The organism is Streptomyces sp. TLI_053, from assembly GCF_900105395.1.
Taxonomy (GTDB): domain Bacteria; phylum Actinomycetota; class Actinomycetes; order Streptomycetales; family Streptomycetaceae; genus Kitasatospora.
The window spans coordinates 631,101-861,786 of sequence record NZ_LT629775.1 but is presented as its reverse complement, the minus strand read 5'-3'; the positions used below and the strand labels follow the sequence as shown (position 1 = coordinate 861,786).

The 230,686-nt window shown below is 73.8% G+C and carries 145 protein-coding genes, 2 pseudogenes and 1 riboswitch (2 of these 148 only partly in view); of the genes and pseudogenes, 80 read left to right on the top strand and 67 right to left on the bottom strand.

Annotated features, from left to right (window positions below; translation table 11 throughout):
- The 7 genes from BLU95_RS03090 to BLU95_RS42080 form a co-directional block, all read left to right on the top strand.
- Positions 1 to 831: the 3' portion of an RNA polymerase sigma factor SigF gene (locus BLU95_RS03090; RefSeq protein ID WP_093858566.1), read on the top strand. It extends 117 nt beyond the left edge of the window; the window shows 831 of its 948 coding nt (coding positions 118-948); its start codon lies beyond the left edge, outside the window; the stop codon is at positions 829 to 831.
- Between the two features lie 169 nt (positions 832 to 1,000).
- Complete coding sequence (locus BLU95_RS03085; protein WP_093858565.1) at positions 1,001 to 1,399, top strand: STAS domain-containing protein; 399 nt, start codon at positions 1,001 to 1,003, stop codon at positions 1,397 to 1,399.
- A 206-nt stretch (positions 1,400 to 1,605) separates the two neighbouring features.
- Positions 1,606 to 2,088, top strand: coding sequence for an ATP-binding protein (locus tag BLU95_RS03080; RefSeq protein WP_093858564.1), 483 nt, complete (start codon positions 1,606 to 1,608; stop codon positions 2,086 to 2,088).
- Between the two features lie 211 nt (positions 2,089 to 2,299).
- Positions 2,300 to 2,668 carry an SsgA family sporulation/cell division regulator gene (locus BLU95_RS03075; protein WP_159424746.1) on the top strand — a complete coding sequence of 123 codons (369 nt, stop codon included), beginning with the start codon at positions 2,300 to 2,302 and terminating at the stop codon, positions 2,666 to 2,668.
- A gap of 130 nt (positions 2,669 to 2,798) precedes the next feature.
- Entirely contained in the window at positions 2,799 to 3,098 is a 300-nt protein-coding gene (locus BLU95_RS03070; protein ID WP_093858562.1) for a WhiB family transcriptional regulator, read from the top strand.
- Between the two features lie 214 nt (positions 3,099 to 3,312).
- The gene (locus BLU95_RS42870) at positions 3,313 to 3,468 is read left to right on the top strand and encodes a DUF6131 family protein (protein WP_093858561.1); all 156 of its coding nucleotides are present in this window, start codon (positions 3,313 to 3,315) and stop codon (positions 3,466 to 3,468) included.
- 98 nt (positions 3,469 to 3,566) lie between these two features.
- A complete protein-coding gene (locus BLU95_RS42080) occupies positions 3,567 to 3,830 on the top strand; it encodes a hypothetical protein (protein ID WP_093858560.1) in 264 nt (87 codons plus the stop codon).
- 70 nt (positions 3,831 to 3,900) lie between these two features.
- Here the strand turns inward: BLU95_RS42080 and BLU95_RS03055 are convergent, their stop codons facing one another.
- The gene (locus tag BLU95_RS03055; protein ID WP_159424745.1) at positions 3,901 to 5,934 is read right to left on the bottom strand and encodes an AfsR/SARP family transcriptional regulator; all 2,034 of its coding nucleotides are present in this window, start codon (positions 5,932 to 5,934) and stop codon (positions 3,901 to 3,903) included.
- A 206-nt stretch (positions 5,935 to 6,140) separates the two neighbouring features.
- Between BLU95_RS03055 and BLU95_RS03050 the strand changes: the two genes are divergently transcribed.
- Together BLU95_RS03050 and BLU95_RS03045 are read left to right on the top strand one after the other, a co-directional pair.
- On the top strand, positions 6,141 to 6,617 hold the full coding sequence (locus BLU95_RS03050; RefSeq protein WP_093858558.1) for a hypothetical protein: 477 nt from the start codon (positions 6,141 to 6,143) through the stop codon (positions 6,615 to 6,617).
- Positions 6,618 to 6,826: 209 nt separating this feature from the next.
- Positions 6,827 to 7,762: an aminoglycoside adenylyltransferase domain-containing protein gene (locus BLU95_RS03045; protein ID WP_093858557.1), complete on the top strand. Its 936-nt coding sequence runs from the start codon at positions 6,827 to 6,829 to the stop codon at positions 7,760 to 7,762.
- Here the strand turns inward: BLU95_RS03045 and BLU95_RS03040 are convergent.
- Complete coding sequence (locus BLU95_RS03040) at positions 7,749 to 8,645, bottom strand: alpha/beta fold hydrolase (protein ID WP_093858556.1); 897 nt, start codon at positions 8,643 to 8,645, stop codon at positions 7,749 to 7,751. The two genes, BLU95_RS03045 and BLU95_RS03040, sit on opposite strands and share 14 nt — an antisense overlap.
- Before the next feature lie 78 nt (positions 8,646 to 8,723).
- On the opposite strand from BLU95_RS03040, the gene BLU95_RS03035 reads away from it, so the two are divergent.
- Positions 8,724 to 9,701 carry a winged helix-turn-helix domain-containing protein gene (locus BLU95_RS03035; protein WP_197698704.1) on the top strand — a complete coding sequence of 326 codons (978 nt, stop codon included), beginning with the start codon at positions 8,724 to 8,726 and terminating at the stop codon, positions 9,699 to 9,701.
- 328 nt (positions 9,702 to 10,029) lie between these two features.
- Positions 10,030 to 10,503, top strand: coding sequence for a hypothetical protein (locus BLU95_RS03030; protein WP_159424744.1), 474 nt, complete (start codon positions 10,030 to 10,032; stop codon positions 10,501 to 10,503).
- 50 nt (positions 10,504 to 10,553) lie between these two features.
- Here the strand turns inward: BLU95_RS03030 and BLU95_RS42075 are convergent, their stop codons facing one another.
- Complete coding sequence (locus BLU95_RS42075) at positions 10,554 to 10,691, bottom strand: hypothetical protein (protein ID WP_159424743.1); 138 nt, start codon at positions 10,689 to 10,691, stop codon at positions 10,554 to 10,556.
- Between the two features lie 367 nt (positions 10,692 to 11,058).
- Between BLU95_RS42075 and BLU95_RS03025 the strand changes: the two genes are divergently transcribed.
- The 5 genes from BLU95_RS03025 to BLU95_RS03005 all read left to right on the top strand — a co-directional run bounded on the left by BLU95_RS03025 (position 11,059) and on the right by BLU95_RS03005 (position 25,469).
- Complete coding sequence (locus tag BLU95_RS03025; protein ID WP_159424742.1) at positions 11,059 to 11,766, top strand: hypothetical protein; 708 nt, start codon at positions 11,059 to 11,061, stop codon at positions 11,764 to 11,766.
- Between the two features lie 69 nt (positions 11,767 to 11,835).
- Positions 11,836 to 13,416, top strand: a complete 1,581-nt coding sequence (locus BLU95_RS03020; RefSeq protein ID WP_159424741.1) for a hypothetical protein — start codon at positions 11,836 to 11,838, stop codon at positions 13,414 to 13,416.
- Between the two features lie 270 nt (positions 13,417 to 13,686).
- Positions 13,687 to 24,300: a LamG-like jellyroll fold domain-containing protein gene (locus tag BLU95_RS44925; RefSeq protein ID WP_286158615.1), complete on the top strand. Its 10,614-nt coding sequence runs from the start codon at positions 13,687 to 13,689 to the stop codon at positions 24,298 to 24,300.
- A gap of 22 nt (positions 24,301 to 24,322) precedes the next feature.
- A complete protein-coding gene (locus tag BLU95_RS03010) occupies positions 24,323 to 24,904 on the top strand; it encodes an SMI1/KNR4 family protein (protein WP_093858552.1) in 582 nt (193 codons plus the stop codon).
- A gap of 22 nt (positions 24,905 to 24,926) precedes the next feature.
- Positions 24,927 to 25,469 (top strand): isochorismatase family protein, encoded by a 543-nt coding sequence (locus tag BLU95_RS03005; RefSeq protein WP_093858551.1) that lies wholly within the window; start codon positions 24,927 to 24,929, stop codon positions 25,467 to 25,469.
- An 80-nt stretch (positions 25,470 to 25,549) separates the two neighbouring features.
- Here the strand turns inward: BLU95_RS03005 and BLU95_RS03000 are convergent, their stop codons facing one another.
- On the bottom strand, positions 25,550 to 26,932 hold the full coding sequence (locus tag BLU95_RS03000; protein ID WP_231978238.1) for a histidine-type phosphatase: 1,383 nt from the start codon (positions 26,930 to 26,932) through the stop codon (positions 25,550 to 25,552).
- Positions 26,933 to 27,209: 277 nt separating this feature from the next.
- On the opposite strand from BLU95_RS03000, the gene BLU95_RS02995 reads away from it, so the two are divergent.
- The 6 genes from BLU95_RS02995 (at position 27,210) to BLU95_RS02975 (ending at position 38,062) form a co-directional block, all read left to right on the top strand.
- Positions 27,210 to 28,877, top strand: a complete 1,668-nt coding sequence (locus BLU95_RS02995) for a protein kinase domain-containing protein (RefSeq protein WP_093858550.1) — start codon at positions 27,210 to 27,212, stop codon at positions 28,875 to 28,877.
- A gap of 271 nt (positions 28,878 to 29,148) precedes the next feature.
- Entirely contained in the window at positions 29,149 to 31,377 is a 2,229-nt protein-coding gene (locus tag BLU95_RS02990) for an FUSC family protein (RefSeq protein WP_159424740.1), read from the top strand.
- A gap of 244 nt (positions 31,378 to 31,621) precedes the next feature.
- Positions 31,622 to 32,080, top strand: a complete 459-nt coding sequence (locus tag BLU95_RS02985; RefSeq protein WP_093858548.1) for a hypothetical protein — start codon at positions 31,622 to 31,624, stop codon at positions 32,078 to 32,080.
- A 1,009-nt stretch (positions 32,081 to 33,089) separates the two neighbouring features.
- Positions 33,090 to 35,675 (top strand): class III lanthionine synthetase LanKC, encoded by a 2,586-nt coding sequence (gene lanKC / locus BLU95_RS02980; RefSeq protein WP_093858547.1) that lies wholly within the window; start codon positions 33,090 to 33,092, stop codon positions 35,673 to 35,675.
- 147 nt (positions 35,676 to 35,822) lie between these two features.
- Positions 35,823 to 35,960, top strand: a complete 138-nt coding sequence (locus tag BLU95_RS41240) for a SapB/AmfS family lanthipeptide (RefSeq protein WP_107452462.1) — start codon at positions 35,823 to 35,825, stop codon at positions 35,958 to 35,960.
- 206 nt (positions 35,961 to 36,166) lie between these two features.
- Positions 36,167 to 38,062 (top strand): ABC transporter ATP-binding protein, encoded by a 1,896-nt coding sequence (locus tag BLU95_RS02975; RefSeq protein ID WP_231978236.1) that lies wholly within the window; start codon positions 36,167 to 36,169, stop codon positions 38,060 to 38,062.
- On the opposite strand, the gene BLU95_RS02970 is transcribed toward BLU95_RS02975, so the two are convergent.
- The 7 genes from BLU95_RS02970 to BLU95_RS02940 form a co-directional block, all read right to left on the bottom strand.
- Positions 38,059 to 39,735, bottom strand: coding sequence for a thiopeptide-type bacteriocin biosynthesis protein (locus BLU95_RS02970; protein ID WP_093858546.1), 1,677 nt, complete (start codon positions 39,733 to 39,735; stop codon positions 38,059 to 38,061). The genes BLU95_RS02975 and BLU95_RS02970 overlap by 4 nt on opposite strands.
- Before the next feature lie 106 nt (positions 39,736 to 39,841).
- Positions 39,842 to 41,812 (bottom strand): TOMM precursor leader peptide-binding protein, encoded by a 1,971-nt coding sequence (locus tag BLU95_RS02965; RefSeq protein ID WP_231978234.1) that lies wholly within the window; start codon positions 41,810 to 41,812, stop codon positions 39,842 to 39,844.
- Positions 41,809 to 43,659, bottom strand: a complete 1,851-nt coding sequence (locus BLU95_RS02960; protein ID WP_093858545.1) for a hypothetical protein — start codon at positions 43,657 to 43,659, stop codon at positions 41,809 to 41,811. Before BLU95_RS02960 ends, BLU95_RS02965 begins: the two co-directional genes overlap by 4 nt.
- A complete protein-coding gene (locus BLU95_RS02955) occupies positions 43,656 to 44,858 on the bottom strand; it encodes a lantibiotic dehydratase C-terminal domain-containing protein (protein WP_093858544.1) in 1,203 nt (400 codons plus the stop codon). Before BLU95_RS02955 ends, BLU95_RS02960 begins: the two co-directional genes overlap by 4 nt.
- Before the next feature lie 34 nt (positions 44,859 to 44,892).
- A complete protein-coding gene (locus BLU95_RS02950) occupies positions 44,893 to 47,589 on the bottom strand; it encodes a lantibiotic dehydratase (protein WP_159424739.1) in 2,697 nt (898 codons plus the stop codon).
- A gap of 188 nt (positions 47,590 to 47,777) precedes the next feature.
- Positions 47,778 to 47,975, bottom strand: a complete 198-nt coding sequence (locus BLU95_RS02945; RefSeq protein ID WP_093858542.1) for a thiazolylpeptide-type bacteriocin — start codon at positions 47,973 to 47,975, stop codon at positions 47,778 to 47,780.
- Between the two features lie 45 nt (positions 47,976 to 48,020).
- Entirely contained in the window at positions 48,021 to 48,203 is a 183-nt protein-coding gene (locus BLU95_RS02940; protein ID WP_093858541.1) for a thiazolylpeptide-type bacteriocin, read from the bottom strand.
- Between the two features lie 794 nt (positions 48,204 to 48,997).
- On the opposite strand from BLU95_RS02940, the gene BLU95_RS02935 reads away from it, so the two are divergent.
- On the top strand, positions 48,998 to 49,885 hold the full coding sequence (locus BLU95_RS02935; RefSeq protein WP_093858540.1) for a prohibitin family protein: 888 nt from the start codon (positions 48,998 to 49,000) through the stop codon (positions 49,883 to 49,885).
- 73 nt (positions 49,886 to 49,958) lie between these two features.
- Here BLU95_RS02935 and BLU95_RS02930 read toward each other — a convergent pair whose 3' ends face one another.
- Positions 49,959 to 50,324, bottom strand: a complete 366-nt coding sequence (locus BLU95_RS02930) for a darcynin family protein (RefSeq protein WP_093858539.1) — start codon at positions 50,322 to 50,324, stop codon at positions 49,959 to 49,961.
- Positions 50,314 to 51,300, bottom strand: coding sequence for an NAD(P)H-binding protein (locus BLU95_RS02925; protein WP_093858538.1), 987 nt, complete (start codon positions 51,298 to 51,300; stop codon positions 50,314 to 50,316). Before BLU95_RS02925 ends, BLU95_RS02930 begins: the two co-directional genes overlap by 11 nt.
- 109 nt (positions 51,301 to 51,409) lie before the next feature.
- On the opposite strand from BLU95_RS02925, the gene BLU95_RS02920 reads away from it, so the two are divergent.
- Positions 51,410 to 52,354, top strand: coding sequence for a LysR family transcriptional regulator (locus BLU95_RS02920; RefSeq protein WP_093858537.1), 945 nt, complete (start codon positions 51,410 to 51,412; stop codon positions 52,352 to 52,354).
- An 85-nt stretch (positions 52,355 to 52,439) separates the two neighbouring features.
- Here BLU95_RS02920 and BLU95_RS02915 read toward each other — a convergent pair whose 3' ends face one another.
- On the bottom strand, positions 52,440 to 53,927 hold the full coding sequence (locus tag BLU95_RS02915) for an alpha/beta hydrolase family protein (RefSeq protein WP_093864595.1): 1,488 nt from the start codon (positions 53,925 to 53,927) through the stop codon (positions 52,440 to 52,442).
- Between the two features lie 197 nt (positions 53,928 to 54,124).
- Here BLU95_RS02915 and BLU95_RS02910 point away from each other — a divergent pair, with 197 nt between their 5' ends.
- The 5 genes from BLU95_RS02910 (at position 54,125) to katG (ending at position 61,263) form a co-directional block, all read left to right on the top strand.
- Positions 54,125 to 55,567 carry a sensor histidine kinase gene (locus BLU95_RS02910; RefSeq protein WP_231978233.1) on the top strand — a complete coding sequence of 481 codons (1,443 nt, stop codon included), beginning with the start codon at positions 54,125 to 54,127 and terminating at the stop codon, positions 55,565 to 55,567.
- A complete protein-coding gene (locus BLU95_RS02905) occupies positions 55,564 to 56,226 on the top strand; it encodes a response regulator (protein ID WP_093858535.1) in 663 nt (220 codons plus the stop codon). Before BLU95_RS02910 ends, BLU95_RS02905 begins: the two co-directional genes overlap by 4 nt.
- Before the next feature lie 98 nt (positions 56,227 to 56,324).
- Positions 56,325 to 58,346 carry a glycosyl hydrolase gene (locus tag BLU95_RS02900; RefSeq protein ID WP_159424738.1) on the top strand — a complete coding sequence of 674 codons (2,022 nt, stop codon included), beginning with the start codon at positions 56,325 to 56,327 and terminating at the stop codon, positions 58,344 to 58,346.
- A 139-nt stretch (positions 58,347 to 58,485) separates the two neighbouring features.
- Positions 58,486 to 58,917, top strand: coding sequence for a DUF5959 family protein (locus tag BLU95_RS02895; protein ID WP_093858533.1), 432 nt, complete (start codon positions 58,486 to 58,488; stop codon positions 58,915 to 58,917).
- Between the two features lie 156 nt (positions 58,918 to 59,073).
- On the top strand, positions 59,074 to 61,263 hold the full coding sequence (katG, locus tag BLU95_RS02890; RefSeq protein WP_093858532.1) for a catalase/peroxidase HPI: 2,190 nt from the start codon (positions 59,074 to 59,076) through the stop codon (positions 61,261 to 61,263).
- 158 nt (positions 61,264 to 61,421) lie between these two features.
- On the opposite strand, the gene BLU95_RS02885 is transcribed toward katG, so the two are convergent.
- The 5 genes from BLU95_RS02885 to BLU95_RS02865 all read right to left on the bottom strand — a co-directional run bounded on the left by BLU95_RS02885 (position 61,422) and on the right by BLU95_RS02865 (position 66,517).
- Positions 61,422 to 61,811 (bottom strand): transglycosylase family protein, encoded by a 390-nt coding sequence (locus BLU95_RS02885; RefSeq protein WP_159424737.1) that lies wholly within the window; start codon positions 61,809 to 61,811, stop codon positions 61,422 to 61,424.
- A gap of 488 nt (positions 61,812 to 62,299) precedes the next feature.
- Complete coding sequence (locus BLU95_RS02880; RefSeq protein ID WP_173861997.1) at positions 62,300 to 62,935, bottom strand: TMEM175 family protein; 636 nt, start codon at positions 62,933 to 62,935, stop codon at positions 62,300 to 62,302.
- Between the two features lie 143 nt (positions 62,936 to 63,078).
- Positions 63,079 to 63,810 carry a heparin lyase I family protein gene (locus BLU95_RS02875; RefSeq protein ID WP_093858531.1) on the bottom strand — a complete coding sequence of 244 codons (732 nt, stop codon included), beginning with the start codon at positions 63,808 to 63,810 and terminating at the stop codon, positions 63,079 to 63,081.
- 236 nt (positions 63,811 to 64,046) lie between these two features.
- Positions 64,047 to 65,477 carry a uracil-xanthine permease family protein gene (locus tag BLU95_RS02870; protein WP_093858530.1) on the bottom strand — a complete coding sequence of 477 codons (1,431 nt, stop codon included), beginning with the start codon at positions 65,475 to 65,477 and terminating at the stop codon, positions 64,047 to 64,049.
- Between the two features lie 263 nt (positions 65,478 to 65,740).
- Entirely contained in the window at positions 65,741 to 66,517 is a 777-nt protein-coding gene (locus tag BLU95_RS02865; protein ID WP_231978232.1) for an adenosylcobinamide amidohydrolase, read from the bottom strand.
- Between the two features lie 217 nt (positions 66,518 to 66,734).
- On the opposite strand from BLU95_RS02865, the gene BLU95_RS02860 reads away from it, so the two are divergent.
- Genes BLU95_RS02860 through BLU95_RS02850 form a run of 3 tightly spaced genes read left to right on the top strand, consistent with a single transcriptional unit; the run spans position 66,735 to position 70,296 of the window.
- Positions 66,735 to 68,246: an MmgE/PrpD family protein gene (locus BLU95_RS02860; RefSeq protein ID WP_093858529.1), complete on the top strand. Its 1,512-nt coding sequence runs from the start codon at positions 66,735 to 66,737 to the stop codon at positions 68,244 to 68,246.
- Positions 68,246 to 69,151, top strand: coding sequence for a methylisocitrate lyase (gene prpB / locus BLU95_RS02855; protein WP_093858528.1), 906 nt, complete (start codon positions 68,246 to 68,248; stop codon positions 69,149 to 69,151). The genes BLU95_RS02860 and prpB overlap by 1 nt, the downstream gene beginning before the upstream one ends.
- A gap of 20 nt (positions 69,152 to 69,171) precedes the next feature.
- Positions 69,172 to 70,296, top strand: a complete 1,125-nt coding sequence (locus BLU95_RS02850; protein ID WP_093858527.1) for a bifunctional 2-methylcitrate synthase/citrate synthase — start codon at positions 69,172 to 69,174, stop codon at positions 70,294 to 70,296.
- A 25-nt stretch (positions 70,297 to 70,321) separates the two neighbouring features.
- On the opposite strand, the gene thiI is transcribed toward BLU95_RS02850, so the two are convergent.
- The 3 genes from thiI to folP form a co-directional block, all read right to left on the bottom strand.
- A complete protein-coding gene (gene thiI / locus BLU95_RS02845) occupies positions 70,322 to 71,599 on the bottom strand; it encodes a tRNA uracil 4-sulfurtransferase ThiI (protein ID WP_093858526.1) in 1,278 nt (425 codons plus the stop codon).
- A 148-nt stretch (positions 71,600 to 71,747) separates the two neighbouring features.
- Positions 71,748 to 73,199, bottom strand: a complete 1,452-nt coding sequence (locus BLU95_RS02840) for a short-chain fatty acyl-CoA regulator family protein (RefSeq protein ID WP_093858525.1) — start codon at positions 73,197 to 73,199, stop codon at positions 71,748 to 71,750.
- A 199-nt stretch (positions 73,200 to 73,398) separates the two neighbouring features.
- Positions 73,399 to 74,292, bottom strand: a complete 894-nt coding sequence (folP, locus tag BLU95_RS02835; RefSeq protein ID WP_231978231.1) for a dihydropteroate synthase — start codon at positions 74,290 to 74,292, stop codon at positions 73,399 to 73,401.
- A 146-nt stretch (positions 74,293 to 74,438) separates the two neighbouring features.
- On the opposite strand from folP, the gene metF reads away from it, so the two are divergent.
- Positions 74,439 to 75,356: a methylenetetrahydrofolate reductase [NAD(P)H] gene (gene metF, locus BLU95_RS02830; protein ID WP_093858524.1), complete on the top strand. Its 918-nt coding sequence runs from the start codon at positions 74,439 to 74,441 to the stop codon at positions 75,354 to 75,356.
- Positions 75,357 to 75,485: 129 nt separating this feature from the next.
- Here metF and metE read toward each other — a convergent pair whose 3' ends face one another.
- From metE to BLU95_RS02815, 3 genes are all read right to left on the bottom strand, one after another.
- Complete coding sequence (gene metE / locus BLU95_RS02825; RefSeq protein WP_093858523.1) at positions 75,486 to 77,801, bottom strand: 5-methyltetrahydropteroyltriglutamate--homocysteine S-methyltransferase; 2,316 nt, start codon at positions 77,799 to 77,801, stop codon at positions 75,486 to 75,488.
- Positions 77,802 to 77,961: 160 nt separating this feature from the next.
- Positions 77,962 to 78,199, bottom strand: a riboswitch (cobalamin riboswitch).
- Positions 78,200 to 78,302: 103 nt separating this feature from the next.
- Positions 78,303 to 78,641, bottom strand: a complete 339-nt coding sequence (locus BLU95_RS02820; RefSeq protein WP_093858522.1) for a hypothetical protein — start codon at positions 78,639 to 78,641, stop codon at positions 78,303 to 78,305.
- Positions 78,642 to 78,798: 157 nt separating this feature from the next.
- On the bottom strand, positions 78,799 to 80,226 hold the full coding sequence (locus BLU95_RS02815) for a prenyltransferase/squalene oxidase repeat-containing protein (protein ID WP_093858521.1): 1,428 nt from the start codon (positions 80,224 to 80,226) through the stop codon (positions 78,799 to 78,801).
- A 528-nt stretch (positions 80,227 to 80,754) separates the two neighbouring features.
- Between BLU95_RS02815 and BLU95_RS02810 the strand changes: the two genes are divergently transcribed.
- Genes BLU95_RS02810 through BLU95_RS02785 form a run of 6 tightly spaced genes read left to right on the top strand, consistent with a single transcriptional unit; the run spans position 80,755 to position 89,304 of the window.
- Entirely contained in the window at positions 80,755 to 83,814 is a 3,060-nt protein-coding gene (locus tag BLU95_RS02810) for a prenyltransferase/squalene oxidase repeat-containing protein (protein WP_093858520.1), read from the top strand.
- The gene (locus tag BLU95_RS45785) at positions 83,811 to 85,085 is read left to right on the top strand and encodes a hypothetical protein (protein WP_502689792.1); all 1,275 of its coding nucleotides are present in this window, start codon (positions 83,811 to 83,813) and stop codon (positions 85,083 to 85,085) included. Before BLU95_RS02810 ends, BLU95_RS45785 begins: the two co-directional genes overlap by 4 nt.
- A gap of 4 nt (positions 85,086 to 85,089) precedes the next feature.
- Complete coding sequence (locus BLU95_RS02800) at positions 85,090 to 86,388, top strand: CbiQ family ECF transporter T component (protein WP_093858519.1); 1,299 nt, start codon at positions 85,090 to 85,092, stop codon at positions 86,386 to 86,388.
- Complete coding sequence (locus tag BLU95_RS02795) at positions 86,385 to 88,097, top strand: ABC transporter ATP-binding protein (RefSeq protein WP_093858518.1); 1,713 nt, start codon at positions 86,385 to 86,387, stop codon at positions 88,095 to 88,097. The genes BLU95_RS02800 and BLU95_RS02795 overlap by 4 nt, the downstream gene beginning before the upstream one ends.
- Positions 88,094 to 88,939 carry an ECF transporter S component gene (locus BLU95_RS02790; protein WP_093858517.1) on the top strand — a complete coding sequence of 282 codons (846 nt, stop codon included), beginning with the start codon at positions 88,094 to 88,096 and terminating at the stop codon, positions 88,937 to 88,939. The genes BLU95_RS02795 and BLU95_RS02790 overlap by 4 nt, the downstream gene beginning before the upstream one ends.
- 32 nt (positions 88,940 to 88,971) lie before the next feature.
- Positions 88,972 to 89,304 (top strand): hypothetical protein, encoded by a 333-nt coding sequence (locus tag BLU95_RS02785; RefSeq protein WP_093858516.1) that lies wholly within the window; start codon positions 88,972 to 88,974, stop codon positions 89,302 to 89,304.
- Positions 89,305 to 89,425: 121 nt separating this feature from the next.
- Here BLU95_RS02785 and BLU95_RS02780 read toward each other — a convergent pair whose 3' ends face one another.
- Together BLU95_RS02780 and BLU95_RS02775 are read right to left on the bottom strand one after the other, a co-directional pair.
- Positions 89,426 to 91,912: an RICIN domain-containing protein gene (locus tag BLU95_RS02780; RefSeq protein WP_231978230.1), complete on the bottom strand. Its 2,487-nt coding sequence runs from the start codon at positions 91,910 to 91,912 to the stop codon at positions 89,426 to 89,428.
- Between the two features lie 512 nt (positions 91,913 to 92,424).
- Positions 92,425 to 93,768 (bottom strand): ROK family transcriptional regulator, encoded by a 1,344-nt coding sequence (locus BLU95_RS02775; RefSeq protein WP_197698703.1) that lies wholly within the window; start codon positions 93,766 to 93,768, stop codon positions 92,425 to 92,427.
- 305 nt (positions 93,769 to 94,073) lie between these two features.
- Between BLU95_RS02775 and BLU95_RS02770 the strand changes: the two genes are divergently transcribed.
- The 5 genes from BLU95_RS02770 (at position 94,074) to BLU95_RS02750 (ending at position 100,340) form a co-directional block, all read left to right on the top strand.
- Positions 94,074 to 95,375: an ABC transporter substrate-binding protein gene (locus tag BLU95_RS02770; RefSeq protein ID WP_231978228.1), complete on the top strand. Its 1,302-nt coding sequence runs from the start codon at positions 94,074 to 94,076 to the stop codon at positions 95,373 to 95,375.
- Positions 95,376 to 95,377: 2 nt separating this feature from the next.
- A complete protein-coding gene (locus BLU95_RS02765) occupies positions 95,378 to 96,361 on the top strand; it encodes a carbohydrate ABC transporter permease (protein ID WP_093858513.1) in 984 nt (327 codons plus the stop codon).
- Positions 96,358 to 97,200: a carbohydrate ABC transporter permease gene (locus tag BLU95_RS02760; protein ID WP_093858512.1), complete on the top strand. Its 843-nt coding sequence runs from the start codon at positions 96,358 to 96,360 to the stop codon at positions 97,198 to 97,200. Before BLU95_RS02765 ends, BLU95_RS02760 begins: the two co-directional genes overlap by 4 nt.
- Positions 97,201 to 97,253: 53 nt before the next feature.
- A complete protein-coding gene (locus BLU95_RS02755; RefSeq protein WP_093858511.1) occupies positions 97,254 to 99,212 on the top strand; it encodes a DUF5107 domain-containing protein in 1,959 nt (652 codons plus the stop codon).
- A gap of 273 nt (positions 99,213 to 99,485) precedes the next feature.
- Entirely contained in the window at positions 99,486 to 100,340 is an 855-nt protein-coding gene (locus tag BLU95_RS02750; protein ID WP_093858510.1) for an RNA ligase family protein, read from the top strand.
- A 34-nt stretch (positions 100,341 to 100,374) separates the two neighbouring features.
- Here the strand turns inward: BLU95_RS02750 and BLU95_RS02745 are convergent, their stop codons facing one another.
- From BLU95_RS02745 to BLU95_RS02730, 4 genes are all read right to left on the bottom strand, one after another.
- Positions 100,375 to 101,226: a carbohydrate ABC transporter permease gene (locus tag BLU95_RS02745; RefSeq protein ID WP_093858509.1), complete on the bottom strand. Its 852-nt coding sequence runs from the start codon at positions 101,224 to 101,226 to the stop codon at positions 100,375 to 100,377.
- Positions 101,226 to 102,155, bottom strand: a complete 930-nt coding sequence (locus BLU95_RS02740; protein ID WP_093858508.1) for a carbohydrate ABC transporter permease — start codon at positions 102,153 to 102,155, stop codon at positions 101,226 to 101,228. The genes BLU95_RS02745 and BLU95_RS02740 overlap by 1 nt, the downstream gene beginning before the upstream one ends.
- A 130-nt stretch (positions 102,156 to 102,285) precedes the next feature.
- A complete protein-coding gene (locus tag BLU95_RS02735; protein WP_093858507.1) occupies positions 102,286 to 103,554 on the bottom strand; it encodes an extracellular solute-binding protein in 1,269 nt (422 codons plus the stop codon).
- Positions 103,555 to 104,295: 741 nt separating this feature from the next.
- Positions 104,296 to 105,054, bottom strand: a complete 759-nt coding sequence (locus BLU95_RS02730; RefSeq protein ID WP_093858506.1) for a DeoR/GlpR family DNA-binding transcription regulator — start codon at positions 105,052 to 105,054, stop codon at positions 104,296 to 104,298.
- A 254-nt stretch (positions 105,055 to 105,308) separates the two neighbouring features.
- On the opposite strand from BLU95_RS02730, the gene nagA reads away from it, so the two are divergent.
- The 3 genes from nagA (at position 105,309) to BLU95_RS02715 (ending at position 110,664) form a co-directional block, all read left to right on the top strand.
- Positions 105,309 to 106,481, top strand: coding sequence for an N-acetylglucosamine-6-phosphate deacetylase (gene nagA / locus BLU95_RS02725; RefSeq protein ID WP_093858505.1), 1,173 nt, complete (start codon positions 105,309 to 105,311; stop codon positions 106,479 to 106,481).
- 127 nt (positions 106,482 to 106,608) lie between these two features.
- Positions 106,609 to 107,481 (top strand): SIS domain-containing protein, encoded by an 873-nt coding sequence (locus BLU95_RS02720; RefSeq protein WP_093858504.1) that lies wholly within the window; start codon positions 106,609 to 106,611, stop codon positions 107,479 to 107,481.
- A gap of 357 nt (positions 107,482 to 107,838) precedes the next feature.
- Positions 107,839 to 110,664, top strand: a complete 2,826-nt coding sequence (locus tag BLU95_RS02715; protein ID WP_231978226.1) for a TIM-barrel domain-containing protein — start codon at positions 107,839 to 107,841, stop codon at positions 110,662 to 110,664.
- 73 nt (positions 110,665 to 110,737) lie between these two features.
- On the opposite strand, the gene BLU95_RS02710 is transcribed toward BLU95_RS02715, so the two are convergent.
- Positions 110,738 to 111,517 carry a ricin-type beta-trefoil lectin domain protein gene (locus tag BLU95_RS02710; RefSeq protein WP_093858502.1) on the bottom strand — a complete coding sequence of 260 codons (780 nt, stop codon included), beginning with the start codon at positions 111,515 to 111,517 and terminating at the stop codon, positions 110,738 to 110,740.
- A 593-nt stretch (positions 111,518 to 112,110) separates the two neighbouring features.
- On the opposite strand from BLU95_RS02710, the gene BLU95_RS02705 reads away from it, so the two are divergent.
- Entirely contained in the window at positions 112,111 to 112,668 is a 558-nt protein-coding gene (locus tag BLU95_RS02705; RefSeq protein WP_093858501.1) for a 3'-5' exonuclease, read from the top strand.
- Positions 112,669 to 112,690: 22 nt separating this feature from the next.
- Here the strand turns inward: BLU95_RS02705 and BLU95_RS02700 are convergent, their stop codons facing one another.
- Together BLU95_RS02700 and BLU95_RS02695 are read right to left on the bottom strand one after the other, a co-directional pair.
- Positions 112,691 to 114,427 (bottom strand): amidase, encoded by a 1,737-nt coding sequence (locus tag BLU95_RS02700; protein WP_093858500.1) that lies wholly within the window; start codon positions 114,425 to 114,427, stop codon positions 112,691 to 112,693.
- A 125-nt stretch (positions 114,428 to 114,552) separates the two neighbouring features.
- Positions 114,553 to 116,049, bottom strand: coding sequence for an APC family permease (locus BLU95_RS02695; protein ID WP_231978224.1), 1,497 nt, complete (start codon positions 116,047 to 116,049; stop codon positions 114,553 to 114,555).
- Positions 116,050 to 116,146: 97 nt separating this feature from the next.
- On the opposite strand from BLU95_RS02695, the gene BLU95_RS02690 reads away from it, so the two are divergent.
- Positions 116,147 to 116,776 carry a TetR/AcrR family transcriptional regulator gene (locus BLU95_RS02690; protein ID WP_093858498.1) on the top strand — a complete coding sequence of 210 codons (630 nt, stop codon included), beginning with the start codon at positions 116,147 to 116,149 and terminating at the stop codon, positions 116,774 to 116,776.
- Positions 116,777 to 116,864: 88 nt separating this feature from the next.
- On the opposite strand, the gene BLU95_RS02685 is transcribed toward BLU95_RS02690, so the two are convergent.
- Positions 116,865 to 117,719 carry an ABC transporter ATP-binding protein gene (locus BLU95_RS02685; RefSeq protein ID WP_093858497.1) on the bottom strand — a complete coding sequence of 285 codons (855 nt, stop codon included), beginning with the start codon at positions 117,717 to 117,719 and terminating at the stop codon, positions 116,865 to 116,867.
- A 323-nt stretch (positions 117,720 to 118,042) separates the two neighbouring features.
- Between BLU95_RS02685 and ddaH the strand changes: the two genes are divergently transcribed.
- The 10 genes from ddaH (at position 118,043) to BLU95_RS02635 (ending at position 148,149) form a co-directional block, all read left to right on the top strand.
- On the top strand, positions 118,043 to 118,906 hold the full coding sequence (ddaH, locus tag BLU95_RS02680) for a dimethylargininase (RefSeq protein WP_093858496.1): 864 nt from the start codon (positions 118,043 to 118,045) through the stop codon (positions 118,904 to 118,906).
- Positions 118,907 to 119,526: 620 nt separating this feature from the next.
- Positions 119,527 to 119,772 carry a phosphopantetheine-binding protein gene (locus BLU95_RS02675; protein WP_093858495.1) on the top strand — a complete coding sequence of 82 codons (246 nt, stop codon included), beginning with the start codon at positions 119,527 to 119,529 and terminating at the stop codon, positions 119,770 to 119,772.
- 34 nt (positions 119,773 to 119,806) lie between these two features.
- Complete coding sequence (locus BLU95_RS02670; RefSeq protein ID WP_197698701.1) at positions 119,807 to 121,330, top strand: tryptophan 7-halogenase; 1,524 nt, start codon at positions 119,807 to 119,809, stop codon at positions 121,328 to 121,330.
- A gap of 205 nt (positions 121,331 to 121,535) precedes the next feature.
- Positions 121,536 to 122,963, top strand: coding sequence for a cation:proton antiporter (locus tag BLU95_RS02665; RefSeq protein ID WP_107452461.1), 1,428 nt, complete (start codon positions 121,536 to 121,538; stop codon positions 122,961 to 122,963).
- A 122-nt stretch (positions 122,964 to 123,085) separates the two neighbouring features.
- On the top strand, positions 123,086 to 124,555 hold the full coding sequence (locus BLU95_RS02660) for an MFS transporter (protein ID WP_093858493.1): 1,470 nt from the start codon (positions 123,086 to 123,088) through the stop codon (positions 124,553 to 124,555).
- A 121-nt stretch (positions 124,556 to 124,676) separates the two neighbouring features.
- On the top strand, positions 124,677 to 125,702 hold the full coding sequence (locus BLU95_RS02655) for an ABC transporter substrate-binding protein (RefSeq protein ID WP_093858492.1): 1,026 nt from the start codon (positions 124,677 to 124,679) through the stop codon (positions 125,700 to 125,702).
- Positions 125,703 to 125,779: 77 nt separating this feature from the next.
- Positions 125,780 to 133,855 (top strand): non-ribosomal peptide synthetase, encoded by an 8,076-nt coding sequence (locus BLU95_RS44920; protein WP_093858491.1) that lies wholly within the window; start codon positions 125,780 to 125,782, stop codon positions 133,853 to 133,855.
- The gene (locus BLU95_RS02645; protein ID WP_093858490.1) at positions 133,747 to 139,929 is read left to right on the top strand and encodes a non-ribosomal peptide synthetase; all 6,183 of its coding nucleotides are present in this window, start codon (positions 133,747 to 133,749) and stop codon (positions 139,927 to 139,929) included. The genes BLU95_RS44920 and BLU95_RS02645 overlap by 109 nt, the downstream gene beginning before the upstream one ends.
- Positions 139,926 to 147,176, top strand: coding sequence for a non-ribosomal peptide synthetase (locus tag BLU95_RS02640; RefSeq protein ID WP_093858489.1), 7,251 nt, complete (start codon positions 139,926 to 139,928; stop codon positions 147,174 to 147,176). Before BLU95_RS02645 ends, BLU95_RS02640 begins: the two co-directional genes overlap by 4 nt.
- A 124-nt stretch (positions 147,177 to 147,300) precedes the next feature.
- Positions 147,301 to 148,149 (top strand): siderophore-interacting protein, encoded by an 849-nt coding sequence (locus BLU95_RS02635; RefSeq protein ID WP_093858488.1) that lies wholly within the window; start codon positions 147,301 to 147,303, stop codon positions 148,147 to 148,149.
- 128 nt (positions 148,150 to 148,277) lie between these two features.
- Here BLU95_RS02635 and BLU95_RS02630 read toward each other — a convergent pair whose 3' ends face one another.
- Both BLU95_RS02630 and BLU95_RS02625 read right to left on the bottom strand, forming a co-directional pair.
- The gene (locus BLU95_RS02630; RefSeq protein WP_231978222.1) at positions 148,278 to 149,390 is read right to left on the bottom strand and encodes a FecCD family ABC transporter permease; all 1,113 of its coding nucleotides are present in this window, start codon (positions 149,388 to 149,390) and stop codon (positions 148,278 to 148,280) included.
- Entirely contained in the window at positions 149,387 to 150,481 is a 1,095-nt protein-coding gene (locus BLU95_RS02625; RefSeq protein WP_093858487.1) for a FecCD family ABC transporter permease, read from the bottom strand. The genes BLU95_RS02630 and BLU95_RS02625 overlap by 4 nt, the downstream gene beginning before the upstream one ends.
- A 158-nt stretch (positions 150,482 to 150,639) precedes the next feature.
- Here BLU95_RS02625 and BLU95_RS02620 point away from each other — a divergent pair, with 158 nt between their 5' ends.
- Positions 150,640 to 151,242 carry a MarR family winged helix-turn-helix transcriptional regulator gene (locus tag BLU95_RS02620; RefSeq protein WP_093858486.1) on the top strand — a complete coding sequence of 201 codons (603 nt, stop codon included), beginning with the start codon at positions 150,640 to 150,642 and terminating at the stop codon, positions 151,240 to 151,242.
- A 137-nt stretch (positions 151,243 to 151,379) separates the two neighbouring features.
- On the opposite strand, the gene BLU95_RS02615 is transcribed toward BLU95_RS02620, so the two are convergent.
- A complete protein-coding gene (locus BLU95_RS02615) occupies positions 151,380 to 152,327 on the bottom strand; it encodes a methionyl-tRNA formyltransferase (RefSeq protein ID WP_093858485.1) in 948 nt (315 codons plus the stop codon).
- Positions 152,328 to 152,513: 186 nt separating this feature from the next.
- Between BLU95_RS02615 and BLU95_RS02610 the strand changes: the two genes are divergently transcribed.
- The 8 genes from BLU95_RS02610 (at position 152,514) to BLU95_RS02575 (ending at position 172,881) form a co-directional block, all read left to right on the top strand.
- Positions 152,514 to 153,875, top strand: a complete 1,362-nt coding sequence (locus BLU95_RS02610) for a lysine N(6)-hydroxylase/L-ornithine N(5)-oxygenase family protein (RefSeq protein WP_093858484.1) — start codon at positions 152,514 to 152,516, stop codon at positions 153,873 to 153,875.
- A 210-nt stretch (positions 153,876 to 154,085) separates the two neighbouring features.
- Positions 154,086 to 155,117: a FecCD family ABC transporter permease gene (locus BLU95_RS02605; protein WP_093858483.1), complete on the top strand. Its 1,032-nt coding sequence runs from the start codon at positions 154,086 to 154,088 to the stop codon at positions 155,115 to 155,117.
- Positions 155,114 to 156,175 (top strand): FecCD family ABC transporter permease, encoded by a 1,062-nt coding sequence (locus BLU95_RS02600; RefSeq protein ID WP_093858482.1) that lies wholly within the window; start codon positions 155,114 to 155,116, stop codon positions 156,173 to 156,175. The genes BLU95_RS02605 and BLU95_RS02600 overlap by 4 nt, the downstream gene beginning before the upstream one ends.
- A gap of 40 nt (positions 156,176 to 156,215) precedes the next feature.
- A complete protein-coding gene (locus BLU95_RS02595) occupies positions 156,216 to 157,124 on the top strand; it encodes an ABC transporter ATP-binding protein (protein WP_093858481.1) in 909 nt (302 codons plus the stop codon).
- Between the two features lie 86 nt (positions 157,125 to 157,210).
- Entirely contained in the window at positions 157,211 to 158,281 is a 1,071-nt protein-coding gene (locus BLU95_RS02590; RefSeq protein WP_093858480.1) for an iron-siderophore ABC transporter substrate-binding protein, read from the top strand.
- 46 nt (positions 158,282 to 158,327) lie between these two features.
- Positions 158,328 to 160,139: an ABC transporter ATP-binding protein gene (locus BLU95_RS02585; protein ID WP_093858479.1), complete on the top strand. Its 1,812-nt coding sequence runs from the start codon at positions 158,328 to 158,330 to the stop codon at positions 160,137 to 160,139.
- Between the two features lie 39 nt (positions 160,140 to 160,178).
- Entirely contained in the window at positions 160,179 to 171,191 is an 11,013-nt protein-coding gene (locus tag BLU95_RS02580; protein ID WP_093858478.1) for a non-ribosomal peptide synthetase, read from the top strand.
- Positions 171,178 to 172,881 carry an ABC transporter ATP-binding protein gene (locus tag BLU95_RS02575; RefSeq protein WP_093858477.1) on the top strand — a complete coding sequence of 568 codons (1,704 nt, stop codon included), beginning with the start codon at positions 171,178 to 171,180 and terminating at the stop codon, positions 172,879 to 172,881. The genes BLU95_RS02580 and BLU95_RS02575 overlap by 14 nt, the downstream gene beginning before the upstream one ends.
- A 121-nt stretch (positions 172,882 to 173,002) precedes the next feature.
- Here the strand turns inward: BLU95_RS02575 and BLU95_RS02570 are convergent, their stop codons facing one another.
- Positions 173,003 to 174,136, bottom strand: a complete 1,134-nt coding sequence (locus BLU95_RS02570) for an alpha/beta hydrolase-fold protein (RefSeq protein ID WP_093858476.1) — start codon at positions 174,134 to 174,136, stop codon at positions 173,003 to 173,005.
- A gap of 149 nt (positions 174,137 to 174,285) precedes the next feature.
- On the opposite strand from BLU95_RS02570, the gene BLU95_RS02565 reads away from it, so the two are divergent.
- The 3 genes from BLU95_RS02565 (at position 174,286) to BLU95_RS02555 (ending at position 176,749) form a co-directional block, all read left to right on the top strand.
- Positions 174,286 to 174,519, top strand: coding sequence for an MbtH family protein (locus BLU95_RS02565; RefSeq protein ID WP_093864587.1), 234 nt, complete (start codon positions 174,286 to 174,288; stop codon positions 174,517 to 174,519).
- A 16-nt stretch (positions 174,520 to 174,535) separates the two neighbouring features.
- Positions 174,536 to 176,197 carry an amidohydrolase gene (locus BLU95_RS02560; protein WP_093858475.1) on the top strand — a complete coding sequence of 554 codons (1,662 nt, stop codon included), beginning with the start codon at positions 174,536 to 174,538 and terminating at the stop codon, positions 176,195 to 176,197.
- A gap of 78 nt (positions 176,198 to 176,275) precedes the next feature.
- A complete protein-coding gene (locus BLU95_RS02555; RefSeq protein WP_093858474.1) occupies positions 176,276 to 176,749 on the top strand; it encodes a DUF8821 family protein in 474 nt (157 codons plus the stop codon).
- Between the two features lie 174 nt (positions 176,750 to 176,923).
- Here BLU95_RS02555 and BLU95_RS42070 read toward each other — a convergent pair whose 3' ends face one another.
- A complete protein-coding gene (locus BLU95_RS42070) occupies positions 176,924 to 177,073 on the bottom strand; it encodes a hypothetical protein (RefSeq protein WP_159424736.1) in 150 nt (49 codons plus the stop codon).
- A 425-nt stretch (positions 177,074 to 177,498) separates the two neighbouring features.
- On the opposite strand from BLU95_RS42070, the gene BLU95_RS02545 reads away from it, so the two are divergent.
- Complete coding sequence (locus BLU95_RS02545) at positions 177,499 to 178,005, top strand: RICIN domain-containing protein (RefSeq protein ID WP_093858472.1); 507 nt, start codon at positions 177,499 to 177,501, stop codon at positions 178,003 to 178,005.
- Between the two features lie 57 nt (positions 178,006 to 178,062).
- On the opposite strand, the gene BLU95_RS02540 is transcribed toward BLU95_RS02545, so the two are convergent.
- Positions 178,063 to 178,494 carry a hypothetical protein gene (locus tag BLU95_RS02540; RefSeq protein ID WP_093858471.1) on the bottom strand — a complete coding sequence of 144 codons (432 nt, stop codon included), beginning with the start codon at positions 178,492 to 178,494 and terminating at the stop codon, positions 178,063 to 178,065.
- A gap of 208 nt (positions 178,495 to 178,702) precedes the next feature.
- Between BLU95_RS02540 and BLU95_RS02535 the strand changes: the two genes are divergently transcribed.
- The gene (locus tag BLU95_RS02535) at positions 178,703 to 179,215 is read left to right on the top strand and encodes a ricin-type beta-trefoil lectin domain protein (protein ID WP_093858470.1); all 513 of its coding nucleotides are present in this window, start codon (positions 178,703 to 178,705) and stop codon (positions 179,213 to 179,215) included.
- A gap of 85 nt (positions 179,216 to 179,300) precedes the next feature.
- Here BLU95_RS02535 and BLU95_RS02530 read toward each other — a convergent pair whose 3' ends face one another.
- The 8 genes from BLU95_RS02530 to BLU95_RS02495 form a co-directional block, all read right to left on the bottom strand.
- A complete protein-coding gene (locus BLU95_RS02530; RefSeq protein WP_159424735.1) occupies positions 179,301 to 180,497 on the bottom strand; it encodes a bactofilin family protein in 1,197 nt (398 codons plus the stop codon).
- Positions 180,494 to 184,234, bottom strand: a complete 3,741-nt coding sequence (locus BLU95_RS02525; RefSeq protein ID WP_093858468.1) for a hypothetical protein — start codon at positions 184,232 to 184,234, stop codon at positions 180,494 to 180,496. Before BLU95_RS02525 ends, BLU95_RS02530 begins: the two co-directional genes overlap by 4 nt.
- Before the next feature lie 15 nt (positions 184,235 to 184,249).
- Positions 184,250 to 186,427, bottom strand: a complete 2,178-nt coding sequence (locus BLU95_RS02520; protein ID WP_093858467.1) for a hypothetical protein — start codon at positions 186,425 to 186,427, stop codon at positions 184,250 to 184,252.
- Between the two features lie 6 nt (positions 186,428 to 186,433).
- Positions 186,434 to 188,962, bottom strand: a complete 2,529-nt coding sequence (locus BLU95_RS02515; RefSeq protein WP_093858466.1) for a DUF6603 domain-containing protein — start codon at positions 188,960 to 188,962, stop codon at positions 186,434 to 186,436.
- Positions 188,963 to 189,200: 238 nt separating this feature from the next.
- Complete coding sequence (locus BLU95_RS02510) at positions 189,201 to 190,040, bottom strand: hypothetical protein (protein WP_093858465.1); 840 nt, start codon at positions 190,038 to 190,040, stop codon at positions 189,201 to 189,203.
- Between the two features lie 7 nt (positions 190,041 to 190,047).
- On the bottom strand, positions 190,048 to 191,784 hold the full coding sequence (locus tag BLU95_RS02505; protein ID WP_093858464.1) for a hypothetical protein: 1,737 nt from the start codon (positions 191,782 to 191,784) through the stop codon (positions 190,048 to 190,050).
- Positions 191,785 to 191,800: 16 nt separating this feature from the next.
- A complete protein-coding gene (locus BLU95_RS02500) occupies positions 191,801 to 192,598 on the bottom strand; it encodes a hypothetical protein (protein ID WP_093858463.1) in 798 nt (265 codons plus the stop codon).
- Between the two features lie 59 nt (positions 192,599 to 192,657).
- Complete coding sequence (locus BLU95_RS02495) at positions 192,658 to 193,530, bottom strand: hypothetical protein (protein WP_093858462.1); 873 nt, start codon at positions 193,528 to 193,530, stop codon at positions 192,658 to 192,660.
- 285 nt (positions 193,531 to 193,815) lie between these two features.
- On the opposite strand from BLU95_RS02495, the gene BLU95_RS02490 reads away from it, so the two are divergent.
- A complete protein-coding gene (locus BLU95_RS02490) occupies positions 193,816 to 194,370 on the top strand; it encodes a chloramphenicol phosphotransferase CPT family protein (RefSeq protein ID WP_093858461.1) in 555 nt (184 codons plus the stop codon).
- A 94-nt stretch (positions 194,371 to 194,464) separates the two neighbouring features.
- Positions 194,465 to 195,289: an NAD(+) synthase gene (nadE, locus tag BLU95_RS02485; RefSeq protein ID WP_093858460.1), complete on the top strand. Its 825-nt coding sequence runs from the start codon at positions 194,465 to 194,467 to the stop codon at positions 195,287 to 195,289.
- Positions 195,290 to 195,418: 129 nt separating this feature from the next.
- On the opposite strand, the gene BLU95_RS02480 is transcribed toward nadE, so the two are convergent.
- The 7 genes from BLU95_RS02480 to BLU95_RS02450 all read right to left on the bottom strand — a co-directional run bounded on the left by BLU95_RS02480 (position 195,419) and on the right by BLU95_RS02450 (position 206,798).
- Positions 195,419 to 196,078 (bottom strand): 2'-5' RNA ligase family protein, encoded by a 660-nt coding sequence (locus BLU95_RS02480; RefSeq protein WP_093858459.1) that lies wholly within the window; start codon positions 196,076 to 196,078, stop codon positions 195,419 to 195,421.
- Between the two features lie 19 nt (positions 196,079 to 196,097).
- Positions 196,098 to 196,475 (bottom strand): nucleoside triphosphate pyrophosphohydrolase family protein, encoded by a 378-nt coding sequence (locus BLU95_RS02475; protein ID WP_093858458.1) that lies wholly within the window; start codon positions 196,473 to 196,475, stop codon positions 196,098 to 196,100.
- 38 nt (positions 196,476 to 196,513) lie between these two features.
- Entirely contained in the window at positions 196,514 to 196,999 is a 486-nt protein-coding gene (locus BLU95_RS02470) for an NUDIX domain-containing protein (protein ID WP_093858457.1), read from the bottom strand.
- Between the two features lie 1,357 nt (positions 197,000 to 198,356).
- Positions 198,357 to 199,385 carry a hypothetical protein gene (locus BLU95_RS02465; RefSeq protein ID WP_093858456.1) on the bottom strand — a complete coding sequence of 343 codons (1,029 nt, stop codon included), beginning with the start codon at positions 199,383 to 199,385 and terminating at the stop codon, positions 198,357 to 198,359.
- Between the two features lie 66 nt (positions 199,386 to 199,451).
- Complete coding sequence (locus BLU95_RS02460) at positions 199,452 to 204,389, bottom strand: RHS repeat-associated core domain-containing protein (protein ID WP_159424734.1); 4,938 nt, start codon at positions 204,387 to 204,389, stop codon at positions 199,452 to 199,454.
- Positions 204,390 to 204,756: 367 nt separating this feature from the next.
- Positions 204,757 to 205,725, bottom strand: coding sequence for an AraC-like ligand-binding domain-containing protein (locus BLU95_RS02455; protein ID WP_231978220.1), 969 nt, complete (start codon positions 205,723 to 205,725; stop codon positions 204,757 to 204,759).
- Between the two features lie 26 nt (positions 205,726 to 205,751).
- Positions 205,752 to 206,798 (bottom strand): helix-turn-helix domain-containing protein, encoded by a 1,047-nt coding sequence (locus tag BLU95_RS02450; protein ID WP_107452458.1) that lies wholly within the window; start codon positions 206,796 to 206,798, stop codon positions 205,752 to 205,754.
- Between the two features lie 199 nt (positions 206,799 to 206,997).
- On the opposite strand from BLU95_RS02450, the gene BLU95_RS02445 reads away from it, so the two are divergent.
- Positions 206,998 to 209,853 (top strand): ATP-binding protein, encoded by a 2,856-nt coding sequence (locus BLU95_RS02445; RefSeq protein WP_159424733.1) that lies wholly within the window; start codon positions 206,998 to 207,000, stop codon positions 209,851 to 209,853.
- 87 nt (positions 209,854 to 209,940) lie between these two features.
- Here BLU95_RS02445 and BLU95_RS02440 read toward each other — a convergent pair whose 3' ends face one another.
- Positions 209,941 to 210,396 (bottom strand): SsgA family sporulation/cell division regulator, encoded by a 456-nt coding sequence (locus tag BLU95_RS02440; protein ID WP_093858451.1) that lies wholly within the window; start codon positions 210,394 to 210,396, stop codon positions 209,941 to 209,943.
- A 756-nt stretch (positions 210,397 to 211,152) separates the two neighbouring features.
- Here BLU95_RS02440 and BLU95_RS02435 point away from each other — a divergent pair.
- The gene (locus BLU95_RS02435) at positions 211,153 to 212,001 is read left to right on the top strand and encodes a helix-turn-helix domain-containing protein (protein ID WP_093858450.1); all 849 of its coding nucleotides are present in this window, start codon (positions 211,153 to 211,155) and stop codon (positions 211,999 to 212,001) included.
- A 713-nt stretch (positions 212,002 to 212,714) separates the two neighbouring features.
- Here the strand turns inward: BLU95_RS02435 and BLU95_RS43665 are convergent.
- The 4 genes and pseudogenes from BLU95_RS43665 to BLU95_RS02420 form a co-directional block, all read right to left on the bottom strand.
- Positions 212,715 to 213,113 (bottom strand): annotated as a pseudogene (locus tag BLU95_RS43665) (sensor histidine kinase); the annotation flags it as partial.
- 341 nt (positions 213,114 to 213,454) lie between these two features.
- The gene (locus BLU95_RS02425) at positions 213,455 to 214,117 is read right to left on the bottom strand and encodes a peptidoglycan-binding domain-containing protein (RefSeq protein WP_353653579.1); all 663 of its coding nucleotides are present in this window, start codon (positions 214,115 to 214,117) and stop codon (positions 213,455 to 213,457) included.
- A pseudogene (locus BLU95_RS45470) lies at positions 214,103 to 214,246 on the bottom strand (peptidoglycan-binding domain-containing protein); the annotation flags it as partial. The gene BLU95_RS02425 and the pseudogene BLU95_RS45470, both read right to left, overlap by 15 nt.
- A 339-nt stretch (positions 214,247 to 214,585) precedes the next feature.
- Positions 214,586 to 214,948, bottom strand: coding sequence for a peptidoglycan-binding domain-containing protein (locus BLU95_RS02420; protein WP_093858447.1), 363 nt, complete (start codon positions 214,946 to 214,948; stop codon positions 214,586 to 214,588).
- A gap of 525 nt (positions 214,949 to 215,473) precedes the next feature.
- Between BLU95_RS02420 and BLU95_RS02415 the strand changes: the two genes are divergently transcribed.
- Positions 215,474 to 215,947, top strand: coding sequence for a helix-turn-helix domain-containing protein (locus BLU95_RS02415; protein ID WP_093858446.1), 474 nt, complete (start codon positions 215,474 to 215,476; stop codon positions 215,945 to 215,947).
- 126 nt (positions 215,948 to 216,073) lie between these two features.
- On the opposite strand, the gene BLU95_RS02410 is transcribed toward BLU95_RS02415, so the two are convergent.
- From BLU95_RS02410 to BLU95_RS02395, 4 genes are all read right to left on the bottom strand, one after another.
- Positions 216,074 to 216,793 carry an aggregation-promoting factor C-terminal-like domain-containing protein gene (locus BLU95_RS02410; protein ID WP_197698700.1) on the bottom strand — a complete coding sequence of 240 codons (720 nt, stop codon included), beginning with the start codon at positions 216,791 to 216,793 and terminating at the stop codon, positions 216,074 to 216,076.
- Between the two features lie 289 nt (positions 216,794 to 217,082).
- Positions 217,083 to 218,159 carry a peptidoglycan recognition protein family protein gene (locus BLU95_RS02405; protein WP_093858444.1) on the bottom strand — a complete coding sequence of 359 codons (1,077 nt, stop codon included), beginning with the start codon at positions 218,157 to 218,159 and terminating at the stop codon, positions 217,083 to 217,085.
- Positions 218,160 to 218,334: 175 nt separating this feature from the next.
- Entirely contained in the window at positions 218,335 to 218,700 is a 366-nt protein-coding gene (locus tag BLU95_RS02400; RefSeq protein WP_093858443.1) for a peptidoglycan-binding domain-containing protein, read from the bottom strand.
- Positions 218,701 to 219,052: 352 nt separating this feature from the next.
- Complete coding sequence (locus tag BLU95_RS02395; RefSeq protein WP_159424732.1) at positions 219,053 to 226,405, bottom strand: LamG domain-containing protein; 7,353 nt, start codon at positions 226,403 to 226,405, stop codon at positions 219,053 to 219,055.
- A gap of 388 nt (positions 226,406 to 226,793) precedes the next feature.
- Here BLU95_RS02395 and BLU95_RS02390 point away from each other — a divergent pair, with 388 nt between their 5' ends.
- Entirely contained in the window at positions 226,794 to 227,651 is an 858-nt protein-coding gene (locus tag BLU95_RS02390; RefSeq protein WP_093858441.1) for an S-methyl-5'-thioadenosine phosphorylase, read from the top strand.
- Here BLU95_RS02390 and BLU95_RS02385 read toward each other — a convergent pair.
- A complete protein-coding gene (locus tag BLU95_RS02385; RefSeq protein WP_197698699.1) occupies positions 227,617 to 228,093 on the bottom strand; it encodes a hypothetical protein in 477 nt (158 codons plus the stop codon). The genes BLU95_RS02390 and BLU95_RS02385 overlap by 35 nt on opposite strands.
- Positions 228,090 to 229,178, bottom strand: a complete 1,089-nt coding sequence (locus BLU95_RS02380) for a molybdopterin-dependent oxidoreductase (RefSeq protein ID WP_093864586.1) — start codon at positions 229,176 to 229,178, stop codon at positions 228,090 to 228,092. The genes BLU95_RS02385 and BLU95_RS02380 overlap by 4 nt, the downstream gene beginning before the upstream one ends.
- A 222-nt stretch (positions 229,179 to 229,400) precedes the next feature.
- On the opposite strand from BLU95_RS02380, the gene BLU95_RS02375 reads away from it, so the two are divergent.
- A protein-coding gene (locus BLU95_RS02375) for a glycosyltransferase 87 family protein (protein WP_231978217.1) crosses the window boundary here: on the top strand, positions 229,401 to 230,686 show its 5' portion. Its footprint extends 64 nt past the window's final position; only the first 1,286 of its 1,350 coding nucleotides appear in the window; the start codon lies at positions 229,401 to 229,403; the stop codon falls past the right edge of the window.

The window sequence follows — 230,686 nt, the reverse complement described above, 5'->3', positions numbered from 1 at the left end:
ACCGGCTCCGGCCTGCGGGACCTGCTGCCGCCCGAACTCGCGGCGGTGGACGACCCGCGCGAGGTCGCGCCCGCGGACGCCCGGGACCTCACCCGCCAGCTGCTGCGCCGACTGGCCACGCTGGAGGAGGGGACCAGGGAGTACTCGTACGTCCGCACCACCCTGGTGGAGCTGAACCTCTCCCTGGTGCGGTTCGCGATCCGGCGCTTCGACGCCCACCGCGAGCCGAAGGAGGACCTGCTCCAGGTCGGCGCCGTCGGCCTGATCAAGGCCATCGACCGGTTCGACCCCACGCTCGGCGTGGAGTTCACCACCTTCGCCGTGCCGACGGTGCTCGGCGAGATCCGGCGGCACTTCCGCGACACCACCTGGGCCGTGCACGTGCCCCGCCGCCTCCAGGAGCTGCGGATCACGCTCGCCCGCGCGCAGGAGCGGCTCGCCCAGCGCCTGGACCGCGCCCCGACCGTGGCCGAACTCGCCGAGCACCTCTCGCTCACCCCGGAGGAGGTCGTCGAGGGCCTGACCGCCGCCAACGGCCACACCGCGGGCTCGCTCGACGGCGGCGGCCCCGAGGGCGGCGCCGACCCCGGGCCGCTCGGGGAGCAGATCGGCACCGACGACCACGACCTCGCCCTGGTCGAGGACCTGGTCGCGCTGAAGCCCCTGATAGCCGCCCTGCCCGAACGCGAGCGCCGCATCCTGTCGATGCGCTTCTGCGAGGACCTCACCCAGTCCCAGATCGGCGCCCGGCTGGGCCTGTCCCAGATGCACGTGTCCCGGCTCCTCTCGCGCACGCTCGGCCGGCTGCGCGACGGCCTGGAGGACGCCTGAGGGTGTCGTCCGGCGCGGCCGCCGAGGGCGTGGCGGCCCCTGACCCGCAAGCCTGACCCGCAGACCTGACCGCAAGCCTGACCCGCAAGCCTGACCCGCAAACCCTTCACTTGGCCCGACGGGCACGGCCTCCGTATCGTCGGAGGGCACGGACACGGAGGGGACGACGATGATGCCATCCGACAACGACCCGGGGGACACCACGCTGGCGGCGTTCCCCCCGTACCGTCCCGGACTGATGGTGGAGACCCGCTCCGCGCCCGGCGGCGCGATGATCTGCGTCCTCGTCGGCGATCTCGACATCGAGACCCTCGCGCCGGCCGCCGAGACACTCGGCGCTCTGGTCGCGCAGCGCCCCGAGGCCGTGGTGATCGACCTCGGCGGGGTGGGATTCTGCGACTCCTCCGGCCTGAACGTGCTGCTCAGGACCCGGATCGCGGCCGAGCGGGGTGGGCTGGAGCTGCGGCTCGCCGCCGTGCCGCCCACCGTGATGCGGGTGCTCGACCTGACCGGTGCCCGTGCGGTGTTCTCGATCCACGACTCGGTGGCCGGGGCGCTGGCCCGCTGAGCAGGTCTCGGCCGTCCGGCGGCGGTGGCCGTCCGTTCCCCGCGCGGCCCTCCCCTCCGTGCGCGGCCGGACCGCCGCCTTCGGCCGTTCCCGGACTTCCGCGCCCGGACGCGTACCCCGATCGCACGCGCAACGGGCATAATTCCGGGACTGCCGGGAAACCGACCACGCGACAGATCGCCGTCGATCCGAAAGGGCGCCCTCGCATGACGATGAGCAGCGGAACCCTGGACGGCGACCCGCACCGGGCCGGGCCCGAGGCCCCCGTCGGCGGTCAGCGCAGGCGGCTGACCCTCGCCGGACTCCCCAAACCGGTCGCCCACGCCCGGACGTTCACCGCCCGTGCGCTCGGTGAGTGGTTCCCGTCCGCTCCCGCGCCCGGGGGTGGTGACGGTGCCTCCGACGACCTCGTGCTGCTGGTCGCCGAGCTCGTCGCCAACGCGATGCTGCACGGCGACGGCCCGTTGGAGCTGGTCCTGCACGTCACCGAGGCCCGGCTGCGGGTCGAGGTCAGCGACCGCAGCCCCGCGATGCCCGAGCTGCGCCGGCCGCACAACCCGGCGCTGCCCGGCGGCCACGGCCTGTTCATCGTGCAGCGGACCGCCGACCGCTGGGGCGCCGAGCCGCACGGCCAGGGCAAGACGATCTGGGCCGAGGTGGGCGTCCCCCGGTTGCTCGGCCCTCGCTGAGCGCGGCCGCCGCACGGCACGCCGTCGCAAGCCGCACCGTCGTACTGCGCACCGCCGTAATGCGCACCGTCGCAAGCCGCACCGGCGCACTGCGCGCCGCCACGCCGCCGCATGATTCCGGCCGTCCGGGGCACACGGGGGCCGACAGTGTCCGGCACAGGAAAGAGCGGGGGCGAGGCCGATGTCGAAAGCGGTGGCGGTACACCTGACGATGCGTCTGATCACCGGAGAGGACCGGGGCCGGGACCTGGCCGTCGAGTGCCGGTACGAGGCCGGGGACCCCTACGCGGTCCGGCTGGACTTCGGCGGCGGCGAGGAGACGGTCTGGGTCCTGGCCCGGGAGCTGCTCGCCGCCGGGCTGCGCGGACCGGCGGGGGACGGGGACGTCCACATCGAGCCCAGTGCGACCGGGCGGCGCGTCCTCATCGCGCTGGGCGGTCAGGAGGGCGTGGCGCTCCTCGACACCCCGGCCCGGCCGCTCGCGCGGTTCCTCACCGCGACCGGCCGCACCGTCCCGATGGGCTCGGAGTCGGCCCGGATCGACTGGGACGGCTGGCTGCGCCGACTGCTGTCCGCCTGAGCCCGCTTCGGCCCGCCCGAACCCGGCCGGGGCCGGTCGTACGGACGGTCGCACGAACAGGGGGCATGAACCGGGACATCCGGGTTAGACGAGCGGACGAACCGACCGATCCGCCAGGAAAGGGCCCGCGATGACCGAGATCTCCCGCCTCCCCGGAGCCGTCGAGCAGCACTGGAACTGGCAGTTGGAGGGAGCCTGCCGCGGTGTCGACAGCAGCATATTCTTCCACCCCGCCAACGAGCGCGGCACCGCCGCCAAGGAGCGCGAGCAGCACGCCAAGTCGGTCTGCGCCCGCTGCCCGGTCCGCGTGCAGTGCCGCCGCTACGCGCTCGCCACCCGTGAGCCGTACGGCGTGTGGGGCGGTCTGACCGAAGGGGAGCGCCGTGTGCTGTTCACCGACTTCGCCGCGCCGGGTGCCCGGCCGGCGTAGGGCGGCGGCGCGCCCCGGCCGCGGGCGCTGCGCGGCGCCCCCGGCCGACCGGGTCCGGGCCGCCGACAGGGTTCGGGCGGCCGACAGGGTTCGCGCCGCGGGGCGGGTTTGCGCCCTGGGGCGGGTGGTAGACGCAGCACCGGGCGGCGGCCGAAGAGCGGCAGGTCACACGGCCTCCGCGGCCCCGCCCGCCCGAACCCACCGGGAGGCTTCCGTGATCGTCCTCGGAGTCGTTCTGCTCATCATCGGTTTCCTCACAGGTATCTCGATCCTGTGGACCATCGGCATCGTGCTGCTCGTCATCGGCGCCGTGCTGTGGATCGCCGGCGCGATCGGCCACGAGGTCGGTGGACGCCGTCACTACTACTGACGGAGCCGCCGTCGCCCGGATCCGGACGCCCCCCGGCCGTCTCCCACGAACAGCCCACCCGGGGTGTCCGGGGGTCCGGGGCGGCAGATCCTCGTGTCATGGCCGCGATCGTCGTCCTCTACGAGTTGGACCCCGGGCAGGTGCTCGGCCCGGACGGGGTGGAGCCCGCCGTGCTGGGCGTGCACGCGGCCGGGGCGGACCCCGACGTGCCGGAGGACCCGCTGCCGCGCACCCTGTGCGGGCGGGACACGGCGGGCATGGAGCACGCCCACTTCCGGGCCGGCCTGGGCGAGCCGTGGTACCCGCCCGCCCTCGCCGAGCAGCGCTGCCGGGAGTGCGAGCGGGCGCTGCGGTCGTCCTGACGGCCGTTGGAGCCGGCGCGGGGAGCGGCCGCGGAGGCCGGCACGACGGCTGCCGTCACCGGAAGGACGGCTACCGGAGCCGGAACAGCACGGCCCGCCAGCCCGTGCTCGCGGTTCCGTGCCCCTCGCAGGCGGCCTCCGGAGCCCCGCGCCAGGTCAGGTACGTGGTCGTCAGCCGCAGGTCCGCCGGGCCCGCCGACCGGGGCGCGCCGGGCCGCTCGACGGCGGGGAGCCGGTGCCAGTCGGCGGGGAGGTCCGGCGGGGGGCCGCCGTTGCTGCCGACCGCGCCGAACAGCAGGTCCCCGTCCTCGCACGGGACCAGGTCGCCGCCGAGCGCCAGGTCCCGGCCGCCCGACGCCGAATCCGGGTCGGACATCGTCTCGATCCACGGGCCGGCCCCGGTGACCCCCCGGAAGTCGTCCACCGCGGCGAAGCCCTGCGCGGCGTCCGGCCACAGGATCCGGATCATGTCGAGTTCGTCCATCGCCTTGGCGCGCACCGATACGAAGACCGCCAGCCGGCTGCCGTCCTGGTCGATCGGGTAGCCGACGAGCCGGTAGCGGTTGCCGACGGTGTCGGTCACCGTGAGCGGCCCGGGGCCGCTGCCGCCCAGCAGTACGGTGACGACCAGGGTGTCCCCGTCCCGGACCGGGCTGCGGACCTCCAGTTCCTCGCCCTTGGCGTGCACGAGGTCGGTGGGGGTCCCTTCCCAGGCCACCCGTGCGACGTAGGACCCGTGGCTCGCGGCCGCGGCGGTGGTGGACCGGGCGCCGACCGCCGGGGGCGGCACCGCGGCGCCGCCGTCGGACACGGCGGAGGCGGCCAGCAGAGCGGCCACCGCGGCGCCGACCCAGCGGGAGGACCGGAGCGGGCGGCGGGGCCGGTGGTTCCGGGGGCCCACCGGGGAGCCGTCGGCGGTGGGGGAACCGGTGGGGGAACCGGCGGAGTGCCCGTCGGCGGGCCCGGCGGGACGCGCCGCCGTCACCGGTGGGACCGGACCGCCCTGCGCCGGCACCCGGTTCCCGGGCGCCCGGGTCGATTGTGTCGACGGCGTCGACGGGGCAGTCCTCGGTGGCTGAGGATCGCCGGACTGTCCGACATGTCCGGAGTGTCCGTCCCGGCCGGACTTCTCGGCCGGTTCGGTCCGTCCGACGTGGTCGGACACTTCGGACGCCTCGGGCGGCCGGACCGGCCGGACCGGCCGGTCCGGCCCGGGGCGGTCGACCGGCGCTCCCTGCCGAGGTCCCGCGGCCACCGTGACGGCCGCCCCCGGCACCGGTACCCGTGCCTCCGGTACCCGTGCCTCCGGTACCCGCGCCTCCGGTACCCGCGCTCCCGGTACCCGCGCTCCCGGAAGCAGCAGCGCCGGATCGTCGGCGAGCACTCCCCGGTGCAACTCCCGGAGCTCGGCCCCGGGTTCGATGCCCAGCTGGTCGACCAGCACCCGCCGCCCGTTCTGGAAGGCCTCCAGCGCCTCGGCCCGCCGCCCGCTGCGGTGCAGCGCGAGCATCAGATGCGCCCGCAGCCGCTCGTCGAAGGGGTGCGCCCCGGTCAGCGCGGCGAGTTCGCCCAGCAGGCCGGCGTGCCGCCCGAGCCCGAGCCGTACCTCGATGTGCTGGTGCTGGGCCCGGACCCGGGCGCTCTCCAGCAGGTCGAGCTCGGACCGCAGGACGGCGCTGTCCGGGACGTCGACCAGGGGTTCGCCCCGCCACAGCCCCAGGGCACGGCCCAGCAGGGGCTCCGCGGCGCCCGGGTCACCGTCGTCGACCAGGGTCCGCGCCCGTTCGCACAGCTCCTGGAAGGTGCGGACGTCCAGCTCGCCGTCGCCCAGTTCGACGGCGTACCCGCCGCTGCGGGTCACCACCCGTCCGCCGGCCTCGGGCCCCAGGGCCCGTCTCAGCCGCATCACATAGCTGGGCAGCGCCGCCCGGCTGCGGGACGACACGGCGGTGTCCCACACCGCCCCGGCCAGCTGGTCGCCGGTCACCGTCCGTCCGGCCCGCACCAGGAGCAGGGCCAGCGCGGCGCGCAGCCGCGGTCCGCCCACGGTGATCTCGCCGTCCGGGCCGTAGACCCGTAACGGACCCAGTACCTCGAACCGCACGCCCGCCCCCCGACAGCGTCGCCCCCCGCCCGAACGGTCGGATGCTACCAGTCTGCGAGCGGAATGCGATCGGACTGCTACGCCCTGTCCAACAGCGTTGTGCCGTGTCCGGGACCACCCGCCGCTCCGGCCGGCGGTCCAGGGGCGCACACCGACACCAGACACAGGTCCTGGCGCGCCGCGCCGGGGACCGGGGAGGGGAACCCATGAGGAAGACCGGCGTCAGGTCGAGGACGGCCGCCGTTCTGCTCGCGGTGGGGATCGCGGCCGGAGGTGTGGCCACGGCCGCGCCGGCGAGCGCGCGCACCACCGCCTGCAACATCATCAACATCGGACAGCCCGGAAACGTCTACTGGCACGGCCAGTACGCCGGGCAGGTCGAGCAGCAGTACGACAACTGTGGTCACGTACTGGCGCACTGGCAGTGGGCGGGGGCCTTCCAGGCGGCCAACCCGGGCGCCTACGTCTACGTCGGCCTGAGGTCGCCGTACGGCTACAGCAACCAGTGGGGCCCGTACAGCGTGAACAGCAAGGACGTGACCGTGGGCTGGGTCGACATCCACGCGGTCGACCCGGACGCCTGGATCGCGATGGCTTCGGTCAACGGGTGCAACTGGGCCTACGGCAGCGAGCACTGGTACGGCGGCGCCGACTGGGCCGGGCCGGTCAACTCCAGCTGCTGACCCCGACGGGTGCGGCTCCCGGCGCCCCTCGGCCGGGGCCGCACCCCCGCAGGCTCCGGAACCGCCCCACCGGTTCCGGGGCCGCACCCGGCTGTGACGGGGGTCGGCCGGGTGCGGCCGCGGGTCCGGCGGCCACGGTGGGCTCCTTGGTGGGCCCGGCCGGCCGGCCGGCCGGACTACCGGACCGGACGGTGGGGGAGACTGGCGGAATGAACCAGTTGCAGCAGATCGTGGCACTCGCCGACGGTGTACTGGGCCGGGACGTGGTCGGGATCTACCTCCACGGGTCCGCCGTGCTGGGCGGCCTCCGGCCGGCCAGCGACCTGGACGTGCTGCTGGTCTCCGAACGGTCGCCGGTGGAGCGGGAGCGGGCGGCCCTGCTCGAGGGCCTGCTCCGGATCTCCGGCACCGGAGCCGCGGGGGGAATCGCAGAGGGGACTGCGGACGGGGACGGGGACGGTGACGCGGCCGCGGACGGCGCGCGGCCGGTCGAGCTCGCACTGGTCGTGCGGTCCGACGTCCGGCCCTGGCGCTACCCGCCGGTCTGCGACTTCCTGTACGGCGAGTGGCTGCGCGCGGACTACGAGGCCGGAGCGGTCCCCCGGCCGGAGCCGATGCCCGACCTGGCGCTGCTGATCACGATGGTCCTGGCCGGCGACCGGCCGCTCGCCGGTCCGCCCCCGGCCCGGGTCCTCGACCCCGTGCCGCACGCCGACCTGGTCCGGGCGAGCCTGGCGGGCCTCCCCGGCCTGCTCGACGACCTGGAGCAGGACACCCGGAACGTGCTGCTCACCCTCGCCCGGATCTGGAGCACCCTCGCCACCGGCCGGATCGACTCGAAGGACACCGCCGCCGACTGGGCCCTCGCCCGGCTCCCGTCCGAGCACCGAGCCGTGCTGGCCCACGCCAGGAGGCTCTACCTCGACCGCCGCTACTCCGAGGAGAGCTGGAGCGCGGAACTGCGGTCGCGGGTGCGCCCGCACGCGGACCGGGTGCTCGCCGAGATCGACCGGCTGAGCCCCGGGAGCGGCCCGCACCGGGGCCTGCCCGCACCCGCCGTCCCGGCCCGCCCCGTCGCTGCCGATCGCCCGGCCGTCCCGGCCCGCCCCGTCGCTGCCGATCGCCCCGCCGTCAACGGGAGCTGAACGTCGCGGCCGAGGTGGCGGCCCGGGCGGCGGCCGTGCGGTGGAGGAAGTCCTCCACCGTCGCCGTGAAGGCGGCCGGGTCGTCCAGCCACGGGTAGTGGCCGCCCCCGGGCTGGACGGCGAGCGTCACGTCCGGGAACAGCGCGGCCGCGGCGGTGGCGGAAGCCGCGGTGGGCCACAGGTCGAGTTCGCCGGCCAGCAGCAGGACGGGGCAGGGCAGGGCACCCAGTCGCCGCCGGAGCCGCTCGGTGTCGGGGGTGTAGCCGGCGTAGTAGTTCTCGCTGACGGCCAGTGAGCGCTGGGCCGGGTCGGCGGCGGCATGGGCCCGCGCGGCGTCGTCCCAGCGGCCGTACATCAGGGGTTCGAAGGCCAACCGGTGCGGGGCGGCCTCGGCGAAGCTCCGGGCCGACTTCACCTTCCGGTAGGCGGCCACCGCCCCGGCGTGCCAGGGCTCGGCGGCGCGGGCGGCGATCACCCGCTCCGCGTCGAGGTCGGAGGCCGCCCCGACGGCGGCGAAGGACGGGGTGACCAGGACCAGCCCGGTCAGCCGGTCGGGGTGCGCGGCGGCGTACAGGAGGGCGAGGCTGCCCCCGGCGGAGTGGCCCAGCAGGTCGACGCGGTCCAGGCGGAGGTGGCGGCGCAGCGCCTCGACGTCCTCGACCAGGCGGTCGACGCGGAAGGTGCCCGGGTCGGCCGGGGTCGCGGAGGCGCCGGTGCCGCGGGTGTCGGGCAGGATCAGGGTGCGGGTCGCGGCGAGGCCGCCGAGATCGCCGAGATAGGCGGCGGCACGGCCGGGCCCGCCGGGCAGGACCAGCAGCGGCGGGCCGTCGCCGACCGTGCGGAAGGCGAGCTCGGTGCCGTCGTACGAGGTGAAGGTCTCCATGCCGGACAGCCTGCGGGGCGGTCGGTCGGTGCGGCTATCGTTCAGTCACGGCTTAATGATCGGAAGGGGGCGGCGGTCGTGGCGGTGGAGATCCGGCTGTCGGCGGCGGAGGTGGCCCGGGTGCGGCTCGCGGTGTCGCCGCTGGCCGAGACGGTGCTCGGGGTGCGGGCGGCGCTCGGCGCGGGCGGTCACCAGGTCCACCTGCCGTGGCTGCGGGAGGCCCGTCCGGCGCTCGCGGCCGAGCCCGAACTGCCCCTGCTGCGAACCCTGCTGGAGGGCTGTCTGCCCGCCTTCCTGTTCCCGCTGCCGGACGGGCGGGTGCCTGCCTTCGCCACCGAACTGGCGGGCCTGCGGGCGGTCGACCCCGGCTATGTCGCCGCCGAGTGCGCCGCTGCGCTGGGGCCGGCCCGGGCGGCCCGCGAGCTGCCGGAGGCGGCCGAACTGCTGGCCCGGGCCGCCGACGCGCTGGACCGCTGCCACTCCCGGCTGGTGGCTCCGCACTGGGGGCGGATGCGGGCGGTGCTGGAGGCGGACCTCGGTCGGCGGGCGGTGGCGCTGGTGGACGCCGGGGTGGAGGGCCTGTTCGCCGAGCTGCACTCCGACGTGGTGTGGCGGGAGGGCGAGTTGCTGGTGGGCGGCCGTCGCAGGACCGCCGCGCCGTGGACGGTCGCGGGCGGCGGGCACGGCCTGGTGCTGATGCCGTCGGTGTTCGCCTGGCCGGACGTGCTCGTCGACCACTCGCCGCGCGCCGCCGCCTCGATCCGCTATCCGGCGACCGGTGTCGGACTGCTGTGGGAGCGGCCCCGGCCCTCCTCGGACGGGCTGGCCGCCGTCCTCGGCCGCACCCGGGCCGCCATGCTGGACGCGCTCGCCGAACCGCTGTCCACCCCCGAGCTCGCCGACCGGCTCGGCGTCAGCCCGAGCGCCGTCTCGCAGCACCTGGGCGCCCTGCGCGGCGCGGGCCTGGTGAGCACCCGCCGCACCGGCCGCACCGCCCTCCATCTGCGTACCGGCACCGGCACCGCGCTCAACGGCGGTGCGGTGGAGCCCTCCTGAGCTGCCGTCCGGTCCCGGGGCCGAACCCCCGCCGGCTTCCGCTCCGCCCGGTGGATTGAGTACGGGTACTCAGGCGCGGGTGCGGCCGGGGCGGCAGGATCGGCGGCATGATCAGTCCTCAGCACGGGAGCACGGGCCGACGGCGGATACGGGACACGGCCGGGGTGACGGCGGGATGATCTGGGGACCGCGCGGTCCGGTGCGCCTGCCGGACGGGATGTTCGGACCAGGACCAGGACCGGGACCGGGACCGGGGTCGGGGTCGGGGTCGGGCCTCGGGCGTCGGAGGGGCGTCCGGACGGCGGGACCGCGGCGCGACGCACCGCCGGTGCCTGTCGTGTGGGCGCCCGTGGTGCGCGAGGCCGCGGCCGGGCCGCCGTTCGCGGTGCTCGTGGTGGAGGTCGGCCGGCGACTGCACCCGGCCTTCGTCGAGGCGGCGCCGGCGAGCGGCTTCGCACCGGCGGCGGGAGAGCCGCCGGACACGGACGCGGTGGTCGAGACGTGCGAGGGCGTGCCGGTACGCCTGCGCCTGGCCGGCGGCGAGGTCTGGGAGCCGGTCTCCGAGGTCCCGGTGTCGGCGGGGTGGCTGTCGGCGGCCGCCGGGAGGCAGACGGTGGTGGTGATCGTGGTGCCGCCGGGAACCTGGCCGACCGACTTCACCGACCCCGACCCCGACCTCGCCGACCCGGGCTCCGGCCGGGCGGCCCGGGCCCTCGCCCGGAGCCCGGAAGCCGCCCGCGCCGCCGGTCCGGTCCTCCACGGCACCGCCACCCTCGCCCCGGCCACGGCCGGGCCCGGGTAGGGCCGCCGCCGCTCCGCACAGCACGTGTGCGGAGCGGCGGCGAACGGTGCTCACTCGTCGTGGTGCCGGGTGGTCGGCTTGTCGGCGGCACGGCGGCGGTCGCCGAGCGCCGTGAGGGCGGAGATGAGGGCGCCGGCGAACGAGGCGATCTCGCCGGCGGCACTGACCAGGGTCAGCCAGGTGTCCATGAGGGGCTCCTCGTCGTTGCTGTGGGGCCGGCCGGCTCCGCTCCTGTGCGCTCCTCAAGAATCGGGTGCGTTCGGCGGAGAAGAACGAAGTGCGGACGTGCTGCGCACGGACCGGGCACAATGGCGGGCAACGGGGGCCGGTGACCGGAGTGTTCGTCGACTGTTGCTGATCCGGGTGCGTCGTTCTGCGGACACCTGCGGGAGCGGTCGGTGGACCGGGACGTGAGGGGCGGGATTCGGGTTGGCGGGGTTCGACAGGTCCAGATGGCCGCGCGACGGGGCGGTTCGTGCCCTCCTGGAGCACCTCGACGAACTGCATCGGACCGCGGGGCGGCCCTCGCTGGCCGAGATGGCGCAGGGCACCGCGATGAGCAGGAGCATGCTCTGGCCGTTCTTCACCGGCGTCCGGCTGATCAACGAGGGCAGTCTGAACCGGCTGGTCGTGCACCTGGACGGTGATGTGGCGAGGGCGGAACGGCTGCGGAAGAAGGCGGCCGCCGAGTGGGACGACCGTCCCGACCCGGCGCCGGTCGGTCCGGCCGAGCGGGCACAGGCCCCGAACCGGCCGCTGCACCTCTTCAAGGCCGGCTGCGCCGTCGGTGATGCGACAACGCTTCAGCAGGACGCGCCCGACCGGTTCGAGGAGTTCCTGGGGTCGCTGCGGATCCTCGGCCTCGACGACGCCGAGGTCGAACCGCTGCACGAGATCAGGGCCGGGCTGGAAGTGGCGCGGTCCGTCGCGGCCGGCCGGGCCGTCATGGTGGCCTACGGAGGGCTTCTGCCGGAGGTGATCGGGCTGGTCGAGGAACGCTCGACCGGTGAGGAGTTCCGTTGGTTCCGGCTGGGCAAGCTGCTGCAGTCGATCGCCCTCGTGGCTTCGCTCGCGTGGCCGGAGGATCCCGACATCGACGACGAGCGCACCGAACTCTTCTACCTGTCCGACATGATCGACATGCCCGAGGGGCTTCGCGCGCATCTGAAGAGCTACTGCAGGCTGAGGCTTCCCGCCACGGAACGGATGGAGCTCCTCGGGGAGGCCTACCGGCTGAAGCGGGCCGTCTGCGCGATCCTCTGAACCGGTCCGCGTCGGCTGTCGCGACACGGCCGAGGCCGGTTGTCGGTGGTGGCTGCCATGATCGCCCGCATGAACGACGCCGCGAACACCGACGCCTCCGCCGTGACCTGGACCGCCGATCTGCCGACCACCGTCGAGCTGGTCCGTACCCTGCACGACCTCGACGACTGCTGGACGCGGGCGGACGTCGAGCGGCTGGTGGAGGCCCGGCCCGACTGGAAGATCCGCCGGGCGTTCACCGACATCCTCGTGGTCGGTCTGCAGGCCGAGCTGCGCTGGCCGGCCGGTGCCGAGCTCTTCCTCGGCACCACCGAGCCGAAGGCCGACACCTTCCGGCGGGCCTGGGTGCCGCTGCTGCAGTTCCGCCTGCCGACGCCGGCCGGTGAGCGCCACGCCGCGCTGCGCACGCTCTCCGAGGCGCTGCGCGCGGTCGGCGCGCCCACGCCCGTGCCGACGGCCGCCGACGGGTTCGGCCTGCGCTGGCAGTCCGCCGGGCGCACCATGCTGCTCCAGGCCAACGACCGCCGGGCCTGGATAGCGATCCAGCCCCATGTGCGGGAGGTCCGGCACGTCAGCCCCGAACTGCCCGCCATGGTGGCGGCGTTGGTCCCGCTGCTGCACGACGCGCCCGGCGGGTACCTGCCGGTCGAGGCCGTCCGCCGAGCGGTCGCCGAACTGCCCGGGGCCGAGGGCGGGTTCGGCGACGGCTATGTCGACATCCGCACCCCCGACCCGTACTGCACACCGTCCTTCGCCCTGCGCGGCTACCTGCGCGGCGCCCCGGAGGGCACCTACGACGTGCTGGACCTGCACCGGTTCGAGCTCGGCCCGTCGACGCTGGAGCACCGCCGTGACGTGTTCGGCGAGATCTACCGGGCGGTCTGCGCCGTCCTCGGCGAGCCGACGTTCTTCGGCGGCGGCCCCGACGGGCCGGACGTCCGCTGGCGCGAGGCCGGCGAGCACGGCCGGCTGCTGCGGCTGCTCTGCGGGGGGCGGCGGGTCCGGCTGGAGACCGAACCGGCCGCGGCGTTCGAGGAGGAGGAGCACGGCACCTTCGAGTGGGGCGGCCCGTCCGGCGGCTCCGAGGGGCCGAGCGACTTCCCGCGGCTGCCGTACAGCTGGCAGCTGCACATGCCGGTCCAGGCCCCCGGCGGTACGGCCGACTACCTGCCGGGCGGGCGGCTCGCCCTGTCGCTGCCGCACCTGCGGGAGGGGCTGGAGTGCCTCCTGGCGGCGTGGATCGAGCAGCTGCCGGTGCAGCGGCCGGGCGAGAAGGCCATGTTCACGATAGCCGCGCCGCAGATCAGCGGCGGACTCTCGGTCACCTACAGCACCGTGAAGGGCGTGCTGCTGCGAGTCGGCCCGCGCCCCGGAGACCTGGACGAGGGCTCGGCCGCGATGACGGCGGACGGCTGGCAGGCCTCGGGCCGCCGCTTCAAGGCGGAGTGGCGGAACCCGACGGAGGAGACCGCCCGTGAGGTCGCCGCACTGATCACCACCGAACTCGCGGCCCGCGGCATCAGCGGCGACTCCGGCTTCGGCCTCGGCCCCGGCAGCATCACCGCCCGCCGCCCGGGCATCGGGCTCTCGCCCCAGCTGGCCGACCACGGGTTCCTCCGCGTCACGGGCCTGGGGCTGGAGACCTCCTGAGGCGAGGTGAGGCGAGGCCCGGGGCGCCGCGGAGCCGGCCGGCAGTCCGCCACCGGCTCCGCACTCGCCGCGCCGAGACGTTTCCGAGGCCGGAACAGTTCCCTCCGTCCGTGGGCGATACATGACGCTTGAGCGTCCGATGCACCGTTTCCCCCTGTGATACCGGTCACCTTCGTGCCGGTTCGGGTCCGATCGGCCTTCTCAGCCGGAACACCGGTCCGATATATCTCTGCCCGATCTTCAGTACGAGTCGGGGGAATTCTTTCGGTGTTGGCACTGCGTCGTTGCCTTGCGCTGCTCATCTGCACGGTGCTCACTGTGCTCGCCGCCGCCAGCGGGGCGAGCGCCGTCGCACCGCCACCCGTCGTGGCCGCAGCCCCCGATCCGGGGGCACTGCCCAAGCAGGTCGGCTCCGACGCGGCCGGGCGGCCGAGCGAGGTACCGGCCGAGCTCACCGGTGCGGGCGCCGACGGCGGCCGCACCGGGCACGAGGCAGCCGCCGGTGAACTCGCCCCGGAGGACCCGACCCCGACCCCCGCTGTTCCTGCCGCGGCCCCCGCGCCGGTGGCGCCGCCGAAGGCCGAGGTCGTGCCGGCCCCCGACGTCCCGGCCAAGCCCACCGAAGGATTCAACCCGGCCCGGAGCACCGAGGTCGTCGACAAGCGCGCCGAGCAGGAGCGCACCTTCCGCAACACCGACGGTACCTACACCACCCGGTACTACCCGGCCCCGGTCAACTTCCGTCGGTCCGACGGGTCCTGGGTGGCCATCGACACCACCCTGCTGCCCACCGGCACGGCCTCCCTCGGTCGCGCCGCCCCCACCCAGGACGGCTGGACCACCACCTCCGGCGAACAGCGGCTCGACTTCGCGCTGACCGCCGACCACGACCCGCTGGTCCGACTGAGCCTCGGCGACGGGCTCTCGGTCGGCTACGCCCTCCAGGGCGCCGCCGCCGTGCCGGGCACCGCGGAGGGCAGCACGATCACCTACCCCGGTGCCGTCCCGCACGCGGACGTCACGTTCCGTGCCGGCAGCGACTCCTTCAAGGAGACGCTGGTGCTCAAGAACGCCGACGCCCCCACCGAGTGGGTCTTCCCGCTGCGCCTCCAGGGGCTGAACGCCGCCCTCGACCCGAACGGCGCCCTGCAGTTCACCGACGCCGCGGGCACCGTCCGCGGCCGGATGCCGGCCGGCTGGATGGAGGACTCCCACCAGGCCCCCGACTCCGGCGGGCAGGGCGTCGTCTCCAGCGGCGTGACGTACGAGCTGGTACCGGTCGGCGACGGCGTGGCGCTCAAGGTGAAGCTCGACCAGGACTGGCTGCGCGCGCCCGAGCGGGTCTTCCCCGTCATCGTGGATCCCTCGGTCTCCCGGGTGAAGGCGGTCGAGAGCACCTACGTGCTCTCCCCGAACAACGCGGACTTCTCCTCCGACACCCTCCTCAAGGTCGGCACCTACAACGGTGGCGGAAACCGGGCGGCGGCCTTCCTGAAGTTCAACGGCCTGGAGAACACGCTGCGCAACGCCACCGTGCTCAGCGCCAAGCTCGCGCTCTACAACAGCTGGTCCTACTCCTGCAACGCCCGGCCGGTGACCGTCCACCCGGTGACCTCCAACTGGTCGCAGGGTTCGGTCCGCACGTGGCCCGGCCCGTCGATCGGCGGCGCCCTGGTGTCGAAGAGCTTCGCCCACGGCTGGCACGCCGAGGGCAGCAGCACCTGGGCCTGCGCCCCCGACTGGGAGACCATCGACCTCGGGGAGGAGGGCAAGAACCTCGTCAACCGCTGGACGCACGGCTGGCAGGCCAACTACGGGCTCGCCGTCAAGGCCGACGACTGGGACTCCTACGGCTGGAAGAAGTTCGCCAGCGAGAACGACGGCCCGGGCGCGCCCAGCCTCGACATCACCTGGTCCAAGTACGGCGCCGACTACGACCTGTACGGCTGGGTCCAGCCGGTCACCGCCACCCAGGAAGGCATCTTCCGCATCCGGGCCTGGAACCGCGGCCAGGACACCTGGACGCCGTCCAGCAACTACAAGATGTCGTACCTGCTCTTCGACGAGTGGGGCAACAACATCACCAACTACGGGACGAACATCGCCTGGACCTCCGTCTCGGCCGACACCCCGACCCACGCCGGCAACATCTTCGACGCGCACATCCGCACGCTGCCCCAGGGGACGTACACCATCGCCTGGACGATGGACGACTTCGGGCACAGCAACTTCTACGCGGACACCGGCATACCCCCGCTGACCATCCGGTTCTCCTCGGTCAACATCCCTCCCGTGCTGACCGGCATGGCCCCGCTCTCGCACTCCGTGGTCCGCCACCTCCAGCCGACGCTCACCGCCGAGGGCACCGACGCCGACCACGCCCCGCGTTCCACCGTCGACTACCGCTTCACCGTCTGCCGGGTGGAGGGACAGAAGAACGACGTCGGCTGCCAGCAGTCCGCCTGGCAGCCCTCCGGTGCCTTCGTGGTGCCCGACGGATGGCTGAAGTGGAACGAGCAGTACGCCTGGTACGCCGAGGTCGGTGACGGCGCGGCGGCCAGCCCGACCTCCCAGCCCGCCTTCTTCCGCACCGTCGTCCCGCAGCCGACCCAGTACACCACCGCGGCCGACGCCGGCCGCGACATCAACGCGGCGGCGGGCAACTACGCCACCGCCGCCACCGACGCGACGCTGCCCACCGTCGGTCCCGAGCTGTCCGTCACCCGCAGCTACAACTCCCTGGACCCGCGTACCGACGGGGCCTTCGGCGCCGGCTGGACCAGCCGCTGGGACATGCGGATCGATGTCGAGGCCAGCAGCTGGCTCTCCTTGCCCGGGAACGTGCTGCTCACCGCCTCCAACGGCTCGCGCGCCAGGTTCGCCTGGGACGCCGCCGCGAAGGCCTACGTCGCGGGCCCCGGACAGGCCGCCGAACTGCGCAAGCAGGACGGCGGCGGCTGGACGCTGACCGACCGGACCGGCAGCGTGCACACCTTCGACGCCGCCGGTCGCCTGGTCCGCACGGCCGACGCCGCCGGGCACGCCCAGGAGATCTCCTACACCGCCGGTCGACTCGCCCGTGCCAAGGACGTGCTGTCCGGGCGGGCCCTCGACTTCACCTGGACCGGCGGCCACATCACCTCGGTGACCGCCTCCGGCGCCACCGGCAGCTGGACGTACGTCTACACCGGCGACCGTCTCACCAAGGTCTGCCCGCCCGGTGTGGCCACCACCGCCACCACCGGGTGCACCGGCTACGAATACGCCGACGGTTCGCGCTACCGCTCCGCCGTCCTGGACGCCGGACCGGTCGGCTACTGGAGGCTCGGCGCGGCCGACGGCACCGGCATCGCCAACGAGGCCCAGATCGCCGACCGGGCCCCGGCCCGAGCCTCCGACGTGACCTTCGACCCGCTCGGAGCACCCGGCAGCACCGGTGACGGCTCCACCGTCTTCCCCGGCCGGGCCGGCTCCTTCGTCGAGTTGCCGAGGAAGACCGTCAGCGCCTCGACCTCCCGGTCGGTCGAGCTCTGGTTCCGCACCTCCGCGCCCGGCGTGATCCTCTCCTACGCCAACAAGGAGATGGGCCAGTCGCCCTGGCACTACACCCCCGCGCTCTACGTCGACGCCAACGGCAGGCTGCGGGCCGAGTTCTGGCAGGGCGGGCCGAGTCCGATCACCTCCACCGCCCCGGTCACCGACAACACCTGGCACCACGTGGTGCTTTCCTCGGCCGTGACCACCCAGGCGCTGTTCCTCGACGGACGCCAGGTCGGCACGCTGGCCGGCACCGTCGACCACCTCGACCAGGAGCTCACCTACCTCGGCAACGGCTACACCCCCGGCTGGCCGGACGCGCCCGCGCAGACCGCCTTCACCGGTCAGATCGACGAAGTCGCCTTCTACGACTACCCGGTGACCGAACAGGTCGCGGCGGCGCACGCCGCGCTGCGCACCCCGGCCGCCCAGCTCACCAAGGTGACACTGCCCTCAGGCCGGACCACCGCCCGGATCGCCTACAACGCCGCGACCGAGCGCGTCGCCACCGTCACCGACGGGGCGGGCAGCACCTGGAAGGTCTCCGAGCCCGCGTACACCGGCGGCTCGTTCCTCTACAGCAACGCCGTGAAGGCCTCCGACCCGGCCGGTTACTGGCGGCTGGGCGAGCGTGAGGGCGCCGTCGCCGCCGGCGAGGTCGGCACCGGCACGGCGGGCAGCTACAGCAGCGGCGTCGGCCTCCGGGCCCCGGGCGTCTTCTCACCCGCCGACGACACCGCGGTGCGTTTCTCGGGTGGTGCGCAGTCGCAGGTGGAGGTGCCGGAGGGGGTGTTGCACGGTTCGAAGGACGTGGCCGTGGAGTTGTGGTTCAGCACGCAGAAGCCGGGTGTGCTGGTGGGTGACCAGTCGTTGACGATGGAGGGTGCGCCGGGTGCGGGGGTGGACTGGGCGCCGATTCTGTATGTGGGTTCGGACAACAGGTTGTACGGGCACTTCTACGGTGGTGACGGGATCGTCAGTGCCGGTGCGGTGACCGATGGTGGTTGGCACCATGTGGTCCTGTCGGCGGAGGGGGCGAGGCACTCGCTCTATCTGGACGGTGCGCTGGTCGGTGTGTCGACGTCGGGTGCGGTGGACCACCAGCGCAATGTGCACACCTATCTGGGGGCGGGGTTCGCGAAGGGCTGGGCCGCGGCGCCGGCGGATGTCAGCCGTTTCACGGGCAGCATCGACGAGGCCGCGATCTACCAGCACCCCCTGAGCGCGGCCGACGTGGTCGCGCACTACCGCGCGCGCAGTGCCCAGGTCACCGGCCAGGGGATCGGCTACCGCGGCGCGGTGGCCGCCGACTCGCCGGCCGGCTTCTGGAGGCTCGACGAGGCCGCCGGTCCCCGCGCCGCGAGCGAGGTCGCGGCCACCCGGGGCGACGGCACGTACGGCTCCGGTGCGCAGCCCGGCGGCCCTGGCGTGTTCGGCCCCGGGGACGGTACGGCGGTGCGTTTCTCGGGTGGTGCGCAGTCGCAGGTGGAGGTGCCGGAGGGGGTGTTGCACGGTTCGAAGGACGTGGCCGTGGAGTTGTGGTTCAGCACGCAGAAGCCGGGTGTGCTGGTGGGTGACCAGTCGTTGACGATGGAGGGTGCGCCGGGTGCGGGGGTGGACTGGGCGCCGATTCTGTATGTGGGTTCGGACAACAGGTTGTACGGGCACTTCTACGGTGGTGACGGGATCGTCAGTGCCGGTGCGGTGACCGATGGTGGTTGGCACCATGTGGTCCTGTCGGCGGAGGGGGCGAGGCACTCGCTCTATCTGGACGGTGCGCTGGTCGGTGTGTCGACGTCGGGTGCGGTGGACCACCAGCGCAATGTGCACACCTATCTGGGGGCGGGGTTCGCGAAGGGCTGGGCCGCGGCGCCGGCGGATGTCAGCCGTTTCACGGGCAGCATCGACGAGGCCGCGATCTACCAGCACCCCCTGAGCGCCGATCGTGTCGCCGCCCACTACCAGGCCCGCTCGCTCTCCGCCGCGACCATGCTCGCCTCCCGGGTGACCGTCACCGACCCGGCCGGCGCAACTGCCACCGACGTCTACGACGCCCAGCGCGGCCTGCGCCTCATCTCGCGCACCGACACCACCGGCGCCACCACCACCTACGGATACGACACCGGCGGCTACCTGCACACCGTCACCGACCCCAACGGCCACAGCACCATCACCGGCCAGGACGCCCGCGGCAACACCGTCTCCCGGACGACCTGCCGTGACCTCGACTCCTGCTGGACCGGCTACACCACCTACTACCTCAACAAGGACAACGACAAGGACCCCCGCAACGACAAGCCGATCGAGACCCGCGACCCCCGCTCCACCGGCCCCGCGGACAACCGCTACCGGACGGCCATCGGCTACACGGCGCTCGGCCTGCCGGAAACCACGACCCTGCCCGACGGCCGGGTCTCCCGGACGACCTACACCACCGGCACCGAGCCCGCCACCGGTGGCGGCCTCACCCCGGCCGGCCTGGTGGCGAGCGAGGTGAGCCCCTCCGGCGCCACCACCGGCTACGCCTACTTCGCCTCCGGCGACCTCGCCGGCAGCACGGCCCCGTCCGGCCTGCGCACCGGCTACACCTACGACGCCATGGGTCGGCGCATCACCGAGACCCAGTACTCGGATGCCCAGCCGGGGGGAGTGACCACCACCTTCGACCACGACCCGCTGTCCCGGGTCGTCACCGAGACCGGCGTCCGCACCACCGACGCCGTCTCCGGCACCGCCCACCAGCTGCGCATCACCCGGACCTTCGACGAGGACGGCCGCCTGCTGACCGTGACCGGAGCGGACCTGCTGGGCGGTGACCGGCCGCGCACCACCAGCACCGGCTACGACGCGGCGGGCCGCCCGGCCACGACCACCGATGCCGAGGGAGGAGTGACCAAGTACGGCTACGACGCACTCGGCCGCACCACCTCGGTGACCGATCCGCTCGGCCAGGTCACCCGCTCGACCTACACCGCCCGGGGCCAACTGGCCACCACGGTGGCCGAGGGATGGAACGGTGACGGAAAGGCCGCCCGCGACCTCACCACCGAGTCGCGCGCCTACGACCCCGCCGGGCGGCTCGCTTCGGTGACCGACGCCATGGGCGCCACCACCGCGTACACCTACTACGACGACGGCCTGCCGGCCACCGTCACCGCCCGGTCCGTCACCCGGTCCGACGGCACCACGCACCCGGTCGTGCTGGAGAGCGCCGAGTACGACGGCGCCGGACACCTCGTCAGGCAGGTGACCGCCGGTGGCCGCACGACCGTGCACACCGTCGACGCCGCCGGGCGGACCGTCACCACGGTGGCCGACCCCGGCGGTCTGGACCGCACCGTCAGCTACGGCTACGACGCCGACGACCACGTGACCTCGGCGACGGCCAAGGCCGGCGCCACCGTGAATCAGCTCGCCACCTCCGCTTACGACGCCGCCGGCCGGCTGGTCCGGACCGAGTCGTCCTCCAGCGCGGGCGGACCGACCGCCGTCACCACACACACGTACGACCAGCGCGGCCTGCTGCTCACCAGCACCTCGCCGAACGGCAACGGTCCCGGCGCTGACCCGGCCGCGTACACGACCGCCTACCGGTACGACGAACTCGGCCGACTCGTCACGGAGCTGCAGCCCGCGGTCTCCGCGGAAAGCGGCGGACAGCCCGCGACCGTCGTCCGTCCGACCACGGTGACCGGCTACAACACCTTCGGTGACAAGGTCTCCGGCACCGACCCGCTCGGCCGCACCACTGCCCTGACGGTCGACCGGCTGGGCCGGGTCACCGAGAGCCGGCTCCCCGGCTACACCCCGCCGGGCGGAACGGTGCTCAATCCGGTCGCCCGAACCGAGTACGACGCGCTGTCCCGGGTCACCGCCTCCGTCGACCCGGCCGGGCGCCGGACCATCTTTGGCTACGACCGGTTCGGGCACCAGCTCCAGCGCACCGACCCCAACTCCGCCGGTGGCCTCCAGCCGCCCGTCGACGACAACCCGCCCGTCTGGAAGGCGACCTGGACGCCCACCGGTCTCCAGCTCTCCGCCACCGACCCGACCGGCGCCCGCACCGAGTCCACCTACGACGAGCTCGGCCGCCGGCTGACCGGCACCGTGGTCGAGCGAAAGCCCACCCTGCTGAACCTCACCACCCGCTACGGCTGGGACGACGCCGGCAACCAGACCGCGGTCACCAGCCCCGGGGGCAGCATCAGCACGGCCACCTACAACGCCGCCGGCCAGCCCACCAGCGGCACCGACGCGGCGGGCCGGGTCACCCGCACCGAGTACGACGCGCTCGGACGCGTCACCCGCACCGTCGCACCGCTCGGCGAGTCCGTGGTGACCGGCTACGACGCGCTCGGCAACGCCGTCCGCAGCTCCGACGTCGACCCGGCGGGCACCGTCCTGCGCACCCGGCAGAGCGGCTACGACCTCGAAGGCCGGATGACCAGCACCACCAGCCCTGCCACCGGCGCGACGGCCACCCTCGGCTACGACGCCGGGGGCCGGCTGGTCCGCCAGGTGGAGCCGGTGGCGACGGGTCAGACGATCACGACCACCTACGGCTACGACGCCGCCGACCACCGCACCCGCTTCACCGACGGCAAGGGCAACACCACCACCTACACCTACACGCCCTGGGACCTTCCCGAGTCGACCGTCGAGCCCGCCACCGCTGCCCACCCGGCAGCCGCCGACCGGACCTGGACCACCGTCTACGACATCGCCGGGCGGGCCGTCCGCGCCACCGAGCCCGGTGGGATCGTCCGCACCAGCACCTACGACCCGATGGGCAGGCTGACCGGGGAGACCGGCACAGGGGGCGAGGCCGCCACCGAGGCCAGGACCATCCAGTACGACAAGGCCGGGCGGACGGTGCTCACCAACGGCAACGGCATCAGCTCGCAGGACTACTCCTACAACGACCGAGGTCAGCTGATCGAGGCCCGGATCTCCGGCGTCGACCAGTCCTGGGGCTACGACAAGGACGGCCGGCTCACCGACCGCTGGGACAGCAGGACCGGCTGGGCGGCCTTCGGCTACAAGGCGGACGGCCAGTTGGCCTGGTCCTCCGACCAGTTGAGCGGCGCCCAGCTCTGGTACGGCTACGACGGCGACGGCCGTCGCAGCATCCAGTACTACGCGACGAAGAACCCCGCCGACCCGGCCGCCGAGTTCCGGGCCACCTCGGGCCGCTACCTGAGCTACGACCCGCTCGGCCGTCTCGCCGCCGACCGTGTCGTCCAGGAGGGCAACGGCTATCCGACGATCACCGGCACCGCTTACGAGTACGACCTCGACGACCGGCTGACCCGCCGTACCGAGAGCGCCACGGGCACCACTCCGGCGGCCGACAACCGCTACGGCTACGACCAGGCCGGCCGGTTGACCTCCTGGACCAACGGCCCCTCCAGCACCGGGTACACCTGGGACGCGGCCGGTAACCGCACCGGGAACGGGACGGCGACGGCCGTCTACGACGAGCGCAACCGACTGCTCTCCGACGGCACCAGTACCTACCGCTACACCGCGCGCGGCACCCTCGCCGCGACGACCACGGCCGGCACCGACCTCACCCGGACGTACGACGCCTTCGACCGCCTGGTCGGCGAGGGCCAGACCACCTACCAGTACGACGGCCTGGACCGCGTCGTCCGCCGCGGCACCGCCGTCTTCTCCTACGACGGAGGCACCAACAACCTCATCTCCGACGGCACCTGGCGCTACGGCCGCGACAGCGACGGCACCCTGGTGACCGCCGCCGACGCCGCCGGCCCCCGGCGGGTGCGCACCGACCGGCACACCGACGTGACGGCCACGCTCGACGTGACGGGCACCGCGATCGGCTCCAGCACCACCTACGATCCCTTCGGCAAGCCGCTGGCGCGGACCGGGACCGGCACCAGCCTCGGCTACCAGAGCGGGTGGACCGACCCGGCGAGTGGCGAGGTCAACATGCACGCCCGCTGGTACCTGCCGGGCACCGGCGGCTTCGCCAGCCGCGACTCCTGGGACCTCGACCCCAGCGACGGCTCCGCCCAGGCCAACCGCTACGGCTATGCCAACGGGGACCCGCTGGACGGCACCGACCCCACCGGCCACCTCTGCGTCACCCCGGCCCCCAACATGGCCTGCATCACGGTCTTCCCCGACATCAGCCTCGGCGGCGTCGACAAGGCCATCACCGGCGGCAGCAAGTTCGTCGTCAAGCAGGGCGGCAAGAACGGTGGCAAGGCCCTGAAGTTCGGCGGCCGGCTGCTGGGCCCCATCGGCCGGATCATCTCGATCATCTCCGACGCCGAGCCGCTCGGCGACGACTCCTGCACCGGCCGCTACGGCATGAGCTGCGCCGACTACTTCGGTCGGCCCACGACGGTGGACCGCACCGACGACCGAAACGAGCGGCGCTGCCAGCGCCAGTGGTGGCGCCAGGAGTGCGGCGGCGACGGCGTGCCGCCCACCACGACACCGACCGGCACCGGTACCGGGGCAGGCGGTGGTGGCGGTGGCGGCGGTGGTGGCGGTGGCACCTGCATCAGCTGCAAGCGGGTCGTCCTGCCACGCGCTCCCGAGCCCCGGCCCATCCCCGACCGGCCCGCCCCGCTGCCGGACTGGAAGGCCCCGGACTTCGCCCAGTTGCTGATGAACCTCACCGCCGTCTACCTGGCCGACGAGCTCACCCGTCTGCTCGGCCTCGACCCGACCCACTTCGCGCCCACCGAGCAGGACCGGACCGCCCTGTGGCCCGTCCCCGACTCGGTGCCGGGCGGAAAGAACAAGGGCCGCACCCGTGAGGACGACAAGTGCGACGACGGACCGGGCACCAGCGAGACCGGGCACGCCGTCTTCATGCCGCGCCAGCGCTACTACGACAACCACCTCCAGCGCTCCGAGTGCCGGGCCACCCGGGTGTTCGCGATGCTGGACGGGTCGGACTACTGCAAGGGCCGCAACTGCCCCGGCGTCAACACCAACGGCTCCACCCGGCCGCCCGGCATGACCGAGATCGAGGCCGAGCCGGGGAACCCGAAGGCGGCCAACGGACACCTGATCCCGGCGGCCGCCAAGGGCTCGGGCATCGACCTGCGCAACCTGGTGGCGATCTACGAGAAGACCAACACGCCGTACCTGAGCAGCGGCGTCGAACGGGACATCGTCCAGGCCATCAAGAAGGGCAAGCACGTCGCCGTGTCGGTGGAACCCACCTACCGCAGCGCCAACACCGGGGTGGTGGAGTCGCTTGAATACAATTACTTCATCCTGGAGGACAAGGTCTTCAAGCACTGCGTGATCACCCAGACCCCGACCGGTGGCAGCACCAAGGGGACGAGCAACTGCCCCAAGACGTAGGGGCGGCGACAGGAGTCGACAGATGGACGAGCACCTCACCCGGCTGTACGCCGTCCTCGGCCCGGCCTCCGGGCCGGGCGCCGCGGCCGAGGACTGGCAGCGCCTGGAGGCCGAGCTGGGCGTGGACCTGCCGGCCGACCTCAAGGTCCTCACCGACCGTTACGCGCCGGTGCGGCTGAACGGGTCCGTCCATCTGTCGAACCCCTCCACGGAGGTCAACGGACTCGGCCACTACATCCGCGAGACCGTCGAGGTGTACCGGGACTGCGAGTTCACCGAGGAGAACTTCCCCGGATTCGCCGAACCACTGGGCTTCGGCGGCCCCGACGGCCTGATCCCGATCACCGGCACCCCGCACGGCGAGCACGTCTTCCTGCACCGGGACCGGGCGGCCGGCGCCTGGTCGGTGGTGGTCTACGTCGGCGCCGACGACGAGTTCTACCGGTACCCGATGAGCTTCGCCGAATGGCTCCGCCGCTACCTGGACGGCGAGTCCGTGGCCGGCCCGAACAGCGAGCAGGTCGTCCCCGGTCCGGTCCGCATCGAGGATCTCCCCGCCGGGCCCGGCGCCACGCCCACCGAGCGCCTGGGGCCGCCGCGTTGACGGCTGGGCTAGGGTGACGGGCATGCCGGACACCGCGCTGCTCGTCGTCGATCTGCAGAGCGCCCTGCTGGTCGGGGCCCACGACGCGGAGGGCTGTCTCGTCCGCGTCGCCGCACTGGCCGGGCGTGCCCGCGCGGCCGGTGCGCCGGTGGTCTACCTGCGCCAACGGGTGGACCACCCGGATGTGCCGGCCGACCTGCTGGAGGTCCATCCGGCGGTGGCCCCGCACCCGGGCGACACCGTGCTGGAGAAGGACAGCGCCGACTCCTTCCTGGGCACCTCCCTCGACGAACTCCTGCGCGGGCGGGGCGTCCGGCGGGTGGTCCTCACCGGCTACGCCACCGAGTACTGCGTCGACTCCACCGGCCGCAGCGCACTCTCGCACGGCTACGACCTGGTCCTCGCCGCCGACGGCCACACCACGCCCACCCGCCCCGCCGACAGCCCGCTGCCCGCCGCCGCCCAGGTCGTGGTCCACCACAACGCGCTCTTCGCGACGATCCTCTACGCCGGGCGCACGGTCCGGGTCCTTCCGGCGGCGGAGATCGACTTCACGACCCGGTAGCCACGGCCGGGCCACCCGGGCCGGGCCGCGGCCGGGTCGCCCCGGCCGCGGCGGCTCCGTCCCTCCCGGGGGACGGCGGGTCAGGAGTGCGCGAGGCAGTGCTTGAGCTCGTCGAGCGGGTAGAAGTAACTGCCCTTGGCGACCGGGCGGCAGGAGGACTTGAAGGCCGTCTCCTTCTCGTTGTAGAGCATGCGCACCAGGTAGGCGGCCGGGCGGCCGTCGGCGGGAGTGTCGGCGAACAGGTCCCACTGGATGTTCGCGCCCATCGGCGCGACCTCGGCGCCGCGCCACGGGTTGTTCCGGTAGGTGTACGGCTCGTCCGGGTCGGCCTGCTCGGTGCTGCCGGGGAGGCCCAGCAGCACGGCGAGCGGCTCGATCTCCTCGGCGTGGGTGAACCGCAGCACCGCGCCGTCACCGCTGGTGCCCGCGGCCCTGGCCCCGGCCCGGGCCAGCAGGTCGTCCAGCAGGACACCGGCCATCCGGTAGGTGATGGTGCGTCCGCTGAAGGCCGGTCCCGACTGGTAGAACTCCTCGGCGTCGTCCAGGTAGGCGAGCCGGCGGGCGTCGTCCTGGGTCAGGAACGGCGTCAGGTCGACGCCCGGCGCCTCCACGCTCAGGTCCGGCGCCGCACTGTAGAGCGCGTGCAGGGAACGGGCGAAGGCGATCTGCTCCTCGGTGGACATCGCCCCGGCGAAGCCCGCGCGGAACAGTCGCCCGACCGCGTGCCGGGCCGCCCGGGCGGTGCCCGGCTGCTGCTCGACGCCGGAGAGGACCGCGGCGAGGTCAGGGTCGCTCGCCAGGTACGCCTGGTAGTCCGCGTTCTGCGGCTGCTTGTGGAAGTACAGCAGGATCTTGTCGGTGACGGGAGCCTTGATGGTGCCCGCCAGCGCCGGGTCCCCGGCCGTCAGGCCGGCGGTGAAGGCACCGGCGCTCGCCACCGCGCGGGCCACGCCCGAGGTCTCCACCACGACCGGCCGCCGGTCGGCCGCGATCGACCGGAACAGCGACGGCAGCCGCTGCTCCATCCGCAGCGCCGTCTGCCGCTGCTCGTCGGCGCCGCGGGCGGAGAGGTTGCCGAAGCCGAGCGTCGAGGCCGCCGTCAGCAGTGTCCGCACCTGCGGGGCCAGCCGCGCGCCGAGGTCGGTCAGGGCGCCCTGCTGCTGCGCCCGGTCGAGCACGGCGAGCACCGCCTCGCCGTCCTCGCCGTCGGACATGGCGCGGGAGCCGTGGCGGGCCACGTTCTCGGTGAAGACCGGGGCGAAGCCCTTCGGCACCTTCTGGTAGTGCCCGGGCCGGCCCTGCGGCTCGTACGGGGCCTTGGTGCCGTAGAGGTCGCGGTCGACCCGCGAGACGCCGGACCGGTCGTGGGCGGCGGCGGTGCCCGCGGTGAACAGCACTCCGGCGGCCAGGGAGGCGGTCATGGAGACGGCCACGGCGACGGACAGGGGGGCGGTGCGCTTCACGGCGACCCTTCGGGTGGATGTCGGGTGGGTTCCGGGACCGCCGGTCGGCAGGTCCGGACCGCCGCACGGTGCCACGCCCCCGGGAAGTGCGGTCGACGCCCCGTCATGGTCCCGGTGAAGGAAGCCTGAACGCCGGACGGCGCGGCCGGCGCCGGGAGCCGCCGCGGTGCGGCCGGCCGGAACGTGCCGCCGATCCTCGGATTCGCCTCCGCACGCGTCGCGTCGATGGGATCATGTCGCTCCCGACCCAGGCCCGCCGTACCCGTGAGGACCGTTGATGAAGCCGCTGTCCGCCGCCGACCCGCGCGAGGTCGGACCGTACCGTCTGCTCGCCCGCCTGGGCGGCGGCGGAATGGGGCGGGTCTTCCTCGGCCGCTCGCCCGGCGGGCTGACCGTCGCGGTGAAGCTGGTCCGCCCCGAACTGGCCGAGGACGCGCGGTTCCGGCGGCGGTTCGCCCAGGAGATCGAGGCCGCCCGGCGCGTCGGCGGGTTCTACACCGCCCAGGTGGTGGACGCCGACGCCGAGGCCGACCCGCCGTGGATGGTCACCTCCTACATCCCCGGCCCCTCGCTGGGGGAGGTGGTGGCCCGGCACGGCGCGCTGCCCGTCGCGACGGTCGCCGTGCTCGGCGCCGGCCTGGCGGAGGGGCTGGCCGCGATCCACGCCCGCTCCCTGGTGCACCGGGACCTCAAACCCGGCAACGTCGTGCTCGCCGAGGACGGCCCGCGCGTGATCGACTTCGGGATCGCCCGCGCCCTGGACGCCACTTCCGGCCTCACCGGTACCACCGTGATCGGCACCCCCGGCTTCATGTCCCCCGAGCAGATCCTCCGGAACCCGGCCACCCCGGCGAGCGACGTGTTCAGCCTGGGTGCGGTGCTCGCCCACGCGGCCACCGGCCGCCCGCCGTTCGGTGAGGGTCCGACCGAGGCCGTCGTGTACCACGTCGTCCACGAGGAGCCCGACCTCGAGGGCCTGCCGCCGGCCCTCGCACCGCTGGTCCGGGCCTGCCTGGCCAAGGACCCGGGCCAGCGCCCCGGCGTCGCCGAGGTGCTGACCCGCTGCGCCGCCGCCTCCGCCGCGCCCGCCACCGTCTGGCTGCCGCCGGACGTGACCGCGATGATCGTCGAACAGGTGCGCCGCACGTCCGAGTTGACCACCGCCGTGCTCCCCCCTGGGCCGACCCTGGTGGATCCGCGGGAACCCGCCGGGGATCCGCCCGCCCCCGAGCCGGCCCTGGCTCCGCTCGCGGCCCGGGTGGGCGAGCTGAAGGCCGGCTACGCGACGGTCACGCTGCCCTGGATACCCGGCGAGACCGGCGGGATGAAGCGCACCGTCGTCGTCCGCTGGCTCAAGCAGGTCGGGGACACGGTCGAGAAGGGCGACCCGCTGCTGGAGGTCGCCTCGGGCCGGGGCGACGTCGTCGTCACCGCCCCGCACGGCGGCATGCTCTACGCCGTCCACCGTCGGGCCGGGACGACCGCCCGCACCGGCTCGGTGATCGCCGGCATCGGCTCCCCGACGGCCACCCTGCCGAGGCCCCGCGCGGTGCGCCACGCGCTGACCGCGCTGCGCCGCACCGCGTACACCCTCGGCGTGCTGCTCGTCCTGGGGCTGATCGCCGGGTCCGTCGCCGTGTTCAGCCCGCTGTTCGAGGACGAGGTGACCGCGGCCCGGCCCGGTGACTGCGTGGGCAAGGAGATCCTCAAGCGGGGCGATCGGCTCGACGTCGACCGGCCGAAGTGGCTCACCGCGCCCTGCGGCCTGCTGTCGGTGCGCGGTCCCGTGCGGGACGAGCCGGGCGACCAGTACTTCACCGTGCTCGCCCGGTTGGACGCGCCCGCGACCACCACCTGTGAGCAGGTCGTCCCGGACTGGGCCACCGGTACCGGGAAGCTCTCGCAGGACTTCGGCGCCGTGGTGCTCTGCCTGCGCGAGCGCTGAACCCGGCGGTCCGCGTTCCGGTCCGCGTTCCCGTCCGCCGCCTTCCCACCCGGTCCGCGTTCCGGCCCGCGTTCCCGTGCTCCGGCCTTCGCACCCGGTCCGCGTTCCGCCCCGCGTTCCAGCCCCCGCGCTCCGGCTGCGGCCCGTCCGCTTCCGTTCCCGCTGCGGAGCGGCCGGGCGGCGTCCTACGGTGAAGGGGTCCGACCCGTTCCCGGCGGCGGCCTCCCGCGCCGGGGCGGCCCACCCCACGCGGACACGGGAGCGAGGTGCGATGCGCCGATCGCGGGGGCGCGCGGAGCAGCCGCGGCGGGTTCGCCCCGCCCCGGCGGTGGTGCACCGCGCCGTCCGGGTCACCGCCGCGGCCTGCGCCGGGTTCTACCTCTTCCGCTACGGCCTGGACCGCCCGGTGGCGGCCACCTACGCGCTGTTCGCGGCCGTCGCCCTCGGGGTGCTGGCCCGGGTCGAGGGCGCCGCGCTGACCCGGGCCCGGACGATCCTGTGGACGCTGCCGTGCGCCTGGGCGCTGGTCTGCCTCGGCACCGTCCTGGCGGTGCACTCCTGGGCGGCCGCCCTGGGCATGGTGGCGGTCGGCTTCGCGGTGTCCTACGGCTCGGTCGGCGGTCCCCGGATGGTGGGACTGGCCAACGGCCTCCAGCTCCTCTACATCCTCCCGTGCTTCCCGCCCTACGCCCCCGACACCCTGTCGCAGCGGCTGCTCGGCGTGACGGCCGGGATGCTGCTGCTCGCCGCCGCCGAACGGCTGCTGTGGCCGGAGCCGGCACCGCCGGACTACCGGGGCAGGCTGTCGCGCGCGGCCCTCGCCCTGGCGGAGCTGGCGGACCTCGCCGCCGACGCCTGCGCGGGCCGGGCGGCGCCCCCCGGTGCCGTCACCGCGGCCGCCGACCGGGCCCGCGCGGGCCTGGACGACCTGAGGTTCAGCCGGGTCCCGGTGATGGAGCGCCCCGCCGGGGCCGGCGCCGTGGACCGCGCCCTCACCCACTGCGCTGCCGCCCTCCGGTACACCGGCCCGCAACTCCTGCGGATCCTCCGGCTCGCCCGGCCGTACCCCGGCGCGGCCCGGCTGACCGCCGTCACCGCGCAGGCGCTGCGCGCGGCCGCCGCGGGGTTGCCGCGGGCGGGCCCGGTCCCGGACACCGGCGTCGTCGAGCGCGAGCTCGCCGCCTTCGACACCGCCCGCACCGCCGTGCCGGACAGCACCGATGACGCCGGTCACGCCGGTCATGTCGGTGGCACCGACCACGCCGCCGGCACCGGGTACGCCGATCGCACCGACCGTGTCCGGCCCGCGCTCGGCACCGCCGCCCTGGACTCCGCCGAGGGTGCCCGCTTCGTCGTCCGGGCGGTGCGGGTCGGCCGGCGGGCACCGCTGCCGCCCGACGAGACGCCCGCGGACCAGCGGCCCGGACCGTTCTGGTACGCCTACGACCCGGCCCCGCTGCTGTGGTGGCGCCGGTTCCGCGCCAACCTCACCCCGCGCTCGGTCGCCTTCCGCAACGCCCTGCGCACCGCGGGCGCCCTGGGCGCGGCCCGGCTGCTGGCCGGGGGCCTGGACCTGTCGCACGGCTTCTGGGTGCTGCTCGCCACGCTCACCCTGATGCGCACCAGCGCCGCCGACACCCGGACGACCCTGCGCCCCGCACTGGTCGGGACGGCCCTCGGCGCCGCGGCGACGGCCGCCGTGCTGCTGGTGGTGGGGGAGCACCCGCTGGTCTACGCCCTCGCGCTGCCGCCGGTGATGCTGATCGCCTTCAGCGCCGGACCGGCGCTCGGGCCGGCCTGGGGCCAGGGACTGTTCACCCTGGTGGTCGCCCTCGTCTTCACCCAGCTGGCGCCCGCGAGCTGGCGGCTGGCGGAGGCGCGGGTGGTCAACGTCGCCACCGGCGCGGCGATCGGCCTCCTCGCCGGGCTCTGCGCCTGGCCGCGGGGCGGCGCCCAGGACCTGCGCCGACGCACCGCCGGTCTGCTGGAGGAGAGCGCGGACGCGGTGCGCGAGACGGTCGCCGTACTGACCGGCACCGGCCGCCCGGGCGGGGCGCTGCGCCGGGCCCGCCGCTCCACCCTGCTCACCGAGGCGATGTACGCCCAGTACCGCTGCGAACGGCACGACCCGGCCGCGGACGGCCCCAACTGGCAGGCGGCTGTCCTGGCCGGGCAGCACGCCGTCCGGGGCGCCGAACCGCTGCTGGCCCGGATCCCGCCCGGGACGGCGGTGCCCCACCGGGGCGGGGCGCGGGCGCTGCTGCGCCACGCGGACGACGTCGTGGCGGCGTTCCGCCGCCAGGCGGCGGCGCTGCGGGCCCGCGAGCCGGCGGGCGCCGCACAGCCCGCCGTGGCCCGGGCGCGAGCCGCGCTGGTGGCCGAACTCGACGGCACGCCCGGGCCCGGGGCCGACGGACGGGTGTCGCTGCACGCGGTGGACGTGGCGGTGTGGCTCGCGGGGCTGCTCGACGACCTCCAGCAGATCCACGAGCCCGGCTGAGCGGGACTCTGCGCATTCCTACAATCCCCCGGCGGTGGCGGTGGCCTAGGGTTCCGGTCGAAAGCTCCTCGTGACGACGTGGCGCGGCACCGTCGCCCCCCACGGAGTCGGGGACGCCCGGAACGGCGTCCCCGGTCCGGCGCCGGTGCCCTGTGCCGCCGCGTTGTCGCCGCCGCTTCCCCGGCGCACCTGTGAGCGTCCTCCGGCCGGAGGACGCCGCGCGTGAGAGGGAAGAGGATCACGTATGACCGGCAAGAAGTTCCGCCGCGCGGCTGCTGTCCTGGGCCTGCTGGCCCTGCCCGTCGCGGTGGCCGCGCCGGCCGCCGCGACGGCTCCGTCGAAGGCCGCCGCCCCGTCCGGCCCCGGCTACCGCGTCACCTGTTCGAGCAGCCATTTCTACTGGTGCGACCAGGTCTCCTCCACCGGCACCGTGGCGGACCTGAAGATCCTCAACAATTCGGAGACCGGGGGCCACGACGTGGCCTACATCGACTTCCACACCAACCACTGCGGCCAGAACCTCTGGATCCTGACGTCCAACGGCAGCGGCGGTTGGAACTGGGAAGGAGTGGTCGCGGACACGAACGTCTGGGCGGACAGGTGCGACATCCCCACCCAGATCAGGTCCGACGCCGGCGTCCTGATCAAGCTCGCCGTCTACAACTACGACACCGGCGCGTACATGTACACCAACGCGCACTGATCCGGAACGCTTCGGCGGCCCCCGGGCACGCGGGCGCGGGACGAGAAGTCCCGCGCTCCGGCCCGGGGGCCGCTGTCATTGCTGCGGGAGCCCGCGCGGACGGGGCCCGATGGACGGAAGGTTCGGCCGGGGCCGGACTTGTGCGAACGAGTCATTCCGATGAGCCGGTCCGATGGTCAAGGAAGAACAAAGTTCAGGGGCCACCGAAATACTCCTGAAATAGAACAGAAATATGATCAACTCGATCGTGTTCGGTTCCGTCCGATGAAATGACCGATTCGTCGAGCCGTGGTGGACCGGCCGCGTACGGGTCGTCCGCCGGGAGTGCGCCGGGGGCTTTCGGGTACGGAGCGAAGCCGGCTCCCGGTCGGGCGCCGAACCGATCGCCTTCGGATCGTCCCAGCCCGGCGGCCGGTCGACGGCTGTCCCCCGGGCGGAGCGCGGTCGTCGCAGGGGGAGCGTTCGCGTACCTCCGTCCGCCGGACGGTGGCCGGGGAACGGAGGCCGGCCGGACCGGGTGGCGCGCGGCGGCGCGCCCTCCGTCGGAAATGCGACCGAGCGCGAGCCGGGGGCATTGCGCGCGGTCCCCGGCCCGAACATGCGCTGTTGCGGAGAATTCGTGGCGGCTCCACTATTCGGAGGGCCTCACCGCGATACCGGATTCCGACCGCCGGGGCCGCTCCCGATCCGCACGAACCAGGACGACCGCGATTTCCCCCGGGCCGGCCCGGTCTCCGCATTCACCGCCCCGCCGTCACCGGGGCGTCACGCCGCACCGCGACTCCGTCCCTCCGCGCCGGGCACCACGGCCCGCCGGACGGCCGCGTCCCACCGGGTCCCACCGCGTCCGCTCCACCACGCTCTCCCGCCGTGCCCGCGGCACGCCGTGCTCCGCCGCGCACCGTACGACGCCCTGTCCGTGCCACCCGCCCTGTCCGTGCCACCCGCCCCGTCCGTGCCACCCGCACCGCCCGCCCGTTCCGGCTCCGCCACCAGGAGGAGGGTTCCGTTGGACAACCGCTACGAGGCCTACGCCTACGCCGACCCGCTGTTCTACGACTCGCCCCGGCGCTGGGGAGCGCAGGAGGAGTTCGCCGCCGTGACCCGGCCGCTGCCCGAGGGCTGGGAGCGCGGGGACCTGGAGATGTGGGCCGTGGTGCGTCCGGCGGGCGTGCGGATCCCGGACCAGGGCTGGAAGATCCACGTCTCCGCGTGCCTCGGCACCGCGGAGGAGGTGCTCGAGACCGTCCACTCCTTCTGTCTGCGGGAGCGCGTCACCTTCAAGTTCCTGCGCGGACTGCCCATCCTCCAGGTGCAGAACTCCAAGTACGCGCCCCGCGGCTCCAGCGGGAAGTTCTGCACCCTCTACCCGGTCGACGACGCCGAGCTGGAACGCTGTCTGGACGGGCTCGGCACGCTGCTGGCCGGTCACAAGGGCGCGTACATCCTCAGCGACCTGCGCTGGAAGGACGGGCCGCTGTACCTGAGGTACGGCGGGTTCGCCGAACGCTACTGCCGCAACGACGCCGGGGAACTCGTCCTGGCCCTGGCCGGACCGGACGGCCGGCTGGTGCCCGACGTGCGCGGGGCCGCGTTCTCGGTGCCGGCCTGGGCGCCGGTGCCGGAGTGCATCGCCGCGGCGGTCGCGGAGCGCGCGGCACCGCAGGAGACCGGACTCCCCTACACCGTCGAGCGGGTCCTGCACTTCTCCAACGCCGGCGGCGTCTACCTGGCCCGCGACGGGAAGGACGGGCCGCAGCTGGTGCTCAAGGAGGCCCGTCCGTTCGCCGGGCTGGACCAGCGCGGCGTCGACGCCGTGACCCGGCTGCGCAACGAGCACGCCGTCCTGGCCCGGCTGGCCGGCGTCCCCGGGGTGCCCCGGGAGCACGGGTTGCTGACGGCCTGGGAGCACGAGTTCCTGGTCCAGGAGTACGTCGCCGGGCAGTCCCTGAGCGAGTGGCTGACGGCCCGCTACCCGCTGATCCACCCCGACGCCGACGAGGAAGCCGTCGCCGAGTACACCCGCGACGCCCTGGCCGTGGTCGACCAGGTGGAGCGGGCGGTGGCCGGGATCCACGACCGCGGCGTCGTCTTCGGGGACCTCCACCCGCGCAACGTGGTCGTCCGGCCGGACGGCGAGCTCTGCCTGATCGACTTCGAACTCGCCAGCACCGTCGACGACTTCCTGCGCCCCGCACTGGGAGCCGCCGGCTTCACCGCACCGCCCGGCCACACCGGGACGGGCGTGGACCGGTACGCGCTGGCGGCACTGCGACTGTGGCTCTTCTTCCCGCTGGTCCAGCTCACCGCCCTCGACGCCGACAAGGCGTGGCAGCTCGCGGACGCCGTCGAGCGCCGCTTCCCGGTGCCGCCCGGCTACACCGACGACATCCGCCGCCTGCTCGGCCGCACCCCCGACGACGGGCGCACGCCCCGTCCGGAACTGTCCGAGGGCCGTGCCGAGACCCGCGCGCTGCTGGAGGCGCCGGTCGCCGACTGGCCGGCGATCCGCGACTCGCTCGCCGCCGGAATCGCCGCGGCCGCCACTCCCGAACGCTCCGACCGCCTCTTCCCGGGCGACATCGCCCAGTTCACCCAGGGTGGGCTCGGCCTGGCGCACGGCGCGGCCGGGGTGCTCTACGCCCTGCACAGCACCGGGGCCGAGGTCGACCCCGCGCACGTGCGGTGGCTGGCCGACGCCGCCCTCGAACGCCGCCCGGCACCCGGCCTGTACCACGGCGGCCACGGCGTCGCGTACGTCCTGGACCTGCTGGGGGAGCGCCGGCGGGCGTCGGAACTGCTGCACCGGCTCGGCGGGCACACCGCCGACGGCGATTCGGCCCCGGCACCGACGCTGGCCTCCGGCGGGCCCGGGATCGCCCTCGCCCTGCTGCACTTCGCCCGGGCCACCGGTGACGAGCGGCTGCTGGAGCAGGCCCTGAACGCGGCCGGTGCCGCCGCGGCCGCCTGGGAGAAGCACGGGGGCGGTGCGGCCGGACTGCTGGCCGGTGCCTCGGGAGCCGCGCTCGCGCTGGTCCGGCTGTACGAACACACCGGTGACCGCACCCTGCTCGACCGTGCCGAGGCCCTGCTCGAGCTCGACCTCGCCCGTTGCGTCGAGGTGAGCGACGGCACCCTCCAGGTGGTCGACCGGCGCCGGGTCCTGCCCTACGTCGAGACCGGCAGCGCCGGGATCGGGATCGCCCTCGCCGCGGTGCTCCGCCACCGGCCCGACAGTGCCGCAGCCGAACGGCAGGTGCTGATCCGCCGGGCCGCCGAACCGGAGTTCGTGATCCAGTCGGGCCTGTTCAACGGACGGGCCGGACTCCTCGGCTACCTCGCCCTGACCGGCGACCGCGCCGCCGAGGGCCCGGGGAACGGGGACGGCGGCGGGCTGCTCGACCGGCACCGGGCGCTGCTGGCGCTCCACCAGGTGCCCTACCGGGGCCGCCTCGCCTTCCCCGGCGACCAGCTGCTGCGGCTCTCCACGGACCTGGCGACCGGTTCGGCCGGGGTGCTGCTGGCCCTGGGCACGGCGCTCGCGGGCACCCCGTTCCTCCCGTTCACCGGACCGGCCGCCACCGCGCCCAGCTGACCGGGCCCCACCGACCGCACGTCCCGCCACCCGCCGAAGGGCCCGCCCGGCCCACCGGCACCCGCGAGCGCGCCGCCACGCGTGCGCGCCGCCACAGACCCCCGGCCGTCCGGCCGGGTGATCCACCGCGAAGTGAAGGAGACCATCATGGCGATCCTCGACCTCCAGACCATGGAGCTGCCCGAGACCGAGGCGGCCCCGATCGACGACACCCTCGCGAGCACCAGCTCGCTGAGCGTGCTGAACTGCGGCACCAGCACGGTCAGCACGCTCATCTGCCTCTGACCCACGCGGTCGCCCGAGGGGCGGCCCGTGCGGTCCGAGCGGCCAGGCCGGGCGGGTGGTCGACCGACCACCCGCCCGGCCCCCCGGGCCGCGGCGTTCGACGCCGCGGCCCTCTCTCCTGCCCCGCACCCTCTTCCTGCCCCGCCCTCTTCCTGCCCCGCACCTCGCCCCCTCGATCCGTGACCCGTCCAGCAGAGAGGTGCCCCGTGGCCGCCCAGCCCGCCGAGACCGAGGCCTCCCAGCCCGTCGAGACCGTCTCCGCCCGGCCCGCCGCGGCCGGGGTCGCCCCGCCCGTGGAGACCGCTTCCGCGCCGGCTTCCGCGACCGCTTCCACGCCGGCTTCCGCGACTGCTTCCACGCCGTCGCCCGTCCGGCTGCGCCGTGAACTCGCCGTCCAGCCGGTCCGCCTCGCCGCCGCCCTGATCCTCGCGGTGGTGGCCACCGTCGCCGCCCTCGCTCTCCCGCTGCTGGTCCGCCGGATCGTCGGCGACTTCTCCGCCCACCGCTCGCTCGCTCCCGGGCTGCTGATGATGGCCGGCGCCGCCGTCGGCGGGGCGGCCGCCCAGGCCCTCTCCGGCTTCCAGCTCGCCAGGGTCGGCGAAGGCATGACCTACCGCCTGCGCACCGCGGTGATGGCCCACGCCCTGCGCCTGCCGCTGCCGGTGGTACGGGCCCGGGGGACGGGCGAGCTCGCCGCCCGCGTCACCTCCGACGCCCAACTCCTCGGCCAGGTGGTCGAAGTGGCGATGCAGCTCCCGCTCGCCGCGTTCGGGGTGCTGGCCACCCTGGCGGTGATGGTGTGGATCGACTGGGTGCTCACCGCCGTCACCGTGGCCGCCCTGGCCGGGCTGACCGCCCTGGTCCTGCTGATCATGCGCCGGATGCGGGCCAATGTCACCGGCCAGCAGGACGCGGTGGGCCAGATCGCCCAGCGCTTCACCGCCCACCTGGAGGCCCTCACCACCATCAAGGCCTGCCGCGCCGAACCGCTGGCCGACCGGGTGCTGGAGCAGGACGCCGAGAAGCTGCGCGTGGTCTCGCTGACCGGCGCCCGGCTCGGTGCCCTGGTACCGGCGGCGCTCACCCTCGGCAACCAGTTCGCCATGATCGCGGTGATCCTCACCGGCGGCGCGCGCATGGCGGCGGGCCACCTCCAGGTCGCGGAGTTCGCCGCCTTCCTGCTCTACCTGCTCCAGACCGTCCCGTCGGTGAACACTCTCGCCACCGGCTTCGGCCGGCTCCAGGCCGGACTCGCCGCCCGGGACCGCTGCAACGAACTGCTGATGCTGCCCCGGGAGGCGGACCCGGAGGACGAGGCCCGCCCCACCCCCACCCCGGTGCCCGACGCCCCGGCGGTGGTCTTCCGCGGCGTCTCCTACACCCACGCCGGGACCGGGCGCCCCGCCCTGGACTCCGCCTCCTTCAGCATCCCGCGCACCGGCCTGACCGCCGTCGTCGGCCCCTCCGGCGCGGGCAAGAGCACCGCGCTCTCCCTGGTCGGCCGCTTCGTGCGCCCCGGCGCCGGTTCGGTCAGCATCCTCGGCCACGACATCCGCACCTGGCCGCTGGGCTCACTGCGGGCCAGGATGGCCTACGTCGACCAGGAGTTCACCCTCCTGGAGGCCAGCGCCCGGGAGAACCTCCAGCTCGGCCGCACCGGCACCGCCGCCGACGGGGAACTCGCCCGGGCGCTGACCACCGTCGGCCTCGCCCAGGACGTCGACCGCCTCCCGCACGGCCTGGACACCGTCCTGGGCCGCGAGTTCGACCTGTCCGGCGGCCAGCGCCAGCGGATGGCGCTGGCCCGCGCCCTCCTCACCGGCGCCGACATCGTCCTGCTCGACGAGCCCACCAGCCAGCTCGACGGCATCAACGAACTGCGTTTCCGCGAGATCGTCGACCGACTGGCCCGCCGCAGTGCCGTCGTGGTCGTCGCCCACCGGCTCTCCACGGTCCAGCACGCCGATCACGTGATCATGATGAACCGGGGCACCGTCGTCGACGCCGCCGACCACTCCACCCTCCTCGCCCGCTGCGCCCCCTACCGCGAACTCGTCGCCGCCCAGACCGGGCAGGCACCCGTGCCCCTCGACAACCCCTAGCCCGAGGGGCGCCGCTCACGGGCCGTCGCACGGTTGCCGGACCCTTCACCCGCGGCCGGGCGGCCCAGCGGCAGCAGGTACTGGATCGGCTGGTCCAGGTCGTCGAGGGCGAGCAGCTCGTGCGCGAGGTCGTCGAAGAGCCCGCCCAGCGGCGTGGTGCCGAGGCCGAACGCGGCGGAGGTGAGCAGCAGGTTCTGGGTGAGGTGCCCGGTCTCGACGAGACCGAGGCGCAGCGCGCGCAGGCCGTAGCGCTGCCGCAGAGCGGCGAGGTCCAGGTGGACCGCCAGTACCGCGGGCGCCTCGTCGACCACCAGTGCCTGCGGGTCCGAGGCCGGTCGGGAGAGGTAGTAGGAGAGGGCCTTGAGCTGCTCCGGGTCGGGCGCCGGTCCGATCGGGCGCAGGCAGCGCAGCTCCGGGAGGCAGTGGTAGGTGCCGGCGGGCAGGCCCTCGACGGCGAGGGCGATCAGCCGGACCCGGACGGCGCGCATGCCGCCCGCGCTGGGGTAGGGGCGGTCGCCGGTGGGGCGGTTCGGTGCGCAGGCGGACCAGAGCAGGCCGCCCAGTTGCCCGGCCGTGAGCGGTCCGGTCAGCCGTCCCCGGGTGGACCGGCGGGTCAGCAGCGCGTCGGCCAGGGGGACGGCCGGCAGCGGGTCGGCGGGCAGCGGCAGGTCGCCGGGCGCCGGGCGCGGCACGTCGGGGGGCGCCGCCTCCCGCAGCGCGGTGTCCTCGGGGCGCCCGATCTGGAACTTGCTGCGTTCCAGGTACTGGCGGTCCGGGGCGTCCGGGCCCTCGGGGAAGAAGCCGAACGGCGGGTCCGTCTCGAGGAGCGTCCGGCCGGCGAGCCGGCAGACCGCGCGTTCCTCGTCCGGTCCGACCCCGAGCCGGTTGAACAGCATGTGCAGCTGTGAGGCCCACACCCGCAGGAGCCGCTGCTCGGAGTCCTGGGGCGCGACGGCCCGCATCCGGGCGGCGGCCGCCATGACGTGCGCCGACCAGTCGCCGAGCCAGGGCGCGGCCGTGCCGGTGCCGAGGGCCTCGCGCAGGGCCGCGGCGCGGCGGGCCAGGGTCTGCCGCTGCTGGGCGAACACCGTGTTCACCCTGCTGTGGACGGCGGCCCCGGGCAGTGGCCGGAACTCCGTCACCCAGCGCCAGGAGGCCGAGTGGTTCCGCAGCCAGCGGGCGGCGGCGAGCTCGTCCAGCCCCAGGGCCCGGGTGGTGGTGTGCGCCAGGTCCAGGGCGAGCGGCAGCCGGGCGGCGGGGGCCGGGCCGAGGGTGCGCAGGGCGAGGACCGCGGTGCGGGTGGAGCGGGTGAAGAGTTCCTCGGCGACCGGCAGCAGCGAGGGCCCGCCGTAGCGTTCCGTCTCCGGCTCGTAGGGGACGGCGGTGACCTCCCCGTGCCGGGCCGCCCACGGACCGTCCGCCGGGCTGCGGAGCGAGGCGAGCCGGGCGAGTTCCTTCGCGAGGCCGTCCGCGCGTGCGGCCGTCCCCCGGAAGCGGATCCGCAGGTGCGGGCCGCCCTCGCCGTAGCGGATGAAGAACCAGTCGCTGTCGGCGGGACGGTCCATCAGCGGCGCGAGGTCCTCGGTGACGAAGGCGTCGGTCTCGCGGGCGGGCAGCGGCAGGGCCAGGTGCAGGCTCTGCCAGGGTGCGGCCGGCGGCAGTCGGTTCGTCATCGGGTCCTCTCCGGACGGTGGGCGGGTCGGGCAGGGGGCGGGTCGGGCGGGTCGGGCGGGGGAGTCGGCCGGCCGAGTGGCGCGGTGGGTCGCGCGGTGCGGCGGATCAGGGGAACGGGTGCGGGTGCAGCGGCAGTTCGTCGTGCCGCAGCGGGCGCGGGGTGCGGCCGAGCCGGTACGGGACCTCCAGCAGGCGGGGCAGACCGAGGGTGCGCCGGTTGGCCTCGCCGAAGGTCATCGGGAGCGTCCCGGGGACGATCACCTTGACGCAGTGCAGCCCGAGCCGGTCGCGCACACCGGGCTCGTCCTGACGGACCACCACGACCTCCAGGCCCTCCCCGGCGAGGCGCCGGACCGTCCGCCCCAGCAGCGCGGTCAGGTCGTCCACCGGTTCGGGCGCGCCGGGCCAGCGTTCCCGCCACGGCACCGGCGGCGGGCCGGCGAACAGGAAGTCCAGGCGGGGCTGCGCCTCGGGCAGGGTGTTGAGGCCGACGTGGTCGTCCAGCACGGCGACCAGCTCGGGCCGTTCCAGCATCGGGCGCAGACGTCGTCGGTCCCGGGCGCCGCCGTCGGTGGCCGGGCGGCGTGGCTCGTCCTGCACGTTGGTGACCACCTCGGCGACGGCGGAGCGGATCGCCGTGCGCGGGTCGTGGTGGGCTCCGGCGGCCAGGAAGGTCAGTGGGGCGTCGGGGTGGGTGCCCCGGTAGCGGCAGAGCGCGAGTACGGCCGGGACGCCGAGGTCGTTGGTGGCGTCGAGCAGGGTGAGCCGGTAGCCGAGCAGTTCGGCGCGGTCGGCGAGCGCGGCCGTCTCCGGGTCGTCGACGGGGACGGTGACGGCCGGCAGCGGGGTGCGGGCGTACCAGGCGAGCAGGAAGGCGTCCCGCTCGGCGATCTCGAACAGACCGTACAGTGCCGCCTCCTCGGGGCTGTTGCCCAGGCCGCAGCCGTTCGAGGACTCGTGCGCGATCCGGGGGCGGTCGCGGCCCGGCGGGTCCCAGTAGGCGAGGTGCTCGGGGACGGCGACCGGACGCTCGTGGGTGAGGGACCAGCCGTGCACCCAGTCGAGGACCAGCTCGGGGGTGAAGGGGACGGTGGTGCGGCCGGGGTGGTCGCCGGGGTCCGGCAGGCCGAGCCGGACCGGGTCGAGAACGCCTCCGGGGCCGCGTGCGGCGGCCAGCTGGGCGTAGGAGGCGCGCAGGGTGGTGCGGCGGCCGAGCGGACGCATGCCCGCGAGCCGCTCCACGGCCTCGAACAGGGCCACGCGTTCGCTGGACCGGAAGTCCGTGGACCGTCCGTAGCCGCCGTCCTCCTCGGCCCGGCCGTCGGTGACCAGGGCGCTGGTGAGGGCGAACGCCGAGTCCTCGGTGCGGTAGAGACGGCGGACCGGGCCGAAGCGCTCGTCGTGCAGTTCGGCGCGCAGCCGGTCGGCGGTGGTCCGGTCGTTGGCGCCGCGCAGCACGGTCGGGTCGGGGAGCGCGCGGGGCGTGCCGGGCAGGCGGGCGGCGTCGGGGGTGTCCTCGGGGAGCGGGTGGCAGACGGGGCAGCCGCCGACGGGGCGGACCCGGTGGGTGGACCAGGTGGCGCGGTCGCCGTGGACCAGGTGGACGGTGGCGTGGGTGGCGGCCCGGCCGTCGGTGGCTGTTTCGGTGCCGGTGCCGGTGCTGGTGCCTGTTTCGGTGCCGGTGCCTGTTTCGGCGGCGGTGCCGGGGTCTGTTGCGGCGTCGGAGTCGGCGAGGTCGGCGGCCAGGGCGAGCACCGCCTCGGAGAAGGCCGGGGTGCCGGTGCCGGCCAGTGCCAGGGCCGGGCTCTGCCACGGCACCCGGCCGCCGGCGCTGGCGAGCCGCTGGACCTCGGTGCAGCTCAGGCAGGCGGGCGCACCGGGGTGCAGGACGGGCCCGACGACGGTCAGCGCACCGTCCTCGCGTACCGGAACCAGCCGGACGGGGTGTGCCAGGGCGTGGCGGCTGAGCCGCTCGGCCAGGCCGAGCGTCCAGGCGGTGAGGTGGACGACCGCGGTGCCGCTCGTGGTCGCCAGGGCCTGTTCGGGGTCGAGAACGGGCGGATCGGTGGCGGTCACCGGGTGTCCGCCACGGGCACGAGGGCGGTGAAGCCGCAGCCCGCCAGGGCGTCGGCCGGTTGCCGGGCGGCGTTGGTACGGGGCTGCCAGGGGGTGGTGCGCAGTCCGGTCAGGCGGTGCAGCGCGGCCTGCAACTCCGTCTCGCGGTCGGCGAGTCCGGCGAGCCAGCGGCCGGTCCAGCCCTCGCCGACCCAGTCGGGGAGGGGCCGTCCGGCGGCGGCCGGAGGGGCGTCGGCGCCGCTGAACGCGGTGTGGCCGACGCGCTCCGGGCCGAGGTCGAGGGCCGCCAGCCGGGTGAGGGCGTCCAGCGCGGCGAGGGCGACCGCGTCGGGCGCGGTGGCCTCGACGGCCCGGCTCCCCTCGACGGTGGCGAGGAAGACGGACTCGGCGATCCGGCGGACGGTGGCGGCGGCGTGGCGGCCGAGGTGTCGGGCCAGGGCCGCCGTCCAGTACCGGGCCTGCGGGTGCTCGCGCCACCGCTCCCCGGGTACCGTCCCCACCGCGGTGGCGGCCCGTGGGTCGGCGGGGCCGCCGGGGACGGCCAGGGCGGCGCGCCGCAGGGCCCGGCCGAGCGCCTGCGCGGGCCCGGCGCCGACCGCGACCCGGGGCGCGTTTCCGGCGGCCCCGGCCGTGCCCGGATCGGCGGCCGCCAGCCGGAGTTCGAGGGCGCGGACGGCACCCGTGAGCCGGGCGAGGTCGGTCCGGGGCGCTCCGGCCAGCAGCGGGCCGTCCGGTGTCCGGCTGGTCACCAGGGCGGTGGGCAGCTGAGGGAGGTCGCCGGGGGAGGGCGCGTCGATGACACCGAGCCGCGGGTCGCCGAGCGCGGCGACCCGGCGCAGGGCCCCCTCGAGGTCCTCGGGCGGTGCGGACGCCGGTCCTGGCCCCGCCGCCCACGGGCGGTGCTCGGCCCGCAACGGGCGGGCGTCGGCGACGAGGACGGCGGGGCGGCCGGCGAGCAGCCGGGGGTTGTCCGCGGGGTCGCCCGGGTCGGGCAGTCCGGCGACGGCGCAGAGCAGCCGCTGGGCCGTCGCGGCGGCGAGCAGCAGCGGGAGAGCCCTCGGGGTCGAACCGTCGGGCGCCCGCGCGGGGTCGGGGTGTCGTTCGGAGCCGGGGTGTCGCCCGGGGGCGGAGCCGTCCTCGGGGCTGGTGCGTCGCCCGGGGTCGGGGCCGTGCCCGGGGCCGGGGCGCAGCCGTTCGGTGAGCGCCGCGAGATCGGCGCGGGCGCGGGCCGCACCGGCGGGCGCGGTGACGAACCCGCCGTCCGCGCCGCACTGCAGTCCGACGGCCACCGGGGGCTCGGCCGCGACGACCAGCACCTGTCCGGCGGGCAGCGAGGGGTCGGCGACGACGGTCGGCTCCGCCCCGCCCCGGGTGAGGGCACGCGCCACCGCGCGGGCCGTCGCCTCCTGCGGGTCCGCCGCGAGGACCACGGGGTGGGCGGCGGCGATCGCCGCCACCGCGTCCCCGGGACGCTCGGCGACCGAGCCCGGCCAGGGCGGCGGTTCGGGCTCGTCGGACCGGTCGACCAGCAGGCCGTGCTCACGCAGGCGGGCGGTGACGGTGGCCAGTGCCGCCTCCAGCTTCGGGTGCCCGGCGGTGGGGTCCGGAGGGCCTGTCGCCGGTTCGGGGCTTGCCGTTGCCGTGCCCGGCCGCCGTGGATCCGTTTCGGCGGCGGGCGGACCGTCGGCCAGCCGCGCGGACAGGACCTCCCACAGCACCGGCAGCGCGCGGCTGCCCTCCAGGGTGAGGCTGGTACCGCGGCCGCGCAGGTGCAGACCCTCCCGCAGCGGCGTGACCGCCACGCCGGGGCGCAGCCGCGGGCGGCCGGCGGCCGGTTCCGCCGTCATGCCGCCCCCTCGGCCCTGGCGACCGCCGCGCCGAGGTGGTCCTGCCACCGGTGCCCAGTGAGCCCGGGCACGGCGCGGACGACGAGGTGGGCGGCCAGGTAGCGTTCCACCGGCCGGACGTCGCAGATCGCGAAGAGCCGGTAGAGGGCGTTGGTGGTGGTCCGGTAGACGAGGTAGTGGGCGCGGCCGAAGGCGGTGCCGTCGGGGTCGCTGCGGGCCACCAGCCGGTGGAACTCGCTGTAGCGGGTCCGCAGTTCGAAGTCCCAGCGCTCGGCGACGGCGGGGTCGCCGAGGGCGGCGGCGCGGGCCCGGTACTCCTCGCTGCGGCCCGAGAGGTCCACCCCGGCCGCCAGCAGGAGCTCGGCCCGCCGCCAGGCCGAGGCCGACCAGTGCGCCCAGTCCCGTTCCCAGCTCCGGGCGTCCCCGGCCGCGACGCGGTGGACCAGTTCCGCGACCGCCGGTCGGCCGCGCTCCCAGTGCCGGTCGAAGGCGGCGCGCAGGCGCCCGTCCGGGTCCTCGTGGAGGAGGAAGTCCTCCAGGTGGGAGAGGAAGGAGTAGTGGCCGCCGACCAGTCCGTCCGGGTGGGTGCCCGCGTGCGCCGTCAGTGCCGTGACCACCAGTCGCACCCGGGCCTCCGCGGTGTCGCCCCGCTCGCCGAGGAACGCGCAGGCCGACGTGACCGGGGCGAGTCCGGCACGCATCAACTCGTCCCGCAGCGAAGCCGGTTCGGCCCCGAGCAGGGCCCTGAGGTCGGCCGTGGCGGCCGGCTCGACGGGGGCGACCCGGACGGTGTTGTCCGGTACCAGCGGGCCGTACGGCGGGGCGATCAGTTCGGCCCGCCCGGCGACGGCGGCCTCGGCGAGCAGTTGCTCCGTCGTACGGTCGGCCACGGAGGGGTGCGCGGCGGCCCACGCCCGCAGCGCGTCGGCGGACTCCCGGGCCACGGCGGCCACTTGCCCGGCCGGTCCCTCCAGTCGCAGCCGCAGGTGCGGACCGAACCGCCAGTGGCGTTCCACGTGGGCGCGCAGCCCGTGTTCCGTCGCCCGGTGGGCCAGCGGCAGGACGGCCTCGCGCAGCGCGGGTGCCTTGACGGGCCGGTAGTGGTACAGGACCACGTCGGTCAGGGCCGTCCCGGAGGCGGCCGCGGACGGCTGTCCGGCCGCCGGGCCGCCCACGGGCTCACTCCTGGGCTCGGTCATCGGTGAACTCCTCGGCGCCGCAGGGGCGGTGCGGTCACAGGGCGGGCAGGACGGGCAGGACTGGCAGAGCGGGCAGGTGGACAGTGGCGGCGGGCGCGGCGGGCGCGGCGGCGGTCCGGGCCGGGCGGTAGGTCTCCACGACGAGCTCGACCGCCCGCGCCGGCTCGGTCTGCCCGCCGATCGGCGGCAGTGCCTCCTCGAGCAGGACGCCGTGCGGGTGGCGGGCGAGCCACCGGTCCAGGTGGCGCAGGTGGAGCGGGTTGCCGAGGTCCACCGGTTGGGGCTTGGGCGCCCGCAGCCGGTCGAGGAAGGCCTCCGCCGCCGGAGCGCCCTCGGTGGGCGGTGTCACGGGGTGCACGAAGAGTTGCTCGGGCAGGTCGAGGCGGGCGCGCCAGCGGGCGACGGCGGCGACCGGTACCCGCTCCGGTGCGGGGGAGCCGGAGGAACGCGGGGCATCGGCCGGGGTGGCGGCGAGGTCGGCCCGCAGGGCGTCGAGGACCTCGGCCGGGAGGTGCCAGCGGCGGCGGGCGAGCACGACGTGCCGGTACCGCAGCCGGGGAGTGCGGACGACGGTGCCGCCGGGCGCGGCCAGGGAGGTCCGGGGCAGCAGCGGTTCGAGGACGACGACGCCGTTCGGGTGGTCCGCGAGCAGGGGCGCCAGTCGCTGCGGCAGGACGACCGGGGAGAGGAAGCCCAGGTAGAGCACGTCGAGGTACTCGCCGGTGGAGCGCAGCCGGAACCGGAGCTGGTCGCTGCCGATGTCGTGGACGAGATCGAGGTCGGCCTCGGAGAGGGCGGACCAACGCCGGTCGGGGCCGACCTCCTCGGCGAGCAGCAGCGGGTGCAGGTTGGCGTTGAAGCCGCCCACCGGCCGGATCTGGGCGGCGCGCGTGCCGGCGCCGAGCCCCGCGCGGATCTGCCGGGCGACCTCGCCCGCGGCCTGCGGCGCGGTCGCGTCGAGGAACCGGCTGGTGAAGCGGCCCCAGCCGCCGTACACGTGGTTGACGCACAACAGGCCCCCGGACGCCTCGCGTTGGACGAACCAGGAGTAGCTGAGCGGCCGGGTCGCCGTCCGGGCGGGCAGCCGGTCGGCCAGCGCGCGCACCCGGTCGGCGGGCAGGACGACCTCACCGTCCAGTTCGGGCAGGCCGGTGAACTCCCGTCGCAGGGCGGCGATGTCCCCGGGGACGGGGACGTCGGCCCAGGCGTCGCCGGTCCCGGCGCCGAACTCCCACGGCGCGGCGCAGACGCCGCCGGTGCCGTACCGGTCGACGAAGCGGTCCCGGGTGGCCAGTCTGGTCAGGTGGCCGTGGTCGAACAGCTCGGCCAGTGCGGTGAGTTCGGCGAGCACGGCCCGGTCGACGGCGCTCGGCCGGGGTTGCGGCGGCGCGGCGGTGTGGACGTCCTCGCTGAGCACGGTGATCGGCACGGACCCGCCGGGGAGGGGCCGGCCGGCGTCGGCGAGCAGGTCGCGCCAGTCGGCGGCCAGGGCGGCGAGCGCCGCCGGCCGGGCTTCGGCGGGCGTGGTCGCGTAGGCGGCGGTGTCCTCGGCGAGCCTGCGCAGCGCGCGGGCGAGCGCGGCGTCCTCGGGCCAGGCGTCGAGCCATTCGGCGAGCCGCTCCAGCGGGTCGGGGTCCTGCGGGTCGACCGGTTCGGTGGGCACCAGCAGCCCGGCGTCGAGGAGTTGGTCGACGGAGCGCCGGACCGCCGGGTCGTCGGCGGGGCGGCCGAGGGCCGCGGCGAGCCGCGCGGAGAGCGGCCCCGGCGGTTCGGGGGTCCCGGTGAGGGAGGCGAGCAGTGCCAGGTGCGGCCGGGCGCCGACTTCCACGTCCTCCTCGCGCGTGGCGAGGTAGCGGCCGCCGAGGAACACCGGCCGGGTGCGCCGGTAGTGGGCGCGGCCACCGTCGACGCCGGCGGCGCTGGTCATCCGGTGCGGCAGGCAGCGGGCCCGCCGGGGTTCGTCGAGCAGGGCCTGGACCAGTGCTCCGACCAGGGTCCGGTTGACCCGGACGACCGCCCGCGGGGCCGCTTCGCCCGAGCCGGGGAGCGGTTCCTCCGGGGCCCAGCCGACCGCCGTGAACCAGGACAGCGGACTGGTCTTGCAGGTCGCCCGCAGCGCGTGGCGCAGCACGGCGGCCTCCTCCTTGCGGGCCCGGCCCGGCCGGTCCGCCTCCCGCTCCGAGGTGTGGACCACGGCGCGCAGCAGGTCGGCACTGCCCAGGGCGACGGCACGGCGGAACGCGGGCTCCCGGCAGAGTGCGGCCAGTGCGGCCCGTTCCGCCGCGAGCGCCGACGGCACGGCCTGGGCGAGGCCGGCCAGCAGCCGGGTGCGGCGCTCGTGGAGCTCCAGCCACTCGGCGAGGCGGGGGACCCGGGCGGGCAGGTCCCCGAGCCGGGCGAGCTGTGCGGTGCGCGGCGCACGGCCGTTGTGCAGGTCCCTGCGCAGCGGCAGGACGACGCGCCGGTGGAACTCCTCGTCGTGGCCGTCCCGGCTGGCGTAGAGGTCGTCGCCGAGGGCGGACCGCAGGGCGGCGTCGGCGGTCTCCGTGTCGGTGAGCCGCGCCAGCAGGTCCCTGACGAGTGCGGACGCCGCGGACTGCGGGGCCCGGGCGAGCACGGTGCTGCGCACCAGCGCGTACGCCGCGGTGGAGGCGGTGGTGGAGGCCTCGGCGGGCGCGGCGGCCGGCGGCGCGGGCGCCGGAACGGCCCTGGCGGGGGCGCGGTTGGGCACTGCGGGCCACCTCCGGTGGCTGGGGATCGGGCGGGTGATCTCGTACCTCCGCGGGCGTCGGTCCGGGGACGCGCCCACGGGGGGACCCGGCGCGTTCCGCAGCGGAACGCGCCGGGTCCGGTGGTGACTCGTCACCGCTCAGCGTCCGGCCGCACCTTCGGCGACCGGGCGGTGCGGGTCCGTGCCGATCACCAGCGGGTGGCCGGCGGGTGGATGATGACGCTGGAGTTGGAGGACGACTGGCAGGAGGAGGAGGCCGGGTTGCTGGAGGCTCCGCCCTCCGGCAGGGCGATGCTGTCGCGGAGCGCGGTGACGGTCAGTTCGCCGAGGTCGAGGTCGAGGTCGAGACCGTCGAACGCGAGGGCGTCCTGCAGGTGGTCGGACATACGGGTCTCCCGAGGAATATCGCTGAGGATCTATCTGACTGGACGTCAGATCAGTTCCGTGGCTGACAGGTTGGGCTGAACGCAGGACGACGAGGCCTGACAGGAGCACGAGCCGTGGGACGCGCCGTTCTCCGGCAGTGCGACGGTGTCGCGCAGTGCGGTGACGGTCAGCTCGCTGAGGTCGAGGTCCTGGAGGTCGAGGCCGAAGTCGCTGGACATGTCGGACATGGCGGGCTCCCTGGAGGTGAAGGACGTACCGGGCGGAGGTGCGACCTGCGTGCTCCGGCGCACCTGAGTGCCCGGGCGGGTGGTGCCGCTGTGCCTGGTCCCCCGTGGGTGCCCGGCTCGGATCGATCACGGCCGGGTGCCACCGCGCAGCCGAGTCTAGGTCGCCCCGCGCGCCGCCGAGAGAGTGCCTCGACCACATTGGCCGGTAAGTCGTTCCGGTCGGAGGCGGGGCGGTGCGGGGGCCGGGGTGTCGTGATGCCCGGTTCGTCCGCATGCGTAGGCCCCGGTGGTGGTGGTGCCAGCCCGGTCCGCGCGGGCGCCGGTGACGCGGTCCGGCGGGGAGCGGTCCGTGCCGCATCGACGAAGAGGGCAGCTCGGCGCCCCCGGTGACCGCCGGCCGATCCTTCACCGCGTCGTCACTCCGGGTACCTCCCGGAGGCCCGGTGCGAGCGGTCCCTCGGCGGGGGAGTCGGGCCGGGGTCGCGTTCGGATTCGGCCAGCCGTTGCGGCCGTTGCGATCGGCTTGGAGCTGACTGATCGTCAAACACCGTGATCGGAGGGACTTGTGGGCCTACCGGTGGCGAGCTGTCCGGGCTCCGTATTCGGTCGGCCCGAGTGCGGCCGGGCCCAGGACGGTGAGGGGGCGTCGCGCGGCGCCGGGTCGTCTCCCGTTCCGCTCGGCCAACGTCGGGGGTTCATCGCATGAACATCGGCTGACGTGGCTTATGGGGGTGCGGGAGGGCTGTCTAGGCTGCGGCCGTCCGGTGTGATCATTTCAGTCCGAGAGACTCGCCATGCTGATCGTTTCTTTGCTGTTCCTGGCCGTCGGCGCCAGTCTGCTCGTGCTCCGCCGGCGCAAGGTCGGGTCCTGGCCGGTCACCCTGGGCGCACTCCTCACCGGTGCCCTCGGGCTGCTGCTGGGGCTCACCACCTTTGTGCACGTGGTGGATCCGACCGATGTCGGGGTGCCGACCAGCCTCGGCAGGGTCGGTACGGCCTGGCAGCCGGGGCTGCACTTCAAGTCGCCGCTGACCGACGTCACCACCTTCTCGACCCGGCCCGTCGACCTCGACCTGACGGGCGACTCGACGGTCGAGGTCCGGTCCTCCGAGGGCGGGGTGCTCTACGCCGACCTGACGGTCAAGTGGTCGATCGACCCGCAGCACACCGTCGACCTGTACAAGCTGGCCGGCAGCGCCGGGGCCGTCCAGCAGCGGCTGGTCTACCCGGACAGCCGGGAGATCGTGCGCAACGTCTTCGCCCGTCACACCAGTGTCGAGGGCTACAGCTCGCAGCGGGAGGCGATCAGCACCGAGATCGACAAGCTGATCACCGCCCGGCTGGCCCCGCGCGGCATCCTCGTCAACGGGGTCAACCTGCGCAACGTCCGGCCGAGCGACGGCCTGCAGAAGGCGATCGACCAGAAGATCCAGCAGGACCAGGCCACCGCCCAGGCGGAGGCGGCCGTGCGCACGGCCAAGGCCGAGGCCGAGAAGCGCAAGATCGAGGCGGACAGCACCGCGGCCGCCAACGCCGCGATCGCCGGCTCGCTGACCGACAAGATCCTGCTGAGCCAGTGCATCGAGGCCTTCAAGGCCGCGGCCGAGAAGAACCCCGTCTACGCCAGCCCCTGCGGCTCCAACGGCGGCACGCCCGTCATCGTCGACGGCACCAAGCGCTGAACCGGCCCCGGCCGGGTGCGCCGCCCCGGCCCGGTGCGCACCGGGCCGGGGCGGCGCACCGGGGCGGCGGCCGTCAGACCGCGACGGTGGCGACCGGGTCCAGGCCGTAGGTGCGGGCGTAGCCGTTCTCGGTGCCCACGAGCAGCTCGACCACCTCGAACCAGCGGTCCCAGAACGGGGTTTCGCGCAGCGCGTCGACCAGCAGCCGGTAGGAATCGTGGTCGTCCGCCTCCCAGACCCAGATGTCGGTCACCCGCGCCGAGTAGAACTCCGTGTCGTAGAAGCGGGAGCGGACGCCGCGGGCACGGGCCTCGATCACCGGGAGGACTTGGGTGGTGAACGCGTGGACCCGCTCGTCCACACTCATCCCCAGCCACTCGGGCGTGGTCTTGACCAGCATGAACGCGGTGACGGCCGGCACAGTCGGGTCAGTGGGCATCGGTGGCCTCCGGGGCGGTGAGGGTGTCGGTGGGGGCGGCAGTGGTGGGCGCGGTGGCGGGCGCGGCGGTGGCGGTGGTGGTGGCGAGAACGGCGGGCTTCAGGGTCTCGGCGCACCAGCGTTCGAACGAGGTGGCCGGGACCGCCGGCCGCGGCGGTCGCCCGACGCCCGCGTCCAGGCCCTCGTCCTTGGCGCGCTTCATCTCGACGACGCCCTCCGCGAAGGCCGCGTGCAGGCCGTACCCGAGCAGGTCGGAGCGCAGCTCGTCCAGCGACTGCCGCCGGTAGCGGACCGGGCGGCCGAGCTGCTCGGTCATGATCCGGGCCAGGTCCTCGGGCGAGAGGTCCTGCGGGCCGAGCACCGGGACGCTGTCCACGCCGCTCCACGAGCGGTCCAGCAGCAGCCCGGCCGCCGTCGCGGCGATGTCGGCGACGGCCACCAGCGGGGCGCGGCGGTCCGCGGCGACGGTGTCGGTGAAGACGCCGTCGGCCCGGATCGAGTCGGCGTCCTCCAGCAGGTTCTCGAAGAAGGACGGACAGGCCAGGGCGCGGTAGGCGACGCCGGAGCCGGCGATCAGGTCGTCCATGGCGAGGGAGGCGGTGACCAGCCCGGCCCGGGCCGCCTGCGCGGTGCCGCGGCCGAGCGCCGACACCCCGACCACCCGGTCGACGCCGTGGGCGGCGAAGGCCCGGACGGCGGGCCGGGTGAAGCCGCTCCAGCCGTCCTCGGGCGCGGCCGAGGCGTCCGGCGGCACCAGCCAGAACACGGCGTCGGCGCCGGCGAACGCGCGCTCGACGGTCGCGGCGTCGCCGTGCGAGCCGGTGACCACCTCGACCCGGGCGCGGACGGCCGCGGGCAGCCGGGCCGGATCGCGGACCACGACCCGCAGTTCCTCCCCGTGCGCGGGCGCGGCCTCGACCAGGAGCGACAGCAGCCGACGGCCGATGTTCCCGGTGGGGGCGGTGATGACGATCATGAAAACCTCACGGTCTCGGTCGGATCAGTGGTGCCCCCTCATCGTGCGGACGGCGACCGTGTTGCCACAATGGGAACTTCAGCATCCAATCCTTGCCCAGAACGGAACAATGCCGGTGAGCAGCCAGGATCCGAACCTCGACGCCAATCTCGCGGTCGCCCTCGACGCCCTGCTGACCGAGCAGAGCGTCACCCGGGCCGCCGCGCGGCTGCACACGTCCCCGGCGGCGATGAGCCGCACCCTGGCCCGGCTGCGCCGGGTCCTCCAGGACCCGCTGCTGGTGCGGGCGGGCCAGGCGATGGTGCCCACGCCCCGCGCCGAGGAACTGCGGGACGAGGCCGCCGCGGTGGTGCGCCGGCTGGAGGCGCTGCTCACCCCGAGCGGCGGGGTCGATCCCGCCGCGCTGCGGCGCACCTTCACCGTCCAGACCGCGGACCTGGTCGGCGCGGCCCTGGCGCCCGGCCTGCTCGCGCTGGCCCGCCGCCGGGCGCCGGGCGTCTCGCTGCGGGTGCTGGCGGAGGACTTCGAGGCGGGACCCGCGCTGCGCGAGGGCCGGATCGATCTGGAGATCGGGGCGATCGACCACGTCGACCCGGAGACCCTGGTGGAGGAACTGGCCACGCTGCGGATGGCGGTCGGGGTCCGGGCCGGGCACCCGCTGACCGAGGGGCCGCTGACGCCGGACCGGCTGGCGGCCGCCGAGCACGTGGTGGTGAGCCGGCGCGGCCGCTTCACCGGCCCGCTGGACGCGGCTCTCGCCGAACGGGGCCTCAGCCGCCGGGTGAGCGCCGTACTGCCGGGGCACCTGGCGGCGATGGCGCTGGCCGCCACCGGCGACGTGGTCTGCCTGGTGCCGGTCGCCCGGCCGGGCGAGCCGCCGTCGCCGCTCTCCGGTGCGGCGCAGACCCTGGGCCTGCGGCTGCTGGAGATCCCGCTCGAACTGCCGCCGCTGACCATCGGGATGGCCTGGCACCCGCGCCATGCCGCCGACGGCGGCCACCAGTGGCTGCGCGCCGCCGTGCGGCGGGTGCTCCGCCCGGCCCCGGCGGGGTGAGTCCGCGGGGCCTCCGGCGTGCGGCACCGGGTGTGCGGCACCGCGAGGGCGGTGCCGCACACCCGGAGGCCGTGGGCACGCCCCCTCAGCGCCCGCCCGGGGCCCGGACGGTGAGGCTGCCGTAGGCCGACAGCGCGCCGGACAGGTCGCCCGGCCGGTCGCGCAGAGCGGCGTCCAGGAAGGCGAGGGTGGCCCCGGCGACGACGCGCGGGCTCCGGGCGCGGCCCAGGGAGCCGACGATGCCCGGGACCGGCGGCAGGTACAGCGGGCCGTCCATGAAGCTGAGGTGCGCCGCGCCGGGAACGGTCAGCCGGTAGCTCGTCGCCGTGTTCGCCGCGAGCGCCTCGGTCAGCCGGGGGAGGTACCGGGCGTCGGTCGCCCCGGTCAGCGCCTGGGTCATCGCGAGCACCGGCCGGTCGAGCGAGGGCGAGGCCGGGCCGTGCGGGAAGCCGTCCAGATCGACGACGGCACGGAACCGGTGGTCCTGCCGGGCGGCCTGGAGCGCGGCGGCGCCCCCCATCGAATGGCCGGTCACCGCGGCCCGGCCGGTGTCCAGCCGCCCGGTCAGCGGGTCGCCGCTCCCGGCGCGGTCCAGACCCTCCAACTGGCTGAGGACGAAACCGAGATCGGCGGCCCGGACCGCCGTCCAGCCGGCCGCCAGCTTCTCGTCCTGGTCCGCGTCGCCGGAGGAGGAGGTCTCGGTGGTGACCGTCCGGCCGTCGGCGAGGACGACGGCCGCGGAGTCGTACGGGTGGTCGAGGGCGGCCACCAGGTAACCGTGGCTCGCGAGTTCCTCCGCCCAGGCGGTGTTCTGGGTGCGCACCCCGCCCGATCCGGGCGAGAACAGCACCACCGGGAAGCGGCCGCCGTCCCCGGCCACCGGGGCGTCGAAGACCGAACGGCTGCGGGCCCGCGGCACACCGTCCATCAGGAAGTCCGGCAGGCCGACCCCGCCGGCGAGGGCCCCGGCGACGGTCCGCGCCTCGGCCTCGGTGCGCCCGAGGTACTGGGCCCGCGGCGCACCGGCGGGGCTCCTCCCCGCGGGGTACCAGAGCTGGACCACGACCGTGCGCCGGTCGGCCGGATCGGGGGTGAAGGTCTCCGGCCGCTGCTGGTCGGTCCACTGCAGCACCCGGGTGCCGACCGCGAACCCGCCCGTGGGCTCGGGGAACTCGGGAACGGGGAAGGCCCAGGCGGACACCGGCCCGGCGGCGACCAGCCCGGCGCAGGCCAGCGATCCCGGCAGCGCCAGCCACCAGCGGGCCCGCCACGCCGTCCGGCCGGACCGCCGGCGCAGCAGCGGGGCGAGGGCGGACGGCAGGGCGAGGAGGGCACCGGCCAGGACCGGCAGCAGCTGCCAGCGGATCCCGGTCACGAGCAGCACGAGCCCGGACAGGACGAGCACCGCGCCCGCCACGACCGTGGTGCGGGGGCGGGCGGCCGGGGGCAGCCAGCGCGCCACCACCAGGGCGAGGGCGGCCAGCAGGGCGAGGATTTCCAGGGGGGACAGGAACAGTCCCGAGATGATCTCGTTCACCCGGCCATCGTCGGCGGCGGGCACCTGACGCCGCATCGCCCCCGGGTCGCCGCCCGGTCCCACCCCGGGCGGGCACCGGCACCCCTGCCGCTGCGACCGGGGTGGCAGCCGGGCGCCCCGGACCGGCGGTCGCGTTGCGACCGGGGGAGGTGTCCGCCCTCCTCCTCGGGTCGTAGACGGCCCCGGCACCGTCCGACGGTGGGCGCATGTGCCCGGCGGGCCGGTGGCCTACCGTGACAGGGCCGCGGAAACGCCCGGACGGCGACAGCGACCAGGGCAAGCGCAGCACCCACGGCTGCAAGAGCGACCCGAACGACAAGCGTGACCCGAACGACAAGAGCAACCAGTACAACCAGTACAACCAGAACAACAAGAGCGAACCAGAGCGACCAGAGCGACCAGAACGACAAGGACGACAAGGACGACAAGGACGTGCGATGACCGAGGCGGCCGCGGTACCCGGAAAGGCCCCCCGGCCGTGGGCGGGCCGGCTGGGACGGGCGGCCACCGCCGCGGCCCGCCGGATCCCCCGGCTGCCGCCCCAGGTATGGGACGCGCTGCTCCCGGCGCTCCTCCTCCTCAACGCCGCGACCGTGCCCGTGCCGCAGGAACGGGCGTTCACCGTGGCCCTCACCGCCGCCCTCGCGCTGCCCCTGCTGTGGCGCCGCCGGGCCCCGCTCGCGGTGTTCGGCGCGGTGGTGGCCGCGGCCACCGTCCAGTGGCTGCTGGACGTCCAACTCCCCGCCGACATCGCCGTCCTGGTGGCCCTCTACACGGTGGCCGCGCGCTCCGACCGGCGCACCGCACTGGCCGCCGCCGCCGTCGTGGAGGCGGGAGTCCTGCTGGCCTGCCTGCGCTGGGCGCCGGACGGCGCGTTCGCCACCCCGTTCGTCGCCGTCACCGCGACGACCGTGGCCGCCGCCGTCCTCGGGACGAACGTACGCACCACCCGCGCCTACCTCGCCGCCGTGGAGGAACGGGCCGCACACCGGGAGCGGGAGCAGGAACAGCGGGCACGACTCGCCGTCGCCGAGGAACGGGCGCGGATCACCCGCGAGATGCACGACATCGTCACCCACAACCTCTCCGTCATGGTCGCGCTCGCCGACGCCGCCGGCTACGCGCGGCAGCGGTCGCCCGACCGGGCCGACGCGGCGATGCGGCAGATCTCCGGGACCGGCCGGCAGGCGCTGACCGACATGCGGCGCTCGCTGGGCGTCCTGCGGTCCGACGAACCGGACGCCGAGCGCCACCCGCTGCCCGGAATCGCCCAACTGGACGCCCTCGCCGAGCAGATGTCCGCCGCCGGCCTGCCGACCCGGCTGGAGGTCCACGGCGGCCACGGCCACCTGCCCGCCACCGCCCAGCTCACCGTCTACCGCCTGGTGCAGGAAGCCTTGACCAACGCCCTCAAACACACCCCCGCCGGCACCGGCGCGACGGTCCGGATCGGCTGCTCGCCCGGCACCGTCACCGTCGACGTCACCGACAACGGCCCCTGCCCGCCACCCTCCGCCGGAGCCCCCGCCGCCGCACCCTCCGGCCACGGCATCCCCGGCATGCGCGAGCGCGCGGCCGCCTACGGGGGCACGCTGCGGGCCGGACCGCTCCCGGGCGGCGGCTGGGGCGTCCGTACCCGGCTGCTCCTCGACAGCGCCGGGGCGGTGCCCGCATGACGATCCGGATCCTGATCGTCGACGACGAGGCCCTGCTCCGGATGGCCTTCGGCACCGTCCTGGACGCCCAGCCCGACATGGCCCCGGTCGGCGAGGCCGCGGACGGGCAGCAGGCCGTCCGGCTCGCCCGGGAGCTGCGCCCCGATGTCGTCCTGATGGACGTCCGGATGCCCGGGACGGACGGGATCGAGGCGACCCGCGAGGTGGTCCGGGTCTCCCCGCGGAGCAGGGTGCTGATCCTCACCACCTTCGACCTGGACGAGTACGCCTTCGCCGGGCTGCACGCCGGAGCCTCCGGCTTCCTGCTGAAGAACACCAGGCCGGAGGAGCTGCTCGGCGCGATCCGGACCGTGGCCGCGGGCGACGCCGTGGTGTCGCCGCGGATCACCCGGCGCCTGCTGGAGACCCTCCGCCCGCACATCCCGGACGGCCGCGCTGCCGCGCGCGACGACCGGCTCGGCCGGCTCAGCGCCCGGGAGCGCGAGGTGCTGGTCGAGGTCGGCCGGGGGCTGTCCAACGCCGAGATCGCGGCCGCCCTGTACCTGGCGGAGGCGACCGTGAAGTCCCATCTGGGGCGGGTCCTGCAGAAGCTGGAACTCCGCGACCGGATCCAGGCGGTGGTCTACGCCCACGAGAACCGTCTGGTCCGGCCGGGGTGACGCCCCCACCGGCCGTCGTCCGGACGGACGTCCAGCCCCTAGTGTGATCATCGGCAGGACGGATGCTCCTGCCTGTGCCGAAGGCAACGGGGGTGCTGATGAGGCTGCGTCGACGATCCGTCGCGGCCCTGCTCGCGGTGGCGAGCGTGCTGGGCGGCGGGAGCGCCGCCGCGCCGGTGGCGGTGGCGGCCGCCGTTCCACCGGTGGACGCGGGGGCGAGCCCGCAGGCGCGGGCGGTGCTGGACTGGCTCGCGCACCTGCCCGACCGGGGACTGCGGAACAGGACGGCGTCCGGATTCTTCGCCGGGTACAGCGGCAGCGCCGCGGCCGGGTCCGGAAAGGACTTCGCCACCCAGTACCGGGACGTCACCGAACTGGCCGACCGGACGGGCCGGTTCCCGGCGATCCTCGCCTGCGACTACGCGAGCGGCTGGAACGCCGGCGGGGAGCCGACCGCGATCGACTCGGGCTGCGACACCGAGATGATCGAGCACGCCGGTCGCGGCGGACTGGTCTCGGTGAGCGTCCACCTGCCGAACCCGGTGGCGGGCGCCGCGTGGCGGACTCCGCTGCCGCAGCCGGCGTTCCGGCAGCTGTCCGACCCGGCCACCGCCGTCGGCCGGGCCTGGCGGAGCGAACTCGACGACGTCGCGGCCGGGTTGCGGCGACTGTCCGACGCCGGGGTGCCCGTGCTGTTCCGGCCGTTCCACGAGATGAACGGGGACTGGTTCTGGTGGGGCCGCCAGGACCCGGCCGACTTCGCGGCACTGTGGCGCGGCACCTACGACTACCTCACCACCGCCAAGGGCCTGCACAACCTGCTGTGGACGTACGCGCCGAACTGCGGATCCGCCGACCCCACCGCCTACTGGGTCGGCCGCTCCTACGCCGACGTGGTCGGACTGGACTGCTACACCGCCGACCCGTCCGCGATCACCGGTTACGAGAAGCTGCTCGAGCTCGGCAAGCCGTTCGCGTTCACCGAGATCGGCCCCGGTGCGGGCGCGGGCGGCACCTTCGACTACGACCTGTGGGTGAAGGCGCTGCACGAGCGCTTCCCGCGCACCTCCTACTTCCTGGCCTGGAACAACGAGTGGAGTCCGGCCCGGAACGTCAACGGCGCCGAGCTGATGAACGACCCGTGGACGGTGAACCGGGGAGGGGTCGACCTCGCCGCCGCCCCGGCGGAGGACCCGCCGGTGTCCTACCAGGACTTCGAGAGCGGCACCCAGGGCTGGAGCGGCTGGCACCTCGCGGCCGGCCCGTGGCAGGTGACCGAGTGGTCCGCCCGCGGCAGCGGGTCGCTCAAGGCGGACGTGGACCTCGGCACCGGCGCCGCCTACCTGAACAAGGTCGGCCCGCTCGACCTCTCCGGCGACACCGTGCTCAGCGTCGACGCCCGCACCGCGCCGTGGGGCGACCAGGCGGGCGGCACCCGCGCCAAGCTCTACGTGCGCACCGGCACCGGCGACGCCGCGGGCTGGACCTGGACGGACTCGGGTGCCGTCACCGTCGACACCAAGTCCACCCGGCTGGTCCTGGACCTGACCAGGGTCCCGGACCGGGCCCACGTCCGCGAGATCGGCGTCGAGTTCGCCCCCGCGGCCGGGGCGGGCGGCCGGTCCGCGGTCTACCTCGACGACGTGCGGCGCGGCGGCCTGCTGGCCGGCTTCGAGCACGGCACCGAGGGCTGGTCCGGGTCCGGTGCGGCGGCCGGACCCTGGGCGGTCGCCGACGAGGGAGCGGCCGAGGGCCGCAGCGCGCTCAAGGCCGACGTCGAGCCCGAGCGGGGCGCCGTCCGGCTCGGGCGGACCGCCCCCGTCGACCTGACCGGGGCCACCGTGCTCACCGTCGCCGCCGGCACCGCGCCCTGGGGGCAGCAGGCGGGCGGCACCACGGCCAGGCTGTACGTGCGCGCCGGGACCGGCGACGCCTCCGGCTGGAGCTGGACCGAGAGCCCCGCCGTCACCGTCGGCCCGGACGGGCGGGTCCTGCGGCTGGACCTGGCCGGGGTGCCCGACCCCGCCCACGTGCGGGAGATCGGTGTGGTCCTCACCCCCGCACCGGGTGCCACCGGTCGTACCGCCGTGTACCTGGACGCCCTGCGCCGGTGGAGCTGACCGGCCCGCCCGCCCGGCGGCCGGGCCGTCGGTGCGGCCTGGCACGATCCCGGTACCGCGGCCGCCCGCCGCGCCGGTCCCCGTCGGGGGAGCGGGGCGGCGGGCGGCCGGCCGAGGACGGACGGAAGCGGGGACAACCGTGGGCGGGGACATCATCAGGTTGGCGGACCGGACGCGGAACGTCACGGTGGAGCTGGACGGGCCGACGGCGCGCGCCCGGCGGGAGGGCCGGTACGAGGCCGAGATCGTGATCAGGACCGGTTTCGTCACCGCGCAGCTGCCGGTGCACCTCACCGACGCCGACCTCGCGGACCTCGCGGGGTGGCTCTCCGCCCGCGCCGCGGCCGAGGAGGCCGGCACGCCGCCGGACGGCGCCGCCACCGACTGGCCGGAGTCCGGCCGCAGCGCCTACCTGCGGCTGCACGCCGCCGACCCGTTCGTGGTCGAGATCCGCGACCCGGTGCAGAGCGGTGTCACCGTCACCGTGCCGCTGGAGCTGCGCGACGGCTGGGCCGCCCGCGCCGCCGCCCGGCTCGACGTGCTGCGCGCCGGGCTCGCCGACGGGTCCTGAGCCCGGCGCCGGCGCCGCCGGGCGCCGCCCGTCGGCCGCGTGCCGTGCCTCCGCCCCGTCCGGTGAAGGCCCCGCGTGTTCTGCCCGCCGTACGGTCCCGGGTGCGGGACCATACGGGCGAAAGGGCAGATAACAACTGAGGACGAAGGGGCGGACGTGTCCGGCAGCGACAGCGAGAACCCAGCAATTCCTTCCCCCACCCCCGAGGCGACCGGGCCCAGGAGCAACCGCGACTGGTGGCCCGAGCAGTTGGACCTCCAGGTCCTGCACCGGCATTCGCCGCTCTCCGACCCGATGGACGAGGACTTCGACTACGCGGCGGAGTTCGCCACCCTCGACGTCGAGGCGCTGAAGCGGGACGTCGTCGCGCTGATGACCGACTCCCAGGACTGGTGGCCCGCCGACTACGGCCACTACGGGCCGCTGTTCATCCGGATGAGCTGGCACGCCGCCGGCACCTACCGGATCTCCGACGGCCGGGGCGGCGGCGGCAGCGGCGCCCAGCGCTTCGCGCCGCTCAACAGCTGGCCGGACAACGCCAGCCTGGACAAGGCCCGGCGCCTGCTCTGGCCGGTCAAGCAGAAGTACGGCCGGAAGATCTCCTGGGCCGACCTGCTGGTCTTCACCGGGAACTGCGCCATGGAGTCGATGGGCTTCCGGACCTTCGGCTTCGGCTTCGGCCGCGAGGACATCTGGGAGCCCGAGGAGGTCTTCTGGGGCCCCGAGGACACCTGGCTCGGCGACGAGCGCTACAGCGGCGAGCGCGACCTCGCGAATCCGCTCGGCGCCGTGCAGATGGGGCTGATCTACGTGAACCCGGAGGGCCCCAACGGCAATCCGGACCCGAGGGCCGCCGCCGTCGACATCCGGGAGACCTTCGCGCGGATGGCGATGAACGACGAGGAGACGGTCGCGCTCATCGTCGGCGGACACACCTTCGGCAAGTGCCACGGCGCCGTGGACCCGTCCTGCGTCGGCCCGGAGCCCGAGGGCGCCCCGATCGAACAGCAGGGCCTGGGCTGGCGCAGCACCTGCGGCAGCGGCTCCGGCGCCGACGCCCTCACCAGCGGACTCGAGGGCGCCTGGACCACCGAGCCGACCCGCTGGGACAACGGTTACCTGGACAACCTGTTCCGCTACGACTGGGAACTCACCACCAGCCCGGCCGGGGCCAAGCAGTGGAAGCCCACCGACCCGGCGGCCGCGAGCGCCGTGCCGGACGCGCACGACCCCGCGAAGCGGCACGCCCCGATGATGCTGACCACGGACCTCGCCCTGCGCCAGGACCCGGTCTACGAGGCGATCTGCCGGCGCTTCCACGAGCACCCCGACCAGCTCGCCGAGGCCTTCGCCAAGGCCTGGTACAAGCTGCTGCACCGCGACATGGGCCCGGTGTCCCGCTACCTCGGACCGTGGGTGCCCGAGGCGCAGCTGTGGCAGGACCCGGTCCCCGCCGCCGACCACCGGCCGGTCACCGACGAGGACATCGCCGACCTCAAGAAGCGGATCGCCGACTCCGGCCTGGGCGTTCCGCAGCTGGTCGCCACCGCGTGGGCTTCGGCGGCGGTGTTCCGCGGCACCGACCTGCGCGGCGGCGCCAACGGCGCCCGGATCCGGCTCGCACCGCAGAAGGACTGGGAGGTCAACAACCTCCCCGAGGTGGCCGACACGGTCCGGCGGCTGGAGGAGATCAGGCGGGACTTCAACGCGGCGCAGAGCGGCGACCGGCGGATCTCGCTCGCCGACCTCGTCGTGCTGGGCGGCGGCGCGGCGGTCGAGCGGGCCGCGCACGCCGCCGGGCACGCCGTGACGGTCCCGTTCGCCCCGGGGCGCACCGACGCCTCGCAGGAGCAGACGGACGTGGAGTCCTTCGCGGTGCTCGAACCGCGGGCCGACGGGTTCCGGAACTACCTGCGGGCCGACGAGAAGCTCTCGCCCGAGTCCCTGCTGCTCGACCGGGCCGACCTGCTGACGCTGACCGCGCCGGAGCTGACCGTCCTGATCGGCGGGATGCGGGCGCTGAACGCCGGCTTCCGGGGCTCCCCGCACGGTGTCCTCACGCACCGGCCGGAGACGCTGACGACGGACTTCTTCGTCAATCTGCTCGACATGGGCACGGAGTGGAAGCCCTCGGCGTCGGAGGCGAACGTCTTCGAGGGGCGGGACCGGGCCACCGGCGCGGTGAAGTGGACGGCCACCGCCGTCGACCTCGTCCTCGGCTCGCACTCCCAGCTGCGCGCACTGGCCGAGGTCTACGGCTCCGGGGACGCGGACGAGAAGTTCGTCCGGGACTTCGTGGCGGCGTGGACGAAGGTGATGAACCTCGACCGGTTCGACCTGCGCTGAGCGGCCGTCCGGCCGGCCGGTGCGAGGCCGACCGGCGGACGGTCCGGCCCGGGAACGCACGACGCCGCTGATACCGGACCTTCCCCCGTGGTGGGGGTGGTCGGGTGTCAGCGGCGTGTGTCGTGGTGCGGCCCCCGGTGGTGGTGGGGGCGGGGGTGTTACTTGGTGAGGCCGGCCTTGACGGAGCAGACGGGCCAGGCGCCGGGGCCCTGGGCGGCGAGGACCTTCTCGCCGACGGAGATCTGCTGGGCCTTGGTGGCCTGGTGGGCCTGGGGGGCGTAGGCGGTGCCGCCGAAGGCGGCCCAGGTGGAGCTGGTGAACTGCAGGCCGCCGTAGAAGCCGTTGCCGGAGTTGATGGCCCAGTTGCCGGTGGCCTCGCAGGCGGCGACCTTGTCCCAGACGGTGGCGGGGGCGGCGGAGGCGGCGTTCGCCGTGACGAGGCCGGCCACCGGCAGGGCGGTGAGGGCCCCGGCCATGAGTGCCATCCGGACGCGGTTGCGGCGCTTGGTGGCGGTGGTGGCGGTGGCGGTCTCGTTACGGAAGGTCATGCGGTTCCTTTCGGAGCGGGATGCGGGCGTGCGGAACCAGGCCCCGGGGAGGGAGTGGTTTCGGGACGCGACGCTCGCGTGGTCGGGCACCGTGCGGGCTCCGGGGCGGTGAGGCCCTGGTGAGCGGCTCGTTCGGTGCAACGCATTCGAAGTTACGGGGGTGGGGGTGGTGTTTCAAGGATTCGGAGGTTTAGCCACGTCAGCGGGGGGTTACCGTGGGTATGGATCATGAGAATGGGTTGATTTGAAGGCAAATGCCCCGATTTTCAAGATCGAATACCGGTCGGAAGTGGCCTGGGCCACGTCGGCGGGCCTGTGAGGCCGGGCACACGGTCGACGAGGAGTGGCGGCCCGGTTCCGGCGGGTGCGGAAACCGCGCTCCCGGGCGGGCCCCGGAGGCGGCGCCGGGTGGTCCGGGCCACAGCGCTCACCCGCCGTACCCGACGCCGTCACCCGCCGTACCCGAAATGCCCCCGGCGCGGGCGCGGTCACACGTCCGACCGGCTGACCCGCGTGCTCCAGCGCCCGATGGCGACCTTCAGCGGCAGCAGGACCAGCCAGCCCCACACGACCCGGGACCCGATGAGGAAGCTCAGCGGCGCCGTGGCGGCGAAGACGACCACCGTCGCCCCGAGGTCCGCCAGATATGCATGGGCCTCCCGGTCCGGCAGTGGCGCCGCCCGGAGCCACGGGCGCCTCCACACCACGAGCAGCAGTGTGAACTGGGTGCTGCCGAGGACGGCGACGGCCGCGGAGTAGATGGCGACGGCCGAGGGTTCGCGCCCGTACTCGGCGATGAGGGAGGTGGGGAAGGGGAGCAGCGCCGCCACCCCCAGGCCGAACAGCGTCAGCCGGATCACCAGGCCGTCCACCTGGCGGACGCCGAGGAACAGGCGGTGGTGGTCGCGCCAGAAGGCCGCGAGGACGAGGAAGCTCAGGGCGTACGCGCCGACCTGGGGGAGGAGCTCGTGCAGCTGGCGGTGGAACTCGGCGGAATCGAGGCCATCCGGGAGCTTGATGTCGATGGCGAGCAGGGTGATCGCGATGGCGTAGACGCCGTCGGCCAGCGCGATCAGCCGTTCCGGCCTGCCGAGCAGGGGCTCCGGGGCTGTCGGGGTCGTCATCCTGCCGACCCTAGGCAGCCGAGGGCCGGGAGCGGCGCAGGCCGGACGGTCCGCCGGGCCGTGTCCCGCCCCCGGCCGATCGCCGGGCCCCGGGTCGGGAGCCGGGAGACGGTGTGTCGGGCCCGGATCTGCCGGGCCCCGGGTCAGGAGCCGGCGGTGGCCGCCTGGAGGGTGGTCGCCATGATCGGGCTGGTGAACGTGTTCGTCGCGTTCCCCGTGGACTGGTGGTAGGAGCCCCACTTGAGGTAGTTGCGGTCACCGTCCCAGGTGGTGCCCTTGAAGGTGCCGGAGCCGGTGGTGAAGGTCTGCTTCACCCCGTCGAACCAGAAGTCGATGGTGCCGTTGGTCCGGCCGAGCCGGATCTTCAGGGCGTAGGAGTGCCACTGGTTGTTGCTGGTCGGCGCGGTCCACAAGGTGTGCGCCACGTGGTGGGTGTCCCACTCCTGGAGGCGGATGCGCCCGTTGGTGGCGTCGATCTCGATCGGGTGGTTCGCCGTGCCGGCGCTCGGCGAGCACTTGAGCTGGAACACGTAGCGGCTGTTGTTGTCCTTGATGTTCAGTTTGGAGGACCAGCCGAGGTAGAAGGTGCTGCCCTCCTTCAGGTTCGGGCCGAGCGTCTCGCAGCGTTCCTCGCCGGCGGCCTGGAACGCCCGCCACACGCTGCCCTTGGCCGGGTCCTTCACGAGACCGAACTTCCCTTCCGCGCATTGCACTCCGGCGAAGGAGGAAGGGCCCTTGTCGGTGCTCGGGGTCCACAGGACGGTGGCCGCGGCGGTGGCGGAGCTGCCCGCGACGGCGGTGCCGCAGGTGATCGCGAACGCGCTGAGCGCCACGATCCCGGCGGTGGTCCGGTGGTGGTGGGGCGAAGACGGCATGTCACTCCCGGGTGGACGAGTCGTCGGAGTCGGAGGCCGACCGGGTGGTCGGACCGGACGTGCGGAGCGATTCGACCATCTGACGCCCTGTGGGACCAGCCGGGCGGGCCGGGCGTGGCCCTTTCGGGCAACGCCCCCGGCCGGCCACCCCCCCCGGTCGGCCGGGGGGCGGTCGACCGGGGGCGGTCACCCGCGGGAACGGCACGGGAACGGCACGGGGACGAGGGGGCGGACCGCTACGGCGAGAGTCGCCGGGCCCCGCCCGGCTCCTCGCCCGGTTCCCCGGCCGGGCCCGCGTCCGCGTCGTAGGAGGAGGTGCCCGAGTCGAGCAGCGGTTCCTGCGTCCTGAGGTGCGCCGGGGCCAGGGCCCGCAGCACGTGGTAGCCGGTGATGACCACCAGGGTGCCCAGGGCGATCCCGCTGAGGCTGAAGGTGTCGGTGAACTTCAGGGTGACGTTGCCGATGCCGATGATGATGCCCGCGGCGGCCGGCACCAGGTTCAACGGGTTGCGCAGGTCGACCCCGGACTTGACCCAGATCTGCGCGCCGAGCAGGCCGATCATGCCGTAGAGGATGACGGTGATGCCGCCGAGCACCCCGCCGGGGATCGCGGCGACCACGGCACCGAACTTCGGGCAGATGCCGAACAGCAGGGCGAAGCCGGCCGCGGCCCAGTAGGCGGCGGTGGAGTACACCCGGGTCGCGGCCATGACGCCGATGTTCTCGGAGTAGGTGGTGTTCGGCGGTCCGCCGAGCGCGGTGGACAGCATCGAGCCGACGCCGTCGGCCGAGATCGCGGTGCCGAGCCGGTCGTCCAGGTTGCGGCCGGTCATCTCGCCGACGGCCTTGATGTGCCCGGCGTTCTCGGCGACCAGCGCGATCACCACGGGCAGTGCCACCAGGATCGCGGACCACTCGAACGAGGGGCCGTGGAAGGTGGGCAGTCCGATCCAGTCCGCCGAGCCGACGCCGGACAGGTCCAGCCGCCAGTGGTCGGTGAGCTGCCCGCCCGCGTCCACCGAGTGGATCTTCCCGAAGACCCGGTCGAACAGCCAGGAGATCGCGTAGCCGAAGAGCAGTCCGAGGAAGATCGCCACCCGTGACCAGAAGCCGCGCAGGCACACCACGGCCAGCCCGGTGAACAGCATCACCAGCAGCGCCGTCCATTGGTCCTGCGGCCAATAGGTCGAGGCGGTCACGGGCGCGAGGTTGAAGCCGATCAGCATGACCACGGCGCCGGTGACGATCGGCGGCATCGCGGCGTGGATGATCCGCGCCCCGAACCACTGGACGGCCAGGCCCACCAGGAACAGCACCGCGCCCACGACGAACACGGCGCCGGTGACGGTCGCACTGGTCCCGCCCTGGGCCCGGATCACCGCGGCCACGCCGACGAAGGAGAGCGAGCAGCCGAGGTAGCTGGGCACCCGCCCCCGGGTGGCGAGCAGGAAGACCACGGTCGCGACGCCGGACATCATGATCGCCAGGTTGGGGTCCAGCCCCATCAGTACGGGTGCCACGAAGCTCGCGCCGAACATGGCCACCACGTGCTGGGCACCCAGCCCCGCCGTCCTGGGCCAGGAGAGCCGTTCGTCGGGACGGACGACCGCTCCCGGTGCGGGCGTACGCCCGTCACCGTGCAGCTTCCAGCGCACGCCGAGATCCATGTGGGGGTTCGCTTTCTCTGTACTTCCGGGTACTTCCGGTGGACTGTGCCGCACCATTCTCCTGGTCGGCGGCCCCTTCTCGTGCCTCCGGCGGAGAGCGGGGCGGCACTGACCGGTGCGGTTGCCGAGGGACCTGTCGGTACCGGTGGGAGAGGTCCCCGAGGGGCGCGGAGGGCGGGTCGGAAGCGCAATGCGACCCGGGGCCACGGCTGTGGGACGCGTGCGAGGGGCCCGAGGGACGCGACCGGACCTCCTCGGGCCGCTCACCCGGTGAGGCGGCCGGCCAGCAGGACGTTCTCGCAGCCGCACTCCGGTCGCGGCCCCTGGTGCGGCGCGGCCGGTCCGCGGGCCCGGCGGTCGCGATCGCGTTCCGCCCCGTCCCGCACGGCCCGGTGCACGGCCCGGGCCAGTCTGGCGCCCCACACCGACCGCGGCCCGCCGAACGGGTCGGCCGGCCCGCCGTCGACCGGGCTGCGGACGGCCACGCACACCGCGTCGGACGGCGTACCGGAACAGTCGTACCCGGCGTCCAGGAGCGCCTGCACCTTGGCCTCGGTGGCCGTCGCCAGCAGGTTCACCAGACCGGCGTCGGACACCGGTGCCGGTACGACCGCGAGGATGTTGATCGTGCCGGGCACGTACTGGGCGGGCGCCGGGACGACCGGCGGCGCGGCGGCCCAGGTCGGCACGCCGATGCCGGTCGTCACCAGGGCGACGGCGCCCCCGTCCTCCGACCAGGTGCAGTCGTCGACCTCCGCGGCCGTCATCAGACCGACGCCGGGCCCGCGCAGCCCCTCGGCCCGCGCCAGCTCCGCCAGGTGCCGGTCGGGGTCCATCCGGTCGTAACCGGCCCGGACCTGCGCGTTCAGCACCCAGCCGCGCTCGCCGGTCCCGCCGCCCAGCACCGCGCTGCTGACCATCCGCCACCCCGGGCCGGCCCGCCACACCACATGGTGACGGCACGAGCCGTCCTCGGACCGGGCGCGTCGCTGGACCACGGGCCGCTGGGTCTCCTGCACGGAGCTGTCCGCTGTGCTCACCTCGGAAGGTCGGGAATCCGGGCCCTTCCGCCTCCAGGAGGCGCCGGTGACGACCGGGCGAGGGGTTCGTGGGGATCCTAACGGTCCGCAGGATTCGCAGATTCACAGCTCGGCCGTGTACGGATTCGACAGATTGGCCTGCTGGATCATCGGCGCTCCGGCGGGCAGGCTCGACCGCACAAGCCCGGAACCGTTCCGACGCCCACGAGGAGCCCCCGTGATCGAGCACCACGTCCGTGTCCACCCGAGTGCCGACCGGCTGCCGCGCGAGGAGCAGCTCGCCTGGAAGCTCGCCGCCGTCGCCGCCGGCACCGAGGAGCTGGATCCCGAGAGCGCCGCGATGGCGGTCAACCGGGTGATCGACAACGCCTCCGTGGCGGTCGCCTCGCTGCTGCGGCGCCCGGTGGCGGTGGCCCGGGCCCAGGCGCACGCCCACGTCCACCACGCCGCGCCGGGTGCCCGGGTGTTCGGCAGCCTGGTGCGGGTCTCGCCGGAGTGGGCGGCGTGGGCCAACGGCACGGCGGTGCGCGAACTGGACTTCCACGACACCTACCTCGCCGCGGACTACTCCCACCCGGGCGACAACATCCCGCCGCTGCTCGCCGTCGCCCAGCACACCGGCCGCACCGGTGCCGACCTGCTGCGCGGCATCGTCGCCGCCTACGAGGTGCACGTCGCCCTGGTGAAGGGCATCTGCCTGCACGAGCACCGGATCGACCACGTGGCGCACCTGAGCGCGGCCACCGCCTGCGGGATCGGCACCCTGCTGCGACTGCCGACCGAGGTCACCTACCAGGCCGTCCAGCAGGCGGTGCACACCACCACCGCGACCCGGCAGTCCCGCAAGGGCGAGATCTCCAGCTGGAAGGCGTACGCCCCGGCGTTCGCCGGCAAGGCCGCGATCGAGGCCGTCGACCGGGCGATGCGCGGCGAGACCTCGCCCTCCCCGATCTACGAGGGCGAGGACGGCTTCCTCGCCCGGATGCTCGACGGACCCGGCTCCGACTACACCGTGCTGCTGCCCGAGGCCGGCGAGGCGCGCCGGGCGATCCTGGACACCTACACCAAGGAGCACTCCGCCGAGTACCAGGCCCAGGCGATCATCGACCTGGCCCGCCGGATGCGCGAGAAGACCGGCCCCCTGGAGCGGGTGCGCTCGGTGGTCCTGCACACCAGCCACCACACCCACCACGTCATCGGCTCCGGCGCGAACGACCCGCAGAAGTACGACCCCACCGCCAGCCGCGAGACCCTCGACCACTCGATCCCCTACATCCTCGCGGTCGCCCTGGAGGACGGCGCCTGGCACCACGAGCGCTCCTACGCCCCCGAGCGGGCCGCACGCCCCGGGACCGTCGCGCTCTGGCGGAGGATCACCACCGTCGAGGACCCGGAGTGGACCCGCCGCTACCACCACCCCGACCCGCAGCACCGGGCCTTCGGCGGCCGCGTGGTCGTCACTCTCGACGACGGCACCGTCGTCGAGGACGAACTCGCCGTCGCCGACGCCCACCCGGCGGGCGCCCGCCCCTTCGACCGGCCCGCCTACCAGCGCAAGTTCCGCACCCTCACCGACGGCCTGGTCACCCCCGCCGACCAGGACCGCTTCCTGACCGCCGCGGCGGACCTGGCCGAGCTGCGGGCCACCGACCTCGACGAACTGTTCCCGGCCGTCGACACCCAGGCCGTCCGGGACTTCGACGAGACCCTCCCGAAGGGCCTGTTCTGATGCTCCACACCCGCACCACCCCGGCCCAGCGCCGCCGCGCCCTGCGCGAACGGCTCGCCACCGGGCGGCTGCTGACCATGCCGGGCGCCTTCAACCCGCTCTCCGCCCGCCTGATCCAGGACCTCGGCTTCGAGGCCGCCTACCTCTCCGGCGCGGTGCTCGCCGCCGACCTCGGCCTGCCCGACATCGGCCTCACCACCGCCACCGAGATCGCCGACCGCGCCGGCCGGACCACCCGGGTCACGGACCTGCCGGTCCTCGTCGACGCGGACACCGGCTTCGGCGAACCGATGAACGCGGCCCGCACCGTCCAGCTGATGGAGGACGCCGGCCTGGCCGGCCTGCACCTGGAGGACCAGGTCAACCCCAAACGCTGCGGCCACCTCGACGGCAAGACGGTCGTACCCCGCACGGACATGGTCCGCCGGATCAGGGCCGCCGTCGACGCCCGCCGCGACCCCGACTTCCTGATCATGGCCCGCACCGACGCCCGCGCCGTCGAAGGACTCACCGCCGCGATCGACCGGGCCAAGGCCTACGTCGACGCCGGCGCCGACGCCGTCTTCCCCGAAGCCCTCGCCGACGAGGCCGAGTTCGAGGCCTTCCGCAAGGCCGTCGACGTCCCCCTGCTCGCCAACATGACCGAGTTCGGCAAGGGCCCGCTGCTCGACGCCTGCACCCTCCAGAACCTCGGCTACGACATCGCCCTCTACCCCGTCACCCTGCTGCGCCTGGCCATGGGCGCGGCCGAGGGCGGACTGCGCACCCTCGCCGCGGAAGGCACCCAGGAGTCCCTGCTGCCGCGCATGCAGACCCGCTCCCGCCTCTACGAACTCCTGGACTACCAGGCCTACTCGGCCTTCGACTCGGCCGTCTTCGACTTCACCCTCCCGCCCGGGAACTGACACACCGGAGGCACCACACCATGCTCGAGATCCATCGTGGACTCGCCGGTGTCGTCGTCGACACCACGGAGATCTCCACCGTCATCCAGGAGACCAACTCCCTCACCTACCGCGGCTACCCCGTCCAGGACCTCGCCGCCCACCGCTCCTTCGAGGAGGTCGCCCACCTCCTGTGGCACGGCGAGCTGCCCGACGACGCCCAACTGCGCGAGTTCCGGGCCCGTGAGCGCGCGCTGCGCCCGCTGGACCGCACCACCGCCGAGGTCCTGGCGAAGCTGCCGGAGACCTGCCACCCGATGGACGTGCTGCGCACCGCCGTCAGCTTCTTCGGCGCCGAGGACCCGACCGAGGACGACGGCCGCCCGGCCCCCAATCTCGCCAAGTCGCTCACCCTGCTGGCGAAGCTGCCCACCGTGGTCGCGGCCGACCAGCGCCGCCGGCGCGGACTGGCGCCGATCCCGCCGGACCCGGACCTCGGCTACGCGGAGAACTTCTTCCACATGTGCTTCGGCGCCGTCCCCGCCCCGGAGGTGGTCCGCTGTTTCGAGATCTCCCTGGTGCTCTACGCGGAACACAGCTTCAACGCCTCCACCTTCACCGCCCGCGTCGTCACCTCCACCCTGTCCGACCTCTACAGCGCCGTCACCGCCGCGATCGGCGCGCTCAAGGGCCCGCTGCACGGTGGTGCCAACGAGGCCGTGATGCACATGCTGGAGGAGATCGGCGACCCGGCCCGCGCCGCCGACTGGCTCGACGAGGCGCTCGCCGCCGAGCGGAAGATCATGGGCTTCGGCCACCGGGTCTACAAGCACGGCGACTCCCGCGTCCCGATCATGCAGGCCGCCCTCGACGACCTGATCGCCCGCAGCACCGACCCGGGGACCACCAGGCTGGCCGCCCTGCACGGCGCGCTGCGGGAGGCGATGCTGGAGCGCAAGGGCATCCATCCCAACCTCGACTACCCGGCCGGGCCGGCCTACCACCTGATGGGCTTCGACACCCCGGTGTTCACGCCGATCTTCGTGATGAGCCGGGTCACCGGCTGGACCGCCCACATCACCGAACAGCTCGCCCACAACGCCCTGATCCGACCGCTCGCCTCCTACGACGGGCCGGAGCAGCGGCCGGTGCCGGCCACCGTGTAGGCGGCCGGCCGGGGAGCGGACCGGGTCAGGACGGGACCGCGCAGGTCGCGCCCGCTTCCGGTGCCCGGTCCTCCTCCTGGCCGGGCCGCATCACCTGCACGTTCGCGAGCAGCGCCTCGACCAGCTCGTCCAGGTCGAGGCGCTTCTCCACGGCCCGCAGGTGGCCGATGCGGGTCCCGGTGCTGACCCGCGGCGGGGCGAGCAGGCTGCAGCAGTCCTCGTCCGGCAGGACGGAGATCTCGGCCGTGCCGAGGGCCCTGGCCTGGTCGATGATCTCCTGCTTCTCCCAGCCGACCAGCGGTCGCAGCACCGGCAGGGTGGCGGCCTGGTCCACGGCGACCATGTTGGCCAGGGTCTGACTGGCCACCTGTCCCAGACTGTCGCCGGTCACCAGCGCCTGCGCGCCGGTGCCGGCGGCCAGGGCCGAGGCCGTCCGGACCATGAGCCGGCGCTGGGCCACCACCTGCAGCCGGCCGGCACCCGCGACGGCCAGCTGCTTCTGTGCCTTGCCGAGGGCGACGACGTGCAGGGCCCCGGGCGGCTGGTAGCGGTTGAGCTCGCGGGCCAGTGCGTACGCCTTGTAGACGGAGGCCGGGTCGGTGTACGGCGCGCCGCTGAAGTGCACGAAGTCGCAGGCGAGTCCGCGCCGCATGGCGCGGTGCGCGGCCACCGGAGAGTCGTAGCCGCCGGAGAGCAGTACCAGGGCCCGTCCGCTGGCACCGACCGGCAGGCCGCTCAACCCGGCGTGGCGCTCCGCCGACAGGTACGTCTCGCGGTGGTCGACCTCGACGGTCAGGGTGACGTCGGGCGAGGTGAGGTCGACCCTCAGACCCTCGATCCGCGGCTGGAGGAGCGCGCCGAGGTGGCGCTCCAGCTGGGTGGAGGTCAGCGCGAAGGTCTTGTCCCGGCGTTTGGCCCGTACGGCGAAGCCGGTGGCGGCCCGTCCGGCGCAGGCGGTGCGCAGCACGTCCAGGGCGTTGGCCTCGACGGACTCCATCGTGCTGGGGACGCGGAGCGCCGGCTCGACGGAGCTGAATCCGATGACCGTGCGTGCCCGCTCCACCAGGGTCCCGACGGGTACCTCTCCGCCGAGCACGGTGATGTTGTGCGGGGACCGTATCCAGGTCGAGCCGCCTGCGCCGCGCAGGGCGGAACGGAGGTTGTCCTCCAGACGCCGGACGAACAGGTGCCGGTTGCGCCCCTTGAGGGCCACCTCGCCGTGCTTGAGCAGCACGCAGTGCCCGTACGGGGCGGTGGCGCCGCGGGGAGCGGGCAGGCGGGTCTCGTCGGTCGGGTGGTTCATTCGGAAGGCCCAGTCGTCGTCGGAGGTGTGGTCGGCTCCGCCCCTCGCGCGGGAGTGGCGGAGCCGGAGGGAAGTCGTGGTGCTCGGGCGGGGCCGGGCGGGAGCGCGGCGCGGACACCGGGGCCCGGGCCGTCGTCCGGCCGGCGTCTCAGTGACCGGCGTCGGCCGCCTCGCCGAGCACGGGGTAGGGCACCTGGCCGCGCCGGTCCGGATCGACCAGCAGGTGCCCGCCCGCCGGGGGCCGGGCGCGCTGCGCGCAGTCGCGGCGTTCGCAGATCCGGCAGCCCAGCCCGATCGGCGTCGCGGCGCCGGGCGCGTTGACGGCGACGCCCTCGGCGTACACCAGGCGGTGGGCGTGGCGGAGTTCGCAGCCGAGCGCGACGGCGAACTCGCCGCGCGCCGTGCGGCGGCCGTAGCCGCCGTGGGAGACGGTCCGGGCGATCCAGAAGTAGCGTTTCCCGTCCGGCATCTCGGCGACCTGGGTGAGGATCCGGCCAGGGGAGGAGAACGCCTCGTAGACGGTCCAGAGCGGGCAGGTGCCGCCGAGGCGGGAGAAGTGGAAGGCGGTCGCCGACTGGCGTTTGGAGATGTTCCCGGCCCGGTCGGCGCGCAGGAAGGAGAACGGCACACCCCGGCGGCCCGGCCGCTGGAGGGTGCTCAACCGGTGGCAGACGGTCTCGAAGCCGACGCCGAAACGGATCCGCAGCAGCTCGACGTCGTACCGGAGTTCCTCGGCGGCGGCGTGGAAGGCGGTGTAGGGCATGAGCACCGCGCCGGCGAAGTAGTTGGCCAGGCCGATCCGCGCCAGGTCCGCCGCCTCGGGTGACGTGAGGTCGTGCTCGGCCGCCGCCACGAGCGTGTCGATCAGCGGGCGGTGCTCCAGCAGCGCGAGCTGGGTGGCGAGCTGGAAGGCGCGGCGGCCGTCGGTCAGCCACGGCGAGAGGTGGAGCGTGGCGGTCGCCGGGTCGTAGCGTCGCAGATCGGCGACCCGGGGGCGGTCGGCCTCGACCACCCGCACGCCGTGCCGCTCGGCGAGCCGGGCGGTCAGGGCTTCCGCCGTGCGTCCCGCGGTGGCGGTCGCGAGCGATTCGGCGGTCCGCTCGGCCGCCTCGTCGAGGACGGCGATGTGGTTGTGGTGGGCGTAGAAGAAGTCGCGGACCTCGTCGTGGGGTTCGGCCGGACGCAGGCCCGCGCCGGGCCCCGGCTCGCCCAGGTCGCCGACGCGCGCCAGCGCCTCGCGGTAACCGCGGTGCAGCGCGACCAGCGCGCGTGCCACCTCCGGATGGTCCCGGCTGACCTCCGTGATCTCCTCGGCGGGCACGGAGCCTCCGCACACCTGGTCCGCGAGCGCGGTCCGCAGATCGGTGCCCAGGCGCTCCTCCTCGGCCTCGGAGAAGAACTCCGGGTCCACCCCGAACACCTGGGAGATCCGCAGCAGCACCGAGGCGGTCAACGGGCGCTGGCTGTGCTCGATCTGGTTGAGGTAGCTGGTCGAGATGCCCAGCTCATGGGCCAGCTCCACCTGGTTCATGCCGTGCTCGCGGCGGAGCCGGCGCAGCTTGGCGTGGGCGTAGATCTTCCGCCCGGCCGGTCGTGCCATAACGCCTGTCGTTCCTTTCCCTGCCCGTATTTGCGAAGGTACCACTGCCCTGGGTTTGCAGTATTCGCAAGAACCGGCCGCCGCCCTGCGAGCAATCCGCAGGCGAGTGGTCTTCGGCGACCCGCGGGTCGCGGCGGACGAAGGCTCGGCGGACGAAGGCTCGGCGGTCGCCCCGCGGCCGCGGGTTCGAAGCCGCGCCCTACCTCGTGCGGTGCGGCGGCCGCCGACCGGCCGCGGGCCGGTGCGCGTGCAGGGCGGCCTCGACGCGCACGGCGTCCGCGGTGGCCCGGACTTCGTGGACGCGGACCGCCCAGGCTCCTGCGGCGGCGGCCAGCACGGCCGTGGCCGCGGTGGCGGCATCGCGTTCCCGGGCCGGGCGGGGTACGCCGGTCGCCGGGTCGGCGAGCAGTTCGCCGAGGAAGCGTTTGCGCGACGGCCCCACCAGCAGCGGTCGCCCCAGGGCGTGCCAGGCGTCCAGGGCGGCGAGCAGCGCCCAGTCGTCGGCGCGGCTCTTGGCGAAGCCGAGGCCGGGGTCGACGATCACCCGGGCCGGGTCGACTCCGGCCGACACCACGGCGTCCAGTTGGCGTTCCACCTCCGTGGTCACGTCGGCCACGACGTCCTCGTAGTCGGCCAGTCCGTCCATCGCGTGGGACTGTCCCCGCCAGTGCATGAGGACGAAGGGCACACCGGTCCGGGCGACGGTCCTGGCCATCCGGTCGTCGGCCAGGCCTCCGCTGACGTCGTTGACGATCCGGGCACCCGCGTCCACCGCCGCCTCCGCGACCTCGGACCGCATCGTGTCGATGCTCACCAGGACACCCTCGCGGGCGAGGCCCCGCACCACCGGCAGGACCCGGGCGAGCTCCTCCTGGAGCGGCACCCGGCGGGCGCCCGGGCGGGTCGACTCCCCGCCCACGTCCACCATGTCGGCGCCCCGGGCGACGAGCGACAGTCCGTGCTCGACGGCCCAGCCCGGGTCCAGCCAGCTGCCGCCGTCCGAGAACGAGTCGGGCGTGACGTTGAGAATTCCCATCACGGCGCAGCGGTCCCATTCGGGAAGTCCGGGGAGGGTGTGCAACTGTCTTTCCATGCCCCCATTGTGCACTGTGCGGAGACCCCGGGGATCCACTCCGCAAGCATCGGATCCGGACACCGGGGGATGCATTTCCGAGCAATCCCGTATCACTCTACGGACACCGGGGACGAGCCGTCCAGGGGCCCGTATATTCTCTCCGCATGACACTCGGAACCCCCTCCACCCGTAACGACCGGGCGGCATCCGTGCGCGATCTCCTCGCCACCGGGAAGCGTTCCTATTCGTTCGAGTTCATGCCACCGCGCAGCGCCGCGGCGGAGGCCGGACTGTGGAATGCGATCCGCCGCCTGGAGGCGCTCTCCCCGACCTTCGTCTCGGTGACCTACGGTGCCGGCGGGTCGACCCGGGAGCGGACCGTGAAGGTCACCGGCCGCATCGCCCAGGAGACGACCCTCACGCCCACCGCCCACCTGACGGCCGTCGACCACAGCGTCGCCGAACTCAGGAACATCCTCGGACACTACGCCGACCAGGGGGTTCGCAACATCCTGGCGCTGCGGGGCGACCCGCCGGGCGACCCGCTCGGCCCGTGGGCCCGGCACCCCGACGGGGTCGAGTACGCCGCGGACCTGGTGCGGCTGATCAAGGAGTCCGGCGACTTCTGCGTCGGCGTCGCCGCTTTCCCGGAAATGCACCCGAGATCACCGGACTGGGACTCCGAGATCCGCAACTTCCTCGCCAAGTGGCGGGCCGGCGCGGATTACGCGATCACCCAGATGTTCTTCGAGGCGGACAGCTACCTCAGATTCCGCGACCGCCTCCAGAAGGCCGGATGCGATATTCCGGTAATTCCGGAGATCATGCCCGTGACCACCATACGGTCGCTTCTCCGTATTCCGACCCTCAGTACCGCTGCCATTCCGGCAGACTTCTCCGGACGCATGCTCGACCTTCAGGAGGATCCGGCGGCGGTCCGCTCCGCCGGAATCGAGCACGCCACCGCCATGTGCAGCCGACTGATTTCCGAGGGTGCGCCCGGGCTGCATTTCATGACCATGAACTTCTCCACGGTCACGACGGAGATCCACCAGAACCTCGGCCTGTCCGCGGCCGTCTGATCCCTTGCCCGGGTGCGACCCCCGTTCCTCGTGGCGGCAACCCGCCCTCGGACGGTCCGTGAGGTGACAGTGCCGCCGGGGCGGTCGCGACACTCGTGTCGCGACCGCCCCTCGAGTTCACCGCGACGGTCAGCCGGCGAGTTCCTCGCGCAGGCGGCGGGCGGCGCCGACGAGGCTGTCGAGGGAGGCCCGGGTCTCGGTCCAGCCGCGGGTCTTCAGGCCGCAGTCGGGGTTGACCCAGAGCCGCTCGGCCGGGATCGCGGCCAGGCCCGCCCGGAGCAGTTCGGTGGCTTCGTCGGTGCTGGGGACGCGGGGGGAGTGGATGTCCCAGACGCCCGGTCCGACCTCGCGCGGGTAGCCTGCGGCGGCGAGCTCGCCGGCGACCTGCATGTGGGAGCGGGTGGCCTCCAGGGAGATGACGTCGGCGTCGAGTTCGTCGATCGCGGTCATGATCGCGCCGAATTCGGCGTAGCACATGTGGGTGTGGATCTGGGTGTCGGCGCGCACGCCCGAGGTCGCCAGCCGGAAGGACTCGGTGGCCCAGTCGAGGTAGGCGGGGCGGTCCGCGGCACGCAGCGGCAGGGTCTCCCGCAGGGCGGGTTCGTCGACCTGGACGACGGCGGCGCCGGCGGCCTCGAGGTCGGTGACCTCGTCGCGCAGGGCCAGGGCGACCTGGCGGGCGGTGTCGGCGAGCGGCTGGTCGTCGCGGACGAAGGACCAGGCGAGCATGGTGACGGGGCCGGTGAGCATGCCCTTGACGGGGCGGTCGGTGAGGTCCTGGGCGAAACGGAACCAGTCGACGGTCATCGGGTGCGGGCGGGAGATGTCGCCGGCGAGGACCGGCGGGCGCACGTAGCGGGTGCCGTAGGACTGCACCCAGCCGTGCCGGGTGGCGAGGTAGCCGGTGAGCTGTTCGGCGAAGTACTGGACCATGTCGTTGCGCTCGGGCTCGCCGTGCACCAGGACGTCGAGGCCGGCCTTCTCCTGGTAGGCGATCACCTCGCGGACCTCGGCCTCCATCCGCTCCCGGTAGGCGGCGGTGTCGATCCGTCCGGCGGTCAGGTCGGCACGGGCGACGCGCAGTTCGGTGGTCTGCGGGAAGGAGCCGATGGTGGTGGTGGGCAGCAGGGGCAGGCCGAGGCGGGCGCGCTGGGCCACGGCACGCTGCGGGTAGGGCTGGGTGCGGCGGGCGTCGTCGGCGGTGACGGCGGCGGTGCGGGCGCGCACGGCCGGGTCACGGGTGATCGGCGAGCCGGCCCGGGAGGCGAGGTCGGCGCGGTTGGCGGCGAGGTCGGCGGTGATCGCACCGGTGCCCTCGCGCAGTCCTCGGGCGAGCAGGGCGGACTCGGCGGCCTTCTGCTTGGCGAAGGCGAGCCAGCGGGCGATCTGCGGGTCGACGTCGCGTTCCAGGGCGGCGTCGATCGGCACGTGCAGCAGGGAGCAGGACGGTGCGACGTCGACGCGGTCGGCGAGGCCGAGCAGGGTCGCCAGGGTGGCGAGCGACTTCTCCAGGTCGTTGATCCAGATGTTGCGCCCGTCGACGACGCCCGCGACCAGCCGCTTGCCCGGCAGACCGCCGACGGCGGCGAGGTCGTCCAGATTCGCGGCGGCGGGGCCGGTGAAGTCGAGCGCCAGGCCCTCGACGGGTGCCTTGGCGAGCACCGGCAGGGCGTCGCCGAGGCGGTCGAAGTAGCTCGCGACCAGCAGCTTGGGCCGGTCGGTGAGGGCGCCGAGCTCGCGGTAGGCGCGGGCCGCGGTGTTCAGCTCGGCCGGGGTGCGGTCCTGGACGAGCGCGGGCTCGTCCAGCTGGACCCACTGCGCTCCGGCGGCCTTCAGCGCAGCGAGGAGTTCCGCGTAGACCGGCAGCAGCCGGTCGAGCAGGGTGATCGGCTGGAAGTCGGCCGCCACGCCCGGGGCGGGCTTGGCCAGCAGCAGGTAGGTGACCGGGCCGACCAGGACCGGCCGGGCGTCGTGGCCGAGCGCGAGGGCCTCCGCCAGCTCGTTGACGGCCTTGGCGGGGTCGGCGGTGAACACCGTGTCGGGGCCCAGCTCGGGGACCAGGTAGTGGTAGTTGGTGTCGAACCACTTGGTCATTTCCAGCGGCGCGACGTCCTGGGTGCCGCGCGCCATGGCGAAGTAGCCGTCCAGCGGGTCGGCGTCGACGGCGGCCCGGTGGCGGACCGGGATCGCACCGACGGCGACCGTGGTGTCGAGCACGTGGTCGTACAGCGAGAAGTCCCCGGTCGGGACCTCTTCGACGCCGGAGTCGGCGAGCTGCTGCCAGTTCCCGCGGCGCAGGTCGGCGGCCGTGGCCAGCAGCGCCTGGGCGGTGACCGTGCCCTTCCAGTAGCCCTCGATCGCCTTCTTGAGCTCCCGGCCCCGGCCCTGTCGGGGGTAGCCGTACGCGGTGGCGAGGGTCGCCGCGGCTGCGGACTTCGTGGTCAAGGGACTCTCCTTCGCGAGTCTGATTCCTCTGGTTCCCGATGACGGAACGAGGGCGCGAAGGATGACGAACCGGGCAGCCGGCGCCGTCGACGAACGGGCCCGATCTGCCGGGTATGGTCGCCGACCCGCCCACGAGGTCACCGGATAGCCGTGCGCGATCGGTCGCGCGCGGGCAGCGGCAGGTCTTCGGACTCGCGGGCACGTCCGCCCTCCTCGAGGGCGGATTCCTACTGGCCGTCGCTTCCCAGACCCTCCCGGGCCCAGTGCGTATGACGGCGGTCGTTCCCACTCACCGCTGCGGGGCAGTCCCGGACTGGCCAGTCGAATGGCTTCACCGGGTTCCCTCTTACGACGTCCTGCCTGGAGGGCAGGACGAACCAGCTGCACGGGCCAGCGTAGACGCAGATCACCCGGCGGTGCAGCCCGTTCCACCATTCTGCCCACTGGTTGAGACCGGCACTGTCACAAGGGCGGACCGTCCCCGGCCGCGGTGACGGGCGGTCAGGCCGTTCGGTGCGTGCGGCGGGCCGAGAACCGGCGGGCCACCAACACCGTGGCGACCGCCGCGGCCGTGAAGAGCAGCGTGTTGGCCACGACGCCCGCGTCCGTCAGCCAGGCGGGGTCGGAACCGTCGGGCAGTCTCGTTCCGGTGAACAGGCCGCCCACACCGGTCAGCAGGCCCCGGACGACGTAGACCGCCACCAGGGCGACGAGCCCGACGGGCAGCGTCAGGACGACGGCCGCGAGGTAGAACCGTCCGTTCCCGGTCGCCCCGCCCAACGCGGCCGACACCGCGACCAGGGCGACGTAGCACGCCGCCGCCCACCTGGAAGTCCTCATGTGGAACCGTCCCCCTGCTCGAATGTCCGGCGGTGCGTGGCGCCGCACGGTGATGCTCCTCGCTGCCGCGCGTTCCCGCCACCCCGGCGGAACGAGCGGTGGGCCGCAGGCCCCTGCTACCGCGCCCGGGGACCCGCGACCCGCGGCGTGTCCTGGATCAGCTGCCGTAGCGCAGCGAGACGGTGTCGCCGACGTGGACGGTCGTGGCGCGGGTGGCGGCGGCGGCCGTCCCGCCGTCCAGGACGACCTTCCAGGTGGACGGACCGCTGTTGGCGGTGCCGTTGATCGCGGTGATGGTGCCCGCGCCGGTGGACGGCGTGACGGAGGTGACGCAGCCGCTCGGCGTGGCGGTGGCGGCGGCGTCGAGGACGTCGCCGAGGGTGACGGTGCCGCCGGTCGGGGTGAGGGTGACGGCGCAGACCTTCGGCGTGGCGGTGCCGTTGTCGACGACGAGGGCGAGGCGGGCGGCGGTGCCGGCGGTGAAGGCGGAGGTGGCCGCCCACGCCGGTTCCCCGGCCGCGACCGGTGCGGGCGGGGTGGCGGTGAAGCCGGCGCCGGCGACGGCGCGAAGCCCGTCGACGGAGGCGTAGGCGGAGGGGACGGTGTCGGTGGACACGTACTTGAAGCCGCCGCCGGGCTTGAACTGCTGGGCGATCAGGAAGTCGACCGGGGTCTTGCCGGTGCCGCTGGTGAAGTCGGTGCCCTGGGGGTTGATGCCGCAGGCGTTGAGGCCGGAGACGGCCCAGCCGTTGGAGTCGGTGTTGGCGCCCCACATGGCGTTGAACGCGCCGGAGGACAGCAGCTTGCCCTTGAGGAAGTTCTTGGCGGCCACGACCGCGGCGTCGGTGTTGGGAACGCCGCCGACGCACAGGGAGGCCATGGCCGCGCCGGTCATGTCGATGTCGCTGCCCTTGCCGAGTTCGGTGGGATCGCCCGCGGCCTTGCTGTAGTTCCAGCCGCCGTCGGTGTGCTGGTTGGCGCGCACGGCCGTGACGGAGGCGTCCAGCAGGGCCTGCGGCACGCGCTTCGTCCCGCTCTGGGTCTTGGCGCCGCCGAGGGCGAGCAGCCCGAAGACCGTGCCGTTGAAGTTGGCGGACGGGCCGTAGTAGCCGGGTTCGGCGGTCTGCCAGTACGCGACCAGGTCGGCGATCAGGTTGCGGCCGGGGCCGACGCGGGCGGGGTCGATGCCGGCGGCGTAGGCGTTGAGGGTGCCGCGCTGGTAGTCGGTCGCGACGGGGGAGGCCCCGGGCCAGCCGGCGGCGGCGAGCTGGTTGCGGTAGACGAGGCGGGCGTTCTTGGTGGGGTCGCCGCCGGGGGTCACGTCGGCGGCGGCCGTGCCCGCGGCGGCGAGGGCGCTGAAGGCCCACTCGTTGGAGAGCCCGCCGCCGGTCACGTAGCTGCCGTCGGCGGCCTGGAGGGACTTCAGGTAGGTCACACCGGTGCTCTTGGAGGTGGCTATCTGGGCCGGGGTCGCGGTCGCGTGGGCCGGAACGGCCGACAGGACCAGGGCACCGGCCGCCACCGCGACGGTTACCGCGGAGGCGGCACGGGACGGGACGGAGCGCGGGAGGGCGGGAACGGGCACGGGGACTCCTCGGAGTGGCGGGCGCCGATCCGGCCCCGGCCCGGGCGCCGGTGCGGCGCGGGGCGGTGGGGCGGCGGCCGCCCGGATCGCGTGGGCTGGCTGTCGCTGATGCTGCGCGGCCGGGCGGGCATCCGGGCTCGGAGCGACGCCGCGCGCCGCTCCACACCGCTGCGCGTCAGCCCCGGATTCGCACCGGGTTCCCCCGCTCGGCCACCGGGGACGCTACCGCACCGCCGGAGGGACCACGAGGTGGGGAAAGCGACATGACGCACCGTTGACGCTCCTCCTACCCCCATGGTCTGATGAACCGATTTTTTCTCCTCGGCAGTCAGGGGAAGCCGGTCCGATTCCGGCGCTGACCCGCAACCGTAGATCCGTCCCCAGCGGCGGATGAGCCGGAATGCCTGCGCCGAGGTCCTGTTCAGGAGTGCTTGCGTCGTCGTGGACTACGACGCGGTCCGGGCGGTTCCTCGTGCGAGGGGCCGTCGGCTGCGTCGTGCGACCCGATGACCGATCGGGGAGTCGCCAGTGAGGCCCAGCAGCAGTCGTACGAGCCACGGATTCCGGGGGCTCGCGTCCCTCGTCGCGGCCAGTGCCGTCGCGGTCGCCGCGGGCGGCACCGTGCTGATCGGACATCCCGGCCGGGCCGCCGCCGACCCGATCGAGGAGTGCACGGCCACCACCGGCGCGATCGTCGCCGTCGACTTCGGCCACTGGGGCGGCGGCGTGGTCCGTGGCTGCGACGCCCACCCCACGACCGGCATGAACCTGCTGCACAACGCGGGCTTCGGCACCACCGGCACCGAGCACGACGGCCCCGGCTTCATCTGCCGGATCGGCAACGGGACCTTCGACAGCGGGACCCAGTACCCGACCGTGGCCGAGGAACCCTGCACCACCACCCCGCAGGCGACGGCGTACTGGTCCTACTGGATCGCGGAGGCCGGCCAGGACACCTGGACCTACAGCCGCTACGGAGCCCTGACCCAGAAGCCCAAGCCGGGCGAGGTCGAGGCCTGGGTCTTCGGCGGCACCGACATCGGCGGCACCAGCGGGGCGCCCACCTTCACCCCGGACTCCGTCCGCGCCAAGAACACCGGGCCCTCGCCGTCGGCCACCGCGTCCCCCTCCCCGAGCCCGACCGTCCCCTCCACCAAGCCCGGCGACCCCGCCGCGGCGGCCGCCTGGCTGGCCGCCCAGCTGGTCAACGGCGAGTACATGGGCAACTGGGCCTTCGAGGGCGCGGACTTCCCCCGGACCGCCCAGACCGCGATCGCCCTCGCCGCCGCCGGGACCCAGGACCCCGCCCTGCGCAAGGTCGTCGCCTACCTCGCCGCGCACACCGACGAGTTCCTCTTCCCGGACGGACCCGCCGGGAAGCCCGACTCCAGGGCCGCCGCTCTGCTGGCCCTGGTCGCCGAGAGCACCGAGGGCGACCCCCGGGCCTTCGGCGGCCGCGACCTGATCGCCGCGCTGACCGAGCACGTGTGCGCCGCCCAGGGCGAGAACGGCAAGTGCACGGCCGCCGGGGACTTCTACGGCGCGGCCTCGCCCTGGACCCAGGCCTGGGGCGTCATCGCCCTGCGGCGCGCGGGTGTGACGCCTACCGCGTCGGTGCTCGCGCGGTTCGCGGTGCTCCAGTGCGCCGACGGCGGGATCGCCGGCTCGATGATCGTCGCCGGGGACAACTGCGAAGCCGACCCGGTGGCCACCGGCCTCGCCGTCCTCGCCCTGCGCGGAACGGGCGGGGGCGAGGCCGTCGCGAAGAAGGCCGCCGACCGGCTCGTGGCGGGCCAGCAGGCCGACGGTTCCTACGCCCCGTACGCCGGGGCCCCCGGTGACACCGTGAGCACCGCCGCCGCAGCCCAGGCCCTGCTCGCCATCGGGCAGGGCGCCGGGCAGAGCGCCGCGAAGGCATGGCTCGGCGGCCGGCAGGGCAAGGACGGCGGCTTCCTCCCCGACGAGTCGACGACCGACGCCGACCCGGCCGCCACCGAACAGGCCGTGCTGGCGCTGACCGGCACCGACCCCAGTACCGTCCGCCACAACCCGAACGGCGCCACCACCACCCCGACCGCGCCCGCGGGCCGGACCCCCGACCTGGCCAGGGGCAGCGCCTACCTGACCGCCCCGGCGAACCTGATCGGCGGCCACTACTACGAGGCGTTCCCGGACTTCGCGGACTTCGGCCTCACCATCGACGGCGCCTTCGCCCTCGCCGCCACCGGAGCGGACGACGCGGCCCTGCGCCGGATCGTCGACTTCCTCGACCAGCAGGGCAAGGACACCGGCGAGCGCACCGTCAACGACTGGACCGGCATCGGCACCGAGTACGCCGGCGGCGGCTCCATCGGCAAGGAGGCCCTCCTGGCCGAGGTCGTCGGCCGCGACCCGCGGGCCTTCGGCGGCCACGACCTGATCGCGGCCCTGGCCGCGGCGGTCTGCGCCAAGGCCGACGACGCCACCGGCTGCGCCGGACCCGGCAACTACACCTGGGCCACCTCGGTGTTCTCCCAGGCGCTCGGCATCATGGCCCAGTACCGGGCCGGCGACGCGGCCAACGCCGCCGCCGCCGTCACCTACCTGAAGAGCCTCCAGCACGCCGACGGCTCCTGGCCGAGCCTCATCCCTGCCACCGGCGACTCCGACGTGGACAGCACCGCGATGGCCGTGATGGCCCTCGCACTCGTCCCCGGTGACGAGGCCGCCCGAGCCGTCGACAGGGGCGTCTCCTGGCTGGCCGGCCGGCAGCTGCCGGACGGCGGCTTCCCCGGCGCGTCCGGCAACTCGACCAACTCGGCGGCCCTCGCGATCCAGGGCATGACCCTCCGCCAGTCCGCCTACGCTCCCCGGATCGCGAAGGCGCTCGACTCCCTCGCCGGACAGCAGAACGCCGACGGCGGCTTCAACGTGGCCTCCGAGGGGCAGCAGGGTTCGGACGTCCGGGCCTCCACCCAGGCGGTGGGCGGCGCGACCGGGATCTCCTTCGGCACCCTGCGCCGCGAGCTCGGCGGCACGCCGACGCCCACCCCGACCGCGACGGCCACGGGGACGCCGACCGGTTCGCCGACGCCCACCGCGACGGGTACCCCGACGGCCACGGCCACGCCGACCTCGACCGGTTCGCCGACGCCCACCGCGACGGGTACCCCGACGGCCACGGCCACGCCGACCTCGACCGGTACGCCGACGCCCACCGCCACGGTCACCCGGACCCCCAGCCCCACGGCCACCGTCACGGCGACATCGACATCGACGGCGACATCGACGGCGACCGGTACCGCCTCCTCCTCCCCGTCGCCCACCGGTTCCCCCGTGCCCCCCGGCACGTCGGTCACCCCGCCCGCCGGCGGAAGCGTCGTTCAGCCCGTCGACGGACCGCTCGCCGGTGCTGTCGACGGTCCGCGGAACGGCGGCGCGGTCCCGGCCGGACCGGTGCAGGCCCGCACGGGCACGGGGAGCCTGGCCACCACCGGAGGCGAGGCGCTCGGACTGGCGAGTGTCGCGGCACTGCTGACCGCCGCCGGAGCCGGTGCGGTCCTCGTCGCCCGCCGCCGCGCGGGCTCGACCCCGGGGCGTCACCGGTGATCCGGCGGATCGGCCGACTGGTCGGAGCCGCCGCGGCGACGCTCGCCCTCGCGGCCGGAGGAATCGGCGCGGCCACGACGCCGGCGGTCGCGGCCCCGCTGCCGATCGAGCAGTGCACCACCACCTCCGGTGTGGTGCTGGCGGTGGACTTCAGCAAGTGGGGCGGTCCGCTGCTGCGTTCCTGCGGCACCACCCCCACCACCGGGTACACGCTGCTGAACCAGGGCGGCTGGAAGACCACCGGCACCGGGCACGACGGTCCGGCGTTCATCTGCCGCATCGGCTACAGCGGCTTCCAGGGCGGCAAGCAGTTCCCCACCCCGGACCAGGAGAAGTGCGTCCTGACCCCGCCGGCCACCGCGTACTGGTCGTACTGGCACGCGGATCCGGGCCAGAACGACTGGTCGTACAGCCAGTTGGGCGCGATGAGCTACCAGCCCAAGCCCGGCAGCGTCGACCTGTGGATCTTCGGCGGGACCAACATCGAGGGCACCGAGGGCCGGCCGACCGTCGCGCCCGACACCCTGCGCGCGCACAACACCTCGACCGGCGGTGGGACGGGCACGCCCCCGGACCCGACCCCGCCGCCGACCGACCCCGGGACGGGTGGCAACGGCGGCTCCACGAGCGGTGGCACGGCCGGCGGCGCCGCCTCCTCGGGCGGTTCCGCCTCGTCGGGCGGAGCCGCCGCCACCGGCGGGAGCGGTTCCGCCGGAGGAACCGCCTCCTCCGGCGGTAGCACCGGATCGGGAGGATCCTCCGCCGGCGCCGGCGCGAGCGGCGGCGGAAGCGCCGCGGGCACCGGCACGAGTGGGGGAGGTGCGAGCTCGGGCGGTACGAGCGGCGGCGCCACGACTCCGAAGAAGCCGTCCACCGGGGCGACGACCCCGAACGGGACCTCCGGCGGCGCCGGACGCCCCCGGCCGGTGACGCCGGAGGCCGGGGCCCCGGCCCCGGTGCCGACGGAGCCGGCACCGGAGAGCACGGTGCCCCCGCCACCGGACGGCGCGAGCACGGAACCGCCCGCCCCGGCCCCGGCGGAGACGCCCGAGACCGTCGAGAGCGCTCCCGCGGTGGCGCCGACCGACACTCCGACGGCCCCGGCGCCCGCCGCCGCGGCCGGCCCGGTGGTGATGAACGCGGCCCCGGCCGCCGACGCGCCGCACGACTCCGGGTCGATCGTCCCCGCCGTGGTGGGCGTCGTCCTCCTGGTGCTGCTGGGCCTGACCACGCTGGCTGTCGGCCGCCGCCGCCGGCGACAGGCCGAGTGACCGGGTGAGCACGCTCGACAAGCCCGCCGCCGCCCTCCCGCGACCCGCCTCCGCGCGGGCCGGGGGAGGCCGGCGGATCCCGCGCGACCTGCACCCCCTGGCCTGGTGGATCTGGGCGCTGGCGCTGGCGACGGCGGCGAGCCGCACCACCAATCCGCTGCTGCTCCTGCTCGTCCTCGCGGTACTCGGTTTCGTGGTCACCGCCCGCCGGACCGAGGCGCCGTGGGCGCGGGGGTTCAAGTACTACCTGTGGCTCGCCCTGACCGTGGTGGCGATCCGGGTGGTCTTCCGCTGCGTCTTCGCGACCGGCATCACCCCGCACGACCACCTGCTGTTCTCGCTCCCGCACATCCCCACCCCCGCCTGGTACGCGGGCATCGAGATCGGCGGCCCGGTCTCGCTGGAGGCCACCCTCTCGGCGGCCTTCGACGGACTGCGGCTGGCGTGTCTGATCTGCTGCATCGGTGCCGCCAACACCCTCGCCAACCCCAAGCGCGCCCTGCGCGTCCTGCCGGGCGCCCTCTACGAGCTCGGTGTCGCCGTGACGGTGTCGCTCAGTGTCGCTCCGCAGCTGGTGCAGAGCGTGCAACGGGTCGCCCGCGCACGGAGGTTGCGGGCGGGCCGGACCAAGGGGGTGCGCGCGCTGCGCAGCATCGTCGTGCCGGTGCTGGAGGACGCCCTGGAGCGTTCGCTGCACCTGGCCGCCGCGATGGACTCGCGCGGCTACGGACGGGCGGGGACGGCCACCCGCCGCTCCCGCCGGACCACGGGCGCCCTGATGCTGCTCGGCATGTGCGGCCTCTGTGCCGGGGTGTACGGCCTGCTGGACGGCACCGCCCCCGCCGTGCTGGGACTTCCCGCGCTGCTGGCGGGGGCCGGGCTCTGTGTGGCGGGCCTGCTGCTCGGTGGCCGCCGGGTGCGGCGCACCACCTACCGGCCGGACCGCTGGCGCGTCGCCGAGTTCGCCGTGGCCGGCTGCGGTGTGGCCGCCGCCGCCCTGCTCTTCGGGACCGTCGGCTACGACGCCACCGACCTCAACCCGTCCCTGTACCCGCTGAGTTGGCCGACCATGCCACTCGTTCCGGTGGCGGCCCTGCTGCTGGCGGGCGCCGCCGGTGTCGTCGCGCCGCCGCCCGGCCGCCCGCCCGGTTCCACGGCCCTGCCCGCGCCGCGCTCGACCGGTGCGGCCGGTTCGGCTGTTCCGACCGGTCCGGCTGTTGCGACCGGTTCGACCGGTCGAACCGGTCCGACGACGGGCGTGACCGGCGCCGACGACCGCACGACCACCGAGGTGACCAAGTGATCCGTTTCGACCAGGTGGGCGTGGTGTACGACGGCGAGGCCGCGCCGGTGCTCCGTGATGTCGACCTGTACGTCCCCGAGGGTGAACTCTGCCTGGTGGTCGGCCGTACCGGTGTCGGCAAGTCCACCCTGCTCGGCGCCGTCAACGGCCTCGTGCCGCACTTCACCGGCGGCACCCTGCGCGGCCGGGTCACCGTCGACGGCCGGGACACCGCGCACCACCCGCCGCGCGAACTGGCCGACGTGGTCGGGGTGGTGGGACAGGACCCGTCGGCCGGCTTCGTCACCGACACGGTGGAGGAGGAACTCGCCTACGCGATGGAGCAGTTGGCCGTCCCGCCGAAGGTGATGCGCAAGCGGGTGGAGGAGACCCTCGATCTGCTCGGTCTGGCCGACCTGCGCCACCGCGCGCTCCACGAGCTCTCCGGCGGCCAGCAGCAGCGGGTCGCCATCGGTTCGGTGCTGACCGCCCACCCGCGCGTCCTGGTCCTGGACGAGCCGACCTCCGCGCTCGACCCGACCGCGGCCGAGGAGGTGCTCGCGGCCGTCACCCGGCTGGTCCACGACCTCGGGGTGACGGTGCTGCTCGCCGAGCACCGCCTGGAGCGCGTCGTCCAGTACGCCGACCGGATCGCCTACCTGCCGGGTGACGGCACCGTCGTGCACGGCCCGCCCGCCGAGGTCTTCCGGGACACCGTGATCGCCCCGCCCGTCGTCGAACTCGGCCGGCTGGCGGGCTGGCAGCCGCTGCCGCTCTCGGTGCGCGACGCGCGCCGGGCCGCCGCGCCCCTGCGGGAACGGCTCACCGGGGTCCCCGTCCCGGCGCCGCGCCGGCCGTCGCCGCCGGGGGAGCCGGTGTCGGGCGAGCGGGTGTCGAGCGAGCGGGTGTCGGGCGAGTCGGTGCTGCGCGCCGAGCGGATCGTGGTGCGGTACGGCCAGGTGGCCGCCGTGCGCGAGGTCGGACTCGACCTGCGGGCCGGGGAGGTGACGGCGCTGATGGGCCGCAACGGCTCCGGCAAGTCCTCCCTGCTCTGGGCCCTCCAGGGCTCCGGCCCGCGCCAGGGCGGGAACGTGCGGGTGACCGGGACGGACGGGAAGGCGGCCGAGGACCCCAAGCAGGTGTCCGCGAGCCGGGCCAGGCGGCTGGTGGGGCTCGTCCCGCAGACCCCCACCGACCTGCTCTACCTGGAGTCCGTGGCGCAGGAGCTGGCCCAGAGCGACCTGGAGTCGGGCGAGGGCCGGGAGCGCGGCCGGGGAGGGGAGTCCGGGCCCACGGCCCGGCAGATCCTCGACCGTCTCGCCCCCGGCATCCCGGACGGCACCCACCCCCGCGACCTCTCCGAGGGCCAGAAGCTGGCTCTGGTCCTGGCGATCCAACTCGCCGCCGCCCCGAGGGTGGTGCTGCTGGACGAACCCACCCGCGGGCTCGACTACCACGCCAAGGAGGCGCTCGTCGGCATCGTCGACGCCCTGGCCGCCGAAGGCCGCACGGTCGTGGTCTCCACGCACGACGTCGAGTTCGTCGCCGCCGCCGCCGACCGCGTGGTGGTGATGGCGGAGGGCGAGGTGGTCGCGGACGGTCCCACCGCCGACGTCATCGTCGCCTCGCCCACCTTCGCGCCGCAGACCGCCAAGATCCTGTCCCCGCTCGGTTATCTGACGGTCGCTCAAGTGGCTCGTGCGCTGCAGCCCGCGGAGGCGACCCGATGACCGCCGTGCGCGTCCCCGGCCGGGCCCGCGTGGTCATCGCCCTGGCCGCCTTCATCGGCCTGGTGGCCTTCACCTGGCCGTTCGTCGTCGCCCCCGGCAAGTTCGGCTCCAACTACGCCCCGCCGCTGATCTTCGGCGCCCTGCTCGTCCTGGTCCTCGCCGTGGTGATCGCGGAGATCGCCTCCGGCGGCATCGACGCCAAGGCCCTCGCCATGCTCGGGGTCCTGTCCGCCGTCAACGCCGGACTCCGGCCCCTCGGCGCCGGTACCGCCGGGGTCGAGACGGTCTTCTTCCTCCTCGTGCTCGCCGGGCGGGTCTTCGGCCCCGGGTTCGGCTTCACGCTGGGCTGCACCTCCCTCTTCGCCTCCGCCCTGATCACCGGCGGTGTCGGCCCCTGGATGCCGTACCAGATGTTCGGCTGCGCCTTCGTCGGCCTGCTTGCCGGGTTGCTGCCGCGCCTGCGGCGGCGTTGGGAGGTGCCGATGCTGGCCGTCTACGGGGCGTTCTCCGGCTACCTGTTCGGCTTCCTGCTCAATCTCTCGTTCTGGCCCTTCTCCACCGACCCGAACAGCTCCATCGCCTACCTCCCCGGTCTGCCCTTCACCGAGCAGTGGCACCGCTACCTGCTCTTCGACCTGGCCACCTCGCTCGGCTGGGACACCGGCCGTGCCGTCACCACCTTCACCGCCGTCCTCGTCGTCGGCCCCGCCGTGCTCACCGTCTTCCGCCGGGCCGCCCGGCGCGCCAACTTCGAGCCCACCGTGCGCTTCGAGGGGCCCGACGGACCGGGGCACGCCACGGCCGGCGCCACCGCGCGGCCTGCGGGAACGGCGCTCCTCTGAATGCTCCTCCGAATCCGGAAAGGTCCATCACGATGCCGAAGGCCGGCAAGCCCCGGACGGTGACACTGCAGGGTGTCCAGGTCGTCGTCCTCTCCCCCGAGCAGTACGACGGGCTGGAGGCCAACCGCCGCCAGCTCGGGGGGCTTCGGACCCAGGTCTCCCGGATGAAGCAGGAACTGCACCGGGGCCGCGGACTGCTGAGCGAGGCGGAACAGGTGCTCGCGAGGCTCCCCGCGGATCTGCTCGAAGGTCTGGGCGGCGGGACGGCTCCGGGCCGGGGAGTGCCGGAGCTGCTCGGTGACATCCGCGCCGCCCTGCCGGCCGCAACCGCTCCTGTTGCCGGTTCCGGTCCTCCGCAGGAGTAGGGGTCCGCGCCCGGGGCCGGCGCCGGCCGGCCTCCCGGCCGGTGCGGACGGTGTGTCCGATCCGGCCGGGAGGCCCCTGCCCCGTCTCTGTGTGTCCGAGGGTGCGGCGTGTCCGAGGGTGCTAGTCGACGGTCCAGCGCTGGAGCGCCGAGTCGGTGTCCGGCTGCTGGGTGACGAGGGCTCCGTCGGTGGTGGAGGCGGTGGTGAGGAGGAGTCCGCTGCTCTTGGAGACGATCTTGTAGCCGCCGCCGGTGGTGGGGGTCAGGGTCCAGCGCTGGTTGGCTCCGGTGGTGCAGGTCCACTGGATGACGGCCGTGCCGGCGGTGGTGGATCCGCCGTTGACGTCCATGCAGAGGCCGGACTCCGCGTTGGCGACGCGGTACGTGCCGTCGGCCTGCTGAGTGAAGATCCATTTCTGGTTGGTGCCGGTGCCCGGGGTGTAGGTGATGAGCTGGGTGCCGGGGGTGGTGGAGTGGTTGGGGTCGTCGAGGGCCTTGCCGGAGGCGGTGAGGGTGTGGGGGCCGCCGAGCGCGGCGGTGACGGTCCAGGTGAAGGTGGTGCTGCCGGTGGTGGTTCCGGCGGTGGCGGTGACCGTGGTGGTGTAGACGCCGGCGGTCGTGGCGGTGCCGGTGATCAGTCCGGTTCCGGCGTTGATCGTCAGGCCGGTGGGCAGGCCGTCGGCGCTGTAGCCGAGGGTGCCGGCGCCGCCGGAGTCCGCCTGGATCTGCAGGCTGACGGGGGTGTTGACCTTGGTGGACCGGGCGCCGGGGTCGTTGACGGTGACGATCGCGGGCGCGGGGCCGGTCCGGGTCAGCGTCAGGGTCTGCTCGGCCGCGCCGCGCGTCCCGCCGACCGGGCTGCCCGTGGTGTTGCTCCAGGTGCGGGTCGGCGTGGTCTCGGACGCGCGGGCGGAGTCCGTGGACAGCCCGATCACCAGGCCGCTGTAGCGGTTGACCAGGCGGTACGTTCCGGAGGCGGACCCGTTGCCCGCGGACGTTCCGGGGACGACGAACCACTGCTGCCCGACGCCGGGGCCGCTCGTACCGGCGGCGGTGACGATCGGCTTGGCACCCCACGCGCGGCCCGCCTTCGAGGAGGCGTCGACGCCGAGCAGTTTCCCGGTCGAGGCGTTGGTGATCCGGTAGGAGCCGTCGCCGTTGCCGGTGAAGACCCAGGCCTGCAGCGCGGAGGCGGTGGCCGTGGCGACCGAGGTGGTGGCCGAGCTCCCGGGGACCTGGGCGAGGATCCGGCCGTTGCCGCCGGAGATCCGGTAGGCCTTGGTCGGGTCGACCGGGGCCGGGGCGGGTGCGGACGAGCCGATGCTCACGTCCACGTACTCGCCCGAGGCGCCGCCCGAGCAGCCGAAGGCGCAGTAGGTGCGGAAGTTCTTGCCGACGATGCCGGAGCTGGTGCGGTTCGCGCTGTCGAGGAACCAGCGGTACCAGGAGGCGGTGCGGTAGCTGCCGCTGTTGCCGATCGGGTACCACTTCTGGGTGGCCAGATTGTCGGTGGCGTAGTACTGCTGGGGTGCGTTCCCGCTCTGGTCGACGTCCTGCGGCTCGCCGATGTACAGGCCCAGGTACGCGTTGTAGGTGATGTCCATGACGAACAGTGGTGAGGTCGCCGGCATCGTGCCCGCGGCGATCTGCTGGGCCGAGGTGCCGGTGTTCGCCGGGTCGTACTCGCCCGCGACCGGGGTGTAGCCGGTGGCGCTGGAGGCGCCGACCGGCACCATGTTGCTTTCCTTGCCGCCGACTCCGGCCTGGGACCAGGCACCGTCGTACCACTTCTGCCAGCTGGAGGGCGCCATCTTGCCGGAGATCGGCGCCCGGGCCACGTGCTCGTGGAAGGCCTTCCAGCCGCCGCTCTTGTCGACGATGCGCGAGCCGTAGAAGACGTAGAAGTAGCCCGAGGCGGTGTCGACGAACAGGCGCTGGTCGCCGTCGCCGTAGTGGTAGGTCTGGTTGGGGAACTGCGTGGTGTCGCCCCGGACGGTGCTGAACGGCGAGGTGATCACGTGGTCCCTGATGGTCCACGTGCGGCCCTGGTCGGCGGAGACCGCGTAGTCGATGGCGTCGAAGTGGAGGCCGTCGCCGAAGGGTTGCGGGGTGAACTCGTTGTGCACCAGGCCGTACCAGTCACCGGTGTCCGGGTCGACCCAGATGCCCGACAGGTCGCAGAAGTTCTTCTGCGAGTAGCTGGCGCTGCCGACGGCGAAGCTCGACGTGAGGCCGGTGGGGCTGTTGTTGCACCGCCAGGTCGTGTCGTTGTTCCGGTCGCTGGGGTTGGCCGGATTCACCGCGTCGCTCACGCTGCTCGACCGGGAGGCGGTGTCGAAGTCGGTCCCGGTGAAGAAGTCCCAGTACCTGGGCTCCTTGGTGCCGTACAGGGCGGCCGACTGCTGGAACCAGAAGGTGCCGTCCTTGTCGGTGTACGGGACGGCGGGGGTGTCCGTCGGGTGCGGGTACGGGACGGGGGAGCCGACGCTGATCGTGTAGCCGGCGCGGTCGGGGGTCGACGCGGCTGCGGGCGGGGTGGCGGCGGCGCCGGCCCCGAGCAGGGCGGCGGCGAGGGCGGTGGCGAGGATTCTGCGCGGCGGGGATGACACGAGAGCTCCTTGGGGGGACAACGCGCTGGTGGGGGAGGGCCGACCAGGACCGCCGCTCGGGATTCCGCGTGGGCCGCCGGGTGCCTGTCGGCACGGCGGCGGTCGGGCGGGGCTACGGCGATCGGCGGCCGTGAAGGGGGACGTCCGGCTCCGGGAGCCCGGGGGGTCGGACGAGGAGCGGTGGTCCGGGGGGCATCCGGTGTCCCTCGGACCGATCCGACTCGGACCTGACTGAAGTTGCTTGAAAGACCCCTGACTGAAGTTGCTTGAAAACATGCGTCAGAGAGCAACTGCGATCAAACGGTGGCAGGGGACGTCGCGACTGTCAAGGGCTCGCCCGGTGGCTGCGGGGTGCCGGTCGGGCCGGCCGCCGCACAGGTGCGGGCAGGTCGGTCCGCCGTGCCGGCCGGGGGCCGGACGGGTGGTCCTCGGGATGCAACTGGGCGGCCGGACAGGCGGATTGCGCGGTCGGTCGGTCGAGGAGCCCGACGTTCGGGCACATCGGAGCAGGGTCAGTGCCAGGCGTCGTCGTTCTCCGGGGCCGGCCGGACCGGAACGACGGAAGGGTCCTGGAAGATGCCCGCGAGGGCCAGCAGTGCGCCGCCCCGCGCGGCGTTGGAGAGCCCCAGCGTCGAGGCGGCCACGATCACCCGCTCGGTGGTGGGCGCGATCCTGCGCCCGTCCAGGATCTGCTGTGCGGGCTCCACCAGATAGCGGCCGAACACCGCGAAGTACCCGCCGAGAACGATCCTGGGCGGATTGAGGACGTCCACCAGGATGCTGAGCCCGAGGGCGAGGTCCTCGGCGAGACCGGCGAGAGCGGCGAGGGTTCTGGGGTCACCCGCGTCGGCCCGGTCGAGCAGGTCGCCGAGGCGTTCGGCCAGGTCGACGGAGAGGTCGTGCACCCGGTCCGTCGGGTCGGCGGCCGCGTCCAGGAAGGCCTGGAGCCCGACGGCGACCTCCCAGCAGCCGGTCCGCCCGCACGGGCAGGGCCGGTCGAGCCGGTCGAGCTTCATGTGCCCGATCTCCGAGCCGCGCAGCAGTTTGCCGCCGGAGACGCTGGCACCGCCGACGCCGATTCCGCCGGTGACGTAGACGAGTTCGCGGACGTCGCTGCCGGGGGCGGCGAGGTACTCGGCGAGGGCGCCGGATTCGGCGTCGTTCTCGACCAGGACGGGCGGGGCGTCCCGTCCGAGCCGCACGCGCAGCTCCTGGGCCGCCCGTACGCCCCGCCAGCCGAAGTTGGTGGCGACGACGACGCTTCCGGAGGCGGCGTCGACCGATCCCTGGGTGACGAGGGTGACGCCGATCGGGTGCATGTCCCGCTCGGCGACGGCGCTCAGGCAGTCCGCGACGAGGTCGGCAACCTCCGCCAGGGCGGCCCGGGCGGTCAGCGCCGGCACGTCGAGCGCGCGCCGGTCCTCGTGGACGGCTGTGCCGCGCAGATCGAGGGCGAGCACCGTGATGTGGTCGGCACCGATCTCGGCGCCGATGCCGCAGATGCGGCGGCCGTCGAGTTCGACCATGCGGTGCGGCCGGCCGATCGAGCCGGCGCGGTCGAGTTCGCCCTCCCGGACCAGGCCGCGCTCGATCAGGTCGGCGACCAGGACGGAGACCGTCGCCTTGGGCAGACCGGTGGCGGTGGACAGGTGGGTGCGGGACTGCGGGCCGCTGTCCCGCAGGTGCCGCAGCAGCACGCCCAGGTTGGTGCGGCGCAACGAGGCCTTGTCGGCCGCCTCGGGGTGGCCGGCCATGACGGCGGCGGCCCCGGTGGCCGGGGCCGGTGCCGTGCCCGGGTGGGTGCGGCCGGCCGGGCCGGCGCCCGTGCCGGTGGTGCCGCGCTGTCCTGACCGCACGTCGTCTCCTCGTTCCGCTCCGGATCCTGCGCGCAGGGCAGGGCCGATCTTGACCATGTTAGTTGATGCACCGTTCGAAAAAACTTGTCCCGGCACGGTGGCGGGGTGCGGCGCTATGCCCTTTTCGGCCCGTTCTGGAGGCCGGTGGGGCCTGTTCGCAGAACGTTCCGGCGCATCCCTTGACACCGCCATTCTTAATTAACACACTAGCCGAACTAACGATCCGCAGCGTCGGCGGGTCTCCCCACCGCCGTGTCCGGGCCGGGCGGTCCCGCCCGCGGCAGGCAGAGATGAGGGCCTCCCCCATGAAGTCACGCCCGTTCAGAGCGGCCACCCTCGCCATGGCGCTCACGTCACTGACGGCCTTCGCGGCCGCCTGCGGCTCCGGCGGGTCGGCCGGCCAGGCCTCGGGGCCGGTCACCGTCGAGTTCTGGGGCTGGGCCCCCGGATACGAGAAGTCCGTCGAGCTCTTCAATGCCGCGCACCCAGGCATCAAGGTCACCTACAGCAAGATCTCGCCCGGCGCCAAGGGCGGCTACACCAAGATGCTCAACGCGGTGAAGGCGGGCAACGCTCCCTGCCTGGGATCGGTCGGCTTCGAGACCCTCCCCACCTTCGCCGCCGCCGGGGCCCTCCAGGACGCGACGGAGGCCGCCGCGCCCTACGCGAAGGAGTACGCCCCCTGGGCCTTCGCCCAGTCCGGGGTCGCCGGGCGCACCTTCGGCCTGCCGGTGGACATCGCCCCGATGGCGCTGATCTACCGCAAGGACCTGTTCACCAAGTACGGCATCGCCGCCGCGCCCAGGACGTGGGACGAGTACGCCGCCGATGCGGCGATCATCCACGCGGCCGACCCGAACGCCTACATCGGTTACTTCGGCAACGACGCCTACAACTTCGCGGGTCTCGCCTGGCAGGCGGGCGCCAAGTGGTTCGGCGTCAGCGGCGACAAGTGGACCGTGAACCTCGACGACCCGGCGACCAGGAAGGTCACGGCGTTCTGGCAGGACCTGATCGACAAGAAGCTCGTCAGAACGGTGCCGAGCTTCGACACCGCGCTCTACAAGGGCATGGGGGAGGGCACGATCCTCTCCGACGTCAACGCGGTCTGGGACACCCCGATCCTGGCCGACAGCGTCAAGCAGACCTCCGGCGGCTGGGCCGTCGCCCCGATGCCGGTCTGGGACGCTGCCGCCCCTGCGGCCGGCAACGCGGGCGGCTCCCCCAACGCCGTGCTGAAGGGCTGCAAGCACGTCAAGGAGGCCGTCGAGTTCGCCCACTGGTTCGGCACCGACCAGGCCAGCGTCAGCAACCTGATCAAGGAGACGGGGATCTATCCGGCGGCGCTCTCCGGCCTGGAGAACCCCGCGCTGCACCAGCCGGACCCGTTCTACGGCGGCCAGACGATCTTCGACGTGTTCAAGGAGAGTGCCGCCCGCGTCGACACCGGTTTCCGGTGGGGCCCCGTGATGACCAAGACCTCGGGCGTGCTCGGCGACGGCCTCGGCAAGGCGGGCGCGGGCGGCCTGCGCCTGGACGCCGCGCTGGCCGAGGCCCAGGCGCAGACCGTGGCCGAGATGAAGACCCAGGGCATGGAAATCGGCTGACCATGAGCCCCTCCTCCGTTGTGACCCCGGCGCGCTCGAAGGAGCGCACCGGGGGCGCCCCGAAACCGTCCCGGCCCGAGGCCGGCCCTGCTCGGCGGCGCCGGACCGACGGCCGCCGCTGGGCCCCGCTGGGGTTCCTGGCGCCGTTCGGCACGCTGTTCGCCGTCACCTTCCTGGCCCCGATCTGCTACGCCCTGTACGAGAGCCTGTACAAGCTGCGCCGCTCCGGGCTGGGGCTCGCTCCCCCCTCCGAGGTCTTCACCGGACTGTCCAACTACACGGACGCGCTGGCCGACCACGCCTTCACCGCCTCGATCGTCCGGGTGGTCCTGATCGGCCTGGTCCAGGTGCCGCTGATGCTGGGCCTGGCCCTGGTCCTGGCCCTGATGCTGGACGCCCGCCGCACCCCGTTCAAGCGGTTCTTCCGGCTGAGCTTCTTCCTGCCGTACGCCGTCCCCGGTGTCATCGGCGGCCTGATGTGGTCCTTCCTCTACCAGCCGGACGTCAGCCCCGTCTCCGCCGCGCTCGGTCACCTCGGGCTGCACGTCGACTTCACCTCCGACACGATGCTGCCGTGGTCCGTCGGCAACATGCTGACCTGGGGCTGGACCGGCTACAACATGATCGTCATCCACTCCGCCCTGAAGGCGATCCCGGGCGAGTTGACCGAGGCGGCGGAGCTGGACGGCTGCACCGGCTGGCGGCTCGCCTGGCACATCAAGATCCCGATGGTCCGGCCGGCCCTGGTGATGACCACCGTGTTCTCCGTCATCGGCATGGCCCAGCTCTACAACGAGCCCGTCATCATGAAGGCCGTCGCCCCCAACCTCGCCGGTGACTGGACGCCGATCATGGCCGCCCAGAACGAGGTCGCGGCGAACAACTACCACGCGGCGGCGACCCGTTCGGTGATCCTCGCGCTGGTGATCTTCGCGCTGTCCTTCGGGTTCATGCGCTTCGTCAACAAGCGTGGAGGAGCACAGTGAAGGCCACCGGCCGGGTCGGCCGGGCCGGAGTGATCGCCGTACTCCTGCTCGCCGCGACCTACTCCCTGCTGCCGGTCTGGTGGCTGGTCGTCTCCGCCACCAAGAGCAGCAGCGACCTGTTCTCCAGCAACGGTTTCTGGTTCGCCGGGCGGATCGAACTGGTGCACAACGTCTCGACCCTGCTCGGTGTCCAGGACGGCGTCTTCGGACGCTGGCTGCTCAACAGCCTGCTCTACGCGGTGGGCGGAGCCGTCGTGGCGACGCTGCTGTCCGCCATGGCAGGCTACGTTCTCGCCAAGTACACCTTCCGGGGCCGCGAGGCCGTGTTCAACACCGTCCTCGGCGCCATCCTCGTCCCGGCCCCGTTGTTCGCCCTGCCGCTCTACCTGATGTTCTCGGCGACCCACGTGGTGAACACCTTCTGGGCGGTCTTCGTCCCCAGCGTCGTCAGCCCGTTCGGCGTCTACCTGGCACGCATCTACGCGGCGGCGGCGGTACCGGACGAGCTCCTGGAGGCGGGCCGGCTCGACGGTGCGGGCGAGTTCCGGATCTTCCGGTCCGTGGCGCTGCGGGTGCTCCAGCCGTCGCTGGTCACCATCTTCCTGTTCCAGTTCGTGACCATCTGGACGAACTACCTGCTGCCGTCGTTGATGCTCGCCAACGACCGTCTGCAGCCGGTCACCGTCGGGCTGGTCGCCTGGAAGGAACAGCGCGGCCAGACCGTGCCGTACAACCTGATCATCACGGGCTCGCTGCTCTCCGTCGTCCCGATCGTCGTGATGTTCCTCCTGCTGCAGCGCTACTGGAAGGCCGGTCTGACCTCCGGCAGTGTCAAATAGCCCACCGCCGGAACTCGTAGCCCGCCACCCGACTCACAGAAGGCAGAAGACAGATGAGTGAGCTGCGGCTGACCACGCTGACCCTGCCGACCGCACCGGTCGGCCCCGTCAACCCCCTCCCGCCCCTCTTCGCCGGGGCAGACCTGCACGAGGTCGCCGACGCGAGCCAGGCCGACGACGAGATGCGGCACAACATCGGCTACGGCCGGGTGCCCTCCGTCATGCCGTACCTGATGCAGGACGGCTACACCCGCGAACGGGCACCCGCCGAACACCCGGCCGCGGTACTGGAGAACGCCACCCTGCGGGCGACGTTCCTGCTCGGCGCCGGCGGCCGCCTCTGGTCCCTGGTCCACAAGCCGACCGGACGTGAACTCCTCTTCCGCAACCCGGTGTTCCAGCCCGCCAACCTCGCACTGCGGGGAGCCTGGCTGGCCGGCGGCGTGGAGTGGAACATCGGCACCATCGGCCACGCCCCCACCACCTGCGAACCCCTGCACGCCGCGCGCGTGCTGCGCCCGGACGGTACCCCGGTGCTGCGGATGTGGGAGTACGAGCGCATCCGCGGCGTCGTCCACCAGATCGACGCGTGCCTGCCGGAGGACTCCCGGGTCCTGCTCGTCCACGTCCGCATCACCAACCCGCGCGACACGGCGGTACCGATGTACTGGTGGTCGAACATCGCGGTACCCGAGGCACCGGACGTCCGGGTGCTGTCCCCGGCGGACGCGGCGTGGCAGTTCTCCTACGACCGCCGCGTGCGGCGCGTCGCACTCCCCGCCCCCGACGGCACCGACCTGACCCGCACCACGCGGTCCCGGGACGCGGCCGACTACTTCTTCGACATCCCCGACGGCCGCCGACGCTGGATCGCCGCGCTCGACGCCGGCGGCCGGGGCCTGGTCCAGGCGTCGACGGACCGACTGCGCGGCCGCAAGCTGTTCCTCTGGGGACAGGGCGAGGGGGGACGGCACTGGCAGGACTGGCTGTCCGAGCCGGGCAGCTCCTACCTGGAGATCCAGGCCGGCCTGGCCCGCACCCAGCTCGAACACGTGCGGATGCCCGCCGGAGCGCGATGGTCCTGGACGGAGGCCTACGGACTCCTGGAGGCCGACCCCGGCGCGGTCCACGGCGAGGACTGGGCCGCGGCGTGCGAAGCGGCCCGCGACGGCGTCGACGCACTCGTGCCGGCGAGCGTACTGGAGGCCGAACTCGCCTCGGCCGACGCCTTGTCGGACCAGGAACCGATCGAGATCCTGGCGACCGGGTCCGGCTGGGGCGCCCTGGAGCGCCACCGTCGGACCCACGCCGGCGAACCCGCCCTGGAGGTGTCCGGCACCCCCTTCCCGGACTCGACGCTCGGTCCCGAACAGGAGCCGTGGCTGGAACTCCTCGAGCACGGGCGCCTCTCCCCGGCCGCGCCGGCGCAGGCACCGGTCTCCTACCAGGTCGACCCCGCCTGGGAGGAGGCGCTCGGGAAGGCCGACGGCTGGCTCGCCCAGCTGCACCTCGGAGTCCTGCGCGCCTACGCGGGTGACCTGGACGGCGCCCGCAGGAGCTGGTCGCGCTCGGTCGGGAGCCGGCCCACCGCCTGGGCCTGGCGCAACCTCGCCGTCCTCGCCGACCGCGTCGGCGACCTCACCGAAGCGGCCCGCGCCTACCGCGAGGCCCTCCGCCTGGAACCCGCCCTGCTGCCACTGGCCCTGGAGGCGGCCGGGGTCCTGCTGCGCGCCGGAGCGCCGCAGGAGGTCCTGTCGCTGCTCGCCGCCCTGCCCCCGGCCCACCGCTCCCTGGGCCGGGTCCGCTGGGCCGAGGCCCGCGCCGCACTCGACTGCGGCGACACCGGGCGCTGCGGCCGAATCCTGCAGGAGGGCATCGAACTGGCCGACGTGCGCGAAGGCGAAGGCACCCTGCACGAACTGTGGTTCGCCCACCAGCGCGCGATCCGCGGTGCCGAGCCCGCCGCCCCGCTGCCGCGGGCGTACGACTTCCGGATGCTTGCCGCGGGCTGAGCGGCGCCGACACGGCTCCGGTCCCCCGGAGCCGAACCCGGTCGCGGGCCAACGGCAGCGGACGACCCGCCGGCCACCGTGATCCGACCCGTACGCCGACGACGCGCGGGGCGGCCGTACCCGGCCGCCCCGCGCGTTCTCGGCTCCCGGCGCGCGGCAACCAGGAGCCGACCGGTGCCGGCCGAGCCGGCGGCACTTCACCGCCCCCCTCGTGGCCGGAATTTCTGTTATGCCAATTGACACAGCATCAAACCGACTCCTACGCTCCCGGTCATGGAGGAACAACCCGTACGCCGCGGGCGGCCGCGCAAGGACCCGGAACGGCTGGCGCGCTGGACTCCGCCGGACGGCTGGTCACGGCTGGTCGCGTGGATCTCGCCGGAGGAGAAGAAGGCGCTCAAGCACGTCGCCGTGGATGCCGGTGTCTCGGTCGCCGACCTGGTGCGGGCTCTGGCGAGCGGGCTGGCCGCGGGGGCGATCACGCACGAGGAACTGGTCGGGCAGGTCAGGAGAGGCAGGCAGGTCATGGAGAAGATCCCCACGCTGTTCGAGCGCGACGGCGACTTCCGGGTGGTGGACCGTCCGCGGGCCGAGTGCGCCTGGGTGTTCGCCGGGGAGGGCGCGCCGACGGAGAAGCTGGACGGCACCAATGTGCGGCTGACCGTCCGCGGCGGCCACCTGGTGCGGGTGGAGAAGCGGCGCAACCCGAGCAAGGAGCAGAAGAAGCGGGGCATCGTCGACGGCTGGTACGTCGACACCGACCCGAACGGTCCCGAGGACCGGTGGATCCTGACCGCGGCCGGCAACACCGAGGTGACCGCCTGGCCGGACGGCGAGCACGCCTGCGAGGCCCTCGGCCCGCGGATCCAGGGCAACCCGCTCGAGCTGGACGACCACCTGTGCGTGCCGTTCGACCTGGCGGCGCCGGTGTACACCGCCGTGCCGCGCAGCTACGACGGTCTGCGGGAGTTCCTCGCGGCGCTGGAGAGCCGCTACGCCCCGGGGACCCTGGCGGAGGGCATCGTGTTCCACCACCCCGACGGCCGCCGGGCCAAGATCAAGCGCAAGGACTTCCCCGCGGCGGCCCGGGTCTCCGCCCCCGGTGGGGCCGGCGGCGACCGGCGGTGACCGGCTGGGGCGTCGGGCACCGCCGGGCGGCCGCCTATTTGACGGAACCGGCGGTGAGGCCGGAGACGACGTGCCGCTCGATGAGAGCGAACAGCACCACCACCGGCACGATCGCGAGCACCGAGCCGGCGAACAGGAAGTTCCACTGGACGGTGTAGTTGCCGATGAAGCTGTTGATGCCGACGGTCAGGGGCTGGCTGTCGGAGCGGGTGGAGAGCGTGAGGCCCATCACGAACTCGTTCCAGGCGGAGATGAAGGTGAAGACGACCGCGGTGACGATGCCGGGCCTCGCCAGCGGCAGCACCACCTTCCGCAGCGTGCCGAACCGGCTCAGCCCGTCGAGCATCGCCGCCTCCTCCAGCGCCACCGGGATGGAGCCGATGTAGGCGGTGAGGATCCAGACGGTGAAGGCGAGGTTGAACGCGGCGTTGCAGAGGATCAGCGTCCACACCGAGTTGAGCATGTCGAGCTGGTGGAACTCGCGGTAGAGCCCGACCAGCAGCGCCGTCGGCTGGAACATCTGGGTGACCAGGACGAGCAGCAGGAACAGCTTGCGGCCGCGGAAGCGGGTGCGGGCGGTGCAGTACGCGGCCGGCAGCGCCACCGCGAGGGCCAGCAGGGTGGAGCCGCCGGCCACCAGCAGGGTGACCCGGAGGTTGGTGCCGAGGGTGGAGTCCCGCCACACGTCGACCAGGTTGGACCAGGCGAAGTGGCTGGGCAGGTAGCCGGCGTCGCGCAGTTCGTCGGCCGGCCGGACGGCGGTGACGACCATCTCCAGGTACGGCAGCAGGAACAGCGCGGCCAGCCCCCAGGCGACGGCGGCGACGACGAGGGTGCGGGGGCGGATCGGCTCGCGCCGGGCCCGGACCGTGACATGACGGGGCATCAGTTCTCCTCCTGGTTCCACCGGCTGACCCTGAGGAAGAGGAGGACCATCAGGACGACCAGGGCGAAGTTGACGACGGACATCGCGGCGGACTCGCCGATGTCGGTGTTCTTCAACTGGTACATGAACACCGTCGTGGTGGCGGTGTCGCTGTTGGGCCCGCCCTGGGTCATGCCCCAGATCACGGGGAAGGAGTTGAAGACGTTGATCAGGTTGATCACCAGGCCGACCAGGAAGGCCGGCCGCAGCAGCGGCAGCGTGATCCGCAGATAGGTCTGGAACGCGGTGGCGCCGTCCACCCTGGCCGCCTCGTGCAGTTCGGCCGGGACGGTCTGGAGGCCGGCGAGCAGGGTGTAGGTGGTGAAGGGCAGCGAGACGAAGACCGCCACCAGCATCATCCAGGGCCAGGCGGTGTCCGGGTCGCCGAGCCAGTCCCGGGGGCCGTCGATCAGCCCCAGGTCGGCGAGCAGCGTGTTGAGCACCCCGGAGGTCCGGTTGAGCATCCACTTGAAGCCGATGGAGGTCATCAGCACGGACGCCGCCCAGGGAGCGATCAGCGCCCAGCGGGTGAAGCGGCGCCCGGGGAAGCGCTGGTCGAAGAGCTGGGCGAGGGCCAGCGAGACGAGCATGGTGAGGCCGACCACGGCCAGCGTCCAGACCACGGTGTGCACGAGCACCCGGCCGAGGTCGGGCTCGTCGAAGAGCTTGCGGTACTTGTCGAGTCCGGCCGAACCGCGGACGAAGCCGCTGGTGCTGATCCGCAGGAAGGAGGTGCGGACCATCTCGTAGACCGGCCACAGGACCACCAGGACGATCAGCAGGACGGCCGGGCCGATCCACGGCAGTGGACCGAGCCGGGCGGCGAGGGAGCGGGCGGGCGGGCGCCGACCGGCCCTGCGGCCTTGTGGGGAAGCTGACTTGAGGGACACGAGGGTGCCTTCCGGGCGTGTGGGCCCCGCCGGCCGGGCGGCGCGCGGGAGGGCGCGCGCCGCCCGGCGGGTGCGGCGGGAACCGCGGGTGCGGCAGATGCGCTGCCGTGGAACCTGGGGAGCGGGCGGACTACTTGCCTGCGACCGCGGCCTGGGCCTTCTTCTGCAGGTCGCCCAGGACCTTCGCGGGGTCGTCGGCGACGGCGGAGCCGATGCCCTTCTTGAGCTCGGCGGAGACCGCGTCCCAGGCGGTGTCGCCCAGAGGGTAGAAGGCGGCGCCGGGCAGCAGGGCGAAGAAGGGCTCGAGGTCCTTGTGCTTGCCGCCCGTGCTCATCTCCTTCAGGGTGTCCTGGGTGACGGGCATCAGGTTGTAGGTCTCGACGAACTTGAGGGTGTTCTCCTTCGCGTACGCGAAGTCGAGGAAGGTCCTGATCTGCGCCGCGTGGCCGTTCTTCTTGAACGCCATGGTCCAGTCCGCCACGCCCAGGGTGGACTTGAGGGGCCCGTTCTTGCCGGGGATGGGCGCCACGCCGTAGTCGACCTTGCCCTCGGTGGCCATGGAGATCAGCGAGGGGTGGCCGTTGAGCATGGCGGTCTTGCCGGCGGCGAAGTCGGCGAAGGCGGTCTTGCGGTCGGTGGTGGCCGGGTTGGCGTACGTCAGGCCCGGCTGCACGAGGTCGGCCTTCAGCCAGCTGAAGGTGCCGACGTTGGCCGGGCTGTCGATGGTGTAGGCGCCGCTGCGGTCGGTGTGGCCGCCGCCGTTGCCGAGCTCCCAGATCATGCTTTCGCCCTGGGCCTCCTCCGGTCCCAGCGGCAGGGCGTAGGGGACGACGCCCGGCACCTTCGCCTTGATCTTCTCGGCGTCGGCCTTGAGTTCGTCCCAGGTGGTGGGGGGCTGGGCGATGCCGGCCTGCTGGAACAGGGCCTTGTTGTAGAAGAAGGCGCGGGCGGAGGAGACGAACGGGATGCCGTACTGGGTGTCCTTGACCTTGCCGGCGTCGGCGAAGGTGGCGATCAGATTGGCCCTGGTCGCGGTGGAGAGCACGTCCTCGGCCTTGTAGAGGAGGTCGTCCGCGACCTTGTCGGCGTAGCCGCCGGTCTGCAGGACGTCGGGGACGTTCCCGCTCTGGATCATGGTCTTGACCTGGCTGTCGATGTCGTTCCAGTTGATGACCTGGACGTCGACCTTGATGTCCGGGTGGGCCGCGGTGAAGGCGGCGGCGACGCCGTCCCAGTAGCCCTTGGAGCTGTTGGAGGCCTTGTCGCCGTAGTCGGCCGCGACCAGCTTGAGGGTGACGTTCCCGCCGTCGGAGCCGCTGGATCCGCCGCTGCCGCACGCGGTGAGCGTCAGCGCCGCGGTGGCGCACAACAGGGGGATGCCGAGGAGCCGCTTGTTCATGGCCGTGTACCGCCTTCGTCCTGCGAACCCGGGCCCGGGGGCGGGGGTTCGTTCCTGGGAGTGCAGAAGCCGAGCACCGCACCGGTGCGTCGCGGGGGCTGGGGGAGGCCGCCGCTCGGTGCACCTGCCGGCTGTCGAACGGGCCGCAACGGCCATGGCTGCTTGATTGTGCTTGAAGACAGCCAGGTTTGCGCAAATGTGAAGTGCCCGTTGCTCACGGAAGTATTCACGAGGGGCGCCGGGCGGTCTAGTTGCTGTTACCGGACCGTTGCGGACGTGCCGCCTGCCGGACGGTTCGCCCGCTCCCGGCGGACAGCTCCGACGATCCGTCAGATCTGTTGTTCTGCCTGGTCGGAGCGATCGAACGGGCTCGGGGTCCGGTCGGCGGGGGATCGCGTCGACCGCTGGGCGCAGGGCCCGGTGCGGGCCGGCGGGCGGGCCGTGGAGTGCGGCGCGGCCCTCTGCTCAATTTTGTTTGCAAGGGGTGCAAAAGCACGGGGCGTGCACGTCGGCATGTGCGATCTTGGAATGCGCTCGCGGACATGCGGTCCCGGGCGTGCGCGCCCCGGACGTGTGCATCCCGGTCGTGTGCACCCCGGTCGTGCACGAAGCCCCCGGCGATCGGCCGAGGGCGGTCGCGGGTCCGGGCCGGGGGCCGACGGGATCGGAGCGGGCGGGGTGGGGGTACGGGGCCGGGGGCCGGGGCCGGCCGGGTCCGGACGGTCGCCCGGGCGCCCGGGGTCAGGCGCGGAGCACCCGCACGCCGCAACCGGTGACGGCCTTCTCCTGCGCGCCGGTCAGCCCGTCGTCGGTGACCAGGTCGTGGATGTCCGTCAGCGGGCAGATCGCGGCGAAGGTCACCAGCCCGACCTTGCTGCTGTCCGCCAGGACGACGCCGCGCGCGGCGCTGCGCAGGAAGGCCTGGTCGGTGTGGGCCTCCATCTCGTCGTGCGTGGTGCAGCCCTCGCCGGCGGTGAGGCCGTCGACGCCGATGAACGCGACGTCCAGGTGGTACTGCGAGAGCATCCGCTCGGCGGCCGGCCCGACCAGCTCGTAGCTGGCCGACCGCGCGATGCCGCCGACCACCACCAGGCGGATCTCCGGCCGGACGATCAGGTCGGCGGCGATGTTGACCGCGTTGGTCACGATGGTGACCCCGCCGCGCTCGGCGAGCACCCGGGCGAGCTCGCTGGTGGTCGTGCCGCCGGTCAGGCCGACCACGGCGCCCTCCGGCACCAGGCGTTCGGCGGCCAGGGCGATCCGGCGCTTCTCGGCCTGCCGCTTGCCGTGCCGGTGCCGCAGCGGAAGCTCCAGATTGACGGTGCCGGTCACGGCGCCGCCGCGGGTGCGGTGCAGCAGGCCCTGGTCGTGCAGCTCCTGGAGGTCGCGGCGGACCGTCGCGGTGGAGACGCCCAGCAGCTCCGCCAGCGCGTGCACGTCGGCGCTCCCCGCTTCGGTGACATGAGCGAGGATCTTGGCGGTCCGGTCAGCTTTGAGCATGTCGGGGAGTCTAGACGAGGCTTGGTCCGTACCGCAGCGGCGCCTCGGGGGAGCGGAGAACGGGGCTTCGGTGCTGGCAGGGCGGCAGGTATCCGACAAGTCGGCCCTGGGGGCAAGATGCTCGGAACTGATTAAAGTACCCGGTACAGCGAACAAATTCGATCGACGCGCGCTGCCGACCGCCGCCCGTTGCCACGATCAGACCGGTGGGGCGGGAGGGTGGTGGACCGCGTCCTCTTCCCGGAGGTGACCGCGTGACCGCGGACCGACTCGCACTGTCCGGCGCCCGGCTGGTCCTGCCCGGCGGCGTCGTCGAGAACGGCCGGCTCTCGATCGGGGGGACGGCCATCGTCGGCCTGGGCGGCACCGCCACCCCCGGCGACCTCGACCTGACCGGGTACACCGTGGTGCCCGGCTTCGTCGACCTGCACGTCCACGGCGGCGGCGGCGCCTCCTACGCCTCCGGCATCGCCGAGGAGGCCCTGCGCGCCGCCCGCACCCACCTCGAGCACGGCACCACCACCACCGTCGCCTCCACCGTCACCGGCGAGATCGACGACCTGGCCCGCCAGGCCGCCGTCCTCTCCGAACTCGCCGAGGACGGCGTGGTGGCCGGCGTCCACTTCGAGGGCCCGTTCATCTCGCACAACCGCTGCGGCGCCCACCGCCCCGACCTGCTGCGCGACCCCGACCCGGCACTGGTCCGCAAGCTCGTCGACGCCGCCCGCGGCCACGCGAGGATGGTCACCCTCGCCCCCGAACTCCCCGGCGGCCTCGACTCGGTGCGGATGCTCGCCGACCTCGGCGTCATCGCCGCCGTCGGCCACACCGACTCCGACTACGCCCGCACCCTGGAGGCGATCGGCGCCGGCGCCACCGTCGCCACCCACCTCTTCAACGCCATGCCCGGCATCGCCCACCGCGCCCCCGGCCCGATCGTGGCCCTGCTGGAGGACGAGCGGGTCACCGTCGAACTCATCAACGACGGCGTCCACCTCCACCCCTCCGTGCTCGACCTCGCCTACGGCACCGCCGGCGCCTCCCGGGTCGCCCTCGTCACCGACGCCATGGGCGCCGCCGGCATGGGCGACGGCCTCTACCCCCTCGGCCCGCTCCAGGTCGAGGTCAAGGACGGCGTGGCGATGCTCACCGACGGCAGCTCCATCGCCGGATCGACCCTCACGCTGGACCGGGCGTTCCGCCGCTGCCTCACGGTCAGCGGCCTCAGCCTGAACCAGGCCGTGGAGTCGCTCTGCACCGTCCCGGCCCGGCTGCTCGGCCTCGCCGACCGGGTCGGCACCCTGGAGACCGGCAAGCTCGCCGACCTCGTCGTCGTCGACTCCACCGGCTACGACCTGGTCGCCGTCATGCGCCGCGGCGAGTGGATCACCGGCGGCGACCGCTTCGCCCCGATCACCACCGCCTGACCTCCCGCCGCAGGCGAAGGGGCGGTCGGACGGTGCGGGTTGCACATTGGTGATCGATATTGCGCAAAACTGGCTCCTGGGTCTATAGATTAAGCATATTCGAGCAGACTCTGCCTGGAGGACAGTCATGAGCCATGTGGACGCGGAGATCGCCAGTCAACCCGACTGCTGGCGGCGCGCACTCGAGCTGACGCCCCGGGGGCTGCCGGAGCCGGGCGAGCGGGTGGCGGTGATCGGCTGCGGCACCTCGCTGTACATGGCGCAGGCCTACGCCGCCCTCCGGGAGGGCGCCGGACTGGGGGAGACCGACGCCTTCGCGGCCTCGGAGTTCCCCCACCGGCGGCGCTACGACCGGGTGCTGGCGATCACCCGCTCCGGCACCACGACCGAGGTCGTCGAGGCGCTCGGGCGGGTGAGCTCGGGCGAGACCGTCGCCGTCACCGCCGACGGCGCGACCCCGGTCGCCGGTGCGGCCCGCTCCCTGGTGGTGCTGGACTTCGCCGACGAGCGGTCCGTGGTGCAGACCCGGTTCGCCACCACCGCGCTGGTCCTGCTGCGCGCCCGGCTCGGGCTCGCCCCCGCCGACCTGCCGGCCCAGGCCGAACTGGCGCTGGCCCAGACGTTGCCCGAAGGGGCCGCCGCGGCAAGGCAGTTCACCTTCCTCGGGGCCGGGTGGACCTGCGGCCTCGCCCACGAGGCGGCGCTCAAGGTGCGCGAGGCCTCGTACTCCTGGGCCGAGTCCTACCCGGCGATGGAGTACCGCCACGGTCCGGTCAGCGTCACCGCGCCGACCAGCGCCGTCTGGTTCTTCGGCGCCCCGCCCGCCGGACTGGAGGGCGAGGTCCGGGCCCTGGGTGCCACCGTCTCGGTCTCCCCGCTGGATCCGCTCGCCGACCTGGTGCGGGCCCAGCGGCTGGCCGTCGAGGTGGCGGTCTCCCTCGGCCTCGACCCGGACCGACCGCGCAATCTGACCCGCTCGATCGTGCTGGACCGGCCGTGACCGCCCCGCTCGGTCGTCCCGGCCCGGCCGTCGCCGCCCCGTCCGGGACGTCGGCCGTGCACCGGGTGCCGCCCTCGGAGGGAGGTCGCCGGGCGACGCGCTAGGTCCCCACCGGCCCGTCGGCCGGACCTCCGGCCCCTGTCGGACCGTCGCGGTCCGCAGGGGCCGCCGGGCGTTACGGCGCCGCCCGGCCTGCTCGCGGTATGCAAATGTCTGCTCAATAATGCTCGAAAAACCCTTAGTTCAAGCACTTGACGACATGTCATGAACCTTGCTGTCATGGCGGGGCACCGCCCTCCCCGGCCTGCGGCCCCATCGACGCGCGGGCCTTCCTCACTCCCTCCCCAGGAGGACAGCGTGAGCTCTGCCGCCGCTCCCCCCACCCGCCGACCACGGGCCGTCCGCCACCGCCGGACGGCCGCCGCCATGATCCTGACCCTGCTCGGAGCCCTGCTGACCGCGCTCGGCCCGGCCCTTCCGGCCCGGGCCGCGACCGCCGGGAACGCAGCCTCCGTCACCCGCGCCGGTGACACCTTCACCGTCCGGACGTCCAGCGCCGCCGCCGTCCGGATCGTCGTGGCCCGCGCCGACGTGTTCCGGATCTGGCTCTCGCCGGACGGCTCCTTCACCGACGACCCGGCCGGTTCCGACCTCGCGACCACCACCTCCTTCGGCACGGTCGGCGCCACCCTCACCGACGCCGGCGCGTACTGGCGGATCGGCACCCCCGCCATCAGCCTGCGGATCAACAAGAAGCCGCTGACCTTCGCGCTCTACCGGGCCGACGACACCACCCTGGTGTGGGCGGAGTCCCAGCCGACCAGCTGGAGCGCCGGCCGCACCACCCAGTACCTCGGCCGCTCCGCGGACGAGCAGTTCTACGGCACCGGACTGCACCTCGGCGAGTGGGCCCTGCGCGACCGGACCGTCCCGGTCGCGGTCTCCAACAAGTGGACCGAGGGCACCAACGCCAGCCCGGCCCCGTTCTACATGTCCACCAACGGCTACGGCGTCATGCGCAACACCTGGGCACCCGGCTCGTACGACTTCCGCGCCCCGACCGCGCTGAGCCACGACGAGAAGCGCTTCGACGCCTGGTACTTCGCCGGCAGCTCGCTCAAGGACGTGCTCGACGGCTACACCGACGTCACCGGCAAGCCGTTCCTGGCGCCGATGTGGGGCCTGGAACTCGGCAACGCCGACTGCTTCAACGCCTCCAACCCGGACTACCAGGGCGACCACAACCGCGCCCGTCACCGGACCACGCCCGACGTGGTCGGCTACGCCGCCGACGCCCGCGCCGCCGACATGCCCTCGGGCTGGATCCTGCCCAACGACGGCTACGGCTGCGGCTACACCCAACTGCCGTCCACCGTCGCCGCCCTGAACGAGAAGGGCTTCCGGACCGGACTGTGGACCTCCACCGGCCTCTCCGGCATCGACCAGGAGGTCGGCACGGCCGGCTCCCGCGCCGTGAAGACCGACGTGGCCTGGATCGGCAGCGGCTACAAGTACGCCTTCGACGGGGTGAAGCAGGCGGTCGCGGGCATCGAGGACAACTCCGACGCCCGCCGCTTCGTCTGGACAGTCGACGGCTGGGCCGGCACCCAGCGCAACGCGGTCGTCTGGACCGGCGACACCAGCGGCACCTGGGACGCCATGCGCTGGCACGTCCCCTCGATCGCGGGCGCCGGACTCTCCGGTCTCAACTACGCCTCCGGCGACATCGACGGCATCTTCGGCGGGAGCCCGCAGACCTACGTCCGCGACCTCCAGTGGAAGGCCTTCACCCCGGCGTTCATGACCATGTCCGGCTGGGGCGCCACCAACCCCTCGGCCGGGTACCAGGACAAGCAGCCGTGGCGGTTCGCCGAACCGTACGCGTCGATCAACCGCAAGTACCTGCAGCTCAAGATGCGGCTGATGCCCTACCTCTACACCATGGGCCGGACCGCCAACGAGACCGGCGTGCCCTCCACCCGGGCCCTGGTGCTGGAGTACCCGGACGACCCGGTGGCCCGGGGCAACGCCACCTCCGGCGAGTTCATGGCCGGCGACTCCTTCCTGGTAGCACCGGTCGTCAGCGACACCGCCGTCCGCAACGGGATCTACCTGCCGGCCGGCAGCTGGACCGACTACTGGACCGGCAAGGTCTACCAGGGCCCCGGCTGGCTGGACGGCTACGCCGCCCCGCTCGACACCCTGCCGCTGTTCGTCCGCGCGGGCGCGATCGTCCCGATGTGGCCGCAGATGAACTACACCGGTGAGAAGGCCGTCTCCACCCTGACCTACGACGTGTACCCGCGCGGCGACTCCGCCTTCAGCCTCTACGAGGACGACGGGGTGACCCGGGCGTACCAGAACGGCGCCTACGCCCGGCAGCGGGTGGACGTGCACGCGCCGGCCACCGGCCGGGGGGACGCCGTGATCAGCGTCGGTGCGGCGGAGGGCAGTTACACCGGGAAGGCCGCCGAGCGCGGCTACGAGTTCACCGTGCACAGCGCGACCGCGCCCACCTCGGTCTCGGTCGGCGGGGCGCCGCTGCCCGCTCTCGCCGGAAAGGCCGCCTACGACAGCGCGAGCAGCGGTTGGTACTACGACCCGGCCGACCGCGCCGGGGTGCTGTGGATCAAGGCCGGCAGCCGGTCCGGGGCGTTCACCGTGACCGCCTCCGGCATCACCGCGGCGCCCGGGACCCCGGTCGGCACGAGGTCCGAGCCGATCCCGCAGACCGGCTGGAAGGTCCTCGGCGCCGACAGCGAGGAGACCGCGGGCGAGAACGGCGCCGCCACCAACGCGATCGACGGCAACCCCGCGACGATCTGGCACACCAAGTGGTCGGGCGGCGCCGCCCCGCTGCCGCACGAGATCCGGATCGACCTCGGCGCGCGCTACGCCGTCGACGGCCTCGGCCAGCTGCCCCGGCAGGACGGCGGCGTCAACGGCCGGATCGGCCGGTACGAGGTCTACGTCTCCGACAGCGCCACCACCTGGGGCAGCCCGGTGGCCACCGGCTCCTTCGCCGACACGGCCGCCGCGCAACAGGTGTCCTTCACCGCCGCCTCCGGCCGCTACCTGCGCCTGCGGGTCCTGAGCGAGGCGGGCGGCCGGGGGCCCTGGACCAGTGCGGCCGAGCTCACGGCCACCGGGACCAAGGCGCCACCGGGAGCCGCCGCCGGCTGACCCGCGACCGACCGAACGGCAGCCGAAAGGGCCCTCGGTACCGCGCCGGACGCGCGGTACCGAGGGCCCGCGGTCAGGCCGGGAGCCGCCAGACCTGGTTGACGCCGCCGGCGCAGTCCCAGATGATCAGCCGGTTGCCGTTGCTCGCGTCGGCCCTCGGGACGTCCAGGCAGCGCCCGGACTGCGGGTTGACGATCAGGCCGCCCGGCCGGACCTGCCACTGCTGGGCACCCGTGCCGTTGCACACGTAGAGCTGGACGCCGTTGCCGTTGCCCGTGCCGCCGCCCGCCACGTCCAGGCACTTGCCGAGCGAGCGGACCGTGCCGTCGGTACCCACCCGCCAGGACTGGCCGTAGCCGCCGTTGCAGTCGAACAGCTCGACCGGCGTGCCGTCCTCGTGACGGTTGTCCCGGACGGTGACGCACTTGCCCGCGAGCCCGGTGATCGCGCCGACCGGCCCGGCCGGCTCGGGCGGCAGCAGGTCGCCGAGCAGGATCCGCACCTCGACGGCCTTCCCGGGACTGCAGCTGAGCTCGGTCGTGGCGTCGCCGGCGATCACCGAACTGTCGGCGTAGTAGTCGTACACGCGGCCGTTGATCCGCCAGGCGCAGTAGAGCTGGAGCCGCCAGGTACGGCGCGGGTCCAGGCCGGTGCACTCCCCGAACCAGCGGTAGCCGTCGACGACGTAGGTCCGGCAGTTCTCGGCCGCGGTCGTCCCGGCGGTGGCCGCCACCGGTGCGGGGACGACGGCGGGCACCGGTGGCGCGGGGACGGCGAGCGCGCCCGAGGGGGTGGCGATCGCGGCGGCCACCGCCAGCAGGAAGGTGGCCAGTGCGGCCAGGGTACGGCGCATCGGGAACGTCCTCTCGGGGCTGCGGAAGGGCGGCGTGCCGGGCACCGGTCGACGGTGCCCGTCAGGTCCTGGTGGAAGCCGACCCGGCTTGTTGCGGCGCGAGTTGTGTCCGGCATCCGGCCGGTCCGCGAGTCAGCCTCCGGGACGCCGCAGCCACCGTCAACGCGGATCCGCCGAGATCCCCCCACGGGGGTAACGCGGTCCTCGCGGCTCCCCCCGACGGGGGGCCGGTCGTCCCGGCCGGGGCAGTTCGCCCCGGCCGGGCGGCGGGTGGCGCCGGTGCTCCGTACGGGTGAAGGCCGGTTCGACCCCCGGGCGGTGCGGGCAGAGCCCGGGGCATGACGACACCCCAGCACGAGCCCCAGCACAAGCGCCGCCGCCGTTCTGCCGCTCCCGCAGCCGTCGTGCCCGCCCGTACCGCGGGGCCCGTGCTCCCCGCCCGGACGCGCCGGGCGGGCCGCTGCTGCGGGACGTGGTCCAGCGAACACCTCACCCGGGACGCACGGGTCGTGCGCACGGTCTGGCACGAACCCGCCTGCCGGGCCCGGAAAACCGGATGACCGGAGGCCGCCGCCCTCCCTACCCTCGGCCCCATGGACGTCAACGCGCCCCTGCTGAACGTGGTCGATGTCGAGGCGACCTGCTGGGAGGGGCAGCCGCCGCCCGGCCAGGTGAGCGAGATCATCGAGATCGGGCTCACCGTGGTCGACCTGCGGGCGGGCGAGCGGCTGGCCAAGCACCGGCTGCTGGTGCGCCCGGCCCGGTCGGAGGTGAGCCCGTTCTGCACCGAACTGACGGGACTGACCCCGGCCGAGGTGGCCGGGGGCGTCTCCTTCGCCGAGGCCTGCCGGACGCTGGCGGCCGTGCACCGGACCGGCGCGACACCCTGGGCCAGCTGGGGCGACTACGACCGGAACCAGTTCACCCGGCAGTGCCGGCGGACCGGCGCGGAGTACCCCTTCGGCCACCACCACACCAATGCCAAGGCGGCCTTCACCGCCTCCTACGGCCTGCGCCGACGGCCGGGCATGGCCCAGGCCCTCACCGTCGCCGGGCTCCCGCTGGAGGGCCGCCACCACCGGGGCGACGACGACGCGTGGAACATCGCCGCCCTGGTCCTGGCCGTCGCGGCCCGCGGCGACTGGCCGTAGCGCGGGCCCCCGCCCCGGCCCGTCAGGCGGACGGGAGGCGCGGCGTGCGCGGCGGGGTGGTGCGGCGGTCGCCGGTGGCCTCGAAGGCGGCGGCGAGGCGGAGCAGGGCGGTGTCCTCGTAGGCGCGGCCCGCGAAGGTGAGGCCCACCGGCATGCCGATGTCGGCCATGGTGCCCATCGGCACGGTCACGGTCGGGATGCCGAGGTGGCGCGGTACGAGGTTGCCGTTGGCGACCCACACGCCGTTGCGCCAGCCGAGGTCCGCGGAGGCCTCGACGACGTCCATGTCGGCCGGGCCCACGTCGGCGACGGCGGGGAAGACCACGGCGTCCAGGCCGAGTTCGTCCATCCACTGCTCCAGGTCGATCCGGCGGGTCTCCTCCAGCCCGCGCAGTCCCTGCTCCAGGAGCGGGATCTCGGTGACCGACGCGTAGGGGTGCTCGCGGACCTGGCGCGGGTAGTCGACGATGGTGTCGTCGAAACCGTCGTAGCGGTCCGGCAGTTCGCCCTGGTGCTTGGGCCAGATGGTGTCGGCGTCGACCTCGGCCAGGCTCGGCAGGGCCGGGTCCCCGTTGGCGCGCAGGAAGTCGTCCCAGGCCCAGGCGGACAGATCGAGGATCTCGCGGTCCAGGAAGTCGGGGCCGATCAGCCCCCGGGTCTTCAGGGACGGCGCGCCCGGGCGGTCGGACTCGTAGTTGGTCACGACGGGGAAGTCGACCTCGACGACCTCGGCACCGGCGGCCTCCAGGTCGCGGCGGGCCGCCTCCCACAGGTCGATCACCGAGGCGCGGGTCTCGATCCGCTGACCGGTCTGGCCGCCGATGCCGCCCTCGGGGTTGGTGCCGGCCTCCGGGTCGGCGTTGATGTACATCCGGGGCACGCCGACGCGCCTGCCGGCGAGCGCTGCCCGGGCCGCCGCGGTGTCGGCGGGCGCCAGCCCCGGGTAGGAGTCCGGCCGGACCTCGGACGGGGCGGGGATCGGCACCCAGGGCTGGGTCCGCCACAGGTCGCCGCGGGTGTCCGGGTCGTCGGCGACGACGACGTCGAGCAGTTCGAGCAGGTCGGCCATGGTGCGGGTGTGCGGGACGACGACGTCCATGGTCGGGACCAGCGGCCAGTTGCCGCGCACCGAGATCACGCCCCGGCTGGGGGTGTAGGCGCACAGGGCGTTGTACGAGGCGGGCGCGCGGCCGGAGGACCAGGTCTCCTCGCCGAGCCCGAACGCGCCGAACGAGGCGGCGGTGGCGGTGCCCGAGCCGTTGGAGGAGCCGGAACCGTAGGCGCTGGTCAGCCAGTCGGCGTTGTAGGGGCTCTCGGCGCGGCCGTAGACGCCGCGCTGCATGCCGCCGTTGGCCATCGGCGGCATGTTGGTGAGGCCGATGAGCACGGCGCCGGCGGCGCGCAGCCGCTCGATCGCGAAGGCGTCGCGCTGGGCGACGAGGTGCTCGAACGCCGGGGAGCCGGCGGCGGCGGTCAGGCCCTTGGCGAGGTAGCTGTCCTTGGCGGTGTACGGGATGCCGTCGAGCGGGCCGAGGCTCTCGCCGCGCGCGCGCCGGGCGTCCGAGGCCTCGGCGTCGGCGCGGGCGTCCGGGTTCATCACGACGAGCGAGTTGAGCGCGGTGGCGGTGCCGGGCCGGTCGTAGGCGTCGATCCGCGCCAGGTAGGCGTCGAGCAGGGCGACGGCGGTGGTCCGGCCCGTTTCGAGTGCGGCCCGCAGGTCGGCGATACCGGTCTCGACGACGTCGAACGGGTGGGTCATGGGGTTCGTCTCCAAGGTGATTCGGTGGAACAGCGGTGGAGCAGATCGGTGGAGCAGGTCGGTGGAACAGGTGGAGCAGGTCGGTGGAGCAGGTCGGTGGAAGGGAACGCTGGAGCAGGCGGGTGTCAGAGGACGGCGGGCGCGAGTTCCTCCGTGAGCGGGCGGTCCCCGTCGGCCTCGCCCATGCGCCGGTCGGGGCGGCGTGCGAGCAGGTAGCCGAGCCCGGCGAGGGTCACCGTGCCGACGCCGAGCGGTGCCGCCCAGATCTGGTACCACGGCGCACCGGCCGGGGAGAGGACGGCGCGCGGCCAGCAGATGTTGACCACCTCGAAGCCGGTCCACAGCACCGCGAGCAGGTTCAGCGGGGTCCCGAGACGCCCGTAGCGGACGGCCCCGGCGGGCGTCCAGCCGCCGCGCAGGCGCGCGACCAGGGCGACGAGGGTGAGCAGGAAGAACGGCACGAAGGTGGCGGCGCCGCCGAAGGTGATCAGGCTGCCGATGGCCGAGGTGCTCAGCCCCAGCGGCAGGGCGGCGCAGCTGACCAGTGCGGCGGCGAGGAGTCCGCCGATCGGTGCCCGGTGCCGGTTGACCCTGCGGACGTGGCGGGAGAAGGGGAAGACGTCGTCGCGGGCGAGTGAGTAGAGGCCGCGGGCGGCGCCGCCCTGGGAGGCCATCAGGCAGGCGGTGAAGCTGATCAGGACGACCAGGACGAAGGGCTTGTCGGCCCAGCCGCCGAAGGCGTGGGTGACGGCGGTGGTGACCGGGTCGAGGTCCTGGCGGGCGACCACCTCGGCGGGGGCGGGGTGGGCGAGCGCGACCGCGACCGCGTTGAGGATCACCACGAGTCCGACCGCGATCAGCGACCACCACATGGCCCGGGGCACCTGCCGGGAGGCGTCCTTGGTCTCCTCGGCGGTCGACACGCAGGCGTCGAAGCCGATGAACGCCCAGCCGGCCACGGCCACGGCCGCGAGCACGGCACCGGTGTCGCCGATGCCCAGGGCCTTCGGCGCGTCCAGGAGGTCGGTGAGCAGGCCGAAGCCGTGCTCCCGGAAGAACAGCAGCAGGGTGAGGCCGACCACGACGGAGGCGACCGCCTCGGCGGCGATCCCGAGGCCGACGATGCGGCGCAGGAGGTTGATGCCGTAGGCGTTGACCAGGGTGCAGAGCAGCACGAAGCCGACCGAGGCGAGCACCTGTTCGGCGGGCGTGGGGACGGCGCCGAACAGCGCGAACAGCCAGGGGGAGGCGAGATAGGCGACGGTGGTGTTGCCGAACATCACGGCGAACTGCCACAGCCAGCCGCTCAGCCAGGCGACCGCCGGACCGGCCAGGCGCTTGCTCCACTGGTAGGCGCCGCCGGCCAGCGGCCACTGCGAGGCGAGCTCGGAGTAGACGGAGACGACCAGGCACTGTCCGAGCAGGCACAGCGGCAGCGCCCAGACCCAGGCCCCGCCCGCGACGCTCATGCCGACCTGGACGGCCGCGTACAGCCCGACGACGGGGGAGACGACGGCGAAGCCCATGGAGATGTTGCCGAGCACGTTCAGGCTGCGTCTCAGCTCCTGCCGGTAGCCGAGTGCTGCCAGCCGGTCGTCGTCGGTCGGGGTGTTCTCGGCCACGTGCTGCGCCCTCCAGATAAAACTAACTTTGTTAGCGTCCGCTGTTGATCCGGCACGATAGCCTCTGAACAGGAAGAGCGGAAGAGGGGATCTTTCGGTGGGCCGACCGAGCAGGGCAGTGCTGACCCGCGAGCGGATCGCGCGCGCGGCGCTCCAGGTGGTGGACGACGAGGGTCCCGACGGCCTCACCATGCGGGCGCTGGCGGAACGCCTCGGGGTCAAGGCCGCCTCGCTCTACAACCACATCGAGAGCAAGGACGCGCTGGTCGACACCGTCTCCGAGCTGGTCAACAGCGAGATCGACCACGCGCCGCTGGCCGACGCCGACTGGCGCTCCGGCCTCGCCGCCTACGCGCGCGGCTACCGCGCCGTGTTCGTCCGGCACCCGAACGCGGTCTCCCTGCTCGCCCGCCGCCGGGTCGTGGCGGACAACGCCCTGCGCGGCTACGACGCGCTGCTCGCCCTCCTCGGCCGGGCCGGGCTCGGCCCGGCCGACGCCGCCGAGGTCGCCGCGGCCCTGGACTTCCTCGTCCTCGGCTCCGCCCTGGAGACCTTCGGCGCCGGGTTCACCCGGGAGCCGGCCGGCTACCGGCCCGACTACCCGGCCCTCGCGGACGCCCTCGACGGCGCCTACGCCGACGGGAGCGGCGCGACGGAGCTCGACGACCGGGGCTTCGAACTGGGGCTGCGCCTCCTGGTCGACGGCGTGGCACTCCGCACCCGGTAGCCGGCGCCGTCCGGTCGGGCATCAGGTCCCGTCCGGTCGGGCCTCCGGCCACGACCGGTCGGCCGGCGTTCGTACCCCGGGGCGGAGGTCAGCGGGCGGTGGCGCGGCGGGCCGGGGCGAGCGGGACGACCAGGGGGGTGCCGGTCTGCGGGTCCTCGATCACCTGGCAGGGCAGGTCGAAGACGCGCTCGACCAGATCGGCCGTGACGATCTCCCGGGGTGCCCCTTCGGCGACCACCACGCCGTCGCGCAGGGCGATCAGGTGGGTGGCGTACCGCGCGGCCTGGTTGAGGTCGTGCAGCACCGCGACCAGCGTCCGCCCCTGCTCCCCGTGCAGTCGCGCGCACAGGTCGAGCACCTCGACCTGGTGGGCGATGTCGAGGTAGGTGGTCGGCTCGTCCAGCAGGAGCAGCGGGGTCTGCTGGGCGATGGCCATGGCGAGCCAGACACGCTGGCGCTGGCCGCCCGACAGCTCGTCGACGTAGCGGCCGGCGAGGGCGCCGACGTCGGTGGCCGCCATGGCCTCGGCGACGACGCGGTCGTCCTCCGCCGACCACTGCCGGAACAGGCCCTGGTGCGGATGGCGGCCGCGGGCCACCAGGTCCCCGACCGTGATGCCGTCGGGGGCGGTGGAGCTCTGCGGGAGCAGGCCCAGCCGGCGCGCGAGCTGTCTGGCGGGCAGCGAGCGGATCTGTTCGCCGTCGAGCAGGATCCGGCCGGCCGCCGGCTTGAGCAGGCGGGCGAAGGCCCGGAGCAGGGTCGACTTGCCGCAGGCGTTCGGGCCGACGACCACGGTGAACGAATCGTCCGGCACCGCGACCGAGAGTTCGGTGGCGATGGCGCGTTCGCCGTACCGCAGCGTCACCTTCTCCGCGCGCAGCCGCCCCCCGGCGGCGGAGGGGGTGTCGGCGGTCGGGGCGGTGGTGGTCGGTGCGGGGGGCACGGCAGCTCCACTTCCGGTGACGGGTCCACAGGGGACCGGGTGCGCACGAGAGTTAGTAAGGTAAGGTTAACCTAACTACGTTGGAGCGTTCCCGAAGGGGCGGGCCGGAGTGATCCCGGTACCGCCGATGCGCAACCCCGCACCCCGGCTCTCCCGTTCTCACGCTCGCCGCTCTCCTGTTCGACCGCTCCCTCGCCGTCCCGCCCGACCGCTCTCCGGCTCGCGCGCGAGCCGTTCCCCGGCCCGGTGCCGAGGGCGATCCCCTCGGCCCGGCTTCCCTCTGTGCCGTGCACAGAACCAGTCGAGTCTCACCGGAGGTCTACATGCCTGCAACGGACACGATCCCCACCCCGCTCGTCAAGGCCGCCGGTGCGCACCGCGTCCGCGTCGCGACGCCGCGCCGCTTCCTGATGTGCGAGCCGCTGCACTTCGACGTCACCTACTCGATCAACCCCTGGATGGACCCCGGCAAGCCGGTCGACCCCGGCCTCGCCCTCGCCCAGTGGACCGCCCTGCGGGAGCTGTACCAGAGCCTCGGCCACACGGTGGAGGTGATCGAACCGGCGCCGGGCCTGCCCGACATGGTCTTCGCGGCCAACGGGGCCACCGTCCTGGACGGGAAGGTGCTGGGAGCCCGCTTCCGGCACGTCGAGCGGACCGCCGAAGGGCCCGCCTACCTCGACTGGTTCGCCGGGAACGGCTATCGGGAGCTGCACTGGCCCGAGCACATCAACGAGGGCGAGGGCGACTACCTGGTGGTGGGCCGCCGGATCCTCGCCGGGTCGGGCTTCCGGACCGACCGGCGGTCGCACGCGGAGGCACAGGAGTTCTTCGGGGTCCCGGTCATCGGGCTGACGCTGGTGGACCCGCGCTTCTACCATCTCGACACCGCGCTGGCCGTGCTGTCGGACGACGAAGTCATGTACTACCCGCCCGCGTTCAGTGCGGGCAGCCGGGCGGTGCTGCGCGAGCTCTTCCCCGACGCGATCCTCGCGGACGAGGAGGACGCCGTGGTGTTCGGGCTGAACGCGCTCTCGGACGGCCGTCACGTGCTGCTCCCGGCCGCTGCTACCGGCCTCCAGCGGAGGCTGCGCGAGCGGGGGTTCGAGCCGATCGGCGTCGACCTCACCGAACTGCTGTACGCCGGTGGCAGTGTCAAGTGCTGCACGCTGGAGCTGCGTTCCTGACCCTGGCCCGGAAGCCGGCCCGGCCCCGCCCGACGGCGGGGCCGGGCTTCGGCCTGCCCTCGGGGCCGGACCGCCCCTGATCTGTCCCCGCCCGCGGTGGCGCCGTGCGGCGAGGGGTTGCGGGGGTGGGGGAGTGGAGCCGCCGGGCGCGTGGTGGCGTGATCGCCGCGCGCCCGGCGGCTTCGCCGTGCCCGCTGCCGGGTGCGCCCGTCCGTGGCGTGTTCGTTCCCGAGGTTTCCCGCGGCCCGCCTGTGGCGTGTCCGTTCGCCGCGTTCCCCGCGGCCCGCCTGTGGCGTCCGTCACGGACCTGCCCGTCCCGCCCCTCCGGCCGGCGCCACCGCCATGGGCCCGCCTCGTCGCCGCCGGGCCGGAATCCCGGCCTTCGCTCCCCGCTGGTGCCGCCTTCCGCCTCCTTCGCGGCCGAGTTGACGGCCCGTCCGGGACCGGCCCGGCCTGCCGGTTCCCGCCGGGAGGGGGCTTGACGGGAGTGCCGCGAACCAACTTAGGTAAGGCTAACCTTACTGACATCGGGAAAGTCGGGCCGCGCCGGACGTGCCGTGATCACCGGACCGCCGCCGTGCCCCGAAGTCGCTCGCAGACCGAAGAGAGGACGGCTGTCGATGGCCGAGAATCCCGCCCCGAGGCTGAGCCTGGACCGCATACGGCAGGACGTGGCCGACGTCCTGCGGGTCGACCCCGGCGACCTCGAGGACGACGAGCTCCTGCTCGAGCAGGGCATGGACTCCATCCGGCTGATGACCCTCGTCCAGCAGTGGCGCGACGAGACGGGGACCGACGTCACCTTCGTCGACCTGGCCGGCCGGGCCACCCTCACCCGCTGGTGGGAACTGCTCCGCGACAAGTGACCGCCCCCGTCCCACCGCCCAGAAGGAAACACTCTTGAGTACTGCCGAACAGCCCACGCTGCACGAGGAGTTCGACGTCGTCGTGGTCGGCGGCGGCCCCGGTGGCTCGACCGCCGCCACCCTCGTCGCCAAGCACGGACACCGGGTCCTCCTGCTGGAGAAGGAGACCTTCCCGCGCTACCAGATCGGGGAATCGCTGCTGCCCGCCACGGTGCACGGCATCTGTCGCCTGCTCGGCGTCCAGGACGACATGGAGCGGGCCGGATTCATGGTCAAGCGGGGCGGCAGCTTCCGCTGGGGAACCAACCCCGTGCCGTGGAACTTCCTCTTCGCGCTCGCCCCCGAGCTCTCCGGGCCCACCTCGTACGCGTACCAGGTCGAGCGGATGAAGTTCGACGACATCCTGCTGCGCAACGCCGCCAAGCACGGCGTCGACGTGCGCGAGAACTGCGCGGTTGGGGAGGTGCTGGAGGACGGCGAGCGGGTGAGCGGGGTGCGCTGGACCGGCCCGGACGGCCGCCGGCACGAGGCCACGGCGCGCTGGGTGATCGACGCCTCGGGGAACAGGACGCGGATCAGCAGGCACGCCGGAGGGGAGCGGGTCTACTCCGAGTTCTTCAAGAACCTCGCGCTGTTCGGCTACTTCGAGGGCGGCAAGCGCCTGCCGGGAGCCGACCGGGGCAACATCCTCTGCGCCGCCTTCGACGAGGGCTGGATCTGGTACATCCCGCTCAGCGAGACGCTCACCAGCGTCGGCGCCGTCGTGAGCCGGGCGAAGGCCCCCGAGATCCAGGGCACGCAGCAGGAGCAGGAGAAGGCACTTCTCGGCTTCGTCGACCGCTGCGACATCGTCCGTGACTACCTCTCCGAGGCCACCAGGGTCACCGAGGGCACCTACGGCGAACTCCGGGTCCGCAAGGACTACTCGTACGCCAACACCCGCTTCTGGCGGCCGGGCATGGCCCTGGTCGGCGACGCGGCCTGCTTCATCGACCCGGTCTTCTCCACCGGCGTCCACCTCGCCACCTACGCCGGCCTGCTGGCCGCGCGCTCGATCAACAGCGTGCTGGCGGGCGACCTGACGGAGCAGCGGGCCTTCGAGGAGTTCGAGGGCCGCTACCGGCGCGAGTACGCGGTGTTCTACGAGTTCCTGAGCGCCTTCTACGACATGCAGGGCAACGAGGAGAACTACTTCTGGAAGGCCAAGAAGGTCACCGCCTTCGACTCCACCGACCTGGAGGCCTTCGTCACCCTGGTCGGCGGGGTCGCCTCCCGCGAGCGGGCGCTGACCGGTCCGGCCGAGCTGGCCGAACGGTTCGCCTCCTCCTCGAAGTCGCTCGCCGACGCCGTCGCCGCCACCGGCTCCATGCAGACCGAGTCCGGTGAGCGGATGGACCACCTGTTCGGCGCCAAGGTCGTCGGCGACGTCATGCAGGAGATGAACGACATCCAGCGGCGCGGAGTGCTCGGCACCGGGACCAAGGAGTCCCCGCTGCTGGAAGGCGGGCTGGTGCCGGGCCCGGACGGCCTGTCCTGGGTCGAGCCCGCCACCGGCTGACCGCACCGGCCGGACCGGACACCGCTCCGGCCGGTCGGACAACTCCGGCGGAACGCACCGCTCCGGCCGGTCGCACCACCCCGGCCGGACGCGGCCCCGGCTGCCGGGCGGCTCCGCGCCCGGCGGCCGGGGACGGCCGACCCCAGGGACCCGCCCCGCAGGCGGAGTCCGTCCCACGAGAACAGAAAGGCAGGTCGGCGGACCGGTGGGCTTCCCCTCCCTCGGCGAGCACGCCCAATGGGCGCTGCTGGTACAGCTGTTGGCGATCACGGCGCTGGCGCACGCGGCCGGGGCCGGGGTCCGGCGGCTCGGCCAGCCCGCCGTGATCGGACACCTGCTCGCCGGCGTTCTGCTCGGCCCGTCCGTCCTCGGCCTGCTCTGGTCGGACGGCGCACGGCTGATGATCCCTCAGGAGCGTCTGCTCGGAGCACCGTTGAACGCCGTCGCCTGGCTCGGAGCGGCGTTCCTGCTGCTGCTCACCGGCCTGGACACCGACCTGAACGCGGTGCGGAGGCTCGGTCGGCCCACGCTGCTGATCGGCGCCGGGGCGGTGCTGCTGCCCTTCGCGGCAGGCCTCGCCCTGGCGCTCGCGCTGCCCGCGTCGTTCGCCGGTGCGCGGGCCGGCGACGCGGCCTTCGTCCTGCTGGTCGCCGTCTCGCTGAGCATCTCCTCGATCCCGGTCGTGGCCCGGATCCTGTCCGAACTCGGCTTCATGCAGGCCGACTTCGGTCGTATGATCCTCGCCGTCGCGCTGGCCTCCGACGCACTGGGCTGGCTGGCGCTGGCCGCTGTGACGGTCGCCTCCGGGCCCTCCGCCGGGATCGGGGCGCTGGCCGCCCCGCTGGCCGGACTGGTCCTGCTGACCGCCGCCGTCCTGCTGGCCGGCCCCCGGCTGGTCGACGCGGTCCTGACCAGGCTGCCGCGCAGGGGGACGCCGGTCGGGGACGGTGCCACGGGGACCGCGGGTGCCACCGGAGCCGGCGGACACGGTGAACTGCTCACCGCCGTCGTCCTGGTACTGCTGCTCGCCGTCGCGGCCCAGGCGGCCGGGTCGGACGGACTGCTCGGCGCCTTCGCCGCCGGAGTGCTGATCGGCCGATCGCCCCACCACCGGTCGCGGCTGCGCGCCCAACTGGAGCCGGTCACCCTGACCGTGCTGGCCCCCGTGTTCTTCGCGGTCGCCGGACTCCGGATGGACCTCACCGCCCTCGGGGGCCCGGGCACCCTGCTCTGGGCGGCCGGCTATCTCGCCGTCGCCGTCGGCTGCAAGATCGCCGGCGCGTACGGCGGGGCCCGGCTCGCCGGCCTCCCGTCCCGGCAGGGGCTGGCCGTGGCCGTCGGGCTCAACTGCCGCGGTGCGATCGAGGTGGTCGTCGCCTCGGTGGGCCTGTCGGCGGGGGTGCTGAGCGAACGCGGCTACACCGTGATCGTGCTGATGGCCCTGATCACCACCGTGATGACCGGGCCGCTGCTGCGGGCCGTCGTACCGCGTGCTGCCGTACCGCGTGCTGCCGTGCCGAGCGCTGTGGTGCCGAGCGCCGCCGGTGCGGGCCGGGGCGGCGGGCCGGGCGACAGCGAGGCGGCCACCGGGCTCGCAACCCCGGACGTTCCGGCCCGGCCGCCGAGCCGCTAGCACTCCGCCTGCCGCCTTCCGTCCCTGCCTCTTCCCTTCCCGCCCCCGGCCGGGAACGCCCGTCCCACCCGGCCCCGTCGGCGCGCCCGCGACCGGCAGCCTCTCTCCCCAGGAGCCCCCGAGTGTCCCTGCGCGATCTGTTGATCGACATCGAGCCGCTGCGCGCGAGCCGCGACTTCCGGGCCGTGTTCATCGCCCGCACCGTCTCCCTGTTCGGCCTCGGCGTCGCGACCGTCGCCCTGGCCTCGCAGGTGTACGACCTCAGCGGTTCGACCCTGACGGTGGCCGCCGTCGGCATGGTGATGAGCGTCAGCGTGCTCATCGGCTCCCTCGTCGGCGGTGTGCTCGCCGACCGGCACGACCGCCGCATGCTGATCGTGTCGGCCCGGGCCGCCGCCACGCTCGCCTTCGCCGGTCTCGCCGTCAACGCCTACCAGGACTCCCCGAAGCTCTGGGCGGTCTTCCCCTGGGTGGCCTGGGACGGCCTCGCCTCCGGCGTCAGCATCACCGCCCTGATGGCCGTCGCCCCGACCCTGGTGCGCCGGGACCAACTGCCCGCCGCCGGCGCGCTGCTCGCCCTGACCACCGAGATCGGCTCCGTGGTGGCGCCCTTCCTCGGCGGCATGCTGCTCGCCGCCGCCGGGCCGGGGACCGCGTTCGCCGTCACCGCCGCCACCACCGCGGTCACCACCCTGCTGGTCACCCGGCTCCGTCCGCTGCCGCCGGTCTTCGAGGAGCCCGAGGAGGACGAGCCCGCCGAGGCCCGGGATGACCGGGGCGCCGGCGCCGGGGGCGGAGCCGAGGGGCCTCGCTCCGGGGCCGACAACTCGCTGCTGGGAGCCGTCCGGTACGCACTGCGCCACCGGGTGGTCGGTGGTCTGCTGCTGCTCGGCGGCGCCACTTCGCTGTTCGGGGTCCCGGTGGTACTGCTTCCCGAACTCGTCGACGTCCGCTACGGCGGTGGCACGGTCATGCTCGGCCTGCTCTACAGCGCTCCGGCCGTGGGCGCGGTGCTGACCTCGGCGACCAGCGGCTGGATCGGCCGCAGCCGACGGCCCGGCGCGGTGCTGATCGGCGCGGTGCTGGTGTCGGGTCTCGCGATCGTCGGCTTCGGCCTCAGCCCCTCCGTGGTTCCGGCCTTCCTCGCCCTCGCGGTCGCCGGCGCGGCCGGCACGGTGGCGGCCATCCTCGACTACGCGCTGCTCCAGCACCACACCCCGGACCGGCTGCGCGGGCGGATGTCCGGCTTCGTGACCGCCCAGGGGACCACCGGGGAGATCGGCGGCGAGGCCGAAGTCGCGTTGCTCGCCCGCTGGTTCAGCCCCGGGGGCGCCGCGGTGATCAACGGCGTGATCTGCGCCCTGGCCGCCGTCGCCGTCGCGCTGACCGTCCCGGGCCTGCGCAACGCCACCCTGCCCGACGAGGACGAGGGCGAGGAAGCGGCCGACGACTCGGAAGCGGACCCGAAGGCGGACCCGGAGGCGGACCTGAAGACGGACCCGGGTGCGGACCCGGAGACGGACAAGGACAGCGCCGCCACGGCCCCTCCCACCACTGCCCCCTCCGCCGCCGCCGCGCCCGCGACCTCCTGAGCCCACCCCCGATCTCCCGACCCGGCCGCACCGTCGTCCGTCCGTCGGGACCCGGGCCGCGGCCCGCCTCCCCGCAGGCCGCGGCCCGTCGAAGAAACCGAAGAACCGAAAGGCACCCCAGGTGACCAGTCACACCACAGCCGCGCAGCGAGGACCGGCCGGCGCCGGACCACGGACGGGCCGCCCGCGCGCCGCGATCGCCGCGTTCCTCGCCGCCGCGCTCGTCGTCCTCACCGCCGCCTGCTCCACCACCTCCGAGGGCGGCAGCGGCGCCGCGTCCCCGGCCGGGGGCACCGCGGGCACCACGCGCGTGGTGAAGACCCCGGACGGCGACATCACCGTGCCGGCCGACCCGAAGCGGATCGTCGGGCTCTCCTACGCCGCCGCCTGGCTCCTGGACGCGGGCATCCCGATGGTCGGCGTCACCTCGATCGACGACGCGGCGCTCTCCGCCGAGCAGAAGGCCAAGGTCAAGGAGATCCCGCTGGTCGGCGAGGGCAACGAGCTGAACTTCGAGAAGATCGCCTCGCTCAGGCCCGATCTGATCGTCATCTCCGCCCCGAAGCGGGTGCAGTTCCAGATCGACAAGCTCAGGCCGATCGCCCCGGTGGTCTCCTTCGGCATCGGCAACCCGGACGAACTCCTGCCCACCTCACTGAAGGTCACCGACGCCGCCGGGCACCCGGAGGCCGGACTCGCGGTGAAGAAGCAGTACGAGGACAAGGCCGCCAAGCTGAAGGCGACCTATGCCGAGAAGCTGGCCAGGACCGACTGGGCGATCGTCAACTCCGGTGAGCCCGGCAAGTTCTCCGCCTACGACGGCAAGTCCTGGCTCGGCCTGGTGGTCAAGGACGCGGGCGCCAGGTTCGCCACCCTGCCGGGCGTCACCTTCACCGACGCCTGGGCCGACCTCTCCTTCGAGGAGATCGGCAAGCTGGAGTCCGCCGACGTGATCCTCGTCGACGGCGACGAGGAGGGCGGGAAGCCCTCGGCCGAGACCACCGAACTGCTCGGCCAGGCCAACTGGAAGAACCTCAAGGCGGCCAGGAACGGCCAGGTCCACCCGGTCCCGGCGTTCTTCACCAGCCGCTACCCCGAGGCCGTCCGGATCCTCGACCAGCTGGAGCAGGTCCTCACGTCGCTCTGACCCGGCGCCGGCCCGGCCGCTTCCCCGGCCGGGCCGTCCGCCCCCCGCTCGCACCAGATCCAGGAGAGATCCCCGTCATGAACGACCGTCCGCAGAGCCGCCTGCCGCTGACCGATGCCCAGTCCGGTGTCTGGTACGGCCAGCGACTCGAACCCGGCAGCACCGCCTACAACGTCGGGCAGTACGTCGAGATCAACGGACCGGTCGACCAGGACCTGCTGGAAGCGGCGCTGCGACACGCCGTGGACGAGACCGAGGCGCTCGGCATGCGGTTCGGCGAGGAGGACGGCACTCCGTACCAGGAACCCGCGGCCCCGGCCGGCTGGGTGCTGCCGCGGACCGACCTGAGCGGCGAAGCCGACCCGCGGGCCGCCGCGCTGGCCCTGATGCGCGCCGACCTCGCCCGGCCGGTCGACCCGGCCGCCGACCGGCTCTTCGGCTTCGCGCTGCTCACCCTCGGGGAGGACCGCGTCCTGTGGTACCAGCGCGTCCACCACATCGCGCTGGACGCCTACGCGATGACCCTGCTGACGCGCCGTACGGCCGAGCTGTACACGGCCTCGGCCCGCGGCGAGGAGCCGCCCGCCGCGCCCGGCGTACGGCTCGCCGACCTGCTCGCCGAGGAGGCCGAGTACCGGGAGTCCGAGCGCTCCGCGGCCGACCGCGCCTACTGGACCGGGCAGCTGGCCGGCTGTCCGGAGCCCGTCCCGGTGGCCGGCGCCGGCCACCCGGCCGCCGCGGAGTTCCTGCGCACCGGCGCCTCGCTCACCGAGCCGCAGACCGCCGCCCTCCTCGCCCTCGCCCACGAGCTCCGCGCCACCTGGGCGGATGTCGCCCTCGCGGCCTTCGCCGGCTACCTCCACCGGACGACCGGCGCGCGTGACGTCCTGCTGGCCGTCCCGGCGATGACCAGGCTGGGTTCGGTGGCCCTCGCCGTGCCCGCCATGAAGGTGAACGTGCTGCCGCTGCGGGTGGCCGTCGCCCCCGGTACGGCCTTCGGCGAGCTGGTCGGACGGGTCGTGCACGCGGGACGCGACCTGCGCCGTCACCAGCGCCACCGCGCCGAGGGGATCCGGCGCGAACTCGACCCGTCGGGGCGCCGGCACGCGGTGTTCGGGCCGATGGTGAACATCAAGGCCTTCGACTACCACTTCGACTTCGACGGCTCCTTCGGCACCCCGCGCAACCTCGCGGCCGGGCCGGTGGAGGACCTCACGCTCTCCGTGTACCTGGACGGCGGCAGCCGGCTGCGGTTCGAGCTGGACGGCAACCCGTGTGCCTACACGATGGAGCAACTGATCTCCCGCGGGCAGGAGTTCCACACCCTGCTGGGCGCCCTGGCGGGCGGCGTCCGGCCGGAGCTGCCGGTCGGGCGGCTCCCGCTGCTCACCGCGGACGGTCTGCTGGAGACCCTCGGCCCGGACCCTGTCGCGGTGTTGCCGGGTTGGGGTTCTGTGGTGGGTGGGGTGGATCGGTGGGTGGGTTCGGTGCCGGGTGGGGTGGCGGTGCGGTCGGGTGGAGTGGAGTTGTCGTTCGGGGAGTTGGGGGATCGGTCGGGGCGGTTGGCGTCGGTGTTGGTGGGGTTGGGTGCGGGTCCTGGGCGGTGGGTGGGGGTGTTGTTGCCCCGGTCGGTGGATCTGGTGGTGGGGTTGTTGGCGGTGTTGCGGTCGGGGGCTGGGTATGTGCCGTTGGATCCCGGTTTTCCGGTGGAGCGGTTGGGGTTGATGTTGGGGGATGCGGTGCCGGTGTGTGTGGTGGCGGTAGGGGAGACGGTGGGGGTGGTGCCGGAGGGGGTTCCGGTGCTGCGGCTGGACGACCCGGAGACGGTGGCCCGGGTGGCGGAGGCCGAGCCCTTGGAGGAGCGCGAGTACGACGAGGCGTCGGCCGCCTATGTGATCCACACGTCGGGGTCGACGGGTCGGCCGAAGGGTGTGGTGGTGTCGCACGGTGCGTTGGGGGCGTTCCTCGCGGTGATGGGTCAGCGGCTCGGGTTGGGGCCGGGGGATGCGTGGGTGGCGGTGACGACGGTGTCGTTCGACATCGCGGGGCTGGAGTTGTTCGGTCCTCTGGTGTCGGGCGCGACGGTGGTCCTGGCGGACCGGGACACGGTGCGTGATCCGCAGGCGCTGACCGCGCTGGTGGCCCGGACCCGTCCGGCGGTCGTCCAGGCGACGCCGAGCCTGTGGGAGGAACTGCTCGCCGAGCCCGTCAGTGCCCCGGTCTGGTCGGGAGTGCATGCCCTGGTCGGTGGCGAGGCCCTGTCGGGCGGGCTGGCGGAGCGGATGGCGCGGCTCTGCGGGCGGGTGAGCAATGTCTACGGCCCGACCGAGGTGACCGTCTGGGCCACGGTGGCCGAACTGTCCGCCGGCCACCGCGGCACCCCCGGCATCGGCGCCCCGCTGCCCGGGGTGCGGGCCCTGGTCCTGGACCCCGCGCTGCAGCCGGTGCCCGTCGGAATCGCCGGTGAACTCTACCTTTCGGGCGTCCAGTTGGCGCACGGCTACCTGAACCGCCCCGGCCAGACGGCGGGCCGCTTCGTGGCCTCGCCGTTCGACGGACCCGGTGCCCGGATGTACCGGACGGGGGACGTGGTGCGCCGGGCCGCCGACGGGGGCCTGGAGTTCCTGGGCCGGGTGGACGAGCAGGTGAAGCTGCGGGGGTTCCGGATCGAGCTGGGGGAGGTGGAGTCCGCGCTGTCCGCCGTCCCCGGCGTGGGCCGGGCCGTCGCGGTGGTCCTGGCGGACGTGCCCGGTGGCCGGCTGGTGGGCTACGTGACCCCGGCGGCCGGCCGGGGTCTGCCCGAAGGAGAGGTGGTGCGGAGTGCGGTGGGCGAGGTTCTTCCGGAGTACATGGTGCCGAGTGCGGTGGTGGCTCTGGAGGCGCTGCCGTTGACGGCGAACGGCAAGACGGACCGCCGGGCGCTGCCCGCCCCGGACCGGGCCTCGGCCGGTGGCCGGAGGCCGGGGACGGCGGCGGAGCGGGCGGTGTGCACGGTGTTCGGGGAGGTGCTGGGCCTGGCGGACGTCGGGGCGGAGGACGGCTTCTTCGAGCTGGGCGGCCACTCCCTGCTCGCCGCCCGCGCCGCCGGACGCCTGCGCGGGCGGCTGGGTGTCGACGTGGCCATTCGGGACGTGTTCGAGGCGCCGACGCCGGCCGCGCTGGCCGCCCGGCTGGCGGACCGCGCGGTCACCGAACGGCCGGCCCTCACCGCGGGCCCGCGCCCCGAACCGCTGCCGCTCTCCGCCAACCAGCGCGGCCTGTGGTTCCAGTACCAGGTCGAGGGACCGAGCGCGACCTACACGATCCCCTTCGTCGCCCGGCTCACCGCCGCTCCCGACACCGCCGCGCTGGCCCTGGCCGTCGGTGACGTGCTGGCGCGGCACGAGAGCCTGCGCACCGTGTTCGGCGCCGACGAGGGCCTCCCGTACCAGCGGGTGCTGACCCCGGCCGAGGCCGCCGCCGCGGCCCCGCTGGTGGTCCGCGACGTGCCCGCCGAACGGCTGGACGCGGCGGTGGCCGAGGCACTGGCCCACCCCTTCGACGTGACCGCCGAGCCGCCGCTGCAAGTCACCCTGCTGCGCGCCGCCGAGGGTGAGCAGGCGCTCGTGCTCGCCCTGCACCACATCGCGGGCGACGAGGCCTCCCGCGGGCCGCTGCTCGCCGACCTCCAGGCCTGCTACGCCGCCCGGCTCGCCGGAGAGGTCCCGGAGCCGGCCGGACTCCCGGTCCAGTACGCGGACTTCGCGCTCTGGCAGGAGCGGCTGGACACCTCGGCCGCGCTGGCGTACTGGCGCGGCGCGCTGGCCGGGCTGCCCGAGGAGATCGCGCTGCCCACCGACCGCCCCCGCCCCGCCGTCCCCGGCGGACACGGCGGCCTGGTGACCCGTCGGCTGCCCGGGGAACTGTCGGCCGGGATGCTCGAGCTGGCCCGCTCCAGCCGCAGCAGCGTCTTCATGGTGGCCCACGCGGCGGTGGCGGCGCTGCTGCACCGGCTGGGCGCGGGCGAGGACGTGCCGCTGGGCACGCCGGTCGCCGGCCGCGGCGGGGAGGCGGCGCTGGACGGACTGGTCGGTTTCTTCGTCAACACCCTGGTGCTGCGCGCCGACCTGTCCGGCGATCCGACGTTCGCCGAGCTGCTGGACCGCGTGCGCGCCGCCGACCTGGCCGCCCTCGACCACGCCGACCTCCCCTTCGCCCGGGTCGTCGAGGCCGTCAACCCGGCCCGGGCACTCGGCCGCCACCCGCTGTTCCAGACCCTCGTCTCGCACAGCACCGTCACCCTCGACACCTCCGAACTCTTCGGCCTCCAGGCCCGGACGGAGCAGGTCGACCCCGGCACCGCCCGCTTCGACCTGGAGTTCACCTTCGCGGACACGGCCCACCGGGACGACCTCGACCTGCGGCTGTTCTTCTCGGCGGACCTGTTCGACCGGAGCACCGCCGAGGCCCTGGCCGACCGGCTGCTGCGGCTGCTGGCCCAGGTGACGGCCGACCCGGCGGCCCGGATCGGGGACCTGGACGTCCTGCTGCCGTCCGACCGTGCCGCGTACGCCGACGAGTCCCCGGTGGCGGTGTTGTCGGGTGGGGGTTCGGTGGTGGGTGGGGTGGATGTGTGGGTGGGTTCGGTGCCGGGTGGGGTGGCGGTGCGTTCGGGTGAAGTGGAGCTTTCGTTCGGGGAGTTGGGGGTGCGGTCGGGTCGGTTGGCGTCGGTGTTGGTGGGGTTGGGGGCGGGGTCCGGGCGGTGGGTGGGGGTGTTGTTGCCGCGGTCGGTGGATCTGGTGGTGGGGTTGTTGGCGGTGTTGCGGTCGGGGGCGGGGTATGTGCCGTTGGATCCCGGTTTTCCGGTGGAGCGGTTGGGGTTGATGTTGGGGGATGTGTCGCCGGTGTGTGTGGTGGCGGTGGGGGAGACGGTGGGTTCGGTGCCGGAGGGGGTTCCGGTGCTGCTGCTGGACGACCCGGAGGTGATCGCCGAACTCGGTCGCGCCGAGCCGTTCACCGCTCCCGCTGCCGATCCGGAGGCGGCCGCATATGTGATCCACACGTCGGGGTCGACGGGTCGGCCGAAGGGTGTGGTGGTGCCGCACGGTGCGTTGGGGGCGTTCCTCGCGGTGATGGGTGAGCGGTTGGCGCTCGGGCCGGGGGACGCGTGGGTGGCGGTGACGACGGTGTCCTTCGACATCGCGGGGCTGGAGCTGTTCGGGCCGCTGGTGGCGGGTGCGACGGTGGTGCTGGCGGACCGGGACACCGTGCGTGATCCGGAGGCGCTGACCGCGCTCGTGGCCCGGACCCGTCCGGCGGTCGTCCAGGCGACGCCGAGCCTGTGGGAGGAACTGCTCGCCGAGCCCGTCAGTGCCCCGGTCTGGTCGGGGGTGCATGCCCTGGTCGGTGGCGAGGCGTTGTCGGGCGGGCTGGCGGAGCGGATGGTCCGGCTCTGCGGGTGGGTGAGCAATGTCTACGGCCCGACCGAGGTGACCGTCTGGGCCACGGCCGCCGAGCTGTCCGCCGGCCACCGCGGCACACCCTCGATCGGCCGCCCGCTGGCCGGCACCCGCGCGCACGTCCTGGACGCCGGGCTGCGACCGGTCCCGGTCGGCGTCCCCGGCGAGCTCTACCTCGCGGGCGTCCAGTTGGCACAGGGGTACCTCAACCGGCCGGAGCTGACCGCCGAACGCTTCGTCGCCGACCCCTACGGCCCGCCCGGCACCCGGATGTACCGGACGGGGGACGTGGTGCGCCGGGCCGCCGACGGCACGCTGCGGTTCGTCGGCCGGGTGGACGAGCAGGTGAAGCTGCGGGGGTTCCGGATCGAGCTGGGGGAGGTGGAGTCGGCACTGTCCGCCGTCCCCGGTGTGGGCCGGGCGGTCGCGGTGGTGCTGGCGGACGTGCCGGGCGGTCGGCTGGTCGGTTATGCGACCCCGGCCGCCGGCCAGGAGCTGCCGGACGCCGAGGAACTGCGGCGCGCGGTCGGTGCGGTTCTTCCGGAGTACATGGTGCCGAGCGCGGTGGTGGCTCTGGAGGCGCTGCCGTTGACGGCGAACGGCAAGACGGACCGCCGGGCGCTGCCCGCCCCGGACCGGGCCTCGGCCGGTGGCCGGAGGCCGGGGACGGCGGGGGAGCGGGCGGTGTGCGCGGTGTTCGGGGAGGTGCTGGGCCTGGCGGACGTCGGCGCGGAGGACGGCTTCTTCGAGCTGGGCGGCCACTCCCTGCTCGCCGCCCGCGCCGCCGGACGCCTGCGGACGGTGCTCACCGTCGCCGTCACGGTCCGCGACGTGTTCGAGGCGCCGACGCCGGCCGCGCTGGCCGCCCGGCTGGCGGACCGCGCGGTCACCGAACGGCCGGCCCTCACCGCGGGCCCGCGCCCGGAACCGCTGCCGCTCTCCGCCAACCAGCGCAGGCTGTGGTTCCTGGAGCAGCTGGAGGGTCCGGGGCCCACCTACCTGCTGCCGTTCGCGCTGCGCGTCCACGCCGCGCACGGCGGCCTCGACGCCGCCGCGCTCGCGCTCGCCGTGCAGGACGTGACGGCCCGCCACGAAAGCCTGCGCACCGTGTTCGGCGAGGACGGCGGCGTCCCGTACCAGCGGGTGCTGACCCCGGCCGAGGCCGCCGCCGCGGCGCCGCTCGTGGTCCGCGACGTGCCCTCCGCGGCGGCCCTCGCGGACACCGCCCGGGCCGCCGCCGCCCGCCCCTTCGACCTTACCGCCGAGCCGCCGCTGCGGGTGACCCTGCTGCGCGCCGCGGACGGTGACCAGGCGCTCGTGCTCGCCCTGCACCACATCGCGGGGGACGAGGCCTCGCGCGCCCCGCTGGTCGCCGACCTGCAGTCCTGCTACGCCGCGCGGCTGGCCGGGAAGGCCCCGATCGCCAGTGAACTCCCGGTCCAGTACGCGGACTTCGCGCTCTGGCAGGAGCGGCTGGACACCTCGGCCGCGCTGGCGTACTGGCGCGGCGCGCTGGCCGGGCTGCCCGAGGAGATCGCGCTGCCCACCGACCGCCCCCGCCCCGCCGTCCCCGGCGGACACGGCGACACCGTCGAGTTCCGGGTACCCGCGCCCGAGGCCGGGGCACTGTTCCGGCTCGCCGCCGACCGCGGGGCCACGCCGTTCATGGCCGTGCACGCGGCGGTGGCGGCGCTGCTGCACCGGCTGGGCGCGGGCGAGGACGTGCCGCTGGGCACGCCGGTCGCCGGCCGGGGCGGGGAGCCCGCGCTGGACGGACTGGTCGGTTTCTTCGTCAACACCCTGGTGCTGCGCGCCGACCTGTCCGGCGACCCGACGTTCGCCGAGCTGCTGGACCGCGTGCGCGCCACCGACCTGGCCGCCCTCGACCACGCCGACCTCCCCTTCGAACGGCTGGTGGAGGAGCTCAACCCGGAGCGGCTGCTCGGCCGCCAGCCGCTCTTCCAGACCATGGTCGCCCTGGAGGAGGCCGGGCCCGACACCGGGCGACTGTTCGGCCTGAGCACCTCCGAGCTGCCCGTCGACCCCGGGTCCGCCAAGTTCGACCTCGACGTGGTGCTGCGGCCCGCCCCGGACGGCTCCGGCCTGCTCGGCGGCATCCGCTACGCCACCGACCTGTTCGACCGGGCCACCGTCCGCGGCTTCGCCGACCGGCTGGTGCGGCTGGTCGCCCGGGCGGTCGCCGCCCCCGACCTCCCGGTCGGCGCGCTTGACCTGCTCTCCACCGCCGAGGCCCGGCAGCTGGAGCGCTCCCACGACACCGCCCGGGTGCGGCCGCCCACCACCGTCACCGAGGAGTTCGCGGCCCGCGTCGCCGCCACCCCCGACGAGCCCGCCGTCGTGGCGGGCACCGAGCGGACCGGCTTCGCCGCCCTGGACGACCGGGCCGACCGGATCGCCCGGCTGCTGCTCACCCGCGGCGGCGGCCCCGGCGCGGTCACCGCACTGCTGCTGCCCCGGACCGCCGACGCGGTCGCCGCACTGCTGGCGGTGCTGCGTACCGGCGGTGCCTTCCTGCCGATCGACCTCGACCTGCCGCCGGCCCGGATCGCCGCGATGCTGGCCGACGCCCGCCCGGCCGCCGTCCTGTGCACCGCCGCGACCGCCGCCCTGCTGCCCCCGGCACCACCGCCGTCGCCCTCGACGCCCCGGACACCGCCCGGGCGCTCGCCGCGGGCCGTCCCCGCCCGGTCCTGACCGTCCCGCACCCGGCCGCCCCCGCCTACGTCATCCACACCTCCGGCTCCACCGGCGTCCCGAAGGGCGTCGTGCTCACCCACGGCGGGCTCGACAACCTGTTCCACGACCACGACCGCACGCTCTACCGGCCGACCGCCGAACACCTCGGCCGCCGGATCCGCGCCCTGCACACCGCCTCCTTCTCCTTCGACTCCTCCTGGGAGCAGCTGCTCTGGATGGTCGCCGGCCACGAACTGCACCTGCTGGACGAGCACGACCGCCGCGACGCCGACGCCGTGGTGGCGTACTGCGCGGACCACCGGATCGACGCCCTCGACGTCACCCCCTCCTACGCGCTGCAACTGCTGGACAGCGGCCTGCTCGACGGCGACCGGCAGCCGTCGGTGCTGCTCCTCGGCGGCGAGGCCGTGCCGCCGCCGCTCTGGACCCGGCTGCGCGAGCACTCCGGCGTCCGGACCGTCAACTACTACGGCCCTACCGAGTTCACCGTGGACGCCCTGGTCGCGGACGTCACCGACGCGGCCTCCCCGGTCATCGGCGGACCGCTCGACAACACCCGGATCCACGTCCTCGACACCCGGCTGCGGCCGGTGCCCCCGGGGGTCCCCGGCGAGCTGTACCTCGCCGGGGTCCAGCTGGCCCTCGGCTACCTCGGCCGCCCGGGCCTGACGGCCGAGCGCTTCGTGGCCGACCCGTACGGCCCGCCCGGCACCCGGATGTACCGCACCGGCGACCTGGTCCGCCGTCGTGCCGACGGCCCGGTCGAGTACCTCGGCCGCGGCGACCAGCAGGTCAAGCTGCGCGGATTCCGGATCGAGCCCGGCGAGGTGGAGGCGGCGCTGCTGCGCCGGGACGGGGTCACCGCCGCGGCCGTCCTCGTCCGCGAGGACACCCCCGGACACCCCCGCCTGGTCGGCTACGTCACCGGGACCGCCGACCCCGGGCAGCTGCGCCGCGCGCTCGCCGAGGAACTGCCCGAGTACCTGGTGCCCGCCGCGCTGGTGGTGCTGCCCGCGCTCCCGACGACGGTCGCCGGCAAGCTCGACCGGGCCGCCCTCCCCGCCCCGAGCGCCCCCGCCCTCGGCGCCGGCACCGCCCGGCCGCCGCGCGGCGCCCGGGAGGACCTGGTCCGCGGCGCCTTCGCACAGGTCCTCGGCCTCGCGGAGGCCGGGCCCGACGACGACTTCTTCGCGCTCGGCGGCCACTCGCTGCTCGCGGCGCGGCTGGCCGGACGGCTGCGTACCGCGCTGCGCACCGACGCCGCCGTCCGCGACGTCTTCGAGGCCCGCACCCCGGCCGCGCTGGCCGCCCGGCTCGCCGACCGCGCCGGGCGCTCCCGCCCCGCCCTGGCGGCCGGGCCCCGGCCCGCACGGGTGCCCCTCGCTCCCGGCCAGCACGGCCTGTGGCTCGCCCACCGGGTCCAGGACACCGGCGCCGCCTACCACGTGCCGGTCGCCGTCCGGCTGACCGGGCCACTGGACCCCGGGGCGCTGGCCGAGGCGGTCGGCGACGTGGTCGACCGGCACGAGAGCCTGCGCACCGTGGTCAGCGAGCACGACGGCGAGCCGTACCAGCACGTCCTGGAGCCCGGTGGACAGCGGGTGCCGCTGGTCGTCCGGCCGGTCGGCCCGGGCGGGCTCGACGCCACCCTGCGCGAGCTGCTCGCCCCGCCGTTCGACCTGGAGTCCGCACCGCCGGTGCGGGCCCACCTGGTCCGGATCGCCGAGCACGACCACGTGCTGCTGCTGACCCTGCACCACCTGGCCGCGGACGAGGAGTCGGCCGGACCGCTGCTCGCCGACCTCGACCGCGCCCACACCGCGCGGCGGGCGGGCCGCGCCCCGCGCTTCGCCCCGCTTCCGGTTCAGTACGCCGACTTCGCCCGCTGGCAGGGCGAGGTCCTGACCGGAACGGCGGAGCGGGACCGCGCCTTCTGGACCGAGCGGCTGGCCGGTCTGCCCGAGGAATCGGCGCTTCCCGCCGACCGGCCGCGCCCGGCACGGCCGACCCACCGCGGGGCGGTCGCCCGCTTCGAGCTGTCCGCGGAGCTCGCCACCGGGCTCACCGCGCTCGCCCGCGAGCACGGCGCGACCGTCTTCACGGCGGTGCACGCCCTCCTCGCCGTCCTGCTGCACCGCCACGGCGCCGGCGAGGACGTCGTGGTCGGCACCCCCGTCTCGGCCCGCGGCGAGAGCGCCCTGGAGGGACAGGTCGGCCACCACCTCAACACCGTGGTGCTGCGCGCGGACCTGTCCGGCGACCCGGACTTCGCCGCGCTGCTGGAACGGCTGCGCGACGCCGACCTCGACGCCTTCGACCACGCGGACCTGCCGTTCGACCAGGTCGTCCGCGCCGTCGCCCCGGCCCGCGCGGCCGGACGGCACCCGCTGTTCCAGACCATGCTGACCTTCCACTCGGCCGCCCCGCTGCCGGACACCCTGTTCGGCGCCGCCGCCCGCGAGGTACTCGTCGACACCGGTGGGGCCAAGGTCGACCTGGAGGTGGCCGTCGGACCGGCCCCGGACGGCAGCGGACGGCTGGACGGCGGCATCCGCCACAGCCTGGACCGCTTCGACGGGGACACCGCCCGGGCCCTCGCCGCCCGGCTGGTCCGCCTCGCCGAGCAGGTCGTCGCCGACCCGTCCCGGCCGGTCTCCGGACTCGACCCGATGGCCGCCGGGGAACACGCGCTCGCCCTGTACGGTCCGCGCTCCACCGACCGGCCCGACGCCCCCGGCGACCCGGCCGACCTGGTCGCGCTGGTGGCCGCCGGAGCGCCCGCCGACCCGGGTGCCGCCACCGCGGTCCTCACCGACGACACCGTGCTCACCCGGGCCCGGTTCGACGACCGGGCCGACCGGCTGGCCAGGCTGCTGATCGCGCGCGGGGTGGGCCCGGAGAGCGTGGTCGCGGTGGCCCTGCCGCGCTCCGCGGACCTGCTCGTCGCCGTGCACGCGGTGGTCCGGGCCGGCGGCGCCTACCTGCCGCTGGACCTCGACCACCCGCCCGCCCGCCTGCGCCACCTGCTGGACACCGCCCGCCCGGTCTGCGTCCTCACCGAGCCCGGGTCGGCCGGCCGACTGCCCGACGGGGCGCCCCCGGCACTGCTGCTGGGCACCGCCGCCACCGAGGAGGCGCTGCTGGCCCGCCCCGCCGGACCCGTCACCGACGCCGAGCGCACCGCCCCGCTGCACCCGGACCACCCCGCGTACGTCATCTTCACCTCCGGCTCGACCGGGCTGCCCAAGGGCGTCCAGATCACCCACGCGGCCGTCGTCAACCGGCTGCGCTGGATGCAGGACGACTATCCGCTCGGCCCCGGCGACCGGGTGCTGCACAAGACCCCCGCCGGCTTCGACGTCTCGGTCTGGGAGCTCTTCTGGCCCTTCGCCGCCGGTGTCCCCGTGGTCGTCGCCCGGCCCGACGGGCACCGGGACCCGGGCTACCTCGCCGAGCTGGTCCGCCGTCACCGGGTGAGCGTCGCCCACTTCGTGCCGTCGATGCTGGCCGCCTTCCTGACCGAGCGGTCGCCCGCCGGACTCCCCTCGCTGCGCCGGGTGTTCTGCAGCGGCGAGGCGCTGGGCGGCGAGCTGGCCGAACGCTTCCGCACCGCCTGCGGCCCCCGCGAAGTGGCACTGGAGAACCTCTACGGCCCCACCGAGGCCGCCGTCGACGTCACCGCCGAGCACTACCGGCCCGACGGCACCGCTCCGGAGGGCGTCCCGATCGGCGCGCCGGTGCGCAACACCGGGGTGCGGGTGCTGGACGCCCGGCTGCGGCCGGTCCCGCCCGGCGTCCCCGGCGAGCTCTACCTGACCGGGGTGCAGCTCGCCCGGGGCTACCTGGGCCGTCCCGGCCTGACCGCCGAGCGCTTCGTGGCGGACCCGTACGGCCCGCCCGGCACCCGGATGTACCGCACCGGCGACCTCGCCCGGCGCACCGCCGACGGTCGGCTGCACTACCGGGGGCGGGCCGACGACCAGGTCAAGATCCGCGGCCTGCGGATCGAACTGGGCGAGGTGGAAGCGGTCCTGGCCTCGCTGCCCGGGGTCGCCGCGGCGGCCGCCGCCGTGCACCGCAGCGCGCACGGCGGCACCCTCCTGGTCGGCTACGCGGTGCCGGGGCCGGGCGCCGCCCCGGACCGGCGGGAGCTGCGCCGGCTCGCCGCCGAGCGGTTGCCCGGCTACATGGTGCCGGCACCGGTCCTGCTGCTGGACGCGCTGCCGCTGTCGGTCAACGGCAAGCTCGACCGGCGCGCCCTGCCCGCACCGCCGGCCCCCGAGGCCCCGGTCGACACCGCCGCCCCGGGCGCCGCCGCCCCGGGCGTCGACGGCCCGGGCACCGATCCCGCCGCCCGGCTGGCCGCCCTGATGGCCGAGGCGCTCGGCCTGCCCGCGGTCGACCCGGGCGCCGACTTCTTCGAACTCGGCGGGGACAGTCTGGTCGCGATCCGGCTGGTCTCCCTGGCGAGGAGGGCCGGGCTCACCCTGACCGCCCGCCAGGTGTTCGAGGCACCCACCCCCGCCGGGCTGGCCGGAGCCGCCGTCCCGGCCTCCGCCGAGGCCCCCGCCCGCCGCACCCCCGCCGACGACGGCCCCGGCGCCCTCCCGCTCCCGCCGATCGCCCACTGGCTGGCCGCCCGCGGCGGCCCCGTCGACCGGATCGCCCAGACCCGGCTGCTGACCCTGCCGCCGGGCCTGCGGCCCGAGCACCTGACCACCGCCCTCCAGGCCCTGCTGGACCACCACCTGGGGCTGCGTCAGCGCCTGCACCGGCCCGCGCCGGGCGTCTGGGCGGTCGAGGCGCTAGCTCCCGGCGCGGTCACCGCCGCCGACCGGCTGCGGATCCTGCCCGTCGACGACCCGGGTGGTGCCGTGCCGCCCGACCTGCTCGCCGCCGAGTCCGCCGCGGCCGTCGGCCGGCTGCTCCCCGCCGAGGGCCTGCTCCTGGCGGCCGTCCACTTCGACCCCGGCCCCGACCGCCCCGGGCGGCTGCTGCTCGCCGTGCACCACCTCGCGGTCGACGAGGTCTCCTGGGGCATCCTGCTCGACGACCTCCGCACCGGCTGCCAGGACGCCGCGGCCGGCCGCCCGCCCCTGCTGCCACCCGTCCCCACCTCGCTGCGGACCTGGACCACGCACCTGCTCGCGGAGGCGCACAGCCCCCGCCGGACCGCCGAACTCGACCACTGGCAACGCGCCGGGGACGCCCGCCGCCCGCTCGGCTCCCGGCCGCTGGACGCCGGGCTGGACACCGTCGGCACCGCCCGCTCGTTCACCGTCACGCTGACGGCGGAACGCACCGCGCCGCTGCTGGACACCGTGCCCGCGGCCGTGCACGGCACGGTCAACGACGTCCTGCTCACCGCCCTCGCCCTGGCCGCCGCGAGCCTCGCACCGGACGCCGCGGACGGCGGGCTGCCGGTCGAGCTGGAGGGCCACGGCAGGGAGGCGGACCTGCTGCCCGGCGCCGACCTCTCCCGCACCGTCGGCTGGCTCACCAGCCTGTACCCGGTCCGCCTCGACCCCGGGGCGGTCGACGCGGCCGCGGCCCTGGCCGGCGGCGAGGACGCCGGCCGGGCCCTCAAGGAGGTCAAGGAACAGCTGCGGCGCGTTCCCGGCGGCGGCATCGGCGCCGGACTGCTGCGGCACGCCAACCCCGCCACCGCACGCCGCTTCGACCCCGCGGCCGGCCCCGAGGTGCTCTGGAACTACCTCGGCCGACGCACCGTCGCCCCCGGCACCCCGTGGGGCCCCGCCCCCGAGGCCGGCGCGCTGGACGACGGCGCCGACCCGCGCACCCCGCTCTCGCACCCGCTGGAGATCGTCGCCCGGATCGACCCCGGCCCCGACGGCCCGCGGCTCGCCGCACGGTGGATCACCGCCGCCGGGAGCCTGCCGCCGGAACGCGCCCGCGCCCTCGCCGACGCCTGGACCGCCGCCCTGGACGGCCTCGCCGCCTGGGCCGCCACCCCCTCGGCCGGCGGCCGCACCCCCTCGGACCTCGACCTGCTCACGCTCGGTCAGGACCAGATCACCCTGCTCGAACAGATGTGGAAGGACCAGCGATGACCGAGGCCCGACTCCAGGACATGCTGCCGCTGTCGCCCCTGCAGGAAGGCATGCTGTTCCTGTCCTCCTACGACGAGCGGGCCCCGGACGTCTACACCGTCCAGCTGACCGTCGCCCTCGACGGGCCGGTCGACCCGGACCGGCTCACCGCCGCCGCCCGGGCCCTGCTGGGCCGCCACGCCAACCTGCGGGCCGGCTTCTGGTACGAGAACATGCCGCAGCCCGTCCAGTTCGTCCCCGCCGAGGTGGATCTCGCCGTCCGCCCGCACGACCTGCGGGCCGCCCACGCCGCCGACCCCACCGGCGCCGCCCTGCGCGGCCTCGAACGGGCCGAGCTGGCCGAGCGGTTCGTGCTGCACCGCCCGCCGCTGCTGCGGCTGGCACTGGCCCGGCTGACCGACCGCGAGCACCGGCTCGTGGTGACCGTGCACCACATCCTGGTCGACGGCTGGTCGATGCCGCTGCTGGTGCGCGAGCTGCTGGCGCTGTACGACCGGGACGGCGACCCGCGGGGCCTGCCCGACGTCCGCCCCTACCGGGACCACCTGCGTCGGCTCGCCGGCCGGGACCGGGCCGCCGCCGAGGCCGCCTGGCGCACCGCGCTGGCCGGCACCGACGGCCCCACCCTGCTCGCCGCCCCGGACCCGGCCCGGCGGCCGGTGCGCCCGGCCCGGCACGCCGTCCGGCTGGGCGAGGAGGCCACCGCCGCCCTGCACGCCACCGCCCGCCGGCTCGGCACCACCCCCAGCACCGTGCTGCAGTGCGCCTGGGGCCTGCTGCTCGGTTCGCTGACCGGGCGCCGGGACACCGTCTTCGGTCTCACCGTCTCCGGCCGGCCCGAGGACCTGCCCGGCGCGGACACGATGATCGGACTGTTCATCACCACCGTGCCGGTCCGGGTCGACAGCCGTCCGCAGGAGTCGTTCGCGGAGCTGGTCCGCCGCTTCCGCGCCGAGCAGAACGGCCTGCTGGCCCACCAGCACCTGGGGCTCCAGGCGATCCAGAAGCAGGCCGGCGGCGGCGAGCTCTTCGACACCCTGCTGGTGATCGAGAACTACCCGGTGGACCCGTCCGCCCGGCCCGCCCTGGCCGGCGGCGCGACGGTCACCGGTGTGACCGCCCGCGACGCCACCCACTACCCGCTCACCCTCGCGGTGACGCTGGAGCGCGCCGCCGTGCTGGAACTCGAGTACCGGCCGGACCTGTTCACGGCGGACCGGGTGGAGCTGATCGGCGAACGGCTGGCCGAGCTGCTGGCCCAGGTCACCGCCGGCCCCGACCGGCCGGTCGGCGCCCTGCGCACGGTGACCGCCGCCGAGCACGCCCGCGCGGCGGCCCGGGGCCGGGGCCCCGCTCCGGCCCCGTACGAGGGCCCCGTCACCGACCGGTTCACGGCCCACGCCGCCACCGCGCCCGGGGCCACCGCCCTGGTCTGCGGCGGCCGCCGGACCTCCTCCGCCGAGCTGGAGCGCCGCTCGGCCGCCCTCGCCCGGCGGCTGGCGGCCCGCGGGATCGGGCCCGAAGCGGTCGTCGCCCTCGCCCTGCCGCGCACCGAGGCCGCGGTCGTGGCGCTGCTCGGCGTGCTGCGGGCCGGTGCCGCCTATCTGCCGCTGGACCTCGACCACCCCGACGAGCGGCTCGCCGCGATGCTCGAGGACGTCCGGCCCGCGTGCGTGGTCACCACCGCCGCCGCGGCCGCCCGGCTTCCCGCGGCCGCGGCCGCCCCGCTGCTGCTCGACCCCTCGGGCCGGACCGTCGAGGGCGAGACCGTCGCGGGCAAGGCCGTCACGGGCAAGGCCGTCACGGGCAAGGCCGTCACGGGCAAGGCCGTCACGGGCAAGGCCGACGTCGGCGACGGTGACGGCGTCGAGGGCGCACCGGCGGTCCGGCGGCCCGGCCCCGAGCACCCCGCCTACGTCATCCACACCTCCGGGTCCACCGGCCGCCCCAAGGGCGTCGTCCTCACCCACCGCGGCCTCGCCAACCTCTTCGCCCACCACCGCGCCGCCCTGATCGACCCCGCCGCACGCACCGCCGGCCGCCGGGTCCGGGCCCTGCACACCGCCTCGTTCTCCTTCGACACCGCCTGGGAGCAGCTGTTCTGGCTGCTCGCCGGCCACGAAATGCACCTGCTGGACGAACACGAGCGCCGCGACCCCGAGTTCGCCGTCGACTACGTGCGCCGCCACCGCATCGACACCCTCGACGTCACCCCCACCCAGGCCCGGCAACTGCTCGAGTGGGGCCTGCTCGCCGACGGCGAACACCGCCCCGCGCTGCTGCTGCTCGGCGGGGAGGCGGTGCCGCCTGCCCAGTGGGCCGCCGTCCGGGCCTGCGAGGGCCTTCGCGCCGTCAACCTGTACGGCCCGACCGAGTTCACCGTCGACGCCCTGGCCGCCGACCTCGCCGACAGCGCGGGGCCACTGATCGGCGCCCCTCTGTCCGGCACCACCGCCCTGGTGCTCGACCACGCCCTGCGGCCGACGCCCGACGGGGCACCCGGCGAGCTGTACCTCGCCGGCACCGGCCTGGCCCGCGGCTACCTGGGCCGCCCCGGACTCACCGCCGAGCGCTTCCTCGCCGACCCCTGCGGCCCGCCCGGCACCCGGATGTACCGCACCGGCGACCTGGTGCGCCGTCTGCCCGACGGCCGCCTGGAGTACCTCGGCCGCGCCGACGAGCAGGTCAAGATCCGCGGCCACCGGATCGAACCCGGTGAGATCGAGGCCGCCCTCACCGCCCTGCCGGGCGTCGCCACCGCCGCGGTCGTGGTCCGCGAGGACACCCCCGGCGTCCGGCGCCTGGTCGGCTACCTCACCGGCCCCGCCGACCCGGCCGCCACCCGCCGCGCCCTGGCCGGGAAGCTGCCCGACCACCTGGTGCCCGCCGCCCTGGTGACCGTCGACCGGCTGCCGCTCACCGTCAACGGCAAGCTCGACCGGGCCGCGCTGCCCGTGCCCGCGCTGACCGGCGACGCCCGGTCCGCGCCCCCGCGCACCCCCGCCGAGGACGCGGTCTGCCGGGCCTTCGCCGACCTCCTCGGCCTCACCGCGGCAGGCGTGGACGACGACTTCTTCGCCCTCGGCGGCGACTCCATCACCTCGATCCAGCTGGTCTCCAGGCTCCGCAAGGAGCAACTGGTCCTCACCCCGCGCGCCGTCTTCGAGCACCGCACCCCCGCCCGGCTGGCCGGCGCCGCCACCGCGCCCGCCCCCGGACGGACCGCCGCCGCGGCCGCCCTGCTGCCCGCGGAGACCCGCCGCCGGGCCGAGGAGCAGTGCCCCGGAGCCGCGGACGTCCTGCCGCTCTCCCCGCTCCAGGAGGGCCTGTACTTCCACGCCGTCTACGACGACCGCGCCCTCGACGTCTACCTGATGCAGAACTTCGTCGAGCTGCTGCACCCGGTCGACGCCGCCGCGCTGCGGGCCGCCGTCGAGGCCCTGCTGCGCCGCCACCCCAACCTGCGCGCCGGGTTCCGGCACGAGGGCCTGGACGAGCCGGTGCAGGTGGTCCCCGGCCGCTGGTCGCTGCCCTGGCACGAGGTCGACCTCGCCCACCTCGACCGGGCCGCCCAGGACCGCGCCCTGGAGGAGTTCTCGCACGCCGACGCCGCCACCCGGTTCGACCTGGCCGACCCGCCGCTGCTGCGGGTCACCCTGTTCCGGTTCGGCCCCCAGCGGTACGTGCTCTGCGTGACGCAGCACCACATCCTCACCGACGGCTGGTCGGAGTCGCTGTTCTTCGAGGAGCTGTTCGCGCTCTACCAGCACGGCGGCGACGAGGACGCGCTGCCGCCCGCCACCCCCTACCGGGAGTTCCTCCAGCACCTCGCCGCCACCGACCGCGCGGCGTCGGCCGAGGCCTGGCGCGACCACCTGGCCGGCCTGCCCGCGGCCACCCTGGTCGCCCCCGAGGACCCGGCCCGGCAGCCCGTGATCGCGCGGGTCCGCACCGTCCTGCTGGACGAACCGGCCGCCGACGCCCTGCGCGCCTTCGCCCGCTCCTGCGGCGTCACCCTCAACACGGTGCTCAGCGCCGCCTGGGCGCTCACCCTGGCGGGCCTCACCGGATCGGACGACGTGGTCTTCGGCGCCACCGTCTCCGGCCGGCCGCCGGAGCTCCCCGCCGCGGACACGATGATCGGGATGTTCATGAACACCCTGCCGTTCCGGGTCACCGTCCGGCCGGGCGAACCGGTCCGCGACTTCCTGGTCCGCACCCAGCGCGAGCACGCGGCGATGCTCCCGCACCACCAGGCCGGACTCGGCAGCGTCCAGCGGCTCAGCGGCTTCGGCCGGCTCTTCGACACCCTCTACGTCTTCCGCAACACCCCGCTCGACGACGCCGCCCGCGAGGCGGCCGTCGCCCGGCACGCCATCGGCTGGACCCACAGCGTCGACGGCACCCACTACCCGCTGACCCTCGCCGTCACGCCCGACCGCGCCGTCGAACTCAGCCTCGCCCACCGCCCCGACCTGATCGACGACGCCACCGCCGCGGCCGTCGCCGACCGGCTCGAAGCCCTGGTGCGCGCCCTGCCGGACGCCGCCGCCCGCCCGGTCGGCCGCCTCGCCCTCACCCCGCCCGGGGAGCGGGCCCGGCTGCTCGCCCTCGGCGACGACACCGGCCACCCCGTCCCCGCCACCACCGTCGACCGGCTGCTCGCCGAGCGGGCCGCCCGCACTCCCGACGCCACCGCCCTGGTCTGCGGCGGCGAGCGGTTGAGCTACGCCGAACTCGACCGCCGCGCCGACCGGCTCGCCCGGGCCCTGCTCGCCCGCGGCGCCGGACCCGAGGCCGTGGTCGCGCTCGCCCTGCCGCGGTCGGCCGACTACGTCGCCGCGCTGTTCGCCGTGCTGCGCAGCGGCGCCGCCTACCTGCCGCTGGACCTCGACCACCCGGACGAGCGGCTGGCCGCGATGGTCGAGGACGTCCGCCCGTGCTGCCTGGTCACCGTCGCCGCCGTCGCGGACCGGCTGCCGGAGGACCCCGGCACCCACCGGCTGCTGCTGGACGACCCGGCCGGTCCGCCCGGCCCCGCCGACCCGGCCCCGGTCACCGCCGCCGACCTGCCCGGCCCCCGGCACCTCGACCACCCGGCGTACGTCATCCACACCTCCGGCTCCACCGGCCGCCCCAAGGGCGTCGTCGTCCCGCACCGCGGCCTGACCACCATGCTGGTCAACCACCGGGCCAGGATCTTCGCCCCGGTCGAGGAACGCGCCGACGGCCGCCGGCTGCGCATCGCGCACACCGTCTCCTTCGCCTTCGACATGTCCTGGGAGGAGCTGTTCTGGCTGGTCGACGGGCACGAGGTGCACGTGATCGACGAGCGGCTCCGGCTCGACCCGCAGGCCCTGGTCGAGCACTACCGGCGCGAGCGGATCGACGTCCTCAACGTCACGCCCTCCTACGCCCAGCAGCTGGTCGAGGCCGGACTGCTCGACCCCGGCCGGCACCGGCCGCTGCTGGTGCTGCTCGGCGGCGAGGCCGTCCCCGAGTCGCTCTGGCAGCTGCTGGCCCGGACCGACGGCACCACCGGCTACAACCTCTACGGCCCGACCGAGTACACCATCAACGCACTCGGCAGCGGTGTGGACGAGAGCCGCACCGCCACCGTCGGACGCCCGATCATGAACACCCGCGCCCTGGTGCTCGACCACGCGCTGCGCCCGGTGCCGGACGGGACCCCCGGCGAGCTGTACCTGTCCGGCGACGGCCTGGCCCGCGGCTACCACGACCGACCCGGACCGACCGCCGCCCGCTTCGTCGCCGACCCGTACGGCCCGCCCGGCGGCCGGATGTACCGCACCGGGGACCTGGTGCGCCGCCGCCCGGACGGCCCGATCGACTACCTCGGCCGCACCGACCAGCAGGTGAAGATCCGCGGCTTCCGGGTCGAGCCGGGCGAGGTCGAGTCGGCGCTGCTGGCCCTGGACGCGGTGGCCGCCGCCGCCGTCGTCGCCCGGCCCGGCCCGGCCGGGCACCGCCTCGTCGCCTACACGGTGCCCGTGCCCGGGCACCCGGCCGGGCCGGCCGAACTGCGCGCCGGGCTCGCCGCCACTCTGCCCGAGTACCTGGTGCCGGCCGCCTTCGTCACCCTCCCCGCGCTGCCGCTCACCGTCAACGGCAAGCTCGACCGGGCGGCGCTGCCCGCCCCGCCCGCCGCCGGCCCGGCCGGGCGCCCGCCCGCCGACACCCGCGAGGAACTGCTCTGCCGGCTCTTCGCCGAGGTGCTGGGCCTGCCCGCCGTCGGCGTCGACGACAACTTCTTCGAACTCGGCGGCCACTCCCTGCTCGCCATGCGCCTGGCCGGCCGGATCCGCGCCGAACTCAACACCCCGGTCCAGGTGGCGACCCTGATGACGGCGCCGACCGTGGCCGAGGCCGCCGCCCGGATCGGCACCGACGCCCGCGCCGACGCGCTGCGCACCCTGCTGCCGCTGCGCGAACGGGGATCGCTGCCACCGCTGTTCTGCGTCCACCCGGCCTCGGGCTTCAGCTGGCAGTACGCCGGGCTGCTGCGCCACCTCGACCCGGAGCGCCCGCTCTACGGCCTCCAGTCGCCCGGTCTGCGGGGCGAACTCCCGGACGTCGACGACGTCCGCGGGCTCGCCGAGCTCTACCTCGCCGAGCTGCGCGCGGTCCGCCCGCACGGCCCGTACCACCTGCTGGGCTACTCCTTCGGCGGCACGGTCGCGCACACCATGGCCGCGCTGCTCCAGCGGGACGGCGAGGAGGTGGCCTTCCTCGGACTGCTGGACGCCTACCCGCCGGAGACCGAGGACTGGGCGTTCGCCGACGACCCGGCGTTCCGCGAGCGCCTCGCCGAGGAGGAGAGCGGCTTCCTGCTCGGTGTCGCCGGGATCGCCCCGGCGGGCGGGGACGAGGGGGAGGGAGCCGGGGGCGCCGTCGACCGGGAGCGGGCGATCGCCGCGGTCCGCGACAGCCGGGGTCTCCTCGCCGGCTTCGACCGCGACCTGCTGGAGGCCGTGGTCGACACCAACCTCCACTGCGTGCGGCTGCTGGCGCGAAGCCGCACCCCGGAGTGGACGGGTGACGCCCTGTTCGTCACCGCGGCCCGCACCACCGCCCCCGGGGACGCCCCGGGCCTGGTCTGGCCCGGGTACCTGCGCGGCCGGCTGGTGGAGCACGTCCTCGACGTCTCCCACGACGAGCTGATGGACCCTCCCGCCCTGGACCGGATCGGTCCCTTGGTGCAGCGCGCGCTGGCGGAGGGGGTGTGAGCGGCCGCCGCGCCGCCCGGGCCCCGCCGGGCGCCGCGCCGCCGTACCGCCGGACCGGCTGCCGCCGTCCGGCCGCACTTCCCGGGGGGCTCCGTGCTTCCCCCGGCCCGAAACGAGGACACCCATGAGCGACAACGCCCACCGGATCAAGACCGTCTACCACGACCTCGCGCTGCGGACCCTGGAGGTCCTCCGGGTCACCCGGATCACGCCCCGGATGGTCCGGGTCACCCTCGGCGGACCCGAACTGGCCGGCTTCGTCGACCAGGCGCCCGCCGACCACGTGAAGGCCTTCTTCCCGGCGCCCGGCGAGACCGAGCCGGTGCTGCCCCTGCTGGGGGACGACGACGAGGGCCTGATCTTCCCCGACTCCCCGCCGTACCCGATCTCCCGCGACTACACCACCCGGCGCTTCGACCGCGAGGCCGGCGAGCTGGACCTCGACTTCGTGCTGCACGGCAGCGGTGTCGCCTCCGTCTGGGCCGAGCAGGCCGCGCCGGGGCAGAAGCTCGGCCTGGCCGGGCCGCGCGGCTCCGTGCTGGCCGACCTGGACTTCGACTGGTACCTGCTCGGCTGCGACGAGACCGGGCTGCCCGGCGTCGCCCGGTACCTGGAGATCCTGCCCGAGGGCGCGGTGGCCAAGGTCTTCGTGCTCGTCGACGACGCGGCCGAGGAGCACCACCTGGAGACCCGCGCGAACGCCGACATCGTCTGGCTGCACCGCGACGGCCGCGCCCACGGCGACAGCGACCGGCTGTACACCGCGATCCGCGACCTGGAGCACCCGCCCGGCGTGCCCTACGTCTGGATCGCGGGCGAGGCGGGCGAGTTGAGGCCGATCCGGCGGCACCTGCGGGCGCTGGGCTTCGACCGCGACATCACCGACGTCGACGGCTACTGGAAGCGCGGGACCGTCAACCTCGACCACCACGAGCCGGACGAGGACGACGAGGAGGAGGCGGCCGCCGGCTGAACCGCGGGCCGTGCGTCGGGGCCCGTCCGGACCGCTCCGGACGGGCCCCGCCGTCGTCCCCGCCCCCGCTCGTTCCCCGCCCCGCTCGTTCCCCGCCCCGCCCGTTCTCCGCCCCGCCCGGCGCCCGGTCAGCGCCGGCCCGACCGCCATTCGTGCGAGAGCAGCCAGACCAGGTACAGCCCGCCGATCGCCGCCGTCATGATGCCCACCGGGAGCTGGACCGGCGCCAGCACCCGCTGCGCCGCGAGGTCCGCCGCGCACAGCAGCACCGCGCCCATCAGCGCCGACGGCAGCAGGCTCACCCCGGCCGCGCCGGACAGCCTCCGGGCCAGCTGCGGCGCGGCCAGTGCCACGAAGGAGACCGGCCCGGCGCTCGCGGTGGCGACCGCCGCCAGCAGGACCGCGCACACCACCAGCAGCGCGCGGGAGCGTTCCACCGGGACGCCCAGCGCCTTGGCACTGTCGTCGCCGGACTCCATCAGCCGCAGGTGGCGGCCCATCAGCAGCACTGCGGGGAGGAGCAGTCCGACCGCCGCCGCGGCCGGGGCGAACTGCTCCCAGCCCCGGCCGTTCAGCGAGCCGGTCAGCCACACCGCCGCCGCCTGTGCCTCGTCGATCGAGGCCTCCGTCATCAGATAGGCGTTCACCGAGCTGAGCAGCGCGCCGGCGGCGATGCCGACCACGATCAGCCGGTAGCCCTGCACCCCGCGCCGGTACGCCAGCAGGTAGACGACCAGCGCGGTGGCGAAGCCGCCGCCCACGGCGCCCAGCGCGACCGCGAACGGGCCTCCGCCCAGGACCAGGATCTGGAGCAGGGCGCCGGTCGCCGCACCGGTCTCGAAGCCGATCAGGTCCGGGCTGCCGAGGGGGTTGCGGGCCAGGCTCTGGAACACCGCGCCACTGAGCCCCAGCGCGGCGCCGACCACGGTGCCGAGCGCCAGCCGGGGCAGTCGCAGATCGTTCACCACGTAGTCGGTGGTGCCGGTGCCGTGGCCGGCCAGGGTGCGGAGCACATCGGCGGGGGAGACCTGGAAGTCGCCCGTCCCCAGCGCGGCGACGCCCACCACGAGCAGGGCCGCGAGCAGGCCGAGACCGGTGGCCAGCGGGCGCCGGGCGACCCGAAGGCGCAGCGGGCCGAGGCGGATCCGCAGACCCGGGACGAGCGCGCCCGGGTCGATCGCGCCCGGCGCGGCGGACAACGGGGGGAGGGGGAGGGCGAGGTCCTCCGGACGGGACGTCACAGCTGGGGCACCTTCCGGCGGCGGACCAGGACGACGAGCACGGGGGCGCCGAGGGCGGCGGTGACGATGCCGACCGCCAGTTCGTCCGGGCGCACCAGCAGCCGGCCGAGCACGTCGGCGCCGAGGAGCAGCGCGGGGGAGAGCACCAGGCAGTAGCCGAGCAGCCAGCGCTGGTCCGGCCCGGTGACCAGCCGGACGGCGTGCGGCACGATCAGGCCGACGAAGCCGACGGGCCCGACCGCCGCGGTGGCCGCCCCGCAGAGCAGCGCCACCGCGACGGCGACCAGCACCCGGGTGCGGACCGGCCGGGCGCCGAGCGCGCTGCCCAGTTCGTCGCCGAGCGCCAGCGCGTTCAGCGGGCCGGCCAATGCCAGCGCCAGGACCACGCCGACCAGCAGGAACGGCAGGACCTGCACCAGGACGTCGTCGCCGCGGCCGGCGAGGGTGCCGACCGACCAGATCCGCAGCGCGGCGAAGGAGTCCCGGTCCAGGAAGGTCAGGGTGGAGATCCCGGCGATCAGCGAGGCGTTGACGGCGGTTCCGGCGAGGACCAGCCGGATCGGCGAGGGCGCGCCGCGCCCGGCCGTGCCGAGGGTGTGGACGGCCGCCGCGGTCAGCGCGGAGCCCGCCATGGCGAACCAGACGTAGCCGCTCGGGCTGGTGACGTGGAGGAAGCCGATCGCGGCCACCACGGCGGCGGACGCGCCGGACTCGATGCCCAGCAGTCCGGGGTCGGCGAGCGGATTGCGGGTCAGCGCCTGCATCAGGGCGCCGGCGAGCCCGAGGCCCGCGCCGACGGCGAGTCCGAGCAGGGTACGGGTGAGCCGGTAGTCCTGGACGATGACCGCGTTCTCGGTGCCGTCCGGTGAGAACAGGCCGCGCAGGACGGTGCCGAAGGGGATCGAGCGCGCGCCCACCGACACGCTGAGCACGGTGATCAGGAGGAGCAGCAGCAGGGCCGCGCAGAGTCCCGCCGCGCGCCACCGGGCGGCGCGGTGCCGGTCGGGCCGCGGCGGCCGGGTGGTGGTCCGTTCGGCGGGGCCGCCCGGCGGGTGGGCGGCGGGTCGGGTCTTCGGTCGGGCGGGTAGCACGCCACAGTCCCCCGGGAGGTCGGGCGGAGCACCGCCTTCACTGTCAACTTAGGTAAGGCTATCCTAAATCGAAGACGCGATCGGGGGGACACCGAGGGTCGGTCACCGGCCTGTGCGGTGCGACGACGCACGATCGATCGACAGGGGAGGCACGTTCCATGACGAACCGTATGCCCGGCGCACAGCGCGCCTCCGGCGCGACCGCGCCCGAGGGCGCCCCCGGACGCCCGGCCCGCTCCCGCGGGTCCGCCGCGCCGGCCGGCTGCTCGCACATCGGGCGGGAGGGTCCACCGGGCCTGCTGGCCCGCAGCAGTTTCCTGATGGCGCTCGTCGGCCGGGCCGCCCGGCGGCTCCTCGCGGAGGAGGCGGCGGGCCGCGGGCTCAAGCTCTGGCACGTGATGGTGCTCTGCGCCCTGGGGGACACGCCCGGCCTCTCCAAGGCCGAACTGGCCGAGCGGCTCGGGCTGTCCTCGGCCGACGTGGCCCGGGTGGTCGGGGACCTCGTGGCCGCCGGTCATGTCACCTGCGCCCGCGACGAGGCGGACCGCCGCCGGACGCTGACCAGGCTGACCCGCACGGGCCGCGAGGTCGCGGCCGCCGTCGACGTGGAGCTGGCGGCCGTCGACGACGACGTGCTCGCCCCGCTCTCGACGGCGGACCGGGAGCGGCTCGCGGACATTCTCGCGCTGCTATCCGAGCACCTGGACGCCGAGCACTTCGGTCTGCGGCCGGTGCGGAGGCCGCCCGCGCGGCGGGCCTGACCGCGGTCCCGGCACCGGTCCCGGCACCGGTCCTGGCACCGGTCCTCGCGGCGGGCCCGACCGCGGTTCCGGCGGCGGCCCTGACGGCGGGGCCCCGCACCGCCCGCGCGGCGCGGGGCCCCGGGGCCCGCCGGTGGTCAGGGCCGGGCGGTGAGGTAGCCGCCCATCGCGGTGAAGTACTCGGTGGCCGCCAGCTCCCGGCCGTCCTCGGTGCGGACCCGGGTGACGGCCAGGCCGTGGTTGCGGCCGGTGCGCGCGTCGGCGCCCGCGACGATCACCACGCCCTCGCCCTCGCGGTAGAAGATCCGGCCGGGGGTGCCGCCGTAGCGGCCCTCGGAGACGACGGCGGCGAGGATCTCCAGGCGCCTGCCCCGGTGGAAGGTGAAGGCCGCCGGATAGGGGGCGGACTGGGCGCGGACCAGGCGTTCCAGCACGTCGGCGGGCCAGCCCCAGTCGATCCGGATGTCCTCCTCCGCCCGCTTGTGGAAGAAGCTGGCCTGCGAGCGGTCCTGCTTGGTGAAGTCCGTGCGGCCGCCGGCGATCAGGTCGAGGGCGCCGATGGTGACGGGGGCGATCAGCTCGACCGTCCGGTGGAACAGGTCGGTGGCGGTGTCGGTCGGACCGACGGCGACCGCCTCCTGCCGCACGATGTCGCCAGCGTCGAGCACCTCGTCCATCAGGTGCGCGGTGACGCCGACCTCGGACTCGCCGTTGACGAGGGCCCAGATCAGCGGCGAGAAACCGGCGTACTTGGGCAGCAGCGAGTCGTGGATGTTGAGGGTGCCGTGCTTCGGCAGGGTGTAGATCCGGGGCGGGATCCAGGTCCGCCAGTTGTTGGCGACGATGATGTCCGGGGCGGCCTCCTCCAGGCGCCGCAGCAGCTCGTCGTCGTCCGGGCGGTTGCGGATCAGGACCGGGACGCCGTGCTCCTCGGCGAGGTCGGCGACCGAGTCGCTCCAGATCTTCTCGTAGGCGTGCTCGCTCCGGGGGTGCGTCACCACCAGCACGACGTCGTGCTCGGATTCCAGGAGCGCCTTCAGGGTGCGGTGGCCCCAGGTCTGATAACCGAACATGACGACCCGCATCAGCGTTCCTCCTCGGGCTGGCGAACTGACACGGAAAGTAAAGCAAGGCTTACCTAACCGTGCAACGGCTCCCTTCCGGGGCGGAGTTGACCGGCGGTGGAGGATTTGACCGTCCGCCCGGTCGACACTCAAGATTGATCAGGTTAGCCTTGCCTAAGTTCAAACCGGCGCACGAATGGGAGTGACATGCCTCGGGCCCTTCCCGGCGACGCAGCACTGATCCACGACCTGATCGGTATCGGCTTCGGGCCGTCGAACGTCGCCATGGCGATCGCGCTGAGCGAGCACAACGAGCGCGTCGGGAGGCACCAGGCCGTCACCGCGCACTTCTTCGAGCAGCAACCCGGCTTCGGCTGGCACCGGGGCATGCTCATCGACGACGCGACGATGCAGGTGTCCTTCCTCAAGGACCTGGTGACGCTCCGGAACCCGGCGAGCGAGTACAGCTTCCTCTGCTACCTGCAGAGCAGAGGCCGCCTGATCGACTTCGTCAACCACAAGAACCTCTTCCCGCTCCGGGTCGAGTTCCACGACTACTTCGAGTGGGCCGCGGCGAAGGTCGACGACATGGTCTCCTACGGCCACCGGGTCGTCTCCGTCGAACCCGTCCTGCGCGACGGCGTGGTGGAGTACCTGGACGTCACGGCCCGGTCCGGGGACGAGACCGTGGTCCACCGCGCGCGCAACCTCGTCATCGGCACCGGGCTGCGCCCGGTCATGCCCGAGGGCGTCGAGCGGGGCGAGCGGGTCTGGCACAACTCCGACCTGCTGCGCAACATCGGCGCCCTCGACGGCACCGAGCCCGGCCGCTTCGTCGTGGTCGGTGCCGGCCAGAGCGCCGCCGAGGCGGTCGCCTACCTGCACCGCCGCTTCCCGGCCGCGGAGGTCTGCGCGGTGTTCTCCCGCTACGGCTACAGCCCGGCGGACGACAGCAGCTTCGCCAACCGGATCTTCGACCCGGAGGCCGTCGACGCGTACTTCACCGCACCGGAGGAGGTGAAGCGCCGGCTGATGGGCTACCACGGGAACACCAACTACTCCGTGGTGGACATCGACCTCATCGACGACCTCTACCGGCAGGCGTACCAGGAGAAGGTGCTGGGTACGGAGCGGCTGCGCTTCCTGAACGTCTCGCGCCTCACGGCCGCCGAGGAGATACCCGGTGCGGTCCGCGCGACCGTCGAGAACCTGGTCACCGGCGAGGCGGCCGCGCTGGAGGCCGATGTCGTCGTCTGCGCCACCGGATACCTGCCGGCCGACGGCCTGGGGGTCCTCGGCGCGGTCGCCGACCGGTGCCAGCGCGACGAGCTGGGCCGGGTCCGGGTCGAGCGCGACTACCGGGTGGCGACCGACCCCGGACTCCGTTGCGGCATCTACCTCCAGGGCGGCACGGAGCACACCCACGGCATCACCTCCTCCCTGCTGTCCAACACGGCGGTCCGGGTCGGCGAGATCCTGGACTCGATCGTCGACCGCGGCCGCGCGGCCGGACCGGTCGAGGTCCCGCCCGTCAGCGAGGAGGCCGGGGTCCGCCAGCCGACCGCCTAGGCTCAGCACCACCGCACCACCGCACCACCGCACCCGCCGCCGTCCGCTGCCGTGCCGTCGCACCGCACGGCACGGCGGCGGTGTGTGAGCACCACGCAGGAGAGAGGAACGCCCGTGCCCCTCGGCACCAGCCGTCGCCCCGACGGCCAGCCCGCCGGCAGACCAGGGAGGCCCCGCCCGGCCCCGGCCACGACGACGGCCGGAGGCCCGGTGCCGACCGCGGCCGCGGCGGCCCGTCGGCGGCGGATCACCGGGCTGGTGGCGGTCGCCGCGCTCCTCCTGGTCGCCGCGGTGGTCTCGGTCGCCGTCGGTGCGCGGGCGTTGAGTCCGGCCGAGGTGTGGCACGGACTGTTCGCCGGGCCGGACCCGGACCAGCGGGCCACCGAGATCCGGCTGATCGTGCGGACCGTGCGGCTGCCCAGGACGGTGCTCGCGGTCCTGGCGGGCATCGCCCTGGGCGTCGGCGGGGCGCTGATCCAGGGGTTCACCCGCAACCCGATCGCGGACACCGGCCTGCTGGGGGTGAACACCGGCGCCTCCTTCGCGGTGGTGTCGGCGATCTCGCTGTTCGGCCTCACCGACCCGGCCCAGTACGTCTGGTTCGCCTTCCTCGGTGCCGGGCTGGCCGGGGCGGTCGTGTTCGGGCTGTCGAGCATCGGCCGGGGCGCCGGGAATCCGCTGACGCTCGCCCTGGCGGGCCAGGGGGTCGCGGTGTTCCTCGCGGCGATGACCACCGCGATCGCGCTGTCGGACAAGACGGCCCTGAACGCCCTGCGGTTCTGGAACACCGGCTCGCTGGCCGGCGTCCCGTTCCGGGTCATCTGGCCGGTGACACCGTTCATCGTGGTCGGCCTGGTCATGGCCCTGGCCGTGCTGCCCTCCGTCAACCTGCTCAACCTCGGCGACGACGTGGCCCGGGGCCTCGGGGTGAACATCACCCTGATCAGGACGGTCGGCATCGTCGCCATCACCCTGATGGCGGGCGCGGCCACCGCGGCCTGCGGTCCGATCGCCTTCCTCGGCCTGATGGTGGCGCACGTGGCGAGGTACCTCGCCGGACCCGACTACCGCTGGCTGGTGCCGTACGCGGGACTGCTCGGCGCGGTGGTCCTGCTGGTGTGCGACATCGTGGGGCGCGTGGTGGTCCGGCCGGGCGAACTGGACGCCGGCGTGCTGGTCGCCCTGCTGGGCGCCCCGTTCTTCGCGGTCCTGGTGTGGCGAGGAAAGTTCAGGAGCGCATGAACGTGACAGTGGTGAAGCCGGCCGTGGCTCCGGGTGTGCGCTTCGGCGGCATGTCCTTCGTCTGGCGGCCGTGGGTCGTGCTGGTCACGCTGCTGCTGGCGGCGGCGACCTTCCTCCTGTTCTGCCTGTCCATCGCCCTGGGGGACTTCCCCATCGGCCTGCCGCAGGTGGTCGCCACCCTCTTCGGCGGGGGCGAGCGGGTCGACCAGTTCGTGATCATGGACCTGCGGCTGCCGCGGGCGATGGCCGGCCTGGTCGTCGGGGTCGCCCTGGGAGTGTCCGGGGCACTGACCCAGTCGATCGCCCGCAACCCCCTGGCCAGCCCGGACATCCTGGGGATCACCGGCGGGGCGAGCGCGGTCGCGGTGTTCCTGGTGACGGTGTCGGGCGGCTCGGCCGCCGCGGTCGTCAGCTCGGTCGGCCTCTCCGGAGCGTCCCTCCTGGGCGGCCTCGGCACCGGACTGCTGGTGTACTTCCTGGCCTGGCGCCGCGGGGTGGACGGCTTCCGGCTCATCCTGATCGGCATCTCGGTGAGCGCGGTGATGGAGGCGCTGACGACCTGGCTGCTGGCCACCGCCGACATCAGGGACGTGGCCAGGGCCCAGGCGTGGCTGGTCGGGTCGCTGGACAACCGTTCCTGGGACGAGGTCGGGACGGCGCTCTGGGGCGTGCTGGCGGTGCTGGCCGTGGTGACCGGCGCCGCCTTCCAGTTCAAGCCGATGCACTTCGGCGACGACGTGGCCGCGGGCCTGGGCGTCCGGCACACCCGGGTGCGGGCGGTGCTGCTGCTGTGCGCGGTGCTGCTGGCCGGGTTCGCGGTGAGCGCGGCCGGTCCGGTCCCCTTCGTCGCCATGGTGGCGCCGCAGGTGGCGATGCGTCTGACCAGGTACCCGACGCCGCCGCTGGTGGCGTCCGGCGCGGTGGGGGCGCTGCTGCTGCTCGGGTCGGACCTGGTGGCCCGGACGGCGCTGCCGGTGACCCTGCCGGTCGGCGTGGTCACCGCCGCGATCGGCGGCCCCTTCCTGGTGTACCTCCTGGTTCGGGCGAACCGCCGTTAGGTGATAAGAAAGTAAGGTAAGCCTAAACTGAGGGGGAGCCATGGTCGCCGACTCCATCACCGGGAGCCACCCCGGAAGAACGACCGAAGCCGGGCCCGGGACCGGGCCCGCGACCGGCGCCGCGAAGGTCCCGCGGCTCGCGGCCCGGGGCGTCAGCGTCGGGTACGGCGAACGGACCGTGATCGACTCGCTGGACGTTGCGATCCCCACCGGGGTGGTGACCACCATCATCGGCCCGAACGGCTGCGGCAAGTCCACCCTGCTGCGCACCCTGTCACGGCTGCTCAGGCCGAGCCGGGGAGCGGTGGTGCTGGACGGCGAGGACATCGCCACGCTGAGGACCAGGGACGTGGCGAAGAAGCTCGGCCTGCTGCCGCAGTCGCCGGTCGCCCCGGAGGGCCTGACGGTGGCGGACCTGGTCGCCCGGGGGCGGCACCCGCACCAGAGCTGGCTGCGGCAGTGGTCCTCCGACGACGCCTCGGTGGTGGAGGGCGCCCTGGCCATGACCGGGGTGGCCGACCTGGCCCACCGCCCGGTCGATTCGCTCTCCGGGGGCCAGCGGCAGCGGGTCTGGATCTCGATGACCCTCGCCCAGGGCACCGATCTGCTGCTGCTCGACGAACCCACCACCTATCTGGACCTGGCGCACGCGATCGACGTGCTCGACCTGGTGGACGACCTGCACGAGTCGGGGTGCACCGTGGTGATGGTGCTGCACGACCTCAATCTGGCCGCCCGGTACAGCGACAACCTGATCGTCATGAAGGCGGGCGCGGTGCTGGCGCAGGGTCACCCGCGCGACGTGGTGACTCCCGAGCTGCTGCACGAGGCGTTCGGCCTGCGGGCCGAGGTGATCGACGATCCGGTGGGGGACCGGCCGCTCATCGTGCCGATCGGCCGGACGCACGTCCGGAGCGGGATGAAACGGGACGTAGAAAGCACGACTTAGGCTAGGCTTACCTCACAAACCAGGGATAGCGTTTGCCTCCCCGCCGAGGGGACTTCGGCTGACGGTACGACAGCAAGGGATTTCGCATGCTCCTCGACAGAACGCCGCGTTCGACGCGTACCGGGCGCCGGCAGCGGCTGGCGGCGACGGTGGCCGCCGCGGCGCTCGGTGTGGGCCTGCTCGCGGGGTGCGGGTCCGACGCGACCGGCAAGTCCACCAACGACAGCGCTGCCAACGGCACTTCGGCCGGTTCGTTCCCGGTGACGGTGGAGCACGCGTTCGGATCCACGAAGGTCGACAAGGCCCCCAAGCGGGTCGTCACCGTCGGCTACACGGACGACCAGGCCGTGCTGGCCTTCGGCATCAAGCCGGTCGGCATGGTCGACCAGTACCCGAACCCGGCGGGCCAGAGCCCCGACATCAACACCCAGTGGCCGTGGGTGAAGGCCCAGTGGGGCGACGCCAAGCCCGAGGTCGTCCTCAACAACGGCGACGCCGGCCCCAACTTCGAGAAGATCGCCGCCCTGCGGCCCGACCTGATCGTCGCGGTCTACTCCGAGATCGACCAGGCCGCCTACGACAAGCTCTCGAAGATCGCCCCGACGGTCGGCCGCACCAAGGCCGAGAAGGAGCCGTTCAGCGCTCCGTGGCAGGACAACGCCCTGCACATCGCCAACGCGCTCGGCCGGGCCGACGAGGGCAAGAAGCTGGTCCAGGGCATCCAGGACAAGCTCGCCGCGGTCAAGACGGCGCACCCGGAGTTCGCCAACCAGACCGCCGTCTCGCTGTCGTGGTACAAGGACTCGGTGACCCCCTTCACCACCACCGACGTGCGGGGCCAGCTGCTGTCCGGCATGGGCTTCAAGGGCCAGACCGAGATCGACAGGATCGCGGGCAAGGACTTCTCCACCCAGCTCTCCCCGGAGCGGATGGACCTGATCGACGTCGACCGGGTCTTCGTCATCAACGACAAGGCCGACACCGACGCGCTGAAGAAGTTCGACCTCTTCGCCAACCTCAAGGTGACCAAGGCCGGCAAGGTGTCCTACCTGCTGGACAGTGAGGGCCCCGCGGTCGGCGCCGCGATGTCCCAGGCCACCCTGCTCTCCCTGCCGTACGCCATCGACGAGCTCGTCAAGTCGGTCGGCCAGGGGTGATCCGCCCCGGGCCGGCCGGTCCCCCGTCCGGAGGAAGGACCCGGGTGTGACCACCACGGAGGAGCGCGTCGCTCCGGCCGCCGCCACCGTCCTGCGCACCACGAGCGGCCGGGAGGCGGCCCGGTGGGTCCTCTCCCGCTGCCGCGAGACCCCGTGGCTGACGGCGGCCACCGTGCTCAGCACGGTGGCCGGCGCGGCGCTCCAGATGCTCCCGGTGCTCCTGCTCGGCCGGGTGGTCGACGGGGTGGTCGGGGGCGAGCCGCGCTCGGCCCTGCTGGGCACCGGGGTCCTGATGGTGGTCTCCGCGCTGCTCGGCGCGGCGGCCACCGCGGCCTCCACCTACCTGATCGGGCGGCTCGGCGCGGAACTGCTCGCCCACCTGCGGGAGGGTGCCGTCCGGGCGGTGCTGGGCATGCCGGTCGGCCGGGTGGAGCAGGTGGGCCGGGGTGACGTCCTCTCCCGGGTGGGCGACGACGTCGCCGTCCTGTCCAGGGGCATCCGGGCGGCCATCCCCACCGTGTTCTCGGCGGGTGTGCTGGTCGCCGTGGCCACGATCGGCATGTTCGGGCTGGACTGGCGGCTCGGCCTGGCGGGTGCCTGCGCGCTGCCCGCCTACGGGCTGGCGCTGCGCTGGTACCTGCCCCGGTCCGCCCCGCTCTACCGCAAGCAGCGGGCCGCCCAGGCCGACCGCGCGCAGGCGCTGATCAGCGGGCTGAACGGCATCGGCACGGTGCGGGCGTACCGGCTGGAGGAGGCGTTCCGGGAGAAGGTCGCCACCGACTCGCGGCGGGTGCGGGACCACGGGATCGAGGTGTTCCGGCTGTTCGGCCGGTTCGTCGGCCGGGAGAACCGGGCCGAGTTCATCGGACTGGTCCTGATCCTCCTGGTGGGCTACGTCCTGCTGGAGACGGGGTCGGCCGGCCTGGGCGACGTGTCGGCGGCCCCGCTGGTGTTCCACCGTCTGTTCACGCCGCTGGGCGCCATCATGTTCACCTTCGACGAGGCGCAGAAGTCGGGCGCGAGCCTGACCCGGCTGGTCGGGGTGCTGACCGAGTCCGAGGCGGAGCGGCTGGTGGGCCACCCGGAGGCGGCCCCCCGGGGTGTGGTTGCGTGCCCGGTGACGGTGGAGGGGCTGACCTTCCGCTATCCCGGCGCGGAGGAACCGGTCCTGCGGGACGTCAGTCTGACCGTTCCGGCGGGGGGTTCGCTGGCACTGGTGGGGGCGACGGGCGCGGGCAAGTCGACGCTGGCCGCCCTGGTCGCCGGGATCGAGACCCCGCAGGCCGGATCGGTGCGGATCGGGTCGAGCGATCTCGCCGACCTGGACGAGGTCGCGGCGCGGGCGCTGGTGAGCGTGCTCACCCAGGAGACCCACGTGTTCTCCGGCCCGCTGGCCGAGGACCTGCGGCTGGCGGCGCCGACGGCCACCGACGCCGAACTGGCCGAGGCGCTGCGCACGGTGGGTGCCGCCGAGTGGGTCGAGGCCCTGCCGGAGGGGCCGGCCACACCGGTGGGGGAGGGCGGCGAGCGGCTGGACGGCACCAAGGTCGCGCAGGTGGCGCTGGCCCGGCTGGTGCTGGGCCGGGCGCCGGTGGTGGTGCTCGACGAGTCGACCGCGGAGGCCGGCAGCGAGGGCGCGGCCGAGCTGGAGCGGGCGGTCCGGGCCGCCTGCGCGGGGCGGACCACGCTGTTCGTGGCCCACCGGCTGACCCAGGCGATGGCGGCCGACCGGATCGCCGTGCTGGACGCGGGGCGGGTCGTGGAGCAGGGCACCCACGAGGAACTGGTGGCCCTGGGCGGCCGTTACGCGGATCTCTGGCTGGCCTGGAGGGGAGACAGCCGGATGAGGCTCGGTTAGGTTAGGCTGACCTAAGTTTCCGGGGAGGGTGAGTCGTTGATGACGGAACCGAGTGCTCGTCCCGTACTGTTCTCTCCCGCCCGTCTGGCCGGCCTGCGCCGGCGTTCGGGCGACTGGTCCGACCGGACCATGGCCGAGGCGGTGGCCGTCGGCCTGTCCTACTGGGCGACCGGCCGGAGCCCCGAGGGTCTCGACCTGGCCCCCGGCACCCGGTTCGCGGACGTCCTCGGCTGGGTCGCCGACGGCGGCGGCCCGCCCCCCGGCTGGAGCGTCGGCGAGGCCGCCCCGGACGGCATCCGGATCACCGTGCCCGAAGGCGTCCCGGCGCACGAGGCGCAGCGCGCGCTCGACGACCTGGCGGACTTCCCCGACCGGCCCGTCGGCACCATCGGCCCGTCCGGCGCGGCCGAGCGGCTCGCGGCCCTGACCGCGTGGAACGACACGGCGGCCGACCGGGTCCGGCCGACCGTGGTGGAACTCTTCCTCGAACAGGCCCGGCTCGGGCCGGACGCCGTCGCCCTCGTCGACGAGCACCGGTCGCTGACCTACCGTCAGGCGTCCGAACTCTCTGCCCAGCTCGCCCACCACCTGCTCGCCCGCGGACTGACCGCCGAGCAGACCGTCGGCATCTCGCTCGACCGCTCCGCCGAGATGGTGATCGGCCTGCTGGCCGTGCTCCGGGCCGGGTGCGCGTTCGTCCCCCTCGACCCGCGCTGGCCCGCCGAGCGCCGCGCCGTGGTGATCGCCGACGCCCGGATCGCCGTCCAGCTGGACCGCGCGGGCCGGCCGGACCCCGCCGAACCGGACGCCCTCGCGGTGGACCTCGACGACTGGCGCTACGGCGACCACCCCGTCCAGGACCCGGGGGTCACCGTCCGCGGCGACTCGCTCGCCTATGTGATCTTCACCTCCGGCTCGACCGGACGGCCCAAGGGCGCGATGATCCGTCACGAGGCGATCAGCGAGCGCCTGCTGTGGCAGGTCCACGAGATCCTGGGCTTCGGCCACGACGACGCCTCCCTCTTCAAGGCGCCGCTCTCCTTCGACATCTCCGTCAACGAGATCTTCCTGCCCCTGGTGTGCGGCGCCCGGCTGGTGGTCCTGAAGCCGGGCGGCGAGCGCGACCCGCACCACATGCTGGAGGTGATCGCCGAGCAGCGCGTCACCTTCACCTACCTGGTGTCGTCGATGCTGGACGTCCTCCTGGAGATCGCCGGCGACACCGCGCGCCTCGACAGCCTGCGCCACGTCTGGTGCGGCGGCGAGGTGCTCACCCCCGAGCTGTACGAGCGGTTCCGCACCCGGCTCGGGATCCCGATGTACCACGGCTACGGTCCGGCCGAGACCACGATCGGCGTCTCCCACGTCGTCTACCGGGGCGAGGCGGAACGCCTGTCGACCTCCATCGGCCGCGCCAACCCCAACACCCAGCTGTACGTCCTGGACGACGAGCTGCGCCCGGTCCCGGTCGGCGTCGGCGGCGAACTCTACGTGGGCGGCTTCCTGCTGGGCCGCGGCTACGTCGGCGCGCCCGGGCTCACCGCCGCCCGGTTCGTCGCCAACCCCTTCGCGGACGACGGGTCACGGCTCTACCGGACCGGCGACCTCGCGCGGTTCGCCCCGGACGGCTCGCTGGACTTCCTCGGCCGCGCCGACAACCAGGTCAAGGTCCGCGGCATGCGGCTCGAACTGGAGGACGTCGAGGCCGGCCTCGCCGAACACCCCGGGGTGCGGCACACCTGCGTCGTCGCGAAGAAGAACAGCGCGGGCGGCACCTACCTGGTCGGGTACGTGATCCCGGCCGCCGGCCGGGAAGGCCTGCGGGCCGAGGAGGTCCGGCAGTGGGCCACCGGGCACCTGGTGGAGTACATGGTGCCCGCCCACGTCGTCGTGCTGCCGGAGTTCCCCCTCACCCCCAACGGCAAGCTGGACCGGCGCGCCCTGCCCGAGCCCGACCTCGGACCGGCCTCCGCGGCCCGGCCCGTCACCGACGACGAACGCGCCGTGTGCGCGGCCGCGGCGGAGGTGCTGCGGCTGGAGCACGTCGGCGTCGACCAGGACTTCTTCCGGCTCGGCGGGGACAGCATCCTGGCGATCTCGCTGCTGACCGCGCTGCGCCGGGCGGGCCTGCACGTCACCGCGCGTCAGCTCTTCGCCAACAGCGTGCTGGGCGCCCTCGCGGCGGTGGCGAGCCGCGAGGAGACGACCCCGGCGGACCACCAGGACGTCGCCACCGGCGCCGTCACCGGATCGCCCGTCCTGCGGTGGCTCGGCGGGACCACCGACGCAGTCGACGGCTTCGTCCAGTCGGTCGTGCTGACCACGCCGGCCGGACTGACCGCCGCCGCCCTGGACGCCGTGCTCACCGCCGTCGTGGCCCGGCACGACATGCTGCGCGCCCGGCTCGTCCGGGGCGGGCCCTGGGGCTTCGAGGTCCCGGAGACGGCACCGGAGGCGGCAGCGGGGGTCGCAGCGGGGGCGGCCGCGACAGCCGGTGCGACGGCGGTCGGCTGGGAGGAGAGCGACCTGCCGCCGGACGCGTGCGCGGCCCTCGCCGCCGCGCGGCTGGACCCGGACCGCGGCGTGATGCTGCGGGCCGTCTGGCGCCGGGAGGCCCGCCAACTCGTCCTCGTCGTCCACCACGTGGTGATCGACGGCGTGTCCTGGCACGTCCTGCGGGAGGACCTCGCCACCGCCTGGCGCCGGTACACCGCGGGCGAGCCGGTCGACCTGCCCGCAGTCGGCACCTCGTTCCGTCGCTGGACGCAACTGCTGGAGGGCGCGGACTTCGACGCCGACCGCGCCCACTACGAACGCCCCCTGCCCGGGCCGGACGCGCCACTGGGCCGGCGGCCGCTCGCCGCGGACGACACGGTCGCGCGGGAACGCCGGCGGACCTTCACGGTCGGTCCCGGGCTCACCGGCCCGCTGCTGGGCGAGGTCCCGGCGCGGTTCCACGCCGGCGTCAACGACGTCCTGCTGACCGCGCTCGCCGTCGCCCTCGCCGGCTGGCGCCGCGACCGGGGCGGGCGACAGACCTTCGCGCACATCGAGCTGGAGGGCCACGGGCGCGAGGCCCGCCACCTGGCGGGCGCCGCCGGGACCGAGCCGGACCTCTCCCGGACCGTCGGCTGGTTCACCACACTGTTCCCGGTGACCGTGGACCCCGGCCCCGCCGAGGACTTCACCGCGCCCGAGTACCTCGCCGCGGCCCTCAAGGCGGTCAAGGAGGACCTCGCCCGCGTCCCGCGCAACGGCCTCTCCTACGGCGCGCTGCGCCACCTGCACGGTGCCGCCTTCGCCGCCCCCGCACCGCAGGTCCTGTTCAACTACCTCGGCCGCTTCGAGGCGGGCGCCGCCGGCGACTGGCAGCTCGCGGGGCCGACCGGCCAGCTCGGGGAGCGGCGCGACCCGGGCATGCGGCTGCCCCGCGCCCTGGAGTTCAACGCGATCGCCGAACCGGCCGAGTCCGGCGGGTACCGGCTGGTCACCACCGTCTCCTGGCCCGAGGGGATGTTCACCGACGAGGACGTGGAGGCGCTGGGCGGCCGTTTCCGGACCGCCCTCGCCGGGATCGCCGCCCTCGACCGGGGCGGCCACTCGCCGAGCGACTTCCCGCTGGTGCGGCTGACCCAGGCCGACGTCGACGCCCTGGACGGCCCCGCCCTGGACGACGTCCTGCCCCTGACCCCGCTGCAGGAAGGGCTGTACTTCCACTCGGTCTTCGACGACGACTCCGCGGGCAGCTACGTCGAACAGCAGCTGCTCACCCTGGAGGGGGAGCTCGACGCCGACCGGCTCGCGGCCGCGGCCACCCGGCTGCTCACCCTGTACCCGAACCTGGCCGCGCGCTTCACCGCCCTCGCCGACGGGCGGGTGGTCTCCGTCCTGGAGAGCGGGGCGGCGGTCCCGTTCACCACGCTCGACCGGCCCGGCATCACCGACGAGGAACTGCGCTCCCTCGCCGAGCGGGACCGCAGGGCCGGCTTCGACCTGGCCGCGGGCCCGCTGATGCGGTACACGCTGTTCCGGGACCGGGAGCCCGGCCGGCACGTCCTGGTGCAGACCGTGCACCACATCCTGGCCGACGGCTGGTCCGTGCCGCCGATGCTCCGCGCGCTGCTCGCCGAGTACCACGCCCCGGGGGCGGCCTACCCGGTCGGCGGCTTCACCGACTGGGTCGCCCGGCTCGCCGCACTCGACACCGCGGAGAGCGACCGGGTGTGGCGCGCCGAACTCGCCGACCTGCCCGGCCCCTCGCTGGTCGCCGAGGGGCACACCTCCTCCGGCCGGTTCGCCGACACCTCGGTGGCGGCGGACGACCTCGACGCGGCCGCCCGGTCCGCCGGCGCGACGCCGAGCGCGGCCGTGCACAGCGCCTGGGCGCTGACCCTGGGCGGGATCCTGCACTCCGCGGACGTGGTCCTCGGTTCCACCGTCTCCGGCCGCGACGCCGAGCTGCCGGGCATCGCGGAGATGGTCGGCCTGTTCATCAACACCGTCCCCGTGCGGGCCCGGTGGAACGCCGGCACCACCGCCGGCGAACTGCTCGCCTCGGTGCGCGAACACCAGGGCGCCGTCCTTCCGCACCAGCACGTCTCGCTGGCCAGGACCTCCCGGCTGGCCGGCCACGGCTCCCTGTTCGACACCCTGGTGGTGTTCGACGTGGCGACCGACACCGCCGCCCTGCGCCGGCCCGGCGACACCCTGGTCCTCACCGGCGTGGCCAACGAAGGCGCGCCGCACTACCCGCTGACGCTGGTGGTCGAGCGCTCGCCCGACGGGCGCACGCGCTTCACCCTCATCCACGACCGGGAGCTGCTGGGGGAGGCCGGCGCCCGGGACATCCTGGACCGGTTCACCCGCACCCTCACCGGCCTGCTCACCCGCCCGGACGCCCCGGTGGGCGCGCTGGTGCCGACCGGGGAGCCGCGCCCGGCACCGGTCCCCCCGGTCACCCTCGGCGAGCTGTTCGACGCCGCGGCCCGTCGGGACCCGGGCGCCACCGCCGTCACCCAGTGCGCGCTCGACGGCGCCACCCGCTCGCTGACCTACGGCGAACTGGCCCGGGCCAAGGACGAGTTGGCGGCCGGGCTGCGCGCGGCCGGGGTCCGGCCGGGCCGGTCGGCGGCGGTCGCCCTGCCGCGCTCGGTGGAACAGGTGGTCGCGCTGGTCGCGATCGTCGGCGCGGGTGGCGCCTACGTACCGCTGGACACCGCCTACCCGGACGAGCGACTGGCGTACGTGCTCGCCGACGCCGCCCCGCAGGTCGTCCTCGTCGACCCGGAGCAGCGGGAGCGCTTCACCGCCCTGCTGGAGCGTGCCGGCGTCCCGGCCGCGGTCCTGGTGCGGGGCGAGGAGCTGCCGCAGGGCGACGGGAGCCCCGCCCCCCTGCCCGGCCCGCACGACCCCGCGTACGTCATCCACACCTCCGGCTCCACCGGCCGCCCCAAGGGTGTCGTGGTCCCGCACTCCGCCGTGGTGGCGCTGCTCGCCAACACCCGGCCGGCCATGGGCTTCGGGCCGGACGACGTCTGGGTGCAGTTCCACTCCTACTCCTTCGACTTCGCGGTCTGGGAGCTGTGGGGCGCGCTGCTGCACGGCGCCGAACTGCTGGTGCCCGACTACGCGCTGACCCGCTCCCCGGTGGACTTCCACCGGCTGGTCCGCGAGCGCGGGGTGACCGTGCTCAACCAGACCCCCTCCGCCTTCCACCGGTTCGTCGAGGCCGACCGGCACTCCGGCGCGCCCCTGCCCGCCCTGCGCCTGGTCGTCCTCGGCGGCGAGGCGGTGGACCTCGGGCGGCTGCGCGGCTGGGTCGGGCGGCACGGCACCGCCTCGCCCGAGCTGGTCAACATGTACGGCATCACCGAGACCACCGTCCATGTCACCCACCGGGTGCTGACCGACGAGGACTTCGGCCCCGACGGTCCGGTCAGCCCGATCGGCGGCCCGATCCCGGGCCTGGTCACCCATCTGCTGGACGAGCGGCTGCGGCCGGTGCCGCCGGGCCGGACCGGCGCCGTCTACGTGGCGGGCGACCAGGTCTCCCTGGGCTACCTGGGACGGCCCGGCCTCACCGCGGGCCGGTTCGTGGCGGACCCGTTCACCGGCGACGGCTCCCGGATGTACCACACCGGCGACCTGGCCCGCCGAAGGCTCGACGGCGAGCTGGAGTTCGTCGGCCGCGCCGACGACCAGGTCCAGCTGAAGGGGTTCCGGATCGAACCCGGCGAGGTGGAGGCGGCGCTCCGCGACCTCGACGGGGTGGTCGACGCCGCCGTCACCGTCGCGGACAGCGGGGACCACCTGGTCGCGCACCTCGTCGGCCGGGCACCCGCCGACCCGGCCGCGCGACTCGCGGCCAGGCTGCCCGCACACATGGTGCCGGGCCGGTTCCTGACGGTCGACGCCCTGCCGCTGACCGTCAACGGCAAGCTGGACCGGGCGGCCCTCGTCGCCCGGGCGGCGCGGGACGACGCCCCTGAGGCCGTCGCGGAGACCGGGGCGGAAGCCGTCGTGGTGCCCGGCGGCTCCGTGCTGCCCTCGCTCGTCGGCATCTTCGCCGAGGTCCTGAAGCTCCCCGGCGCGGACGCGGACACCGACTTCTTCCGGGCCGGCGGCGACAGCATCGTCGCGATCACCGTGATCAACCGGGCCCGCGCGCTGGGCCTGCGGATCGCGCCCCGGGACGTGTTCCTGCACCGGACGCCGCGGGCGCTCGCCGGGCTCCCGGGCGCCTCCGCGCCCGCGTCCGCCCCCGTCCCGGCCCCCTCCGCCGTCCTCGTGGCCGCCTCCGACGGGGCCGGGCCGGTGCCGCCCACGCCGATCGTGCTGCGCCGGCGCGAACTCGGCGGCCCCCTCGCCCGCTTCGCCCAGGCCCGGGCCCTGCGGCCGCCCGGCGGCACCACCCTCGCCGACCTCGAACGCGCCGCGACCGAGGTCCTGGCCGCCCACCCCGTGCTGCGACTGCGGCTCGACACCGGGCACGGCGTGTGGACCCTGCGCACCGGTCCGGCCCGCCCGGCCACCGTCGTCACCGCCGACACCGACGACCCCGCGGCCGCGGCCGACGCGGCCGCCGACCGGCTCGACCCCGAGGCGGGGGAGGTCGTCGTGTTCACCCGGCTCGCCCCGACCGGGACGGTGGTGGTCACCGTCCACCACCTCGCGGTCGACGCGGTGTCCTGGCTGATCCTGCTGGACGACCTCGCCGCCGCCCTGCGCGGGGAGGCCCTCGCCCCGGCCACCACCTCCTACGCCGAGTACGCCGCGGCGCTGACCCTGCGGGCCGCCGCCGACACCGGCGACCTCGGCCGCTGGGCCGACACCCTCCAGGCACCCCCGCTGCTGCCCGCACCCCCCGGCCGACGGCGCGAGCGCACCGTGGTGCTCCCGCCCGACCTCGGCGACCCGGTCACCCGCACCGCGCCCGCCGCCCTCGGCCTCGGCCTCACCGAACTGCTCTGCGGCGCCCTGCGGACCGCGCTGACCGCCGTCCAGCCCGAGCCCACCGACCTCGCGGTCGACCTCGAGCGGCACGGCCGGGTCCCGTTGCTGGAGCACCACGACTACTCCCGCACCGTCGGCTGGTTCACCGCCGTCGCCCCGGTCCGGCTCGGCCCGCACACCGACCCCGTCGCCGCCGCCCGCGAGCTGACCGAACGGCAGCCCGACGAGGCCGGGCACCTCGGCTACGGCCGGCTGCGGTACCTCAACCCGCAGACCGCACCGCTGCTGACCGCCCGACCGCAGGTGCTCTTCAACTACCTCGGCCGGGGCGACGAGTCCGAGGCCCTGCCCGTCACCGGCGACGAGGGCGACAGCCCCTACGCGGTGGAGGTCAACGCCTGGACCGACGCCGGCACCGGCGCCCTGCACGCCGCCTTCACCCTCGCCGAGGAGATCCCCGACGCGATCACCGGCCACTGGCTGCGGGCCCTGACGGCCGTCGCCGAAGCCGCCCGCACGGCCGGGCGCACGGCACCGGTCACCCCGCTCCAGCGGGGACTGTACTTCCAGGCCCAGCTGGCCGGCCCGGCCGGACACTACGTCGCGCAGAGCTGGTTCCGCTTCGATCGGCGCCTCGACCCCGACGCCCTCACCGAGGCCGTGGCCGCGGTGACCGCCCGCCACCCCGTCGTCGGCGCGGGCTTCACCACCGACGAGGACGGCAACCCGGTCCAGCTGCTCGGCACCGGCGGTCGGGTCGGCGTCCGCACCGTCGAGCTGACCACCGAGGCGGAGGTGGACGACCTCCGGGCCCGGGACCGCGGCACCGGCTTCGACCCGGCCGAACCGCCGCTGCTCCGGCTCACCGTGGTCCGGCTGCCCGGCGGACGCGACGGACTGCTCCTCAGCTACCACCTGCTGCTGTGGGACGGCTGGTCGCGCGAGATCGTGCTGCGCGACCTGTTCGCCGCCTACGAGGCCGTGCTCGCCGGGCAGCGGCCCGACACCCGACCCGCCGTGCCCGCCTTCGAGGACTGCGCCCGGGCGCTCGCCGCCCGCGACCGGGCCGGCGCCGAACGCTTCTGGGCGGAGCACCTCGCCGGCCTCCCCGGTCCCACCCTGCTCGCCGGACCGGCACCCGCCCTCACCGACGGTCTGCCGCCCGTGCTGCTGCGCACCCTCTCCGCCGAGCGCTCGGACCTCCTGCGGACGGCGGCCAAGGCCCACGGCGTCACCCTGAACACCGTCCTCACCGCGGCCTTCGGGCTGCTCCTCGGCGCCCGCACCGGCCGCGCCGACGCGGTGTTCGGCGTCACCGTCTCCGGCCGGGAGGGCGAGGGCCTGTCCGAGGTCGTCGGCGTGCTGCTCAACACCGTGCCGATGTGGACCCGCGCCCGGCCCGGCGACACCGTCGGGGCGTACCTGTCCGCCGTCCAGCGGGCCAGGGTCGAGGCGATGGAGCACGAGCACCTCGGGCTCGGCGAGATCCAGCGCGCCGGCGGCCACGACACCCTGTTCGACAACCTCTTCGTGCTCCAGAACTTCCTGGACCCGGACGCCTTCACCGAGATGAACACCCGCCACGGCATCACCGAGGTCAAGGCCGACGACTCCACCCACTACCCGTTCACCTGGGTCGTCACCCCCGGCGACCGGCTCACCGTGAAGCTGGAGCACCGCCACGGCGACAGCGCCGCGGCGGACCGCCTCCTCGACGACTACCTGCGGGTGCTCGCCGACCTCGCCGACGCGACCGGGCCGGTGGGCGCCCTGCCGGGCCTCGGACCGGTCCCCGTGCCCGGCGTGCGCACCGACATCGGCACGGACACCGTGGTCGACCGCTTCGACCTCGCGGCGGACCGCGCCCCGGAGCGGACCGCCCTCGTCTCGCACGGCGCGAGCACGACCTTCGGCGAGCTCAGGGACCGCAGCCGCGCCCTGGCCGGCGTCCTGGCCGGGCGCGGGATCGGCCCCGGCCGCACGGTCGGGCTGGCGCTCCCGCGCTCCCTGGACTCGATCACCGCCCTGTTCGCGGTGCTGCGCACCGGGGCCGCGTACGTACCGCTGGAGCTGGACCACCCGGACGAGCGGATCGCCGCGATCCTCTCGGACGTCCGCCCCGACGTGGTCCTCACCGTGAGCGCGGTGGCACCGAGGCTGGCCGGCGGGCGCGCCGACCTGGTCGAACTGGACCGCCCGCTGCCGCCCGCCGCGCCGTTCACGACCTTCGCACCGGACGACCCGCGGCGCCTGCGCCACCCCGCCTACACCATCCACACCTCGGGCTCGACCGGGAAGCCCAAGGGCGTGGTGACCGAGTACGCGGGCCTCACCAACATGCTGATCAACCACCAGCGCCGGATCTTCGCCCCGGTCCTGGCCGAGCACGGCCACCGGACCTTCCGGATCGCCCACACCGTGTCGTTCGCCTTCGACATGTCGTGGGAGGAGCTGCTGTGGCTCGCCGACGGCCACGAGGTGCACATCTGCGACGAGGAGCTCCGCCGCGACGCGCCCGCCCTGGTCGAGTACTGCCACCAGCACGCGATCGACGTGGTGAACGTGACCCCGACCTATGCGCAGCAACTGCTGGCCGAGGGCCTGCTCGACCATCCGGAGCGCCGCCCGGCGCTCGTCCTGCTCGGCGGCGAGGCCGTCACCCCGACCCTGTGGCGGCGGCTCGCCGAGACCCCGGGCACGGTCGGCTACAACCTCTACGGCCCCACCGAATACACCATCAACACCCTGGGCGTCGGCACCTTCGACTGCCAGGACCCGGTGGTGGGCGTGGCCATCGACAACACCGACGTGTACGTGCTCGACCCGTGGCTGCGCCCGGTGCCCGACGGCGTGCCCGGGGAGCTCCACGTCGCGGGCGTCGGCATCGCCCGGGGTTACCTGGGTCTGCCGGGCCAGACCGCGCACCGCTTCGTCGCCTGTCCGTTCGGCGCGCCCGGCAAGCGGATGTACCGCACCGGCGACCTCGTCCTGCGGCGGCCCGACGGCAACCTGAGCTACCTCGGCCGCACCGACCAGCAGGTCAAGATCCGCGGCCACCGGGTGGAGCCGGGCGAGGTGGAGGCCGCCTTCGCGGCGCACCCGGCGGTCCGGTTCGCCGCCGCCGTCGCCCAGCCGGACCCGAACGTCGACGGCGCCCATCGGCTCGCCGCCTACCTGGTGCTGTTGGACGGCTCCGACCTGGCGACGGTCGCCGCCGAGGTGGGTGCCGCACTGCCGGACTTCCTGCGGCCGACGCACTACGCCCGGGTGGACCGGATCCCGCTCACCGTGAACGGCAAGGCCGACACCAGGGCCCTGCCCGAACCCCGGCCGCTGGGGGCGCTGACCACGGCGGGCGAGCGCGGCCCGCGGACCGGGACCGAGAGCACGGTCTGCGGCTACTTCGCGGAGACCCTCGACCTCGACGACGAGGAGGTCAGCGCGGTGGGTGACTTCCTCTCCCTCGGGGGACACTCCATGCTGGCCGTACGTCTGGCCGGACTCCTGCGCCGGGAGTTCGGCCCTGTGATCACCATCCGTGATCTCTTCACCCTGCGAACCCCGGAAGCGATTGCGCGCCACATCGATGAAAACTCCTGACAACCGGCGGTCCCGCCGTCCCGGATCCGCGATCCTCCGGACGGCGGTCCGCCGCAACACCCGTGCCATGGTCGTCGGCACCGTCCTCATGGGCCTCTACCAGGCCGGTGAGACGGCGTTCCCGATCGCGCTCGGCCTGATCGTCGAGCACACCCTGCGCGACCGCTCCCCGGGGTCGCTCGCCCTGGCGGTCGGGGCGCTGGCGGTGATCATCACCACGGTGTCCCTGTCGTGGCGCTTCGGCATGCGCGTCCTGCAGAAGGCCAACACGACCGAGGCGCACCGCTGGCGGGTGCGGGTGGCCGAGTGCGGCCTCCAGCCGGTGGCCCGGGACACCGGCCTCAAGTCCGGCGAGGTGCTCACCATCGCGACCGAGGACGCGGACCAGACGGCCGACATCGTCGAGGTGGTGCCGATGCTGCTCAGCTCCATGGTCGCGGTGCTGATCGCGGCGGTCGCCCTGGGCACGGCGAACCTGTGGCTCGGGCTGCTGGTCGTGGTGGGCACCGTCGCCATCCTCTCGGTGCTGAGCGTGATGTCCCGGCGCATCGGCAGCAGTACCAAGGAGCAGCAGGCCCGGGTGGCACGGGCGGGGGCGAAGGTCGCCGACCTGATCACCGGCCTCCGCCCGCTGCACGGCTTCGGCGGCAACCACGCGGCGTTCCGGTCGTACCGGAGGGTCAGCACGGAGGCGAAGGAGCAGGCGGTCACGGTGGCCCGGGTGAACGGCGTCTACGCGGGCACCGCCCTGGGCCTGAACGCCGTCCTCGCGGTCTCGGTGACCCTGACGGCCGGCTGGCTGGCCTTCGACGGGCAGATCGACATCGGGGAGCTGGTGATGGCGGTCGGCCTGGCGCAGTTCGTCATGGAGCCGTTGCGGCTGTTCTCCGACATGCCGAAGTACGTGATGATGGCGCGGGCCTCGGCGGAGCGGATGGCCCTGGTGCTGTCGGCCGAGCCGGTGACGGTGCCGGGGGAGGAGCGTCCGGAGCCGGACGGCGGCCTGGAGATCGACTGCGTCCGGTACGGCGCCCTGCAGGGGGTGAAGTTCCACGTCCCGGCCGGCGAGTTCACCGCGATCACGGCTTACCAGCCGCGAGCGGCGGCCGACCTGGCGGCGGTGCTGGCCCTGGCCGTCCCGCCGGAGTCCTACGAGGGGGAGGTGCGGGTCGGCGGCCGGCCGTTCGCGCAGCTGTCGGTCGAGTCGCTCCGCGCGCACCTCCTGGTCAATCCCTACGACGGGGAGATCTTCGCGGGCACGCTCCGTTCGAACATCGACCCGTCCGGGACGAGCACGACGGTGCCCGAGGCGGTCGAGGCGTCGATGCTGACCGACGTGGTGGCCCTGCACCGGCAGGGGCTCGACTACGAGGTCCGCGACCGCGGCTCCAACCTCTCCGGGGGCCAGCGCCAACGGCTGTCCCTGGCCCGGGCGCTGGCCGCCGACACCGAGGTGCTCGTGCTGCGGGACCCGACGACGGCGGTGGACGCCGTCACCGAGCAGCTCGTCGCCCGCCGGCTGGCGGCGCTGCGGCGGGGCCGGACCACCGTGGTGATCACCAGCAGTCCGGCCCTGCTGGACGCCGCCGACCGGGTGCTCGTCCTGGACGGCGGCGTGGTGAAGGCGGAGGGCACCCACCGGGTGCTGCTGGACACCGATCCGGCGTACTGCCTCGCGGTGACGCGGTGACGCGGTGACGCGGTGACGTGCTGACGCGGTGACGTGCTTTCGTGCTGACGTGCTTTCGTGCTGACGTGCCGGGAGCGGCGGGCCGGGCCCGCCGCTCCCGGCACGTCCGTCCGTGGGTCGGTCAGTCCAGGGCCCAGGCGACATCCCTGAGCAGGGCCTGCCGCCAGCCCGCCCGGTCGTGCTCGGAGGCCGAGCGCGACACCCGCACGGTCGCACCGGCCCGCCGGAGCAGGTCCTCGACGAGTTCGCAGTGCGGGCGCATCCGGGTCTCGTGCTCGCCCAGGTCGAAGGCGATCCGCAGCCCGGCCGGGGCGGGGCGCTCCCGCAGGCGGGCGGCGACGGCGCCGCCGACCGGCCCGCCCAGCGGGTCGGCCGGCAGGTCGGCCGCCGGGTCGGCCGGGCCCGGGGCCTGGGGCGTCCACCAGAACGACCCCGACTGGCAGGCGACCCGGGACACCAGACCCGGGAACTCCAGCGCCGCGTACACCGCGCTCAGCCCGCCGAGACTCTGTCCGGCGACCACCAGCCGTTCCGGGTCCGCGGGGACCCCGCAGTCGGCCACCCGGGGGAGCAGTTCGTCCCGCACCGCCTGCCACAGCTCCGGCCGGCAGGTGTACTCGGCGAGCCGGTCCGCGGCCGGCAGGAAGACCAGGGTGACCGGGGGCAGTTCACCGGCGGCCGCCGCCGCGTCGAAGGCGGTCACGGCCGGGTGCAGGTACAGCCAGTCGTCCCCGTCGAGCAGCAGGACCACCGGTCCGCCCCCGGCCACCGGGTGGACCCGGGCGGTGCGCCGCCCGCCGAGCCGATCGCTCGCCCAGCGGATCCGGGTGGCCGGCAGCGGCAGCACGTCGTCGGCACCGACGGCCGGCCAGTGCGGCTGCGGCGGGGCGTCCGGGGTCGCGGCGATCGACCGCTCGCCGCCGGCCCCGACCGGGTTGAGCGGATCGGCGTACCACTCGCCGCCCGCGCGGAACCGGTAGGTCACCCGGAGCCGCGCGGGCATCCGCACCTCGGCGTACCAGCAGTCCGTGTCGCGCCAGCGGACCATCGGGACCGGGGCGGACCAGCTCTCGAACTCGACCTCCGCCGGGCCGCCGCGCCGCCGGAACAGGGTGCTCCACCCGCCGCCGGGGGCCGGTACGGAGGTGGGGCCCGGCGCGCCCCAGAACTCCTCGCCGCCGGGCTGGCCTGGCAGCCCGAACGCGGCGAAGGGGTGGTCGGGACCGGCCGGGGGGCCGGGAACGGGATCGGTCATGCCCGGGCTCCTTGTGAGGGAGGAGGGAGAACGTTAGGCTCGAAACCCAGGTTAGCCTAACCTAAGTGACCTGGCCCGGGGACGGCCGACCTGCGTTCCTGACCCGAGCTCAGCACATCATCCCAGTCGCCCACATGGAGGACCCGGACATGAGCACCAACCCCTTCGACGACCCCGACGGCTGCTTCCTGGTCCTGGTGAACGACGAGGGCCAGCACTCCCTCTGGCCGTCCTTCGCCGAGGTCCCCGGAGGCTGGACGACCGTCCTCGCGGAGACCACCCGCGACGCGGCCCTGGAGTACGTCGAGTCGAACTGGACCGACCTCCGCCCCCGCTCCCTCGCGGCCGCCACCACCGCCACCGCGGCGACCGACACCGCCTGACCGCAGGCACCCGCCCGTGCTGTGCAGCCGGCTGACCAACGCGAACATCCTCACCATGGACCCGGAGCATCCGGTCGCCCATGACCTGGGCATCTGGCGGGGCCGGATCGTCGGCCTCGACGAGGCCGTCACCTCCCTGCCCGCCCGCGAGGTCGTCGACCTCCAGGGGGCCACCGTGCTCCCCGGATTCATCGACAGCCACGTGCACCTCGCCTGGACCGGTCTGAAGCAGAGCGCGCCGAGCGTCGCCCCCTGCCGCGAGGTCGCCGCCGTGCTCGCCGCCGTCGCCGAGGCGACCGCCCGCACCGGCGTGCCCGGCGACTGGGTCGACGTGATGGGCTACGACCAGCGGGCCCTCGGCCGGCACCTGACCGCCGCCGAACTCGACACCGTCAGCCACGGGCGCAAGGTGTTCCTGATGCACGACTCCGGTCACGGATGCGTCGTCAACAGCGCCGTCCTGGACGCCGTCCTGGAGCTGCTCCCCGCCGGGGTCCCGCACCAGGACGGCTTCCTGGTCGAGGCCGCCATGGCCGAGGTCCGCCGCCTCCGGCTGCCCTACGCCCAGACCGAGATCGCCGACGCCGTCGAGCGCGCCGCCCGGACCTGCCTGGCCGAAGGCGTCACCGCCGTCGCCGAGGCCGGCATCGGCGGCGGCCTGCTCGGCCACAGCCCGGTCGAACTCGGCGCCTACCAACTGCTCCGCGACCGGGGGCGACTGCCCCTGCGGGTCCAGCTGATGGCCGCCGCAGACACGCTGCGCCCGCGCGCCGCCCACCGCGACGACCGGCTGCCCCGCACCCTGGACCTCGGCATGCGCACCGGTTTCGGCGACGACTGGCTGTCGCTCGGCGCCCTGAAGATCTACACCGACGGCGGCATGATGGCCCGCACCGCCGCACTCACCGCCCCCTACGAGGGCCTGGACCACACCGGTCAGCTGCAGGACGACCCCGAGCAGCTCACCCGGCTCGTCGTCGACGGACACCTCGCGGGCTGGCAGCTCGCCGTCCACGCCATCGGCGACCGCGCCGTCGACCTCGCCCTCGACGCCCTCGAACACGCCCAGCGCCTCCGGCCCCGACCGGACGCCCGGCACCGGATCGAGCACGCCGGACTGGTCCGCCCCGACCAGTTGCCGCGCTTCGCCCGCCTCGGCGTCGCCGCGGTCGTCCAGCCGGCCTTCCTGCACTCCTTCGGCGACGACTACGCGACCCTGATGGGCCCGGAACGCGCACCCTGGCTCTACCGGGGCCGGAGCTTCCTCGACCACGGCGTGCCCCTCGTGGGCAGCTCGGACCGCCCGGTCACCGACGGAGCGCCGCTGCGGGCGATCCAGTTCATGGTCGAGCGCGCCGCCGCCTCGGGCCGCCCGGTCGGCCCCGCCGAGGCGATCACCGTCGACGAGGCCCTGCACGCCTTCACCGTCGCCGCCGCCCGCGCCTGCCACTGGGAACACGCCGCCGGCAGCCTCGCCCCGGGCAGACGCGCCGACCTCGTCGTCCTCGGCGACGACCCACGACGCATCGACCCCTCCCGGATCGCCGGGACCGAGATCGTGGCGACCTACGTCGACGGCCGCCCAGCGGGGGACGGGGACGGGCGGCGCGCCGCCGGGGGACGGAACACGAGTCCGCACGGGCCCGATGGTCCGGCCTCCGTCGGGCCCGCGGCATAGGATCACCGCTCGGAAAGGCCCCCGCCCGTCCGTGCCCGTCCCCGTGCCCTGCCCGTGGCCCATGCGGAGGAACCCGCCATGACCTACACCGTGGACTTCGAGACCGTGTCGACCGTCGGCCTGGAGTCGTCCCCCGTCGCGGACGCACTCGCCGGGCTGCGGGCGAACGAGGCCCGGTACTTCCGGAACAAGTACGACCACACCTTCACGGTGGAGCCCGCGGCCGAGGCTACCGAGGTCGTCGACCGGGTGCACCGGATCCTCCGGGAGGAGCGCGGGATCGTCATCGCGTCCCGGCCCCTCGAAGCCACCGCCTTCGAGGTCGAGGGCATCAGGATGGCCTACGTCTTCTACGAGAGCGGCCTGTCGGTCAACGTGATGTACACCGTCGAGGACGCCAAGAAGCGGGCCGTCGGCTTCAAGCTCTCGGACGGGATGGAGGTCCCGGCGGAACTGGCCCAACGGTTCAAGTTCGCCCGCCAGAAGTCCAAGCTCGCCGGGACGATCCGCGGCTCGTTCTTCGTCATCAAGAACGAGTACGGCAGCTGGTAGGCCGTCGGGCGGCCCACGGTCCCGCCCGCTCGCCGGCCGCAGCCCTGAGGACATCGCAGGCGGTCGCGGTACTCGAACTCGACTGCCCCGCGAACGCCACGAGCAGCCCGTGCTCCGGCCTGCCGTCGCGGAGGCGGTCCCGGCGGGGCCGGGAGGCCGCCGCAGAGGCGGGATCTACTTCAGCCTGAGGGTCATTTCGGTCTCCTGGTTGGGGGTGTTGCCCTGGGGGACCTTGACGAAGTACGCCCAGCGGTCCCAGTCACTGGAATGGCTCGAGTCGCCCTGCCAGGTGGAGTCCAGGTACGACCCCCGGTGGGTACTCACGATGTGCACCACGGACCGGTCGTGAAGAACGTCACCGGCATTTCCGCCGGAGCTTTTGATCTTCCCTTCGGTCGTGAGGGAGAAGGTGATTCTTCCCTTTTTGAAGGTCAGATTTCCGGACGAGTCCTGCTGGACGGTCCAATCACCGACGGTGATGGTTCCTGGCATTGTCTGCCCCTTTCAGGTTCAGGATTCACTGGTGCGGACGGTCGGCGGGGCCGGAGTGGCGACATCCGCCGAACGGTTGCGGCACGGGCTTGCGTTAGCCCATGCGGGTTCTCCTCGAGGAGATTGGATCTGTACGAACTTTCTGGTGGGTAGTTCTCCGGCGACGGCAAAATTGTCGAGATCCGCGCCGCAGCAAGAAGGCTGCCGGTGCGCGGGCGGCGAGCGGCTGTCACGGAAGTGACTACAGGAGGATCGGAATGAGCATCGCCAAAAAAGTGGTGGCCTCGATCGCGGCTGTTGCCGCGATGTCGGCCGTCGCAGTCACAAGTGCGGGGGCGGTGGCCGCCCGGCCTCGGTCCGTGGAATTCACCACAGCCGTGCAGAATGTGGCCGACAACCTCAATCTCGATTACTTCCACAGTACCGAGATCGACACCAGGCCTGCCGGCGGGTCGACCCAGGAGTGGATTTTCAAGCTGGTTGCGAAGACCGAGGACGGAACGGGCATCTACACGATCCGGTGGGGCGACCGGAGCTGCATTGCGAACAACGGGCTCGACCGGCCGGTGAACCTCAAGTTCTGCCAGGACGGTGATCTGGCGCAGCGGTGGATCGTCGACACGGCTCAGGATCACACCACGATCTCGAGCCAGAAGAACCCGAACCAGGTCCTGCAGGGCAACGGGGAGAACAAAACCGTTACGGCGGGCGGGGTCTTCGGTCAGCCCTCGCCCAGCCAGCTCTGGACTCTCTATCAGCCGTAGGACGTCGCCGGGCTCTGTCGTGTCGCGGGGTCCGGGGAGGTCACGCGGTCCGGGGGGTCACGTGGTCAGGGGAATCCAGTAGAAATTTGATTCGCAGGATTCTTCCAGGTCCTCGGAGAGCGTGTACTGCTTTCCTGTGGGAACGGGGATGCTGAAGCAGTTGTCCCACACGTGCTGATCGCCGTTCGCCGACACCCTGACGCGGGGAAGGCCGTCGTACTCGATCTGGACATACGATTCCCTGTTCACTTTGTCCCTGGAGTGCACCATTCCGACGATCATCCCGTCCTGGGCTTCGGTGTGCGGGCCCCGGTAGCGGCGCTGCGGGTGGCCGACCTTCACGCCGTGGCGCGTGGGAGCGGCAATTCCGCTGGGGGTGATCATGAATGACTTGCTGGTTCTGCTGTTATGGAAGACCAGATTGTCGTCCTTGTCGGTGGAGATTCTCCAGGGGTCGAGGAAGATCCCGGAGTCCGGCGCACTTGCCACTGTCGATCGTCCGCCTCTCGCCGGCCGGTTCTTTCCGGCCCGTCGGGTGTCAGTGCAAGTATGGTGCGCCGTTCAAGTAGTTCGTGGACGACTCGCTGGTGGATCCCGCTTGCGTGTCGCCGTTGGCCGTTAGTCTGAGTCGTCGCACTGGGGCCCCGGTGCGTGGAGTGAGTGAAACCGTCGTGCAATCGACCGAAAGGAAAGTCGTATGAAGTGGCGAGGTCTCGGCGGGAAGGCGTCCGCGGGGGCGGTGGTCTCCGTTCTGACGGTGGCACTGGTTTCCGTGGCCGGACAGGTGCCCGCACACGCGAACGACCTGGTGTACACGTTCCAGAATGTCGCGTCGGACCAGAATCTCGACATGGTGCAAGGAGTGAAACAGCTGCGCGCCTGGTCGCCGCAGTTCGACGGCAGCGACAACATCAAGCCCCAGCAACGGTTCGCGGTCAAGGCCGGGACGGTCCTGCCTGGTCATCTGCTCCAGAGCGTGGCAACGAGTCAGTGCCTGCGGGCGGTCGGAAAGGACCTGGCGGTCGAGTCGGCGGCGTGCAACCCGGGCGTGAAGGCTCAGCTCTGGAGCGCCTCGTTCGCATCCGACGGAGACCGGATCGAGAGCACCAAGTTCCCCGGTTACTGCATTCAGGACGAGGGAGCCGACAGGGCGGTGGTACTTCGTTCGTGCAACAACCAGACCAAGCAGTCCTGGATGGCGCTTTCGTAGCCGACCGCCGGACGGGGCCGCGGCCGTGCGGGCTTCGCACGGCCGCGGTGCGCTGTCGGCTCGTGGCGGACTGTCCGAGCCGCCGTCACTTGACCTTGACGGTTGCGGCGTGCACGGTCCCGAAGGTCGCGTCGCCCGTCACTTTGAGCGTCTTGGCGACGGTCGCGTCCTGCTGGGCCTTCAACTCGCCCTTGACCGTGGCGTTCTTCTCGGCTGTCAGGTCGCCGCCGACCGTGGCGGTGCTCCTGGCGGTGAGCGCGCCGTGGATCGATCCGGTGCTCTTGGCGGTCAGCGCGCCGTCGATCGTGGCGGCTCTACTGGCTGTCAGGTCGCCGCCGACCGTGACGGTGCTCTCGGCAGTCAGCGCGCCCGCGACGGTGAGCGTGCCCTTCGCCTTCACCGTGCCGTTGAGGTCGGTGGCGCCGTCGACGGTGACGGTGTTCTTCGCCAGCAGCGGACCGTTGACGGTGAGCCGGTGGACCACCAGGTCGGGAGTGAGGACGGCGACGAGGGTGGTGAGGGAGCGTTCATAGGTGTTGCCGCTCTGCGCGAAGTGGCCCTGGAGCAGGAAGTTGGTGTCCTTCACCAGCGGGTCGGGGCAGGTCCACTGCCCCGGCGGTGTTTCGGGGCCCGGGGTGATGTGCGCCTTGGAGTCGTTCCAGTACATGGTGTAGGCGGCGCTGCGGGTCCCCTGCCATTTGAGGGTCGGCCGGTCGCCGTTGTTGATCTGCAGCGGGTCGGCACGGAAGCTGTGCAGCTCGAACTCCCGAGGTGCCTTCTGAACGGTATCGGTGATGCTCCTCTCGGAGGTGGAGCCACCCGTCGAGGTCTTCTCGATGACGAGGAGCTTCGCGTGGCCGGCCTCCTTGTTCAACTTGATGCCGCTGATCCGGAGTTCCAGGTCCCAGCTGCCGTCGAAGGAGGCCGGCGCCTTGGGGGTGAAGATGACGTCGTACCAGGTTCCCGGCTCGTCGTCCCGATCCTTCGTCGTCCTGAACTTGGCCGTCCACCCTTCACCGTGGCCGATGCCGGACCCGCCCGTGACACGGGCCCTGATGGAACCGGCGTCCTTCTCCTCGACCCATGCGACGTCGGCGTTCCCCATCAGGAGTGCCACGGTGATCCTGTCGCACTGGACGAGCTTCGTCGAGGTGGGAGCCCTGTCGACGGTGAGGATCAGGTCCACCGGGTCCGGGTAGTCGACGGTGAGCTCGTCCGGGTAGGTCGAGATCCGGTAGTCCAGGAGCATGGGCCCTCCCTGGATGTAACGCTGCATGGTCACGAGGTTCCCCTCCGGCGGCGCACTTGCCCGCCAGGTGTGCCGGGGTGGAGTTGGAGGTAGCCGGCCCGGGCGGTGGGCACCGGGTCGTCGGGGTGCAGGCGGGTGTCGGCCGGCGCGACGGGGACGGACGTCCAGGTGGGGGTGGTGGCTCCGTCGGCGAGGGCGGGTTCGGCCCAGGTCCAGGTGCCGTGCAGGGCGGCGGGCTGCGGGACGACGATCCCGTCCACCGGATCGGTGTCCTTGGCCGAGGGCGGGACGGGGGAGCTGCGCAGCGGGGCGAGCAGCGGGGTGAGGCGGAAGGAGGCGCGGATGCGTTCCAGGGCCTGTCGAACGAGGTCGGTGGGAAGTTGCAGGGCCTCGCTGGGCAGGATGCCGGTGTGCGCGTGGACGGGGGCGTGGGGGTCGACCAGGAGCGTCAGGTGATGGGTGACGGGCGGTTGGGTGAGTGGCCGGGAGGGGAGTGCCAGGTGGTCGCCATTGCCGATGGGGACGGTGTAGGTCCTGTCCTTGACCGGGAAGTCGGTGCGGATGGTGCGGTAGCTGATGGCGTCCCCAGCGGCGCCGTGCGTGGCGTAGTAGCCGATCAGTCCGTCGGAGAGCCGATCCGCGGCGCCCAGGCGGACCGGCCAGGTGTAGGAGGGATAGTCCTCGGTCGGGGGGTCGAGAATCGTGTCCAGGCCGGGGTCGCTCAGCGGCGGGCCGTTGAGGTCGATGGTCACATCGGCGCGCAGCAGGGCCAGCGGCCGCCCGTTCAACTGGGCGGGTGCGAGGGGCAGATCGACCGGGGCGATCCGGGTCAGGGCGGTGTCGATGCAGGTGAGCAGGGTGTCCAGGTCGTCGGCGGGCTGCTCGAGCAGGGCTCGGACGAAGTTCCGCAGCTGCGGATCGCCGGCCAGGAACGACGGGTCCTGAGGGTGGCCTGCGAGGGACTCGGGCAACGGGTTCCAGGCGGTCTCGCGCGTCCCGGAGGTGCCGGTGACCGCCCGGAGTTCGCCGAGCGGCGCGCCGTCGGGAGCGTGCACCTGGAGGCTCCGGTCGAGGTAGTTGAGCAGCAGCCAGCCGGCCAGTGGCCCGGCGGGGTCCTTGCCGGTCCGGGGAGTGGGGCGGTCCGGCTCGGGCAGGCAGGCTGTGGCGGGGCCGGCCGCGTAGCGGGTGCCGGTGGTGGCGTCGACGGCCTCCAGGCGCAGCCGGGCCGACTGCAGCAGCCGGGGCGGGAGCTGGACGAACCGCTGGGCTCCCTGGACGTCGGCGAACAGGTGCTTCGACGGTGTGACGCTGTCGGCGCGACGCGGCGCGAACTGCTTGATGCGGTCGCCGGTGTCGGAGAGGATGTCGACGCTCCGGCCGAACCGGTCGATGAGGCGCAGGTCGGCGAAGAAGAACTGTCCGGCACGCACCGGTTGGAAGGTCGTGCTCGACGATTCCCGGTCCCCGACCCTGGGGACGGTGCCGCCGGCCGTCTCGAACTCCGGGGTGCGGCGGGCGGCACCGTCCTGGCGCAGCAGCCAGTCGTTGAAGCCGTCCAGTGTCTGGGACAGGACGTCCAGGTAGGCCAGCCGGACGTCCAGTGTTCCGAGGCTGTCGCGTTCCTGGGTGCGTAGCAGGCGGTAGGTCCGTCCGTAGCGCCTGGCCTGGGCGCGGAGGGTGTGGCCGAGGGTGGGGGTGAGGAAGGAGCGGCCGGTGAAAGTGAGTCTGCGGGCCTGGTCCTCGTCGGTGGCGAGGGCGCCGGTGCCGTTCCAGGTGTAGTCGGCGCCGTCGAAGGTCCAGTGGGTGCGTTGCCCGCTCCGGTAGGGGGTGGGCGTGTAGTGGAGCTCCCACTGGAGGAACAGCGGCAGCCAGGGCTGGGTCCACAGGGAGGTGTAGGCGGCCAGGGCGGCCGTGCTCGTGGCGGTGGGTCCGTGCAGCTGGGTGTCCGGGTTGTTCAGGATGTCGTACAGGCCGCTGCCTCCCACGCCCTTGGCGCGGGCGGCCTGGTCGAGGACGGCGAACTCGTGCAGCAGGTCCTTGCACACGGCCGGGACGTCGCCGCCGAGCGGTGGCAGGGTGGGGGCGCCGGCACCCGTGTACTCCAGGCCCACGGAGGTGACCGACTTCACCAACTGGCCGGGGAACCGGCACGGCAGCGGTTGGTCGGGATCGCGGCCGAGCGGCTGCCGTGCGCCGGCGCCCTGGAGCAGGACGACGGGGTCGGACGGTTGGTAGAACGACGGCGAGGCCACCCGTCGGAGCTGGAGGCCGGCGGGGAGGCCCTTCCTGGCGGCGAAGTCGGCGATCGCCCGGTCGAGGTCCTCCGGGCCGTCCGCGTGCGGCACCTTTGCCAGGCGTGCGGCCGTTTCCCCCTTGAGTCTGTCGATCTCCGCCGCCAGCTCCTTGAGTTGGGCTCTGGCAGCGTCGACGAACTGCCGGTCCTTCGCTCCGGTGTCCTGACCGAGGAGCCCGACCAGCCAGTGCAGGAACCAGTAGCGCTGCTGGGCGGCCCGCAGCCGGGGCGCCAGGCGGTCGTAGGCGGCCTGGTCGCTGTTGAGGGTGCCGAGCCATCCCGGTTCCTCCGCGCGGTGGTGCCGGAGGGGCGCGGTCGGGCCGTCGGTGGGCCGGTCGGTGACCTCCCAGGCACATCCGGCGTCACGCCCGGCGAACCAGGTACGGCGCAGTGCCTCGTCGAGGTCGGCGGGGCCGTCCGCGTCGTCGAACCGTTCGATGAGCCCGTGGTAGAGCGCGCTGGTCAGGTCGGCCGCGCGCAGGGCCGTGCCCCGGTCGGCCTTGGAGTCGGACCGGGTCTGCGCGGCGATCAGGGCGTGTGCGGCGTCCATCGTGCTGTGCCCGACCGCGACGGTCACGTCGTTGAGGTTCGGACGTGGGGAGTCGGGGGCGGCGCCCGCTCGTTCCCACGGGACGCGGAGGGCGGTGCCCAGGTAGCGGGTCCTGGTGTCGGCGGTCGCGGAGGTGTTCGGGGGCAGCGACCAGCCGAGGGCGCGAACGACGTCGTCGGGGCCGGACGCGTCCGGTGGCAGCAGTTCGGCGATGTCCTTGGCGGTGCGGAGGACGTCGGTCTCCGGCTCCGCGTACCAGCCGACGGCGAGGTAGCTGAACACGTTCCGGTTCCAGGGGCGTTCCTCGGCGAGCCCGAGCGAGTCGAGGTCGGAGAGGTTGTCGAAGAAGGACAGCACGTTGCGGTGGTAGGGCTCGAAGGCGGCGAACGCCGGCAGACCCGGACCGATCGCCGTCAGGTGCGGGGGCCTGCCCTCCGAGGGGTCCTTCCAGACCGTCTCCGCGGAGAGCCGGTCGGCGCGGCCGATCTTCGTGCGCCTGGGAGACGTGGTGGACCGCGGGTCGATGTACTCGGAGAACTGGTCGCCCGGGGCCGGGCGCCAGTCGTGCTCGTCGAGGATGTAGTCGCTGCTGACGACCCAGCCGGCCGCCCCGAGCGCGTCACCCTCGCCGTTGCGGTGGTGGCGGACGATCAGCCAGCGGTTGGGGATCAGCGGGAACCGGGTGTCGCCCGTCGCCGGGTCGTAGTGGCCGGTGGCGAGGACCTCGGGAAGCTGCCACTGGAGGCAGACGCCGCGTTCGTCCCATTCTTCGGACGTGACGTCCGGGGGGAGCGGTTCGGCCACGGCCCGGTCGTTCAGCATGGCGGTGAACTCCGGCCGCCACCGGAAGGAGGCCTCGTTCCGCACGCCGTTGTTGTAGACCAGGGCATGCAACTGGATCGGGACGATCAGGTCGGTGGTGCTCATCAGCCCAGGAGTCCTCTACGCGGTGGTCAGATGCTGTTCGATGGGGGAGTTGATCATTTCGACGGCGAACTGGGCGGGTGTGAGCTCCAGGCCGAGCTGGGCGTTGAAGTCGGCGATCATGCCTGTCGCGGCGTCCTTGCCGAGCAGGTCGAGGACCCCCGGGAGGGCGTCCTTCCCGCCGCGCAGGTAGTGGAGCACCGTCCTGCCGGGCCGGGCCGGGAAGTAGGTGCCCCGGATGGTGGCACCGGTGTCCGGCCGGTCGCTCCGGATCTCACGCAGGTTCACCCGGTCGTCGGCGTCGATGCCGAAGTGGATGCCCTCGGCGGGCTCCCGCAGGACCAGCCTGTCGGGCACGTCGTCGAAGAGGCAGAGCACGGTGTCGGTGTCGGGGCGGAGCCGGTTCAGCTCGCGCAGCACGGTCGTCCCCAGCGCGGCCGTGATCCGGACGTTCGGCCAGGCGGCCACCAGCGCCGAGCGGATCAGCAGTCCGGCTCTGGGCGTGCCGTCCGCCACACGGAGGCGGGAGACCGCGGCGCGCAGGTGGACGTCAAGGTCGCGGTCCAGCGAGGTGTGCACGCCGATGCTCTGCGCCCCGGCGAGCAGGGCGCGGATCCACGCCGGGTCGATCCGGAACAGCCGCAGCGACTCCGGGGGCAGCATCCGCGGGTCGGGGACGAGGTAGCACATCGGCACCCCGTCCAGCAGGGACAGCCGGTCGAGGAACGCGGGCATGGCCGCGAGCCGGCCCCGGGCATCGTGGGCGAGCGCCTCGGTGATCTGGGACTTCGTCAGCTGCTGCGGGGAGGCGATGGTGGTGACGGCCGTGCCGCGGACCAGGTCCTCGGTGACGGCGGTCAGGTCGTGGAGGGCGGGCAGCCGGGGCGGTCCCTTGTCGAGCGTGCGGAAGTCGTCGTCCGCCAGCGGTGCGTACCCGCAGGCGTCGATACGCATCCGCGTCGCGGCGAGGGCGCGGCGGGCCTGAAGGACGTCGCCCGGGTACGACGGGTCGGCCAGTGCCAGGGTGCGGCCCAAGGTCCAGGCGCAGGCGTAGCCGACGTCGAACACGCCCTGGGCCTGATCGTAGACGAGGGCGTGGTCGGCACTGGTGCAATCGGTGCCGCCGACCTGCCCGGGCACCTCGGGCGCGGTGACGGGCGTGGCCGGGCCGCGGTACCAGGCGAACGTCCGCTCTCCGGACAGCACCTGCTGGGCGACCGGTACGAACCCCCATTTCAGCCGGTTCTGCACGGCGGCGCTTCCCCCGCTGCCGGACGGCGGCAGCCGCAGGGCCAGGTTCTCCGGGTCGGACCTGCCCGGAGCCACCAGCGCCTTCAGGACGCCCGACGCGTCGAAGGCCGCGTCCGGGTCGCTGCTGAACGACCAGGACCACAGGGCGGCCAGCCGCACGGCGGTGTGGCCCTTGAGGTCTCCCGAGAGTTTCCCGTCGAAGCCCTCGAACGAGACCAGGTGCGCGCTGTAGGCGGTGGCCTCACGGGGAAAGCGATTCCCCGTGACGACGGCGTAGCGGCCCTCGGAGAGGCGCTCGCCCTCCGATCGGGTCTGCTTCGGCCGCACGTCCCGGACGTGCGCCAGGTAGTGCATTTCCTGCTCGCGCGGCACCAGGGAGTTGAAGACCGCAAGCGGAACGTCGATGGTGCGGCACTCGCTCGCCAGGGTCTCCTCCGGCAGGGTGTCGAGCTTCGGGCCCAGCACCCCCTGGTCGGTCGGGGTCACCAGCTCACGGACCGGGCGTGCTGTGGTCGCTCCCAACCCCTGCGGATCGCCCGGGAGTTCGCCTGCCCGGAACAACAGCACGGCCATCCACGGTGCGCGCTGCCGGATGTCGCGCGACCACTTCTGCTCGCGCTCCCAGGGCAGTGCCGGGCGCGCGATCGTGACATGCGGCAGTGTTCGGGCGAAGTCGCCGGCCGCGGACGGCGGCGGATGGACCGCCTGCACGCTGGAAGCGTCCAGGACGAACTGCGGAGCTCGGACCTCCACCTGATGATCGATCGGTGTATCGGTGCTGTTGAGGAGGGTGCCGCCCTCGTCCTTGACGACCTGCCGGGCCTCGAACCGGTAGACGCCGGCGGTCGCGGCCGGCTGCACGAAGTCGGTGAACGTGGTCAGCAGTTCGGCGTCCGCGCCGGCTCGCGGGCGCTCGTTCGGCGGGGTGGTCGTGGCCGTGGTCATGAGGCATCACTTCGAGGTCGTGGTCAGTGGGGCATCGGTCAGGCTGTGCTCGACCTGCCGGGCGTACTGGGCCAGCGGCCCGTTCCAGTCGCCGTCGGGCGCGACGCCCAGCCCGGCCAGTGCCCGGTAGGTGGCGGTACGGGCGCTCTGCTGCGCACTCGCGTTCAAGGTCCTGGCAATGAGGCCCACGCTCTGTCCGTCCACCACCGGCACCGGGCCCTGCGCGGCGGTGTGCCGGAGCGGGATCCGACCGTCGGGGAGGCGCTCCGAGCCGAGGGACTCCTCCGTGGCGGGCCCGACGCTGCCGCCGACCAGGGCGGGCGGCACCTCGATCCGCAGGCCGCTCACCCCCGTGAACAGCTTCCGGTCGTTGGCCTCCTGGCCGCCGCCGGGGACTCCCCACAGCGCCGAGGGAACCTGCTGGGTGAGCGGGGTGATCCTCCAGCCGGCCCCGTGCCAGTCGTAGGGCGAGTTGTTGCGCAGCACCCGTACCCGGTGTTCGCTCGTGATGCCGCTCTTGTCCATCGGACGGATGCTCAGCGGTCCGAGCCCCGAAGGGAGCCCGATCTCCTTGCCGTTGACCGTGACCTTGTTGGCGGGGACGGCGGATCTGGTCGCCAGGGCGAAGTCGTACGCCGACACCAGCATCGGCCCGGCCTTCTCGGCACGTGCCTTCCGCTCGGTGTCGGTGACGTCCACCAGTACCCCGCGCAGCGGGGTGACCCCCAGCGGTTCGGGCAGCTGCTGGCGCAGCTGCGCCCAGGTCGCCGGCGGCGGGGTGACGCGGCGGGAGCCGAAGGTGAAGGAGAACGAGACGAACCAGACCTTCACCGTCACCCGCCCGCCGAGTGGCGGCGCCCACAGCTGGAGATCGATGCCGGTCTCGATCGAGACCCGGGTGTTCACCCACAGCACCTTGATGGTGAACGCCACCCCGATCCGGATGCCGAGCGCCAACTCCAGTCGGAACGGCGACCAGCGGATCAGCGCGTGCAGGTGCGCGACGAACCACGCCGACAGCATCCCCTTGTCGTAGCGGGCCTCCAGGGTCCCGCCGAGCATGAAGGCGCTCGGCGTCAGCGCCGTGTAGCCCTGCGAGGAGATCCGGACCTTGCTGTCCGGCGACCAGACGAACCCCAACCGGGCCGGGCGCGGATAGTGCGCCGGAACGAGGTAGTCGGGGTGGTAGCCGCCCGCCGAGACGACGAAGTCGCCGCCGTGCACCCCGCCGGTCCACACCCGCATCCCGATCCCGCCGGTGAGCCGGACCGACTCGTCGAAGACGAACGACCCGTCGGCGACCACCGCGTCCAGGGACAGCAGATGCTTGGCCGGCTCCACCGCGAAACGAATGTCGACGGTGAGCCGGGCGTGGACCTTCCGTCCTGCCTGGGCGTTCTTCGGGAAGGTGATGGAGGCGCGGCCGAGGACGGTCGCGGTGAACTCGTCGCCGAACTCCAGCAGCGCGAGCGCCCGCACCTGCAGGAACTTGAAGCAGCTGAAGTCGATCCCGAGCGCCGCCCAGTAGCGCCCCTGGCGGGGCTGGATCCACCCCTTCTCCATCAGGTCGGTCATCACCTGCTGCGGCGTGGTGCCCCCGCCCCCGCCGGCCAGCCGGGCCACCAGGGGGAACCGGCCGATCTCGGTGACCTCCGGCACCCGGACGGTGCTGTTCACGCCGAAGCCGCCCGAGAGCGCGTTCACCGTGAACGCCGGCGGACCGAACAGCCCCGCCCCCGTCCGCGACCCGATCTCCCCGAACAGGAACACCGAAGTCCAGCCGGCCTTGGCACGGGCGTAGCAGCCCATCGCCTCCATGGCGATCACACTGGTCTCCACCGACAGCATGCCGGTGATCAACTCGCTGTATTCGGCGGTCTTCCGACGCTCCAGCAGGCCGGCGACCCTCAGCGGTGGTTTGTCGATCAGGAGCGAGGCGCCGCGGAGCTGCGGAACGAACTCCGGTGGTGAGGCGAGCCGAATTCCGAGCCCCAGCCCGAGCAACGCGAACTCCACCGGTCCGATCACCAGCGCGGCGTCCAGCGCCGCCGCCACCATCGCGCCCTCGGCGGTCAGTGTCAACCGGCGCAACCGGACCGGGCCGAACACCAGTCCGAGCTGCTGCCCGTCCTGCTCAGTGCCGGCCTTGGTAGGAGCGGCCCGCACTGGAACGAACAACTCGTGGACCTTGTCGCCCACCCTGACGACCAGCCCGAACTGGAACTTCTGGGGCATCCCCGCCGCCGCGACCCGAGGCAGCGTTCCCTTGGGATCGGCTGCCGTCAGCAGGGAGTTGATCCGCTGCGCCTCGGCGGCCGTCACCGTTCCGGTGGTGATCGCCAGCTGCGCCCCGGTCAGCGTTACGGCATCGGCGGGCAGCATCGCCCCGACGAGGGGCAGGTCGGAGAGGCCCACGGCGAACTTGGCGCGCGCCAGGAGGAGTCGGAGTGCTTCGTTCGCCCTGTCGGCGTCTCCGTCGAGCACCGGAACGCCGACGACGATCGCCGGATGCGCACTCAGTTGTTCATCGGTCACCGTTCCTGCCCTTCGACGAATCCCGGGTGACCCCCGCGTGCTGTGACGGGTGCGAGGTGGTTCCCCGAACACCTCGCAGCCTTGCGGATCGTTTACGAACTGTCATTGCAGCGCGCCGACGACATCCTGCCGGTGGGGGCGTTGTGCGCTCCATATGGGGGAGGGGTCGGTCGATCCGTCGCGCGCCGGGATCGGGGTCGGGTGTCACCCGTGCGGGGCCGTCGGCCTTCGTGGCCGCTCAGGCCCAGTCGCTCTTGACGATCTTCTTGATCTGCTCCTGCTCGCCGTTGAAGTATGCGTTGATGATGTCCTCCTGTGTGATCCCTCCGTTGTCGAGCACCTTCCTGATGGCCTGAGTGTTCTCGCTGTAGACGGTGCAGGGGCCCAGGCTTCCGGTGCGGGTCCACCGTTGATCGATGCCGAGCGCCTCCTGGGTGAAGTACTCGGTGCAGCCTTCCAGCAGGAACGGCCCCAGGCCTCCTGCTCTGTCGTGCTCGTGGAGATGGAACAATTCGTGGGCGATCGCACCGACTGTGTAATTCTCTTTGTTCATCTTGATCTTCCCTCCCTCGGTGAGCCCCTCGGCGTCCAGCGCGCTGCCGCGCAGCTGCGCATTCGCCTCCGCCCAGGCGCCGGCGTCCAGGAACGCGACATAGCCGTCCGGGCTCTTGATCACCTTTTCGAGAAGATCGACCGAAATCCCGAGGCTCTTCAGGAAGGGTTCCACGGCCCTGCCCGCGCCGACCACCTTGTTCTGGTCGGTTCTTGCATGTCTGACTTTTATCTGGTTGTCGACGATCAACAGCAGGCGGTCGTGGGGATCGTTCCAGATCTGGACCTCCCTGCCTTTGAATTCCTCGTGTTGCAGGATCTTTGTACGCACCCCCGTGACCCCGGTGGGGGCGAGAACCGTGAAGTACGGCTGCCGGCCACGAGCCGAATCCTTCTGGAAGAGGCAGGCGACTTCCGAGAAGTTCTGATGGTCCGTCTTGATGCGGATGGTGCACTCGTCCGGTGAGGCTCCTACGAGACGGGTCATGAGGTCGGCGGCGAACGTGTAGTCGATGACGGCTGGCATCAGTGCTTCAAACCCCTCTCGGAATGCCGATTCGGCACACGGCCCCCTGGAACCCGGACACGTCGAACGTGGATACCAGATCGCCGGTCGTGCCGTCGTGATAGAAGCCCAGTTCCCTCAGTTCCAGGAGTCGCAGGCCGGATGCGTCGAGGCTCGCGCCGAAGAATCCCAGGAGGTCCTGGAGGGTCACACCCCCCGCCGCGTCCTTCCAGTGGAGGGCGATGGTTCCGCCCTTGCCGGTCGTGGTCAGCGACCCGGTGAACTCCATGGCGACCGTCCGGCCGTCGGCCGTCGGCAGCACGACGGCAAGGCGCCCACCGATCGTGAACAGGCCCGCGCCGCGCGCGGCGATGATCTCGAAGGGCAGCGAGAGCCCCATGATGTCGATGTGCCCGGCGGCCCGGAGGGCGAGGTCCTTCTGTCCCACCACCGTGGAGACGAGCACTTCGTCCAGCGCGCACGCATGGAAGACCTCGGGGAGCTGCTGGCCCGTCACCGTCTCGATCCACCGTGCGACCGGCTCCGTGGAGAGGTCGAACGCCGCACCGGAGACGACCCAGCGTTCGAGGACGGCGTCGTCGTACTGGGCGATCAGGCGCATCTGCGCCGTTCCGACGGCGATGCCGCCGACGCAGTACACCGAAGGGCTCCCGCCGGCCCTGCCGCGGACACCGGCACCGATCCCGGTCAGCCTGATGACGTCCCCGACCACGACCCACGGGTCCTCGACGCCAAAATCCAGTGCGTACGACTTGTCGGTCAGGTCCAGGGTGCCGGAGAGCGTCACCGCGCCGGGAGTGAACCCGTCGGGAAGCTCGAACAGTTGGGCCACGTCGACCTGGCCGATCGCCTCCACGTACACCACGCCCTGGGGAATGGAGACACTCGCGAGGAAGTCGATGCCCAGGAGCCTGAACCGGCCCGCGGCGACGGCTCCGCAGGAGAGCGGACCGTTCGGCGGGGCCAGTACCGAGACCGACAGGCTGACGCTCCGAAGGCTCAGGAATCCCGGGACGATGTCCCAGTCGCCCGCGAGGCGGAGCGTGATCCACGCCGCGTCCAGGGAGCCCGTCGCGGAGTCGGTCTCGATTCCCAGCCCGCTCAGGGAGAGGCCGCGCGGGAACGCCACCCCGGGCAGTCCGTCCAGGTGGACCGAGGTGCCGACGATCTCCCCGAGCAGCGCGTCGATGCCTGAGACATCCAGATCGCAGTCCCTCGCCACGAGGCTCTGACGCCCGTTCCCGGTGTCCGACAGCCGCACCTCGATGTCCTTGCTCCTCCCGTTCGCGCCGGTGAGCGGCCAGTCGAACACCCCGGCGAGGTCCTCGGTGACGCTCTCTCCGCTCGTCACGGTCGTGTCGTAGGCGAGTTCCAGGCAGGTCCGCGGATTCCTGGCGCCGCGCGCCCGGTACGCCGTCATGTCGGTCAGCCAGTGCCCGGACCGGGCGCGCCAGTCCGGGCACTGGACGACGAATCGCAGCGATGCCACGGACGTGGACCCGGTGTCCGCGGTGAAGTGCAACTCGATGCCCGTCCCGTTCGCGTTCCAGGGGAGCTGGACGAATCCCTTGAGCGTCCTCGTTCCTTCGTCCAGATCCGCACCCGACAGGCTGATGCTGGAAGCCATGAAATGGTCCCGAACGAACCCCTCGAACGCCGGGGAACCGAAGTCGGCGGGCCTGATCGAGCAGTTCCCGCTCTCCGGCCTGATCTTCTCGGTGAATTCCTTGAGATCGATGGGCATGACGCCTCTCCTGCGTTCACTTCGGAAGCCTGGTGTGAAGCACCGAAATCTGCGAACCGGCGACTCCGGATTCCCCGTTGGTGTCCACCAGCACGCTGGTGACCCAGTCACCGGTGGCCATCTCCCACGGCCAGTAGTCCAGCGCGCCGGCGGGCGGGCTCCCGGTCACTACGACCCGGTCCGTCTCGCCGCCGATGTGAACGGCGTCGACGGTGCCCTGGACCTTCTTGCACAGCGCCGCCGGCGCGGACGACATCAGGAGCACGCACATCCGGCCGAAGGCCAACCTCAGCACCATGCTGTTCATGTCCCGGTCGACCGGGCCGCCGCCCGCCCCGGAGACACCGGTCCGCCCCGAACCGTTGACGGCCTCTACCGCGAGGAGAGCGCCGCCGCTGCTCACCAGGGCGGGGCCGCCGAGGGACGAAGCGCCCAGAGCTCGGGCGTCGTTCTTGATCAGCCAGTCGCGGGTCGGTGACTTGTACTCGTCCGCTTCGGCGCCGTGGAAGACCTTCCCGATGCGAAGGCCGGTCGTGGCCCCGGAAAGTGCCGAGTGGTGCCGGGCGCCGGTGTTGGTGACGAGGACCAAGTCCAGTCCGAGATCGTTCGGCGGTTGTCCGCTTTGCCTGAGCGCGTCCTGCAGGCTCGCGCGGATCCTCGTCACGGGCTCGGCTCCGGGTGTGTCGGACCCGCAGTCGACGAGGACGGTCACCGGGCGGTCGCCGGCGGGATCACCGCCGTCCGCCGAGGGCCACACCGGCAGTACGAGGAGCAGGCCGAAGTCGCATGCTTCCCCGAGTCCGGCGACGCGCACCGTCGGATCTCCCTGCGCACCCCCTGTAGTACTGGTTTCCACGCTTGTCTCCCGAACGGTCAGAGTTTCGTGGGCTGAACCGGCTCCCCTTTTTCGTTCCAGTACTCCCGTTCCCGCTTCCAGTTCGCGGGCGCGGTGTAGTTCCGGCTCCCTGGTGGCACCGCGGCATTGAAGCCGATGATCCCGTCGTAGCGCGCCGAGGGGTCGGTGAAGGGGTTGAAGACAGCAGCACTGGTCCTGCCGTTCTTCCGGCTCTCCCCGGCCGTCGACATCAGGTGGCATTCCGTCAGCTTCGCAGGGGATTTCTTGTCGGCGCCGGCACTCATTACCACGGTGATAGTGTGCTTCGTGGCGTCGAGAACGGCCGTGCCGAGGATCCGGTACGGCGCGTCCCATTCTGCTTGCTCCCAGGCGTAGTTGCGCACCTCGGGAGTACTGTAAGGGAGTCGGGTCTCGTCCCAGATGTTTTTCTGGGCGGATATGTAGTATTTCGTGGGAACGATCCGGTAGCACCAGAAGTCCCGGGCCTCGATGGTGAGGGAATCTCCTTCCTTGTGAATTTTGAACCCCTGCTCCTCCAGTAGTTTGATCGCGAGGTCGATGCTGGAGCCGACCAGTCCCTTGAAGGCTCTGCGTCGGGCCTCTTTGAACAGGTGCAGCCCGAGGACCACCGAGGTGGTCGTACTGATCAGTCCGGTGTCACGCCTGATGAAGTCGTCCCCGGCGATGTGTTTGACGAGGTCGTAGTGCGTCCCGCGGGCAGTCAGGCCATTTGTGAACACGTCGTCCGGATGTCTGTCGTCGAATCGGTAGACCTCCCCAGGTCTCCACTCGTTCGCCACCCGCAGGATCTCCTTTCCCGGAGACACCTGTGTGCGCAACCCCGGGGGGACGGGAGGCTGCTGTTTGAACGAGTACTTCTCGTTGTGCATGAGACGGAAAACCTTCCGGTGTGCCGCCCGGACTCCATTTGTGCACGACTGCATCAGGTCCGGTTCGCCCTCGTCCGCAGAGAACTCCGAACAGTCGCATGTCGTTCGACTACGGAGGTTCTGGTCCTACGGCAACACGGAGAGAGTCCCTCCGCAACCCTGAGTGCGGCGTCCGGACTGCGGCGCAGCGCGTCTCATTCGTATACATATGACAGTCGCGTCCCGGCCCCTCGAGGCGATGGTCCCCGCTCCCTGCGTTCGGCGCCCCGCCGTAGGCTGCGTCCTGTGCGTACACAGGTGATCGTCCTCAACGGAGGCTCCAGCTCCGGCAAGACCACGCTCGCCCGGGCGCTCCAGGAGCTCCTGCCCGGCGCCTGGCTCGCGTTCGGTGTCGACATCCTTGTCGACGCCCTGCCCGCCAGGCTGCGGGACGGTGCCGACGGCATCGCGGTCGAAACCGAGACCGTCACCGTCGGGGACACCTTCCGGCTGCTCGACACGGCCTGGGCCCACGGCATCGCCGCCATGGCCCGGGCCGGCGCCCGCGTCGTCGTCGACGACGTCTTCCTCGGCGGCCCGGCCTCCCAGCAGCGCTGGCGGGACGCCCTCGACGGCCTGGACGTGCTCTGGGTCGGGGTGCACTGCGCCCCCGAGGTTGCCGCCGCCCGCGAAGCCGCCCGCGGCGACCGCGCGGAGGGCATGGCGGCCGCCCAGGCGCTCGCCGTCCACGGGGGCATCGACTACGACCTCACGGTCGACACCGGCACCCACCCGATCGCGTGGTGCGCGGCACAGGTGGCGTCCGTGGTGGCGGCTCGGGTGGCGGCCCGGGAGGAGTGAGTGGCGGGGGAGGCCGTGGGCGGTCCGGGGGCTCATCTAGAGTTGGGGGCCGGTCCGGTGAACGGGGGCCGGTGGGTCTAGTGAGGAGCAGGTCGTGAGCGACGTGGCGGCTGTGCAGCGGGAGATCGCGCGGGAACTCCAGGTGGAGTCGGAGTTCGACGCGGCGGTGGAGATCGAGCGGCGGGTGGCGTTCCTGGCGGAGCGGCTGACCTCGACCGGCCTGCGGTCGCTGGTGCTGGGCATCAGCGGCGGCGTGGACTCGACGACCGCCGGCCGGCTGTGCCAGCTGGCGGTGGAGCGGGCGCGGGCGGCCGGGCACGAGGCGACCTTCTACGCGATGCGCCTGCCGTACGGCACCCAGGCGGACGAGGCGGACGCCCAGCTCGCGCTGGAGTTCATCCGCGCGGACCAGGTGCTCACGGTCGACGTGAAGGCGGCGAGCGACGCCACGCTGGACGCGGTGCGGGTCGGCGGGACGCGGTTCCGGGACGCCCACCACGAGGACTTCGTGCAGGGCAACATCAAGGCCCGGCAGCGGATGATCGCGCAGTACGCGGTGGCCGGCGCGCACGACGGTCTGGTGGTGGGCACCGACCACGCGGCGGAGGCCGTGTCCGGCTTCTTCACCAAGTTCGGCGACGGCGCGGCGGACGTGGTGCCGCTGACCGGGCTGACCAAGCGCCGGGTGCGCGCCGTGTCGGACGCGCTGGGCGCGCCGGCCGCGCTGGTCTGGAAGACGCCGACCGCCGACCTGGAGACGCTGAAGCCGGGCCTGCCGGACGAGGACGCGCTCGGCGTGACCTACGACGAGATCGACGACTTCCTGGAGGGCAAGCCGGTGTCGGAGGAGGCGTTCGCCACGATCGTCCGCCGCTACCGGCTCACCGAGCACAAGCGGCAGCTGCCGATCGCGCCCTGACGGCTCGGCCGTTCGGACATCGGGTGGCCCGGTGACTGCCGAGGGTCCTCTCGGCGGTCACGGCGCCGGATCGGTCCGGAGCCGCCGCCGGCGTCCCTGTCGACCGGCCGGCCGGACCCGCACCGGATGTCAGCCGGCCGGACGCTGCCCGCGCAGCGGGACGGTCGCCACGGGCTCCCACGACAGCTCCCAAGCGGGCCGGCCGTCGGGGCCGGGCCGCGGGTGCCACAGGACGTCCAGCAGTTCGACACCGCCGATGCCGAGCGGGGCGTGGCTGGGCGAGATCCGGCGCAGTTCGGTCTGCAGGGCGTCCGAGGACGCGGTGTCGAAGGCGTAGCCGAGGGTGAGGTGGGGGCGCCCGCCGTCGTGGAGGAGCGCGCCGGGCCCGCGCGTCTCGCTGATGGCGTCGCGGACGCGGCGGCGCAGGGCGACCAGTTCGTCGTCGGGATGGCAGTCGAGGTAGGCGCCGGCCCTGGTGGCGACGGGGCTGCCGACGGTGACCCGGATCGGGCCGGTGCCGGCGAGGTGGCGGTGCAGCGCCTCCGCCAGGGTCGAGCGTTCGGCAGGCGTGATCCTGTCACTGGTGGTGTCGGCCACCATCTCCACGGTGCAGTGCAGGGTGCTGGTCATCGGGATGATCGGGAAGGCGGCCATGGCCTTGTGGGATTCGCCGACCAGCTCGGCCAGTTCGGGATGGGCCGCGAGGTCCGGTACCGCGTAGACGTGCAGCGCCCGGGCGCCACCCGCGGGCCAGTCCTGCCCCTGCCACTTCGGTACGAACCGTTCCATCGTTCTCCTTCGTGGATCGTCATGCGGACGGTGCGGACGGCGGTGAGGTGGGAGACGGCTGCTCGGCGGCGGTCAGCTGTGCGCGGACCCGTGTGGTGAGGGTGGCCATGTCGGCGGGGAACCGCGCTTCGAGGTCGATGCCGGTCGCCTCCGCGATCACGAGGAGGGAGAACAGGCAGTCCGACAGTTCGTGGGCGATGGCCTCGCGGTCGGCCCTCACGTCGGTGCGGTGACCTTCGTGGGCCATGACCAGCTTCGCGAGGTCGCCGACGTCGCCCACGAAGCCGAGCGCGTAGTCGGTGAGGTCCCACCGCCGTCCGAGCCGTTGGTCGTTGAGCCGGTCGTAGGCGTCCCGGACTTCGCGTGCGGCGGCGTGCAGTCGTTTCCGGTCGGGCATCGTGTACTCCAAGGGCATCGGTGGCGGTGGCAGGTGTCTCAGGCGCCGACCAGGGCGCGCGGGTCGACGGAGCTGTCCCAGCCGTGGGTGGAGAACCCCCGTCGGTCGCCCGCGAGGTAGGCGGTGAGGGCGGCGTGCGAGGTGGGGAACATCGGGGTGGGCAGCGCTCCGGCGTCCGTCCAGAGGACGGCGAGGTGCTTGTCCGGTTCGGCGTTCGTCAGCTCGCCCTGCCAGGAGGTCGCTGCGAACACGGAGAGCAGGAACGGACCCTGGCCGTCCCACCCGGCCTTGACCTGGACGGTGTGGACCAGGCGCAGCTCATCGGCGTCGACGGCCAGGCCCGTCTCCTCGCGCAGCTCGCGGGCGGCGGCCTCGTCGAGGCGCTCGCCCTCCTCGACCTTGCCACCGGGGACGGTCCAGGCGGGCACGGCGGACCAGGTGTCGTTGGCGTAGTGCACACAAACGACCTTGTTGGTCCTCTCGTCGTGGACGATGACGCAGACGGCCTGACGCAGGGACTGCATGGGAGCTCCAACCGGTAGGAGGAAAAGGGGCGTTCACATATCGTGGTTCGGGTCGTGCGGTCGACCGTGGTGACGTCGGTGCTGATGGCCGGGGTTCCGGGTAGCGCGATGGTGACGGCGAGCCGCGACGGGCGTCGGCGGCAAGCAGGGCCGGGGCCCGTCCGAGGCCGAGCGGCGTTCGGCGAAGAGGCGGCGCCCGCTCTCGTCGACGATCTCCCCGACGCTCAGGTGCCGGGCGCGGTCGTGGGAGGGAGCGCACGCCCGGCGGCTCGTAGGGACCTGCCGCGTCGCGCAGCAGCCGGTCGGCGTCCCCGGGGGGCGGGGCGGGCGGGGCGTGGTCATGCGGGCCGGCCGACGGTGGACAGGGTGCTGCCGCGAGTGATCTCGCGGAGCGCGTGGGCGGGGTAGAGCACGGTGTCGCCCGGGCGCTGGGTGTTGTCGAGCGGATTCACGCGTTCCTTCCGGAGGCCGGGCCGACCGTGTCGGCGAGCAGTGGCAGGTAGGACTGGAGACAGGGTGGGGCTTTCGGGTCGGCGAGGTGGGTGAGTCGGCCGAAGTCGATCACTGAGCAGGCTCCTCTGTGTCGTGGGCGGGCACGGCCGGACGGCCGGGGGAGGTGAACTCGGCGGCCGGGTCGGTGGGGGGCTCCACGAAGGCCGGCGGGTGTGGACGGTGTTCGAGCGCGGGGAGCCGGACATCGGCATCCGGGCGCGGCAAGTACGGCATCGGGAAGATGAGTTGGATGGCCGGTCGGGGATCGAGGTGACTTGATGATGAAGCTGTTCGAATCGGCCCTTCAACCGGATTTCCTCCGGGCGAGCCCGGGTCGAACAGGGACATTTCGAACACTCGCAGCCACGCGCCAGTACCTCTTCCGCTCGGCCGGGCGGGGGTCCGACAGGGGGGCGGAGCCCAGTGCGCAGACGGCGAGCGCCCGTTCGAGTGCGGTCTCCCGGCTCTGCTCGAGGTGCCGGCGGGCGCCGTCGTGAGCGGGGCGCCCGAGAGGCGCGGATCCGTCGCCGGATTCACTCGTTCGGCCGGCGGGCCGGCCGGGAGGTCGCCGGGCAGCGGAGGTGCCGGGGGCGGCGTGGCGCCGTGAGGACCGAGCCGAGTGCCTGCGTGGTGCTCCGGCGCAAGGGGCAGAGGGCGTCCGGGGAGGCGGCCGGATCCCCGGCGAGCATCGTGTTCCCCGTGCTGAGGCGGGGAATGTACGAGCATTTCTCGCCCGGGCTTCACGCAGCTGTTCTGACTGTCCGTCGGCAGCGTTGCCTACCGCACCGACCCGCTCACGCCGCGCACCCGCGGCCGGCAGGCCGGCCACGGGTGCGCGGCGCCCCGCCCCGGGCCGGCCGGGCGCCTACGGCACGTGGTCGTAGAGCTTGAGCGCGCTGGTGATGTCGGACCCCTTCAGCCAGAACGTGCCCTTGTTGCCGTAGCGGTCCCAGGCGACGATGCGCGAGGTGAACCAGGCCGACCAGGCGGTCAGCGGTCCGTTCGGGATGACCCAGCCGTCGCCGCCGGTGGTGGCGTGCACCCAGGTGCAGCACAGGTAGCGCCCGGGGTACTCCCGGTCGTAGATCCACGCCCAGTCCGACCACAGGTTGCCCTCGGGGAAGTCGACGATCTGCCCCAGGCTGCCGCCGTCGTCCTCGGAGTAGTACGCGGAGTCGTGCGGCTCCTGGTACCAGATGTAGGCGCCGTAGAAGTCGTCGCGCCCGGACGGGATGCTGTACGCGACGAGTCCGTCGTAACCGTCGTCGCTGTAGTGGCCGTGCACCCGGAAGGTGACGAAGTAGTTGCCCGGCACGTTCAGGGAGAGGTAGTAGTTCCAGGCGTCCGTCGTCACGTCGGTGGTGTCGTCGCCGAACTGGGTCGTGGCGCGCGAGTAGTTCCAGGTGATGTCCCCCAGCATGTACGTCACGGCCGCCCTGGGGGTGAGCGCGACCTTGCTGTGGAAGCTCCCGTCCTGGGAGCTGGTGACGGTGTTCCCGGCATCGGTCACGACGCGCACGCCGATCGACTTCGGATTCGCCCCGGGCTGGCAGTAGACGTAGAACTTGACCTGCTGGGCGCCCTGGTCCGCCGTCGACGTCCCGGGGCGTTCGCCGGACCGGCCGGGGACCGCGACGAAGTCGTTGGCGACGTCCGTGTAGCCCCAGCCCGTGCTGCCGCGCCAGTTGAGCTTCGTCCCGTCGACGTAGTCGACGAGCCAGAGATTGGCGACCAGGTCCTTGGGGTCGACCTCGATGCTCTTGCCGTGTTCGTCGACCGGCGTGATGTCGATCGTCACGCCGATCATGTTCTGACCGTTCGCGTAGACGTCGCAGCTCTGCTCGCCGCTCTCCAGAACCACGGAGAGCTTCGACACGTTCGTCCAGATGGGCACAGTCGTCTCCTTCGTTCGTGCGGGCCGGTGCGGGTCTGCGGGGGCCGGGGCGGTCCCGGACGGCGCTCAGTGGGCCGGGCGCGGTCGCCGCGGCACGTAGGAGTAGGTGGCCTCCAGGCCGAGGAACTCCCGGACCAGGTCGTCGTTGCGGCTGAAGCAGAAGGCCGCGATCACCTCGCACCCCGGATCGCTGTTGAGGATCTCCCCGATCCGGTCGATCGTCAGGTCGGGGGTGTTGTGGACGTACACCTGGTTCGCCCAGGTCGTCCGCAGCGGCCGGTTCGGCGCCCTCCTGAGCGTCCGGGGCGTCCGGCCGAGGTCCTCGACGAAGAAGCCGTACTCCGTGTGGCGGACGGTCCTGGCGCCGAGCGGGTCGCCGTGCGTTCCGCTGAGGATGTGGACCCGCTTCCCGCGCTTCAGCGCGTCCCGGGCGACGTCCTCGACCATGGTGCCGTTGACCGGGTCCTGGCTGACCCACACCCGTTCGCCCCTGGCGTTCTCCACGGACTGGAAGCTCCAGATCCGCCGGCCCGGCCGGATCATCGGCCGGCCGAGCAGACCGGGGCCGACAGCGGGCGGCTCCAGCGCTCGGGCGGACGCCCCGCCCGCCTCCTCCGGCAGGGCGAGACCGCGCGCCGCCCCTCCGGAGAGTGCCGGGGCGCGCCCGGCCGCCGTGCGGGCGAAGCCCAGGCCGCCCGCGGCCAGCCCGGCCGCCCCGGCGCCGAGCGAGACCCAGCCGAGGATCGAGGACGCCTTGGGCGAGGCCGTCTCCAGCGCGCCTCCGACGATGGCGGTGACGTCGGAGGCGACACCCAGGGTGCCGACGACGAGCGTGGTCGCGGAGGCGGCGCCGATCGCGGCCATGACGCCGCCGGCGGCGGCGATCGCCATGCCTCCGGTGACCACCGTCAGGGCGAGGCCCGCGATGCCCAGGCCGATGCCGAGCCAGGCCTGCCAGCTCAGGTGGCCCGAGGGGTCGATCCGGTTGACCGGGTCGCCCTCGCAGTACAGGTAGGGGTTGATGCCGCCCGCGCCGAAGGGGCTCAGGGTGTCGGGGGTGTTGAACCGCAGGAGGGCCGGGTTGTACGCCCGGGTGCCGTTGCCGAGGTGGTGCGCGCCGGTGACCGGGTCGCACGGCTGGCCGGCGAAGCCCAGCAGGCTGCCGGTCGCCCCGGGGGGACGCTGGCCGTGGGGGGTGAAGGCGTACTGCTCCCGGCCGTCGGCGCCGGCCGCCAGCCGCACCGTCCCGGTGCCGTCCGTGGCGAGGAGCCCGGTCGATCCCCGGCGGACCTGCGCCACGTAGGTGCCGTCGGCGAGCTGGACCAGACGGCCCGGCCGGTCGTCCTCGACCACCGCCGCGAGGGCCTCGCCGCGGTAGTACCGGACGTCGGTGCCCCCGCCGGCCTCCTGGGTGAACAGGCGGTTGAGCGGATCGTATCCGTACCGGCTCGCCGGGCCCGCGGACCGCAGCCGGCCGAGGGCGTCGTAGCCGAGACTGCGGCCGGCGTCGTCGGTGGTCAGCCGTCCGGCGGCGTCGTAGCCCAGGTCGGTCCGCGACGGCCCCTTGCCGCCCGTCCGCCGGACGGCGGTCAGCTGGCACGGGTCCGACGGGTTCTCGAACAGGTACGTCGCGGTCCCGGAGCCGTCGGTGAACCGCGACCGGCACTGGGTGACGTTGCCGAAGGCGTCGTAGGCGAAGGTCTGCCCCACGACCTCGTTCCCGTCCACGTCGGTGGGCGGGGCCGGGCCGTCGCAGGTGTACGTGGCGAGCCGGTTGCGGCTGTCGTAGGTGAAGGTCTCGTCGCGCAGCAGGTTCGCGCCGTCGGAGAAGGTCCGGCGGCCGAGCAGGTCGTCGTCCTGCCAGTGCTGGACGAGCGACCAGGTGCCGCCCAGGTTGTCGCTCGTCGCGCGGAGCACCTCGCGGCCGAAGTCGTCGAAAGTCAGCGTCGTGGTCAGCGCGTACCCGGACTGCTGGTCCTCGGCGGTCCACCCGGTCGCCCGGCCCGCGCTGTCGTAGCTCGGCAGGACCCGCACGGCCGGGTCCGTGACGGCGGTGATCCGGCCGTGGAGGTCGCGCGTGGTCCGCCGGGCGGAACCGTCCACCCCCACGTAGTCGTGCTCCAGTCCACCCAGGGTGAAGCTCCAGCCGGCCACGGCGTCGGGGTGCCCGGACCGGGCGGTGGTCTCCGTGCGCGGCAGGCCGGCGGCGGTGTACTCGCGGGTGACGGTGACCTCGCCCTCCTGGGCGCTGGTCAGGACGCCGGAGCGCGGGTCGTGGCCGAGCGCCTGGGTGACGGTCCCGGCCCGCACCGCGGAGACGGCGTTGTCGAGCTCCGGCACGAACGTGAAGGAGACCTGCTGCCCGTCGGGCGCGGTGACCACGGCGGGCAGCGGGTCGCTGTCCCGGGCGTACCGGTAGGACCAGGTGCGGCCGCCGGAGCTCGCCGCCGTCGACCGGCCCAGGCCGTCGAACTCCTGGGTGCCGTAGGGCACCGCGCCCACGGTGAGGCCCGTGCTGAGGCTGTCGGAGGAGAACGGCGCGTAGCCGCGGGTGGTGACCGTGCCGTCCGGCAGGGTGGTGCGGGTGGGCCGGCCGTGGGCGTCGTAGTCGTGGCTCGTGGTGCGGCCCGCCTCGTCGGTCGCGCGGCGCAGCCGGCCCCAGCCGTCGCGTTCCAGCACCCGCCGGCCCGCCGACACGCCCCGGAGGTCGAACCGCTCCATCGCGACCGGCTCGCCCCGGAGGTCGTGCGTCGTCACCCAGGTACCGGTCACCGGGGAGCCGCCGCCCAGGTGCCGCACCGTGGTGGTGAGCGCGACGGGATCCGTCGCCGCGGTCCGGCCGGTGCCGTCGCTGCAGGCGCTGCCCGACACCTGGCCCCAGTCGTCGTAGGTGTACGTCTGGGTCAGATCGACCACCTGGCCGCCCCCGCCGGGCAGGTGGTCCGCCGCCGTGGCGGAGGACGTCCGGCCCTGCTCGTCGTAGGCCGTCCGCTGGACGGTGCACCAGCCGCCGTCGCCGTCGGTGTCCCGGCGCTCGCCCAGGACCGGCCGGCCCGCTCCGTCGAAGCTCGTGCGCTGCTGGTTGCCGAGCGCGTCGGTGGAGGTCACCACGAACGGCGCGGAGGTGCCGACCTCGTAGCTCCAGCTCTCGGTCGCCTCGTACGGGGTGTCCGGCCCGGTGGTGCGGGTCAGTGGGCGTCCCAGGCCGTCGTAGGTGGTCGCGACGACGTTTCCCTGCGGGTCGGTGGCCGAGCGCAGTCGCCCGGTGAACCGCGAACGGCGCTGCGAGCGCGTGACGGTGAGGCGGTCGTGCGTCGTCAGCGTGTGGGTCTGGACGAGCTCCTCGCCGTCCGTCCGGAACGCGAAGGTCTGGGAGGCGGTGTACGACGCGCCGCCCTCGCCGTCCGGGAACTCGGCCTCGTCCACCCCGGTGAGGCGGCCGAACTCCGGGCCCGAGGTGCTGTGGGCGAAGTCGTCCCGCTGCAGGAGCCGGCCGTCGGCGTACCGCCGCTCCGAGGACTTCAGCACCACGGTGGGCACCCGCGCGTCGGGCGTCGAACAGGCGGTGTAGGCGTAGGCCGTCCGGTGGACCGGCGCGTCGAAGCCGGTCGGCGGCGGGGTGCGGGTGACGTCCTTGAGCCACCGGGTGAAGCCGTGGGGGTCGGGCGGGCAGTCCGCTCCGCTCCCGCCCGGCGGGTAGTACTCCCAGTCCGTCCGGGCTCCGTCGGGATCGGTCCGGCTCTGCGGATTGCCCGCCTCGTCGAATCCGGTCAGCGTGACCTCGCTGCGCGTCGCTCCGGTGGGTCCGGTCCAGGTGACCGTGTGCGTCCTCGGGAGCTGGAACCGCTCGTCCTGCTCGTCGAACGGGAGACCGGCGGTGGCGTAGTAGTCCGTCCGGACGTGCCGGGAGGAGCCGTTGCGGCCGGTCGTCTCGTCCGTCAGCAGGTGGTAGCTGTTGTACGAGCGGGTGGTGGTCGTGGTCGAGCCGCCGCAGGTGACCGATTCGGTGGAGCCGTAGGAGTAGTCGGTCATGACCCCGTAGAGCGTGTCCTGGTCCGGGTCCCAGGCGGCGCCGGAGTGGCCACCGAGGAAGTTGGTGTCCGTGTAGTCGTACTCCACCTCGATCTGCGGCTGCCCGCCGCCGGGGGCCCGGACGTACCGGTCCACGCAGGGCAGGGCGGGCAGGCCCGCGGAGTCCGGGAACCGGTGGCCGGATTCGTCCTGCCGGTAGGAGACCGTCTCGGACATCCCGCCCGGCGTGCTCACCGCGGTGATCCACGACCCCCAGACGCCCTCCGGCCCCATCGGCTCGGCCGAGAGGCTCCACACCAGCGGCTCGTCCGCGCCGGGCCCGACGTGGAGCACTTCGGAGAGCAGGTTGTTCCGGAACCGCAGCTCGACGCGGAATCCCTCGGACCGGTCGGGCAGGACGTTCAGGGTGGCCTTGACGTCGTCGCCGTATTCCACGGTCAGCAGGCTGTCGCTCTCGTCACGGACCTCCTGCAGCCGCGGGAGGGGACCGTCACCGAAATCCCACGTCAGACTCAGGAAATGTCCGGCGGGCGTGATCAGTGCCGTGGGCACCTTGAGATCGAATCCGTTGTCCGGCCCGGTCAGGATCTCGACATCACCGGACTTGTGCACCACGCGGTAGGAATCGTCGTCCTTCGTCACCCGAACCGTGTCGAGCTTCTTCTGCATCAGAAAGACATCGGTGTCGGTCTCCAGCACTTTGTACTGCTCGCCGGAGGAGAGGGTCAGCAGCCGAGCGGCCCGGTCGAAGGTGGTCAGTCCCAGCGAAACCCCCTGCCCCAGGCCCACGTCGGCGCTGGTGAGCGGCGAGTATCCGAGGGTCAGCGGGAACGACGGTCCGAGGTTGCGATTGCCGACCGGGTTCCCCAGTCCGATCCGGACGTTGAACAGGCCGGTACGGGGATCCACACCCCCGGACACCGCGCTTCCGAAGCTTCCGGCCTGTGTGAAGAACGACGACATGGAACTCATGCTGAGGCTCCCGGGGCAACAGACGGCAGGAGAGAACCCGGCCCGCCGAAAGGGCCGGTTCACGCACCCGTGCAACATCGAACCGTCCTGCGGGGCGCCGCACACGGAACTCACGGTCCGGCTGATGCCCCTACGGCTTTCCTTCACTTTGACGCGCCGTCGGTCCCCGCGTCCTCGGCACCCGCAGAATGGCTGATTCCCGCGCCGGTCGGTCCGGTGACGAACGATCGTCGCGAAGTCGGCCGACCGGTCCGGGATTTCGGTGCGAACCCGGCGGGCCGTGCGATCCGGGCAAGCCGCGTGATCCCGTCGGGCCGTGCGATCCGGGCAGGCCGCGTTGTCCGGGCGTGCGGTCGCGGAAGGTCGCTCACGCGGACCTGTCGCCGATCTGCCAGTCCCTCGGTGACATGCCGTAGGCGGCGCGGAAGGCGCGGCTGAAGTGGCTGGAGTTGGCGAAGCCCCAGCGCCGGGCGATCCCCGCGACCCCGACCTCGCCGGCCACCGGCCGCAGGAGGTCCCGGCCGCAACGTTCCAGCCGCTGCGTCCGGATCCACCCGCCGACCGTGACGCCCTCGCGCTGGAAGAGCTTGTGGAGGAAGCGGACCGACATGAAGTTCGCCTCCGCGATCGAGGACGGTGAGAGGTCCGGATCGCGGAGATTGCGCAGGATGTGGTCCTTGACGCGCTCCAGGGAGGCGTCGGTCCGCGAGTCCTGCGGCCGGGCACGTCCGCCCCGGTCGTCGATGAGCATCGCGAGCAGGTCGAGCGCCGTGGCCGCGGCGCGGCGCCCGAGGGCCTCGTCCAGTCCTTCGGCCTCCTGCGCCATCCGGGAGAGATAGGTCGCCACCAGCGCGGCGCTGCCCTCGGTGCCGCTGAAGGTCGTCGCGGTGAGCGCCCGCAGGTCCGTCTCCCGGATGTCGAGTTCCGCGCGGGGGAAGAGGAAGGAGGTGAAGACGAACTCCTCGTCGATCCTCTTGCGGAAGACGCGGGAGGTGTCGGTGAGGGAGAACTCGCCGGGGCGCACGAGCGTCTCCCGGCCGTCCTGCTCCTTGAGCGCGGTGCCGCGTTCCTGGAGGGTGAGGATGAGCGAGGAGGGGTCGCCGTCGGCGATCATGCGCCTGCCGCGCGCCACCACCTGTGGGCCGGCCTGGACCCTCGATATCCGTACGGGGCCCAGCCGGTGGCCGACGATCCGGCCGGGCGACGGAACCTTCTCCAGGAGGTTCACGGCCATCGGGACGAAGGCGTGGGAGACCGCCTCGTGCCAGCGCTCCGCCCGGTCGGAGGGGGAGAGGGACGTGGTGGAGAGGGGCGTGCTGGAGAGGGGCGTGGACACTTGGGTCCTCTCGGAGTGAGGGGGCATCAGGACACCGGGCCGCGGGTGTCGCGGTACTGGCTCGGTGAAATGCCGTACCGGGCACGGAAGGCGCGGCTGAAGTGGGCCGGGTCGGTGAAGCCCCAGCGCCGGGCCACGGCTGAGACGGTGCTGCGGCGGCCGTCCCGGCGTGCGAGCTCCCGGGCGGTCGCCCGGAGCCGGCGGCGCTGGATCAGGCGGCTGACGGTGACGTCCTCCCCTTCGAAGAGCTTGTGCAGGGAGCGGACCGAGATGCCGTGCGCGGCCGCGATCGTCTTCGGGTCGAGCCCCGGGTCCTGGAGGTACCGGTCGATGTAGGAGTGGATCTCCTGGATCCGGTGGTACCGGGAGTCCTCCTCGGCCGGCGCGCCGGGGGCGGTCTGCGCGGTGACCAGAACGGCCACCAGATCGGTGAAGTTGCGGGCCAGGCGGCCGGTGACGAGTTCGGGGCAGTCGCCGGCCGTCTCGGCCAGGGCCAGCAGGGACTGCGCGACCAGGGCTGCGACCGGGCCGCTGGTGTCGGCGACGGTGGCCGTCACCCGCCGCAGTTGCTCGTCCGGGACGCCGAGGGCGCGGCGGGGGATCACGCACACCCTGACGTCCACGCCGTCCGGAGGGTCGACCCGGTGGGGGGCCTCGGAGTACCAGAAGGTGACCGCTCCCGCGGGCACCTCGGCGGTCCGGCCGTCCTGGCGCACCACGGCACCGCCGGCTCCCACGACCGCGACCACGAAGTACCCCTCGGCCTGCTGCGAGTCAGGGGCGACGGTCTCCCGCGCGTCACGGGCGGTGAGCTCCCGCGCGCCGGGGCCGCCGACCTCCCGTCCGCCACGCGCGATCTCCGGCGCGCCACAGGTGCGGCAGCGCGGAGCCGCCCCGGTCGTGATGAAGAGCAGGTGGCCGAGCCGCCGGGTCCTCGTCCGGCCCGGGTCCGCCGGGGTCCCGTCCGGGGCGACCGCCACGGTCACGGGGAAGGGGGCGACGGAGGCGGCCCGGTCGGGGGCGATGGAGGCGGCCCGGCCGGAGCGGCGAACCCTGTTTCCGTCGTCCGTCATGAGTCCTCTCCCTCCGTCGGCATGGCATCCAGCATGGGACACGGGATGACTTACGTCGGCGACAGGATGACTGTGCGGCGACTGCGGTCGGTGTGTCGCCGGACACATGACTCTCAGCGCATTCGGGCTGTGCAACGCGTGCGCCTACACTGCATCGGTCCAGGTCGGAGCAGTGGCGAGAGGCGCAGAGGAACATCGGATGTCAGGCACTACCCTGTTCGGTCGGGAGGAGGAGCTGGCGGCCGTCGACGCATTGGTCGACGCCCTGCCCGGGCACGGCGACGCGCTGCTGATCCACGGGGGCCCCGGGACCGGCAAGTCCGCCCTCCTGGACCACGCCGCCGCCCGGGCCCGGAACTCCGGGTGCACCGTCCTCAGGGCAGTGGGTGTGCAGGCCGAGAGCCGGCTGCCGTTCGCGGGGCTGCACCAGCTGACCCGGACCTTGACGGATCGCCTCCCGCGACTCCCCGCCGCCCAGGCGAAGGCGCTGCTGGGCGCCTTCGGCATGGACGAGCGCGCGGAAGGACGTGGGGAGGACCGTGGGCAGGAGCGTACGGAGGAACGAAGGGCGGAGCATGCGGAGGAACGTGGGGAGGAGCCGCCGCCCGGCGCTTCCGCGCCCCGGTTCTTCATGATCGCCCTGGCCGTCCTCGGCCTGCTCGGCGAGGCGGCGGCCGAAACACCCGTGCTGCTGGTCGTGGACGACGCCGAGTGGCTCGACCCGCCGACCCTGGACGTGCTCGGGTTCCTCGCGCGCCGTCTCGGCACCGAGCCCCTCGGCCTGCTCCTCGCCGGTCGGGAGGACCGTACGGTGTGGCCGGGTGCCGCCGGCATCCGCGAACTGTGCCTCGGGCCCCTGGCGCCGGTCGCGGCCGACGCCCTGCTGGACGCCCGCCACCCCGCCCTCCCTTCGGGGACACGCCGCCTCGTGGCGGCGATGTCGGCCGGCAACCCCCTCGCGCTGACCGAACTCCCCCTCACCCTGGGGGCGGGCGGGACGTCCACGGAGTCGGCGATGACGCCGGAGCTTCCTCTCACCGCCCGACTCCGGCGCGCCTTCTCCTCGCCGTTGGCCGACCTGCCGTCCGACACCCGCCACGCGCTGCTGGTGGCGGCCACCGCCGACGACGCTTCGCTCGCCGAGGTCCTCGCCGCGGCTTCGGCCATGACCGGCACCGGGATCGCCGCACGTGCCCTGGAACCCGCCATAGCCGCGGGCCTGGTGCGCATCGACCGGTTCCGCATCGACTTCACCCATCCTCTGCTGCGCTCCGCCGTCCTGGCCTCGGCCCTGTTCGCGGACCGGCTCGCCGCCCACGGGGCGCTCGCCCGGACCCTCGACGAACAGCCCGACCGGCAGGCGTGGCACCGGGCCGCGGCCGGCGGCCGTCCCGACGAAGCCGTGGCACGGCAACTGGTCCGAGCCGCGCTCGGCGCGAGGGAGCGTGGTGCCGCAGCCGTGGCCCTGACGGCGCTGGAACGCGCCACCGCATTGAGCGAGTCCCCCTCGGGAAGCGTGGCCCGCCTCCTCGACGCCGCCGAGTTGTGCTTCGAACTCGGCCAGGCGGACCGGGTGTCGGCTCTGCTGCAGCAGGCCGAATCTCTGGGCCCGGACGTGCGGGAGCGGGCCCGCGTGGTCCTGCTGCGCGAATGGCTGGAGTCGGAGTCCGACACGAGCACGTCCCGGATACACCTGCTGATCGCCACGGCGGAGCAGGCCGCCGGGGCCGGTGATCCCGAACTCGCGCTGCGCCTGCTGCGCGTGGCCGCGTGGCGCTGCTGGTGGTCCGACCCGGGGCGGGAACTGCGGGAACGCGTCGTGGCGGCCGCCGAACGGCTGCCCGTCCCGGAACTCCACCCCGACCTGGTGTGCACGCTGGCCGGGGCCGCCCCGCTGGAGGCGGCGGCGACGGTGATCGACCGGCTGCGGCGTCTCGAACGCGAGGGCGGCTACGACGCCCTGACCGCCGCCACCCTCGGTAACGCCGCGATCATGGTGAACGGGTTCGACCACGTCAGCGGATTCGCCCGCCAGGCGGCGGACGGACTGCGCCGGCAGGGGCGGCGGGGCCCGCTGACCAAGACGCTGGTGCTGCTCGCCCTCGCCACCGTGCACACCGTCGACCGGGAGACCGGACTTCCGGCGGCGGCCGAGGCGGCGCGGCTGGCCGAGGAGACCGCGCAGCCGCGCTGGCTGACCGGAGCGCGGGTGGCGCAGGCGCAGTTCGCGGCGCTGCGGGGGGATCTTGACACGGCGCTGCTCGCGATCGGCGAGGCGGAGGGCCAGGGGCTGACCGTGGTCGACCCCTCCAAGCTCGCGTACATCCAGATCGCGCGCGGCCTCGTCGCCCTCGCCGCCGGGCGGCACGCCGAGGCCTTCTCCTGCGTCTGGCGGGTCTTCGACCCGGCCGATCCCGCCTACCACCCGTTCATGCAGACCATGGCCATCGCGGAGCTGGCCGAGGCCGCCACCGGCGACGAGCGTCGCGCGACGGCGAAGGCCGCCCTTCGACAGGTCGTCACGTTCGCGGGGACGAGCGAGGTGCAGATGATCCGGGTGAGTCTGGGATTCGCCCACGCCCTGCTCGCCGACGACGATGAGGCCGAGGAACGGTACCGGGCGGCCTTCGACCTGGACATGTCCCGCGCGCCCTTCGTCCGCGCCCGGCTCATGCTCGCCCACGGCACCTGGTTGCGCTGCCGTCGCCGGGTGATGGAGGCCCGGACCCCGCTGCGGATCGCCCGGGACTCCTTCGCGGCACTGGGCGTGGAGCCCTGGCGCGAACGGGCGTCCCAGGAACTGCGTTCGGCGGGTGAGGGCAGCACGGGGCCGAACCGGACCGGCCGGGACCTTCTCACGCCCCAGGAGATCCAGATCGCCGGGCTGGCGGCGCAGGGCCTCTCCAACAAGGAGATAGGACGGCGGCTGAGCCTGTCGCCGAGGACGATCGGCGCGCACCTGTACCGCATCTTCCCGAAGCTCGGGATCACCTCCCGCAGTCAGCTGAGCGACGAACTGAGCGACGAACTGAGCGACGACCTGAGCACGGGCTGAGCACGGGCTGAGCACGGGCCGAGCGCGGACGCCGAGCGTGGACCGAGCACGGCGCGTGCCGGGCGGTGACCGGACGTCAGCCGGACATCAACCGGCGAGGCGTTCCAGCTCGGTGTCCCAGTCGATCGTGCCGGCCTCCGTGCCCGGGGGGACGAGCGCGAAGGTCTCCCGGCGGAGCCAACGGCGCAGCTGCCGGGGCGGGAGGTCGAGGAGGACGACGTCCTCGCGGTTGCGGAGCATGACGCGAAGGGCCGTGCGGCCGTGGCAGGTGCAGGGCGGCCAGACCCGGACGTCGCCGGAGCCGCTGGGCCTCTGCAGCCCTTCCCACAACAGGTCGCGGGAGAACCGCCAGACGCCGGCGTCGGCCGCGGGCCCCAGGAACGTGAGCGCGACGGCGAGCGGGTCGTCGCTGCGGTAACCGAAGCGCACGGGGACGTCGACGGACTCGTGCTCGCCCAGGACGAGCCGGGCGTCGAGGAGGATCTCGGTGCTGATCGCCTCCGAGTGGGGCCGGGAGCCGGGCAGCGGCTGGGGGGCGGGCATGGAATCTCCTGGGTCGGTGTCGGTGTCGGGGTCGCGCTACGGGTGCCGGCGCCGGGCCCGCGCGGGTGACGGGGGCCGCCACGGGGCGGTGTCCGGCGATTGCGGTGTCCGGTCGGACGGGGCCCGCCGGGCAGTGGGGAAGCCGATGCGGCAGGCGGTGTGGTGCTCCCGCCCCGGGCCCCGGGAGCTGCCGTCGCACAGGTGAGGCGGATTCGCCGCCCAGCCTAGGGGGCCGGGGCGGTGCGGATGTTCCGGAGGCGCACCGCGATGTGCGGTGCGCGCACCGTTCACCCGGTACGCGGGGCGGGGTTCGGGTTCCTCCTGGTCGTGCGGCCTCGCCCGCGAGGCCGGAGACCGGCGCTCCGGGGGGACCGTGCCGGTCGGTGCGAGCAGCCTGTGGCAGGCTCGAACTCCACGACGCCGAAGGCCATTTGATCAGCTCCGGATCCGTCCGTGGGGTCGTGCGAACAGCCTCCTCCAGGGGGCCGGCGCTGCCCGGGGAGACTGCGGTCGAGGCCGGACGGAACGGCGTGGTCCTCCGTCCGTCGAAGCCTTGTCCATCCGGTTTTGCTCCTTGTATGAATGGCGCCAGGAAGCCATTGATCATGAAGAAGTCGAATCGGCGCGCCTGTCCCGGGGAGGAGGCGCTCCAGTCGCTACCCCCTCCCGCACCCCCTCCCGCACCCGCTTCCTGCACCCGCACAGAACCAAACGAACCGGTCGGAGTCTCCCGTGAGCCAGTCGGGTCCCTCACCCATGTCCGAGAACGAGCACCACCAGCTCGACCAGGCCGTCCGCGACGGCGGCGGCAGCTGCATCGACATCCTCTCCCCGCCGCCCGGAACCGATCCCGGGGACTGCCTCTACGTCGTCCTGCACGTCCGGGGCACGGCCTCCGTCCGGCGCCGGGGCGACAGCACCACCCTGGCGCCCGGGGACCTCCTGATCGGCACCACCCCGCACCCCGCGGGCCTGCTGCAGGACTCCGAATGCCGGATGGTCCGCTTTCGCATCCCCTGCTTCTACCTGGGCGTCCGGCACGGTGACGTCCGGCGTACGGGCGGGCTGCTGGCGCGGGGGAGTGAGGGGATCGGCTCGCTCGCCTCCCAGTTCCTGCGGACCCTCACCACCCAGGCCCGGGCCCACCGCGCCCGGCCGGGCAACCACCTCGCGCGCAGCGTCTCCGACATCGTCGCCGTCCTGGTGACCGACCTGCTCGAACGGGAACAGCCGGAGCACCCGACCGGCGCGGCCGAGCTGCTGTCCCGCATCCGCGCCCACATCGAGGACAACCTCGCGGACCCGGACCTCTCGCCCGACTCGGTCGCCCGGTCGCAGCACATCTCGGTGCGCTACCTGCACAAGCTGTTCCAGCAGGACGGGACGACGGTGGGCCAGTGGGTACGGCAGCGGCGCCTGGACGCCTGTCGCCGGGAGCTGGAACGTCCCTCCCGGCGGCAGACCAGCGTCTCCGCCGTCGCGCACCGGTGGGGCTTCGTCAGCCACTCCCATTTCAGCCGGGCGTTCCGTGAGACCTACGGGGTCTCCCCGCGGGAGTGGCAGGCCTATGCCGTACAGGCCGACGGTCACAACCCGGCCTCCTGATTCCGCCGCCGCGGCGCCCCGACCGCCGCGGCGGCGCCCGACAGGCCGCCCGCCGACCTCTCCGGCCGGGCCGCCGTCCGGCCCGGCGCGGCCGGTCGAGGGCCAAGGACACCTGTGCCGACCGCCCGTGGACCGGTCACCGCCCCTGCCCCACGCCCCGGCCGCACAGCCGGCCGCGCGGTACGCGAGCCAGGCCGCCCGGCCGCGGGGCGGGGCCGACCCGTCCCGGCGCCTGCTCAGTCCGTCCGGCCGCTTCCGGTCGGGTCGCCGTCGTCAGGCACCGCCGACCGCCCCGCCGACGGGAGACCCTCGCGGGCGCGGACCATGTCAGCACGTGCGTGCACAAGGAGGGCGAGCGCCTTCAGTATCCCTGCGACGCTGAGTCCGGTCGCTGTCATCAGTCCGCCGACCGCTGTGATGATCTGCGCCGTGTCCGACGGGCTGAACCGCTGCTGCCCAAGGCTCTCCAGCACGTTGTGCGTGGCATGGACGGCGACGTAGTAGCCGGCTGTCGCGAGCCAGAGGAGCACAATCACGGCGAAGAATTCCGCCTGCCGTTCGGCTCGGTGCACACGTTCCTGCCGCTGTGCCCGGTCACGTTGCCTGCTCTGCCGATTCTGCCGCTCTGTCGCGCGACTGTGGGAGACAAAGGCATTCCAGGTCAGGAAATCCGACGTTGTCGCGGCCAAGGCCTTTGACGCCGAATCGCCCACGGCGGTGTCCATCTCCAGCTGGACCTCCGTACCGCCGTCCGACGGCGCGTGTATCCGGGCTGTTCCGCCGTGCCGCCGCATTCGGCCGATGATCGATTCCCGGATGCCCGTCCGGTCATCGGGTACCGAAGCCGGATCGAATCCCGGCCCTCGGTCCCGCACCGAAAGGAAGACCGTGCCGGCCGTCACCTCGCAGTACACCGACACGGCCCCTCTGCCACCGAATCTGGCAGCGTTGACCATCGCCTCGCGCGCTGCCAGTGCGAGCCCGGCCAGCCTCTCGTCGAGCGGGCAGTCGCCGACGAGGACGCTTGTCACGGGGACACCGTGAATGTCCTCGACCTGGGCGAGGACCAGCCGCACGGCCTCGACCAGCGTCGTCGGGTCCCCGGCCGGTTCGGCCGGTCCGCGGCCCCCGTGCTGCGCCACTCGTTCTCCCCTCGCCCTGAACCGCGGCCGCCCGTCACGAGCAGGTCGCCCCACTGTACGAGAGCAGGCTCGCCCGTTTCAGGGGAACAACTGACCAGGCCTCAAAGATCCCCGGTCGTTGTGGTGTCGGAGCCCCGGAACCGGCTGTGCGGCCGTCGACCGGTCGGAGCGGGTGGCGAAGCCGGGACGGTGGACGGCCAACGACGTCCGGGCACCGCACGAACCGCTGCTCCTGCTCGGGAGTGCTCGAAGCCCCGAGGGGCACCGGATGTGTCCGGTGCCCCTCGGGGTGCGGTCGTGCAGGCCGGCCGTCAGCCGGTGAAGGTCACGTCCCAGTGGTTGCCCTCGTTGGCGTAGACGTTGCCCGAGGGGGCGGTGTAGAGGGCGGCGCCGTCGCCGCGGATGCCGCTGTAGGCGAAGTTGCCGGTGATGTGGCTGGTGAGGCAGCTCACCATCGCGAAGTCCAGCTTGTAGCCGTTGGCGTGGCTGTAGGTACCGGCGGCGTGGCCGGTCTCGGTGCCACCGGTGATGGTCAGGCCGCAGCCGCCCACGGCGTGCTTGAGCGCGACGGCGCCGTCCGCCGAGGCGCGGCGCAGGCCGTCGAAGGAGGTGCAGCTGCTGCTGTTGCGGTTGGAGCAGTTGCCCGAGGAGGACCAGGTGATGCCCGCGGAGGAGAGCAGCGAGGCGGCCTGGGACTGGCTGAGCACGTCGCCGGTGCCGCCGCCGGTGCCGCCGCCCCCGCCGGAGAGCAGGGCGGACCAGGTGGCGGGGCCGACGATGCCGTCCACCGGGCTCAGGCCCGCGGACTGCTGGAAGCCGCGCACCGAGGAGTCGGTGCCGGCACCGAAGGCACCGTCCACGGAGAGGTTGGCGCCGCGGGCGTTCAGCTGGACCTGGAGCGCCTTGACGGCGTCGCCGTTGTCGCCCTGGCGGACGGTGACGATCAGCTTCGGCCAGGTGCCGCCGCCGACCACGCCGTCCACCGGGCTCAGGCCGTTGGCGCTCTGGAAGCTCTTGACCTTGGCCTCGGTCGCGGGACCGAACGCGCCGTCGGCGCCGGTCGCGTAGCCACGGGCGTTCAGCAGGTACTGGACGGTGGACACCTTGGCGCCCTGGTCGCCGCTGCGGACGACGGGCCAGCTCGCGGCATGGGCGGCGGGGACGGACAGCACGGCTGCCAGGAGGGCGGCGAAGACCGCGGCCACTGCGGCCGGGAAGCGCTTCACGGGAGTTCCTCACTTCTGCTGAGGGGACGAGGGGAGGAGAGGAGGGGAGGACGGGCAGGTCGAGGGGACCGGTAGCCACCGTCGACCGACGGCCCCGGGAACGGACGGCCCCGGGAACGGACGGCCCCGGGAACGGACGGCCCCGGGAACGGACGGCCCCGGGAACGGACGGCCCCGGGAACGGACGGCCCCGGGAACGGCCGGGGCCGGGCCGGGCTACCAGGTCGGCAGGTTCTCCCAGCAGGTGTTGCCCCAGTCGTGCTCGTTGTGGACGATGATCTCCAGCAGCTGGGAGCCGGTCTGGACGCCGATGATCCCGTCCACGTCGAGGTGGTTGGCCTTCTGGAACTGGCGCACGGCGCTCTCGGTACGGGCACCCCAGATTCCGTCCGTCTGGAGGCCGGAGTGCAGGGAGGCGTTCAGCGCGAGCTGCACGCACTTGACGCCGGTCCCGCGGTCGCCGTAGGCGATCTCGCCGGCCGAGGGCCGTGCGCTGGCGGTGCCCGCGAGAACGGTGACCGCGACGGCGGCGGTGGCCGTCACGACGGCGGCGCGCTTGATGATCGGGAACACGGACATGGTGGGGCTCCTGGGAGAGGTGGGTGAGGGCGGCCGAACGACCGCCGGTTGCCGACACTAGGAAGCCCCGAAGGCGTCCCGCGAACGTTTCGCGTCCCTGGGACGCCCTCCCTCCCGGGTGTGCCGGCCGGGGACGGAGCCGGATTCGTCGTGCCTGGTCAGGAGTGCTGCGCACCGGCTCCGCAGTGCGGGCGGCGACGGTGTCCCACGGCGTCCTTCCACGAAGGCCGTGTCTCACATCGCGAGGTGACGGTGTCTCAAACCGCAGCTCAGGACGGTGGCATACGTCGTACGCGTCCCAAAGTCCGGAAAATTGTGGATCTTCGTCCCGGGAATGGGACAGAGTGGATCAGGTACGCAGTACGTGACCCGGGGAGGGCCGTGCTGCGGGAGGGCGCACCGCGGGGGCGGGCTCGGCCGCCGGGCGACCGGTACGGCCCGTGGGGACCGGCCGGCGGGAGTGCGGTACGGCACCCGGCTCCGTCACGCGTCCTCGAACGCACTGGAACCACCTGGGGGATACACATGATGGACCGTCTTCTTCCGTCCGGCGAAGCGCAGAAGGGCGCTGTCGACCGGCTCTCCGAGGAGCTTCAGTCGCTGAAGTCCTCGTCCGGCCTCACCTACGCCCGGATCAGTGAGCACACCCACTACGCGAAGTCCTCGTGGGAGCGATGGGTGAACGGCAAGCAGTTCCCGCCGCGTGACGCCGTCGAGCGGATCGCCGCCGTGTGCCAGGCCGACGAACGGCACCTGCTGGAACTGTGGAGCCAGGCGGAGGCCAGCCGCACCCCGGCCGCCGCACCGGGCACTGCCGGCCGCTCCGGCACGCCGGGCGAGGGGGAGCCGGCCTCGCCGGACCACCGGCAGGTGGCTCTGTGGTCGCTGACCGTGCTGGCACTGGCCCTGACGGCGGGTCTGGCGCGCTCCGTCGTCCAGGGACGGGAGCTGCGGCGCGGCATCCTGCCCGGCGGCACCCTTCCCGGCGGCGGCGTGTAGCGACGACACGGGCAGGGCCCCACCCCGCCCGGGGTGGAGCCCTGCCCGCTCTGTCCGCGGCCGTGCGCCGATCGAGGTGGATCCGTGCGCGGCCGTGTGCTGGTCCGTGCGCGGCCCGCGTGCCGCTCAGTACCAGTTGTGGGACTGCCAGAAGCTCCACGCCGAGCACGGGTCGCCGTAGCGCGACTTGATGTAGTTCAGGCCCCAGGTGAGCTGGGTGGCCGGGTTGGTCTGCCAGTCGGACCCGGCGGACGCCATCTTGGTGGCCGGCAGCGCCTGGGGTATTCCGTACGCACCGGACGAGGGGTTGGTCGCGTAGACCTTCCAGCCGCTCTCGTGGGTGTAGATCTGCTCCAGGCACCCGAACTGCCCGCTCACGCTCCAGCCGAGGGCGGGGAACTTCCACTGCGCGCTGATCCGCACCGTCCGGGCGATCCCCAGCGCGTTCATGGTGGCGGGCCCGGCGATGCCGTCGGAGCCGAGACCGTGCGCCCGCTGCCAGGCGGCGACCGAGGAGGTCGTCCCCGCGCCGTAGGCCCCGTCGGCGCCGGAGCCGGTCGCGCGCTGGACCTCGGCGACCTTGTTGTGGAGGGCGAGCTCGGTCCTGGGGCCGTAGGCGCCGTCCTCGTCGAGCCCGTTGTCGCCCTGGAACCTGCGGACGGCGGCCGTGGTGGCCGGGCCGTAGTCGCCGTCGACGCCGCCGCTCGCCAGGTAGCCGATCCCGACCAGGTTGCGCTGGATCCAGGTGGTCGAGTCGACGGCCTGCGCCTGTGCGGGCAGCAGGTCGAAGGCGACGAGTGCGAGCACGGCCACGGCGAGGCCGCGCAGGGCTGCGATGTGTTTCACGGTCATCCCTTCCAGTGCGCCTGTCGGACGATCAGGCGATGCCGCTCACTCTCGGCCCGGGAACCGGCGTCCCACCACGGTCCCCGGCGGTCCGGGGACGTCCCGAGACGGCCGGGGCCGACCTTCGGGCGACGCGGACCGTCGTGCGGCCCCCGTACGACGGACGCGGCGCCGCCCGCGGTGAACCGGTTCGCGGGCGGCGCCGGAGAGGTACGGCATCGGAGAGGTACGGCATCGGAAGGGTGCAGCACCGGAGGTGCAGGACATCGGAGCCGTACGGCATCGGGTGTCAGGCGAGCAGCCGGCTCCAGGTCCGGGCGTCCACCACGCCGTCGGAGGGCAGCGACGCCGCGCTCTGGAAGGACGCCACCCCGGACTGCGTCCCGGGCCCGAAGGCGCCGTCGACCGCCACCGCGATGCCGTGCGCAACCAGCTGGCTCTGCACGGCGGTCACCGCGCTGCCCGAGGCCCCGCGCGCGAGCGGCGCGACCGCCTGGCTCCACGTCTGGTTGCCCGCGACGCCGTCGGCCGAGGCGTGCACCGTGTTCTGGAAGGCCGTGACGGCGCTGCGGGTGGCGGGACCGAACGAGCCGTCCACGGTCAGTGAGGCGCCCCGCTGCACCAGCAGGTACTGCAGGGTCTTCACCTGCTCGCCCGAGGCGCCGCTGCCCAGCACCGGCCACACCGGACCGGTCGGGTCCCCGCCGATCCGGGCGGCCACGTCGCGGCGCAGCTGCGGGATCAGCGCGTAGAGGCGGTCGCCGGGGCACTCGGTGTTGTTGAAGTCGCGGTGCCCGTAGATCTGGTAGGCCCGCAGCCCGTACTGGCGGCAGATGTGGGTGATGAGGGCGACCAGCGCCGCGTACTGCTCGCTGCGCGGGTCGACGGTGCTGTAGGTGCCCTCGTTCTCGATCCCGATCGCCACCGTGTTCTGCCCCGTGCAGTGGGCGGACTCCACGTGCTGGGTGCCGCCGGTCAGCGTGGACAGGCTGTTGTGGCGGCCTTCCGTGATGTACGCGCCGCGGCTGACGGTGAAGTGCTGGCCGGTGTCGATCCAGCCCTCGCTGTCCATCTGGTAGGTCTGCATCGACCTGGCCAGCGAGAACGCGGCGGCCTGCGAGTAGTCGGTGACGTTGGCGGTCGCGGTGTGGTGCACGATCACCTTGTCCGGCGCGCCCGGCAGGACGGTGAGCGGGCCGGACGCGGGCCGGGCGCCCCAGGTGGCCGCGGAGGCGATCGCCGGGCCGGTGGCCGCGCGTGCCGTGCCGGCGGGGAGCGCGGTCGCGAACAGGGTTCCGGTGCCGAGCGCGAAGGCGCCGGCGAGCACCGAGCGGCGGCCGGGGCGGGAGGTGGGGTCAGTGGTCATGTGGAGGGCTACCTGGTCCTTCGGAGGGGAGCGGGAGGTCCGGGGGCGCGGCGGAGCGCCGCTGCCCCCGCGCCTGCGGACGGCGAGAGGGCAGCGGTGGGCCGCACGGACCCGGTGGGCGGGTCGTTCGGGTTCGGGCGGCGGACCGGCCGACGGACAGTCGGTCGGTGCCGGTTCAGCGGGTGGTGGGGATGACCGTGGGGCAGAACTCGATCTGGGGCAGGTTGCCCGAGGGCTGGAGGTAGCCGTAGTACAGGGCGTCGCCGGTCTTCGGGCCGACGATGCCGTCCGCCGAGAGGCCGCGGTTGTGCTGGAAGTCGGTCAGCGCCGCGTAGGTCGCGTTGCCGTACAGGCCGTCGACGTCGATGGAGTACCCCGCGTTGCGCAGCCCCTGCTGCACGCAGGCGACCGCCTTGCTGTGCTGGCCGGGCTTGATGTAGGCGACACCCCGGTCGGCGTGGGCGACACCGGCGAGCGCGGTGACGGCCATGGCCGCGGCGCCGAGGGTGACGGCTCCGCGCCGGAACATGTTCTTGATCATGGAAGGTTCCCCCATTTTCGGAAACGGTCGCGGGCCGCCCCGGCGGGACACTCGCCCCGGCCGCGGTCCGTGACTCGGACACGGCCCATGCTCGGCGCCGCGCCACCCGTCCCACCAGGGGCTTCGCGTCCCTGGGACGTCCTGCACCGGCCGGGGGAGAACGGCCGGTGTGCCCGCTTCCGTCCCGCTCCTCCCGTCCCGGCACCGGACCCGGTGCCGGGACGCCGCCGCCGGTGCCGACCGGAGACACCCGGAGGGCGGGGCGGTCACGGCTCGATGCCGTGACCGCCCCGCCCTCCGGTCCCAGGGTGGTGGGCCCGGCCCTCCGGACCGCCGGAGGGCAGGGCGGGCGTCAGTTCTCCGTTCCGAAGTAGCGCGTGAGGTAGCCGATGATCTCGGTGGCGTGGGGGAGGAGTTCGGGCAGCTGGGCGGCGAGGGCGTCGCGGGTGGCGGTGGCCAGGGCGGCGCTGCTGGTGGCGGCGGGGCGGACGTACGGTTCGAGGCGCCTGATCAGCTCGTAGTTGCTGTCGATGTTCTCGGCGCGCATCGCCTTCTCCAGCGGCGGCGCCCCGGGCGGCGGGACGGGTGCGAGCACCCGGCTGACGTAGGTGACGCGGTGCAGGACCCGCCAGCAGGGGGGCTTCGCCGTGTTCTGCCGGGTCTGCCGCAGCGCGGCGGCGTCGGGGGCGTCGCTGTTCGACAGCCACTGCGGGTCGACGACCTTGCGGTAGAAGTCGTCGAAGTTGGCGCTGTTCTCGCCGAGGTAGAAGGTGAGGAAGCGGTAGGCGTCCACCTTGCCCGGCACCAGCACCGGCTTGCCCGCCGCGTCGTACACGGCCTTGCCGTCCTTGTCGCGGCGCTGCAGGTCCCCGTTCGGCGCGCACTGGACGTCGAGGCCGAAGGTGCGGGAGGAGTCCTTGGTCCTGGCCTTGGTGAGGCTGAGGCTGCCGCCCCGCGAGGCGTCGAGGTGGATGGAGAAGCCGAAGGGGCCGAGGCCGAAGCTGAAGTCGAGGGAGCCGCCGACCTTGACGCTGAGGTCGTACGCGCCGGAGGTGGTCTCGCTGACGGCGTCGGTGGCCTCGGTGGTCTCGGCGAAGAAGCCGCCCTGGGCCGTCCAGACGTAGGTGTTGACCAGGTCCCGGCGCGAGAAGCCGCTGGCGCTCTTGCTGCCGGCGGTGGTGCGGCGGGTGTCCGAGCCGGTGATCACGCCCATCGACTGCAGGGCCGACTTGGCCTGCGCCTTGGCCGCCTCGTCGATGGTGTTGCGGTCGATCTCGGTCGAGATCGACTCGTAGAAGGCCTGCAGCCGCTGCTGGTCGCGGGTGATCCGGCGCTTGAGCGCGTAGGCGTCCCGCGGCTTGAAGTAGCTGTACTCGCCGTAGCCGGTGGCGGTGGGGTAGTCGGGATCGGTGACCTTGCCGCGGTCGTCGAAGCCGACCGCGCCGTCCAGGGTGCCCTGCTTGGTGTACCGGGGGTTGATCGGGAAGTGGATGATGTTCCAGTCCGGCGGGATGTCCGGGTTGGGCATCATCCGGTAGGCGACCAGGGCGCCGGTGTGCGCCAGGCGCAGCGCGAAGACGTCGGCGGTCTGCGACTGCACCAGCGCCATGCCGGTGTTGGCCGGCACGTACCGGCGGCCGACGGCGGAGTTCAGCACCTTGGCCGGGTCCTCGACGTGCCCGGTCAGCGCCAGCTTGGACTTGCGGGCGGTGTTCGTCCCCTGGCTGATCCTGGTGTCCTCGCTCCAGGAGTTGGAGAACTCCAGGCTGCCCGTCACGGCGAGCTTCAGCTGGGCCTTGGCCGCCGGGGTCGCGGTGCCGAAACCGAGCGGCGCGGCGACCGCCATGGCACCGGCGTCGGTCTCGGCGCCGAACGAGGCGTTGAAGGCGGTGTTGGTGCTCTCGGTCTTGCTGGTGGACAGGCTCTGCAGCACCTGGTCGGCCTCGGTGAACTCCACCGAGGAGGCACCGGCGTAGCCGTCGGACTTGTCGGTGAGGTTCTCGGACGGCACCGGCGGCGCGCCTTCGATGTAGCCCATGAGCTGCGGGTCGAACTGGGCCTGGCCGACCCATTCGGTGATCAGGTCGCCCACCTTGTAGCCGGTGATCAGGTGCCAGCGGCCGTCGCGGACGAAGCCGTAGCAGCGCTTGAGCACGCCGATCGCCTGTCCCTTGGCGTCGTACTGGAGGTCGGCGTACTCGGTGGCGCCGGGGGCGCCGGCGATGGTGCTGTGGAAGGGCGTGCGCACGTCGGCGAGGGCCGAGCGGACCTGGGCGGTGTCGGCGGAGATCGGCGCGGTGGAGAGAAGGATCTTCGGCCGGTTCGGGGAGAAGTGCAGGTCGTTCCCGCGCAGGCCCTCGTCGCGCACCGAGGTGGTGCCGGTCGCGGTGGAGTCCCGGTCGAACGGCCAGTAGCCGAGCAGGTCCTGCTTGTCCCCGCGCAGGCGGGTGAACAGGTTGTCCGAGATCTGCTCCTGGGTGCGGACGGCGCGCCAGATCCGCACCTCCTCCAGGGTGCCGGTCAGCAGCTCGGTGGGCTTGCCGCCCACCAGCCTGGCGCCCAGGGTGAACTGGTTGTCCCCCGCGGTGTCGTGGTCGTGTGCGGCCGTCGTGCCCTCGGTCAGCGGTTCGCCGTTGCGGTAGAGCCGCAGGATGCTGGCCTTCGGGTCGGGGTCGCGGGTCCAGCGCGCGCCCCGCAGCTTCGCGGGGAAGGAGCCGCCGAGGTCGACGGAGACGTTGCCGGTGTTCTCGTTGAACGGCCAGCAGGCCAGGAGCCCCTTGTCGCGCGGGCCGACCGGCAGGCCGAGCTGGGGGGCGGTGCGGGCGGTGTTCCACAGCCGGACCTCGCACAGGACGCCCCGCAGCCCCCGGCCCATTTCCACCGGGCGGTTGTTGGCCTGGACACCGGTGCCGCCCCACAGGGTGCTGAGGGCCAGCCTGCCGTCGAGGTACAGGTAGACGCGGACGGCCGGTTCGGCCGGCTTGCTCTCGCTCGCCTTGACGGTGTCGGGGGTGTCGGGCTGGCGCTGCCGCACCACGGTCACCCGGTGGAAGGTGCCGGGCTTCACGGTCTCGCCGGAGGTGAACCGGGTGGCCTTGCCGGCGGCGTCGGCGAAGGCGAACTCCAGCCGGCCGTCGGCCAGGACGCTCAGCTGGTACGGGACGCCCTCGCGGCCGCCGTCGACCGCCGCTCCCTTGGACACCAGGACCGCGGGCTTGCCCAACTGCTCGATCTGGACGAACGCCTCGATGGTGAGGTCCTCCAGGATGTTCAGCGAGTCCTGGGAGGCCACCGACAGGCCCTCGCCGCCGTCCAGGCGCACCGCCCAGGACTGGGTGAAGGTCGCGGCGACGTGGCCCCACTCGTTGCACGGGAAGCGCTCCGCCGACCGCACCGCCTGCTGGCCCACCCGCGCGACCACCTGGTAGCCCTTGATCGGCGAGGCCGTGTCGTTCGGCCCGCCCTCGAACTTCCAGTGGCCCAGCAGTCCGGGCTCCAGGCCGGACAGCCGCTGGAACCGCTGGGCGAGGATCTCCTGCGGGGTGCGGACCCGGTCGAAGACGCGGACCTCGTCGATCTGGCCGTAGAGGGAGGTGCCGGTGAACTGCTGCTGGCCGAGGACCAGCGGTCCGTTGCCGAGGTACGCCCCCTTGGCGACGTCCTTGGCGACCTCGACGCCGTCCCGGTAGACGATCCGCTCGCGGGTGGCGTTGCGGTACACCACGGCCCAGTGGTGCCACTCGAGGTCCGTGTAGGTCTGGGGGGTGGTCAGGTCGTCGGCGTAGAACCCGAAACCGAAGGCGCCGTTGGGCTCGAAGTGCAGGCACAGCGTCCGGTCCGTCTGGCCGCCCGGCAGGTGGCCGTGGGTCAGCAGCGGCTCCCGGACGCCGCGGACGCTGTCGCGCTTGGCCCACAGTTCGACGGTGAAGTCGCGCTTCGACAGGTCGAGCGAGGCGGTCGGCTCCACCCTGGAGTTGCCGAGGAACTGCCACACCGGGAGGCCGGCGGCGGCGAGCGCCAGGGAGTAGTTCGCCCCGTCCGTCCGGCCGTGGACGAGCCGGCCCTGCCCGGTCTCGGGGTGGACCCAGGCCTCCAGGCTCAGGTCGCCGCCCGGGGTGACGTCCTGCTGCTTGGCGGCGGGCAGCGTCAGGTACTGGTCCTTGCCGTCGAGCAGGAACGCGCGGCCGGGCATCTCGGCCCGCCAACGGCCGCCGCGACCGGTGACCGAAGCCTTGGCCGTGCCGTTGGGCACGGAGTCGACCCCGTTCGTGGTCAGCCCGATCAACCGGGACCCGCCGGACAGCAGCACCCCGGGGCGGCTGGACTGCGCCCGGCCCCAGTCGTAGGAGACGAGGCTGACCTTGTCGCCGGGCTTGATCGCGGTGCCCGCCGAGGTGAGGGTGAGGGTCTTGGCACCGACCGGGGCGTCGGCGGACGCGGCGTGGTTCAGGCTGCCGACGAGCAGGTGGGCCTTGGCCGGGACGCGGACGGTGGTGGCGGCGGTGAACTCCACTGTGTCGCCGGTAACCTTCGCGACCGTGCCGACCGTGACGGGACGCCCGGGGTACCCGGCCAGCGCGGCCGCCAGCTGGTCGGCCTTGCGCGGCAGGGACGTCCAGGTCTCGGTGACCGTCCCGACGGTGACGGTCAGGTCGCAGCGGTCGGGCGCGTCGCCGTCGCCGACCTGAACGGTGCAGGTGTCCAGGGCGACGGCCGGGTCACGGGCGACGAAGCTGAGCGTGCCGCCGTCCCCGGCCAGCGTCCGGGTGCCGCGGACGACGGCGGTGTCGTAGTACACGGCGAAGAACTGCCCGTTGACCCCGCGGAAGTACAGCACGAGGTTGCCGGTGCCGCTGTCGAGCAGGGCCGGCCGGTCGGTGCCCCGGGCGAAGTCGAGCAGGCAGCCGGACAGGCTCAGGCCGGTGGCGTCCACCGCGAGCAGCGGCATGGCCAGCGTCAGGTCGTCGTCGCCCTGCTGGGCGTTCGACAGGGCGGCCAGCCGGCTCCGGGCGTCCTGCAGGTCCGCCTGCCGGGCGGTGAGCGCGAGCTGCAGCTCCGTCGTGCGCTGCCGGGCCGTCCGCGCCCCCTCGAGCTGCGCGCTCAGGGTGTCCATCGCCAGCTTGGCCGGCCGGTACTGCACGTCCAGTCCCGACCGCAGGCCGAGGCTCGTCATGACGAGCAGGCCCGAGTCCGCCTTGAGGCATTCGCTCGACTGCACCGGGAGGGCGTGGTTGACCGAGGCGGGCGCCCCGAGCGCGAGCCGGGTCCTGCGGTTGACGATGCGGACGTACGTCTCGTCGGAGTTCGGCCGGCCTTCGACGACCAGCTGGAACTGCTCGAAGTGGTTGCCGGGGATGGGGTTGCTCAGCAGGATCCTGGCGTTCTCCGCCGTCGAGTCGTTCTCGATCCGCAGCCACAGGTTCCCGTCGAAGACCAGCCAGTACCAGGGCCTGCCGTCCTGGGACTCGCCGACGGCCTCCAGCTGCCAGGTCGACAACCTGGCCTCCGGCGGCCTCATGTCGTTGAAGTACGCCACGCCCCTGGTCGGGTCGGTGCGCGAGCCGAGCAGCCACTCCCGGCGGTGCCCGTTCGCGAGCACCGCCGGGGTCTTGAGCCGCAGGGTGTAGTTGTAGGCGGTCGGCAGGTCCTTCTCGGCGAGGTAGCGCCGCTCCAGGTCGTCGAAGCCCGGCTTCGTCCGGTCGTACTCCGCCTGGTAGGCGGCCTCCTTGCCCATCTCGCCGGCCAGTTCGGCGATCTGGCGCTGAAGGCCGGCGATCTCCGGCTCCAGGCGCTTGATCCGCTGCTGCTGCTCGCTGATCGCCTCCGAGTCCTGTCCCACGACCGGCCGCTTGAGCGCCGTCGGGTCCAGCACGTCCGGGGCCTGGGCCAGTCGGCCGTCGCGGCCGACGGCGAAGTCCAGGGCGGCCACGGCCGGGCCCTGGCCGTCCTTGGCGGTGAACGTCAGCATCACCCGGGCCTGCCGCTTGGCCGGCTTGGGGTCGGGGCGGTACCCGGCGACGACGTTCTCCTGCTGGTGGTAGAGCACGGCCGACATGCCGGACTCGACCGTGCGCCCGGCGAGGGTGAAGCTGTCGCGCCGCACCCCCGGGTGGTCGCCGACCGGGGCGTCCGAGCCCGTCCACTCGGCGTCGCCGTGGAGCGTGCCGTGCAGCGCGTTGTCCGTCTGGTCGTGGGCGGTGGTGCCCGTGCCCTCGTCGAAGCGGTAGTAGGCCACCAGGCCGGGATCGTTGCCGATCAGCCGGTGGTTCATCTGCTCGGCGAGCTCGGTCTCGGTCCGCACCCGGTTCCACACCCGGAGCTCGTCGAGGTCGCCGTCGAAGTGGTCGCCCGCGTCGTCCTGGCCGATCAGGGTCTTCGCGCCGGTGGCCGGGGTGAACGGCAGCGCGCCGCTGCCGGCCGGCTTGCCGTTGACGTACAGCTTGGCGGTCCTGCCGTCGAAGGTGGCGGCGATGTGGGTGTAGACGTCGGTGGGGACGGTCTCGTCGGAGGTCAGCGTCGCGGGCGCGCCGGCGTGGGTGAGCGTCACCGCGCCGGTGCTGTCCACGGCCAGCCGGTACTCGCCGGCGCGGCCGAGCACCGGGCCGTCGTGGGAGCTCGGCTTGATCCAGGCCTCGATCGAGTAGGCCTTGCCCCCGAAACGCAGCGCGGCCGGGTCGCCCAGGTCGACGTACGGGTCGGTGCCGGTCAGCCGCAGCGCTGTCTCGGCGTGCCCCTCGCCGCCCGTCACCGGGACCAGCTCGCGCCCGGTGAACGGGCAGGTGCCCGGGCCGCGCTCGAACACCGAGTCGCGGTAGGAGGCGTCCGGGCTGGTGTAGAAGCGGGTGCCGAGGGTGTTGAACAGGCCCTGGGCGCCCTGCTCGACGTTGAAGCAGTCGACCCGGCCGGTGGCGTCGTTGTGGGCGAACAGCTGCCAGCGCTGCACGTTGCTGATCGCGGTCGGCACGAGCACGGCGGCGAAGCGGCCCCGGGTCAGATGCCGGACGAAGGACAGCTTCTGGGTCGGCTCGTGGAACGGGCGGCCCTCCATGTCCTCGGTGCCCAGGCTGTCCTTGGCCGATTCGGGGAGGGTGGCGTGCCGGCTGCGCTTGAAGCGCACCTCCAGCGCGGGCTTGAGCTTGCCGTCGACCAGCAGGAAGCGGTCGCACAGCAGGGTGTTGTGGGCCAGCGGGGTCTTCTCGGTGCCGGTGAGCTGGTAGTCCGTGCGGCCGGGGTCGCCCGAGGAGCCGCGGCCGGTCAGCTTGTGCACCGCGCCGGGGTCCGTCCCGGCGATGGACTGGCGCAGCACCACCACGTAGGTGCCGTCCGAGACCACGTGGAACGGGGCGTCGGCGGTCAGTCGCGCCGTCGTGGACAGGAACGGCTCGATCTCGGCGGGCAGCGGCCGCTCGTCGGGGCCCGCCTCCGCCCCGCCGCGCTTGACCGTCGGCATGGCCGTCGGACCGACGACGGCGAACCCGACCTCGGCGATCTCCCGGGGGAACGCCAGCTCCGCCGGGTTCTCGCTCCAGTACGTCGAGTCGATCTCGCCCTTGGTCTGTTGGCCGGACAGGTCCAGCACCGAGTAGACGATCCGGCGGGAGGCGTCCATCGCGAAGGCGATGGTGGTGCCCTGGTGCCGGGCCATGGTCACGTGCCGGTACGACCGGTCCCCGTAGGTTTTGAGCAGGGATTCCTGAGGTGCCACTGTTCCCCTTCCAGAAGCGTTGACACCGCTCTCGGACCACTCCCTTGATCCGCAGCGGTGAAGGCCCCGCGGCGAACTCGTGCGGGGCGTCGGCCAGTCTGGCACGGGGGGCTCCCAAGCGGAGGGAAGGTTACGAAATTCCCTTGGTGGACAAGCGACTTGGACAATTCACCGGCTGGCCGGATCTCGTCGGTGAGGTCGGCCCCCTCGGCACCTTGGGTCTCCTCCACCCCCTCTGCCCCGTCGACCCGTATCGGAGCGTCGCCCGGGCGCCGAGGGCCGCCGGGCGGGGGACGTCCGCGATTCGTAAGGACCGGCGGCCCGGATCCGGCGCGGTCCGTTCCTACAGTGGCCCGGAGGCTGTTCCCGAGAAGAGAGGCGGACCGTGATGACGGTCGACCAGGACGTCCTGCCCAGCGCCGAGGTGGGCGTGATCGGCGGATCCGGGCTCTACGAGCTGCTGGACGACGTGACCGAGGTGCGGGTGGACACCCCGTACGGCGAGCCGAGCGACGCGCTGTTCGTGGGCGAGGCGGCCGGCCGCCGGGTCGCGTTCCTGCCGCGGCACGGACGGGGCCACCGGCTCCCCCCGCACCGGATCAACTACCGCGCGAACCTGTGGGCACTGCACACCCTGGGCGTGCGCCAGGTGCTGGCGCCCTGCGCGGTCGGCGGGCTGCGACCGGAGTACGGGCCGGGCACCCTGCTGGTGCCCGACCAGTTCGTGGACCGGACGTCCGGGCGCCCGCAGACCTTCTACGACGGCCTGCCGCTGCCGGACGGCACGGTACCGGAGGTGGTGCACGTGTCGACGGCCGACCCGTACTGCCCGGTCGGGCGGCGGGTGGCGATCGAGGCCGCCGGGGAGGCGGCCTGGCAGCCGGTGGACGGCGGCACGCTGGTGGTGATCGAGGGCCCGCGCTTCTCCACCCGCGCCGAGTCCCGCTGGTTCACCGCCAACGGCTGGTCGGTGGTCGGCATGACCGGCCACCCGGAGGCCGTCCTCGCCCGTGAACTCGGGCTCTGCTACACCTCGATGGCCCTGGTGACCGACCTCGACGCGGGCGTGGAGAGCGGCGCGGGCGTCACCCACGGCGAGGTGCTGCAGGAGTTCGCCCGCAACGTCGACCGGCTGCGCACCGTGTTGTTCAAGGCGGTGGAGCGCCTCCCCGCGGAGCGCGACTGCCCGTGCCCGCACGCGCTGGACGGCCTCACGACCGGTCTTCCCGGGGTGCCCGCGCCCTGACGGCCCGATCCCGGCGCCCGACGGCCCGATCCCGGCGCCCGGCGCCCCGGTCGCGCCGCCGCCACCGCCCGACGAGCGCGACCAGCAGCGCGAGTCCGGCGGTGGCGGCGAGCACCAGCAGCCAGTTGCGCAGATACGGCAGCGGCAGCACGGACGGGTTGCCGCCGTCGTCGTCGGCGCGCAGTACGGCCGGCAGGCCGACCGCGGTGACGGCCGCCGCGACCACGAGCCAGCCGCGCAGCACCGGGCCGCGCACCAGGAACGCGCCCAGCACGCACAACAGCGGCACCCACAGGCCGTCGTGGAGCACCAGCCCGCCGAGCCCCCACACCAGGACGTCCACCGGGTCGGTGATGTAGGCATCGCCGAGCAGCCCGTACAGGCCGTAGCCGGTCAGGGCGAGGCCGGCCGCCATGAGCAGAGCGCGGACCGCGGCGGTCATGCGACCACCTCGATCCTGGTGACCCACTTGGTCTGCAGCACGCCGGGCCGGTTCGGCGCGATGATCCGCGCCGGGAACCCGTGGTCCGCCGTCAGCACCTCGCCGTTGACCCGCAGGGCCAGCAGACTGAGCGGATCGTCGGCGTACCGGGCGGGCATCTCCATGACCCGGTAGGGGCCCTCGGCCTCCAGCGAGGTGACCCGGGCGGAGGAACCGGCCGGGGCTCCGGCACGCGCCATCAGTTCGGAGACCCGGACCCCGCCCCACCGGGCGCTCGCGCTCCAGCCCTCCACGCACGCGATGGGCAGTTCCACCTCGTACTGGGGGAGTTCGCCGAGCTCGGCGAGGGTGAGTTCGTACCGCCTGGGCCCGTCGACCACGAGTCGCCAGCCGGCCGGCACCGTGAGCGTGCCGGCCCGGGCGGCGGTGCGGTTCACCGGCAGGCCCTGGGCGCCGAGGTCCGGGCGGCGCGGTGCCAGCAGGTCCAGGCCGCTCAGCCAGGGCACCGTCTGCCCGGCCGTGACCAGGGTGACCGCACCGGTCGCGGCGAAGACCGAGGCGAGGAACGCGCGCCGCTCGGCCAGGGCGGGAGCGGCCCGGCGCCACCAGTTCGCCGCGATCAGCGGCGCCTTGACCGCGAGGTGGACCAGCAGCCCGCCGGTGGCCAGCCAGCCCAGCCAGAAGTGCGTCTGCCGGAACGGGAACGGCCACGGGTACCACTGCAAGGTGTTCAGCAGCCCCGTGAACAGCTCCAGCAGGACGGCCGCGACCAGGACCGCGATGCCGAGCCGCTCCAGGGCGTGCAGCACGCTGCGCGCCGGCGGCCATTCGAACAGCCGGGGGTAGACCGCCCACAGCTTCGCGCCGGCCAGCGGGATCGTGGCCAGTCCACCGATCACGTGCAGGCCCTGGGTGACGCGGTAGCCGTTCGCCGGGCGGGCGGGCAGACGGGGCGCGAGCCAGCCGGGCGGGTCCTGGAGCAGATGGCTGGTGAGACCGGTCAGGAAGCACAGCAGCAGGGCCGCGCCCAGCCACCGGCCCACGACGACCACGGTCCGCGGCTCGTGCAGCGGCGAGGTGAACACGCCCTCGCGGAACGGCCCGCGCCGCAGGAACGACGGGGGAGCGGGCAGCGGCGGGTCGTAGCGGCGGCGGGCGGGCGGGGCGCCGGAGTCGGCGGGTTCGGATTCCACGTTTCCATCGAACCGTTCCCGGACCGTGCTCCGGCACTTCGACGTGCTTACGGAATCCGAACGGCGGCCCCGCCGCCCAGCCCGCCGGGGCCCGCCGGTGGGAGGGTGGCCGACGTGAGCTCCCGTACCGCGTCGCCCCGCCTCCTCGCTCCCGCCGCCGCCCTCGCCGCCCTGGTCACCGCCCTGGCGCTGACCGTCGCCCGGGCCGGCGCCCTGCCGCGCCACGGCTGGTACCTCCTCGATGCCGCGCTCTTCGCCGTCGCGGTGGCGTTGCTGCGCAAGGTGCCCGGCCGACAGGCCGTGCCACTGGTCCTGGCGGGCAGTGTCGCGGTGGCCGCCGTCGGGCTCCTGGCCCCGCCGCGGACCAGTGACGACGCCTACCGCTACGTCTGGGACGGCCGGGTCCAGGCCGCCGGGATCTCGCCCTACGCACACACCCCGGACGACCCGGCGCTCGCCCGGCTGCGCGATCCCGGGCTCTTCCCCGTGGGTGACGGCTGCACCGGCTGGGACGAGCGAACGACCGCGGCCGGCGACTGCACCCGCATCAACCGGCCGGCCGTGCACACCGTCTACCCGCCCGTGGCGCAGGCCTGGTTCCTCGCGCTGCACCCGCTCGGTGGCGGGGTGCGCGGGGTACAGGCCGCCGGGGCACTGCTGGCCGTGACGACCACCGGGCTCCTGCTGGGCGCGGGGCGGGCGCCGTGGCGCGCCGCGCTGTGGGGCTGGTTCCCCGGTGTGACCGTGTGGGCCGTCAACGACGCGCACGTGGACACGCTCGGCGCGCTGCTGACCGTCGCCGGGCTCGGCTGCGCGGCCCGGGGACGGGCGGTGCGCGGGGGACTCCTCCTCGGCGGCGCGATCGCCACCAAACTGCTGCCCGCCCTCGCCCTTCCCGGGGCGCTGTCCGGTCTGGCGGCCCGCCGGCCGACCCGCGGCGACGTGCTGCTCCTCGGATCGGCGCTGGGCGCGTTCGCCCTCTCCTACCTCCCGTACCTCGCCGCCTCGGGCACCTCCGTCCTGGGCTATCTGCCGGGCTACCTCCGGGAGGAGGGCTACGAACAGGGGCACCTCGACCGGTTCGGACTGCTGCGCCTGGTACTGCCGGACGCGCTCGCACCGTGGGCGGCTGGGCTGGTCCTGGCGACCGTGGTGCTCCGGGTGCTCCGCCGGGGCGACCGGGACCGGCCGTGGGAGGGCGCGTTGCTCGTGACGGGCACGGCGCTGCTGCTGGTCGCGCCCGGCTACCCCTGGTACGGGCTGCTGCTGGTCGCGCTGGTCGCCCTCGACGGCCGCTGGGAGTGGCTGGCCGTGCCGGCCGCCGGGCAGGCCCTGTACCTGACCGGAGGGCAGACCGCCCAGCAACTCGCCTACGGGACGGCGCTGTGCGTCGTCCTCGT

What these genes read in the sequence shown, in the direction of transcription:
- BLU95_RS03010 (WP_093858552.1), top strand. Translation starts at nt 24,323, where the DNA reads ATGGACGAGCACCTCACCCGGCTGTACGCCGTCCTCGGCCCGGCCTCC.
- BLU95_RS02700 (WP_093858500.1), bottom strand. Translation starts at nt 114,427, where the DNA reads ATGACCCACCCGTTCGACGTCGTCGAGACCGGTATCGCCGACCTGCGG.
- BLU95_RS02590 (WP_093858480.1), top strand. Translation starts at nt 157,211, where the DNA reads ATGCTCCTCGACAGAACGCCGCGTTCGACGCGTACCGGGCGCCGGCAG.
- BLU95_RS42075 (WP_159424743.1), bottom strand. Translation starts at nt 10,691, where the DNA reads ATGGACACCTGGCTGACCCTGGTCAGTGCCGCCGGCGAGATCGCCTCG.
- BLU95_RS02930 (WP_093858539.1), bottom strand. Translation starts at nt 50,324, where the DNA reads ATGCCCACTGACCCGACTGTGCCGGCCGTCACCGCGTTCATGCTGGTC.
- BLU95_RS02875 (WP_093858531.1), bottom strand. Translation starts at nt 63,810, where the DNA reads ATGCCGTCTTCGCCCCACCACCACCGGACCACCGCCGGGATCGTGGCG.
- BLU95_RS02475 (WP_093858458.1), bottom strand. Translation starts at nt 196,475, where the DNA reads ATGCCCGACCGGAAACGACTGCACGCCGCCGCACGCGAAGTCCGGGAC.
- BLU95_RS03085 (WP_093858565.1), top strand. Translation starts at nt 1,001, where the DNA reads ATGATGCCATCCGACAACGACCCGGGGGACACCACGCTGGCGGCGTTC.
- BLU95_RS02710 (WP_093858502.1), bottom strand. Translation starts at nt 111,517, where the DNA reads ATGCGCCGTACCCTGGCCGCACTGGCCACCTTCCTGCTGGCGGTGGCC.
- BLU95_RS02595 (WP_093858481.1), top strand. Translation starts at nt 156,216, where the DNA reads ATGGTCGCCGACTCCATCACCGGGAGCCACCCCGGAAGAACGACCGAA.
- BLU95_RS02555 (WP_093858474.1), top strand. Translation starts at nt 176,276, where the DNA reads ATGACCTACACCGTGGACTTCGAGACCGTGTCGACCGTCGGCCTGGAG.
- BLU95_RS02620 (WP_093858486.1), top strand. Translation starts at nt 150,640, where the DNA reads ATGACGAACCGTATGCCCGGCGCACAGCGCGCCTCCGGCGCGACCGCG.
- BLU95_RS41240 (WP_107452462.1), top strand. Translation starts at nt 35,823, where the DNA reads ATGGCGATCCTCGACCTCCAGACCATGGAGCTGCCCGAGACCGAGGCG.
- BLU95_RS02445 (WP_159424733.1), top strand. Translation starts at nt 206,998, where the DNA reads ATGTCAGGCACTACCCTGTTCGGTCGGGAGGAGGAGCTGGCGGCCGTC.
- BLU95_RS02440 (WP_093858451.1), bottom strand. Translation starts at nt 210,396, where the DNA reads ATGCCCGCCCCCCAGCCGCTGCCCGGCTCCCGGCCCCACTCGGAGGCG.
- BLU95_RS02785 (WP_093858516.1), top strand. Translation starts at nt 88,972, where the DNA reads ATGCCGAAGGCCGGCAAGCCCCGGACGGTGACACTGCAGGGTGTCCAG.
- BLU95_RS02460 (WP_159424734.1), bottom strand. Translation starts at nt 204,389, where the DNA reads ATGAGTTCCATGTCGTCGTTCTTCACACAGGCCGGAAGCTTCGGAAGC.
- BLU95_RS02435 (WP_093858450.1), top strand. Translation starts at nt 211,153, where the DNA reads ATGTCCGAGAACGAGCACCACCAGCTCGACCAGGCCGTCCGCGACGGC.
- BLU95_RS44920 (WP_093858491.1), top strand. Translation starts at nt 125,780, where the DNA reads ATGAACGACCGTCCGCAGAGCCGCCTGCCGCTGACCGATGCCCAGTCC.
- BLU95_RS42080 (WP_093858560.1), top strand. Translation starts at nt 3,567, where the DNA reads ATGGCCGCGATCGTCGTCCTCTACGAGTTGGACCCCGGGCAGGTGCTC.
- BLU95_RS02765 (WP_093858513.1), top strand. Translation starts at nt 95,378, where the DNA reads ATGAGCCCCTCCTCCGTTGTGACCCCGGCGCGCTCGAAGGAGCGCACC.
- BLU95_RS03080 (WP_093858564.1), top strand. Translation starts at nt 1,606, where the DNA reads ATGACGATGAGCAGCGGAACCCTGGACGGCGACCCGCACCGGGCCGGG.
- BLU95_RS02995 (WP_093858550.1), top strand. Translation starts at nt 27,210, where the DNA reads ATGAAGCCGCTGTCCGCCGCCGACCCGCGCGAGGTCGGACCGTACCGT.
- BLU95_RS02985 (WP_093858548.1), top strand. Translation starts at nt 31,622, where the DNA reads ATGACCGGCAAGAAGTTCCGCCGCGCGGCTGCTGTCCTGGGCCTGCTG.
- BLU95_RS02745 (WP_093858509.1), bottom strand. Translation starts at nt 101,226, where the DNA reads ATGCCCCGTCATGTCACGGTCCGGGCCCGGCGCGAGCCGATCCGCCCC.
- ddaH (WP_093858496.1), top strand. Translation starts at nt 118,043, where the DNA reads ATGCCTGCAACGGACACGATCCCCACCCCGCTCGTCAAGGCCGCCGGT.
- BLU95_RS02505 (WP_093858464.1), bottom strand. Translation starts at nt 191,784, where the DNA reads ATGCCCATCGATCTCAAGGAATTCACCGAGAAGATCAGGCCGGAGAGC.
- BLU95_RS02755 (WP_093858511.1), top strand. Translation starts at nt 97,254, where the DNA reads ATGAGTGAGCTGCGGCTGACCACGCTGACCCTGCCGACCGCACCGGTC.
- BLU95_RS02520 (WP_093858467.1), bottom strand. Translation starts at nt 186,427, where the DNA reads ATGACCACGGCCACGACCACCCCGCCGAACGAGCGCCCGCGAGCCGGC.
- BLU95_RS02730 (WP_093858506.1), bottom strand. Translation starts at nt 105,054, where the DNA reads ATGCTCAAAGCTGACCGGACCGCCAAGATCCTCGCTCATGTCACCGAA.
- BLU95_RS02415 (WP_093858446.1), top strand. Translation starts at nt 215,474, where the DNA reads ATGATGGACCGTCTTCTTCCGTCCGGCGAAGCGCAGAAGGGCGCTGTC.
- BLU95_RS03005 (WP_093858551.1), top strand. Translation starts at nt 24,927, where the DNA reads ATGCCGGACACCGCGCTGCTCGTCGTCGATCTGCAGAGCGCCCTGCTG.
- BLU95_RS02920 (WP_093858537.1), top strand. Translation starts at nt 51,410, where the DNA reads ATGCCGGTGAGCAGCCAGGATCCGAACCTCGACGCCAATCTCGCGGTC.
- BLU95_RS02905 (WP_093858535.1), top strand. Translation starts at nt 55,564, where the DNA reads ATGACGATCCGGATCCTGATCGTCGACGACGAGGCCCTGCTCCGGATG.
- BLU95_RS02525 (WP_093858468.1), bottom strand. Translation starts at nt 184,234, where the DNA reads ATGAGCACCACCGACCTGATCGTCCCGATCCAGTTGCATGCCCTGGTC.
- BLU95_RS02970 (WP_093858546.1), bottom strand. Translation starts at nt 39,735, where the DNA reads ATGACGAACCGACTGCCGCCGGCCGCACCCTGGCAGAGCCTGCACCTG.
- BLU95_RS02880 (WP_173861997.1), bottom strand. Translation starts at nt 62,935, where the DNA reads ATGACGACCCCGACAGCCCCGGAGCCCCTGCTCGGCAGGCCGGAACGG.
- BLU95_RS02675 (WP_093858495.1), top strand. Translation starts at nt 119,527, where the DNA reads ATGGCCGAGAATCCCGCCCCGAGGCTGAGCCTGGACCGCATACGGCAG.
- folP (WP_231978231.1), bottom strand. Translation starts at nt 74,292, where the DNA reads ATGGAAAGACAGTTGCACACCCTCCCCGGACTTCCCGAATGGGACCGC.
- thiI (WP_093858526.1), bottom strand. Translation starts at nt 71,599, where the DNA reads ATGAACCACCCGACCGACGAGACCCGCCTGCCCGCTCCCCGCGGCGCC.
- BLU95_RS02720 (WP_093858504.1), top strand. Translation starts at nt 106,609, where the DNA reads ATGAGCCATGTGGACGCGGAGATCGCCAGTCAACCCGACTGCTGGCGG.
- BLU95_RS02940 (WP_093858541.1), bottom strand. Translation starts at nt 48,203, where the DNA reads ATGTCCGACATGTCCAGCGACTTCGGCCTCGACCTCCAGGACCTCGAC.
- BLU95_RS02640 (WP_093858489.1), top strand. Translation starts at nt 139,926, where the DNA reads ATGACCGAGGCCCGACTCCAGGACATGCTGCCGCTGTCGCCCCTGCAG.
- BLU95_RS03050 (WP_093858558.1), top strand. Translation starts at nt 6,141, where the DNA reads ATGAGGAAGACCGGCGTCAGGTCGAGGACGGCCGCCGTTCTGCTCGCG.
- prpB (WP_093858528.1), top strand. Translation starts at nt 68,246, where the DNA reads ATGCTCCACACCCGCACCACCCCGGCCCAGCGCCGCCGCGCCCTGCGC.
- BLU95_RS02565 (WP_093864587.1), top strand. Translation starts at nt 174,286, where the DNA reads ATGAGCACCAACCCCTTCGACGACCCCGACGGCTGCTTCCTGGTCCTG.
- BLU95_RS02635 (WP_093858488.1), top strand. Translation starts at nt 147,301, where the DNA reads ATGAGCGACAACGCCCACCGGATCAAGACCGTCTACCACGACCTCGCG.
- BLU95_RS02790 (WP_093858517.1), top strand. Translation starts at nt 88,094, where the DNA reads ATGACCGCCGTGCGCGTCCCCGGCCGGGCCCGCGTGGTCATCGCCCTG.
- BLU95_RS02770 (WP_231978228.1), top strand. Translation starts at nt 94,074, where the DNA reads ATGAAGTCACGCCCGTTCAGAGCGGCCACCCTCGCCATGGCGCTCACG.
- BLU95_RS02705 (WP_093858501.1), top strand. Translation starts at nt 112,111, where the DNA reads ATGGACGTCAACGCGCCCCTGCTGAACGTGGTCGATGTCGAGGCGACC.
- BLU95_RS02385 (WP_197698699.1), bottom strand. Translation starts at nt 228,093, where the DNA reads ATGACCGCCGCGGTCCGCGCTCTGCTCATGGCGGCCGGCCTCGCCCTG.
- BLU95_RS02470 (WP_093858457.1), bottom strand. Translation starts at nt 196,999, where the DNA reads ATGCAGTCCCTGCGTCAGGCCGTCTGCGTCATCGTCCACGACGAGAGG.
- BLU95_RS03025 (WP_159424742.1), top strand. Translation starts at nt 11,059, where the DNA reads ATGAGCAGGAGCATGCTCTGGCCGTTCTTCACCGGCGTCCGGCTGATC.
- BLU95_RS02735 (WP_093858507.1), bottom strand. Translation starts at nt 103,554, where the DNA reads ATGAACAAGCGGCTCCTCGGCATCCCCCTGTTGTGCGCCACCGCGGCG.
- BLU95_RS03045 (WP_093858557.1), top strand. Translation starts at nt 6,827, where the DNA reads ATGAACCAGTTGCAGCAGATCGTGGCACTCGCCGACGGTGTACTGGGC.
- BLU95_RS02575 (WP_093858477.1), top strand. Translation starts at nt 171,178, where the DNA reads ATGAAAACTCCTGACAACCGGCGGTCCCGCCGTCCCGGATCCGCGATC.
- metF (WP_093858524.1), top strand. Translation starts at nt 74,439, where the DNA reads ATGACACTCGGAACCCCCTCCACCCGTAACGACCGGGCGGCATCCGTG.
- BLU95_RS02925 (WP_093858538.1), bottom strand. Translation starts at nt 51,300, where the DNA reads ATGATCGTCATCACCGCCCCCACCGGGAACATCGGCCGTCGGCTGCTG.
- BLU95_RS02935 (WP_093858540.1), top strand. Translation starts at nt 48,998, where the DNA reads ATGCTGATCGTTTCTTTGCTGTTCCTGGCCGTCGGCGCCAGTCTGCTC.
- BLU95_RS02750 (WP_093858510.1), top strand. Translation starts at nt 99,486, where the DNA reads ATGGAGGAACAACCCGTACGCCGCGGGCGGCCGCGCAAGGACCCGGAA.
- BLU95_RS02405 (WP_093858444.1), bottom strand. Translation starts at nt 218,159, where the DNA reads ATGACCACTGACCCCACCTCCCGCCCCGGCCGCCGCTCGGTGCTCGCC.
- BLU95_RS02945 (WP_093858542.1), bottom strand. Translation starts at nt 47,975, where the DNA reads ATGTCCGACCACCTGCAGGACGCCCTCGCGTTCGACGGTCTCGACCTC.
- BLU95_RS02885 (WP_159424737.1), bottom strand. Translation starts at nt 61,811, where the DNA reads ATGACCTTCCGTAACGAGACCGCCACCGCCACCACCGCCACCAAGCGC.
- BLU95_RS02610 (WP_093858484.1), top strand. Translation starts at nt 152,514, where the DNA reads ATGCCTCGGGCCCTTCCCGGCGACGCAGCACTGATCCACGACCTGATC.
- BLU95_RS02850 (WP_093858527.1), top strand. Translation starts at nt 69,172, where the DNA reads ATGCTCGAGATCCATCGTGGACTCGCCGGTGTCGTCGTCGACACCACG.
- BLU95_RS02840 (WP_093858525.1), bottom strand. Translation starts at nt 73,199, where the DNA reads ATGGCACGACCGGCCGGGCGGAAGATCTACGCCCACGCCAAGCTGCGC.
- BLU95_RS02545 (WP_093858472.1), top strand. Translation starts at nt 177,499, where the DNA reads ATGAGCATCGCCAAAAAAGTGGTGGCCTCGATCGCGGCTGTTGCCGCG.
- BLU95_RS02955 (WP_093858544.1), bottom strand. Translation starts at nt 44,858, where the DNA reads ATGACCGAGCCCAGGAGTGAGCCCGTGGGCGGCCCGGCGGCCGGACAG.
- BLU95_RS02450 (WP_107452458.1), bottom strand. Translation starts at nt 206,798, where the DNA reads ATGACGGACGACGGAAACAGGGTTCGCCGCTCCGGCCGGGCCGCCTCC.
- BLU95_RS02820 (WP_093858522.1), bottom strand. Translation starts at nt 78,641, where the DNA reads ATGAGGACTTCCAGGTGGGCGGCGGCGTGCTACGTCGCCCTGGTCGCG.
- BLU95_RS02495 (WP_093858462.1), bottom strand. Translation starts at nt 193,530, where the DNA reads ATGCACAACGAGAAGTACTCGTTCAAACAGCAGCCTCCCGTCCCCCCG.
- BLU95_RS03070 (WP_093858562.1), top strand. Translation starts at nt 2,799, where the DNA reads ATGACCGAGATCTCCCGCCTCCCCGGAGCCGTCGAGCAGCACTGGAAC.
- BLU95_RS03020 (WP_159424741.1), top strand. Translation starts at nt 11,836, where the DNA reads ATGAACGACGCCGCGAACACCGACGCCTCCGCCGTGACCTGGACCGCC.
- BLU95_RS02915 (WP_093864595.1), bottom strand. Translation starts at nt 53,927, where the DNA reads ATGCGGCGTCAGGTGCCCGCCGCCGACGATGGCCGGGTGAACGAGATC.
- BLU95_RS02600 (WP_093858482.1), top strand. Translation starts at nt 155,114, where the DNA reads ATGAACGTGACAGTGGTGAAGCCGGCCGTGGCTCCGGGTGTGCGCTTC.
- BLU95_RS03075 (WP_159424746.1), top strand. Translation starts at nt 2,300, where the DNA reads ATGCGTCTGATCACCGGAGAGGACCGGGGCCGGGACCTGGCCGTCGAG.
- BLU95_RS02510 (WP_093858465.1), bottom strand. Translation starts at nt 190,040, where the DNA reads ATGCCAGCCGTCATCGACTACACGTTCGCCGCCGACCTCATGACCCGT.
- BLU95_RS02570 (WP_093858476.1), bottom strand. Translation starts at nt 174,136, where the DNA reads ATGACCGATCCCGTTCCCGGCCCCCCGGCCGGTCCCGACCACCCCTTC.
- BLU95_RS02870 (WP_093858530.1), bottom strand. Translation starts at nt 65,477, where the DNA reads ATGGATCTCGGCGTGCGCTGGAAGCTGCACGGTGACGGGCGTACGCCC.
- BLU95_RS02400 (WP_093858443.1), bottom strand. Translation starts at nt 218,700, where the DNA reads ATGATCAAGAACATGTTCCGGCGCGGAGCCGTCACCCTCGGCGCCGCG.
- BLU95_RS02900 (WP_159424738.1), top strand. Translation starts at nt 56,325, where the DNA reads ATGAGGCTGCGTCGACGATCCGTCGCGGCCCTGCTCGCGGTGGCGAGC.
- BLU95_RS02535 (WP_093858470.1), top strand. Translation starts at nt 178,703, where the DNA reads ATGAAGTGGCGAGGTCTCGGCGGGAAGGCGTCCGCGGGGGCGGTGGTC.
- BLU95_RS02420 (WP_093858447.1), bottom strand. Translation starts at nt 214,948, where the DNA reads ATGTCCGTGTTCCCGATCATCAAGCGCGCCGCCGTCGTGACGGCCACC.
- BLU95_RS02390 (WP_093858441.1), top strand. Translation starts at nt 226,794, where the DNA reads ATGACGGTCGACCAGGACGTCCTGCCCAGCGCCGAGGTGGGCGTGATC.
- BLU95_RS02990 (WP_159424740.1), top strand. Translation starts at nt 29,149, where the DNA reads ATGCGCCGATCGCGGGGGCGCGCGGAGCAGCCGCGGCGGGTTCGCCCC.
- BLU95_RS02580 (WP_093858478.1), top strand. Translation starts at nt 160,179, where the DNA reads ATGACGGAACCGAGTGCTCGTCCCGTACTGTTCTCTCCCGCCCGTCTG.
- BLU95_RS03040 (WP_093858556.1), bottom strand. Translation starts at nt 8,645, where the DNA reads ATGGAGACCTTCACCTCGTACGACGGCACCGAGCTCGCCTTCCGCACG.
- BLU95_RS02615 (WP_093858485.1), bottom strand. Translation starts at nt 152,327, where the DNA reads ATGCGGGTCGTCATGTTCGGTTATCAGACCTGGGGCCACCGCACCCTG.
- BLU95_RS02960 (WP_093858545.1), bottom strand. Translation starts at nt 43,659, where the DNA reads ATGACGGCGGAACCGGCCGCCGGCCGCCCGCGGCTGCGCCCCGGCGTG.
- BLU95_RS02480 (WP_093858459.1), bottom strand. Translation starts at nt 196,078, where the DNA reads ATGGAACGGTTCGTACCGAAGTGGCAGGGGCAGGACTGGCCCGCGGGT.